Origin of the sequence: Pseudomonas sp. GV047 (assembly GCF_003058245.1) — a bacterium.
Classification (GTDB): Bacteria; Pseudomonadota; Gammaproteobacteria; order Pseudomonadales; family Pseudomonadaceae; genus Aquipseudomonas; species Aquipseudomonas marginalis.
Window position 1 is genome coordinate 1 of sequence record NZ_QCWA01000006.1, and the last position, 226,245, is coordinate 226,245.

Annotated in this window: 219 protein-coding genes and 2 pseudogenes (1 of these 221 only partly in view); 127 read left to right on the plus strand and 94 right to left on the minus strand. The window is 60.8% G+C overall.

The genetic code is table 11. From position 1 onward, the window contains the following. Positions 1-95: 95 nt before the first annotated feature. Positions 96-335: pseudogene (locus C8K58_RS16190) on the plus strand (DUF4113 domain-containing protein); the annotation flags it as partial. A 152-nt stretch (positions 336-487) separates the two neighbouring features. On the opposite strand, the gene C8K58_RS32280 reads toward C8K58_RS16190, so the two are convergent. The 6 genes from C8K58_RS32280 to C8K58_RS16215 form a co-directional block, all read right to left on the minus strand. After that, a complete protein-coding gene (locus C8K58_RS32280; protein ID WP_133822124.1) occupies positions 488-1,468 on the minus strand; it encodes a hypothetical protein in 981 nt (326 codons plus the stop codon). Positions 1,469-1,545: 77 nt separating this feature from the next. Next, positions 1,546-2,214: a hypothetical protein gene (locus tag C8K58_RS16195; protein ID WP_027604574.1), complete on the minus strand. Its 669-nt coding sequence runs from the start codon at positions 2,212-2,214 to the stop codon at positions 1,546-1,548. A 404-nt stretch (positions 2,215-2,618) separates the two neighbouring features. Beyond that, positions 2,619-2,753 carry a hypothetical protein gene (locus C8K58_RS32725; protein ID WP_256221149.1) on the minus strand — a complete coding sequence of 45 codons (135 nt, stop codon included), beginning with the start codon at positions 2,751-2,753 and terminating at the stop codon, positions 2,619-2,621. A gap of 137 nt (positions 2,754-2,890) precedes the next feature. Next, positions 2,891-3,403 carry a hypothetical protein gene (locus C8K58_RS16205; protein WP_027604573.1) on the minus strand — a complete coding sequence of 171 codons (513 nt, stop codon included), beginning with the start codon at positions 3,401-3,403 and terminating at the stop codon, positions 2,891-2,893. A 661-nt stretch (positions 3,404-4,064) separates the two neighbouring features. Further along, positions 4,065-4,391 (minus strand): DUF2388 domain-containing protein, encoded by a 327-nt coding sequence (locus C8K58_RS16210; RefSeq protein ID WP_027604572.1) that lies wholly within the window; start codon positions 4,389-4,391, stop codon positions 4,065-4,067. Between the two features lie 135 nt (positions 4,392-4,526). Next, a complete protein-coding gene (locus C8K58_RS16215) occupies positions 4,527-4,742 on the minus strand; it encodes a hypothetical protein (RefSeq protein WP_027604571.1) in 216 nt (71 codons plus the stop codon). Positions 4,743-5,003: 261 nt separating this feature from the next. Between C8K58_RS16215 and C8K58_RS32410 the strand changes: the two genes are divergently transcribed. From C8K58_RS32410 to recX, 23 genes are all read left to right on the plus strand, one after another. After that, positions 5,004-5,156, plus strand: coding sequence for a hypothetical protein (locus C8K58_RS32410; RefSeq protein WP_155954374.1), 153 nt, complete (start codon positions 5,004-5,006; stop codon positions 5,154-5,156). Between the two features lie 80 nt (positions 5,157-5,236). After that, the gene (locus tag C8K58_RS16220) at positions 5,237-5,980 is read left to right on the plus strand and encodes an XRE family transcriptional regulator (RefSeq protein WP_169899530.1); all 744 of its coding nucleotides are present in this window, start codon (positions 5,237-5,239) and stop codon (positions 5,978-5,980) included. A 594-nt stretch (positions 5,981-6,574) separates the two neighbouring features. Beyond that, entirely contained in the window at positions 6,575-6,919 is a 345-nt protein-coding gene (locus C8K58_RS16225; RefSeq protein WP_027604569.1) for a phage holin family protein, read from the plus strand. Between the two features lie 20 nt (positions 6,920-6,939). Beyond that, positions 6,940-7,455 (plus strand): hypothetical protein, encoded by a 516-nt coding sequence (locus C8K58_RS16230; RefSeq protein ID WP_027604568.1) that lies wholly within the window; start codon positions 6,940-6,942, stop codon positions 7,453-7,455. A 3-nt stretch (positions 7,456-7,458) separates the two neighbouring features. After that, the gene (locus C8K58_RS16235) at positions 7,459-8,070 is read left to right on the plus strand and encodes a phage baseplate assembly protein V (RefSeq protein ID WP_027604567.1); all 612 of its coding nucleotides are present in this window, start codon (positions 7,459-7,461) and stop codon (positions 8,068-8,070) included. A 9-nt stretch (positions 8,071-8,079) separates the two neighbouring features. Then, positions 8,080-8,412 (plus strand): phage baseplate protein, encoded by a 333-nt coding sequence (locus C8K58_RS16240; RefSeq protein WP_027604566.1) that lies wholly within the window; start codon positions 8,080-8,082, stop codon positions 8,410-8,412. Next, entirely contained in the window at positions 8,409-9,404 is a 996-nt protein-coding gene (locus C8K58_RS16245; protein WP_027604565.1) for a baseplate J/gp47 family protein, read from the plus strand. Before C8K58_RS16240 ends, C8K58_RS16245 begins: the two co-directional genes overlap by 4 nt. Next, a complete protein-coding gene (locus C8K58_RS16250) occupies positions 9,401-10,030 on the plus strand; it encodes a phage tail protein I (protein WP_027604564.1) in 630 nt (209 codons plus the stop codon). The genes C8K58_RS16245 and C8K58_RS16250 overlap by 4 nt, the downstream gene beginning before the upstream one ends. Further along, entirely contained in the window at positions 10,031-11,536 is a 1,506-nt protein-coding gene (locus C8K58_RS16255; RefSeq protein WP_027604563.1) for a phage tail protein, read from the plus strand. It begins immediately after the preceding gene. A gap of 9 nt (positions 11,537-11,545) precedes the next feature. Next, on the plus strand, positions 11,546-11,977 hold the full coding sequence (locus C8K58_RS16260; RefSeq protein ID WP_081744401.1) for a phage tail assembly chaperone: 432 nt from the start codon (positions 11,546-11,548) through the stop codon (positions 11,975-11,977). 84 nt (positions 11,978-12,061) lie between these two features. Then, a complete protein-coding gene (locus C8K58_RS16265; RefSeq protein ID WP_027604561.1) occupies positions 12,062-12,253 on the plus strand; it encodes a hypothetical protein in 192 nt (63 codons plus the stop codon). 2 nt (positions 12,254-12,255) lie between these two features. Beyond that, positions 12,256-13,422 carry a tail protein gene (locus tag C8K58_RS16270; RefSeq protein WP_027604560.1) on the plus strand — a complete coding sequence of 389 codons (1,167 nt, stop codon included), beginning with the start codon at positions 12,256-12,258 and terminating at the stop codon, positions 13,420-13,422. Beyond that, positions 13,422-13,928, plus strand: coding sequence for a phage major tail tube protein (locus C8K58_RS16275; protein ID WP_027604559.1), 507 nt, complete (start codon positions 13,422-13,424; stop codon positions 13,926-13,928). The genes C8K58_RS16270 and C8K58_RS16275 overlap by 1 nt, the downstream gene beginning before the upstream one ends. Positions 13,929-13,978: 50 nt before the next feature. Beyond that, positions 13,979-14,551 carry a phage tail assembly protein gene (locus C8K58_RS16280; RefSeq protein WP_027604558.1) on the plus strand — a complete coding sequence of 191 codons (573 nt, stop codon included), beginning with the start codon at positions 13,979-13,981 and terminating at the stop codon, positions 14,549-14,551. A gap of 128 nt (positions 14,552-14,679) precedes the next feature. After that, entirely contained in the window at positions 14,680-15,819 is a 1,140-nt protein-coding gene (locus tag C8K58_RS16285) for a hypothetical protein (RefSeq protein WP_027604557.1), read from the plus strand. Further along, a complete protein-coding gene (locus C8K58_RS16290) occupies positions 15,819-16,202 on the plus strand; it encodes a phage tail protein (protein WP_027604556.1) in 384 nt (127 codons plus the stop codon). The genes C8K58_RS16285 and C8K58_RS16290 overlap by 1 nt, the downstream gene beginning before the upstream one ends. Further along, positions 16,195-16,407, plus strand: a complete 213-nt coding sequence (locus tag C8K58_RS16295; protein WP_027604555.1) for a tail protein X — start codon at positions 16,195-16,197, stop codon at positions 16,405-16,407. The genes C8K58_RS16290 and C8K58_RS16295 overlap by 8 nt, the downstream gene beginning before the upstream one ends. A 9-nt stretch (positions 16,408-16,416) precedes the next feature. After that, complete coding sequence (locus C8K58_RS16300; protein ID WP_027604554.1) at positions 16,417-17,427, plus strand: contractile injection system protein, VgrG/Pvc8 family; 1,011 nt, start codon at positions 16,417-16,419, stop codon at positions 17,425-17,427. A 22-nt stretch (positions 17,428-17,449) separates the two neighbouring features. Further along, complete coding sequence (locus C8K58_RS16305) at positions 17,450-18,007, plus strand: glycoside hydrolase family 19 protein (protein ID WP_098480294.1); 558 nt, start codon at positions 17,450-17,452, stop codon at positions 18,005-18,007. Further along, positions 17,995-18,495, plus strand: coding sequence for a lysis system i-spanin subunit Rz (locus tag C8K58_RS16310; RefSeq protein ID WP_043293401.1), 501 nt, complete (start codon positions 17,995-17,997; stop codon positions 18,493-18,495). Before C8K58_RS16305 ends, C8K58_RS16310 begins: the two co-directional genes overlap by 13 nt. An 81-nt stretch (positions 18,496-18,576) precedes the next feature. Next, positions 18,577-19,077, plus strand: a complete 501-nt coding sequence (locus C8K58_RS16315; RefSeq protein WP_027604550.1) for a CinA family protein — start codon at positions 18,577-18,579, stop codon at positions 19,075-19,077. Positions 19,078-19,160: 83 nt separating this feature from the next. Then, a complete protein-coding gene (gene recA, locus C8K58_RS16320; RefSeq protein ID WP_003189042.1) occupies positions 19,161-20,219 on the plus strand; it encodes a recombinase RecA in 1,059 nt (352 codons plus the stop codon). A gap of 8 nt (positions 20,220-20,227) precedes the next feature. Further along, on the plus strand, positions 20,228-20,695 hold the full coding sequence (gene recX / locus C8K58_RS16325) for a recombination regulator RecX (RefSeq protein WP_016977936.1): 468 nt from the start codon (positions 20,228-20,230) through the stop codon (positions 20,693-20,695). Positions 20,696-20,960: 265 nt separating this feature from the next. Here recX and C8K58_RS16330 read toward each other — a convergent pair whose 3' ends face one another. Next, entirely contained in the window at positions 20,961-22,073 is a 1,113-nt protein-coding gene (locus tag C8K58_RS16330; RefSeq protein WP_027604549.1) for a TIGR00730 family Rossman fold protein, read from the minus strand. A 377-nt stretch (positions 22,074-22,450) separates the two neighbouring features. Next, positions 22,451-22,891: a PA3611 family quorum-sensing-regulated virulence factor gene (locus tag C8K58_RS16335; RefSeq protein ID WP_027604548.1), complete on the minus strand. Its 441-nt coding sequence runs from the start codon at positions 22,889-22,891 to the stop codon at positions 22,451-22,453. Positions 22,892-23,070: 179 nt separating this feature from the next. Here C8K58_RS16335 and C8K58_RS16340 point away from each other — a divergent pair, with 179 nt between their 5' ends. The 3 genes from C8K58_RS16340 (at position 23,071) to C8K58_RS16355 (ending at position 25,131) form a co-directional block, all read left to right on the plus strand. After that, complete coding sequence (locus C8K58_RS16340) at positions 23,071-23,790, plus strand: tRNA-uridine aminocarboxypropyltransferase (protein WP_108573932.1); 720 nt, start codon at positions 23,071-23,073, stop codon at positions 23,788-23,790. Between the two features lie 252 nt (positions 23,791-24,042). Further along, the gene (gene erdR, locus C8K58_RS16350; protein WP_027604545.1) at positions 24,043-24,693 is read left to right on the plus strand and encodes a response regulator transcription factor ErdR; all 651 of its coding nucleotides are present in this window, start codon (positions 24,043-24,045) and stop codon (positions 24,691-24,693) included. Between the two features lie 75 nt (positions 24,694-24,768). Then, on the plus strand, positions 24,769-25,131 hold the full coding sequence (locus C8K58_RS16355) for a diacylglycerol kinase (protein WP_065938722.1): 363 nt from the start codon (positions 24,769-24,771) through the stop codon (positions 25,129-25,131). Positions 25,132-25,134: 3 nt separating this feature from the next. Here C8K58_RS16355 and C8K58_RS16360 read toward each other — a convergent pair whose 3' ends face one another. Then, positions 25,135-26,061 (minus strand): LysR family transcriptional regulator, encoded by a 927-nt coding sequence (locus C8K58_RS16360; RefSeq protein WP_027604543.1) that lies wholly within the window; start codon positions 26,059-26,061, stop codon positions 25,135-25,137. Between the two features lie 124 nt (positions 26,062-26,185). Between C8K58_RS16360 and fpr the strand changes: the two genes are divergently transcribed. After that, the gene (gene fpr, locus C8K58_RS16365; RefSeq protein WP_003172178.1) at positions 26,186-26,965 is read left to right on the plus strand and encodes a ferredoxin-NADP reductase; all 780 of its coding nucleotides are present in this window, start codon (positions 26,186-26,188) and stop codon (positions 26,963-26,965) included. Positions 26,966-27,082: 117 nt separating this feature from the next. On the opposite strand, the gene tsaA is transcribed toward fpr, so the two are convergent. From tsaA to C8K58_RS16400, 7 genes are all read right to left on the minus strand, one after another. Then, positions 27,083-27,778: a tRNA (N6-threonylcarbamoyladenosine(37)-N6)-methyltransferase TrmO gene (tsaA, locus tag C8K58_RS16370; protein WP_027604541.1), complete on the minus strand. Its 696-nt coding sequence runs from the start codon at positions 27,776-27,778 to the stop codon at positions 27,083-27,085. A gap of 3 nt (positions 27,779-27,781) precedes the next feature. Then, complete coding sequence (locus C8K58_RS16375) at positions 27,782-28,243, minus strand: DUF1456 family protein (protein ID WP_027604540.1); 462 nt, start codon at positions 28,241-28,243, stop codon at positions 27,782-27,784. 69 nt (positions 28,244-28,312) lie between these two features. After that, the gene (locus tag C8K58_RS16380; protein WP_092356391.1) at positions 28,313-29,023 is read right to left on the minus strand and encodes an rRNA pseudouridine synthase; all 711 of its coding nucleotides are present in this window, start codon (positions 29,021-29,023) and stop codon (positions 28,313-28,315) included. A gap of 71 nt (positions 29,024-29,094) precedes the next feature. Beyond that, a complete protein-coding gene (locus C8K58_RS16385; protein WP_027604538.1) occupies positions 29,095-29,568 on the minus strand; it encodes a GNAT family N-acetyltransferase in 474 nt (157 codons plus the stop codon). A 99-nt stretch (positions 29,569-29,667) separates the two neighbouring features. After that, a complete protein-coding gene (gene rimO, locus C8K58_RS16390; protein WP_005785474.1) occupies positions 29,668-31,008 on the minus strand; it encodes a 30S ribosomal protein S12 methylthiotransferase RimO in 1,341 nt (446 codons plus the stop codon). A 180-nt stretch (positions 31,009-31,188) separates the two neighbouring features. Then, on the minus strand, positions 31,189-31,524 hold the full coding sequence (locus tag C8K58_RS16395) for an addiction module antidote protein (RefSeq protein WP_043293399.1): 336 nt from the start codon (positions 31,522-31,524) through the stop codon (positions 31,189-31,191). Then, positions 31,521-31,844, minus strand: coding sequence for a type II toxin-antitoxin system RelE/ParE family toxin (locus C8K58_RS16400; protein WP_027604536.1), 324 nt, complete (start codon positions 31,842-31,844; stop codon positions 31,521-31,523). The genes C8K58_RS16395 and C8K58_RS16400 overlap by 4 nt, the downstream gene beginning before the upstream one ends. Before the next feature lie 413 nt (positions 31,845-32,257). Between C8K58_RS16400 and C8K58_RS16405 the strand changes: the two genes are divergently transcribed. From C8K58_RS16405 to C8K58_RS16415, 3 genes are all read left to right on the plus strand, one after another. Next, on the plus strand, positions 32,258-34,159 hold the full coding sequence (locus C8K58_RS16405) for a potassium transporter Kup (protein WP_027604535.1): 1,902 nt from the start codon (positions 32,258-32,260) through the stop codon (positions 34,157-34,159). A gap of 126 nt (positions 34,160-34,285) precedes the next feature. Then, positions 34,286-35,392: an NADH:flavin oxidoreductase/NADH oxidase gene (locus tag C8K58_RS16410; protein WP_108573934.1), complete on the plus strand. Its 1,107-nt coding sequence runs from the start codon at positions 34,286-34,288 to the stop codon at positions 35,390-35,392. A 270-nt stretch (positions 35,393-35,662) separates the two neighbouring features. Further along, positions 35,663-35,848: a hypothetical protein gene (locus C8K58_RS16415; protein WP_027604533.1), complete on the plus strand. Its 186-nt coding sequence runs from the start codon at positions 35,663-35,665 to the stop codon at positions 35,846-35,848. A 45-nt stretch (positions 35,849-35,893) separates the two neighbouring features. Here the strand turns inward: C8K58_RS16415 and C8K58_RS16420 are convergent, their stop codons facing one another. From C8K58_RS16420 to C8K58_RS16455, 8 genes are all read right to left on the minus strand, one after another. Further along, complete coding sequence (locus tag C8K58_RS16420) at positions 35,894-37,519, minus strand: glucan biosynthesis protein D (protein WP_108573935.1); 1,626 nt, start codon at positions 37,517-37,519, stop codon at positions 35,894-35,896. Positions 37,520-37,808: 289 nt separating this feature from the next. Next, positions 37,809-39,233 (minus strand): gamma-aminobutyraldehyde dehydrogenase, encoded by a 1,425-nt coding sequence (locus C8K58_RS16425; RefSeq protein ID WP_108573936.1) that lies wholly within the window; start codon positions 39,231-39,233, stop codon positions 37,809-37,811. A gap of 170 nt (positions 39,234-39,403) precedes the next feature. Beyond that, positions 39,404-40,213: an ABC transporter permease gene (locus tag C8K58_RS16430; RefSeq protein WP_025856826.1), complete on the minus strand. Its 810-nt coding sequence runs from the start codon at positions 40,211-40,213 to the stop codon at positions 39,404-39,406. Continuing rightward, on the minus strand, positions 40,203-41,132 hold the full coding sequence (locus C8K58_RS16435; RefSeq protein WP_098480288.1) for an ABC transporter permease: 930 nt from the start codon (positions 41,130-41,132) through the stop codon (positions 40,203-40,205). The genes C8K58_RS16430 and C8K58_RS16435 overlap by 11 nt, the downstream gene beginning before the upstream one ends. Before the next feature lies 1 nt (position 41,133). Continuing rightward, a complete protein-coding gene (locus tag C8K58_RS16440) occupies positions 41,134-42,168 on the minus strand; it encodes an ABC transporter ATP-binding protein (protein WP_027604528.1) in 1,035 nt (344 codons plus the stop codon). Positions 42,169-42,305: 137 nt separating this feature from the next. Then, positions 42,306-43,457, minus strand: a complete 1,152-nt coding sequence (gene ydcS, locus C8K58_RS16445) for a putative ABC transporter substrate-binding protein YdcS (RefSeq protein WP_065926496.1) — start codon at positions 43,455-43,457, stop codon at positions 42,306-42,308. Between the two features lie 71 nt (positions 43,458-43,528). Next, positions 43,529-44,986, minus strand: a complete 1,458-nt coding sequence (locus tag C8K58_RS16450; protein WP_178087835.1) for a gamma-aminobutyraldehyde dehydrogenase — start codon at positions 44,984-44,986, stop codon at positions 43,529-43,531. A 132-nt stretch (positions 44,987-45,118) separates the two neighbouring features. Then, a complete protein-coding gene (locus C8K58_RS16455) occupies positions 45,119-46,030 on the minus strand; it encodes a LysR family transcriptional regulator (protein ID WP_027604525.1) in 912 nt (303 codons plus the stop codon). Between the two features lie 167 nt (positions 46,031-46,197). Between C8K58_RS16455 and C8K58_RS16460 the strand changes: the two genes are divergently transcribed. The 16 genes from C8K58_RS16460 to C8K58_RS16535 all read left to right on the plus strand — a co-directional run bounded on the left by C8K58_RS16460 (position 46,198) and on the right by C8K58_RS16535 (position 62,830). Continuing rightward, a complete protein-coding gene (locus C8K58_RS16460; RefSeq protein ID WP_065938734.1) occupies positions 46,198-46,905 on the plus strand; it encodes a tellurite resistance TerB family protein in 708 nt (235 codons plus the stop codon). 218 nt (positions 46,906-47,123) lie between these two features. Further along, complete coding sequence (locus C8K58_RS16465; RefSeq protein ID WP_027604523.1) at positions 47,124-48,746, plus strand: methyl-accepting chemotaxis protein; 1,623 nt, start codon at positions 47,124-47,126, stop codon at positions 48,744-48,746. Further along, positions 48,746-49,258, plus strand: a complete 513-nt coding sequence (locus C8K58_RS16470) for a chemotaxis protein CheW (protein ID WP_027604522.1) — start codon at positions 48,746-48,748, stop codon at positions 49,256-49,258. The genes C8K58_RS16465 and C8K58_RS16470 overlap by 1 nt, the downstream gene beginning before the upstream one ends. After that, positions 49,255-50,508, plus strand: coding sequence for a protein-glutamate O-methyltransferase CheR (locus tag C8K58_RS16475; protein ID WP_027604521.1), 1,254 nt, complete (start codon positions 49,255-49,257; stop codon positions 50,506-50,508). Before C8K58_RS16470 ends, C8K58_RS16475 begins: the two co-directional genes overlap by 4 nt. Beyond that, on the plus strand, positions 50,505-51,206 hold the full coding sequence (locus C8K58_RS16480) for a chemotaxis protein CheW (protein WP_092356412.1): 702 nt from the start codon (positions 50,505-50,507) through the stop codon (positions 51,204-51,206). Before C8K58_RS16475 ends, C8K58_RS16480 begins: the two co-directional genes overlap by 4 nt. After that, a complete protein-coding gene (locus C8K58_RS16485) occupies positions 51,203-53,485 on the plus strand; it encodes a hybrid sensor histidine kinase/response regulator (RefSeq protein WP_108573938.1) in 2,283 nt (760 codons plus the stop codon). The genes C8K58_RS16480 and C8K58_RS16485 overlap by 4 nt, the downstream gene beginning before the upstream one ends. Continuing rightward, the gene (locus tag C8K58_RS16490; protein ID WP_092356415.1) at positions 53,482-54,492 is read left to right on the plus strand and encodes a chemotaxis response regulator protein-glutamate methylesterase; all 1,011 of its coding nucleotides are present in this window, start codon (positions 53,482-53,484) and stop codon (positions 54,490-54,492) included. Before C8K58_RS16485 ends, C8K58_RS16490 begins: the two co-directional genes overlap by 4 nt. Before the next feature lie 49 nt (positions 54,493-54,541). Next, positions 54,542-55,543, plus strand: coding sequence for a PleD family two-component system response regulator (locus C8K58_RS16495; RefSeq protein ID WP_027604517.1), 1,002 nt, complete (start codon positions 54,542-54,544; stop codon positions 55,541-55,543). A 156-nt stretch (positions 55,544-55,699) separates the two neighbouring features. Next, positions 55,700-56,795, plus strand: a protein-coding gene (prfB, locus tag C8K58_RS16500) for a peptide chain release factor 2 (protein WP_098465888.1) whose coding sequence is annotated in 2 segments (ribosomal slippage) — positions 55,700-55,771 and positions 55,773-56,795 — 1,095 coding nt in all. Because the reading frame shifts where the segments join, the coding sequence is not laid out codon by codon here. A gap of 91 nt (positions 56,796-56,886) precedes the next feature. After that, a complete protein-coding gene (gene lysS / locus C8K58_RS16505) occupies positions 56,887-58,389 on the plus strand; it encodes a lysine--tRNA ligase (RefSeq protein ID WP_027604516.1) in 1,503 nt (500 codons plus the stop codon). A gap of 106 nt (positions 58,390-58,495) precedes the next feature. Then, positions 58,496-59,212: a TetR/AcrR family transcriptional regulator gene (locus tag C8K58_RS16510; RefSeq protein ID WP_027604515.1), complete on the plus strand. Its 717-nt coding sequence runs from the start codon at positions 58,496-58,498 to the stop codon at positions 59,210-59,212. A gap of 15 nt (positions 59,213-59,227) precedes the next feature. Then, positions 59,228-59,776 carry a hypothetical protein gene (locus C8K58_RS16515; protein ID WP_092356418.1) on the plus strand — a complete coding sequence of 183 codons (549 nt, stop codon included), beginning with the start codon at positions 59,228-59,230 and terminating at the stop codon, positions 59,774-59,776. 21 nt (positions 59,777-59,797) lie between these two features. After that, the gene (locus tag C8K58_RS16520; protein ID WP_027604513.1) at positions 59,798-61,075 is read left to right on the plus strand and encodes a flavohemoglobin expression-modulating QEGLA motif protein; all 1,278 of its coding nucleotides are present in this window, start codon (positions 59,798-59,800) and stop codon (positions 61,073-61,075) included. Positions 61,076-61,102: 27 nt separating this feature from the next. Continuing rightward, positions 61,103-62,008 carry an alpha/beta hydrolase gene (locus C8K58_RS16525; protein ID WP_027604512.1) on the plus strand — a complete coding sequence of 302 codons (906 nt, stop codon included), beginning with the start codon at positions 61,103-61,105 and terminating at the stop codon, positions 62,006-62,008. After that, entirely contained in the window at positions 62,005-62,331 is a 327-nt protein-coding gene (locus tag C8K58_RS16530; protein ID WP_003172217.1) for a hypothetical protein, read from the plus strand. The genes C8K58_RS16525 and C8K58_RS16530 overlap by 4 nt, the downstream gene beginning before the upstream one ends. Positions 62,332-62,500: 169 nt before the next feature. Beyond that, positions 62,501-62,830: a hypothetical protein gene (locus C8K58_RS16535; RefSeq protein WP_092356427.1), complete on the plus strand. Its 330-nt coding sequence runs from the start codon at positions 62,501-62,503 to the stop codon at positions 62,828-62,830. A gap of 438 nt (positions 62,831-63,268) precedes the next feature. Here the strand turns inward: C8K58_RS16535 and C8K58_RS16540 are convergent, their stop codons facing one another. The 3 genes from C8K58_RS16540 to C8K58_RS16550 form a co-directional block, all read right to left on the minus strand. Continuing rightward, entirely contained in the window at positions 63,269-64,054 is a 786-nt protein-coding gene (locus tag C8K58_RS16540; RefSeq protein ID WP_027604511.1) for an OmpA family protein, read from the minus strand. Positions 64,055-64,109: 55 nt separating this feature from the next. Continuing rightward, positions 64,110-64,520: a DUF4398 domain-containing protein gene (locus tag C8K58_RS16545; protein ID WP_169899499.1), complete on the minus strand. Its 411-nt coding sequence runs from the start codon at positions 64,518-64,520 to the stop codon at positions 64,110-64,112. A gap of 297 nt (positions 64,521-64,817) precedes the next feature. Beyond that, the gene (locus C8K58_RS16550; RefSeq protein ID WP_027604509.1) at positions 64,818-65,162 is read right to left on the minus strand and encodes a hypothetical protein; all 345 of its coding nucleotides are present in this window, start codon (positions 65,160-65,162) and stop codon (positions 64,818-64,820) included. A 184-nt stretch (positions 65,163-65,346) separates the two neighbouring features. Here C8K58_RS16550 and ppc point away from each other — a divergent pair, with 184 nt between their 5' ends. The 7 genes from ppc (at position 65,347) to C8K58_RS16585 (ending at position 72,583) form a co-directional block, all read left to right on the plus strand. Continuing rightward, positions 65,347-67,992, plus strand: a complete 2,646-nt coding sequence (gene ppc / locus C8K58_RS16555) for a phosphoenolpyruvate carboxylase (RefSeq protein WP_108573939.1) — start codon at positions 65,347-65,349, stop codon at positions 67,990-67,992. Between the two features lie 299 nt (positions 67,993-68,291). Beyond that, positions 68,292-68,939 carry an adenylate kinase gene (gene adk, locus C8K58_RS16560; protein ID WP_010212617.1) on the plus strand — a complete coding sequence of 216 codons (648 nt, stop codon included), beginning with the start codon at positions 68,292-68,294 and terminating at the stop codon, positions 68,937-68,939. 89 nt (positions 68,940-69,028) lie between these two features. Next, positions 69,029-69,715 carry a tRNA (adenosine(37)-N6)-threonylcarbamoyltransferase complex dimerization subunit type 1 TsaB gene (gene tsaB / locus C8K58_RS16565; RefSeq protein WP_027604507.1) on the plus strand — a complete coding sequence of 229 codons (687 nt, stop codon included), beginning with the start codon at positions 69,029-69,031 and terminating at the stop codon, positions 69,713-69,715. A 160-nt stretch (positions 69,716-69,875) separates the two neighbouring features. After that, positions 69,876-70,166 carry a hypothetical protein gene (locus C8K58_RS16570; protein WP_065938748.1) on the plus strand — a complete coding sequence of 97 codons (291 nt, stop codon included), beginning with the start codon at positions 69,876-69,878 and terminating at the stop codon, positions 70,164-70,166. Further along, positions 70,166-71,026 (plus strand): DUF72 domain-containing protein, encoded by an 861-nt coding sequence (locus C8K58_RS16575; RefSeq protein WP_027604505.1) that lies wholly within the window; start codon positions 70,166-70,168, stop codon positions 71,024-71,026. The genes C8K58_RS16570 and C8K58_RS16575 overlap by 1 nt, the downstream gene beginning before the upstream one ends. A 27-nt stretch (positions 71,027-71,053) precedes the next feature. Beyond that, entirely contained in the window at positions 71,054-71,881 is an 828-nt protein-coding gene (locus C8K58_RS16580; protein ID WP_108573940.1) for an isocitrate lyase/phosphoenolpyruvate mutase family protein, read from the plus strand. Between the two features lie 3 nt (positions 71,882-71,884). After that, positions 71,885-72,583, plus strand: a complete 699-nt coding sequence (locus C8K58_RS16585; RefSeq protein ID WP_027604503.1) for an extensin family protein — start codon at positions 71,885-71,887, stop codon at positions 72,581-72,583. Here C8K58_RS16585 and C8K58_RS16590 read toward each other — a convergent pair. Further along, positions 72,580-73,200, minus strand: a complete 621-nt coding sequence (locus C8K58_RS16590; RefSeq protein ID WP_092356433.1) for an energy transducer TonB — start codon at positions 73,198-73,200, stop codon at positions 72,580-72,582. The genes C8K58_RS16585 and C8K58_RS16590 overlap by 4 nt on opposite strands. Positions 73,201-73,296: 96 nt before the next feature. On the opposite strand from C8K58_RS16590, the gene C8K58_RS16595 reads away from it, so the two are divergent. Beyond that, on the plus strand, positions 73,297-74,079 hold the full coding sequence (locus tag C8K58_RS16595) for a class I SAM-dependent methyltransferase (RefSeq protein ID WP_092356436.1): 783 nt from the start codon (positions 73,297-73,299) through the stop codon (positions 74,077-74,079). An 18-nt stretch (positions 74,080-74,097) separates the two neighbouring features. On the opposite strand, the gene C8K58_RS16600 is transcribed toward C8K58_RS16595, so the two are convergent. After that, on the minus strand, positions 74,098-74,751 hold the full coding sequence (locus C8K58_RS16600) for a TetR/AcrR family transcriptional regulator (RefSeq protein ID WP_108573941.1): 654 nt from the start codon (positions 74,749-74,751) through the stop codon (positions 74,098-74,100). A 93-nt stretch (positions 74,752-74,844) separates the two neighbouring features. Here C8K58_RS16600 and C8K58_RS16605 point away from each other — a divergent pair, with 93 nt between their 5' ends. The 4 genes from C8K58_RS16605 to C8K58_RS16625 all read left to right on the plus strand — a co-directional run bounded on the left by C8K58_RS16605 (position 74,845) and on the right by C8K58_RS16625 (position 81,676). Further along, entirely contained in the window at positions 74,845-75,945 is a 1,101-nt protein-coding gene (locus C8K58_RS16605) for an efflux RND transporter periplasmic adaptor subunit (protein WP_108573942.1), read from the plus strand. Between the two features lie 6 nt (positions 75,946-75,951). Then, the gene (locus tag C8K58_RS16610; RefSeq protein ID WP_027604498.1) at positions 75,952-79,014 is read left to right on the plus strand and encodes an efflux RND transporter permease subunit; all 3,063 of its coding nucleotides are present in this window, start codon (positions 75,952-75,954) and stop codon (positions 79,012-79,014) included. Positions 79,015-79,625: 611 nt separating this feature from the next. Further along, on the plus strand, positions 79,626-80,219 hold the full coding sequence (locus C8K58_RS16620; RefSeq protein ID WP_092356443.1) for a LysE family translocator: 594 nt from the start codon (positions 79,626-79,628) through the stop codon (positions 80,217-80,219). A 92-nt stretch (positions 80,220-80,311) separates the two neighbouring features. Beyond that, the gene (locus C8K58_RS16625; protein ID WP_371921654.1) at positions 80,312-81,676 is read left to right on the plus strand and encodes a Fic family protein; all 1,365 of its coding nucleotides are present in this window, start codon (positions 80,312-80,314) and stop codon (positions 81,674-81,676) included. 48 nt (positions 81,677-81,724) lie between these two features. Here the strand turns inward: C8K58_RS16625 and C8K58_RS16630 are convergent, their stop codons facing one another. The 3 genes from C8K58_RS16630 to plsB are packed head-to-tail and all read right to left on the minus strand — an operon-like array spanning position 81,725 to position 85,394. Beyond that, a complete protein-coding gene (locus tag C8K58_RS16630; RefSeq protein WP_065926472.1) occupies positions 81,725-82,414 on the minus strand; it encodes a DUF4197 domain-containing protein in 690 nt (229 codons plus the stop codon). 22 nt (positions 82,415-82,436) lie between these two features. Further along, the gene (locus tag C8K58_RS16635; RefSeq protein WP_027604494.1) at positions 82,437-82,838 is read right to left on the minus strand and encodes a YbaY family lipoprotein; all 402 of its coding nucleotides are present in this window, start codon (positions 82,836-82,838) and stop codon (positions 82,437-82,439) included. A gap of 51 nt (positions 82,839-82,889) precedes the next feature. Continuing rightward, complete coding sequence (gene plsB, locus C8K58_RS16640; protein ID WP_027604493.1) at positions 82,890-85,394, minus strand: glycerol-3-phosphate 1-O-acyltransferase PlsB; 2,505 nt, start codon at positions 85,392-85,394, stop codon at positions 82,890-82,892. Between the two features lie 180 nt (positions 85,395-85,574). Between plsB and C8K58_RS16645 the strand changes: the two genes are divergently transcribed. Further along, positions 85,575-85,784, plus strand: a complete 210-nt coding sequence (locus tag C8K58_RS16645; protein WP_017529713.1) for a cold shock domain-containing protein — start codon at positions 85,575-85,577, stop codon at positions 85,782-85,784. A 130-nt stretch (positions 85,785-85,914) separates the two neighbouring features. Here C8K58_RS16645 and C8K58_RS16650 read toward each other — a convergent pair whose 3' ends face one another. The 4 genes from C8K58_RS16650 to C8K58_RS16665 all read right to left on the minus strand — a co-directional run bounded on the left by C8K58_RS16650 (position 85,915) and on the right by C8K58_RS16665 (position 91,010). Further along, positions 85,915-86,292, minus strand: a complete 378-nt coding sequence (locus tag C8K58_RS16650; protein WP_108573944.1) for a hypothetical protein — start codon at positions 86,290-86,292, stop codon at positions 85,915-85,917. 54 nt (positions 86,293-86,346) lie between these two features. Then, a complete protein-coding gene (locus C8K58_RS16655) occupies positions 86,347-87,156 on the minus strand; it encodes a putative RNA methyltransferase (protein WP_027604491.1) in 810 nt (269 codons plus the stop codon). After that, positions 87,156-88,307, minus strand: a complete 1,152-nt coding sequence (gene dapE, locus C8K58_RS16660) for a succinyl-diaminopimelate desuccinylase (protein ID WP_027604490.1) — start codon at positions 88,305-88,307, stop codon at positions 87,156-87,158. Before dapE ends, C8K58_RS16655 begins: the two co-directional genes overlap by 1 nt. Before the next feature lie 111 nt (positions 88,308-88,418). Continuing rightward, the gene (locus C8K58_RS16665) at positions 88,419-91,010 is read right to left on the minus strand and encodes a glycosyltransferase (RefSeq protein ID WP_027604489.1); all 2,592 of its coding nucleotides are present in this window, start codon (positions 91,008-91,010) and stop codon (positions 88,419-88,421) included. 218 nt (positions 91,011-91,228) lie between these two features. Here C8K58_RS16665 and tcdA point away from each other — a divergent pair, with 218 nt between their 5' ends. Beyond that, positions 91,229-92,038, plus strand: a complete 810-nt coding sequence (gene tcdA / locus C8K58_RS16670; RefSeq protein WP_027604488.1) for a tRNA cyclic N6-threonylcarbamoyladenosine(37) synthase TcdA — start codon at positions 91,229-91,231, stop codon at positions 92,036-92,038. Between the two features lie 20 nt (positions 92,039-92,058). Here the strand turns inward: tcdA and C8K58_RS16675 are convergent, their stop codons facing one another. The 4 genes from C8K58_RS16675 to C8K58_RS16690 form a co-directional block, all read right to left on the minus strand. Then, the gene (locus tag C8K58_RS16675; protein ID WP_108573945.1) at positions 92,059-92,472 is read right to left on the minus strand and encodes a SufE family protein; all 414 of its coding nucleotides are present in this window, start codon (positions 92,470-92,472) and stop codon (positions 92,059-92,061) included. After that, positions 92,469-93,674, minus strand: coding sequence for an aminotransferase class V-fold PLP-dependent enzyme (locus C8K58_RS16680; protein ID WP_108573946.1), 1,206 nt, complete (start codon positions 93,672-93,674; stop codon positions 92,469-92,471). The genes C8K58_RS16675 and C8K58_RS16680 overlap by 4 nt, the downstream gene beginning before the upstream one ends. Before the next feature lie 64 nt (positions 93,675-93,738). Then, positions 93,739-94,773, minus strand: a complete 1,035-nt coding sequence (gene dapD / locus C8K58_RS16685; RefSeq protein WP_027604485.1) for a 2,3,4,5-tetrahydropyridine-2,6-dicarboxylate N-succinyltransferase — start codon at positions 94,771-94,773, stop codon at positions 93,739-93,741. Between the two features lie 32 nt (positions 94,774-94,805). Further along, a complete protein-coding gene (locus C8K58_RS16690; protein ID WP_231982825.1) occupies positions 94,806-95,114 on the minus strand; it encodes an arsenate reductase in 309 nt (102 codons plus the stop codon). Positions 95,115-95,395: 281 nt separating this feature from the next. On the opposite strand from C8K58_RS16690, the gene C8K58_RS16695 reads away from it, so the two are divergent. Further along, positions 95,396-97,039: a Na+/H+ antiporter gene (locus tag C8K58_RS16695; protein ID WP_108573947.1), complete on the plus strand. Its 1,644-nt coding sequence runs from the start codon at positions 95,396-95,398 to the stop codon at positions 97,037-97,039. Positions 97,040-97,048: 9 nt separating this feature from the next. Here the strand turns inward: C8K58_RS16695 and dapC are convergent, their stop codons facing one another. The 3 genes from dapC to map form a co-directional block, all read right to left on the minus strand. Then, positions 97,049-98,248 (minus strand): succinyldiaminopimelate transaminase, encoded by a 1,200-nt coding sequence (dapC, locus tag C8K58_RS16700; RefSeq protein ID WP_108573948.1) that lies wholly within the window; start codon positions 98,246-98,248, stop codon positions 97,049-97,051. Positions 98,249-98,306: 58 nt separating this feature from the next. After that, positions 98,307-101,009, minus strand: coding sequence for a [protein-PII] uridylyltransferase (locus tag C8K58_RS16705; RefSeq protein WP_108573949.1), 2,703 nt, complete (start codon positions 101,007-101,009; stop codon positions 98,307-98,309). 65 nt (positions 101,010-101,074) lie between these two features. After that, the gene (map, locus tag C8K58_RS16710) at positions 101,075-101,857 is read right to left on the minus strand and encodes a type I methionyl aminopeptidase (protein ID WP_012722594.1); all 783 of its coding nucleotides are present in this window, start codon (positions 101,855-101,857) and stop codon (positions 101,075-101,077) included. A gap of 387 nt (positions 101,858-102,244) precedes the next feature. Between map and rpsB the strand changes: the two genes are divergently transcribed. From rpsB to ispD, 23 genes are all read left to right on the plus strand, one after another. Continuing rightward, positions 102,245-102,982: a 30S ribosomal protein S2 gene (rpsB, locus tag C8K58_RS16715; protein ID WP_108573950.1), complete on the plus strand. Its 738-nt coding sequence runs from the start codon at positions 102,245-102,247 to the stop codon at positions 102,980-102,982. 192 nt (positions 102,983-103,174) lie between these two features. Beyond that, positions 103,175-104,038 (plus strand): translation elongation factor Ts, encoded by an 864-nt coding sequence (gene tsf / locus C8K58_RS16720; RefSeq protein ID WP_027604480.1) that lies wholly within the window; start codon positions 103,175-103,177, stop codon positions 104,036-104,038. Between the two features lie 211 nt (positions 104,039-104,249). Then, entirely contained in the window at positions 104,250-104,993 is a 744-nt protein-coding gene (gene pyrH, locus C8K58_RS16725; protein WP_003172271.1) for a UMP kinase, read from the plus strand. After that, entirely contained in the window at positions 104,990-105,547 is a 558-nt protein-coding gene (gene frr, locus C8K58_RS16730; protein WP_027604479.1) for a ribosome recycling factor, read from the plus strand. Before pyrH ends, frr begins: the two co-directional genes overlap by 4 nt. A 17-nt stretch (positions 105,548-105,564) precedes the next feature. Continuing rightward, positions 105,565-106,320: a polyprenyl diphosphate synthase gene (gene uppS, locus C8K58_RS16735; protein WP_027604478.1), complete on the plus strand. Its 756-nt coding sequence runs from the start codon at positions 105,565-105,567 to the stop codon at positions 106,318-106,320. Beyond that, a complete protein-coding gene (locus C8K58_RS16740) occupies positions 106,321-107,130 on the plus strand; it encodes a phosphatidate cytidylyltransferase (protein WP_027604477.1) in 810 nt (269 codons plus the stop codon). Then, positions 107,127-108,317, plus strand: a complete 1,191-nt coding sequence (gene ispC, locus C8K58_RS16745; protein WP_027604476.1) for a 1-deoxy-D-xylulose-5-phosphate reductoisomerase — start codon at positions 107,127-107,129, stop codon at positions 108,315-108,317. Before C8K58_RS16740 ends, ispC begins: the two co-directional genes overlap by 4 nt. 54 nt (positions 108,318-108,371) lie before the next feature. Next, positions 108,372-109,724, plus strand: a complete 1,353-nt coding sequence (gene rseP, locus C8K58_RS16750; RefSeq protein ID WP_108573951.1) for a sigma E protease regulator RseP — start codon at positions 108,372-108,374, stop codon at positions 109,722-109,724. A gap of 74 nt (positions 109,725-109,798) precedes the next feature. Next, complete coding sequence (bamA, locus tag C8K58_RS16755; RefSeq protein ID WP_053137245.1) at positions 109,799-112,186, plus strand: outer membrane protein assembly factor BamA; 2,388 nt, start codon at positions 109,799-109,801, stop codon at positions 112,184-112,186. 45 nt (positions 112,187-112,231) lie between these two features. Continuing rightward, complete coding sequence (locus C8K58_RS16760; RefSeq protein ID WP_003219314.1) at positions 112,232-112,735, plus strand: OmpH family outer membrane protein; 504 nt, start codon at positions 112,232-112,234, stop codon at positions 112,733-112,735. 3 nt (positions 112,736-112,738) lie between these two features. Further along, a complete protein-coding gene (gene lpxD, locus C8K58_RS16765; protein ID WP_108573952.1) occupies positions 112,739-113,794 on the plus strand; it encodes a UDP-3-O-(3-hydroxymyristoyl)glucosamine N-acyltransferase in 1,056 nt (351 codons plus the stop codon). Positions 113,795-113,904: 110 nt separating this feature from the next. Further along, positions 113,905-114,345, plus strand: coding sequence for a 3-hydroxyacyl-ACP dehydratase FabZ (gene fabZ, locus C8K58_RS16770; RefSeq protein WP_003172281.1), 441 nt, complete (start codon positions 113,905-113,907; stop codon positions 114,343-114,345). After that, positions 114,342-115,118, plus strand: coding sequence for an acyl-ACP--UDP-N-acetylglucosamine O-acyltransferase (lpxA, locus tag C8K58_RS16775; RefSeq protein ID WP_027604472.1), 777 nt, complete (start codon positions 114,342-114,344; stop codon positions 115,116-115,118). Before fabZ ends, lpxA begins: the two co-directional genes overlap by 4 nt. A gap of 2 nt (positions 115,119-115,120) precedes the next feature. Continuing rightward, the gene (gene lpxB, locus C8K58_RS16780) at positions 115,121-116,260 is read left to right on the plus strand and encodes a lipid-A-disaccharide synthase (protein WP_027604471.1); all 1,140 of its coding nucleotides are present in this window, start codon (positions 115,121-115,123) and stop codon (positions 116,258-116,260) included. Beyond that, positions 116,257-116,889 carry a ribonuclease HII gene (gene rnhB, locus C8K58_RS16785; RefSeq protein WP_027604470.1) on the plus strand — a complete coding sequence of 211 codons (633 nt, stop codon included), beginning with the start codon at positions 116,257-116,259 and terminating at the stop codon, positions 116,887-116,889. Before lpxB ends, rnhB begins: the two co-directional genes overlap by 4 nt. A 77-nt stretch (positions 116,890-116,966) precedes the next feature. After that, a complete protein-coding gene (dnaE, locus tag C8K58_RS16790; protein ID WP_108573953.1) occupies positions 116,967-120,488 on the plus strand; it encodes a DNA polymerase III subunit alpha in 3,522 nt (1,173 codons plus the stop codon). A 128-nt stretch (positions 120,489-120,616) separates the two neighbouring features. Then, positions 120,617-121,564, plus strand: coding sequence for an acetyl-CoA carboxylase carboxyltransferase subunit alpha (locus C8K58_RS16795; RefSeq protein ID WP_003172288.1), 948 nt, complete (start codon positions 120,617-120,619; stop codon positions 121,562-121,564). 162 nt (positions 121,565-121,726) lie between these two features. After that, positions 121,727-123,037: a tRNA lysidine(34) synthetase TilS gene (gene tilS, locus C8K58_RS16800; RefSeq protein ID WP_108573954.1), complete on the plus strand. Its 1,311-nt coding sequence runs from the start codon at positions 121,727-121,729 to the stop codon at positions 123,035-123,037. A gap of 274 nt (positions 123,038-123,311) precedes the next feature. After that, complete coding sequence (locus C8K58_RS16805; protein ID WP_053137224.1) at positions 123,312-124,943, plus strand: CTP synthase; 1,632 nt, start codon at positions 123,312-123,314, stop codon at positions 124,941-124,943. Positions 124,944-124,948: 5 nt separating this feature from the next. Next, positions 124,949-125,794 (plus strand): 3-deoxy-8-phosphooctulonate synthase, encoded by an 846-nt coding sequence (gene kdsA / locus C8K58_RS16810; protein ID WP_027604465.1) that lies wholly within the window; start codon positions 124,949-124,951, stop codon positions 125,792-125,794. 157 nt (positions 125,795-125,951) lie between these two features. Continuing rightward, a complete protein-coding gene (eno, locus tag C8K58_RS16815; RefSeq protein WP_027604464.1) occupies positions 125,952-127,241 on the plus strand; it encodes a phosphopyruvate hydratase in 1,290 nt (429 codons plus the stop codon). Between the two features lie 170 nt (positions 127,242-127,411). Beyond that, complete coding sequence (ftsB, locus tag C8K58_RS16820) at positions 127,412-127,690, plus strand: cell division protein FtsB (protein ID WP_003172294.1); 279 nt, start codon at positions 127,412-127,414, stop codon at positions 127,688-127,690. Continuing rightward, positions 127,687-128,394, plus strand: a complete 708-nt coding sequence (ispD, locus tag C8K58_RS16825; RefSeq protein WP_027604463.1) for a 2-C-methyl-D-erythritol 4-phosphate cytidylyltransferase — start codon at positions 127,687-127,689, stop codon at positions 128,392-128,394. Before ftsB ends, ispD begins: the two co-directional genes overlap by 4 nt. Here ispD and C8K58_RS16830 read toward each other — a convergent pair whose 3' ends face one another. Next, a complete protein-coding gene (locus C8K58_RS16830; RefSeq protein ID WP_027604462.1) occupies positions 128,395-129,291 on the minus strand; it encodes a LysR substrate-binding domain-containing protein in 897 nt (298 codons plus the stop codon). Positions 129,292-129,399: 108 nt separating this feature from the next. Here C8K58_RS16830 and C8K58_RS16835 point away from each other — a divergent pair, with 108 nt between their 5' ends. The 8 genes from C8K58_RS16835 to rpoS all read left to right on the plus strand — a co-directional run bounded on the left by C8K58_RS16835 (position 129,400) and on the right by rpoS (position 136,517). Beyond that, complete coding sequence (locus C8K58_RS16835) at positions 129,400-130,512, plus strand: S-(hydroxymethyl)glutathione dehydrogenase/class III alcohol dehydrogenase (RefSeq protein ID WP_017137160.1); 1,113 nt, start codon at positions 129,400-129,402, stop codon at positions 130,510-130,512. 8 nt (positions 130,513-130,520) lie between these two features. Further along, complete coding sequence (gene fghA, locus C8K58_RS16840; RefSeq protein ID WP_027604461.1) at positions 130,521-131,366, plus strand: S-formylglutathione hydrolase; 846 nt, start codon at positions 130,521-130,523, stop codon at positions 131,364-131,366. Positions 131,367-131,420: 54 nt separating this feature from the next. Continuing rightward, positions 131,421-131,894 (plus strand): 2-C-methyl-D-erythritol 2,4-cyclodiphosphate synthase, encoded by a 474-nt coding sequence (gene ispF / locus C8K58_RS16845; protein WP_012722614.1) that lies wholly within the window; start codon positions 131,421-131,423, stop codon positions 131,892-131,894. After that, positions 131,891-132,949: a tRNA pseudouridine(13) synthase TruD gene (gene truD, locus C8K58_RS16850; RefSeq protein ID WP_098480264.1), complete on the plus strand. Its 1,059-nt coding sequence runs from the start codon at positions 131,891-131,893 to the stop codon at positions 132,947-132,949. Before ispF ends, truD begins: the two co-directional genes overlap by 4 nt. Beyond that, the gene (gene surE / locus C8K58_RS16855) at positions 132,937-133,686 is read left to right on the plus strand and encodes a 5'/3'-nucleotidase SurE (RefSeq protein WP_027604459.1); all 750 of its coding nucleotides are present in this window, start codon (positions 132,937-132,939) and stop codon (positions 133,684-133,686) included. The genes truD and surE overlap by 13 nt, the downstream gene beginning before the upstream one ends. 41 nt (positions 133,687-133,727) lie before the next feature. Continuing rightward, a complete protein-coding gene (locus tag C8K58_RS16860) occupies positions 133,728-134,363 on the plus strand; it encodes a protein-L-isoaspartate(D-aspartate) O-methyltransferase (protein ID WP_169899534.1) in 636 nt (211 codons plus the stop codon). A 207-nt stretch (positions 134,364-134,570) separates the two neighbouring features. Continuing rightward, positions 134,571-135,407 carry a peptidoglycan DD-metalloendopeptidase family protein gene (locus C8K58_RS16865; protein ID WP_027604458.1) on the plus strand — a complete coding sequence of 279 codons (837 nt, stop codon included), beginning with the start codon at positions 134,571-134,573 and terminating at the stop codon, positions 135,405-135,407. A 105-nt stretch (positions 135,408-135,512) separates the two neighbouring features. Further along, positions 135,513-136,517: an RNA polymerase sigma factor RpoS gene (gene rpoS, locus C8K58_RS16870; RefSeq protein ID WP_025855149.1), complete on the plus strand. Its 1,005-nt coding sequence runs from the start codon at positions 135,513-135,515 to the stop codon at positions 136,515-136,517. Positions 136,518-136,726: 209 nt separating this feature from the next. Here the strand turns inward: rpoS and C8K58_RS16875 are convergent, their stop codons facing one another. Then, positions 136,727-136,936 carry a cold-shock protein gene (locus tag C8K58_RS16875; protein WP_002554837.1) on the minus strand — a complete coding sequence of 70 codons (210 nt, stop codon included), beginning with the start codon at positions 136,934-136,936 and terminating at the stop codon, positions 136,727-136,729. A 389-nt stretch (positions 136,937-137,325) separates the two neighbouring features. Here C8K58_RS16875 and dcd point away from each other — a divergent pair, with 389 nt between their 5' ends. Then, positions 137,326-137,892, plus strand: a complete 567-nt coding sequence (gene dcd / locus C8K58_RS16880; protein ID WP_003172320.1) for a dCTP deaminase — start codon at positions 137,326-137,328, stop codon at positions 137,890-137,892. A gap of 107 nt (positions 137,893-137,999) precedes the next feature. Beyond that, on the plus strand, positions 138,000-138,200 hold the full coding sequence (locus tag C8K58_RS16885) for a hypothetical protein (RefSeq protein ID WP_027604457.1): 201 nt from the start codon (positions 138,000-138,002) through the stop codon (positions 138,198-138,200). A 15-nt stretch (positions 138,201-138,215) separates the two neighbouring features. On the opposite strand, the gene pdeM is transcribed toward C8K58_RS16885, so the two are convergent. The 14 genes from pdeM to C8K58_RS16955 all read right to left on the minus strand — a co-directional run bounded on the left by pdeM (position 138,216) and on the right by C8K58_RS16955 (position 153,235). Beyond that, positions 138,216-138,866: a ligase-associated DNA damage response endonuclease PdeM gene (pdeM, locus tag C8K58_RS16890; protein WP_098480263.1), complete on the minus strand. Its 651-nt coding sequence runs from the start codon at positions 138,864-138,866 to the stop codon at positions 138,216-138,218. Then, positions 138,866-141,346 carry a ligase-associated DNA damage response DEXH box helicase gene (locus C8K58_RS16895; protein ID WP_108573955.1) on the minus strand — a complete coding sequence of 827 codons (2,481 nt, stop codon included), beginning with the start codon at positions 141,344-141,346 and terminating at the stop codon, positions 138,866-138,868. The genes pdeM and C8K58_RS16895 overlap by 1 nt, the downstream gene beginning before the upstream one ends. A gap of 57 nt (positions 141,347-141,403) precedes the next feature. Next, complete coding sequence (locus C8K58_RS16900; protein WP_016973168.1) at positions 141,404-142,168, minus strand: ABC transporter ATP-binding protein; 765 nt, start codon at positions 142,166-142,168, stop codon at positions 141,404-141,406. Between the two features lie 13 nt (positions 142,169-142,181). After that, positions 142,182-143,300, minus strand: a complete 1,119-nt coding sequence (locus C8K58_RS16905) for a succinylglutamate desuccinylase/aspartoacylase family protein (protein WP_027604454.1) — start codon at positions 143,298-143,300, stop codon at positions 142,182-142,184. A 9-nt stretch (positions 143,301-143,309) separates the two neighbouring features. Beyond that, complete coding sequence (locus tag C8K58_RS16910) at positions 143,310-144,020, minus strand: ABC transporter permease (RefSeq protein ID WP_027604453.1); 711 nt, start codon at positions 144,018-144,020, stop codon at positions 143,310-143,312. Beyond that, positions 144,017-144,745: an ABC transporter permease gene (locus C8K58_RS16915; protein ID WP_027604452.1), complete on the minus strand. Its 729-nt coding sequence runs from the start codon at positions 144,743-144,745 to the stop codon at positions 144,017-144,019. Before C8K58_RS16915 ends, C8K58_RS16910 begins: the two co-directional genes overlap by 4 nt. A gap of 57 nt (positions 144,746-144,802) precedes the next feature. Beyond that, a complete protein-coding gene (locus C8K58_RS16920; protein ID WP_027604451.1) occupies positions 144,803-145,582 on the minus strand; it encodes a transporter substrate-binding domain-containing protein in 780 nt (259 codons plus the stop codon). Positions 145,583-145,815: 233 nt separating this feature from the next. Continuing rightward, on the minus strand, positions 145,816-147,450 hold the full coding sequence (locus C8K58_RS16925; RefSeq protein WP_108573956.1) for an ATP-dependent DNA ligase: 1,635 nt from the start codon (positions 147,448-147,450) through the stop codon (positions 145,816-145,818). Then, positions 147,447-148,451 carry a ligase-associated DNA damage response exonuclease gene (locus C8K58_RS16930; RefSeq protein ID WP_108573957.1) on the minus strand — a complete coding sequence of 335 codons (1,005 nt, stop codon included), beginning with the start codon at positions 148,449-148,451 and terminating at the stop codon, positions 147,447-147,449. The genes C8K58_RS16925 and C8K58_RS16930 overlap by 4 nt, the downstream gene beginning before the upstream one ends. 201 nt (positions 148,452-148,652) lie before the next feature. Further along, positions 148,653-151,094, minus strand: a complete 2,442-nt coding sequence (locus C8K58_RS16935; RefSeq protein ID WP_108573958.1) for a penicillin acylase family protein — start codon at positions 151,092-151,094, stop codon at positions 148,653-148,655. Between the two features lie 142 nt (positions 151,095-151,236). Next, positions 151,237-151,881, minus strand: coding sequence for a glutathione S-transferase N-terminal domain-containing protein (locus tag C8K58_RS16940; RefSeq protein WP_027604447.1), 645 nt, complete (start codon positions 151,879-151,881; stop codon positions 151,237-151,239). A 175-nt stretch (positions 151,882-152,056) separates the two neighbouring features. After that, complete coding sequence (locus tag C8K58_RS16945; RefSeq protein ID WP_065890089.1) at positions 152,057-152,266, minus strand: SEC-C metal-binding domain-containing protein; 210 nt, start codon at positions 152,264-152,266, stop codon at positions 152,057-152,059. Next, on the minus strand, positions 152,263-152,745 hold the full coding sequence (locus tag C8K58_RS16950; RefSeq protein WP_098480258.1) for an LEA type 2 family protein: 483 nt from the start codon (positions 152,743-152,745) through the stop codon (positions 152,263-152,265). Before C8K58_RS16950 ends, C8K58_RS16945 begins: the two co-directional genes overlap by 4 nt. A gap of 19 nt (positions 152,746-152,764) precedes the next feature. After that, positions 152,765-153,235 (minus strand): YchJ family protein, encoded by a 471-nt coding sequence (locus tag C8K58_RS16955; RefSeq protein ID WP_027604445.1) that lies wholly within the window; start codon positions 153,233-153,235, stop codon positions 152,765-152,767. A 277-nt stretch (positions 153,236-153,512) separates the two neighbouring features. Here C8K58_RS16955 and C8K58_RS16960 point away from each other — a divergent pair. Then, positions 153,513-153,808 (plus strand): annotated as a pseudogene (locus C8K58_RS16960) (type II toxin-antitoxin system MqsR family toxin). A 2-nt stretch (positions 153,809-153,810) separates the two neighbouring features. Continuing rightward, the gene (locus C8K58_RS16965; RefSeq protein WP_108574052.1) at positions 153,811-154,212 is read left to right on the plus strand and encodes a type II toxin-antitoxin system MqsA family antitoxin; all 402 of its coding nucleotides are present in this window, start codon (positions 153,811-153,813) and stop codon (positions 154,210-154,212) included. Positions 154,213-154,242: 30 nt separating this feature from the next. On the opposite strand, the gene C8K58_RS16970 is transcribed toward C8K58_RS16965, so the two are convergent. Next, on the minus strand, positions 154,243-154,740 hold the full coding sequence (locus C8K58_RS16970; protein WP_027604444.1) for a DUF6231 family protein: 498 nt from the start codon (positions 154,738-154,740) through the stop codon (positions 154,243-154,245). Between the two features lie 192 nt (positions 154,741-154,932). On the opposite strand from C8K58_RS16970, the gene C8K58_RS16975 reads away from it, so the two are divergent. Together C8K58_RS16975 and C8K58_RS16980 are read left to right on the plus strand one after the other, a co-directional pair. After that, complete coding sequence (locus C8K58_RS16975; RefSeq protein WP_027604443.1) at positions 154,933-155,628, plus strand: OmpA family protein; 696 nt, start codon at positions 154,933-154,935, stop codon at positions 155,626-155,628. Between the two features lie 155 nt (positions 155,629-155,783). Then, positions 155,784-156,542, plus strand: coding sequence for a hypothetical protein (locus tag C8K58_RS16980; RefSeq protein WP_108573959.1), 759 nt, complete (start codon positions 155,784-155,786; stop codon positions 156,540-156,542). Positions 156,543-156,587: 45 nt separating this feature from the next. Here C8K58_RS16980 and C8K58_RS16985 read toward each other — a convergent pair whose 3' ends face one another. Continuing rightward, the gene (locus C8K58_RS16985; protein ID WP_027604441.1) at positions 156,588-157,052 is read right to left on the minus strand and encodes a CopD family protein; all 465 of its coding nucleotides are present in this window, start codon (positions 157,050-157,052) and stop codon (positions 156,588-156,590) included. Positions 157,053-157,151: 99 nt separating this feature from the next. Between C8K58_RS16985 and dinG the strand changes: the two genes are divergently transcribed. The 5 genes from dinG to pdxH all read left to right on the plus strand — a co-directional run bounded on the left by dinG (position 157,152) and on the right by pdxH (position 164,902). After that, positions 157,152-159,296: an ATP-dependent DNA helicase DinG gene (gene dinG, locus C8K58_RS16990; RefSeq protein ID WP_027604440.1), complete on the plus strand. Its 2,145-nt coding sequence runs from the start codon at positions 157,152-157,154 to the stop codon at positions 159,294-159,296. A gap of 98 nt (positions 159,297-159,394) precedes the next feature. After that, positions 159,395-161,692, plus strand: coding sequence for a beta-galactosidase (locus C8K58_RS16995; protein WP_098480256.1), 2,298 nt, complete (start codon positions 159,395-159,397; stop codon positions 161,690-161,692). Positions 161,693-161,774: 82 nt separating this feature from the next. Next, positions 161,775-162,920, plus strand: coding sequence for a serine hydrolase domain-containing protein (locus C8K58_RS17000; RefSeq protein WP_092356472.1), 1,146 nt, complete (start codon positions 161,775-161,777; stop codon positions 162,918-162,920). 143 nt (positions 162,921-163,063) lie between these two features. Beyond that, positions 163,064-164,227, plus strand: coding sequence for an OmpA family protein (locus C8K58_RS17005; RefSeq protein WP_108573960.1), 1,164 nt, complete (start codon positions 163,064-163,066; stop codon positions 164,225-164,227). Positions 164,228-164,254: 27 nt separating this feature from the next. Then, positions 164,255-164,902 carry a pyridoxamine 5'-phosphate oxidase gene (pdxH, locus tag C8K58_RS17010; protein ID WP_027604436.1) on the plus strand — a complete coding sequence of 216 codons (648 nt, stop codon included), beginning with the start codon at positions 164,255-164,257 and terminating at the stop codon, positions 164,900-164,902. Positions 164,903-164,938: 36 nt separating this feature from the next. Here pdxH and C8K58_RS17015 read toward each other — a convergent pair whose 3' ends face one another. Then, complete coding sequence (locus C8K58_RS17015) at positions 164,939-165,199, minus strand: hypothetical protein (RefSeq protein WP_027604435.1); 261 nt, start codon at positions 165,197-165,199, stop codon at positions 164,939-164,941. A gap of 157 nt (positions 165,200-165,356) precedes the next feature. Here C8K58_RS17015 and C8K58_RS17020 point away from each other — a divergent pair, with 157 nt between their 5' ends. Further along, positions 165,357-165,821: a glycine zipper 2TM domain-containing protein gene (locus C8K58_RS17020; RefSeq protein ID WP_003189251.1), complete on the plus strand. Its 465-nt coding sequence runs from the start codon at positions 165,357-165,359 to the stop codon at positions 165,819-165,821. 75 nt (positions 165,822-165,896) lie between these two features. On the opposite strand, the gene nhaA is transcribed toward C8K58_RS17020, so the two are convergent. Next, positions 165,897-167,072: a Na+/H+ antiporter NhaA gene (gene nhaA / locus C8K58_RS17025; RefSeq protein ID WP_108573961.1), complete on the minus strand. Its 1,176-nt coding sequence runs from the start codon at positions 167,070-167,072 to the stop codon at positions 165,897-165,899. 216 nt (positions 167,073-167,288) lie between these two features. Between nhaA and C8K58_RS17030 the strand changes: the two genes are divergently transcribed. Beyond that, a complete protein-coding gene (locus C8K58_RS17030; protein ID WP_108573962.1) occupies positions 167,289-168,383 on the plus strand; it encodes a PLP-dependent cysteine synthase family protein in 1,095 nt (364 codons plus the stop codon). A 61-nt stretch (positions 168,384-168,444) separates the two neighbouring features. Here C8K58_RS17030 and C8K58_RS17035 read toward each other — a convergent pair whose 3' ends face one another. From C8K58_RS17035 to C8K58_RS17045, 3 genes are all read right to left on the minus strand, one after another. Next, entirely contained in the window at positions 168,445-170,058 is a 1,614-nt protein-coding gene (locus C8K58_RS17035) for an NAD(P)/FAD-dependent oxidoreductase (protein WP_027604432.1), read from the minus strand. A gap of 106 nt (positions 170,059-170,164) precedes the next feature. Beyond that, positions 170,165-170,836 carry a COG3650 family protein gene (locus C8K58_RS17040; RefSeq protein ID WP_027604431.1) on the minus strand — a complete coding sequence of 224 codons (672 nt, stop codon included), beginning with the start codon at positions 170,834-170,836 and terminating at the stop codon, positions 170,165-170,167. A 96-nt stretch (positions 170,837-170,932) separates the two neighbouring features. Beyond that, positions 170,933-171,532, minus strand: a complete 600-nt coding sequence (locus tag C8K58_RS17045) for a short chain dehydrogenase (RefSeq protein WP_027604430.1) — start codon at positions 171,530-171,532, stop codon at positions 170,933-170,935. A gap of 103 nt (positions 171,533-171,635) precedes the next feature. On the opposite strand from C8K58_RS17045, the gene C8K58_RS17050 reads away from it, so the two are divergent. Further along, positions 171,636-172,544, plus strand: a complete 909-nt coding sequence (locus C8K58_RS17050) for a LysR family transcriptional regulator (RefSeq protein WP_108573963.1) — start codon at positions 171,636-171,638, stop codon at positions 172,542-172,544. Here C8K58_RS17050 and C8K58_RS17055 read toward each other — a convergent pair. The 9 genes from C8K58_RS17055 to C8K58_RS17095 all read right to left on the minus strand — a co-directional run bounded on the left by C8K58_RS17055 (position 172,541) and on the right by C8K58_RS17095 (position 180,166). Next, positions 172,541-173,026 (minus strand): DoxX family protein, encoded by a 486-nt coding sequence (locus C8K58_RS17055; protein ID WP_108573964.1) that lies wholly within the window; start codon positions 173,024-173,026, stop codon positions 172,541-172,543. The genes C8K58_RS17050 and C8K58_RS17055 overlap by 4 nt on opposite strands. After that, a complete protein-coding gene (locus C8K58_RS17060; RefSeq protein ID WP_108573965.1) occupies positions 173,023-173,799 on the minus strand; it encodes a DNA-binding domain-containing protein in 777 nt (258 codons plus the stop codon). The genes C8K58_RS17055 and C8K58_RS17060 overlap by 4 nt, the downstream gene beginning before the upstream one ends. After that, entirely contained in the window at positions 173,796-174,674 is an 879-nt protein-coding gene (locus tag C8K58_RS17065; protein ID WP_108573966.1) for a DUF692 domain-containing protein, read from the minus strand. The genes C8K58_RS17060 and C8K58_RS17065 overlap by 4 nt, the downstream gene beginning before the upstream one ends. A 22-nt stretch (positions 174,675-174,696) precedes the next feature. Next, positions 174,697-174,993 (minus strand): DUF2282 domain-containing protein, encoded by a 297-nt coding sequence (locus C8K58_RS17070; protein ID WP_092356485.1) that lies wholly within the window; start codon positions 174,991-174,993, stop codon positions 174,697-174,699. A 175-nt stretch (positions 174,994-175,168) separates the two neighbouring features. Further along, a complete protein-coding gene (locus C8K58_RS33120; RefSeq protein WP_017844798.1) occupies positions 175,169-175,870 on the minus strand; it encodes an ABC transporter ATP-binding protein in 702 nt (233 codons plus the stop codon). Between the two features lies 1 nt (position 175,871). Then, entirely contained in the window at positions 175,872-176,639 is a 768-nt protein-coding gene (gene livG, locus C8K58_RS17080) for a high-affinity branched-chain amino acid ABC transporter ATP-binding protein LivG (protein WP_027604424.1), read from the minus strand. After that, the gene (locus tag C8K58_RS17085; RefSeq protein WP_027604423.1) at positions 176,636-177,889 is read right to left on the minus strand and encodes a high-affinity branched-chain amino acid ABC transporter permease LivM; all 1,254 of its coding nucleotides are present in this window, start codon (positions 177,887-177,889) and stop codon (positions 176,636-176,638) included. Before C8K58_RS17085 ends, livG begins: the two co-directional genes overlap by 4 nt. Further along, positions 177,886-178,809, minus strand: coding sequence for a high-affinity branched-chain amino acid ABC transporter permease LivH (livH, locus tag C8K58_RS17090; protein WP_003172375.1), 924 nt, complete (start codon positions 178,807-178,809; stop codon positions 177,886-177,888). Before livH ends, C8K58_RS17085 begins: the two co-directional genes overlap by 4 nt. 229 nt (positions 178,810-179,038) lie before the next feature. Next, positions 179,039-180,166, minus strand: coding sequence for a branched-chain amino acid ABC transporter substrate-binding protein (locus tag C8K58_RS17095; protein ID WP_027604422.1), 1,128 nt, complete (start codon positions 180,164-180,166; stop codon positions 179,039-179,041). A 342-nt stretch (positions 180,167-180,508) separates the two neighbouring features. Between C8K58_RS17095 and C8K58_RS17100 the strand changes: the two genes are divergently transcribed. Next, positions 180,509-180,811, plus strand: a complete 303-nt coding sequence (locus tag C8K58_RS17100; protein ID WP_098480252.1) for a DUF2288 domain-containing protein — start codon at positions 180,509-180,511, stop codon at positions 180,809-180,811. A 260-nt stretch (positions 180,812-181,071) separates the two neighbouring features. Continuing rightward, a complete protein-coding gene (locus C8K58_RS17105) occupies positions 181,072-182,163 on the plus strand; it encodes a hypothetical protein (RefSeq protein ID WP_098480251.1) in 1,092 nt (363 codons plus the stop codon). A 36-nt stretch (positions 182,164-182,199) separates the two neighbouring features. Here the strand turns inward: C8K58_RS17105 and C8K58_RS17110 are convergent, their stop codons facing one another. The 3 genes from C8K58_RS17110 to C8K58_RS17120 form a co-directional block, all read right to left on the minus strand. Then, on the minus strand, positions 182,200-184,377 hold the full coding sequence (locus tag C8K58_RS17110) for a hypothetical protein (protein ID WP_027604419.1): 2,178 nt from the start codon (positions 184,375-184,377) through the stop codon (positions 182,200-182,202). Positions 184,378-184,579: 202 nt separating this feature from the next. Then, the gene (locus C8K58_RS17115) at positions 184,580-186,844 is read right to left on the minus strand and encodes a bifunctional diguanylate cyclase/phosphodiesterase (protein WP_092356488.1); all 2,265 of its coding nucleotides are present in this window, start codon (positions 186,842-186,844) and stop codon (positions 184,580-184,582) included. Positions 186,845-186,982: 138 nt separating this feature from the next. Then, positions 186,983-187,348, minus strand: coding sequence for a YkgJ family cysteine cluster protein (locus tag C8K58_RS17120; RefSeq protein WP_027604417.1), 366 nt, complete (start codon positions 187,346-187,348; stop codon positions 186,983-186,985). A gap of 251 nt (positions 187,349-187,599) precedes the next feature. Here C8K58_RS17120 and C8K58_RS17130 point away from each other — a divergent pair, with 251 nt between their 5' ends. Beyond that, the gene (locus C8K58_RS17130; protein WP_098480250.1) at positions 187,600-188,946 is read left to right on the plus strand and encodes an MFS transporter; all 1,347 of its coding nucleotides are present in this window, start codon (positions 187,600-187,602) and stop codon (positions 188,944-188,946) included. A gap of 179 nt (positions 188,947-189,125) precedes the next feature. Here C8K58_RS17130 and rapA read toward each other — a convergent pair whose 3' ends face one another. Further along, positions 189,126-191,972 (minus strand): RNA polymerase-associated protein RapA, encoded by a 2,847-nt coding sequence (gene rapA, locus C8K58_RS17135; protein WP_027604415.1) that lies wholly within the window; start codon positions 191,970-191,972, stop codon positions 189,126-189,128. 218 nt (positions 191,973-192,190) lie between these two features. Between rapA and C8K58_RS17140 the strand changes: the two genes are divergently transcribed. Beyond that, positions 192,191-192,532, plus strand: coding sequence for a hypothetical protein (locus C8K58_RS17140; RefSeq protein WP_027604414.1), 342 nt, complete (start codon positions 192,191-192,193; stop codon positions 192,530-192,532). Here C8K58_RS17140 and C8K58_RS17145 read toward each other — a convergent pair. The 3 genes from C8K58_RS17145 to C8K58_RS17155 form a co-directional block, all read right to left on the minus strand. Continuing rightward, a complete protein-coding gene (locus tag C8K58_RS17145; protein ID WP_027604413.1) occupies positions 192,529-193,710 on the minus strand; it encodes an aminotransferase class V-fold PLP-dependent enzyme in 1,182 nt (393 codons plus the stop codon). The two genes, C8K58_RS17140 and C8K58_RS17145, sit on opposite strands and share 4 nt — an antisense overlap. Continuing rightward, positions 193,707-194,177 carry a RidA family protein gene (locus tag C8K58_RS17150; protein ID WP_098480249.1) on the minus strand — a complete coding sequence of 157 codons (471 nt, stop codon included), beginning with the start codon at positions 194,175-194,177 and terminating at the stop codon, positions 193,707-193,709. Before C8K58_RS17150 ends, C8K58_RS17145 begins: the two co-directional genes overlap by 4 nt. Positions 194,178-194,268: 91 nt before the next feature. Next, complete coding sequence (locus tag C8K58_RS17155) at positions 194,269-195,141, minus strand: LysR substrate-binding domain-containing protein (protein WP_098480248.1); 873 nt, start codon at positions 195,139-195,141, stop codon at positions 194,269-194,271. A gap of 100 nt (positions 195,142-195,241) precedes the next feature. Here C8K58_RS17155 and C8K58_RS32300 point away from each other — a divergent pair, with 100 nt between their 5' ends. Further along, positions 195,242-195,436, plus strand: a complete 195-nt coding sequence (locus C8K58_RS32300) for a hypothetical protein (RefSeq protein WP_131697188.1) — start codon at positions 195,242-195,244, stop codon at positions 195,434-195,436. Between the two features lie 143 nt (positions 195,437-195,579). Beyond that, positions 195,580-195,696 carry a cytochrome c oxidase subunit CcoM gene (gene ccoM / locus C8K58_RS32900; protein WP_017530457.1) on the plus strand — a complete coding sequence of 39 codons (117 nt, stop codon included), beginning with the start codon at positions 195,580-195,582 and terminating at the stop codon, positions 195,694-195,696. A gap of 137 nt (positions 195,697-195,833) precedes the next feature. Here the strand turns inward: ccoM and C8K58_RS17160 are convergent, their stop codons facing one another. Both C8K58_RS17160 and C8K58_RS17165 read right to left on the minus strand, forming a co-directional pair. Further along, positions 195,834-197,309, minus strand: coding sequence for an inorganic phosphate transporter (locus tag C8K58_RS17160; RefSeq protein ID WP_027604410.1), 1,476 nt, complete (start codon positions 197,307-197,309; stop codon positions 195,834-195,836). Positions 197,310-197,621: 312 nt separating this feature from the next. Next, entirely contained in the window at positions 197,622-197,822 is a 201-nt protein-coding gene (locus C8K58_RS17165) for a hypothetical protein (protein WP_003172389.1), read from the minus strand. A 552-nt stretch (positions 197,823-198,374) separates the two neighbouring features. Between C8K58_RS17165 and pcaR the strand changes: the two genes are divergently transcribed. The 11 genes from pcaR to pcaC all read left to right on the plus strand — a co-directional run bounded on the left by pcaR (position 198,375) and on the right by pcaC (position 209,266). Continuing rightward, positions 198,375-199,217 carry a pca regulon transcriptional regulator PcaR gene (gene pcaR, locus C8K58_RS17170; RefSeq protein WP_025855315.1) on the plus strand — a complete coding sequence of 281 codons (843 nt, stop codon included), beginning with the start codon at positions 198,375-198,377 and terminating at the stop codon, positions 199,215-199,217. A 145-nt stretch (positions 199,218-199,362) separates the two neighbouring features. Next, positions 199,363-200,703: an MFS transporter gene (locus C8K58_RS17175; RefSeq protein WP_027604409.1), complete on the plus strand. Its 1,341-nt coding sequence runs from the start codon at positions 199,363-199,365 to the stop codon at positions 200,701-200,703. A 146-nt stretch (positions 200,704-200,849) separates the two neighbouring features. Further along, positions 200,850-201,707 (plus strand): CoA transferase subunit A, encoded by an 858-nt coding sequence (locus tag C8K58_RS17180; RefSeq protein ID WP_027604408.1) that lies wholly within the window; start codon positions 200,850-200,852, stop codon positions 201,705-201,707. Next, positions 201,707-202,486 carry a CoA-transferase subunit beta gene (locus C8K58_RS17185; RefSeq protein WP_027604407.1) on the plus strand — a complete coding sequence of 260 codons (780 nt, stop codon included), beginning with the start codon at positions 201,707-201,709 and terminating at the stop codon, positions 202,484-202,486. The genes C8K58_RS17180 and C8K58_RS17185 overlap by 1 nt, the downstream gene beginning before the upstream one ends. Beyond that, positions 202,483-203,685, plus strand: a complete 1,203-nt coding sequence (pcaF, locus tag C8K58_RS17190; RefSeq protein ID WP_178087836.1) for a 3-oxoadipyl-CoA thiolase — start codon at positions 202,483-202,485, stop codon at positions 203,683-203,685. Before C8K58_RS17185 ends, pcaF begins: the two co-directional genes overlap by 4 nt. A 17-nt stretch (positions 203,686-203,702) precedes the next feature. Next, positions 203,703-204,407 carry a protocatechuate 3,4-dioxygenase subunit beta gene (gene pcaH / locus C8K58_RS17195; protein ID WP_027604405.1) on the plus strand — a complete coding sequence of 235 codons (705 nt, stop codon included), beginning with the start codon at positions 203,703-203,705 and terminating at the stop codon, positions 204,405-204,407. Position 204,408: 1 nt separating this feature from the next. Continuing rightward, positions 204,409-204,975 carry a protocatechuate 3,4-dioxygenase subunit alpha gene (pcaG, locus tag C8K58_RS17200; RefSeq protein WP_098480246.1) on the plus strand — a complete coding sequence of 189 codons (567 nt, stop codon included), beginning with the start codon at positions 204,409-204,411 and terminating at the stop codon, positions 204,973-204,975. 155 nt (positions 204,976-205,130) lie between these two features. Then, a complete protein-coding gene (locus C8K58_RS17205) occupies positions 205,131-206,426 on the plus strand; it encodes an MFS family transporter (RefSeq protein ID WP_098480245.1) in 1,296 nt (431 codons plus the stop codon). Between the two features lie 10 nt (positions 206,427-206,436). Beyond that, positions 206,437-207,801 (plus strand): 3-carboxy-cis,cis-muconate cycloisomerase, encoded by a 1,365-nt coding sequence (locus C8K58_RS17210; protein WP_108573968.1) that lies wholly within the window; start codon positions 206,437-206,439, stop codon positions 207,799-207,801. Between the two features lie 10 nt (positions 207,802-207,811). After that, a complete protein-coding gene (pcaD, locus tag C8K58_RS17215) occupies positions 207,812-208,603 on the plus strand; it encodes a 3-oxoadipate enol-lactonase (protein WP_108573969.1) in 792 nt (263 codons plus the stop codon). A 270-nt stretch (positions 208,604-208,873) separates the two neighbouring features. Next, positions 208,874-209,266, plus strand: coding sequence for a 4-carboxymuconolactone decarboxylase (gene pcaC, locus C8K58_RS17220; RefSeq protein ID WP_027604400.1), 393 nt, complete (start codon positions 208,874-208,876; stop codon positions 209,264-209,266). Here pcaC and C8K58_RS17225 read toward each other — a convergent pair whose 3' ends face one another. From C8K58_RS17225 to C8K58_RS17245, 4 genes are all read right to left on the minus strand, one after another. Beyond that, complete coding sequence (locus C8K58_RS17225; protein ID WP_108573970.1) at positions 209,267-210,166, minus strand: polysaccharide deacetylase family protein; 900 nt, start codon at positions 210,164-210,166, stop codon at positions 209,267-209,269. It lies immediately after the preceding gene. Between the two features lie 84 nt (positions 210,167-210,250). Next, the gene (locus tag C8K58_RS17230; RefSeq protein WP_108573971.1) at positions 210,251-211,501 is read right to left on the minus strand and encodes an OprD family porin; all 1,251 of its coding nucleotides are present in this window, start codon (positions 211,499-211,501) and stop codon (positions 210,251-210,253) included. A 142-nt stretch (positions 211,502-211,643) separates the two neighbouring features. Further along, a complete protein-coding gene (locus C8K58_RS17240) occupies positions 211,644-213,257 on the minus strand; it encodes a J domain-containing protein (RefSeq protein ID WP_098480241.1) in 1,614 nt (537 codons plus the stop codon). 10 nt (positions 213,258-213,267) lie between these two features. Further along, positions 213,268-214,965 carry a molecular chaperone HscC gene (locus tag C8K58_RS17245; protein ID WP_108573972.1) on the minus strand — a complete coding sequence of 566 codons (1,698 nt, stop codon included), beginning with the start codon at positions 214,963-214,965 and terminating at the stop codon, positions 213,268-213,270. Positions 214,966-215,160: 195 nt separating this feature from the next. On the opposite strand from C8K58_RS17245, the gene C8K58_RS17250 reads away from it, so the two are divergent. Beyond that, positions 215,161-216,153, plus strand: coding sequence for a hypothetical protein (locus C8K58_RS17250; RefSeq protein ID WP_133822128.1), 993 nt, complete (start codon positions 215,161-215,163; stop codon positions 216,151-216,153). An 85-nt stretch (positions 216,154-216,238) separates the two neighbouring features. Here the strand turns inward: C8K58_RS17250 and adeC are convergent, their stop codons facing one another. The 3 genes from adeC to C8K58_RS17265 are packed head-to-tail and all read right to left on the minus strand — an operon-like array spanning position 216,239 to position 222,006. Then, a complete protein-coding gene (adeC, locus tag C8K58_RS17255) occupies positions 216,239-217,696 on the minus strand; it encodes an AdeC/AdeK/OprM family multidrug efflux complex outer membrane factor (protein ID WP_108573974.1) in 1,458 nt (485 codons plus the stop codon). Beyond that, positions 217,693-220,854, minus strand: coding sequence for an efflux RND transporter permease subunit (locus C8K58_RS17260; RefSeq protein ID WP_027604393.1), 3,162 nt, complete (start codon positions 220,852-220,854; stop codon positions 217,693-217,695). Before C8K58_RS17260 ends, adeC begins: the two co-directional genes overlap by 4 nt. A gap of 3 nt (positions 220,855-220,857) precedes the next feature. Further along, a complete protein-coding gene (locus C8K58_RS17265; RefSeq protein ID WP_027604392.1) occupies positions 220,858-222,006 on the minus strand; it encodes an efflux RND transporter periplasmic adaptor subunit in 1,149 nt (382 codons plus the stop codon). A gap of 285 nt (positions 222,007-222,291) precedes the next feature. On the opposite strand from C8K58_RS17265, the gene C8K58_RS17270 reads away from it, so the two are divergent. Continuing rightward, positions 222,292-222,924, plus strand: coding sequence for a TetR family transcriptional regulator (locus C8K58_RS17270; RefSeq protein ID WP_027604391.1), 633 nt, complete (start codon positions 222,292-222,294; stop codon positions 222,922-222,924). 295 nt (positions 222,925-223,219) lie between these two features. On the opposite strand, the gene C8K58_RS17275 is transcribed toward C8K58_RS17270, so the two are convergent. Genes C8K58_RS17275 through C8K58_RS17285 form a run of 3 tightly spaced genes read right to left on the minus strand, consistent with a single transcriptional unit; the run spans position 223,220 to position 225,810 of the window. Next, positions 223,220-224,275, minus strand: a complete 1,056-nt coding sequence (locus C8K58_RS17275) for an alkene reductase (RefSeq protein WP_027604390.1) — start codon at positions 224,273-224,275, stop codon at positions 223,220-223,222. Between the two features lie 28 nt (positions 224,276-224,303). Beyond that, positions 224,304-225,470, minus strand: a complete 1,167-nt coding sequence (locus C8K58_RS17280; protein ID WP_027604389.1) for an MFS transporter — start codon at positions 225,468-225,470, stop codon at positions 224,304-224,306. Between the two features lie 13 nt (positions 225,471-225,483). Further along, positions 225,484-225,810 (minus strand): helix-turn-helix transcriptional regulator, encoded by a 327-nt coding sequence (locus C8K58_RS17285; RefSeq protein WP_027604388.1) that lies wholly within the window; start codon positions 225,808-225,810, stop codon positions 225,484-225,486. A 154-nt stretch (positions 225,811-225,964) separates the two neighbouring features. Here C8K58_RS17285 and C8K58_RS17290 point away from each other — a divergent pair, with 154 nt between their 5' ends. Continuing rightward, on the plus strand, positions 225,965-226,245 hold the start of the coding sequence (locus C8K58_RS17290; protein WP_108573975.1) for an ACP phosphodiesterase. 304 nt of this gene lie beyond the right edge of the window; 281 of the gene's 585 nt are visible here — the first part of the coding sequence; it begins with the start codon at positions 225,965-225,967; the stop codon falls past the right edge of the window.

A 226,245-nucleotide genomic window follows, 5' to 3' on the forward strand; every position in this document is an offset into this window, starting at 1 on the left:
TTACGAAGCCTTGCTGCCGTGGAACTGTTCGCCCGCATCGCCTAGCTAAGCGCGCCGCCTATTTTTGAACAGGTGGGGTTTATGGAGCGCTTACGGTGATGTTGCTCAACCTCTGCAAGCCTGGTGAGTACACGGATGATTTGTTTGCTATATCACAGCCGGCAGAGGTGACTCGGGTGATGACGGTGCTGGACCAGATCAACGAACGATGGGGCCGGGGGACGCTGCGTTCGGCCAGTGTGCCTGTGGATCCTGACTGGGGCATGCGGCGTGAAATGATGAGTCAGAGCTATACGACGAAGCTTGATCAGCTTTGGGAGGTTTCATGCACGTAACTAGGTTGGCAGATTTTAATCTTTATTAGGTTAAACCAGATGAGCTTGCCCCCAAGTAATTTGATAAATATCTACCGCACCTCCCCCCCTAAGGGAGGTGCAAGTGGATAATTTTCAGGCCGTTCTATGTATTGGCTTTACTTATATTGTTGTCAATGCCTAATTGCCTTAAGAGTTGCGACCAATTCAGGGGCGAGTTCATGAACGAAGGCGAGCTGTGCTTCTGATACGGGCTCCCCGTGTATGGCGTAAGAACATATTGAATAGACCTCCCGAATTGCTGATACAAGTCTTGGTTCAAGCAAGTTGGACTCGGATAGGTGTCTTGCTAACTGTTGAATTGGAATTACACGTCTATGTCGTGAAGAGTTATCAGTATCAATCTGAAGCTCTTCTGCGATTCTTCGCATTTCTAATTCAATGTTGTACCTTGCTGCAAACAAAAAGGCTGTGTCGTCTGGAGCTGTAATTGGAACGGGGGCAGGTGGAAGTGGTACACCATGTGCAGCTAAGGCATCAATGAGAGCAGATTTGATACGAGCCTCTAAATCAGGAAGCTGAGCATCTGCTGCTGGCAAGGGTAGATTGAAATGTGGGCTGAACGTGGTGCGCACGTCTACAGCGTTACGAACGTCACTACGGATTTCCGATACTTGTGCGGTCAGAAATCCTTTCAATTCATCCATTTCTTGTTTGAGCTTTAGACCAAACATGGATACTTCATTAAAAAGTGGTGCCAGCAACAACGCTATCCATATTACGAATACGACTATGTCCGCTACAGATGCGTTCCCTTTTGTGAGGTCTGGGTAGCGGTTGTATAAGAAATGGGTTAGCGCTGCCGTAAGCAGTGTCCACCATACGATTTTAAACCAATTAGGTAGCTTCAATGTGTAAACCTGCTTTCTCGAAAGTGAGTAGGGTCTTGCTGATATTGATCCAATTAAAAAGGGGGTGTAGCGATAAAAACGGATGTTAGCAACACAGTCGACGTCGTTGATGAAGGGGGGGCTGCGCTGAGTTCGCTGTAGGAAACCGGCCAGCGAAACCTCTCCATCCTCAGAGACTAACTTATTGAATTTCTTAAGCTCAGTACCGCTACATTCTTTGGGGGCTTTGTTTATTCTTTCCATGCTAAGAAGCCATAACGATTAAGCTAATGGGCCACGAAGCGCGGTCCCAGCGGACGAAGTGAACGCATTGTTATATTTCAATGATTTACTCTGGCTAGGAACTCCGTTATGCCATTAAGCATGAAATTAACTTGTTCCTTTGTGTACTCATTGTATTTTCCATGAGCCGCATTGTTTCTTAAGTCCAGCCATGCTGTTATAGACTTTTGGTCGAGCTTTGTATAAACTTCAGACTTTGCCAGATCAGAGTTTAATCGGTCAGCTTTTTTAGGGATAAGCACACCGTCTTTTTCAAGTTCTGTTTCGATGTTATTTGCTGAGCAGAGTTGACGTAGATTCTCTTCTAAAACGCTGCCAATCATTACGGCTGCGGGATCTTTATATCCTTGCTCTAAAAGATGTTCAGCCATCTCAAGGAAATCATAGAATATTTCCGCTGCAATTAGCTTTTTGACTGTAAATATCCATCCGCCATCAAGCTCATTTTGAATGGAATGCAAGATTGCATGGCTTCTTTTGGCGCTAGATTCAAGGTTTCTAGGCGTTGCAGAATCATATTCTGAGTAATATGAATGGCTATTTCCATAAGTCATCGAAATGAAAGATAGCGTTGAAGCTCTAAGTCCAGCCATTGCTCCAGCGTCTACGTGGTCTTCGCCATATTGGTTGAATTTTTTTGTTGCTAATACCTTCTCAGATTGCTCAATTAGCTGGGCGACCCTTCTCGACAGATCTTTCGGTTGCATGTAATTCCCTTTGTCACATAACTATTAGGCCACATCCCATTTCGCAATGGCGTGTCGTTTAAAGTTTCTTGTCGTCCTATAAGTCCTTGTCTAGCGTAGAGGTGGCGCGGCAAACGCGACATTGCTCAGGGAAAAACGCGACATGGATGACGGCAAGCCCTGCAGCCTACTAGAGTCGAATGCAGCTTCTGTGACACTACTCATTTGCTATCATCGTGTCCACCGTCAAATTTTGGCCGGTTGCTGCCATACACAACTGAATGCTTCCGACCAAAAAAGTGGCCCCTAAGCGCAGAATGAAGGCTAAGGAGCTTGATCACTATTATGGATGCTCCGAACACTACGTCAGATAACCGGGTAGCCTCATCCAGTGCTCGCAAAGGGGTATGCAAGTCGAGAGGTGTCTATGGATTATCCCCGACTTCCAGCGAAGCCATCTGTTCTACCTGCGACGTCAGCTCCATTGCCGCCGCCTCCAGCGCGAACTGGTAGTCATAGATCCTTTCCAAAACATCGGGCAGGGAGTAATCATCTGACAAAGGGTCGACCCCTTTCGAGAAAGTGTAATAGTCAGCTAATCCCACAGACACGGGCTTAAAATATATCTAAACCCTATCCTATTCATTCTTGGAGTTGAATTTTTGATCCTGCTGAAGTGTTGGATCACGCTACGTGTCTAATGCGTGCGGAATGTGTTCCACGCCGCAGTATCAAAGTGCATGGCTGCCATTACCTCAAACAAATACAGCTCCACGTCGTTGCTGATCTCAATAAATGAGACCGACATCTCCCGGAGCCGGCTCTGGGCAGACAAGAAAACTTCACGAAATTTGTCATCCATCATTGCTTGGTCGCGCTTCATTTCGTGCGGAAAATCTTCACTTGCCATTCGATAGACCAAGCTCGCGCTGAAATGCGACTGGAAGTTCAAGTGCTGGACCAGTCGTTTGATGACTCCTCGAGAGATACCTACGTAGACAGGTTTACCTGCATTGATGAAGACGTAGCAGCCGGGAAAGTCGCTTGATCGACCAAGCCGGGATAATATCTCCTTGGTTGGACTCTTAAACCCAACAAATTTTTGCGCCGGTATAGGGTGAGCAAGTGCCTCGATAAGCCGCATCATGTGGGCTGGGAGAACGACTGAAGCAAGCGTCTCAAAAGATTCTGAACAGTTGTCGATAGGCATACACACATCTCGTGTTGAAGTATCTCGTGAGTCATACCACGGCCGCACGTCCGGAGTCGAAGAGTCGTAAAGTACTATGTCGAATCCGGCCGAGAGAAACACAACATGGTACCGCTCCACTGTCAGGCATTATTTGACGATTGCTTAAAATTTGCTACAAAACCTAGCGATCCAATATTGCTGGTTAGACGGGCCGGGGCCTCGGTGGATTACTAAGTCCAATCCATCATCGGACGGATCGTTTCTCTAAAGCATCGAGCGCCGAGCGTGGGGCAAAAATGGGGCAAACCATACGCCAATCTATGCCATCCAATGCCAAATATGCGTTTATCCAACTGGATGAATGCACGCATTACAGCCAGCAACCACGGGCCTATCCCAAAAATCCCTTACATACCCCTACACAATCGGGGTGTGAGAGGACAGATCGGACGTGTTTTTACTCATTGGATAATAGGCAAATTCGTTGAAAGGAGTGGGGCAAAGGTGGGGCACTCGGCCCTGCTGATTTTGCAATGGCCGCAAGGTTAACACGCGAGGTCGGCCCTTCGCAGGTCGCAAACGGATAGGTAAAACGCAAAGTGGGATGGCGCATTTGTTTAAATGCGCAACGCTTCTGCAGGGACGTGTCGCTGTTGGCACGCAGCCGAAAATACCTCCCTCAGTACGATGAGGCGATCGCCTTGGCCAGTTGCATGTCGGACATAAGAGGCGAGGCGTAGGTCGAGCGATAGTACCGAGATGCCTGTTCGAACTCAGCACCGCGGATCTCGCCGTCCGAACCGATAAAGGCAAGGGCATCGGTTTTGGACGATGTGAAAAGCTTTGGCGCATCGGTCGTGAGAGCGCTGGCTCCCCCAATCAGGATGGTGGGCACGAACGTCGTGTACATCAGCGCTTTATCGAAAGGGTTGGCGTTTTCTGCGGCCACTGCTGGGGCGCCGATCAATACCATGACAGCGATTGCCAGAGTCTTCCATGAGTCCATTCTTCGAAGCTTCCATTTCTATAAGAGGGGGGCACGATAGCAGAGCTGGTCACTTTGCAGATATAAGGCGCCGTCGGCACTGGGGCGGGTTGCCATGCTTGACGGGGTGGTTTTTAACGCTGTGCTCTCGACTCATCAGTTCGCCCCATAGAAATGGTTCAGCACTATCAATTCAATCACCGCGACGAAACAGCACAGCACAATGAACCCGGGGCTGAAGACCCGCTTGCGATTAGAGCCCCAGCCGCCCAGCGAACTGAAGTCTGCGCCGTCGGAGATCAACATTAGGAGCGCCAGCACGGCGTATATCCACGCCTTGCCCCAGAAGCTCTGATTTCTCCATTCGGTCATTCGTGGTCTTCCGCATACCGCTTTAAATTGAGGTGAATGGGCGTTGGCGGCAAGGTTAGCACGCAAGGTTGGGGGCTTCGCAGGTCATGAACGGATAGGTAGAACGTAAATAAAAGTGCGGGCGACCCTTTTTGTCCCTTAGCCCATCCTGATCAACGCTTCATTGCGTTGCACTGAGTGCGCAAATCGCTATTGCTGATGTTTTCGCAGCTGGAGCCACTTTGCTGGGCGTTGCAGTAGGCTCGTTGGTCAGAGTCGCTGATGCTGGTGCAACTTGCCGCAAAGGTGTACCCACTGAACATCAACAAAATGGCAAGCACGAGTTTCATTGTTTTCTTCCTTGGCTCGCCAGGAATCAGCCTGGCGCTGTTTGAGCGCATCGCATCAAGTACCGCGGTGATCATGCCAAATTGACATTATTTTGCCCGGAAGTTCCGCTGATGTGCATGGAATATGCAAATTAGCATTTGCCAACCCCAAAAACTCCCGTCACTATCGCCGCTATGCAAAAACGCAACGTTTCTATCGTCTTAAGAGAACTGCTGGACCGCGACCGGATCTCCCCCACGGAGCTTCACCGGCGTACTGGCGTGCCTCAATCCACGTTGTCCCGGATTCTCAGCGGCAAGATCGTTGATCCGTCGGATAAACACATCTCGCGCATCGCCGAGTACTTCCGCGTCAGCACCGATCAACTGCGCGGGCGCGCGGCGGTGGGGGCTTTGCGCGATGACGGGCGCGACCCGATGCATTCGGAACTCAAGGATATAAGCCTGTGGGACGATGACACCCCCGTTAATGATGACGAGGTGTCGATCCCCTTTCTGCGCGAGGTTGAATTGGCTGCTGGATCAGGAAGATTCGTCATCGAGGAAAGCGAGAAGGCCAGCCTGCGTTTTGGAAAGCGCAGCCTGCGGCATAACGGTGTGCAGTTCGACCAGGCCAAGTGTGTAACGGTGCGCGGCAACAGTATGTTGCCGGTACTGCGCGACGGCGCGACGGTCGGCGTAAATGCTGGCAAAAGTGGCATCGGCGACATCGTCGATGGCGACTTGTATGCCATCAATCACAATGGCCAGCTGCGGGTTAAACAGCTCTATCGCCTGCCTTCCGGGATTCGCCTGCGCAGTTTCAATCGCGATGAACACCCGGATGAGGACTACAGCTTCCAGGATATCCAGGATGAGCAGATCAGCATCCTTGGGCATGTGTTCTGGTGGGGTATGTACGCCCGTTGACCTCCTTGCGTAAGAGAGAGCCCGCCATCGAGCGGGCTTTTTTTCGTCTGTAGAAAATCGCCAAACCCTTTGCCCGTAAGGTCGAAAATGCATTTGTGCATGAGTTGGCTGAAAATAAATGCACTAGTGCATTGACTGTATATGCATACATGCATATCCTTCATCTCAAGCCAGCCAATAAGGTGGTGGAGGCGGCAAGGATGCTGCCAAGGAAGACAAGGAAGGCACGCAACATCGGCAGGGACGCCATCAGAGCGATGGCAGGGACGCCAGCCAACACCGGCAAGGATGCCGACGCTCTTTAGTGACACCGCTTCAGCAACAGGCAGCGATGAACCGGCCTTAACGGTTCAGAGGGTTGGCAACTGACCCGGGTGTGCAGCGTAAAGCACCAGAAGCAGTTATCCGGCAGACAGGGATCGTGGTCGGAAAAACATCGAGGAAAGATCCGTACCGCGCCAGTAGCGCCGAAAGATCGAAGCTGGACCGCATTACTGAAAAGCCTGGGCAACCGGGCTTTTTGGAATGCCTACCTATACATGGATTTACCCAAAAGCCGGTGTTTGCCGGCGTTACTCAGCCAGGAGGCGTGACATGACAAACGAGCAGCAAGCGTTAGCGGAAATGCCTATCTGGCTGGTGATCGCACTGGCGCTGATTGGCGGTGTATCCGGCGAAATGTGGCGCGCCGACAAGGAGGGCGCCCGCGGTTGGTCGCTGGTCCGGCGCCTGGCCCTGCGGTCTGGGGCGTGCATGGTCTGCGGGGTCTCGGCATTGATGCTGTGCTACGCCGCCGGCATGTCGATCTGGACCGCCGGCGCCATTGGTTGCCTGACGGCCATGGCCGGCGCGGACGTCGCCATCGGCCTTTATGAACGCTGGGCGGCCAAGCGCATCGGGGTCAACGAAGCGCCCACATCCCGCTCGGATCAGCAGTAACTGCTGCAAGGACGCAACTGATGACACTTATCGAAAAACCCTCCCAACTGCCTGTGGCCATTGAGGGGGCGCTGAAGCGTGCCTTCCCGCAACTGCAGGTAGGCAACCACCAGGACGTTGGCGGCGCCGGGGATCACACCGGCGTGCTGATCAGCGTGGAACGCAACGGCCCCGGCGTGCGTTCCCGCGAAGGGCGCAAGGCGCATGCCTTGTCGGTATCACTCAGGGTTACGGTCGCCAGCGCGGCGGCGCCTTTTGACGCGTGTGACCTGGCCAGCCAATTGATGGACCTGGCCCTGGATAACCGCTGGGGCCTGCCGTCGGACCAGTGCGATTTACCCACGGCTGTCGTCGCGGCGCCCTCTGGGCTCGCCAGCGCCGAAACGGACTACGACACCTGGACCGTGTCTTTCACCCAAACCCTCTATCTCGGCCCGTCATTGATCGAGGATCCCACCGGCACACCGCTGTTTGCCCGCACCTGGGAAGTCTCGGACATCGACGATCCGGATCAATATCGGCCCCTGCAGGAGTAGGCCATGTTCGACGCATTGTTACGCATGCAACTGGGGCCGATTGTCGAGCGCCTGGCGGAAATGGAAGCCCAGCTCGAAGACCTGTATCGACGCGCGGACAGTTTCTGCCGCATTGGCGTGTGCCAGGAGGTCGACGCTGCCAGCAATACCTGCAAGGTCAGCCATGGTGAGTTGCTTACCCCGGCGATTCGATTCTTCAACCCCAGCGCCGGTGCGCAGACCGAAACCCGTATTCCGTCGGTGGGCGAGCAATGCCTGTTGCTTAACTACGGCGGCGGGGAAGGGGGCACGCAGTCGGTGGCGCTGTTCGGGCTGAACAGCAGTCTGTTTCCTCCCGTGTCCAGCGTCGCCTCGCTGACCCGGCGGCGCCATCAGGATGGCACCCAAAGCGACTACGACGATGCCAGTCACACCTTCAACTGGATTAACGGCCCAACCACGTTCAGCGGATCCCGCGAACAGGTCGACGTCAAGGTCGGCGCTGCCAGCCTGACCCTGAGTGCCCAGGGCATCACCCTGCAACTCGGCGCCACCGGCCTCACGCTGGATGCCGTCGGCGTGCATTTGAGCGGCCCGCTGGTGGATCACCAGGGCCGCGTGATCAGCCGCGCATAAGGATTTGCCATGATCGGAATCGATAGGAACACCGGGGCAGCCGTGGATGACTGGCTGCAATTCGTACAGCGTGCCACCCGAGCGCTGACCACCCCCTTGAGCACTCGCCAGAAGCGCCCGTTGTACGGCTCGATGATCCCGCAACTGCTCGGCCAGAACCTTGGTGATGACCTGTTGATCCTCGCCCAAAGCCACGCGGCGCAAGCGTTCTACAACCGCCAGAACGGCATTGCCGACTTCCAGCCCCAGGTCATCGTCGCCACCCGCCAGGGCGCCGGGTTATTGCTGCGTTTTGCCGGTACCTGGAAAAACCGCCAACAATCCTTCGAGGTCGTGACATGAGCATGCTGATCCCAGGCCAGAACCAATTGGCGGAGCCGGCGATTATCGCGGTCGATGAGTTCGAACCGCTGCTGGCGGAGTTCAAGGCGTTTGTCGTCGACTACGTCGCCACCCGCGCGCCGCAAAGCGCGGCCAGACTCAAGGTCAGCCTCGACAACGAGAGCGAGCTGCTGACCCTGGCCCTGGAAGCTTTTTGCGTACGCCTGCAAACCCACGAACGCAAATACAACGCCCGCATCAAGCAGATGCTGGCGTGGTGGGCCACCGGCAGCAACCTGGATGCACGCCTGGCCGATATGGGCCTGGAGCGCCAAGTGCTCGACCCCGGCGACCCGGCGGCTTTCCCACCGGTGCCACCCACCCTGGAAAGCGACGACGACGCGCGCTTGCGCTATTACCTGGCGCCTCACGCGCCGGCGGCGGGTTCGCGGATGCAGTATCGCCGCGAAGTCTTCACCCTCGGTGAGCGGCCGTCGGTCAAGGTGCAAAGCGCCACACCGGGCGTGGTGACCGTCAGCTACACCTTCGATCCGGACGGCTACGCGGCCCGGGTCAAGGATGGCAACGGACGGCGCACGGCGCCTGGCGAAGTGATGGTCACCGTGCTTTCAAGGGAAGGAGACGGCACGCCGTCCGCCGATTTGCTTGACGGCGTGCGTCGACATTTCGCACGGCCCGATGTACGGCCTGAGACCGACCTGGTCACCGTCCAAGGCGCACAAATCCTGCCGTACAAAATTCGCGTGGTGGCCAGGATCAACGCCGGTCCGGATTCCGGACTCACCCAAGTCGCCGCGCAGAAATTGCTGCAAGGCTATGCAGCGTCCTGCCATCGCCTGGAAGGCCGTGTGGACCCAAGTTGGATCGACTATGCGATCCACAGCGCCGGCGCCGCGCAATTGCAGATCCTCGAGCCGCTGGCGCCGATCATCAGCACGGCATTCCAGGCCCCGTATTGCAGGGGCGTCGAGGTGGAGGTGCGCACGCTATGAGTGAACCCAAAGCGAGCTTGTTGCCTGCCAACAGCTCACCGCTGGAGAAGGCTTTGGACCTGGGGTTTGGTACGTTGCTGGAGCGGGTCACCCCACCGTTTCCCGAACTGATGGACCCGGATCGTACACCCGCGGCGTTCTTGCCCTACCTGGCGGCGGACCGGGCGGTCAACGAGTGGAGCGCCACAGGCCCTGAGGCTGAGAAGCGCCTGACCGTCAAACTCGCCTGGCCCACCGCGCGCCGGGCCGGCACCCGGCAGGCCTTGGAAAATGCCGCCAAGGGACTGCAACTCAGCCCTGAAGTGCGCGCCTGGTACGAACAGAAACCACCGGGCGTGCCCTACAGCTTTGCCGTACGCGCCTGGACCGATTTGCCCTACAGCGAAACCATCGATGCCCGACTCGACCGCCGCTTGGCCGATGCCAAAAGCGAACGCGACATCCTGTCGATCTCCGTGGGACTGAGCGCTTTCGGCCGTCACAGCATTGGCGCCGCCACGCTGTGCGGCGAACTCACCATGATCTACCCAAACGTGCTGGCGGGCGTCGAGGCCTCGGGCCGCGCCTTTATGGCGGCCGGTCTGTACAGCGTCGAAACCACCACCCTTTATCCACAGGAGCACTAAATGGCTGACTATTACACCCTGCTCACGAATGCGGGGATCGCCTACGAAACCGCCTGCAAGGCCGCTGGCGTGCCGATCAAACTGGCGCAGATTTCCGTCGGTGACGGCAACGGTGCCGTCTACAACCCCGACGCCAACGCCAAGGCGCTCAAGCGCGAAGTCTGGCGCGGGCCGCTGAATGCGCTGTTCCAGGACGAGAAAAACGCCAACTGGCTGATGGCCGAAGTCACCATTCCATCGGATGTCGGCGGCTGGTATGTGCGGGAAGCCGGACTGTGGACGGACACCGGGATCTTGTATGCCGTCGTTAAATATCCGGAGTCGTATAAACCGGTGCTGGCGACATCGGGATCGGGGAAAGAGTTTTATATTCGCTCAATCTTTGAGACGAGTAATGCGTCGATCGTGACGCTGCTGATTGATGACACGGTGGTGAAGGCAACTCGGGCTTGGGTGATGGACTACCTGGCGAAGGGGACGTATTCCAAGGCTGAGATTGAGGCGATGATTGCTCAGTCCTCGGCGCTGCCGGTGGGGTCCATGGTTGCGTTTCCGGTTGACAATGTTCCGGTGGGATTCCTGGAAATTGATGGCAGCGTGAAGAGTGCCTCGGCCTATCCCGATTTGGCGAAGTTTCTGGGGGCGGCGTTCAATAAGGGGGATGAAGGGGTGGGGAATTTCCGGCTGCCGGAGTCGCGTGGGGAGTTTTTGCGGGGTTGGGATCATGGGCGGGGAGTTGATGCTGGGCGAATGATCTGCTCCTCTCAACTCGATGCATTCCAGGGGTTCACTCCTGCTGGTTCGATCGCCTATTCGAAAAATGACCCCGCTCGATTTAAAGATCTGCGTGGGGTGCCGTGTTTCAACGGCGCTGGTGGCACAACTCCGGCAATTCCATTGGACTGGGACGCCACAGTTGTTTCAGTCGATAGTTGGTCGCTGACCGGCGGATTCATTGTCAGTGATGATGTGCATGGTACGCCACGTGTGGCGTCTGAAACCCGCCCGCGCAACCTCGCGGTGATGTGGTGCATCAAAGCCTGGAGCGCCCCCATCAATCAGGGAAATATCGATATTGCAGCGCTAGCACTGTTGGCAACGCAAGCCACCGAAAACAATCAAGGCACGGCCAAGATCGCAACGCAGCCGATGACGGACGCTGGGCTCGATGACGCCACCATCGTAACGCCGAAGAAGCTGCGCTTCGGCTTTCAATTCATTAAGGGGGTCAATGGAGCGATTATTTTCCCAACCTGGCTAGGAGGATGGATTATTCAATGGGGATCCACCCCCGATATCCCTAACGCTACAGCGGCTACATTTAATTACACCGTACCTTTCCCTACGGCCGCGATCTGCCCAGGGGCTTTTCGTCGCGCCCAAGGTAACAACTCGGCCACCGTATCGACAACGCTAAGTCAGATCACTATCAACAATCGCCCGCACTACACGCCGGATACTTCGGGAACACCAAATCCTTACTATTTCTTTTGCTTTGGTTACTGAGGGGGCGTTATGCGTAAATACCTAGCTTTGAATGACGCTCGAGAAGTGATTGCGCACTTGATTGAGGGCGTGCATGAAATCCCATCAGGTGCCGTCTTGATTGATGCCGAGCGTTGGTATGAAGTCACACAGAACATTGGCTATACATGGCACTTTAGCGATGACGGGGTGCTATCCAAACATCCCAAAATTGTTCCTCTTGAGGACCCCGCAAGGTTCGAACGTGAGAGGCGCGATACTGAGTTGGCCGCCGTCATATGGTTGCGCGAGCGCCACCGTGACCAGAAGGAAATTGGCTTTGATACAGCGTTGTCCGATGCACAGTTCGAAGAGTTGTTGTTGTACATGCAAGCCCTGCGCGACTGGCCACAATCGCCGAATTTCCCGGATATTGAGCATAGGCCCCTAAGCCCGACCTGGATCGCCAACCAAACTGAATAACGCCCCGCACCGCCGGGGCGTTTTCATTCCCTCTCTGAATACCTGCCGCGCTGAGCGGTTTTTTTTCGCCTGGAGATCCTACCTATGACCTACCGCCAAACCTACACCGTCCTCATCCCATTCCCAACCGGAGGTGGCCATTGGTCCGCCGTCGGCGAGGAACTGGACCTGCTGGACGTGGAAGCATCCGCCCTGCGCACCGCTGGCCGCCTGGAACTGACCAGCGTCCTCAACGCCACCCCGGCCAAAAAGGCCACTACCAAGAAGGCTGACTAACCATGGCTGAGGTTCTGAACTTCGAGCACAACGGCATCACCGTCAATGCCACTGAATCCCCCGAGGCCATGGGTGGCCTCGGCGATAACGTGATCGGCCTGGTCGGCACCGCGCCGAATGCCCATGCGTCGATCCCGAAAAACGCGCCATTCCGTATCAACAGTTTCACCACCCAGGCGCTGCTGGACCCTACCGGTGCGGAGTCTGGCACGCTGTTCCACGCGGTCTACCAGATCCTCAAAGTGGTCAAGGTGCCGGTCTACGTGGTGATCGTGGAAGAGGGCGCCACCCCGGCGGACACCCTCAACAATGTAATCGGCGGCAACGAGCCGGTCACCGGTCGCAAGCTGGGCCTGGCGGCACTGGCCAGCGTGCCGGAAGACCTGACCATTATCGGCGCCCCAGGCTTCACCGGTACCAAGGCTGTGGCGGGTGAGTTCGCGGCCTTCGGCAAGCGCATCAAGGCCCGTGTGGTGCTGGATGGCAAGGACGCGGCGGTGGCCGACCAGGTGACCTACAGCGGCGAACTGGGCGGTGCCGAGCTTGGTTTCGACCGTTGCCTGCTGGTGCACAACATGCCGTCGGTGTACTCCAAGGCGGCGAAGAAAAACGTGTTCCTTGCGCCGTCGTCCCTGGCGATCGCTGCGCTGGCCAAGGTCAAGCAATGGGAAAGCCCGGGTAACCAGGTGACGTTCGCCGAGGACGTTTCCCGCGTGGTCGAGTACAACATCCTCGACACCTCCACCGAAGGCGACCTGCTCAACCGTTACGGCGTGAGCTACTACGCCCGCACCATCCTCGGCGGTTTTTCGCTGCTGGGTAACCGCTCCATCACCGGCAAGTTCATCAGCTATGTCGGGCTGGAAGATGCCATCAGCCGCAAGCTGGTCAAGGCGGGCCAGAAAGCCATGGCCAAGAACCTCACCAAGTCCTTCATGGACCAGGAGGTCAAGCGCATCAACGACTGGCTGCAAACCCTGGTCGCCGACGAAACCATTCCCGGCGGCAGCGTGTACCTGCACCCGGAGCTCAACAGTGTCGAGAAGTACAAGAACGGCACCTGGTTCATCGTTATCGATTACGGCCGCTATGCGCCGAACGAACACATGATTTATCAACTCAACGCCCGCGATGAAATCATCGAGCAGTTCCTGGAGGACGTTCTCTAATGTTTACCAATCGAGTCAGACAGGCCATTGCGGCCACCCTTCAAGGCCTGCCGTTGTCCGCGACGGTCGAGGAGTTCACTCCGCCGAAGATCGAGTTCGACATGGAGTCCATGTCCGGCGGGCGCTTTATCGCCGAAGAAATGGCCAAGAGCGGCAAGGTGCTCAATGCCACCCTGGTGCTGCAAGGTGCCGGCCCGGAAATCATGCTGGCCCTGGGCGTGCGCCTGGGGGATGACATCCTGCTGAACGTGCGGGAAGCCGGCCAGGATCAGGACGGCAAGACCTACTTCACCTATCACACGGTCGGCGGCAAGCTGAAATCCCTGGTCGAAGCCAAGTTGAAGATGGGCGACAAGGCTCTCACCACGCTTGAGCTTTCCTGCCGCACTTACAACCGCCTGGAAAACGGCATCCCGGTCATCGACATCGACGTGCGCACCCAGAAGTTCGTGCTCAATGGTGTCGACATCCTCGGCGATGCCCGCCGTGCGGTGCTGATGCCGTAACTCCCCGGGGGCGGGCGTGCTCGCCCCTTACTTCATCAAGGAATTGCCCCATGGCCTGGATGCCACCGCTGCACCTCCTGCTGTCTCCGATCACCGCCGACACCGGCGCGACGATCCAGCAGGTGCAACTCAAGCCGCTGTACTACGCCGCGCAAAAAGAAGCGCTGGCCCGGGCCGGTGACGACGAGGACGATCAGTTTTTCGAACTGGCGAAACTCGCCACCGGCCTGTCGGAAAAAGAGCTCGACCAGCTCAAGCGCCCGGACTACGTGACCATCGCCCAATACGTACATGAGATGTCGACGCGCCCTGCGTCGTTTTTCCGCGGTGAGGCTGAGGAATCGGCCCACGACCAGCCGGTCCGATTGTTGCTGCCCCTCGAGGCTGCGGGTCGCAGCCTCACCGTTCTGCCCCTGGAAATGCCCGCCCTGCGCGCCACCAAGGTGATGAAAAAACTCCCCACCAACAAAGAGCGCGCCGAGTTCATCACTGCTCACTGCACTGGCCTGATGATCCCCGATCTTGCCGGCCTGACTGTGCCCGATTGGACGGAACTGCAGGAGCGTATCGACGATTTTTTAAATCAACCGGCGGACTTCTTTCGCAACGCGACATCGATGTAATCCTCGATGTGGTGCCGCTGGTGTATTCGGTCAATGAAGCGGAGATCCTTGCTTGGGACGCCGCAAAAGCATTACGCCGCTACGACATCGCGATCACTCGGCTTGGCGTTAAACAGGAGTAGCGCGGGATGCAAGAGACTAAATACGGGATCAAGCTCGTCCAGGAAGACCTGCGCTGGATGTTCGGCGAGGCGGATCTGGGCAATGCACTCGCCCCGTTTTCCACACGTGCTGTGGCGCCTGTAAGCCTGGAGGCTGCATCGCACCCGCAGTTTACGCTCGGCTCTACGTTGGCCACGCTGAGTGTGGATATCAATGCCCTGACGCAGGAGCAAGTGCGGCTGCGTGAGACGTTGGAAACGCTCAATAGTACGTTGTTCATCAACAGCAACTCTTTGGCACCGAGAGAGGCTGGTGTCACTGCGGGCGCGTTGAAAAATGAGCCGAAGGCGCCGCCTGCCGATCCTTCTGCCGACGCGGGCAAGTCGGCCTTGGATACGTTATGGGACTCTGCCAAGAGCAAAGCCGCGGATAAACTTATTGATCTTGCTATCGACAAGATTGGCAAGATGATCAAAGGCCGTAAAAAAATCGGTGGGCGCGGCTCACCGCTTCGTCGTGTGTCCGAACGCACCGGTAACTGGGTAGGGGGCTCGCAAATGGGCTTTCATTCGGGAGCCCCCTTGCAAGGCTTGCAATCCTTTGTCGGTGCAGTGCCCAGCTCGCCGAATATCCCCGCCGGTGGACTAACCGGAGTACTTGCCAAACTTGAGTCAACCGGCGTTCGCCGACTTGGCCCTCTGAAATATGCCTCCGTCGCCACTGACGTGATCCAAGGTGTCCGCAATGGCGACGCAAAAGCCGTCGGCTCAGGCCTCAGCACCGCCGGTGGCGCCTGGGCCGGTGCCTCCGCAGGTGCGGCCATTGGCACGATGGTTTTTCCTGGTGTTGGTACTGCTGTCGGGGGGGCAATCGGTGGTTTGCTGGGCAGTGAGGCGGGAGCCTGGCTCGGTAACCAGTTGTTCGGCTCAAGTGATCGCCTGCCAACGCCCGGTGCGGTGAGCAAGGAACTCAGCGGTGCACGCACGGACAACGTGCAAGTGACCCTCGCCCCGAGCATCCAGATCACCGGTGTAAACCCCGCCGATGCCCAGCAGGTCGTCAACCAGGTGATCCAGGCGCTGCAGTTTCAGTGTCTGCCGATGCTCACCGACACCCTGGGCATCCGACGCAACGCGGCACTGGCCGATCCTCCAGGAGGTGATTGATGCGACAACAAATGGTACTCGGCGACTTTATTTTCGGCTTGTCTCGAGGATTCGCCTATTCCTCGTTGGTCCGTGCCAGCGATGGCGGCTGGAGTGACCTGGCGATTATTGCCAGCAAGTCGCAGTCGCGGCAGAGCGGTCAGAAGCTGGAAAAACTCACATTCGGCGGCACGGCCATGTACGGCGTAGGCATGCAGCGCCTGGACCAATTGCGCGCGCTGCAAAATGCGCGGGCGCCGTTGCCCCTGGTTGACGGCATCGGTCGTAACTGGGGCTTGTGGCGGATCAATTCGATTGTGGAAACCCAGAGCAATGTCATCGATGACGGCACCGCCATGGTCATGGCCTGGACGCTGGAGTTGGAGGAGTTCGCCAATGCGTAGAGTACGAAGTATTGCCGGTGATTCGGTCAACCTGTTGCTTTATCGGGAGGTGGGCCGTTGCGACGACACGGCGGAAGAAACCCTCTGGCGCCTGAACCCCGAGCTTGCCGAATATGGCCCGGTGCTGCCGGCCGGCGTGTGGGTGATCGTACCTGAACTGCACGCTCGGCCCGGAGCTGTGCGACCCGTTTTGGCCTGGGATTAAGGAGGCTGCATGGCACAGGGATTTACGCCTATCGTGGAGTTTTATGGCGCCAACGCGGCGCTGCTCAATCAACGCTTGATGCACTGGAGCCACACCGACGCCGCGGGCATTGAGACCGACCGGCTGGAGCTGACCCTGAATATCGAGGGCCTGGACGGCCTGCCCACGCTGAACGGCAAGATCGGCTTGCGTGCCGGTTACCTGGAATCGGGGTTGGTGGAAAAGGGCGAGTTTGTCGTCACCCAACGCACACCGGTGCTGTTTCCCATGCGCTTGATGATCGTGGCCACCGCGGCGCCCTTCAGCGTGGTCGATGCAACGGGTTACCGCCAGCGTCGATCCGCCAGCTACGGTCCGACCACCCTGGGCGCGCTGTTTCGCCAACTGGTCAGTCGTCACGGCTATTCACCGCGAGTGGCGCCGGCGCTGGAGGGGATTGCGATCGCGCACATTGACCAGTCCAACGAAAGTGACATGGCGTTCATTTCGCGCCTTGCCCGACTTTATAGTGCAGTCACCAAACCGTTCAACGAACTCTATGTATTGGCCGAAGCCGGCCAAGCCAAATCGCTCTCCGGCCAGCTGCTGCCGGAAGTGAGGCTGTCCGTGACGGATGACAATCGCCCCGGTGAACAAAGCTTTATCACCGCCAAGCTCGACGAAAAATCCCGCTCGAAATACCAAGGCTGCCGTGCCAGTTGGTGGGATGCCTCCGCCGGCAAGCAGCGCGTCGTCCAGGTGGGGAATGCGCCGTTCAAGACCTTGCGCCAACGCTGCCAGAACGAAACCGAAGCCCGCGCTGTTGCCGAAGGTGAGCTACGCCGTGTGGGGCGTGAAAATTTGAAGTTGCTGATCGATTGCCCGGGCAATCCATTGTTGGCGGCGGAAGGGTTGTTAGTGCTGGATGAGAGCTGGCCGTCCTATATGCAGGGGCGCTGGTCGATAAAGCAGGTGGTTCATGTCGGCGATCCGGCGACGGGTTACCGCAGTTCGATCACGGCCGGTGGGTTGTCGATATAGCTACTTTTCGAGAGTAAAACCAATGGTGATAACACTCCCCCAACTGCTTGGCGTCATGCCGGATGCCCGCCTTAGAGCGGGCGTTTTTTTAATGCCCTTGAATGCGGCGTTCGTTCGCTTCGAGATTAACCGTGCCAGGCGCATTGCCGCCTTCCTCGCCCAGATCGGCCACGAATCCGGTGAGCTGCGTTACGTGCGCGAACTGGGCAGCGATCACTACCTGGGCAAATACGACACCGGCAGCCTGGCCGCACGCCTGGGCAATAGCCCCGAAGCGGATGGCGACGGCCAGTTGTACCGGGGCCGAGGACTGATCCAGATCACCGGTCGGCGCAATTACCTGGCATGCAGCCAGGCGCTGTTTGGTGATGACCGTCTGTTACGGGAGCCGATGTTGCTGGAGCAACCGCAATGGGCGGTTGAGTCGGCCGCCTGGTTCTGGCAGGTCAATGGCCTGAATGAGCTGGCCGACAAGGACCAGTTCACCAGCATTACACGGCGTATCAATGGCGGGCTGAATGGGCTGGAGGATCGCTTGCGGCTGTGGGCGCGGGCGAAGGCGGTGTTATGCGTTTCCTAGGGGCCTACCAACTGATCGGTGCTTGCCTGTTGGTGGCGGTGACCTGGCAGGTCCAGGCCTGGCGCTTGGGGGGACAGCTTGAGCGTCAGGCTTCTGCCCATGCGCAGGCGCTCAGCCAGCAACGCCAGGCGGCCTTGCATCAACAACAGGCTGAACAAGACAAACGACTGGCCCTGGAGCAACAGCTCAGTGCCAGCGACCAACATCATGCCCGGGAATTGCGCGATGCCCAACATAACCAGGCTGCTCTGCGCGACCGTCTGGCCACTGCTGATGTGCGGTTGTCAGTCCTTCTCGACGCCACCGAACCTGCCCGTGGCTGTGCAATGCCAACCGCCACCGCCACCACCGGCCTGGTTCATGCAGCCGCACGAGCCCGACTTGACCCGGCGCATGCTCAGCGAATTATCGGCATCACCGATGCCGGCGACCAGGGACTGATCGCGCTGCGCGCTTGCCAGGCATATGTGCGCGCTGTCGCCCGCTGATCTCTTGTTCCAGCCTGTCGCTTGCATGAGTGATTTGCTCCTGTAGGGTAGGCAAACCCCCGCCCACTTCTGGAGACCGTCGTGAAGGAAATCACTCAACTTGCCGCTGACCTGGGCCGCCGCCTGCAGGTGCTCAATGCCCACGTCACCACCGCGGAATCCTGTACCGGTGGCGGTATCGCCGAGGCCATTACGCGGATCCCGGGGAGTTCGGCCTGGTTCGAGGCGGGGTATGTCACCTATTCCAATCGGCAGAAGACCCGGCAGCTGAATGTGCCGGAAACCTTGTTTCCAAAGGTTGGGGCGGTCAGCCAGGAAGTGGTGGAGGCCATGGTGCGCGGCGCCCAGGAGAAAAGCCTGGCGCGCTTTGCCGTGGCGGTCAGCGGTGTGGCGGGGCCCGATGGTGGTTCGGTGGACAAGCCGGTGGGCACCGTGTGGCTGGCCTTTGGCGTTGGCGAGGAGGTCACGGCCGAGCTTCAGCACTTCCCTGGCAACCGCGACGAGGTCCGCCGACAAACGGTGAAGGCCGCGCTGGAGGGCTTGTTGCGACGAGCTGCAGCAGAAATAGAAAATCAGGGGTAGGCGATCTCCGATCTTTGTGGAACAATACTGTCTACTTATACAGGTGTTGGCCGTCAGGCCTTATTGATTACGTGAGGACTTTAATGGACGACAACAAGAAGAAAGCCTTGGCTGCGGCCCTGGGTCAGATCGAACGTCAATTCGGCAAGGGTGCCGTAATGCGTATGGGCGATCACGACCGTCAGGCGATCCCGGCTATTTCCACTGGCTCTCTGGGTCTGGACATCGCGCTCGGCATTGGCGGCCTGCCAAAAGGCCGTATCGTTGAAATCTACGGTCCTGAATCTTCCGGTAAAACCACCCTGACCCTGTCGGTGATTGCCCAGGCGCAAAAAATGGGCGCTACGTGCGCGTTCGTCGACGCCGAGCACGCCCTGGATCCTGAATACGCCGGCAAGCTGGGCGTCAACGTTGACGACCTGCTGGTGTCCCAGCCGGACACCGGTGAGCAAGCCCTGGAAATCACCGACATGCTGGTGCGCTCCAACGCCATCGACGTGATCGTGGTCGACTCCGTTGCAGCCCTGGTACCCAAGGCTGAAATCGAAGGCGAAATGGGCGACATGCACGTGGGCCTGCAAGCCCGCCTGATGTCCCAAGCGCTGCGTAAAATCACCGGTAACATCAAGAACGCCAACTGCCTGGTGATCTTCATCAACCAGATCCGCATGAAGATCGGCGTGATGTTCGGTAGCCCGGAAACCACCACCGGTGGTAACGCGCTGAAGTTCTACGCGTCGGTCCGCCTGGACATCCGCCGTACCGGCGCGGTGAAAGAGGGTGACGAGGTGGTCGGTAGCGAAACCCGCGTCAAGGTCGTGAAAAACAAAGTGGCTCCGCCTTTCCGCCAGGCTGAATTCCAGATTCTCTACGGCAAGGGTATCTACCTGAACGGCGAGATGATCGACCTGGGCGTGCTGCACGGCTTCGTTGAAAAATCCGGTGCCTGGTATGCCTACAATGGCAGCAAGATCGGTCAGGGCAAGGCCAACTCGGCCAAGTTCCTGGCGGACAACCCGGATATCGCTGCCACGCTTGAGAAGCAGATCCGCGACAAACTGCTGACCGCAGCACCAGACGTGAAAGCTGCCGCCAACCGCGAGCCGGTTGAAGAAGTAGAAGAAGCCGATACTGACATCTGAAATAAACGATGACCGTTGTACTGGATACACTCGTCGCCGTTCGGCGTACCGCAATGGACCTGCTCGCTCGCCGCGAGCATGGTCGAGTCGAGCTGACGCGTAAGCTGCGTCAACGCGGCGCGGAACCTGAGATGATCGAAACCGCCCTTGACCGTTTGACGGAAGAGGGGCTGCTTTCGGAAGCCCGTTATCTCGAAAGTTTTGTCTCCTACCGAGCCCGGTCCGGCTATGGCCCGGCGCGTATTCGCGAAGAGCTGAGCCAGCGCGGTTTACAGCGCGCCGATATCGACCTTGCCTTGCGTGAGTGCGGTATCAGTTGGCAGGCGCAACTGGAAGACACCTGGCGCCGCAAATTCTCGGGTCATCTCCCCATTGATGCCAGGGAACGCGCCAAGCAGGGGCGTTTCTTGAGTTATCGCGGTTTTTCGATGGAAATGATCAGCCGCTTATTAAGTGGCCGAGACATGGATGACTGAACACCTTGTTGTGCGGTGAACGGCCTTGTTGTGTGGTGAATAGGCTTGTTGTTTGTTGAATGGGCTTGTTGTGTGGTGAATGGGCTTGTTGTGGTGAGCGGGCTTGTTTGTGGTGAGCGGGCTTGCCCCGCGCTGGGCTGCGAAGCAGCCCCAATGGCCTCCCCTTCGATCTAAACCTGAAACACCAAACCTGAAGCCCCCAAAAAAAGGCCCGCTATGAAAATAGCGGGCCTTTTTGCGTTTCTGGATCCTGCGTTTCTGGATTTCACGCCGGCTGCGGCGCTACCCGTTGTTGCGTCTTCCCCTGAGCCTGCGCCCAGTTCTCCGGCAAGTTGATGTAATCCACCAGCTCCCGCAACCGGCCCTGGTCGCGGCCATTGAAGTTGAACACCAACCGCGTCAAATGGCTGAACTTCGGCTCATCATGCTCCTCACCGGTATAGGCCAGTTGCTGGAATTCTCCGCTCAACCGCAGGCTGGCAAATTCACTCTGCAAATGAGCCAGCGCTTGATCGCTGAGCGGGTGATTCATGCGCACCACAAACTCACGTTTCAACCAGCGTGTGGAATGGAAGTTGGCATAGAACTGATTGATCTCTTCCACTGCCTCTTCAGCGCTGTACACCAGGCGTACCAGCTTGAGGTCGGTGGGCAGGATGTAGCGATTGGCTTCCAGCTGGCTACGGATAAAGTCCAGGGCGCCTTGCCAGAAACCGCCACCGGGCGCATCCAGCAACACTACCGGCACCAGCGGGCTTTTGCCGGTCTGGATCAGGGTCAATACTTCCAGGGCTTCATCCAGGGTGCCGAAACCACCCGGGCACAACACCAGCGCATCGGCTTCCTTGACGAAGAACAGCTTGCGGGTAAAGAAGAAGTGGAAGGACAGCAGGTTCTCGGTGCCATCGATGGTCGGGTTGGCATGCTGTTCAAACGGCAGGGTGATATTGAACCCCAGGCTGTGTTCCAGGCCTGCCCCTTCGTGGGCCGCCGCCATGATGCCGCCGCCACCACCGGTGATTACCATCAGGTCCGAACGGGCCAGTGCGGCACCCACCTCGCGGGCCAAGGCGTACAGTGGGCTTTCCACCGGGGTGCGGGCCGAGCCGAACACCGTGACCTTGCGGCGCCCCTTGAACTGTTCGAGTACGCGGAAGGCGTGGTCCAGTTCGCGAATGGCTTGCAAGGTGATCTTGGCGTTCCAGCGGTTGCGGTCGTCCTGGGCCATGCGCAGCACGGTCAGGATCATGTCGCGATACAAGGGGATATTCGGGCTGTTGGGGGCGATCTGCTGGAGCTGAGCTTCAACCTGTTGCGTAAGGTCGGCCCCGTTTTCTTCAAAATGCCGGAGCAGGTGGTCATTCGGTTCGTAAGGCATTCAACTTCTCCTTCTTCACAGAGGCTGGGCCAGCGGCGAGAGATTCGTCCGGGGGCCACGACACTGCATGTGTCGCTGCATACCCAAGGCATTGCACGTGTTCGCCAGGCAGCAAACGGGCTCTGTATATTCCTTGTGATTTAAAAAACCTTTGCACTGCACGTCGCAGGAGGGCAACCCTCTTTTGCCCTGGAAATGTTACAGAACGGCGTGGAAGCCGTGATGAACGGGCGATCAGGATGACTTGATCATGGGCCGAAAAACCCTTGGCTGGCAACCGCTTATTGGTCACTCAGCAGGGAGTTTAGCCGCCTGCAGGGAAATGAAGCAGGGGAGTGCGCGCTACTGGACAGCAGCGCGCGAAGGGCAAGCGAAGATTACTTTTTCTTCTTGGCGGCAGCTGGTGCCGGGCAATCCGCTTCCACGAATTTCACCGATGCCACAGGACGATTGGTCTTGTTCTCGGTGATTTCATAGCGCATCACTGCGCCCTTGGCCATCAGCTCGCGATAACCTTTGTTCAGGCACACGCTTTGCCCCAGCTGGAAATACACCGCCTTGGGGTTGGCGCGCATCTGTTCGGCGCGATCAGGCAATACGCTGAGGTGATCGATCAGTTGCATGCCCTCAACGGTGTAGGCCACTTCCAGGGTTTTTTCGTCGATTTCTCGCGGCAGGTCCTTGTTGCTTTCAGTCGCGACGCTTTGCAGCTTCCGGTTCATTTGGGCCTCCAGCAGCGAGGCCGCCTGGGCGCCCACGGGCAGTACCAGCGCAAGTGCGATGGATGGGGCGGCAAGACGCAGCATGGAACGCAGCATGAAACTCTCCTGATTCGGTTACTGGTGCATAGACCAGCCACTGCGCTGTGCGTTCAGTGGCGCGCAATTATAGGTGACCCCTTGCCACTACAGCCAGGCGTATCGCTGGTAAACTGCGGTCACTTCAGCCTTCCACGAGTTTTCTCCGTGTCGATCTACCCCTCTGTACGGCGCATCCGATGAGCCACGCCGTCTCTCGCCTGCGTACACAGCGCCTGGCACGCGCGATCAAGCCCTTCGTCAATCGAGGCTCCCGTGCCGAACGCTGCCCCGGCTGCCGGGTCATCCCCGAATACTGCCTGTGTGCCTGGCGCCCCCAGGTCGCGGCCAGGTCCGCCATGTGCCTGCTGATGCACGATGTCGAACCCATGAAACCCAGCAACACCGGCTGGCTGATCGCCGACGTGGTCGAGGACACCACGGCATTCGCCTGGTCGCGCACCGAAGTCGACCCGGAATTGCTCACCCTGCTCGCTGACCCGCAGTGGCAGCCCTACATCGTGTTCCCCGGCGAATTCGTGGCGCCCGAGCGTGTCGTCAGTACCGTGACGGTGGCAGAAGGCAGGCGCCCGCTGTTCATCCTGCTGGATGGCACCTGGAGCGAAGCGCGCAAGATGTTTCGCAAGAGTCCCTATCTGGAGCATCTGCCGGTATTGAGCCTGGCGCCTGAGCAGCTTTCGCGCTACAAACTGCGCCGCTCCAAGCGTGACGACCATTTCTGCACCGCCGAAGTCGCCGCCCTGTGCCTGGAACTGGCCGATGACGCTGCTGCCAGCGAAGTGCTGGACGCCTACCTCGACGTATTCAGCACCCATTACCTGGCCGCCAAGTTCCAGCTGCCACTGGACCCGACCGACAGCGTCCATACTCGTCTTGCACCCTATATAGCCACGCTATAGCCAGACGACGTTTGCACGATGGCACCGTAAACCTGCATGCCGCTAAAATGCCCATGGGCGTAGTGCTTGACCCCCCAGGCTGCGCTGGGCATGCTGAGCGCCGATTGGGGTGCAACCGTGAGTTTTCGACGTCGTTCCAAGTGCTTTTGACGTTGAACGTACCCTGTGGCGATGGCTGCCTGGCTGTCGCCTTGTGTATTGGTGAACCCCGAACCCATCGGGGCTGCCATAAAAAACAGGATCATTTAATCAATGGCCACATACGAAATCCTGATAGCCGATGACCACCCGCTGTTTCGCAGTGCGCTGCATCAGGCCGTGACCCTGGGCCTTGGCCCCGACGTGCGCCTGGTTGAAGTGGCCAGCATTGCCGAGCTGGAAACCCGCCTTACCGAAAAATCCGATTGGGACCTGGTGCTGCTCGACCTGAACATGCCCGGCGCCTACGGTTTCTCGGGGCTGGTGCTCCTGCGTGGGCAATACCCGCAGATCCCCGTGGTGATGGTCTCTGCCCAGGAAGACGCCGACGTGGTGGTGCGTTCCAAGGAGTTTGGCGCCAGCGGCTTCATTCCAAAGTCCAGCGCGATGGAAGATATTCAGAAGGCCGTGCGCGCAGTGTTGGACGGTGATGTGTCCTGGCCGCCGCAGGCATTCGAACACATCAACGTGTCCGACGAAGCCAAGGCCGCCCGTGATGGCTTGGCCAGCCTGACGCCCCAGCAGTTTCGAGTGCTGACCATGGTCTGCGAAGGTTTGCTGAACAAGCAGATCGCCTATGAGCTGAGTGTGTCGGAAGCGACCATCAAGGCGCATGTCACGGCAATTTTTCGCAAATTGGGGGTGCGTACGCGGACCCAGGCGGCGCTGCTCTTGCAACAACTTGAGTCAATTGCTCAGCATTAAGTTGTTATCGATTCACGCTTTTTTGACTTTGCGTGATCTAGTTTCCCCACTTCTTTGGTTCAGTTGCCTACGTCTATGTCGCCTTTCAAGGGTCAAACCGGTCTCAAACGTATCTTCAATGCAGGGGGCTATTCCCTGGATGGTCTGCGCGCGGCGTTCACCGGTGAGGCGGCGTTCCGTCAACTGGTCTTGTTGAACGTCATCCTGATCCCGCTGAGTTTTTTCCTGCACGTCAGCCGTGTTGAGCGCGCGCTGCTGATTGCAGTGTGCCTGTTGGCCTTGATCGTTGAATTGCTCAATTCGGCGGTAGAAGCGGCGATCGACCGTATTTCCCTCGACCGCCACCCCTTGTCGAAAAACGCCAAGGACATGGGCAGCGCCGCGCAATTCGTGGCGTTGACCATGATCACCCTGGTGTGGGCCGTGATCCTGATCTGACGATCAGGCAATGCTCGGCAGCACGATCTCGTCGCTGCGCTGAACCCCGGCGGTGAAGGCGCGGCACAGCTCCAGGAACTCCCGCATCGCGGAGGTCTGGTATTTCTGTTTATGCCAAATGAAGTAGAACTGTCGGGCCAGGTCCAGGTCCGGGGTTTCTACGGGCACCAGGCTGCCACGGCGAAATGCATCGCGCAGCGCCAGCCGGGAAATACACCCGATGCCCAAACCCGATTCCACCGCCCGTTTGATCGCCTCGGTGTGCTCCAGCTCCAGGCGGATATTCAGCGCGCTGCGGTGATGGCGCATGGCCTGGTCAAAGGTCAGGCGCGTGCCGGAGCCTTGCTCCCGCAGGATCCAGGCCTCATGGGTCAACTCTTCCAGGGTGGCCACGCCGCGCTTGGCCAAGTGGTGCTGGGGCGCGCAAAACACCACCAGCTCATCTTCCACCCAAGTTTGCACCTCGATATCGGGGTGGCTGCAGTCGCCTTCGATTAGACCCAGGTCAATTTCGTAGTGCGCAACCTGGTGCACGATATTGGCAGTGTTCTGCACATGCAGCTTCACCTGGCTTTCGGGGTGCTGCTGCATGAAGCTGCCGATCAGCAGGGTGGCCAGGTAATTGCCAATGGTCAGGGTCGCGCCGACCGCCAGGGAGCCGAAGCCGGACTTACCGTTGAGCAGGTCTTCGATCTCCTTGGCCTGGTCCAACAGCGCCACCGCTTGAGGCAACAGCTGATGGCCCAAGGCGTTGAGACTCAGGCGCTTGCCGGCACGGTCGAATAATTGGCAGCTGGATTGACGCTCCAGCTCGGTAATCGAGGTGCTGGCGGCGGATTGAGATAAGGCCAGAAGGCCAGCAGCGCGAGAGACGCTTTCCTGCTGGGCGACGGCGACGAAGACTTGCAGTTGACGGAGAGTAAATCGCATATCGATATAACCGATAACCCTTATCTTAATAATCCAGTTAACAGATATTGTCGCCGCCATTAGAATGCTGTGCAATTGCGCACTTCATCTTTGGCGCAGACCCATTTCCAGGAGTCCCCCGTACATGAGCAACATGAACCACGAGCGTGTCCTCAGTGTTCATCACTGGAACGACACTCTGTTCAGCTTCAAGTGCACCCGCGATCCGGGCCTGCGCTTCGAGAACGGTCAGTTCGTGATGATCGGCCTGCAACAGCCCAACGGCCGCCCGCTCATGCGCGCTTACTCCATTGCCAGCCCGAACTGGGAAGAGCATCTGGAGTTCTTCAGCATCAAGGTGCCGGATGGCCCGCTGACTTCCCAATTGCAGCACTTGAAGGAAGGCGACGAGATCATCATCAGCAAAAAACCGACAGGCACTCTGGTGCTTGACGATTTGAAGCCGGGCAAACACCTGTACCTGCTCAGCACCGGTACCGGTCTTGCTCCGTTCATGAGCGTGATCCAGGACCCGGAAACCTACGAGCGTTTCGAAAAAGTGATCCTGTGCCACGGCGTGCGCTACGTCAACGAAGTCGCCTACCGCGAATTCATCACCGAGCACCTGCCGCAGAACGAATTCTTCGGCGAGGCCCTGCGTGAGAAGTTGATCTACTACCCGACCGTGACCCGCGAGCCGTTCGAAAACGAAGGCCGCCTGACCGACCTGATGCGCAGCGGCAAGCTGTTCAGCGACATCGGCCTGCCACCGATCAACCCCGAGGACGACCGCGCCATGTTGTGCGGCAGCCCAAGCATGTTGGACGAGACCAGCGAAGTGCTGAACAGCTTCGGCCTGAAAGTTTCGCCACGCATGCGTGAGCCGGGTGATTACTTGATCGAGCGCGCGTTCGTCGAGAAATAACTGCGGTAAAAAATGTGGGAGGGGGGCTTGCTCCCGATGGCGGTGGATCAGTCGATATACACGTTGACTGATCCACTGCCATCGGGAGCAAGCCCCCTCCCACATTGGGTTTCCGGTTTATCCCGCCGGCACCACTTCCAGCACACAAATCATCCCGGCCTCTGGATAGTGCCAGCGCACATCCACATCCCAGAACTGCGCCCCGTATTCGCGTTCAGGCCCAGGCGTCTGGTACGCCGGGCGTGGATCCTGTGCCAGACACTGGTCGATCAACTCCACCAACGGTTCCCCAAGGCGCTGGGCGTGGCCTTGTGCCTGCTGCAGCGCCGTCTTCAGCCACTGCACGGGAATCAGCTGCGGCGCACCACTGGCGATGCTGTTGGTGGCTGTGTCGATGATGTCGGCGTAGGGCACATACGGCTTGATATCCAATACCGGGGTGCCATCGAGCAAATCGATCCCGGAGATCCACAGCCGGCCCGGCTCCACCTTGTCCAGCTTGACCACTGACTGGCCAATCCCGTTGGGCCGATGAGTCGCGCGGGTCGCAAACACCCCCATGGACGTGTTGCCACCCAGGCGGGGCGGGCGCACTTTCAGGCGGGGCTTGTCTTCCAGGGCCTGGTGGAACAGAAACAACAGCCACACGTGGCTGACCTGCTCCAGGCCCTGTACCGCCTCGCCCTGGTCGAACGGCGCCACCAACTCCAGCACGCCCCGCGCGGCAGGCGCCAGTTGCGGTTGGCGCGGGATGGCGAACTTCTCCTTGAAGCAGGAGCGTACGAAACCGACCGGCGAGACCTGGTAACCCATGGCTTACGTGCGAACCCGCAGCGTCAGGCCCTTGAGGAAGTTGCGCAGCAACTGGTCACCACAGGTGCGGTAGTTGGTGTGGCCGAACTTGCGGAACAGCGCGCTCAGCTCAGGCTTGGACACCGGGAATTCGGCAGCCTTGAGGATGGCGTGCATGTCGTCCTCCTTCAGTTCGAAGGCCACACGCAGTTTCTTGAGGATGATGTTGTTGGTCACCGGGGTTTCGATCGGCTGCGGCGGACGGCTTTCGTCCTTGCCGCGCTTGAAAATCACCAGGCCATCGAGGAAGTGGGCCATGACCTCATCCGGGCAGAACACAAAGCCTTCTTCCTCGTCTTTCTTGAGGTAGGTCAGCAGGTCTTCCTTGGTCACGTCCATGCCGCCGAGCTTGATAAGCTCGACCATCTTGTTGTCGCTGATGTCGAGCATGTAGCGCACGCTGCGCAGTACGTCGTTGTGAATCATGGTGGGCAATCCTGGTTTTCAACGGTGGGCACCGCCGAGTGGGGCGGTGCCTGGAAAGGGGGAGGCTGTTTAGAACTTTTCTTTGCCGGACAGATAACGCCATTGGCCAACCGGCACTTTGCCGATGGACACGCCGCCGATGCGAATGCGGCGGATAGCGACGACTTTCAGGCCAACGGCTTCGCAGAACAGGGCGATCACGCCTGGTTGCGGGTTTTTCATCGCAAAGCGCAGGCGATTTTCGTTCTGCCAGCTGGCTTTTACGGCTGGCAGCTCTTTGCCTTTGTAGGTCAGGCCGTGGTTCAGGCGGTTGAGGCCGTGGGCAACCATGTCGCCTTCAACCTCCACCACGTATTCCTGCTCGATCTTGGCGGCATCGGCGGTCAACTTGCGCAGGATCTTCCAGTCCTGGGTAAACACCAGCAGGCCGCTGGCCTTGGCTTGCAGGTCGGCGCTGGCGGTCAGGCGCAGGAAGTGGCCCTTGAGCGGACGCTTGCTGAAGCGGTGTTCTTCGGACAGGGTTTCGGCGCTGATCGAGGCCATTGCCGTCTCGGCATCGACACCGGCCGGGGCGTGGAACAGGATGGTCACCGGCTCTGGCGCGGTGGCCTTGGCCTCCGGGTCCAGTTCGACCTTCTGGGTGGTGATCTTGAATTGCGGCTCGTCGATCACTTCACCGTCCACCGAGACCCAGCCGCCTTCGATAAACAGCTCAGCCTCCCGACGGGAGCAACCGACCAGTTCGATAAGGCGTTTGGAGAGGCGTATGGGGTCAGTCATGACAAGGGCCGTAACAAAAGGGGGCGGCTATTGTACCTGTGTGGGCGCGGTTAATCCCGGCCCCATTTCATTTAGCCCTGACGGGCGCTTTGTTGTTGCTGGCGCAGGCGCAGGTGCAGCAACGGATAGGGCTGCCCCAGGCCGTCATGTTCGGTGCGTCCGACCACTTCGAAACCCTGCTTGAAATAGAACCCCAAGGCTTGGGGATTCTGCTCGTTGACGTCGAGTTCATCGGCGTTCATGCGCTCGATCGCATAACGCAGCAACTGCCGGCCTAGGCCTTGCCCGCGGTATTGCGGGTCGATAAACAGCATCTCCACCTTACCGCACGCCACCCCGGCAAACCCGGTAATACGCTGGCGTGTGTCTTTGGTGCAGATCAGCATCACCGAATCCAGGTAGCGGGTCAGCAGCAGGTTTTTCAGCAATACGATGTAACTGTCCGGCAAAAAATCATGGGTGGCCCGCACCGAGGCCTCCCAGATGCGCGCCAGCTCTGCGTAGTCGCTGGCTTTAGGTGTGTGGATAACCGAATGCTGACGCATGCCCGCTGCCCCTTGCGATGATGGGTGCTGATGTGCAAAAGATAGACCTAAAAAAGCCCCGCATCTTGTCCAGAGGCAGGGCTTTTCAAGTTTTTTTGATCAGTCGCGCTTTTCAGCCCACAGATCGTACTCATCGGCGTCGGTCACCGTGCACCAGACCTTGTCACCTGGCTTCAAGCCGCTGGCATCGTCGATAAACACGTTACCGTCGATTTCCGGTGCATCGAAGAAGCAACGGCCGACTGCGCCTTGCTCGTCGACTTCATCGATCAGCACTTCGATTTCCTTGCCGATACGCAGTTGCAGGCGCGCCGAGCTGATTGCCTGTTGGTGCGCCATGAAGCGCTCCCAACGGTCCTGCTTGACGTCATCCGGGACCACGGCCAGGTCCAGCAGGTTGGCCGGGGCACCTTCCACGGGCGAGTACTGGAAGCAGCCCACACGGTCCAGTTGCGCTTCGGTCAGCCAGTCCAGCAGGTACTGGAAGTCTTCTTCGGTTTCGCCGGGGAAGCCGACGATGAAGGTCGAACGGATGATCAGCTCGGGGCAGATCTCGCGCCAGTTCTTGATGCGCGCCAGGGTCTTGTCTTCGAAGGCCGGGCGTTTCATGGCCTTGAGCACTTTCGGGCTGGCGTGCTGGAACGGGATGTCCAGGTACGGCAGGATCTTGCCGGCGGCCATCAACGGGATCAGCTCGTCCACGTGCGGGTACGGGTAGACGTAGTGCAGGCGCACCCACACGCCCAGGCTGCTGAGGGCTTCGCAGAGTTCGGTCATGCGGGTTTTCACCGGCGCGCCGTTCCAGAAGCCGGTGCGGTATTTCACGTCGACGCCGTAGGCGCTGGTGTCCTGGGAGATCACCAGCAGCTCCTTGACGCCGGATTTGACCAGGCGCTGGGCCTCGTCGAGTACGTCACCCACCGGACGGCTGACCAGCTTGCCGCGCATCGACGGGATGATGCAGAAGCTGCAGCTGTGGTTGCAGCCTTCGGAAATCTTCAGGTACGCATAGTGACGCGGGGTCAGCTTGATGCCTTGAGGCGGTACCAGGTCGATCAGCGGGTTGTGATCCTGGCGCGGCGGCACCACGTCGTGCACGGCATTGACCACCTGCTCGTACTGCTGCGGGCCGGTCACGGCCAGTACGCTGGGGTGCACGTTGCGGATATTGCCTTCTTCCACACCCATGCAGCCGGTCACGATGACCTTGCCGTTTTCCTTGATGGCTTCGCCGATCACTTCCAGGGACTCTGCCTTGGCCGAGTCGATAAAGCCGCAGGTGTTGACCACCACCACATCGGCGTCCTGGTAAGTGGACACCACGTCATAGCCTTCCATGCGCAGTTGCGTGAGGATGCGTTCGGAATCGACCAGAGCCTTCGGGCAACCCAGGGAAACAAAGCCAACCTTGGGGTTGGCTTTTGCGATGGTGGTGGACATGTCTAACCTCGGTATTGAATGACGCCGCCAGTCGGGCACGACAGGGCTGCGGACGGGCGCTTGCTGCGCCTCTGATCAAAAAGTGCGCAATTCTAGCGACGGGCAACGCTCTTGACCAGCTTTATGCAGGGAAATGCGACGAGTGCTGTGTTGGGTGAATCGCCCAGCCCTTACACGTTCTTAAGCCCGGACGTCCTGCTCTGTGCGGTGCGTTACAACTTTAGACATGCCCACACCTAACGCCTGAAGCACTTTCAGGAGAGTGGAAAGCTTTGGGTCGCCGCCGACGCCGAGGGACCTATAGAGATTTGCTCTATTGAGGCCCGTGTTCTGCGACAGACTGAGCATCCCGCCGCGAGCGTCCGCCACTCGACGGATAGCGACAAGGAACGCGTCTTCCCCACCCGCTTCATCGATTTCCTCAAGCGCGACAGATAGATATTCCAAGGCAAATGCTTCGTCGTCTCGGAGCATTTCAAGAACACTATCTTCATGAGAACGAGTACGAATGGTCATTTTTGCTGCACCTTGTAAGATTTCCAGAGGGCCTTGGCCTGATCAATGTCGTTCTGCTGCCTGACCTTTGAGCCGCCGCCCAACAGGAAAACAATTTTTCGATCCTGGATTGCGTAATACACACGAAACCCAGGCCCGAAGTCGAGTTTCATCTCAAAGACCCCGTCACCCACCGACTCGGTAACACCAAAGTGGCCAAGGGAAGCTCGATCCACTCTGGTGGTGATTCTTGCCTTTGAACGCGTGTCTTGCACGGTGTCCAGCCAAGCCTGGTAGATATCCACCCCGTTGACTGAAAGTACGTGTTTCACTTCGTACATGCGGAATGTACCTTAAAAGAGACAGGGCAATGATTGAGTTTTTATATCGACTACGCAGGTGATGCAGGCGCGCGATTTATTGATCAGGCAAGGTGGCCAAGGAGCTTGCGCATACACCGCTGAGGCTGCGCTACTGAGCCGGGCGGAAAATATACGGTTGGCCGTAAATGTGATCAATGCAGGCAAAAAGGCTCCAAAATGCCGCTTCATCTACGACTGACGGTGTAAATCGATACCCGAATCACTTGAGCAGGGAAATACGACGACCGCTGCGCTATGCTTCGCGCCGTTGCGCACGGGGAAAACCCTTGGGTCAATAAAACGTCTGTTACGACAAGTAAAACAGCGCATGCTAGGGTCAGCTTAGACGCGCTGTTTATAAGAGACCTCAGGTCAAAGGGCAGGAGTGGTTGATGGGTCAGGCAAGTAGTCAGGCAGCAGGTGCCGAGCATTCCAACGCAAAGCCGATCGGCATGCTGGTGGCAGCGGTCGGGGTGGTTTACGGCGATATCGGTACCAGCCCGCTCTATACCCTCAAAGAGGTGTTCAACGGTGGTTATGGGGTGCAGGTCAACCATGACGGTGTGCTGGGGATCCTGGCGCTGATCTTCTGGTCGTTGATCTGGGTGGTGTCGATCAAGTACATGCTGTTCGTGCTGCGCGCCGATAACCAGGGCGAAGGTGGCATCATGGCTCTGACCGCGTTGGCGCGAAGGGCGGCGGGGGAGCGCAAGAAGTTACGCAGTTTCCTCGTGGTGTGCGGCCTGTGCGGTGCGGCGTTGTTCTATGGCGACAGCATGATCACCCCGGCGATTTCGGTGCTGTCGGCCATTGAAGGCCTGGAGCTGGCGTTCGACGGCTTGGAAAAATGGGTGGTGCCGATCGCCCTGGTGGTGCTGGTGGCGCTGTTCCTGATCCAGAAGCACGGTACCGACCGCATCGGCAAGCTGTTCGGGCCAGTGATGGTGACCTGGTTCCTGGTGCTGGGTGGCCTCGGCGTGTATGGCATTACCCTGCACCCTGAAGTGCTCAATGCCCTGAACCCGATGTGGGGCGTGCGTTTCTTCGAGGCCCACCCTGGCATTGGCGTGGCAATCCTCGGTGCGGTAGTGCTGGCGTTGACCGGTGCCGAGGCGCTGTATGCCGACATGGGGCACTTCGGCCGCAAGCCCATCGCCCGCGCCTGGTTCATCCTGGTGTTGCCGGCGCTGGTGCTCAACTATTTCGGCCAGGGCGCCATGCTGCTGGGCGACCCGGAAGCCGCACGCAACCCGTTCTACCTGCTGGCGCCAAGTTGGGCGCTGATCCCGCTGGTGGTGTTGTCCACCCTGGCCACGGTGATTGCGTCCCAGGCGGTGATTTCCGGTGCGTTTTCGTTGACGCGCCAGGCGATCCAGTTGGGTTATATCCCGCGTATGCATATCCAGCACACCTCAAGCGCCGAACAGGGCCAGATCTATATCGGTGCGGTGAACTGGTCGCTGATGGTCGGCGTGATCCTGCTGGTGCTGGGTTTCGAGTCCTCCAACGCACTGGCGTCGGCCTACGGCGTGGCGGTGACGGGGACCATGCTGATGACCACCATCCTGGTGTCGGCAGTCATGCTGTTGCTGTGGAAATGGCCACCGATTCTGGCCGTGCCGGTCCTGGTCTGCTGCCTGTTGGTGGACGGGCTGTACTTCGCGGCCAACGTGCCGAAGATCATCCAGGGCGGTGCCTTCCCGGTATTGGCGGGGATTGTGCTGTTCGTGCTGATGACCACCTGGAAGCGCGGCAAGCAATTGCTGGTGGACCGCCTCGACGAAGGTGGCCTGCCGTTGCCGATCTTCATCAGCAGCATCCGCGTGCAGCCGCCGCATCGCGTGCAGGGCACGGCGGTGTTCCTTACTGCGCGCCCGGACGCCGTGCCCCATGCCCTGTTGCACAACCTGCTGCATAACCAGGTGCTGCATGAACAGGTGGTGTTGCTGACGGTGGTCTACGAAGACATCCCGCGTGTCCCGGCCTCACGGCGCTTCGAGGTGGATTCCTACGGCGAGGGGTTCTTTCGCGTGATCCTGCACTTCGGCTTTACCGATGAGCCGGACGTCCCCGAAGCGTTGAAGCTGTGCCATTTGGACGGCCTGGATTTCAGTCCGATGCGCACCACGTACTTCCTCAGCCGTGAAACCGTCATCGCCTCCCGCATCAAGGGCATGGCCCGTTGGCGCGAAGCGTTGTTTGCATTCATGCTCAAGAACGCCAACGGCAACCTGCGGTTCTTCAAGCTCCCGGTCAACCGAGTGATCGAATTGGGCACCCAGGTCGAAATGTAAGCCTGCGCGGTACGGGAGCCGGCAATCGGCTCCCGCTTTACGTCTGAACCCTGTGCAATCCACGGTTGTCGACTAGGCTCTAAGCACTGTTTGAATAGTGCCCACAGACCCCAGAAGAGGTGCGCCATGAGTCAGCTGCTCGAACCCTATACCCTGCGCCAATTGACCCTGCTCAACCGTATCGCGGTGTCGCCGATGTGTCAGTACTCAAGTGTCGATGGCCTGGCCAACGACTGGCACCTGGTCCACCTCGGCAGCCGCGCGGTCGGTGGCGCCGGGCTGATATTCACCGAAGCCACCGCCGTAACCGCCGATGGCCGCATCACGGCCGAAGACCTGGGCCTGTGGAACGACGAACAGATCGAACCCCTGCGGCGCATCACACGGTTTATCGCCGCCCAGGGCGCGGTGGCGGGCATCCAGCTGGCCCATGCCGGGCGCAAGGCCAGCACCCACCGCCCATGGATCGGCAAGCACGGCAGCGTCAAGCCGCAAGACGGTGGCTGGGTGCCGGTGGGGCCGTCGCCGATTGCCTTTGACCCGCAGCACACCCAACCCAAGCCTTTGGGTGAGGCGCAGATCCAGCAAGTGATCGCCGACTTCGTCGCCGCCGCCAGGCGAGCCCTGACCGCCGGTTTTGAAGTGGTGGAGATCCACGCCGCCCATGGTTACCTGCTGCATCAATTCCTCTCGCCCATCAGCAACCAGCGGCAGGACCAATATGGCGGCTCCTTCGAGAACCGTATCCGCCTGGTGCTGCAAGTGACCGAGGCCGTGCGCGAGGTCTGGCCCCAGGAGCTGCCACTGTTCGTGCGGGTGTCGGCCACCGACTGGGTGGAAGATGGCTGGAACCCTGATGAAACCGTGGAACTCGCGCGTCGCCTCAAAGACCTGGGCGTGGACCTGATCGACGTGTCTTCCGGCGGCACTGCCGCTAACGCCGAAATCCCCACCGGCCCCGGTTACCAGACGCGCTTTGCCGAGCGTGTACGCAAGGAGTCGGGCATCGCCACCGGCACCGTCGGCATGATCACCGAACCGGCCCAGGCCGAGCACATCCTGCGTACCTGCCAGGCCGACATCATCTTCCTGGCCCGTGAACTGCTGCGTGACCCTTACTGGCCGTTGCATGCCGATGATGATCTGGGCGGGCGCAAGGCCATTTGGCCGGCTCAGTACCAACGAGCGACCCATCGGGACCAACCGATCCATGAGTCTGACTTGAGGGATTGATCCTGCGTCGGCGCCGTCGAAACCCACCTTGAACCGGTGGGTTTTTTTTGCCTGCTGCTGTGGGATGGGGTTGTAGGTATTTGTTACCGAGGTGATTTTTTAAGTGAATGCTCTAAAAAAATCCCACACGTAACGAGATTGTTTCTACGCTTAGGGTAGGACTGATTTCTGGCCCAGGAAGTCAGCCTGTTTGTTCACGGAGGCATTGCGCTCCCCGGGAAACGGTTTGTGGGCACAGGAGTTTTTGATCGATATCAGGAGAAACAGTCCATGGCCAAGTCCTATGGTGTAGCGGGTGCGGTGGTGTCTTTTTTTACCCGCAGGGTGTCCTTGCGTGGCCGCAGGTTGAGTTCGGACGAAGCCGAATTACTGGCGCAGTATCGCGCCCTGACCGAAAACGATCAGGTGGCGATGCGGTATCTGATTGGAGCGATGAAGAGTGTGTCGCGGTTCTGATGGCGTGCGCGAGGATCGTTCCCACGCGAGTGGGAACGATCTGGATCAGGTGTACTTGCGCTGCTCCGGTGCCGGCGGGAAGTACTGATACAACCAGGTTTCACTCAGGGTGCGGTCCTGGGTGCGAATAAACAGCCGCAGTTCCACCGGCTCTACGCTGTCGCTGGTTGGGTACCAATCGAACAGAATGCGATAGCCCTTGATGTTGTCGAGCACCAGCACGCTGAAATCCTTCACTTCGCCGTGGGAGCAGGTCACCACCGGCTCGATCCCGGTGCCGGCCGGCAAACGGTCCAGGCCGCCGCCCTTGAAGTCCACGGCAAAGCGGCGCGCCCACACTGGCGGGTAGTGCTCGCCCGGCGCCCAACCTTCGGTAAAGCCGCCCATGCCGGAACGGGTCGCATCGACTTGCGCCAGCGGCGTGCTGACCGGGGGCAGGGCGCTCCAGTACAGCTTGTAGCCATAGTTGAGTGAGTCGCCGGCCGCCACCGGCTTTTTCGGGGTCCAGAAGGCCACGATGTTGTCCAGGGTCTCGCCGGTGGTGGGGATTTCCAGCAGGTCGATCGAGCCTTCGCCCCAGGCGGTGGTCGGTTCGACCCACAGGCTTGGACGCTTGCTGTACCAGTCGACGGTATCCTGGTAGCTGGCGAACTCATGGTCGGTCTGCACCAGGCCGAAACCTTTCGGGTCGGTGTCGGCGAACGCATTGAACTGCAGCTTGGCCGGGTTATTCAACGGGCGGCAAATCCACTCGCCATTACCTCGCCACATCGCCAGGCGGTCCGAATCGTGGATCTGTGGGTGGATGGTGTCGCACATGCGGCGTTCGTGGGTGCCGCAACTGAACATGCTGGTCATGGCGGCGATGCCCAACTGTTCGATGGCGGTGCGGGCATTGATGTTGGCGTCGATGGCCATCACCACTTGGTTGGCCTGGCAGTCGATATCGAAGCGGTAGGCGCCGGTGGCGCTCGGCGAGTCGAGCAGGGCGTAGACCACAAAGCGGGTCGCGTTCTTGTCCGGGGTCTCGAACCAGAACTGCGTGAAGTCGGGGAACTCTTCGCGTTTTTTTGCGTAGGTATCAATCGCCAGGCCACGGGCGGAGAGGCCGTACTGGCCGGTAGAATCCACCGCGCGGAAGTAGCTGGCGCCGAGAAACGACAGCACGTCATGGCGATCCAGTTCCGGCGCCTTGAACAACTTGAAGCCGGAGAAACCCAGGTCGCCGGTCAGCTGTTTGGTGTCGACGGTGGTTTTTTCATAATTGAACAGTGAAGGGCGGAAATGCACTTCGCGGGCTTCACGGGTCTTGGGGTCGACGCTGTGCATGCGCACCGGTGTCTTGAAGCCCATGCCGACGTGGAAGAACTGCACGTCGAGCTGGCCGTTCAATTCCTTCCACAGCGAATGGTTGCCGTCGTAGCCGATGGCGTTGAAATTCTGCGGGGTCATGGTCGCCAGGGTGGGCGGCAGCACCTGTTTGGTGTCTTTATACGCGGTCCCGGCGAGCTGTTTGGCTTGGGCCTTGAGCGTTTCAAAATCGAACGGCACGGCCTTGCCATCGGCGGCACGGTTCCCGGCCCAGGCCTGCGCGGCAAGCAGGCCGCTGGCCGATAAACCGGTGTAGGCCGCAATGGCCATGGAGGCTTTGAGCAAATTCCTGCGGTGCATAGAGACAACCTGTCGTGAGCAAATCCCGCGCCGTTCCTGGCACGTGCTGGATCAGAAATTACGGTTCGGACATGCCTTCGGCCAAACACAACGGACATTAAACAGACGCCGGATAGCTTAAGCGGTTCGATGGAGAAGGAAAATTGATTGATGGCGGGGTGATGGCATTGCAAATGCGACAAGACATTTCCGACGCTGTGAGTGAACACATTACCCACGAATTATGAAGATCCAAATGTAGGAGCGAGCAAGCTCGCTCCTACAATAAAGCGTTACGGCACTTGGGGGATCAGTGCTTGAACATCACATGCCGAACCGTGGTGTAGTCCTCCAAGCCATACATGGACATATCCTTGCCATACCCCGACAGTTTCTGACCACCGTGGGGCATTTCGCTGACGAGCATGAAATGGGTGTTTACCCAGGTGCAGCTGTATTGCAAGCGCGCGGCCAGGCGGTGGGCGCGTCCTACGTCGGCGGTCCATACCGACGACGCCAACCCGTAGTCCGAATCATTGGCCCAGCCCAGCACCTGCGCCTCATCGGTGAATTTGGTCACCGACACCACCGGCCCGAACACCTCGCGGCGCACGATCTCATCGTCCTGTTGCGCATCGGCGAGTACGGTCGGCTCAAAGAAGAAGCCATTGCCTTCCACTGCCTTGCCACCGGTGACCAGGCGGATATGCGGCTGCGCCACGGCGCGTTCGACAAACCCGGCAACCCGGTCGCGGTGTTGCGCAGTGATCAACGGGCCCAGCTCAGTGGCCGGGTCATCCTGCAAGCCGTATTTGATGCTGGCGACCGCCGCGCCGAGTTTCTCCACAAAGGCATCGTAGATGTCCGCCTGCGCATAAATCCGGCACGCTGCGGTACAGTCCTGCCCGGCGTTGTAGAAGCCGAAGGTACGAATGCCTTCCACCGCTGCATCGATATCCGCGTCGTTGAAGATGATCACGGGCGCCTTGCCGCCCAGCTCCATGTGCAGGCGCTTCACGCTGTCGGCGGTGCTGGAGATGATATTCGCGCCTGTGGCGATGGAGCCGGTCAGCGACACCATGCGCACTTTCGGGTGGTTCACCAGCGGACTGCCCACGGTAGGCCCACGGCCGAACACCAGGTTGAGTACTCCGGCCGGGAAAATCTCCGACGCCAGCTCGACCATCCGCAACGCGGTCAGCGGGGTTTGCTCCGACGGCTTGAGCACCACGGTATTGCCCGCGGCCAGGGCCGGTGCGATTTTCCAGGCGACCATCATCAGCGGGTAGTTCCACGGCGCGATGGACGCGATCACGCCCACCGGGTCGCGACGGATCATCGAGGTGTGGCCGGGCAAGTATTCACCACCGGCCGAACCGCTCATGCATCGGCTGGCGCCGGCGAAGAAGCGGAACACGTCGGCAATTGCCGGGATCTCGTCGTTCAGCGCGGCGCTGTAGGGCTTGCCGCAGTTGTCCGATTCCAGCTTGGCCAGTTCTTCGCCGTGGGCTTCGATCACGTCGGCCAGTTTCAGCAGCAACAGCGAGCGATCCTTGGGCGCGGTCTGCGACCAGCCTTCGAAGGCCGCATCGGCGGCGCGCACGGCGGCGTCGACCTGGGCTTCGCTGGCTTCTTTGATTTCCACCAGCACGCGGCCCAATGCCGGGTTGAAGATGGCCTGGGCCGGGCCTTCGCCTTGTACCAGTTGGCCGTTGATCAGCAGTTTGGTTTGCATGATTGAGTCCTCCAAAAAACGCGTGTTATTTCCCTGAAGAAACCGGATTTAAATGTGGGAGGGGGCTTGCCCCCGATGCCAGTGGTTCAGTGACAGCTGTGTTGGCTGTCACACCGCTATCGGGGGCAAGCCCCCTCCCACATTTGAACCGCGTTCCTTCAGTGGCCAAGTTATTTACCACCGCTCCCCGCCACGCTTTCACCACCGCGGGTCAGGTAATAGGCGCCCAGGATCGGGAACATCGTCACCAGCATCACCAGCATCGCGACCACATTGGTCACCGGCACATCCCGTGGCCGGCTCAATTGGTTGAGCAACCACAGCGGCAACGTACGCTCGTGGCCGGCGGTGAAGGTGGTGACGATGATTTCGTCGAACGACAGCGCAAACGCCAGCATGCCGCCGGCCAGCAGCGCCGAGCCGAGGTTGGGCATGATGATGTAGCGGAAGGTCTGCCAGCCGTCGGCGCCCAGGTCCATCGAGGCTTCGATCAGGCTGTGGGACGTACGGCGCAGGCGGGCGATGACGTTGTTGTAGACGATCACCACGCAGAACGTCGCGTGGCCGACGATGATGGTGAACATCCCCGGCTCGATGCCTAATGTCTTGAACGTCGCCAGCAGCGCAATACCGGTGATGATCCCCGGCAGCGCAATCGGCAGGATCAACATCAGCGACACGCCTTGCTTGCCAAAGAACTCGCGGCGATACAGCGCCGCCGAGGCCAGGGTGCCCAGCACCATGGCAATCAGGGTGGCGATGGCGGCGATCTGCAGCGACAGCTTGATCGCTTCCAGCACATCCGGCCGGGCGAAGGCCACGCTGAACCACTTCAGGGTAAAGCCCTGGGGCGGAAAGCTGAACGCGGCTTCTTCGGTGTTGAAGGCGTAGAGGAAGATGATCAGGATCGGGAAGTGCAGGAATACCAACCCGCCCCAGGCTGCGATCTTCAAGCCTAAGGATGATTTCTCAGAGTGCATCGAAGGCCCCCAGGCGTTTGACGATGGACAGGTAAACCGCGATCAGCACGATCGGCACCAGGGTGAACGCCGCGGCCATGGGCATATTGCCGATGGCACCTTGCTGGGCGTAGACCATGCCGCCGACGAAGTAGCCCGGCGGGCCCACCAGTTGCGGCACGATGAAATCGCCCAGGGTCAGCGAAAACGTGAAGATCGAACCGGCGGCAATCCCCGGCACCGACAGTGGCAGGATTACCTGCATGAAGGTCTGGCGCGGCTTCGCGCCGAGGTCGGCGGAGGCTTGCAGCAGCGACGGCGGCAAGCGCTCCAGGGACGCCTGGATCGGCAGGATCATGAAGGGCAGCCAGATATAGACGAACACCATGAAGCGCCCCAGGTGCGAGGTGCTCAAGGTGCTGCCGCCCACGCCGGGAATGCCCAGCACGAACTGCAATACCGGTTCCAGGCCCAGGTGCTGCACGAACCACTGCGCCACGCCGCCCTTGGCCAGCAGCAAGGTCCAGGCATACGCCTTGACGATGTAGCTGGCCCACATCGGCATCATCACCGCGATATAGAAGAACGCCTTGGTCTTGCCCGTGGTGTAGCGCGCCATGTAGTAGGCGATCGGGAAGGCGACGATGGCGCTGGCGATCGACACCACGATCGCCATGCCCAGGGTGCGCAGGATGATGTCGAAGTTCGATGGCTGGAACAGCGCGGTGAAGTTGGCCAGGGTCAGGTCCGGCGTGACCGCCATGGTGAAGTCGTCAAAGGTATAGAAGCCTTGCCACAGCAGGGTCAGCAACGAACCCAGGTAGATCGCGCCGAACCAGATCAGCGGCGGAACCAGCAGCATCGCCAGGTACAGGTTGGGCTTGCGGTACAGCAGGTTGGAAAACCTGCGCATCGGCGGTTGGGAAAGGGCCAGGCTCATGTCACACCTCGCCTGCGCGGTCAGTCAGCGGCGTCATGGCTTCTCGCGCCCAACGGGCGGTGATGGACTGGCCGACCTGATGGCCGCTGCTGATGTCCAGCCACTGGTTGTTGGCCTGGCTGATGTTCAGCGCCTGGCCGTTTTCCAGTTTCAGTTCATAGCGGGTGGCGCTGCCCTGGTACTGGATGTCGTGCAGCAGGCCGCTGATTTCCACTTCGCCGGCGCCCAGCGGGCCCTCGGCAAACCTTACGTGCTCCGGGCGAATCGAAAATGGCTGCGCACTGCCGCTGAGGCGCTGGGCCAACTCGCCGCGAATCACGTTGGAGGTGCCGACGAACTCGGCGACGAACGCGGTGGCCGGTTTCATGTACAGGTTGCGCGGGGTGTCGACCTGTTCGATACGGCCCTTGTTGAACACCGCCACACGGTCGGACATCGACAGCGCTTCGGTCTGGTCGTGGGTGACGAAGATAAAGGTGATGCCGAGCTGGCGCTGCAGCTTCTTCAGCTCGCTTTGCATCTGTTCACGCAGCTTGAGGTCGAGGGCGCCCAAGGGTTCATCGAGCAGCAACACGCGGGGGCGATTGACCAGGGCACGGGCCAGGGCTACCCGTTGGCGTTGTCCGCCGGAGAGCTGTACCGGCTTGCGCTCGCCGTAGCCATCGAGGGCGACCATCCCCAAGGCTTCTTCGGCGCGATTGAGGCGTTCGGTCTTGCCCACGCCTTTGACCTTGAGGCCATAGGCGACGTTGTCGCGCACGTTCATATGGGGGAACAGTGCGTAATCCTGGAATACCGTGTTTACGTCACGCTGATACGGCGGCAAGCCAGCGGCTTCCTCGCCATGAATGCGGATCGAGCCTGCGCTCGGCTGCTCGAAACCGGCGATCAGGCGCAGGCAGGTGGTCTTGCCCGAGCCGGATGGGCCGAGCATGGAAAAGAACTCGCCGTCCTGGATATCGATGGAAACCCGGTCAACGGCCTTCACTTCGCCGAACTGACGGGAAACGTGGGTGAATTGGACTGCAAGCGTCATGGTGCGGTGCTCCAAAAAGGCGCGGGTGGTCGCAGCGCCCGGCCTGGACTGCTGAAAAAACAAAACATCGGTAAATGCGGTCGATGTGGGAGGGGGCAAGCCTCCTCCCACAGGGGATCTATGCCGTCTGCATGGTCTTAGCGGCCGCCCATGATCGCGATGTAGTCCTGGGTCCAGCGGCTGTACGGCACGAACTTGCCGCCCTCGGCCTGCGGGGTTTTCCAGAAGGCGATCTTGTCGAACTGGTCGAAGCCGTTGGTCTTGCAACCCTCGGCGCCGAGCAGTTCGCTTTCCTTGCAGGCTGCCGGCACCGCCGGCAGCGAGCCGAACCAGGCGGCGACATCGCCCTGGACTTTGGGCTGCAGCGACCAGTCCATCCACTTGTAGGCGCAATTCGGGTGCTTGGCCTCGCTGTGCAACATGGTGGTGTCGGCCCAGCCGGTGGCGCCTTCCTTGGGAATGGTCGAAGCAATCGGCTGCTTCTCGTTTTGCAGGCCGTTGACCTGATACGGCCAGGCGCTGGAGGCCACCACGCCTTCGTTCTTGAAGTCGCTCATTTGCACGGTGGTGTCATGCCAGTAGCGGTGGATCAACGGCTGCTGCGCGCGCAACAGGTCGAGCACGGCCTTGTACTGGGTTTCGGTCAGTTCATAGGGGCTCTGGATCCCCAGTTCCGGCTGGGTGCTCTTGAGGTACAGCGCCGCATCGGCGATGTAGATCGGACCGTCATAGGCCTGCACACGACCTTTGTTCGGCTTGCCGTCCGGCAGGTTTTGCGCATCGAACAGCACATTCCAGCTGGTGGGCGCGGTCTTGAACACGGTGGTGTTGTACATCAGCACGTTCGGCCCCCACTGGTACGGGGTGCCGTAGGTCTGCTGGCCCACCACGTACCACGGCGCATCCTTGAGGCGCGGGTCGATGTTCTTCCAGTTGGGGATCAACGCCGTGTTTATCGGCTGCACACGCTTGCCGACGATCAATCGCAGCGACGCATCCCCGGACGCGGTGACCAGGTCATAACCGCCCTTGGCCATCAAACTGACCATTTCGTCAGAGGTGGCGGCGGTTTTCACATTGACCTTGCAGCCGGTTTCCTTCTCGAAACCTGTGACCCAGTCGTAGGCCTTGTCGCTTTCACCACGTTCGATATAGCCGGGCCAGGCGACGATATCCAGCTGGCCTTCACCAGCGCCCACCGCCTTGAGCGGTTCGGCGGCCTGGATACTGACGCTGGCCAGCAGCGCGGTGGTCAAGGCACTGAGCAGTGCGGTCTTATGCGCAGACATGGGGATTCCCTCTTCTTTAATTATGGTCGGGGCAGTGTGTGAAGCCGTGACGCATGAGCTTAGTTGTTGTTTTAAAGATGCTGGCCGTGGCGGGCCATGATGTGGCGCACCACGCTGTAGTCCTGTAGCGAATCGCTGGACAGATCTTTCCCATACCCCGAGCGCTTCAAGCCGCCGTGGGGCATTTCGCTGACCAGCATGAAATGGCTGTTGATCCAGGTGCAGCCGTATTGCAGGCGCGCGGCGACCTGCATGGCCTTGTCCAGGTTCTGGGTCCAGACGGAGGAGGCCAGGCCGTATTCGGAATCGTTGGCCCAGTCCACCGCCTGTTCCAGTTCGTCGAAGCGGGTCACGGTGACCACCGGGCCGAACACTTCGCGCTGGACGATTTCATCGTTCTGCCTGCAACCGGCGAGCAGCGTCGGCTGGTAATAGAAGCCGGCCCCGGAATGCACGGCCGCGCCGGTGACCCGCTCGATATGCGGCTGGCCGAGGGCGCGCTCGACAAAGCTGGCCACGCGGTCGCGCTGGCGTGTGCTGATCAGCGGGCCGAGTTCGTTATCGGCATCGCGCTTGCCGGCGAAGCGCAGGCTGCTGACGGCTGCTCCCAGCTCGGCGACCAATTTGTCGTGGATGCCCGCCTGGGCGTAGATGCGGCATGCCGCCGTGCAGTCCTGGCCGGCATTGTAGTAACCGTAGGCACGCACGCCTTCGACCACGGCTTGCAGGTCGGCGTCGTTGCACACGATCACCGGCGCCTTGCCGCCCAATTCCAGGTGCGTGCGTTTGAGGGTCTTGGAGGCGGCCTGCAGGATTTTCTGGCCGGTGACGATGTCGCCGGTCAGCGAGACCATGCGCACCTTGGGGTGGCTGACCAGATGGCTGCCGACGCCTTCACCGCCACCGCACAGAATGTTGATGACCCCGCGTGGTAACACGTCCTTCAGGACCGGGGCCAATGCGAGGATCGACAGCGGCGTGTGTTCCGACGGCTTGAACACCAGGGTATTACCGGCCGCCAGCGCCGGGGCGATCTTCCACGCGGCCATCATCAGCGGGTAGTTCCACGGCGCAATCGAGGCCACCACGCCAATCGGATCGCGGCGCACCATGCTGGTGTAGCCCGGCAGGTATTCGCCGCTGAGCTGTCCGGTCTGGCAGCGCACGGCGCCGGCGAAGAAGCGGAACACATCTATGGTGGCGCTCAAGTCGTCCTGGCGCGCCAGGTGCAACGGCTTGCCGCAGTTCAGCGATTCCAGGCGGGCGAGGTAGTCGGCGTGTTTCTCGATGGCGTCGGCGATGCCCAGCAGGATGTTCGAGCGTTGTTGCGGCGTGGTCCGCGACCAGCCGGCAAAAGCGCGGTGCGCGGCGAGGATCGCACTTTCGACCTGCTCGGTGCTGGCTTCGGCGATCTGGGTGAGCACTTCGCCGGTGGCCGGGTTGAGGATCGGCTCGGCAACGCCCTGGCCCTGGACCAGTTCGCCGTCGATCAGCAACGCAGTAAGCAGCGGGGTGGGCGCGCCGGACATTTTTCGTGATCTCTTTTCTTGTGCGGTCATGGGCGTTCTCTTACAAGGCGCCGGACCTTCTCTTATGCATAGACAGAGACTAGAGGTCAGGCGCGAGGTCAACAAATACTAAATACTGAATGCAGCATTCGATTAAATAGATGGCTTGCGCGGGTGTGGTTGTTCCCGCGCAACGGTGAGGAACGGATCCACCAAGGCCGGTCGCGCGGTGCCCCGACGCCAGGCCAGGCCGACGTCCAGGGTCTGGCTGAGGTCGGCAATCGGCCGCGCTTCAATAATGTCGCCCTCCAGGGACCAGGGGCGGTAGGTCATGTCCGGTTGGATCGACACGCCCAGGCCCGCGGCCACCAGGCTGCGCACGGCCTCGGTGGAGGCGGTGCGCAGGGTCACGCGCGGTTGCAGGCCGGCAGCGGCCCACAGGCGCTGGGCGTTATGCCCCATTTCGTCGACGTTCAGCTGAATCAACGGCTCGTTTGCCACGTCGGCGAGGTTGATGCTGTCGTGCTCCAGGAGCGGGTGTTGCGCCGGCAGCCACAGGCGGTGGGGCGAGTGGGTGAGGACTTCGGTCTGCAGGGCGTGGCGATCTTCCAGGTTGGAGAGGATCAGCACGCCCACATCGATCTCGCCGCTGACCAGCAAATGCTCGATATACGGGCGTTCGTCTTCCATCACGCGGATCTCCACGTTGGGGTAGGCGCGCTGGAAGCGGGTGAGCAAATCCGCCAGGTAGTAGCCGGCGACCAGGCTGGTCACGCCGATGATCAATTGCCCGGCGACCTGGTCGGTGCTCTGTTGCAGGCTGCGCTTGGCATTGTCGACGGTGGCGAGGATCAAGTGCGCCTGGCGCAGGAACTGATGGCCCTGGTGCGTGAGGGTCATGCCCTTGGCGTGCCGGTTGAACAGGGTGACGCCGATTTCCTGCTCCAGTTGCTGGATCGCCAGGGTCAGGGTGGACTGGGAAATGAACGCGGTCTGCGCGGCGGCGGAGATCGATCCGGTCTCGGCCACGGCGATAAAATGCCGGATTTGACGCAAGGTCATCATGCTGGAATTACCAGTGGGGTGTTTTTATAGATTTGTCCGAGTGTATATCGGTTTTAGCGAACGGCAGTGGCGTTACATCTGGAAGCACTCTAGATCGCGGCTTTTTGGCACTTAGTTTTACGCTGAGGGCCTATTGGTCCATGAACCCTAGTGTCTGGAGGCTACGAATGAATACCCGTGGATTGCTCGATCAGTTGCTCAAGTCCGGCCAGGACATGTTGCAGAATAAAACCGGCGGCCAGCGCAAACAGGACGATAAAGGCGCCCTCGGCGGGCTGCTCGGCGGCGGCGGTCTGGGCAGCCTGCTCGGCGGTGCGGGCGGTGGCGCCCTGGCGGCGGGGGCGATGGGCCTGTTGCTGGGCAACAAGAAGGCGCGCAAGTTTGGCGGCAAAGCCCTGACCTACGGCGGGCTGGCCGCGTTGGGCGTGATTGCCTACAAAGCCTACGGCAACTGGCAGGCCAAGCAGGCCAACGCGCCTCAGGGCGAACCGCAAACCATCGACCGCCTGCCACCGGCCCAGGTCGAGCAGCACAGCCAGGGGATCCTCAAGGCATTGGTCGCCGCCGCCAAGGCCGACGGCCATGTGGATGAACGCGAACGCGCACTGATCGAAGGTGAATTCACCAAGCTGGACAACGACCGCGAACTGCAAAGCTGGCTGCACGCCGAGCTGAACAAGCCGCTGGACCCGGCCGACGTCGCCCGCGCCGCCGGCACCCCGGAAATGGCCGCCGAGATGTACATCGCCAGCGTGATGCTGGTGGATGAGGAGAACTTTATGGAAAAGGCGTATCTGGACGAATTGGCCCGCCAACTCAAGCTCGAGCCGGGCTTGAAGCTGGAACTGGAAAAGCAGGTACGGCTTAACCAGTAACCAACGGGGCCGGGCAAATCCAACCTGTGGGAGGGGGCTTGCTCCCGATAGCGGTGGTCCAGTTCGAATCTCTGCAACTGACCCACGGCAATCGGGAGCAAGCCCCCTCCCACAGGTGTTTTTGCAATGTGTGTGTGCCACATCGAAACCCATTGATAAATGAGGGCTTCTGCTCAGCTATACTCCCCTCCATTTGAATGGCCCTTCGAGGAAACACTGTGAAGAATTGGACCTTGCGCCAGCGGATTTTGGCGAGCTTTGCGGTCATTATCGCGATCATGCTGCTGATGGTTGTGGTGTCCTACTCACGGTTGCTGAAGATTGAAGCCAGCCAGGAATCGGTGCGTGACGACGCGGTGCCGGGGGTTTACCTCAGTTCGATGATCCGCAGCGCATGGGTCGACAGTTATTTGCAGACCATCGATATCATTGGCCTGCGCGAGGATAAAACCTTCACCAATAGCGATAAATCGGACTACAAGGCCTTCGAATCGCGTATCGAACAGCAGATGGCCAATTACGAAAAAACCGTGCATAGCCAGGCCGATCGCATGGAGTTCGACAACTTCAAGGCCGCCCACATCAATTACAACAAGGTCCTGGCCCAGGTACTCGATCGCGTCGAAGCCAATGACCTGCCGGCCGCGCGCGAGCTCTTGGAAGAGCAATTGACGCCGATCTGGACCGAAGGGCGCATGAAGCTCAATGACATCATCACGGAAAACAAGGCCGTGTCCGACAACGCGACGGCCGCCATTGACGACGCCGTTGCCTCGGCCAAGGTCAGCATGTTCCTGTCGCTGGCCGTGGCGATCCTCGCTGCCGGCCTGTGTGGCCTGCTGCTGATGCGCGCGATCATGGCGCCGATGCAGCGTATCGTCGAGATCCTCGAGACCATGCGTACCGGTGACCTGAGCAAACGCTTGAACCTGGAGCGCAAGGACGAGTTCGGCGCGGTGGAAACCGGCTTCAACGACATGATGACCGAGCTTACGGCCCTGGTGTCCCAGGCCCAGCGCTCTTCGGTGCAGGTCACCACCTCGGTCACCGAGATTGCCGCCACCTCCAAGCAGCAACAGGCCACTGCCACTGAAACCGCGGCCACTACTACTGAGATCGGTGCCACTTCGCGGGAGATCGCTGCCACTTCCAAGGATCTGGTCCGCACCATGACCGAAGTGTCCACCGCCGCCGACCAGGCCTCGGTGGCCGCCGGTTCCGGCCAGCAAGGCCTGGCGCGCATGGAAGAAACCATGCATTCGGTGATGGGCGCCGCCGACCTGGTGAATGCCAAGCTGGCGATCCTCAATGAGAAGGCCGGCAACATCAACCAGGTGGTGGTGACCATCGTCAAGGTCGCCGACCAGACCAACCTGCTGTCCCTGAATGCCGCCATCGAGGCCGAAAAGGCCGGCGAATACGGGCGCGGTTTTGCCGTGGTGGCCACCGAAGTGCGGCGCCTGGCCGACCAGACCGCCGTGGCCACCTATGACATCGAGCAGATGGTGCGTGAAATCCAGTCAGCGGTTTCGGCGGGCGTGATGGGCATGGACAAGTTCTCCGAAGAAGTCCGTCGAGGCATGTTCGAAGTGCAGCAAGTAGGCGAGCAGCTGTCGCAGATCATCCATCAGGTACAGGCCCTGGCGCCGCGGGTGTTGATGGTCAACGAAGGCATGCAGGCCCAGGCCACCGGCGCCGAGCAGATCAACCATGCCCTGGTGCAACTGGGCGATGCCAGCAGCCAGACGGTGGAGTCCCTGCGCCAGGCCAGCTTTGCCATCGATGAACTGAGCCAGGTTGCGGTGGGTCTGCGCAGCGGCGTGTCGCGTTTCAAAGTCTGATGAGCGACCTCGCGGCTAAACGCGGCGCCGTTCCGGCAGCGAAAAAAGCCTTGTTCCTGGTGTTTCACATCGGCAGCGAACGCTTTGCGCTCAAGGCCACGGAGGTGGCCGAGGTGTTGCCACGCCTGCCGCTCAAGCCAATCGCCCATGCGCCACTGTGGGTGGCGGGCATCTTTGCCCATCGCGGGGCGTTGGTGCCGGTCATCGACCTGAGTGCGCTGACCTTCGGCACAGCGGCCCAGGCGCGTACGAGTACGCGCCTGGTGCTGGTCAATTACCAGCCGCACACCTGGGTCGAATCGCGCTGGCTCGGGCTGATCCTCGAGCAGGCCACGGACACCCTGCGGTGCGACCCGGCGGAATTCCAGCCTTACGGCCTGGATAACCGCCAGGCGCGGTACCTGGGGCCGGTGCGGGAGGATGCCCTGGGCCTGATGCAGTGGATTGGCGTGAATGACGTGCTCACCGACGATGTGCGCGCCCTGTTGTTTTCTGCCGAGCTGAGCCTATGAGCAACGACCCGCGTTTCTTTGCCTTCTTGAAAGAACGTATCGGCCTGGATGTCGCGTCGGTCGGCGAGGCCATCATCGAGCGCGCCGTGCGCCAGCGCAGCCAGGCCGTGCAGGCGCAAACGCCAGGGCAGTACTGGCAGCACCTGCAAAGCTCCGAGGACGAGCAACAAGCGCTGATCGAAGCCGTGATCGTCCCCGAGACCTGGTTTTTCCGTTACCCCGAATCCTTTGCGACCCTGGCCCGACTGGCGCTTGCACGCCTGGCCGAGATCAAGCAGATGCGCGCCCTGCGCATTCTCAGCCTGCCGTGTTCCACCGGCGAAGAACCCTATTCCATTGCCATGGCCTTGCTGGATGCCGGGTTGGCGCCGCACCAGTTCAAGGTCCTGGGCCTGGATGTCAGCCCGCTGTCGGTGGAGCGCGCCCGGCGTGGGGTGTATGGCAAGAACTCGTTTCGCGGTGGCGATATTGCCTTTCGCGACCGCCACTTCACGGAATACGGCGACGGGTTCCACATCGCCGACCGCGTGCGCGAACAGGTGCGCCTGCAAGTCGGCAACCTGCTCGACCCGACGCTGCTGGCGAACGAGGCGAGCTACGATTTCGTGTTTTGCCGCAACCTGCTGATCTACTTTGACCAGCCGACCCAGAAGCAAGTCTTCGATGTGCTCAAGGGCCTGACCCATGTGGACGGCGTGCTGTTTATCGGTCCCGCCGAGGGCAGCTTGCTGGGGCGCCACGGCATGCGCTCGATTGGGGTGCCGCAGTCATTTGCCTTCAGCCGGCAGGCCGAACCGGTGAAGCCTGAGCCGGTATTCGTGCCCATGCCGACGCCACCGCGCAGCGCCGCGCCGGTCCCGGTCAAGCCGCGACCGTTCAGCACGGCCAGCAACCAGGCGGGGCCGATCAAGGCGCCGCCCTCCGATGCGGGCACCTTGCTCAGCCGCATCGCCAGCCTGGCCAACGAAGGTAAAAGTGCCGAGGCCCGCGCCGCCTGTGAGCAGTATCTGAACAGTCACCCGCCGGCCGCCCAGGTGTTCTACTGGCTGGGGTTGCTCAGCGACGTGGCCGGCAGCGCCCTGGAAGCCCAGGGGTTTTATCGAAAAGCCTTGTACCTGGAACCCCAGCATCCGCAGGCCTTGATGCACCTGGCCGCCTTGCTCGAGTCCCAGGGCGACAGTGCGGGGGCGCGCCGTTTACAGGCGCGGGCCGCCCGCAGCGAGCGAGCAGACAGTGAGTCCAAACGATGAGTAGCACCGAGGCGCTCAACACCGCAGGCCTGGACTTGACCCTGGCCGACACCCAAGCCATCGACGACTGCTGGAACCGTATCGGTATCCATGGCGACAAGTCATGCCCGCTGCTGGTGGAGCATATCCACTGCCGCAACTGTTCGGTGTACTCGGCTGCCGCCACGCGCTTGCTGGACCGCTATGCCTTGCAGCAGGACGACCGTCGTCCGGTGGCGGCTGCCGAGGTTGACGAAAAGATCATCACCCGCTCGCTGTTGGTGTTCCGCCTCGGCGAGGAATGGCTGGGCATCGCCACCCGCTGCCTGGTGGAGGTGGCGCCGTTGCAACCGATTCATTCGCTGCCGCACCAGCGCTCCCGTGCCTTGCTCGGTGTGGCCAATGTGCGTGGCGCGCTGGTGGCGTGCCTGTCGCTGGTGGAGTTGCTTGGCCTGGAAACAACCCATCAGGGCGCCAGCGGTGGGCGGATCATGCCGCGCATGCTGATCATCGCCGCGCAGGATGGCCCGGTGGTGGTGCCGGTGCACGAAGTGGATGGCATCCATGCCATCGATGAGCGCACCCTGAAGGCGGCGTCGGCCTCGGGTACCCAGGCCAGCGCGCGCTACACCCAGGGTGTGTTGCAGTGGAAAGGCCGTAGCCTGCGGTGGCTGGACGAGGCGCAATTGTTGTCCGCCGTGACCCGGAGCCTCACATGACCCCCGACCAGATGCGCGACGCCTCGCTGCTGGAGCTGTTCAGCCTGGAAGCCGATGCCCAGACCCAGGTGCTGAGCGCGGGCCTGCTGGCCCTTGAGCGCAACCCTACCCAGGCCGACCAGCTTGAAGCCTGCATGCGTGCCGCGCACTCGCTCAAGGGCGCGGCGCGCATCGTTGGGGTGGACGCCGGGGTCAGCGTGGCCCACGTCATGGAGGATTGCCTGGTCAGCGCCCAGGAACGCCGCCTGTACCTGCAACCCGAACATATCGACGCCTTGCTGCAAGGCACCGACCTGCTGATGCGTATCGCCACCCCTGGCAACGATGTCGGCACGGCGGACATCGACGCCTATGTGGCGTTGATGGAGCGCCTGCTGGATCCATCCCAGCCCAGTGCCTACGTCGTGCCGCTGCCCGCTGCGCCTGAGCCCGCCCCGGCGCCGCTTATCGAAGAGCTGCCGCCGGAGCCCGAGCCCGCACCGCCCGTCGCCAGCGATCCGCCGCGTCAGGGCCGACGCATGACCGAAGGTGGCGAACGCGTATTGCGCGTGACCGCCGAGCGCTTGAACAGCCTGTTGGACCTCTCGAGCAAGTCCCTGGTGGAAACCCAGCGGCTCAAGCCCTACCTGGCCAGCATGCAGCGTCTCAAACGGATTCAAAGCCAGAGCGTACGCGCCCTGGATACCCTGGATGGCCAGCTCAAGACCCTGGGCTTGAGCCTCGAAGCCGAGGAAGCCCTGGCCGATACCCGCCGCCTGTTGAGCGAAGCCCAGGCGCTGCTGGCGGAAAAGACCGCCGAGCTGGATGAGTTTGGCTGGCAGGCCGGCCAGCGTGCCCAGGTGCTCTACGACACTGCGCTGGCGTGTCGCATGCGCCCGTTTGCCGATGTACTGGCCGGGCAGGTGCGCATGGTGCGCGACCTCGGCCGCAGCCTGGGCAAGCAAGTGCGCCTGGAGATCGAGGGGGAAAAGACCCAGGTCGATCGCGACGTGCTGGAAAAGCTCGAAGCGCCACTCACCCATCTATTGCGCAATGCCGTCGACCACGGCATCGAAATGCCCGAGCAACGCCTGCTGGCAGGCAAACCCGCCGAAGGCCTGATCCGCCTGCGCGCGTCCCATCAGGCCGGCCTGCTGGTGCTGGAGCTGAGTGACGACGGCAATGGCGTCGACCTGGAGCGCCTGCGCGGCACCATCGTCGATCGGCATCTTTCAACCTGGGAGACGGCCCTGAACCTGAGTGAAGAGGAACTGCTGACGTTCCTGTTCCTGCCGGGGTTCAGCCTGCGCGACAAGGTCACCGAAGTGTCCGGGCGCGGTGTCGGGCTGGATGCGGTGCAGCATATGGTCCGCCAACTGCGCGGCGCGGTGGTGCTGGAGCAGACGGCAGGGCAGGGCAGTCGCTTCCACCTGGAGGTGCCGCTGACCCTGTCGGTGGTGCGCAGCCTGGTGGTGGAAGTCGGCGAGGAAGCCTATGCGTTCCCGCTGGCGCATATCGAGCGCATGTGCGACCTGGCCCCCGACGACATTGTGCAGTTGGAAGGCCGCCAGCATTTCTGGCACGAAGGTCGGCATGTCGGCCTGGTCGCCGCCAGCCAGTTGTTGCAGCGCCCATCGGGGCAGAGCAATGACGAAACCTTGAAGGTGGTGGTGATTCGCGAGCGCGATGCGGTTTACGGGATTGCCGTGGAACGCTTTATCGGCGAGCGCACCCTGGTGGTGCTGCCGCTGGATGATCGCCTGGGCAAGGTCCAGGATATTTCCGCCGGCGCCTTGCTGGACGACGGCTCGGTGGTATTGATCGTCGATGTGGAAGATATGCTGCGCTCGGTGGACAAGCTGCTCAACACCGGGCGCCTGGAACGCATCGCCCGGCGCAGCCAGCAGGCCACCGAGGCACCGCGCAAGCGGGTACTGGTGGTGGACGACTCGCTCACTGTGCGGGAGTTGCAACGCAAGTTACTGCTCAATCGCGGGTACGAAGTGGCCGTCGCGGTCGACGGCATGGATGGCTGGAACGCCTTGCGCTCCGAAGACTTCGACCTGCTTATCACTGATATCGATATGCCTCGTATGGACGGTATTGAATTGGTCACACTCCTGCGCCGTGACAGTCGCCTGCAATCGTTGCCGGTGATGGTGGTGTCGTACAAAGACCGTGAAGAAGACCGCCGTCGCGGGCTGGATGCTGGGGCCGATTATTATCTGGCCAAGGCCAGCTTCCATGATGACGCGCTGCTGGATGCCGTGGTGGAGTTGATCGGAGGCGCGCGGTCATGAGGATTGCGATCGTCAATGACATGCCCCTGGCCGTGGAGGCCCTGCGCCGTGCCTTGAGCTTCGAGCCCCTGCACCAGGTGGTTTGGGTGGCCAGCAACGGCCTGGAGGCGGTGCAGCGCTGCGCCGAACTGACCCCGGACCTGATCCTGATGGACCTGATCATGCCGGTGATGGACGGCGTGGAGGCCACGCGGCAGATCATGGCCGAGACCCCGTGCGCGATCCTGCTGGTGACCGTCGACCGCCAGGCCAATGTGAGTCGGGTGTTCGAAGCCATGGGCCACGGCGCCCTGGATGTGGTGGACACGCCGGCGCTCGGCGTGGGCAACCCCAAGGATGCGGCGGCGCCGTTGCTGCGCAAGATCCTCAACATCGGCTGGCTGATCGGCCAGCGCGGCAGCCGTGTGCGCGCCGAAACCACCCCGGAGCGCAGCACCGGCAAACGCCAGAGCCTGGTGGCGATCGGTTCTTCGGCGGGTGGCCCGGCTGCCCTGGAAATCCTGCTCAAGGGGTTGCCCCGGGACTTTGCCGCCGCCATTGTGCTGGTGCAGCATGTGGACCAGGTCTTCGCCGCCGGCATGGCCGAGTGGCTGAGCAGTGCTTCCGGCCTGCCGGTACGCCTGGCCCGCGAAGGCGAACCGCCGCAAAGCGGGGTGGTGCTGCTGGCCGGCACCAATCACCACATTCGTTTATTGAAGAATGGCACGCTAGCCTATACCGCAGAGCCGGTGAACGAGATTTACCGGCCTTCCATCGATGTGTTTTTCGAAAGCGTGGCCAGCCACTGGAATGGCGATGCCGTCGGCGTACTGCTGACCGGTATGGGCCGTGATGGGGCCCAGGGGCTCAAGCTAATGCGTGAACAAGGTTATTTGACCATCGCCCAGGATCAGCAAAGCTCGGCGGTGTATGGCATGCCCAAAGCGGCGGCGGCGATTGATGCTGCTGTTGAAATTCGCCCACTGGATAGAATTGCGCCCCGATTGCTGGAGGTATTTGCAAAATGATCCACACCTCCCGCGGCTGGCTTGCAGGTAGTAATTCAGGTGACTGCACATGAATGATTTACAGATCGACGACATCAAGACCGACGAAAACGCCGCCATGGTGTTGCTGGTCGACGACCAGGCCATGATCGGCGAAGCCGTACGGCGTGGCCTGGCCCATGAAGAAAACATCGACTTCCACTTCTGTGCCGACCCGCACCAGGCGATTGCCCAGGCCATCCGCATCAAGCCCACGGTGATCCTGCAGGACCTGGTGATGCCCGGCCTCGACGGCCTGACCCTGGTGCGCGAATACCGCAACCACCCGGCCACGCAGAACATCCCGATCATCGTGCTTTCCACCAAGGAAGACCCGCTGATCAAGAGCGCGGCGTTCTCGGCGGGGGCCAACGACTACCTGGTCAAGCTGCCGGACAACATCGAACTGGTGGCGCGCATCCGCTATCACTCGCGCTCCTACATGACCCTGTTGCAGCGCGATGCCGCCTACCGTGCGCTGCGGGTCAGCCAGCAACAGCTGCTGGACACCAACCTGGTGCTGCAACGGCTGATGAACTCCGATGGCCTGACCGGGCTGTCCAACCGCCGCCACTTCGACGAATACCTGGAGCTGGAATGGCGCCGCGCCATGCGTGACCAGACCCAGCTGTCATTGCTGATGATCGACGTGGATTTCTTCAAGACCTACAACGACAGCTTCGGCCACGTCGAGGGTGACGAAGCCCTGCGCAAAGTGGCCAACACCATCCGCGAAGCCAGCAGCCGCCCTTCGGACCTGCCGGCGCGCTACGGTGGCGAAGAGTTTGCCCTGGTATTGCCGAACACCTCGCCGGGTGGGGCACGCCTGGTGGCGGAAAAGCTGCGCATGGCCGTCGCCGCGCTGAAGATCCCGCACATCGCGCCGGCGGAAGGCTCGAGCCTGACCATCAGCATCGGCCTGTCGACCATGACGCCGGTGCAGGGTACCGATTGCCGCCGGTTGATCATGGCGGCGGACAAGGGCTTGTATACGGCCAAGCACAACGGGCGCAATCAGGTCGGTATCGAGTGACTCGAGGCCGCAGCAGATCAAAAGGTGGGAAGGGGCTTGCCCCCTCCCACATTTAACCCTGCGTAGTCTGCCTTTTCGCCAAGCGGGCTGCCGTTAGTCCCCGTTTGCCGTTATACTCGCCGGCTTTCAAAAGTTCGCCAACGAGTGCTGCCCGCCATGGAAATCAACCCGATCCTTAACACCATCAAGGACCTGTCCGAGCGCTCCGAAACTATTCGGGGGTATCTTTGACTACGATCAAAAGCATGAGCGTCTGACCGAAGTCAATCGCGAGCTTGAAGATCCGAGTGTCTGGAACAAACCTGAATACGCCCAGGAACTGGGGCGCGAGCGCGCTGCGCTGGCGCAGATCGTCGACACCCTCGACGAACTGAACACCGGCCTGGCCGATTGCCGCGACCTGCTGGACATGGCCGTCGAAGAAAACGACGAAGGCGCAGTGGGCGATGTCGTCGCCGAGCTGGCCCGTCTCGAGGAAAACCTCGCCAAGCTTGAATTCCGTCGCATGTTCAGTCACGAAATGGACCCGAACAACGCCTACCTGGACATCCAGGCCGGTTCCGGCGGCACCGAAGCCCAGGACTGGGCCAACATCCTGCTGCGCATGTACCTGCGCTGGGCCGACAAGCGCGGCTTCGACGCCACCATCATGGAACTGTCGGCCGGTGAAGTCGCCGGCATCAAGGGCGCGACCGTGCACATCAAGGGTGAATACGCCTTTGGCTGGCTGCGTACCGAGATCGGCGTACACCGCCTGGTGCGCAAGAGCCCGTTCGACTCCGGCAACCGTCGCCACACCTCGTTCTCTGCGGTGTTCGTCTCGCCCGAGATCGATGACAAGGTGGAAATCGAGATCAACCCGGCCGACCTGCGTATCGACACCTACCGCTCCTCCGGTGCCGGTGGCCAGCACGTAAACACCACCGACTCGGCCGTACGTATTACCCACGTACCGACCAACACCGTGGTGAGCTGCCAGAACGAACGTTCCCAGCACGCGAACAAGGACACCGCCATGAAAATGCTGCGGGCCAAGTTGTACGAGCAGGAAATGCAGAAGCGCAACGCCGCTTCCCAGGCCCTGGAAGACACCAAGTCGGATATCGGTTGGGGTCACCAGATCCGCTCTTATGTGCTCGATGCCTCGCGGATCAAGGATCTGCGCACTAACATCGAACGCAGCGACTGCGACAAGGTGCTCGACGGTGACATCGACGAATACCTGGAAGCCAGCCTGAAATCTGGCCTGTAACCCCTTGTAGGAACCGGAGGGACGCCCAGTCCTTGCCGGCGATCCCCGGCCGCAGGCCGGGGACCACGAACCTGATGGAAAATTTAAAGACATGAGCGACCAACAACTCGACCCGCAAGCCCTGCAACAGGAAGAAAACTCCCTGATCGCCCTGCGCAAGGAAAAGCTGGCTGCCGAGCGCGCCAAGGGCAATGCCTTCCCCAACGACTTCCGTCGCGACAACTACTGCGATGCCTTGCAGAAGCAGTACGCGGACAAGACCAAGGAAGAGCTGGCTGAAGCGGCGATCCCGGTCAAGGTGGCAGGTCGCATCATGCTCAACCGTGGCTCGTTCATGGTGATCCAGGACATGACCGGGCGTATCCAGGTCTACGTCAACCGCAAGACCCTGTCCGAAGAAACCCTGGCCTCGGTGAAAACCTGGGACATGGGCGACATCATCGCCGCCGAAGGCACCCTGGCCCGTTCCGGCAAGGGCGACCTGTACGTGGAAATGACCAGCGTGCGCCTGCTGACCAAGTCCCTGCGCCCGTTGCCGGACAAGCACCACGGCCTGACCGACACCGAGCAACGTTACCGCCAGCGCTACGTTGACCTGATCGTCAACGAAGACGTGCGCCAGACCTTCCGCGTGCGTTCGCAGGTCATCGCGCACATCCGCAGCTTCCTGATGCAGCGTGACTTCCTGGAAGTGGAAACCCCGATGCTGCAGACCATCCCGGGGGGCGCCGCAGCCAAGCCGTTCGAAACCCACCACAACGCACTGGACCTGGAAATGTTCCTGCGTATCGCGCCTGAGCTGTACCTCAAGCGTCTTGTGGTCGGTGGCTTCGAGAAAGTGTTCGAGATCAACCGCAACTTCCGTAACGAAGGCGTCTCGACCCGGCACAACCCGGAATTCACCATGTTGGAGTTCTACCAGGCGTACGCCGACTACGAAGACAACATGGACCTCACCGAAGAACTGTTCCGCGAGCTGGCGCAACTGGTCCTGGGCAGCACCGACGTGCCGTACGGCGACAAGGTGTTCCACTTCGGCGAGCCGTTCGTGCGTCTGTCGGTGTTCGACTCGATCCTCAAGTACAACCCTGAGCTGACCGCCGACGACCTCAACGACATCGACAAGGCCCGCGCCATCGCCAAGAAAGCCGGTGCCAAGGTGCTCGGCTTCGAAGGCCTGGGCAAACTGCAGGTGATGATTTTCGAAGAGCTGGTGGAGCACAAGCTGGAACAGCCGCACTTCATTACCCAGTACCCGTTCGAAGTGTCGCCGCTGGCCCGTCGCAACGACGACAACCCGAACGTCACCGACCGTTTCGAGCTGTTCATCGGCGGCCGCGAAATCGCCAACGCCTACTCCGAGCTTAACGATGCCGAAGACCAGGCCGAGCGCTTCATGGCCCAGGTGGCCGACAAGGACGCCGGCGATGACGAAGCCATGCATTACGACGCCGACTTCGTACGTGCCCTGGAATACGGCATGCCGCCAACGGCCGGTGAAGGTATCGGCATCGACCGCCTGGTGATGTTGTTGACCAACTCGCCGTCGATCCGCGATGTGATCTTGTTCCCGCACATGCGGCCACAAGCGTAAATGTAGCGAAATCCGAAGCCGCCTTTTATAAGGCGGCTTTTTTATGTGGCGTTTTTAAGCGTCAAGCAAACAGCGCCAGGTTTTGATCTATTCAAGGATGTGTGTCGTGAACCGCGTAACCGCTCAAGAAGGTGCCGCCGGCATTGCCGCTGCCGTGGCTGAAAGCGTCCAGTACCAGGGCCGTAAGGCCAGCCGTCGGGGCAGCGAGCAACGCAGGCAAGACATTCTCGATGCAGCCATGCGCATCGTGGTGCGCGATGGCGTGCGGGCCGTGCGCCATCGGGCCGTGGCGGCCGAGGCCGGTGTGCCGTTGTCAGCCACTACCTATTACTTCAAGGACATCGATGACCTGCTCACCGATACCTTCGCCCAGTATGTTGAACGCAGCGCCGCCTTCATGGGCAAGCTATGGGTGCGTAACGAAGGCCTGCTGCGTGAGATGGTTGCCTATGGCGATGGCAGCCCGGAATCGCGCTCGCAACTGGCCGATGACATTGCGCGGCTGACCGCCGACTATGTGCTGCGCCAACTGACCAACCGCCGCGAACATTTGATGGCCGAACAGGCCTTTCGCCAGGAAGCCTTGCTCAACCCGCGCCTGGCCGAGCTGGTGCGGTCCCACCAGCAGATCCTGTTGCAGGGCACGGGACAGTTTTTCCAGGTATTGGGCTCCCGCGAGCCGCAACAGGACGCCAAGGTGTTGACGGCGATTATCAGTCGGATGGAATATCAGGGCCTGCTGGGCGGCGCAGAGCCTCTGACCGGTGAAGAGATGCTTGAGATCCTCAAGCGTTACATGCATTTGGTGTTGGCCTCGGTCTGACACCGGGGGAGTCCAATGAAAACCTGGCGTGTGGCGGTAATCGCCTTGTCGTTCCTGTTGCTCAGCGGTTGCCTGGTCACGTTCAAGGACCCGTTGCCCGCCCATGAGGCGGCGCCGGATGAGTTGCTGGGCCATTGGACCAGCAGGAATGCCTGGGGCGAACCGCTCAATCTGCGCATCAGCCGTGCCGGTGAGCACCGCTACAAGGCAGTGAGCTACCCTAAAGCCACGCCGGCCCAGCGTGATGAGTACCTGTTTACCGTTTCGCGTCATGGCAACCGCTGGTACCTGTCGGCACCGTTGCCGGCCCGGTTCGGAGGGCATTACTTCCTGGCGGGGTTCGAGTTCGACGATAAGCACGAATTGGTGGTCTATAACCTCGACCTCGAACAGATTCACCAGGCCATCGGGCAACAGGTGCTGCAGGGCAGCAGCGTGGAGACCGTCGAAGGCGCCGGCGTACGGGTCGACAGTTCCATGAGCCAGGTGTTTGCCTACCTGGATGACCCGGCCAATGCCGATGTGTTCGTTGAAGCCGTGCGCTACCAGCGTGCGGGCAAATAACGTTTAGAGAGGAAGCACCGGGTGGACGATTACCAGCAGACGATACGCAGCTTGTCCGATCGCATTGTGCTGGCGCAAACACCGATTCGCGTCCTCGACGCTGTGAAGTGGGACGACAACATTCGCCAGGGATTTCTCAAGGCCAAGGGCAAGGCCATGCCCGCCGTGGATCGCGACTACTACCTGAACCGACCGCTATCGTTCGACTCCAGTGCGGTAAAGCTGGAATTCCAGAACATCGAACGCGACATCACTCGCCGCCTCGGCCAGTTCAGCCCGGTGGGGCAGATCATGCGCCGCATGTGCCGCGAATACCGCATGGTGGTGCGCATGCTCGAAGCCCGCGGCACCGAGGACTTCGGCCTGATTTCCCAGGAGCTGTACGGCGCCGCTTCCGACGCCTTCCACGCCGGCGACCCGACCCTGGCTGACCTGGGCCTGATGCTCTCCGACTACCTGAACAATATCGACGGCCGTGGCGACCTCAAGGACGAAGCCAAGACCCTGACCGCCAAGGACGCCGTGGCCCTGCTGCAAACCCGCCTGAACAAGGTATTTGGCGAAGCCGAAGAGACCATCCGCGTGTTCGAGTCCGACGGCATCGTTGCCGATGCCGCAGCGGGCGCCGACTACATCAAGATCCGCGCCGACGCGATGTTCAACGACCGCGACGTGCGTGCGCTGGAAGTCCACGAAGGCCTGGTGCATGTCGGTACCACGCTCAACGGCCAGAACCAGCCGATCTGCACCTTCCTGTCCAAGGGCCCGCCGTCGTCCACCGTGACCCAGGAAGGCCTGGCGATCCTCATGGAGATCATTACGTTCGCCTCCTACCCGAGCCGCTTGCGCAAGCTGACCAACCGCACCCGGGCGATCCACATGGTGGAAGAGGGTGCCGACTTCCTGCAGGTGTTCGAGTTCTTCCGCGAGCAAGGCTTTGAAATGGCCGAAAGCTATGGCAACGCCAGCCGGGTATTCCGTGGCTCGGTGCCGAACGGCTTGCCGTTTACCAAGGACCTGTCCTACCTCAAGGGCTTTATCATGGTCTACAACTACATCCAGCTGGCTGTGCGCAAAGGCAAGCTGGAGCAAGTGCCGCTGCTGTTCTGCGGCAAGACCACCCTGGAAGACATGCGCACCTTGCGCCAACTGGTGGACGAAGGCCTGGTGGTGCCGCCCAAGTACCTGCCGGAGCAGTTCCGCGACATGAATGCACTGGCGGCGTGGATGTGTTTCTCCAACTTCCTCAACCACTTGAGCCTGGACCGGATCGAGGCGGATTACTCCAATATCCTTTAAACGCTGTTATTCACGAGGCTTCAACGGATGAGAATCCTCGGCATTCTGTGCCTGCTACTCACATTGAACGGTTGCAGCTCCCTGCTGTTCTACCCCGAACCCGGCCTGCCGTTCACGCCCGAAAAAGCGCACTTGCAATACCGCGATGTCACCCTCACCACCGCCGACGGCGTAAAGCTGCACGCGTGGTGGCTGCCGGCCAAGGCCGGAGTACCCGTCAAAGGGACGGTGCTGCACCTGCACGGCAACGGCGGTAACCTGGCCTGGCACCTGGGCGGCAGCTGGTGGTTGCCGGAGCAGGGCTACCAGGTACTGCTGCTGGACTATCGCGGTTATGGGCTGTCGGCAGGCAAGCCCTCACTGCCGGCGATTTATCAGGATGTGGACGCGGCGTTCAACTGGCTCGACCAGGCGCCCGAAACCCAGGGCCAGCCGTTGATCGTCCTCGGTCAAAGCCTCGGCGGTGCGCTGGCGGTGCATTACCTGGCGGAACACCCGCAGCGTCAAGTCCAACTCAAGGCCTTGGTACTGGACGGCGTGCCGGCCAGTTATCGTGACGTAGGACAATTCGCCCTGAGCACCTCCTGGTTAACATGGCCCTTCCAGGTGCCCTTGTCTTGGCTGGTGCCTGACGCCGACAGCGCGATCAACGCCATGCCGCAACTGACCGGCGTGCCGAAATTGCTGTTCCACAGTCTGGATGACCCGATCGTGCCCGTGGCCAACGGTATCCGCCTGTATCAGGCCGCGCCACCGCCACGGGTATTGCAGTTGACCCGCGGCGGCCATGTGCAGACCTTTGCCGACAAGACTTGGCAAACCGTGATGCTGCGCTATCTGGACGACCCGCAGCACTTCAACGGCCTGCGCCGCCTGGGCGAGATTCCGAATTACCCCATTCCTAAAGTTGATCCATCAGAGAGCCCGCAATGAGCGAAGAACGCAACATGATCCCGCTGATCCTCACCGGCATCGGCACCATCATCGGCACCGTCGGCTGCCTGTGGTACTACGGCTATTTGCACTTCGCCAAGCCTGAGGATGCGTTGCTGCTCAGCGACTTCACCATGCTCAAGACCGTGCCGGGCGAGGACTACAAGATCTCCCTGACCCCGGCCGCTCAAGTGGCACAGTGCGTCGATGGCGTGCTGGTCATGTTCGATACCGAACAAAAAGGCTTGAGTGGTGTATTGGTCAATAATAAGAAGCAGGCGGTGCGTTGCATGGGCCAGGAAACCCCGCAACTGCAGCAGTAAGCCAGCGCGTCGAGTCCGTGGGAAAACGCCACTCAGCCTGGGGATTCTTCCCTTGGTGCAGGTCCGAGTCTTCCCAGGCCGGAACCATCTCTATTTGCCCGCCACAGACTATGGACTGATCGGTGTGACTGATCGGTCCTTTTCGTTAGTTATTGTGGAGTCGACATTTATGGCAAGCATCAGCGGAACACAGTCTCCAGTGAATACGGGCAGCTATGGCGCCGGCGGGAGCGGTAGTCCCGAGCAAGATCTCAAGGGGGATATTAATAGCCTACAAAACAGAATTGACCAAATGAAGTCACAAGGCTCTCAGGGCGGGAATGGAAGCGGGGGCGGAGCTAGTCTTGAGGAACTGGAGGAGGAACTGAAGAGGATGCAGGAAAAGTTGGCAAAATTGCAGCAGTCTTTAATGGGGAACAGTGGCGGCGAAGATGGTGGCAAGGGCAATGGCCAGATTCCGCAACCCGACTATCAGGGGGGAGGCTCGATCAACCCCTGATTGCCCACCCGTTGAAAAACCCGCCTGCCATAGGCGGGTTTTTGTGTATCCGGGGTCAGGTTAGCCACGGCCCGCTCAATGCCCACAGGGGGGGCGGGATTTATTTGGAACCATATCGCGCAAGACGCCACAGAAAGCGGTGTAACTTACACAGTTCAGGGCCGAGAAAGTGGCGATATCTATTTTTTCAACTCCTGCGAATCCTGCAGCTCCTGAAAGTCCTGCATTACGTAACATGCGGGATATGGTCAGGTGCCATGAGGATCTGGAACGGCAGCAGGCTCGGGAGCAGAAAAAGCAACTGATGGAGCATTTGCCGAAACATGCCCATGCCCCGAAGATTGAGCTGCCAGCGGAGGACACAAACCGTCCTGTCCAATTCGGCGAGCCCAAAAAAAACCCACCATAAGGTGGGTTTTCTTATCCAGCATCAATCAATCAGTTGGCGACGGACGAGCGTGGCTTGACCGGCTGGTTATCGTTGGAGATGGTCACTTCAACGCGGCGGTTCATGGCACGGCCCGAGACGCTGCCGTTGTCGGCAACCGGGTATTCCTTGCCATAGCCGGTGGTCACGATGCGGCGTGGGTCAACGCCCATCTTGATCAGCGCAACCTGCACCGAAGCGGCGCGTCGCTCCGACAGGCTCTGGTTGTAGGCATCGCTGCCTGTGCTGTCCGTGTAACCTTCAACGATCACCTGGCGATCCGGGTTTTCCTGAAGGAACTGCGCCAGCTTATTGATGTTGACCAGGCCGCTGGACTTCAGGTCGGCCTTGTTGGTGGCAAACAGCACGTCGCCAAAGGTCACCAGGGTACCGCGCTCGGTTTGCTTGGCGTTCAAGCTGTCCTGCAACTGCTTGATCTGCGCATCACGGGCCTCGAGCAGGGCGCGGGCGCGTTCGTCGCCGGCGTTTTTCAGCTTGGCTTCGGATTCGCGCAGCACGATGGTGTCTTTGGCCACTTCAACGCGCTGGTTGGTCAGGTACGCCAGTTGATCTACTTTCTTCTGGTCTTCCTTGTCGCGGTAGGCCTTGTCAGCCTTGTCCAGCCAATCGCTGGCGTCCTTGGTTTCCAGCGCGGCAAGCTTGGTGGCTTGCGGGTTGGTTTGCAGGGACGAGAAGTTGGTCCGTGCGTTTTCCAGGTTCGCGTTGGGCGGGGTAGAGCATGCCGCCAGGGCAACGCTCATCGCCAGCAGGGCAGGGATCATCAATTGTTTACGCATAGTCGTGTTGTCCTTTCAATTCGATATCGGGTGCAGTGCAATCAGGCGCGGCGCTTTATTTCTGCTGGATAGCAGCCGGGCGCATACCTTCCTGACGCAGCTCCTGAACAGCTTTCTGGGAATCCTTCACAGCCTGTTCCGCCTTGGCGGCCTGGGACTTGCGCTCTGCAACGCGAGCATCCCATTCAGCCTGTTCGGCCAGGCGACGCGCCTCGTCATAGTTCTTGTCGTGCATGGCGATTTCGGCTTGCTTGAGCTTGTCCTGGGCCGATTTCATTTCAACTGCTGCGTACTCGGTGCCGCCGGCGCTCACTGCGCTGTTGACCGCGGACTGAGTCACCGCGTACTGCTCGGTTGGCGGGTTGCCGGCGCAGCCAGCCAAAACGAAGCTGGTGCCGATTGCCAGCGCGGCCAATTTAAGCCCGCGCAGGTGGTTAAACGTGGATTTGGCAGTGCTGGTCTTCATCGTCTTCAACTCCATTGGATAGCTCCTAAAAACATCAAAATCCATCGCAGTCGGTGAACGGCTTGGGGCGCGGCGGTAAAGCGCGACAGGCCCTTTCAAACGGCCGTTCCAAGTGATGGCTTACTGGCTGTGACCGGAGGCTTTTTTCAAAAGTTCAGAAGAGATGGCGATTTGCCTAAAAAAATATCTGACTGATTGGTCAGGGTAAAAAATTGGAACTTTTGCCACGTGCAGGGGTACTCCGAGCCTCGACAGAGGCCCGGAATACGGGGTTCAGATGGGTGTCAATCGAGTCCGTCAGTGCTTTTGGTCGTCGGCACTGGCAGACAAATCATGCAGATAGCGACGGGACAAGGTCAGGAACCGCGGCGTAGGCCCGACGTCCTCATAGAGCGGGTCGCCCTCTTCATCGGTGGCGATGACCTGTTGCCCCTTGATGTAGGGAAAGCTGGCTTCCAGCTCCTCAAGGGCGGCGCCGATCAGCTCGCCGAGCAGTTCTTCGGTGTGGCGCTTGGGGTACATCTCGGCGATGGCTGCCAGCCGTGCAGCGGCCTCCACATCCAGATGGATGGCGTACTCGGTCTTGGTCAGGCGACCCTTGGCGTTCTCTTCCCAATGCTGGGCCAGTTCTCGAATTTTCATGGCAACCTCAATAAAGCCTGCGGTGGCGGGCGGTGATGAGTGACCAGCCGTGCGCGTGGATAAACGCGGCGGCTCACACTTGAGACTAGCTGCAAGTCACAAGGTTTAAAGTCTTGTCATAAAACGATGCCGGCGGCACTCTGACAGACCTGCGCGTCCCGGATTTGTGGCTGGAGATTGGCTGATGAGTGATATCGATGCACGCTTGCGTGAGGATGTTCACCTGCTGGGTGAGCTGTTGGGCAACACCATTCGAGAGCAGTACGGCGATGATTTTCTCGCCAAGATCGAACAGATCCGCAAAGGCGCCAAGGCCGACCGCCGCGGAGCCGCCCCGGACAAAGCCGCGGGTGATGAACTGAGCGCCAGCCTCAATCAGTTGCAGGAAGACGAACTGCTGCCGGTGGCGCGGGCCTTCAACCAGTTCCTCAACCTGGCCAATATCGCCGAGCAGTACCAGTTGATTCACCGGCGCGATGAGTCGCAACCGGCACCGTTCGAGTCCCGCGTATTGCCGGAGTTGCTGGCGCGCCTGCAGGGCGAGGGCCACAGCAATGAGTCCCTGGCCCGCCAGTTGGGACGCCTGGACATCGAACTGGTCCTCACCGCCCACCCCACCGAAGTGGCGCGTCGCACCCTGATCCAGAAATACGACGCCATCGCCGCGCAACTGGCGCTGCAGGATCACCGCGACCTTACCACTGCTGAGCGCGAGCAGATCCGCCAGCGCCTGCAGCGCTTGATCGCCGAAGCCTGGCACACCGAAGAGATCCGCCGCACCCGGCCCACCCCCGTGGATGAAGCCAAGTGGGGCTTCGCGGTGATCGAGCATTCGTTGTGGCACGCCATCCCCAATTACCTGCGCAAGGCCGACCAGGCGTTACACGCGGCGACGGGCCTGCGTTTGCCGCTGGAAGCCGCGCCGATCCGCTTTGCGTCGTGGATGGGCGGCGACCGTGACGGCAACCCGAATGTCACCGCGCCGGTCACCCGCGAGGTGTTGCTGCTGGCGCGCTGGATGGCGGCCGACCTGTACCTGCGCGATATCGACCACCTGGCCTCCGAACTGTCGATGCAACAGGCCAGCCCGGCGTTGCAGGCCAAGGTCGGTGACAGCGTCGAACCCTATCGTGCCCTGCTCAAGCAACTGCGCGAACGCCTGCGCGCCACGCGCCAATGGGCCCATACCGCGTTGAGCAGCAGCACGCCGGCGCCTGCCGAGGTTTTGCAGAACAACCGCGACCTGCTCGAGCCACTGGAGCTGTGCTACCAGTCGCTGCACGCGTGCGGCATGGGCGTGATCGCCGATGGCCCGCTGCTCGATTGCCTGCGCCGGGCCGTCACCTTTGGCCTGTTCCTGGTGCGCCTGGATGTGCGCCAGGATTCCAGTCGTCATTCGGCGGCCATGACCGAAATCACCGATTACCTGGGCCTGGGCCGTTACGAGGACTGGAACGAAGACATGCGCATCAGCTTCCTGATGAAGGAGCTGGCCAACCGTCGACCGCTGTTGCCGGGCTATTTCAAGCCATCGGCCGATACGGCCGAAGTGCTCAATACCTGCAAGGAAGTGGCCGCCGCGCCTGCCGCCTCGTTAGGCTCGTATGTCATCTCCATGGCCGGTGCAGCGTCGGACGTATTGGCGGTGCAACTGCTGCTTAAAGACTCGGGCGTTCAAAGGCCGATGCGCGTGGTGCCCCTGTTCGAAACCCTGGCCGACCTGGATAACGCCGGTCCCGTGATCGAACAACTGTTGCTGCTGCCAGGCTACCGGGCGCGCTTGCAGGGCCCGCAGGAAGTGATGATCGGCTACTCCGACTCGGCCAAGGACGCCGGCACCACCGCCGCCGCCTGGGCGCAGTACCGGGCCCAGGAGCGGCTGGTGGATATCTGCCGGGAGCAACAGGTGGAATTGCTGCTGTTCCACGGTCGCGGCGGCACCGTCGGACGTGGCGGCGGCCCGGCCCACGCGGCGATCCTGTCGCAACCGCCGGGTTCGGTGGCGGGGCGTTTCCGTACCACCGAACAAGGCGAGATGATTCGCTTCAAATTCGGCTTGCCGGACATTGCTGAACAGAACCTCAATCTCTATCTGGCCGCCGTGTTGGAAGCGACATTGCTGCCACCGCCGCCACCGGAGCCGGCGTGGCGCCATTTGATGGATGAATTGGCGGCCGACGGCGTCAGCGCTTATCGCGCGGTGGTGCGGGAAAATCCGCAATTCGTCGAGTATTTTCGTCAGTCCACCCCGGAGCAGGAGCTGGGCCGGCTACCTCTGGGCAGTCGCCCGGCCAAGCGTCGCGCCGGTGGTATAGAAAGCCTGCGCGCCATTCCGTGGATCTTCGGTTGGACCCAGACTCGCCTGATGCTGCCGGCCTGGCTGGGTTGGGAGGCCGCGTTGAGCAAGGCCCTGGAGCGCGGCGAAGGTGAACTGCTGGGACAGATGCGCGAACAGTGGCCGTTCTTCCGCACCCGCATCGATATGCTGGAAATGGTCCTGGCCAAGGCCGATGCCGATATTGCGCGCCTGTATGACGAGCGCCTGGTGCAGCCGGACCTGTTGCCATTGGGGGCGCACTTACGCGACCTATTGTCGCAGGCCTGCGACGTGGTGCTTGGCCTGACCGGCCAGTCGCAACTGCTGGCCCATAGCCCTGACACCCTGGAGTTTATCCGCCTGCGCAACACCTACCTCGATCCCTTGCACCTGTTGCAGGCCGAGTTGCTGGCGCGCTCGCGTCGCCAGGAAGCCGCGCAGGACAGCCCTCTGGAACAGGCGCTGCTGGTGTCCGTGGCCGGTATTGCCGCCGGCCTGCGCAACACCGGCTGAGGTTTTTTGCGTGTTCTCAAAGGCTTGCGCAGAAACCACGACGGCCGCCCCGAAAGGGGTGGTCGGCGTTTACAGCGCGGGTTGCACTCAGGCACACCCTACCTATGACGTACGCGTGGCGCGGGTTCCTGCGACTTTTGGCGGCTTGTGTGGTTAGGGCCCGCTGTGTATCTTGATCAGCCTTTGGCCGTTTGGGCGGCCTGGGCCCATAGTTTCATGAGCCCTATATTATTTTTACGAGATTGGCCCCACGCGGCGAATCCGAGCGTCATCTCTATAAAAAATTGAGGAGCACATCGATGCGCGTCATTCTGCTGGGAGCTCCCGGGGCCGGTAAAGGTACTCAGGCAAAGTTCATCACTGAAAAATTCGGCATTCCACAAATCTCCACCGGCGACATGCTGCGCGCTGCCGTCAAGGCCGGCACCGAGCTGGGCCTGATCGCCAAGAGCGTGATGGACAGCGGCGGCCTGGTCTCCGATGACCTGATCATCAACCTGGTCAAGGAACGCATCAGCCAGGAAGACTGCAAGAACGGCTTCCTGTTCGACGGTTTCCCACGCACCATTCCCCAGGCCGAAGCCCTGGTGAAAGCCGGCGTCGAGCTGGACGCGGTGGTGGAAATCGCGGTTGAAGATGAAGAAATCGTCCAGCGTATCGCCGGTCGTCGCGTCCACGAAGCCTCGGGCCGCGTGTACCACACCGTCTACAACCCGCCTAAAGTTGAAGGCAAGGACGATGTCACCGGTGAAGACCTGGTGCAGCGTAAGGACGACACCGAAGAAACCGTGCGTCATCGCCTGTCGGTCTACCATTCCCAGACCAAGCCGCTGGTGGATTTCTACCAGAAGCTGTCCGCAGCCCAGGGCAAGCCGAAGTACAGCCATATCCCTGGCGTCGGCTCGGTGGAAGCCATCACCGCCAAGGTCCTGCAAGCACTGAGCTGATCCTTTATCGGCTTGATAGACAACGGCCCGCTTGCGGGCCGTTGTTGTTTATACTGGCGCACTTTTTTTCGACTTGGACACCCACACCGATGAGCACCCTGCTGGCCCTGGACACCGCGACTGAAGCTTGCTCCGTTGCCTTGCTGCACGATGGCAAGGTCACAAGCCACTACGAGGTGATCCCGCGCCTGCACGCGCAGAAGCTGTTGCCGATGATCAAGCAGCTGCTTGAAGACGCGGGCACCACCCTGTCGGCCGTGGATGCCATCGCCTTCGGCCGTGGCCCGGGGGCGTTCACCGGGGTGCGTATCGCCATTGGCGTGGTCCAGGGCCTGGCCTTTGCGTTGGAATGCCCGGTGCTGCCGGTCTCCAACCTTGCCGTACTGGCCCAGCGTGCCTTGCGCGAACAGGGCGCGCGGCAGGTGGCGGCCGCGATCGATGCGCGTATGGACGAAGTGTATTGGGCTTGCTACCGCGAAACGGCTGGCGAAATGCGCCTTGTCGGCGTGGAAGCGGTACAGCCACCGGAATCGGCGGTATTGCCCGACGATGCCAGCGGTGACTGGTTCGGCGCCGGTACCGGCTGGGGGTATGGCGAGCGCATCGGTGTTCAACCCGCTGGCCAGGACGCCACCCTGTTGCCTCACGCCGAAGATCTGCTGACCCTGGCGCGCTTCGCGTTCGAACGTGGCGAGGCGATTCCTGCGGATCAGGCCGCACCGGTTTACCTGCGCGATAAGGTCGCGCAGACCAAGGCGGAAAGAGGGATTATTTGACGCCAAAAATGATGGCAATTTGAGGCAAAAGTCGCCAATCGTCAGAATTTGCCCGGGTTTTTAAACCTTTTTCAAATTATGTGTTCTAGTTATCACCAGAGCATTTGCGCGCGACGGACAGTGCTGCCAAAATGCCATTACTGATAGCGAGTTCGCGCCTATGCGTATAGATGGATTTTCCTCACAGTCGTACCCGATCAAGCGCAAGCCGCGTAAGGCAAACGCCAGGGTGGACGACTCCGTCGAGGATTCGCCGGACTTCATTGAGGTCCAATCCGATGCGCAGGCCAGTTCACAAGCCCGCATCAGCGGCGTTCCCGCCCGTCAGCAAGACATGGTCTTCCCGCGCTCCATGAGCAAAAGCGTTGCCACCGCCCTGGCCAGCTACCTGACCACCGCCGGATTTGTCGAATGGGATATGGAAGTGCTGGGTCTCGACATCCACATCTGATGCGCCTGCCTTACTACCTCGGCTGCCCGTCCTGGAGTGAAAACGCCTGGCGCGAGTACCTGTACCCAGCCGACGCCCGCTCCGGCGATTACCTTGCCCTTTATTCCCAGGTCTTCAACGCCGTTGAAGGCAATACCACGTTCTACGCTCGCCCCTCGGCCGCTACCGTGCAGCGCTGGGCCGACATCATGCCCGACGATTTTCGCTTCACTGCCAAATTCCCCGGTGACATCAGTCACGGTGGCGACTTGCGCGAGCAATTGCCGGCGGCGGAAAGTTTTGTCGGTTTGATGAGCCCGCTCGGTGAACGTGTTTCGCCGCTGTGGCTGCAACTGTCGGCGAGTTTTTCGCCGCAACGCCTGGCTGAACTGGCCGGTTTTATCGATGGCCTGGAACGCCCGATGGCGGTGGAAGTACGCCACCCTGAGTTCTTCGCCAAGGGCGATGCCGAGCGCATGCTCAACCGTTTGTTGCGTGATCGCGGTGTCGAGCGCATCTGCCTCGACCCGCGTGCGTTGTTCAGTTGCACGTCGACTTCGGCGGCGGTACTGCACGCACAATCGAAAAAGCCCAAGGTGCCGCCCCGTCCGGCCGCGCTGACCCGGTTTCCCCAAGTGCGTTTTATCGGCCATCCGGAGCTTGAGGCCAATGACCCGTTCCTGGTGCCGTGGGTGGAAAAAGTCGCGGGTTGGATCGAAGAAGGCCGCACACCCTACGTGTTCCTGCACACCTCGGATAATCGCCTTGCCGCGCAACTGGCCCTGCGTTTTCACGCGCAGCTGATGGCGCGCCTGCCCGGCCTGCCGGCGCTGCCGACCTTGCATCGGGAACCCGAAGCCGAGCAACTGGGGTTACTCTAGGGCTCCTTTTCCCGCCAGGAGTCAGTCATGGATGCCCAAACCCTTCGCGCCGAAACCTTCAAGGCCCTGCATGAGCGCGACCGTGCCTTCGTGATGCCTAACCCGTGGGACGCCGGCTCTGCGGTGATGCTCGCCAGCCTTGGCTTTGAAGCCCTGGCCACGACCAGTGCGGGTTATGCGTTCAGCCTGGGACGCCCGGACGCGGAAGGGGCGTTGTCCCTGGAAGACACCTTGGGCAATGCCAGCATGATTGCCAAGGCCACCGCGCTGCCGGTGGCGGCCGACCTGGAAAACGGCTTCAGCGATACCCCTGATGGCTGTACCGAGACCATCCTGCGGGCGGCGGCCAGCGGTATCGTGGGGGGCTCTATCGAAGATGCCACCGGCGTTGCCGTCGACCCGATCTATCCCTTCGACCTTTCCGTAGAACGCGTGGAAGCCGCCGTCGCCGCTGCCCGCAGCTTGCCATTCCCCTTCACACTGACGGCCCGCGCGGAAAACCTCCTGCATGGTCGCCTGGATCTGCCCGACACTATTCGCCGCTTGCAGGCCTACGCCGAAGCCGGCGCCGACGTGCTTTATGCGCCGGGCCTGCGCAGTGCCGAGGACGTGCTGGCGGTGGTCAAGGCCGTGGCGCCAAAGCCGGTGAACGTGTTGATGTCCGGCGGCCTGAAACTCAGCGTGGCGCAATTGAGTGCGATGGGGGTAAAGCGCATCAGCGTGGGCTCGGCCATGGCACTGGCGGCCTATGGTGAGTTCTACCGAGCGGCCCAGGAAGTCTATGAGCTGGGCACCTTCAGCTTTACCGAGCGCTCGATGCCCTTCAGCCAGGCCAATCAGTTCTTCAAGGACTGAGCCGTGCGTTTTTTCAAACTGCTGGGTGCTCTGCTGGTGCTCGGCGGCGCATTTGCCGTGGGTGTATGGCGTGGCTGGCTGCCGTTGCCGGCAGAATGGAACCCCTGGTCGCCGCTGGACGTGAGGTCCAGCCCTAACCTGTTGACTCGCTACAAGCTGGGGCGCCTGCAGGATGACCCTGTGCTGTGCGACCAAGTGCTGAAAACCTCTGGTTTGCGTGTCAGCCATCAGGCTGACACGCCCGCCGACGCTGCCTGTCCGCTGCGCAATACCTTGCGCGTGCAGGGGGCAGACGTGGCATTGAGCAGCAGCTTTCTCGCCAGTTGCCCGTTGGCCGTGGCGTTCGCCCTGTTCGAGCGTCACAGCCTGCAGCCGGCGGCCCAGGCGGTGTTCGGCCAGGCGGTGACGCGGGTCGATCACTTGGGCAGCTTTGCCTGTCGCAACATGTATAACCGTGCCGAAGGGCGGCTCAGCCAGCATGCGTCGGCCAATGCCTTGGATATCGCCGGGTTTCGCCTGGCGGATGGGCGCAGTATCAGCGTGCTCAAGGATTGGTCCGGGGAGGGCGACAGCGCGCGGTTCCTGCGCCAGGTGCGCGATGGCGCCTGTGATGACTTCAATGTGGTGTTGAGCCCGGACTACAACGCCGCGCACCGCAACCATTTCCATCTGGACATGGGGCGTTGGTGGGTCTGTCGCTAGGCCGCCAGGCGCAGGTTGTGGGTGATCAGCGGGCGTGCCCAGTGGTAGTCGAAGTCCAGCGCCTTCTGTTGCGCCAGCAATTCTTCGGTCGGGTAAGGCGTGGCCGGTGGTGGCAACAGGTCCAGTTCGAACTCGGCAATCGGCAAGTGCAGAGGGCGTGGTTCCGGCGCCGGGCCGGGCTCAGGCAGTGGCTGGCCGGCCGTCAGGACGATGGGGCGAACCCAAGCGCTTTCGAAATTCTGCTGGCGCTGCTGCGCGACGATTTCGTCCTGTGGGAACGGCTCGGCGGCCGGTGGCAGCAATTCGGTTTCGAATTCGGCGATGGGCAGGAACAGTGGCTCAGGTGGCGCAATCTCGGTGTCTTTGACGTCGCACTCACGCTGGGTGAGGATCTGCGACAACAGGTCGGCACCGGCGCTGGGCTCTACCGCCGGGTCCGCCGGTGCCGGCGCCTTGGCGGCGAGCGCGTCCGGCGTTTCACCGAGCTGCTCGGCCAGCGCCCGGGCGAAGAAGTCCTGCCACACATGGCTCACCCCGGCCAGCGCTTGAGTATTGCGCAGGCCGTAGTGGTTATGGGTCGGCAGTACACCGATGGTTAGGGGGAGAATGTCTGACATTTTTCTCGGTCGACGCTCAGCTCTGGCAAAATACCTGACTGTTGTTTTTATCGGCCGTTGTTTGCCGATCCTTAATATTTTTGAGCGTAGCGATTGATGAGCGAACAACCAGCGGCCAGCCGCATCCAGGTCGAGGCCTTGGGCGAAGGTTTCCAGGCCCGGGCCGAGCAGTGGGCTGAACAGCTCGGCTTGCCTTTACAGCTTGCGGAGGCGGATTTTTCCCTGCAGGTAGGTGAGCATGGCCTGCAACTGCAACAGCTTGGTCCCGACGCGCCGGGGCCGGTGCGGGTGGACTTCGTCGAAGGCGGCGCGGCTCACCGTCGGCTGTATGGCGGCGGCAGCGGACAGATGATCGCCAAGGCCGTGGGCATTGCCCAAGGCGTGCGTCCCCGTGTGCTGGACGCCACGGCGGGTCTGGGCAAGGACGCGTTCGTGCTGGCCAGCCTGGGCTGCGAGATGAGCCTGATCGAGCGCCAACCGCTGATTGGCGCCCTGCTCGAAGATGGCCTGGCACGCGGCGCGGAGGATTTCGACGTGGCGCCCATCGTGGCGCGCATGAAGCTGCTCAAGGGCAACTCCATTGACGTGATGCTCCATTGGCAAGGGGAGCCGCCCCAGGTGATCTACCTCGACCCGATGTTCCCTCACCGTGAGAAAACCGCCCTGGTGAAGAAAGAAATGCGCCTGTTCCGGCCGCTGGTGGGGGATGATCCGGACGCACCGGCCTTGCTGGCCGCCGCCCTGGCCCTGGCCAGCCACCGTGTGGTGGTCAAGCGCCCGCGCAAGGCGCCCTGCATCGAGGGGCCCAAGCCGAGCCATGCGCTGGATGGCAAGTCCAGTCGGTATGACATTTATCCCAAGAAAGCGCTCAAGTCTTAAGCCACAAGCAGTTTGTAGCTAATCACCTGCAACTGCATCTCTCCTATAGGCCCGCATAAACAACCCCACCACCTCCTGCACATGGGCTTCGGCGGCTTCATCACTCAGTTGCCCGCCGCAGCCATACAGCAGGCAGAAGTTCGCCGTGCCCTTGAGCAGGCAGAAGAAGTGCTCGGCCGCCGTAAACGGTCTGTCGATGCTCAGCGCGCCGCTCTGGTCGATCTTGCCGAGCAGGCGCTCCATGCCCTGGAGCATGCGCATGGGCCCGGCTTCGAAGAAGATCTGTGAGAGTTTCACGTCCTGATTGCCGGTGGTCATCATCAGGCGATGCAGGTTTACCGACTCTTCACTGTTGATCAGCCGATGGAACCCCCGCGCGATATTCAACAATACCGTTTCCACCGGCATGCCTTCGGGCAGTTCGAAGTACATCACCGGCAACTGTTCCTCGCACTTGGCCACCACGGCGGCGGTGAACAAGGTTTCTTTGTCGGTGAAGTGGCTGTAGACGGTCAGTTTCGACACGCCGGCCTCAAGGGCCACGGCATCCATGCTGGTGCTGGCGTAGCCATTGCTCAAGAACAGGGTTTTTGCTGCCGAGAGGATTGCCTGGCGTTTTGCCATGTCCTTGGGACGCCCGGGGCTATTGGTGCTTACACGATTGTCGGACATTTTCACCTTTAATACTGGACTGGCGAGTTTGGTATTAATAACATACCGGCCAGTATAATTATTCCTAGCTCCATTTGCGAAAGGTCCTTCAGCATGCGCAGTACTGTCCTGCCCTTTGCGTTGCCTGTCTGCCTGGTCTTCCTGTTGGCCGCCTGCGGCCAGGAAGAAGCGGTCCAGACCACCGTCCGCCCGGCCATGGTGGTGCAGCCGCAACCCTCGGCGCAGTCGACGGACAGCTACCCCGGTGAGGTACGCGCGCGCTATGAGCCGGACCTGGCCTTTCGCATCGGTGGCAAAGTCAGCAAGCGTCTGGTGGAGGAGGGCGAGCGGGTCAAGACCAACCAGGCGCTGGCGGAACTTGACCCTCAGGATGTGCGCCTGCAACTGGAGGCCGCCCGTGCCCAGGTCGCCGCTGCCGAGGCCAACCTGCGCCTGGTGCGCGCTGAGCGTGATCGCTACAAGACCCTGATGGACCGTCAGATGGTCAGCCGTTCCCAGTACGACAATTCCGAAAACCTTTACCGTTCCGGCGAAGCGCGCCTCAAGCAGATCAAGGCCGAGTTCGACGTGGCCAGTAACCAGGCCGGTTACGCCGTATTGCGCGCCCCCCAGGATGGCGTCGTGGCCAAGCGCGCGGTGGAAGTCGGCCAAGTGGTCTCCGCTGGCCAGACCGTGTTCACCCTGGCCACCGATGGCGAGCGCGAAGTGCTTATCAGCCTGCCCGAACAAGGGTTTGGTCGCTTCAAGATCGGTCAACCGGTCGCGGTGGAATTGTGGAGCCAGCCGGGCCAGCGTTTCACCGGGCGCATCCGTGAACTGTCGCCTGCGGCTGATCCAAAATCGCGCACCTTCGCCGCTCGCGTTGCCTTCACCGGCGGCAAAGTCCCGGCGGAACTGGGGCAAAGCGCTCGCGTATTCATACAGGCCGACGGCGTTGTTCCGCTGTCGGTACCGCTGTCTGCCCTGAGTGCGGAGAACGGTGCGTCCTACGTCTGGCGTGTACAGCCGGACAACACCCTCAAGCGCACGCCGGTACGCATCGGCGCCTTTGGCGAAAAAACCGTACCGGTGCTGGAAGGCTTGACCCCCAACGACTGGGTGGTCGCAGCCGGCGTGCATGTGCTCCACGAGGGCCAGCAAGTGCGCGCGGTGGATGGCTCCAACCGTATAGTGAACCTGGCGGCCAAGGAGTAGTCCCCGATGGCTTTCAATCTTTCCGAATGGGCGTTGCGTAACCGCCAGATCGTACTGTTCCTGATGATCCTGCTGGCTGTGGTCGGCACCTTGTCCTACACCAAGCTGGGGCAAAGCGAAGATCCACCGTTCACCTTCAAGGCCATGGTGATCAAGACCAACTGGCCCGGCGCTACGGCCCAGGAAGTCTCGCGCCAGGTCACCGAGCGTATCGAGAAAAAACTGATGGAGACCGGCGAATACGAGCGCATTGTCTCGTTCTCTCGCCCAGGTGAGTCCACCGTCACCTTCATTGCGCGCGACTCCATGCACTCTGTGCAGATTCCTGAGTTGTGGTACCAGGTGCGCAAGAAGATCAGCGACATCCGGCAGACCTTGCCGCCGGATATCCAGGGGCCGTTTTTCAACGACGAGTTCGGTACCACCTTCGGCAATATCTACGCCCTGACCGGCGACGGCTTCGACTATGCCGTGCTCAAGGACTACGCCGACCGCATCCAGATTCAGCTGCAACGGGTGGCGGATGTGGGCAAGGTCGAGTTACTTGGCCTACAGGATGAGAAGATCTGGATCGAGCTGTCCAACCTCAAGCTCGCCACCCTTGGCCTGCCGTTGGCCGCTGTGCAGCAGGCGTTGCAGGAGCAGAACGCGGTGTCCACTGCCGGCTTCTTTGAAACCCCGAGCGAGCGTGTGCAACTGCGTGTGTCGGGCAACTTCAAGACGGTGGAAGAAATCCGCGACTTTCCTATTCGTGTCGCTGATCGAACCTTCCGCATCGGTGATGTTGCCGATATTCACCGCGGCTTCAACGATCCACCGGCGCCGCGCATGCGTTACATGGGGGCGGATGCTATCGGACTGGCCGTGGCCATGCGCGACGGTGGCGATATCCTGGTGCTGGGCAAGGCCCTCGAAGGCGAGTTCGCACGTTTGCAAAAGAACCTTCCGGCGGGCATGGAGCTGCGCAAGGTGTCAGACCAACCGGCAGCGGTGAAAACCGGTGTCGGCGAATTCGTGCAGGTGTTGGCCGAGGCATTGGCGATTGTCTTGCTGGTGAGTTTCTTCTCCCTCGGCATACGCACTGGCATGGTCGTAGCCCTGGCGATTCCGCTGGTGCTGGCGATGACCTTTGCCACGATGTATTACCTCGGCATCGGCCTGCACAAGATTTCCCTCGGTGCGTTGGTGCTGGCCCTGGGGTTGCTGGTGGATGATGCGATCATTGCCGTGGAAATGATGGCAATCAAAATGGAGCAGGGCTACGACCGGCTCAAGGCGGCCAGTTTTGCCTGGACCAGCACCGCCTTCCCGATGCTCACCGGTACGCTGATCACGGCGGCCGGCTTCCTGCCGATTGCCACCGCGCAGTCGAGCACAGGGGAATACACGCGCTCGATCTTCCAGGTGGTGACGATCGCGTTGCTCGCCTCATGGATCGCCGCCGTGGTGTTTGTGCCGTACCTGGGGGAAAAACTCCTGCCGGACCTGGCGAAGATTCACGCGGCCAAACATGGCACCGATGGCCCGGATCCCTACGGCACGCCGTTCTACCAACGTGTAAGACGTTTGGTGGAGTGGTGCGTGAGTCGGCGCAAAACCGTGATTGTCCTGACGTTGCTGCTGTTTATCGGCTCGGTGGCGTTGTTTCGTTTTGTGCCGCAACAGTTCTTCCCGGCCTCAGGCCGCCTGGAGCTGATGGTCGACCTGAAATTGGCTGAAGGCGCTTCCCTGAGCAACACCGCCGACCAGGTCAAGCGCCTGGAAGCCTTGCTCAAGGAACACGCCGGCATTGATAACTATGTGGCCTACGTCGGCACCGGTTCGCCGCGTTTCTACCTGCCCCTGGACCAGCAACTGCCAGCGGCCAGTTTTGCGCAGTTCGTGGTGTTGGCTAAGACCATCGAGGGCCGCGAGAGCCTGCGCACCTGGCTGATCGAAACCCTCAACGAACAATTCCCCGACCTGCGCTCCCGTGTCACCCGCCTGGAAAACGGCCCGCCCGTGGGCTACCCGGTGCAGTTTCGCGTAACCGGCGAACACATCGAGGAAGTCCGCGCCCTTGCGCGGAAAGTCGCGGCCAAGGTTCGCGAAAATACCCATGTGGTCAATGTGCACCTGGACTGGGAAGAGCCGAGCAAGATCGTCTACCTCAATATCGACCAGGACCGCGCCCGCGCCCTCGGCGTCAGTACCGCCAACCTGTCGAAATTCCTGCAAAGCTCACTGACCGGGTCCAGCGTCAGTCAATACCGGGAGGACAACGAGTTGATCGAAATTCTCCTGCGCGGCACCGTCCACGAGCGCACTGAGTTGTCGCTGCTGCCCAGCCTGGCGGTACCGACCGACAACGGTAAAAGCGTGGCCCTGTCGCAGATCGCCACCCTCGAATACGGCTTTGAAGAGGGCATTATCTGGCACCGCAACCGCTTGCCGACGGTGACGGTGCGCGCCGATATCTACGGCAAGGAACAGCCGGCTACGTTGGTCCAGCAAATCCTGCCAACCCTTGAAGGTGTACGCGCCGAACTGCCGGATGGCTACCTGCTGGAAGTCGGTGGCACCGTCGAAGACTCCGCCCGCGGGCAGAACTCGGTGAAGGCCGGCGTGCCGCTGTTTATCGTGGTGGTGCTGACCTTGCTGATGCTGCAACTGCGCAGCTTCTCACGCACGGCGATGGTGTTTCTGACCGCGCCGTTGGGCCTGATTGGCGTGACGCTGTTCCTGCTGGTATTCCGCCAGCCCTTCGGCTTCGTGGCCATGCTCGGGACCATCGCGTTGTCTGGGATGATCATGCGCAACTCGGTGATCCTGGTGGACCAGATCGAACAGGACATCAGGGCCGGCCTGGCGCCGTGGCAGGCAATTATCGAAGCCACCGTACGGCGTTTCCGCCCGATTGTGCTGACCGCCCTGGCGGCGGTGCTGGCGATGATCCCGCTGTCACGCAGCGTGTTCTTCGGGCCGATGGCAGTGGCGATCATGGGCGGCTTGATCGTGGCGACGGCGTTGACCCTGTTGTTCTTGCCGGCGCTCTACGCGGCGTGGTTCAAGGTTCGGAAGGCGGCATAGAGGGGTAAGGGCCAATATTTGAGTGTCGAAACGGGTGGCAGGAGCCGGGAACGCTTCCTGCATTCCTGCCACTTAGAGACTACCTGATCACAGGTATGGATTTGTCGATGTCAGTTGTTGACGACAACGGTAAATGGACTCATCTCTTTGGACTTAAGGAATACTTTATGTCTCTTTGCCCCCTCAAGAACTTTTTTGCTGCGCTGTGCATGCCTCAAAGACCCCCGGTAAGCGGTCCTTGCCCGCAAGAGCCGCCACCCCGGCCTTGCCCGCCGCCGCCCCGGCCTTGCTACGCAAAACCGCCTAGCCCTTGCTGGCCTGAGCCCAGTCCCACGAGGCCACTCCCTTGTTCAATGCGTTCGGCCGAGCCGCCCATGAGTATTGGTTATGGCGTGGCAACAACGACGACTTTTGTCGTGGGCGCTTTCCTGTAGTTATCTGGTTTAACCGCTGGAACGAATCTGCATGCCCTCCCGGTGAGGGCATCTTGCGGGTACTTGCAGTAGACTTCGCGGGTTTGATGTTGGCCACTGTCGCCGGGCCATCCATGTTGACGCGTCAGTTTCGATGGGTGGAACGACTTTGGGTCGTCACTCTTGAGGAAAACCTGCATGTTCGCCTGCATTCCAGCCCTGATGTTGCTACTGCTCGCCCCCGGTCCCACCAATACCTTGCTGTTTCGTGCCGGCGTATTGTTTGGCTATCGTGCGTCCTGGTGGTTGGCATTTGTCGAGTGCCTGGCTTACGTGCTTCAGGTTTCGATATGGGGTGTTGCACTGCTCTACCTGGCGGCCTATTCGCCTTGGGCGTCGAAGTTCACGCAATTGGCGGCGGCCGGATACCTGCTGTATGTCTCGTACAAGCTCTGGCAACGCAAAAACAGCACCGTCGACCCTGGCCGTGACCGCCTCAGTGGGTTGAGTTTCTTCTGGTTGACGCTGATGAACCCCAAGGGGCTGTTGATCGTGTCGTTCATTGCGCCGGCCGGTACCTTTGCCGCATGGCAAGGCTATGCCGGGTTCATGGCCACACTGGCATTGGTGGTGATACCGGTAGGGTCTGCGTGGATCGTATTCGGCAGTCGCTTCGAAGGGCTGCAAAAAGCCTGGCTGACACCCTTGAAGATCAACCGTGCGACGGCGCTGGCCATGGGGGGCTTTGCAACGTTGACGGTGGGGCGATTGGCTGAGTCGGTATTGCATTGAAGAAAGGCATGTCTCAATTTTCGTGGTTATTGAGATAGGTGGGGTTTTCTGCTGTACTCAAGTCTCAGAAATCAAAAATTGAGATTTTGATGATTAAACTGCCACCCAAGGTGCCGGAACGGGTTTTTGTTCTCATTGGCCAGGAGCCCCATCTTCAGCATCTATCTGACTATATGAAGCTGTCTCAGCCAACAGACAGTCGGGGCCGCTATTTGCACTTTGATCAGCTACGCCACCGTTTTCCTCAGCACTTGGATCCAGCGATATGCTGGGGGATCGTAAAGTACGAGCGCTCCCGTCTGTATCAGCAAATAGTGCCCGTAGGTACGCCTGAGGTCTGGTGCAACTTTGTATTAACGCCAACCGCACAACGCGTGGTCTCCACGGTCGACAGGTATGCCTCGACTGCCGCACTTGAGTACATGAGCAGCAAGGTCGGGAAGGCTGCTCATATAAAGTATTTGCTCAACGACCTGATCGAAGATGAGGCCATCAGTAGCAGCCAGTTGGAGGGCGCGGCAACCACGACGCTCGTTGCAAAAGATATGTTGAAGCGAGAGCGACTGCCCAGAACGCCAGATGAAAAAATGATCATCGGCAATTACCGAATGATGCGTTTCGCTTGGGATAAGAGAAACGAGCCGCTAAGTGTGGAGTTGATCGCGGACATGCACGAAGTAGGTGTTCAGGGCATTGACGATGATAAATATTCTCCTGGCAGCTTTCGTTTAAACGATGAGGTGGTTGTCCAGGATGGTGATGGCAATGTTGTGCATTCGCCACCTCCCGCAGAGGGGATCATCACTCGGCTGGAGCGGTTGGCTGATTGGATCAATACTTGTCACGACGATGCTACGGCCACCCGCTACCTGCATCCACTGATCAAAGGCATTTCTCTGCACTTTGCCTTGGGTTACGAGCATCCCTTTCGGGATGGCAATGGTCGTGTTGCGCGTGCGTTGTTTTATTGGTTCATGTTTAAAAGCGATTACGCGGCATTCAGGTATATCTCCATCAGTGTCTTGCTGAAGAATGCGGCTGTTCAATACGGTATGTCTTATCTGTATACGGAGACGGATGAACTCGATCTGACTTACTTCATCGACTATCAGTGCTCCATCGTGCAACGCGCAGTTGATGGATTTAAGCAGTCTTACGAGATAAGTGTCCGAGAGGCCGAGGAGTTTGAGCGTTGGTTGTGGGAGTCAGGACTTTATAAGGAACTGAATGAGAAACAAAAGACGGTATTTCAGGTCGCCAAGAGCGGTACCGCCAAACAGTTCACAGCCGTCAATGTGAAGGAAAATCTAGGCTGTTCTTACAATACGGCATCGGCCGTGCTGAACGGTCTTGTCGACTTGAATATATTTGTCAAAAAGAAGGTTGGCCGCGAATGGTTCTTTTCAATGCGAGACCAAGCAGAAATACAAAAGAACTGGTTAAAGACTTCTCATTGAGCGGCTTCCCGATGCCCACGTCTCGCTGAAACGTGGGCATCATAGCTATTACAAGGCGCCAAACACCTTCTTCGCCAGACTGGTGGCCGCAGCCGCCGGGTTCTTGCGAATCGTCTCTTCCTGCTGCGCAATCATCTTGAACAAACCATCCAGCGCCTGTTCGGTCACGTAGCTTTCGACGTTGGCGCTCTTGGCATCCACGGCGCCAAATGCGGCGGCCTTGCCTGCGAGGGCGTTGTACTGCTGGGCCACGCCGACCTTGTCGGTCGCGGCCTTGACGATCGGCAGGAACTTGGCGCGGATGGCTTCGCGGCTGCTTTTGTTCAGGTACTGGGTGGCGGAGTCCTGGCCGCCGCTGAGGATGCCCTTGGCGTCGGTCACGCTCATGTTCTTCACCGCGTTGACCAGGATCGGCTGGGCCTGGGTCACGGCGGTTTCAGCGGCTTTGTTCATGCTGTCTTCCAACTGCGTGACCTGGTCACCCATGCCGAACATTTTCAGCTTGTCGGCGACTTTGCCCAGCTTGCCCGGCAGGCCGATCTTCACTTCAGGGTTGTTGCTGAAACCACCGGGTACACCCAGTTGTTTCACGGCGATCTGTGCGCCTTGGGTCAGGGCGTCCTTGAGGCCGCCGCTGGCGTCGCCCTGGGACAGGCTACTGAGGTCCAGGGCCATGGCATTGGCGCCGAACAGCAGGCCGGCACACAGGGCAGTGAGGCGAAGGGAGTTGCGGAGCATGGGAGCGTCCTTATGTTCGAGTTCAGGGTGCTACGGCGTTCACGCGCACGCGCAGCGGCTGTGGATCCTGGCCGTTGAGCTGCACCGTGTGCCGTTCGGTGGTGATAAACAGTAGCTTGCCGTCCAGCTCGATGCGAGCGCTCACCGAATAACTGTGGCCTGGCTTGACCTGTGCGGGGTCGTAGGTCAGGTGAAACGGCAGCGGCACCTGGCCTTTGACCGGGCCTTTCTGCTCGGCCAGCGTCACCGCGGGCGCATCCGCCAGGGACACGTCCTGCAGGCTCACGCTCAAGGTGGCGGCGGGCGGCAGGGCAATGCGTTGCAGGTAGAACACCTCGCCGTCGAGGCTGGCCTTGGGCGCTGGATGCATGGATTGGCAGGCTCCGAGCAGGGCGGTGAGGCCCAGGAGAATGATCTTTTTCATGGTGCAGCTCCTTTTCAACGGCGCCAGCATCCAACTGGCGCCTTGTTCAATCTAGCGTGTTTCTTCCGCTTCCACCGGCGCTTCGGCTGCGCCATCCACACGGTGCAAGGCCACCTGGCGGATCGACAGGCGAATCTCCGCGGGCAACACGCGCTTGGCCGCGCCTTCGGCCAGTTCGCCGAGCAGGTCGTGGTAGCTCAACTTGCCGGCCTCGTCGCGGCGCAGCACATCTTGTTCCAGCAAGGTCTGGATGAAATGTCGGAAAAGGCTCTTGTCGAAGAATTCCGGGGCGTTGAGGCCATGCAGGATCGACAGGCGCTGGGCCATGATCGTGCACAGGTCTTCCAGTTCTTCGGCGCTGATGCTGTTCTGGCCGCTGTTGAGCAGCAGCGAGATCGCCATGTAGAAGCGTTGCAGGGTCTGGGCGATGGTCTTGGACAGCAGGGTCAGCAGCACGAAGTGCCGCGAGCTCGGTGCGGGGCGCAGGTACACGTTGTTTTCGAAGCGCAGCAGGCCCTGTTCGACGAACGCGTCCAGCCATTGATCGACCACCGTATCCAGCTCTTCCAGCGACCAGCGGATAAACAGCTCCGATTGCAGGTACGGGTACAGCGCGTGGGTATAGCGCAGGATCTGCTCGCGGCTCATCCGCGAGCTGCTCTGGAAGAAGCTGGCCAGCAGCGCCGGCAGGGCGAAGATGTGCAGCACGTTGTTGCGGTAGTAGGTCATCAGGACGGCGTTCTGCTCGTCCAGGTACAGAATCTTGCCCAAGGCATCGCTCTGCTCCGACAGCAGGTCCATGTCCTTGACGTGCTTGATCAGCGCCAGGCCGTCGCCTTCGGGCAAGGTGGTGTGGGGCGAATAAGGCACGCGGCGCAGCAGCGCCAGGTACAGGTCCAACTGGCGGGCCATGGCCTGTTCATCCAGGGCCAGGCGCGTGGTCGACAGCAGCGCCAGGGCCACCAGGTTCACCGGGTTCACGGCGGCCGCTTCGTTCAAGTGGCGGGCCACCTGTTCGCCGAGGCGGTTGGTGGTTTCGTTGAGCCAGGCCGGTTTGTAGTTCGGGCCCAGTTCCTGGGTGCGCCAGTCCGGTTGCTCGGCGTCGAGGAACTCGGCCAGCTTGATCGGCTCGCCGAAGTTGACCGCGACCTGGCCAAAGCGCTGCTTGAGCGCGCCGACCACTTTGAAAATATCGAAGATCGACTCTTTCTTCTTGCTCGCACCCCGCAGCTCACCGAGGTAGGTGCGGCCTTCGAGCACGCGCTCATAGCCGATATACACCGGCACGAACACGATCGGCATGCGCGAGGAGCGCAGGAAACTGCGCAGCGTAATCGCCAGCATCCCGGTCTTCGGCTGCAGCATGCGGCCGGTGCGCGAGCGTCCGCCTTCGACGAAGTACTCCACCGGGAAGCCCTTGGTGAACAAGGTGTGCAGGTATTCGTTGAACACCGAGGTGTACAGCGGGTTGCCCTTGAAGGTGCGGCGCATGAAAAACGCACCGCCACGGCGCAACAGGCTGCCGATCACCGGCATGTTCAGGTTGATGCCGGCGGCGATATGCGGCGGGGTCAGGCCGTTCTTGAACAGCAGGTAGGACAGCAGCAGGTAGTCGATATGGCTGCGGTGGCAGGGCACATAAATCACCTCGTAGCCCTGGGCAACCTGTTGCACGCCCTCGATGTTATTGACCTTGATGCCGTCGTAGATCTTGTTCCAGAACCAGCTCAGTACCACTTCCAGGAAGCGGATCGCGGTGTAGGTGTAGTCCGAGGCGATCTCGTTGCCGTAGCGCAGGGCCAGGGCCTTGGCTTTTTCCGGGCTGATTTTTTCCCGCTCGGCTTCGTCAAGGATGGCCTGGCGCACCAGCGGCATGTTGACCAGGCCTTTCACCAGATTGCGCCGGTGGGACAAATCGGGGCCGATCACCGCCGTCTTCAGGTTACGAAAGTGCACGCGCAGGATGCGTTGGGCCATGCGCACGGTGCGTTCGTGGCCTTTATTGTGCTCGATCAATTCACGCAGGTTGATGGGCGCGGAGAATTGCACGCGGGTCTTGCGCCCCAGGATCAGGATGCTCAACAACCGGCGTAGACGCCCGGTGACCGCCCAGCTGTCGGCAAACAGCAGTTTCCACGGGCTGGACTCGCTCGCAGGGGTTTGTCCCCAGAACACGCTGACCGGAATGATTTGTGCATTCTCTTCGGCGTGTTCGCTGAGGGTGTTGACCAGGCGGGTCAGGGTCGGCGGCGCGCCGCGCTTGTCCTGGCGCCCCAGCCAGTCCGGCTCGGGCGTGAGGTAGAAGAACGCCGCGGGTTCCATCAGCGGGCCTACCGATACCGGCAGTACCGGGCGCGGCAGGCCGGCCTTGGTGCACTCGGCATCGACCACGGCCAATTCGGTGAGGGAGGGCGATTGCAGGACGTAAAACACCGGCCGGCTGCGGTCCAGGTTGAGGGTAAGGGACGACTGGTTGATCGTCTCCGAGCGAACCCAGAGGTACAACAGTCGGCGCAAGGTGCCAAACACCAGACGGCGGAACGGGGAGCGGGTCATAGGCGAGCTGCTTCAAGTGGGAAAAACCGAGCAGGCGCTCGGGCGGGTAGTGTGCCGTATTCGCCGAAAATCGGCAAAAAAGCAGCGATGTAAACTTGAGTTGATCGTTTTTGAGCCTGTCTTATACTCGGCAGTTCAACGCGATCGGCTCAACAATAACAATCAAGTGGGAGTGAACAGATGGCAACGCGCGAGACAGGCAATGTGAAGTGGTTCAACGACGCCAAGGGCTATGGCTTTATCCAGCGTGAAGATGGCAAGGATGTGTTTGTGCACTACCGCGCCATTCGCGGCGACGGCCACCGTTCGTTGGCCGAGGGCCAGCAGGTGGAATACGCCGTGGTAAGCGGCGAGAAGGGGTTGCAGGCGGAGGATGTGGTCGGTCTGTAAGTTCACCACTGAACCCATGTGGGAGGGGGCTTGCTCCCGATGGCAGAGTGTCAGTCACTGAATACATTGGCTGATACACCGCTATCGGGGCAAGCCCCCTCCCACATTTGACTGGGTTCGCAATTCAGGCTCAGGCAGTTTTCCAGGTGATCTGCTCTTCACCGTCCGCGCTGATGCGAATCCAGGTGTCGGCGCTTTCCTCACCTTCTTCCTCGACCCAGCTCCCCGGTGCGCAGCGCACTTCCACGTTCAGCGCAGCAAACGCAGCGCGGGCGCAGGCAATGTCGTCTTCCCACGGCGTCTGGTCACTTTCCAGGTACAGGCTGTTCCACTTGCCTACGGCTTTCGGCAGCCAGGTGACGGGCACATTGCCGGCCTTGCACTTGTAGGTCTGGCCACGCTGGACCCAGTCGCTGCAAGTGCCCAGGGCAGCGCCCAGCCAGGCGGCGATGGCCTTGTAGTCGACGTCGGCGTCCTTCAGGTAAATCTCGATATCGGGTTGGCGCATGGATATTCCTCGTTGCGGGATTCGAAAATCCATTCGCGGATGGTTAAAAGTCGGTTATTGAAGCACGAAATAATCGTAGCGCATCGACACCGTGACCAGCAGCGGCTCGGCCGCCTCGATCACCTCGGCACGGCGTTCGGCACTGGCGCGCCAGCCGTGGGGGGTCATGGCCAGCAGGTTGGCGCGGTCCTGGGGCTCGGCCAGGCTTAACTTGAATTCCAGGGTTTCACTGTGGGCCAGGCTCATGCCGTCCGGCACCAGGGCCAGGTGCTTGTCGTCGGTGTACTCGCGCACTTCGTCGTACAGGCGCTCGCGCAGTTCCATCAGGTGGCCGCTGGTCGGGCCGACCTTCATCAGGCCGCCGCCGGGACTGAGCAGGCGCTTGGCCTCTTGCCAATCCAACGGGCTGAACACACTGGCGAGGAACTGGCAGCTGGCGTCGGCCAACGGCACGCGGGCCATGCTGGCGATCAACCAGGTCAGCGCCGGGTCGCGTTTGCACGCGCGCTTGACCGCTTCCTTGGAAATGTCCAGGGCGTAGCCATCGGCATGGGGCAGGGCCGCGGCGATTTGCGCGGTGTAGTAACCCTCGCCGCAACCGATGTCCACCCAGCGCTGCGGTGCGCGTTCGGCGGCCAGCTCGGCCAGGCGCCTGGCCACCGGGGCGTAGTGCCCGGCGTTGAGAAAGTCACGGCGCGCCTCGACCATCGCCAGGTTGTCGCCCGGGTCGCGGCTGTTCTTGTGCTGCACCGGCAGCAGGTTCAGGTAGCCCTGGCGCGCGCGGTCGAAACGGTGCCCGGCCGGGCACGCCACGCCATTGTCCACCGCGTTGAGCGGGGCGCTGCAAATCGGGCAGGCCAGCATCAGGCGAGCAACTTGATCAGGGTCTGGTAATAGATTTCAGTCAGCACATCGAGGTCGCTGGCCAGGATCCGCTCGTTGACCTGGTGGATCGTCGCGTTCACCGGGCCCAACTCGACCACCTGGGTGCCGAGGGTCGCAATGAAGCGCCCATCGGAGGTACCGCCACTGGTGGAGGCCTGGGTCTCACGCCCGGTGATCGCCTTGATGCTGGCCGACACCGCATCGAGCAACGCGCCCGGCTCGGTGAGGAACGGCAGGCCAGACAGCGCCCACTCCACATGCCAGTCCAGGCCATGCTTGTCGAGAATCGCCGCAACGCGCTGTTGCAGGCCTTCGACCGTGGATTCGGTGGAAAAACGGAAGTTGAACACCGCCGTCAGGTCACCCGGAATCACGTTGGTGGCGCCGGTGCCAGAGTTGAGGTTGGAGATCTGGAAGCTGGTCGGCGGGAAGAAGGCGTTGCCGTTGTCCCAGTGCTCGGCGGCCAGTTCGGCCAGGGCCGGTGCGGCCAGGTGGATCGGGTTCTTCGCCAGGTGCGGGTAGGCCACATGGCCCTGTACGCCGCGCACGGTCAGGGTGGCACCGAGGGAGCCGCGACGGCCGTTCTTGACCACGTCACCCACCAGGGTGGTGCTCGACGGTTCGCCGACGATGCACCAGTCCAGGCGTTCCTTGCGCGCGGCCAGGCGTTCGATCACGGCCTTGGTGCCATGGTGTGCCGGGCCTTCCTCATCGCTGGTGATCAGGAACGCGACCGAGCCCTTGTGGTCCGGGTAGTCGCTGACGAAGCGCTCGGCCGCCACCAGCATGGCGGCCAGGCTGCCCTTCATGTCGGCCGCGCCACGCCCGCAGAGCATGCCGTTTTCGTCGATCAATGCGTCGAACGGGTCGTTCTGCCAGGCTTGCACCGGACCGGTGGGGACCACGTCGGTGTGGCCGGCGAAGCACAGCACCGGGCCGTCATGCTTGCCATGGGTGGCCCAGAAGTTGTCCACGTCCTCGATGCGCATCGGCTCCAGCGCAAAACCGGCGTCGCCCAGGCGCTGCATCATCAGCTTCTGGCAATCGGCGTCGATCGGCGTGACCGAGGGACGACGGATCAGGTCGATGGCAAGTTGAAGGGTCGGCGAAAGGTCGGCATGGGCCGTCATGGGAAAACTCCGGGAAGCATGTCTGGAAGAGCGGGGCGGGCGGACAAAACGGCCGTTATCTTATAGCAAAACGGCGGCCAGAGGCCGCCGTTTAGTGCATTGCGCAAGTTTTTAAGCCACAGGTGCAGGCTCAGGTGCCACGGCCGGTTTCGGCAGCGACGACAGGAACGCCATGATCAACGCCGCCACATACGGCAGCGATTGCACCAGCAGCATCACCACCCAGAAACGTATGTCGTTGCTCGGCAGGCCCTGCACCAGGTAGATCCCCAGTGCCGCGCCCCACAACAGCAGCATGATGAACATTTCTTCGCGGGCTTCGGAAATCGCTACCCAGAAGCCGTGGTTATCCGCGTTTTTCGGGGTACGAAAGAATGGAATGCTGGTGGTGAAGAAGCCATACAGCACCGCCTTGGCAATGGTGTGGGACAACGCCAGGCCAGCCAGGGCGGCGCAGAATGCATCCTTGAGGTTCACACCTACCGCGCGGCGGTAGAGGAAGATGATCTTGCCCACCTTGAACACGAACAACGCCAACGGCGGGATCGCGAAAATCAACAGCGGTGGGTCGACCCGCGTCGGCACGATGATCATCGCCGCCGACCACAACAGCGCGCCGACGGTGAAGAAGATGTTCATGCCATCCGCCACCCACGGCAACCAGCCCGCGAGGAAGTGGTAGCGCTGGCCACGGGTCAGCTCGGTGTCTTTGCCGCGCAGCAGGCTGGCGGTGTGACGCTTGATGATCTGGATCGCGCCATAGGCCCAGCGGAAACGCTGTTTCTTGAAGTCGATAAAGGTATCCGGCATCAGGCCCTTGCCGTAGCTGTCGTGGTAGTACGCCGCCGACAGGCCTTTCTCGAATACCCGCAGGCCGAGTTCGGCGTCTTCGCAGATGCACCAGTCGGCCCAGCCCAGTTCCTCGAGCACCGAGCGACGGGTCATGGTCATGGTGCCGTGCTGGATGATCGCGTCGCGGTCGTTACGGGTGACCATGCCGATATGGAAGAAGCCTTTGTATTCGGCGTAGCAGAGCTTCTTGAAGGTGCTTTCGTTCTGGTCGCGGTAGTCCTGCGGCGACTGCACCACGGCGATTTTCGGGTCGGCGAAGTGCGGCACCATGTGCTTGAGCCAGTTCGGCGACACGCAGTAGTCCGAGTCGATCACCGCGATCACTTCGGCATCCTTGGCGGTGTGCGGGATCAGGTAGTTCAGTGCACCGCCCTTGAAACCGGCCAGGGGGGCGACGTGGAAAAACTTGAAGCGCGGGCCCAGGGTTTCGCAGTAGTCGCGCACCGGTTCCCATACCGCCGGGTCCTTGGTGTTGTTGTCGATGATCAGGACTTCGTAGTCCGGGTAATCGAGGGCGGCCAGGGCGTCGAGGGTCTGTTTGACCATCTCTGGCGGCTCGTTGTAGCACGGCACATGGATCGACACTTTCGGGCGGTAGTCCGATTCCCCTTCCACCGGCAGGAATTCACGCCGGCGCTTGTGGGTCCATACCGCTTCCGCCAGTTCGTGGGCTTCGGTCAGCAACACAATGAACACGCCCAGGGCGCCCAGGGCCAACAAGATGCCGACGGTCACGCTGAACCAGGTGCTGTATTGCTGGCTGTAGTCGTAGCCGATCCACACCAGTACCGAACCGCAGAGGAACGCGATAAAGGTCAGGAAGGTGCGGCCACGCTGGCGCAGGGATGAGCCGTCGATCATCAGCAGGGTCAGGGACAGCAAGGCGAGCACCACCGAGCCGATCGCCAGGACGCGCCACTGCGGGATTGCCACCACCGGCCCTTCGAAGTTAAATTTCTGCTGGCGCGCGGCGTTGTAGACGCCCCAATACGCGCCGGCCGAGCCTTCGTCGCTGACCTTCCACGGCTGGTCGAAGGCCTCGATCACGAAGTAGTTGTAGCCCTGGCGGTTCAGCTTGTTCACCAGCGTACGCAGGTAAATGGCCTGGTCTGCCGGGGACGTTTCATTCCCGCCGCGCATACGGCCGTTACTTGGCCAGCCCACTTCCGACAACAGCAGCGGCTTTTTCGGGAACAGTTTCTTCAGGTCCCTGGCGCGGTCGAGTACGTACTGGCCGGCCTTGTCCATCGGGATGTATTCCCAGAACGGCAGGATGTGCGCGGCGATCAGGTCGACGTGCTTGGCCAGTTGCGGGTTCTTTTCCCAGATATGCCATTGCTCGGAGGTCGTCACCGGGACTTTCACGGCGGCGCGCACTCGGTCCAGCAGCACAATCAGCGCTTCAGGGGTGATCTCTTCACGGAACAGGGCTTCGTTACCGACCACGACCCGCACGACACTGCGCGAGCTGTTGGCGATCTCGATGGCGCGCTGGACTTCGCGCTCGTTACGCTCCAGGTCCGGGCTGATCCAGATCCCCAGGGTTACGCGCAGGCCGAACTCTTCGGCCAGCTTGGGAATGTCCCCCAGCGTGCCGTCGACCGAGTAGGTGCGGATGTTATCCGTCAGCTTGCTCATGATCTCCAGATCGCGACGCATCTGCTCGTCGGTGGGGTACTGGTTTTTCTGCGGGTACTGGCCTTGCTGGAACGGCGAGTAGGAAAAACCGGAGATCTGCTCGGGCCAGTTGGGAGCAGTGACCGGGCGGTTGATCAGCGCCCAGAAGCCGGTGAACAGCGCGGCAATTGCCAGCACTATCACCAGGTTGAGTCCAAATTTACGCGATGCCATGGTTATGTCGGGTTCCAAAGGGTGTGGAACGAAAAGAGGTGTCGGCCTGCACCGAACGGCGCGCATCCTACACCGGCCTTTCCCTGACCGTACAGCAAGCCGAGAAAAACCGGACATTGGGCAGCGAAAGTACATCTAAGTTCTTAACTTGTAGCTTGTAGCTTAAAACTTGTCGCTGCGTAGTCCTATAATGCGCGCCGGTTTTTGGGGTAATGGTCATGAGTACAGAAGATCCGCGGTTTGCAGGCGTCGCCCGCTTGTATGGCATTGAAGGCCTGGAGCGCTTGAAAGCGGCCCATGTGGCGATCGTCGGCGTCGGCGGCGTCGGCTCCTGGGCGGCGGAAGCCATGGCCCGTTGCGGAGTGGGCGAGATTTCGCTGTTCGACCTGGACGACGTCTGCGTCAGCAACAGCAACCGCCAGTTGCACGCCTTGGACAGCACCGTGGGCAAGCCCAAGGTCGAGGTGATGGCCGAGCGCCTGCGCGCGATCAACCCGGATTGCACGGTGCATGCGGTGGCGGATTTCGTCACCCGCGACACCATGGCCGAGTACATCACGCCCAACATCGATTGCGTGATCGACTGCATCGACGCCGTCAATGCCAAGGCCGCGCTGATTGCCTGGTGCAAGCGCCGCAAGATCCAGATCATCACCACCGGTGGCGCCGGTGGGCAGATCGACCCGACGCTGATCCAGGTCTGCGACCTGAACCGCACCTTTAATGACCCCTTGGCGTCGAAAGTGCGCTCCACCTTGCGCCGTGACTACGGCTTTTCCCGCACCGTGACCCGCCATTACAGCGTGCCGTGCGTGTTTTCCACCGAGCAACTGCGCTACCCCAAGCCGGATGGCAGCATCTGCCTGCAGAAGAGTTTTGTCGGTGATGGGGTGAAGCTGGACTGCGCCGGCGGGTTTGGCGCGGTGATGATGGTGACGGCGACTTTCGGCATGGTCGCGGCGACCAAGGCGGTGGACAAGATTGTGGCCGGGGTGCGTAGGCCCTCGGAGCGGGTCAAGCCCGCCTGAGTCTCAGAACGTTACACGGTTCAAATGTGGGTATGACTGAGTTCGCGCATGCGCTGCAGGACTGCATTCAGCCCATTGCTGCGCGACGGCGACAGTTGACGGGAAAGCCCCAGCTGATTGAACCAATCCGGCAAGTCGACCGCCTGCAACTCGTCCGTCGACAACCCATTGACCCGTGCCAGCAGCAATGCCACCAAGCCACGAATCATCCGCGCATCGCTGCTCGCGGCGAACTGCCAGTGGCCATCGTGCAAGCGCCCCACCAACCACACCAGGCTCTCACAGCCCTGCACCAGGTTGGCATCGACCTTCTCCTCATCCGCCAATACGGGCAGGCGTTCACCCCACTGCATCAGCATGCGTGCCCGCTGTTCCCAACTGCCGACTGATTGGAAGGCCTCCAGCGCAGCAATTGCATCCACCGGCAGGCTCATCGCAGCATATCCAGCGCCTGGTCCAGCGCTTCAAAGAAGCGTTCCAGGTCATCGGAGTCGTTATACAGCGCCAGGGAGACACGGATCGCCCCCGACAAGTGCATCGCCTTGAGCAGCGGCATCGCGCAATGATGGCCGGCACGTACGGCAATGCCTTGTTCGGTCAGCAGGTGCGCGAGGTCGGCATTGTGCACGCCCTCGACCACAAAACTGACCAGCGCCGCCTGCGGCGACCCCAGCACACGGACGCCATTGCGTGCGTTCAGCCCGCTCAACAGGTAGTCATGCAGGGCCGCTTCATGGGTGAGAATCGCCTGTGGGTCCAGCGAACTCAGATAGTCCAGGGTCGCGCCCAGGCCGATCACGCTGGCAATCGGCGGGGTGCCGGCTTCGAACCCCAGCGGTGCCGGGCGGAAACTGGCGCTGTGGTAGTCGGCCTGTTGCACCATCTCGCCACCAAATTGCCAATGGCGCAGGTGATGCAGGGCCTCGTTGCGGCCATAGAGCACGCCGACGCCGTCCGGGCCGTACAGCTTGTGGCTGGAAAATACATAGAAGTCGCAGCCCAGGGCCTGCACGTCGTGGCGGCCGTGGACGATGCCTTGGGCGCCATCGACCACGGTCAGGGCACCGTGGGCCTGGGCCAACGCCAGCAAGGCCGGCAACGGCTGCCAGGTGCCAAGGACGTTGGACAGTTGGCTCATCGCCAGCAGGCGCGTACGCGGGCCGATCGACTCGGCGGCGGCTTGCAGGTCGATCACGCCGTCATCGCCGAGAGGCAATACCACCAGGGTGAGCGCGCGACGCTTGGCCAGTTGCTGCCACGGCAACAGGTTGGCGTGGTGTTCCAGGGCGCTGATGACAATCTCATCGCCCGCATTGAATAAGTGCTCAAGGCCATAAGCCAGGAGGTTCAGCGCTGACGTCGCGCCGTGGGTGAACACGATTTGCCCGCTGTCACCTGCATTCAACCACTGCGCGACCTTGCTGCGACTGTCCTCGAAGGCCTGGGTCGCATGGGCACCCGGCAAATGCTGGGCGCGGTGCACATTGGCGGCGCCATTGGCGTAGTAATGGCTGATGGCATCCAGCAGGGCCTGGGGTTTTTGCGTCGTCGCGGCGTTGTCCAGATAAGTCTGGTCTTGCCGTTGCAGGGTGGCGATGGCCGGAAAGTCGGCGCGCCAGGGGGAGGGCACAAGCATGGTGTTCAAGACTCGTATAAGCGGGCCCCAGGGTCGGGGCCCGCCAGTGGCATCGAGTGGCTGCTTAGTTGTGAGCGTGCAGCGCTTCGTTCAGTTCGATGGCCGATTTGTGGGTTTTGCACTCCACGGCACCGGTCTCGGAGTTACGGCGGAACAGCAGGTCCGGTTGGCCGGCCAGCTCACGGGCCTTGACCACCTTGACCAGTTGGTTCGACTCGTCCAGCAGCGCAACCTTGGTGCCGGCGGTGACGTACAGGCCCGACTCCACGGTGTTGCGGTCGCCCAATGGGATACCGATACCGGCGTTGGCGCCGATCAGGCAGCCTTCGCCGACCTTGATCACGATGTTGCCGCCGCCCGACAGGGTGCCCATGGTCGAGCAACCGCCGCCCAGGTCCGAACCCTTGCCGACGAACACGCCAGCCGATACACGGCCTTCGATCATGCCCGGGCCTTCGGTGCCGGCGTTGAAGTTGACGAAACCTTCATGCATCACGGTGGTGCCTTCGCCCACGTAGGCACCCAGGCGGATACGCGCGGCATCCGCGATACGCACGCCGCTCGGTACCACGTAGTCGGTCATTTTCGGGAACTTGTCCACCGAGAACACTTCCAGCAACTCGCCACGCAGGCGGGCTTCCAGTTGGCGTTCGGCCAACTCGTTGATGTCGATTGCGCCCTGGCTGGTCCAGGCCACGTTCGGCAGTTGCGGGAATACACCGGCGAGGCTCAGGCCATGCGGCTTGACCAGGCGATGGGACAGCAGGTGCAGCTTGAGGTAGGCCTCCGGGGTGGACGTCAGTGCGGCGTCTTCGGCCAGCAAGGTGGCGACCAGCGGCGTGTGGCTTTCGGCCAGGCGGCTCAGCAGGGCGGCCTGGGTAGCGTCGACGCCTTTGAGCGCGTCGGCCAGTTGCAGGGCCTGGGCGACGGTGAAGGTGATTGCCTGGTTGCCTTCGCTGTAGCCGAGGATCGGCGCGATGGCGGCAACGATTTCAGCCGATGGGTTGAGCAGGGGTTGTGCGTAAAACACTTCCAGCCAAGCACCTTGGCGGTTCTGAGTGCCGACGCCGAAGCCCAGGCTGAACAGGGAATTGGACATGCTGTTACCTCTACAAAAATGGAAGGGCTGGCCTACTTGAGGGCCGCCGAATAACTATCTGGCTTGAAGCCAATCAGGGTTCTGTCGCCGAGATCAAGCACCGGGCGCTTGATCATCGAAGGTTGTGCGAGCATCAATTCAATGGCTTTCGACTGATCGAGATCGGCTTTGCGTTCGTCTTCGAGTTTGCGAAAGGTGGTGCCCGCACGGTTCAAAACCACCTGCCAACCGTGCTCGTTGCACCATTGGGTCAAGTGTTCGCGGTCGATACCGGCCGTTTTGTAGTCGTGGAACTCATAGCTCACCGCGTGCTCGTCGAGCCAGGTGCGCGCCTTTTTCATGGTGTCGCAGGCTTTGATGCCGAAAAGGTGCAACGTTTTGCTTGAAGCGGTCAAGGAATTGCCCCCCCTGCTTTACTGATGCAAGTGCCAATGAAAATGAAAGGTCACGGATTATGCCACGCCCAGAGATTTTGGGTGCCGCTCGTCAGCAGCGTGCGACTTTTGTGCAAAAGCCAGCGCGCAGCATAGGCCGGTAAGATAGCCGGGTAATATGGCACTTCAACGGCCAGTTGTTGCCTGATGTGTGTCGTTGCAAGCCGATCGTCCGGGAAACCCGCGTTATGCAAACCGCCTACACCGTTCTTATCTTGCTGATGCTGGTCAGCGTTTCGCGTCTGGTCGGACGTGTCATCCCCCTGCCGTTACCCCTGGTGCAGATTGCCGCCGGCGCCTTGCTGGCCTGGCCCACGCTGGGACTGCATGTGGCGCTGGACCCGGAGCTGTTCCTGTTTCTGTTCCTGCCACCGCTGCTGTTCTCCGATGGCTGGCGAATGCCCAAGCGCGAATTGTGGCGCCTGCGTGGGCCGATCCTGACACTCGCCGTCGGGTTGGTGCTGTTCACCGTGGTCGGTGCCGGCTACTTCATTCATTGGCTATTGCCGACAATCCCGCTGCCGGTGGCCTTCGCCCTCGCGGCCGTGTTGTCGCCTACCGATGCCGTGGCCGTGTCGGCAATTGCCCAGAACCGCTTGCCGACGCCGCTGATGCATATGCTTCAGGGCGAAGCGTTGATGAATGACGCCTCGGGCCTGGTGACCTTCAAGTTCGCCTTGGCGGCCGCGTTGACCGGTGTGTTCTCGTTGGCCGATGCCAGCCTGACCTTTGTCTTGGTGGCCTTGGGCGGCCTGGCGGTGGGGGTGGCGCTGAGTTGGCTGGTCGGCCGCCTGCGCGCCTGGATGATTGCCCGGGGCTGGGATGACCCGGCAACGCATGTGGTGTTCATGTTGCTGTTGCCGTTTGCGGCCTACGTGTTGGCCGAACAGCTCGGCGCCTCGGGCATCTTGTCGGCGGTCGCGGCGGGCATGATGCAAAGCTGGCTCGACCTGCTGCCTCGCCAGACCAGCACGCGCCTGCTCAATCGCAGTGTCTGGTCATTGCTGGAATTTGCCTTCAATGGCCTGATCTTCCTGCTGTTGGGCCTGCAATTGCCGGACATCATCAAGGCCGTGGCCAGTCATGAGCCGACGCTGTGGCCCACCTTGTTGTATCGCTGCCTGGATGTGATTGCGATTTTCCTGGTGCTGGTGGTGTTGCGTTTTATCTGGGTGCAGAGCATCTGGAGGCTGTCGGGGTTATTGCGGCGGCTGCGAGGCCAAAGTGATCTGACGTTGGTGCCAACCGCCCGATCCTGTTGGCTCTTGACGGTCGGCGGTGTGCGCGGTGCGGTGACCCTGGCGGGTGTGATGTCGGTGCCTTTGCTGCTGGCGCCAGGCAAAGATTTTCCTGAGCGTGATCTGCTGATCTTTATCGCGGCCGGGGTGATCCTGCTTTCGCTGGTCGCCGCCTGCATTGCCTTGCCACTGTTGCTGCGGGGTATCGAAAAGAGCCCCGATGAGAAGCGTCATAAGGAAGTGCGGGAGGCATGGAAAAAGACCGCCGTGGCAGCGATTCACGCACTGGAGGCGGAAGAGCCCGTAGAGTCGGAAACCTCCGACGCCGCCCAGGCGGCGCTGGCTACGGAGCTCAAGGCACGGCTGATGTCGGAATACCGCCATCAGTTGGAAGTGTTCAACGACTCTGCCGAAGCCCAGGCGCTTGCGATGCAGATGGATCTGCTCGAGCGAAAGCTGCGGCTCAAGGCCCTGCGTGCGCAACGCTTGGAGTTGTACAGCTTGAGCCGTCATCACCAAATTGGTGATGACGTTTTGAGGGAAGTGCTGGCGGAGCTGGATATGAGTGAGGCGAATCTGGGCCAGGTGAAATGACCCGGTTGCTTACCGACGACGCTGAATGAAATCGCGAATCCGTTCAGCCGCCTCCACACACTCGGCCAGCGGCGCAACCAACGCCAGGCGCACGCGTCCGGCGCCGGGGTTCACGCCATCCACTTCCCGGGACAGGTACGAACCCGGCACCACGGTCACGTGTTCCTCCACGAACAAATCGCGGCAGAACGCGGCATCATCGCCTTGCACATTCGGCCACAGGTAGAAGCCGCCGTCCGGGGCTTGTACGTCCAGCACCGGCTTGAGGATTGCCAGCACGGCATCAAACTTCTCGCGGTACAGGTCGCGGTTGGCCTGCACATGGGCCTCGTCCTGCCAGGCCGCGATGCTTGCCAGCTGGGTTTGCACCGGCATCGCACAGCCATGGTAAGTGCGGTACAGCAGGAAACCCTTGAGGATCTCGGCGTCGCCCGCGACAAAACCGGAGCGCAGGCCTGGCAGGTTGGAGCGCTTGGACAGGCTGTGGAACACCACGCAACGCTTGAAGTCCTGGCGGCCCAGCTCGACGCACGCGCTGAGCAGGCCCGGTGGCGGGGTTTGTTCGTCGAAGTACAGTTCGCTGTAGCACTCGTCGGCGGCGATAACGAAGTCATATTCGTCGGCCAGGGCGATGAGTTTTTTCAGGGTGTCGACCGGGATCAGTGCACCGGTCGGGTTGCCGGGGGAGCACAGGAACAGGATCTGGCAGCGTTTCCAGATGTCCGGCGATACCGCGTCGAAATCCGGGTTGAAGCCGTTTTCATCCAGGCATGGCAGGTAATGCGGCTTGGCCCCGGCCAGGAACGCGGCGCCTTCGTAGATCTGGTAGAAGGGGTTCGGGCTGACCACCAGCGCGTCGTCGCCTCGGTTGACCACGGTCTGGGTGAAGGCGAACAGCGCTTCACGGGTGCCGTTGACCGGCAGGATAGTGCGCGCCGGATCCAGCCAGCCCTTGGGTACGTCGAAGCGGCGTTCGCACCAGGCACCGATGGCCTCCCGCAGGGCCGGGATGCCCAGGGTGGTGGGGTAGACCGCCATCTGGTCGAGGTTGTTGGCCAGGGCATCGGCAACGAACTGCGGCGATTTGTGCTTGGGTTCGCCGATGGACAACGCGATCGGGCGCTTGTCCGGGTTCGGCGTGACGCTGCCCAGCAGGGTGCGCAGCTTTTCGAACGGGTAGGGCTGGAGCTGGTTCAGGGCGTTGTTCATCGGTGGATCTCGTGCAAGGCGTTAAAAACTGGGAGGGAGCGGTGGGCCGCTCCTGGTATCAAATCGTCAGGCGCGTCAGCTCGACACCGGGTTCCTGGGTCACGCTCAACTGCTGCACGATCGCCGCCTGCAAGCGCAGGCACAGCTCCGGGTCGGACAGCGGCTGGTTATCGGCATCGGTAATAAAGAACACGTCCTCCACGCGCTCGCCGAGGGTCGCAATCTTGGCGTTCTGCAGTGACAAATCGAATTCCAGGAAAATGCCGCCGATCCGTGCCAGCAGGCCTGGCCGGTCCGGCGCGCTGAGTTCCAGCACGGTCACCGGGCGCTGCGCATCGTTGGAAATGGTCACCTGGGGCGCAAAGGCAAAATGCTTGAGCTGACGCGGTACCCGGCGCTGGATGATCGTCGGGTAGTCGTCGGGGTTACGCAGGGCTTCGGTCAGGCCTTCGCGGATCTTTTTCACCCGCGCCGGGTTATCGCCGATGGACTCGCCTTCGGTGTCGAGCACGATATAGGTGTCGAGGGTGAACTGGCTGCTGGAGGTGATCACCCGTGCGTCGTGGATGTTCAGGTTGAGCTGGTCCATGGCCGCCACGGTCACGGCGAAGAAGTCGTGCTGGTCGGGCGCATAGATGAAGATCTGCGTGCCACCTTCGAATTCGCGCTGGGTGGTTTCCTTGATCAACACCAGCGGGCCGCCATCGGCCGGCTGCTGCAGGATCGCGTCACTGTGCCAGGCCACATCGCCGGCGGTGTGGCGCAGGAAGTAATCGTCCCCCAATTGCGACCACAGTTGCTCGACGTCGTCCGGGTCGTTGCCGCCGCGCACCAGGATGTCCAGGGCGGCGCTTTGGGTGCGGCGGATCTGCTCTTCGCGGTCCACCGGGTTTTCCAGGCCACGGCGCAGCGCGCGCTTGGTCTCGGTGTAGAGCTGGCGCAACAGGCTGGCGCGCCAGGAATTCCACAGGGTCGGGTTGGTGGCGTTGATGTCGGAAACGGTCAGCACGTACAGGTAGTCGAGGCGGGTTTCATCGCCGACGATCCCGGCGAAGTCGTGGATCACCTGCGGGTCGGACAAGTCCTTGCGCTGGGCGGTGGTCGACATCACCAGGTGGTTCTGCACCAGCCACACGGTCAGGCGGCTGTCCCACAACGGCAGTTGGTGGCGTTGGCAGAACGCCTCGGCATCGACTGCGCCGATTTCCGAGTGATCGCCATGCCGGCCCTTGCCGATGTCGTGGTACAGGCCGGCCAGGTAGATCAACTCCGGTTTGGGCAGCTTGGCCATGAGCTTGCTGGCCAGCGGGAATTTCTCTGACACCTGGGTGTACTGCAACTTGCGCAGGTGCTTGATCAGGTTGAGGGTGTGGGCGTCCACGGTGTAGATGTGGAACAGGTCGTGCTGCATCTGCCCGACGATAAACCCGAACTCCGGCAGGTAACGCCCGAGGATGCCATAGCGGTTCATGCGCCGCAGGTTGCGGTGGATGCCGATCTTGCACTTGAACAGCTCGATAAACAGGCTGGTGTTGCGAATGTCGTTGCGAAAGTCATCGTCGATCAGGTGACGGTTTTCCCGCAGCAGGCGGATGGTGTCGGCGCGTACGCCCTTGATTTCCGGCTGCTGGGCCATCAGCACGAAGATTTCCAGCATGGCGAACGGAGTGCGGCGGAACACGTTGTCGTTGCGTGCCTCGATATAGCCGTCGTGCAGTTGGAAGCGCGAATTGATCGGCTGCGGCGGTGCTTCGTCTTCCGGAGCGAGGATCACTTCTTCGAAATGCTGGATGATCAGGTCGCTGAGCTGGGCAATGCTCATGACCACCCGGTAGTACTGCTGCATGAAGCTTTCGATGCTGGTCTTCGCGTCTTCGCCTTCAAACCCCAGCAGGGTGGCGATGGAGCGCTGGTGGTCGAACAGCAGGCGATCTTCGGAGCGCCCGGCGAGCATGTGCAGGGCGTAGCGCACTTTCCACAGGAATTCCTGGGACGATGCCAGCAGGGCGTTTTCGCTCTCCACCAGGAAGCCTTCTCCGGCCAGGGCGCGCAGGTTCAGGGTGCCGTATTGGCGACGTGCGACCCACAGAATCGTCTGGATGTCGCGCAACCCGCCCGGCGAGCCTTTGACGTTGGGTTCGAGGTTGTATTCGGTGTCGTTGTACTTGTGGTGCCGGGCCTTCTGCTCGGCACGCTTGGCCAGGAAGAAATCCTTGCTCGGCCACATGTGCGCGGTGCTGGTGACTTCGAGCATGCGCTGGCGCAGGCGCTCGGGGCCGGCGATGGTGCGGCTTTCCATCAGGTTGGTGATGACGGTCAGGTCGGCGCGGGCCTCTTCGGCGCACTCATCCACCGAGCGCACGCTCTGGCCGACTTCCAGGCCGATGTCCCACAGCAGTGTCAGAAAGCGCTCGATGGAATCGCGAAAGATCTCATGGTCGGCGCTGTCCAGCAGGATCAGCAGGTCGATGTCGGAGTACGGGTGCAGCTCGCCACGACCGTAGCCGCCGACCGCTACCAGGGCAATATCGGCGTCTTCGCTCCAGCTGAACTGTTCCCAGGCCTTTTGCAGGATGTTATCGACGAACCAGGCGCGGTCTTCGATCAGCCGGCGGATGTCCCGGCCGCTGCGAAAGCGCTCGTCGAGCACCTCGCGGGCCTGGCGGATCGCCTTTTTGAATGCGGCGATGGGGCTCGCCTTCAGTGCCAGCTCGGCCTGGAACTGGCCACGATCGAAGAGTTCGGGATCCACCTGGGGCATTGATCGGCTTTCCTTTCTATCTATCAGTCAGTCACAACACAGTTTGGGAAAACCTTGGCAGCCCTTCACGCCGAAACGCGTGGGATCGTGTCGTCGGCGCGCAGGGTGAAGATCTCGTAGCCGGTCTCGGTGACCAGCAGGGTGTGTTCCCACTGGGCCGAGAGCTTGCGGTCCTTGGTGATGGCGGTCCAGCCGTCGCCCAGCACCTTGGTGTCGGCCTTGCCCTGGTTGATCATCGGCTCGATGGTAAAGGTCATGCCTGCCTTGAGCTCCATGCCGGTGCCGGCGCGGCCGTAGTGCAGGATCTGCGGTTCTTCGTGGAAGACCGTACCGATACCGTGGCCGCAGAATTCGCGCACCACCGAGAAACCGTTCTTTTCGGCGTGCTTCTGGATCACTTCACCGATGTCGCCCAGGCGGCAGCCAGGCTTGACGATCTCGATGGCCTTGTACATGCATTCCTGGGTGACCTGGGACAGGCGCTCGGCCCACACCGGCACGGTGCCGACGTGGAACATGCGGCTGGTGTCGCCGAAGTAGCGGTCCTTGATCACGGTGACGTCGATGTTCAGGGTGTCGCCGTCCTTCAACGGCTTGTCGCCCGGAATCCCGTGGCACACCACGTGGTTGACCGAAGTGCAGATCGACTTGGGGAAGCCCTTGTAGTTCAGTGGCGCAGGAATGGCGCCCTGCACATTGACTATATAGTCGTGGCAGATCTGGTTCAGGGTTTCCGTGGTAACGCCGGGCTTGACGTGCTCGGCAATCATTTCCAGCACGTCGGCAGCCAGTTTGCCGGCAATGCGCATGCCGGCGATGTCTTCGGCGGTTTTCAAACTAACGGTCATACAGGCTCTCTCTAGCGCGATGCGCTGAAATCAATACGGTTTACGGGCGTGCGACAAAAGGTTGCAGAACTCGCACAAGCGCCAAAAAACGCGATTCTAACAGACGCGGGCGGCAAATCATGAGCCCCCGACGATCGCTTCTCTCTATCAGATGGGGTTATATCGGCTCTATTCAAAGGCTTGCGTACACGTCGCCCAGGCCAAATGTGATTGCGTGTTTCGTTTTCGCCCTTCGTGTGGTATAAAATGCGCCGCTTTCCGGGGATACCCCGAAAAGCTTAAATCCACACACGTGTCGACACGATGACCTGGGTGCCGGAGGCCTTGATGCCGCTGGTTGGTCATTGGGATACGTGGAGGCCAAACCCGACTTATTAAGGAACTATCATGTCCCAAGTCAACATGCGCGATATGCTGAAGGCCGGTGTGCACTTCGGTCACCAGACCCGTTACTGGAACCCGAAAATGGGTAAATACATTTTCGGCGCGCGTAACAAGATCCACATCATCAACCTTGAAAAAACCCTGCCAATGTTCAACGAAGCTCTGACTTTCGTAGAGCGCCTGGCCCAGGGCAAAAACAAGATCCTGTTCGTCGGCACCAAGCGTTCCGCTGGCAAGATCGTTGCTGAAGAAGCAGCACGTTGCGGTTCGCCGTACGTCGATCACCGCTGGTTGGGCGGCATGCTGACCAACTTCAAAACCATCCGTGCTTCCATCAAGCGTCTGCGTGACCTTGAAGTGCAGGCCGAAGACGGTACTTTCGCCAAGCTGACCAAGAAAGAAGCGCTGATGCGCACTCGTGACCTGGAAAAGCTCGATCGTTCCCTGGGTGGCATCAAGGACATGGGCGGTCTGCCTGACGCACTGTTCGTTATCGACGTTGATCACGAGCGCATCGCGATCACCGAAGCCAACAAGCTGGGCATCCCTGTTATCGGCGTAGTCGATACCAACAGCAGCCCGGAAGGCGTTGACTACATCATCCCAGGCAACGATGACGCCATCCGCGCCATCCAGCTGTACATGGGTTCGATGGCTGACGCTGTCATCCGTGGTCGCAACCACGTTGCTGGTGGCACCGAGCAGTTCGTTGAAGAAGCTCCGGTAGTCGCAGCTGAGTAATTGACGCCCTGGCGTTGACTCAGTAAGCAAAAAGGGGGCTTGGCCCCCTTTTTGCCACCTCGAAAACCATTTGTCAGCAGCGCAGCTACATCACCTGTAACGTGCAGCGGCTAACAAGGGTGGTTCGGGAAGAATTGATCCCCCGTTCGATCGGGTGGAATGGTTGAAAACCTATCCAAGAGGAATTTGAAAATGGCAGCAATTACTGCAGCGTTGGTTAAAGAACTGCGTGAGCGTACCGGCGAAGGCATGATGGATTGCAAGAAAGCCCTGGAAAAGGCTGACGGCGACATCGAAAAAGCCATTGATGACATGCGTGCTTCCGGCGCCATCAAGGCTGCCAAGAAAGCAGGCAACGTGGCTGCTGAAGGCGCTATCGCTCTGAAAGAAGACGGCAAGTCTGCTGTTCTGCTGGAAGTGAACTCCCAGACCGACTTCCTGGCCCTGCAGGACGACTTCAAGGCATTTGTTGCTGCCAGCGTTGAAAAAGCGTTCGCCGACAAGCTGACTGACGTCGCTCCGCTGATCGCCGCTCAAGAAGCTGATCGCCTGGTACTGGTCGGCAAGGTTGGCGAAAACGTCAACATCCGTCGCCTGGTGCGCGTTGAAGGTGATGTTGTCGGTGGTTACCTGCACGGCAACAAGATCGGCGTTGCAGTGGTCCTGAAGGGCGGCAACGTTGAGCTGGCCAAAGACATCGCTATGCACGTAGCGGCCAGCAACCCTGAGTTCCTGCTGCCTTCGGAAGTTTCTGCCGAAGCGATCGAGCGTGAAAAAGCGGTGTTCCTGCAGCTGAACGAAGAAAAAATCAAAGGCAAGCCAGAAAACATTGTTGAAAACATGGTCAAGGGCCGTATCAGCAAGTTCCTGGCTGAGGCAAGCCTGGTTGAGCAGGCGTTCGTCAAGAACCCTGAAATCAAGGTTGGCGAACTGGCCAAGAAAGCCGGTGCTGAAATCGTTTCCTTCACTTACTTCAAGGTAGGCGAAGGCATCGAGAAGCCGGTCGACAACTTCGCTGAAGAAGTTGCTGCCCAGCTGGCTGCCGCCAAGCAATAAGACAGTTTTTAACTGTCGCCCGAAAGAGGCTGCCCGCTCACGCGCGCAGCCTCTTTTCAAATGGGCAGGCCGATTTAATTTGGCTTACCCTCGGAACTGGCTTACAAAGCCGTGTTCCGATGGCGCTGTGAGAGCGTCCAGCTAGAGTGAACGCAAGCCGTAAACGGCTCGCCAAGAATTTTTTAAAAATACGCCGCAGGAGAGATTCGCAATGGCTCAGCAGGGCAGTGGTTATCAGGCTCGCTATAAACGCATTCTACTCAAGCTTAGCGGCGAGGCCCTGATGGGCTCGGAAGAGTTCGGGATCGACCCCAAGGTGCTCGACCGCATGGCGCTGGAAGTCGGCCAGTTGGTCGGCATCGGCGTGCAGGTCGGCCTGGTGATCGGTGGCGGTAACCTATTCCGCGGCGCGGCATTGAGTGCGGCCGGCATGGATCGGGTCACCGGCGACCACATGGGCATGCTGGCCACTGTGATGAACGCCCTGGCCATGCGTGACGCCCTGGAGCGTGCCAATATCTCGGCTATCGTGATGTCGGCTATTTCCATGGTGGGTGTGACCGATCACTATGATCGTCGCAAAGCCATGCGCCACCTGAATGCCAAAGAGGTGGTGATCTTCGCTGCCGGTACCGGCAACCCGTTCTTCACCACGGACTCGGCTGCTTGCCTGCGCGCCATCGAGATCGATGCCGACGTGGTGCTCAAGGCGACCAAGGTAGATGGCGTGTACACCGCAGACCCATTCAAAGACCCGCATGCCGAGAAGTTCGATCATCTGACCTACGATGAAGTGCTGGATCGCAAGCTGGGCGTGATGGACCTGACGGCTATTTGCCTGTGCCGCGACCACAAGATGCCGCTGCGCGTATTTAACATGAACAAGCCCGGTGCCCTGCTGAATATCGTACACGGCGGCGCGGAAGGGACTCTGATCGAGGAAGGCCAACAATGATCAACGAAATCAAGAAAGACGCCCAAGCGCGTATGCAGAAATCCCTGGAGTCTCTGAGCCACGCATTCGGCCAGATTCGTACCGGCAAGGCGCACCCGAGCATCCTGGGCAGCGTGATGGTGCCTTATTACGGCACTGATACCCCGCTGAGCGGCGTGGCCAACGTTACCGTAAAGGATTCGCGCACCCTGCAGGTCGTGGCCTTCGAGCGCAACATGCTCGCGGCAGTCGACAAGGCCATCCAGAGCGCCGGCCTGAACCTCAACCCCACCAACCTGGGTGAGTTGCTGCTGATCTCCATGCCGGCCCTGACTGAAGAAACCCGCAAGGGCTTCACCAAGCAGGCCCGCAGCGCGGCTGAAGATGCACGGGTTGCAGTGCGTAACATTCGTCGTGATGCCTTGGGCGAGCTGAAGAAGCTGGTCAAGGACAAGGAAATCAGCGAAGACGAAGAGCGTCGTGCCGTCGCCGATATCGACAAGCTGACCAAGGAAGCCGAGGCGAAGATCACCCAGGCAACCGACGAAAAAGAAAAGGACCTGATGGCCGTATAAGGGGTCAGGACGCCTTCATGGAAAAGACCAAGCAGACTGTGCCCTCCGTGGTGCCGCGCCATGTCGCGATCATCATGGATGGGAATAATCGCTGGGCGAAGAAACGCTTTATGCCGGGTGTCGCCGGGCATAAGGCGGGTGTCGATGCGGTGCGGGCCGTGATCGAGGTGTGTGCCGAGGCCAAGGTCGAGGTATTGACCCTGTTCGCGTTCTCCAGTGAAAACTGGCAGCGGCCCGCCGAAGAAGTCAGTGCCTTGATGGATCTGTTCTTCAAGGCCCTGCGTCGTGAGGCCAAGCGCCTGAATGACAACAACATCAGCCTGCGCATCATCGGCGACCGCTCGCGCTTTCACCCGGAACTGCAGGCGGCCATGCGTGAGGCCGAGGCGATCACTGCCGGCACTGACCGCTTTGTGCTGCAAATCGCGGCCAACTACGGTGGCCAGTGGGATATTGCCCAGGCTGCGCAGCGACTGGCCCGCGAAGTGCAGGCCGGTCATCTGCGGCCGGACGACATCACGCCTGAACTGTTACAGACCTGCCTGGTGACCGGCGACCTGCCGTTGCCTGACTTGTGTATCCGTACCGGTGGTGAGCATCGCATCAGCAATTTCCTCTTATGGCAATTGGCCTATACCGAGTTGTACTTCTCCGACCTGTTCTGGCCGGACTTCAAACACGATGCCATGCGCACTGCGCTGGCCGATTTCGCTTCCCGTCAGCGTCGCTTCGGTAAAACGAGTGAGCAGATCGAAGCTGGAGCCCGGGTTTAAATGCTTAAACAACGAATCATCACCGCACTGATACTGTTGCCGATTGCCTTGTGCGGGTTTTTCCTGCTGGATGGCTCCGGCTTTGCGCTGTTTATCGGCCTGGTGGTAACCCTGGGTGCCTGGGAGTGGGCGCGATTGGCAGGTTTCAACGCGCAGTTGCCGCGTGTGGTGTATGCCCTTGTGGTGGCGGTGCTGCTGTTTCTGATGCACACCCTGTCGAGCATTATCGTGCCTTGGGTGTTGGGGGCGGCGGTGCTGTGGTGGGCGCTTGCGACCTACCTGGTGCTGACTTTTCCGCGCAGCAGTGGCCAGTGGTCCAGTGTCGCCAGCAAGCTGGTGATTGGCTTGTTGATTCTGTTGCCTGCCTGGCAAGGGCTGGTGGAGGTCAAGAATTCGCCCATGGGTAACTGGCTGATCATGGCGGTGATGGTGCTGGTCTGGGGCGCAGACATCGGCGCCTACTTCTCTGGCCGGGCCTTCGGCAAGCGCAAGCTGGCGCCGGCAGTCAGTCCGGGCAAGAGTTGGGAAGGCGTGTATGGCGGCCTGGCGTTGACGCTGGTGATCACGCTTGTAGTGGGTTTGGTGCGCGACTGGTCGGCGAAGGAGATCTTCCTGGCCCTGCTGGGCACGGCCATCGTCGTATTTATCTCGGTGGTCGGTGATCTCACCGAAAGCATGTTCAAGCGCCAGGCCGGGATCAAGGACAGCAGCAACCTGCTGCCGGGTCATGGCGGGGTGCTGGATCGTATCGATAGCCTTACCGCAGCCATCCCGATCTTTGCCGTGCTGTTGTGGATGACCGCTTCGTGAGCCGCCTGCAACAAGTGACCGTGCTGGGTGCAACCGGCTCGGTAGGGTTGAGCACCCTGGATGTGATCGCTCGTCATCCTGACCGCTATCAAGTGTTTGCCTTGACCGGGTTCACCCGCCTCAGCGAACTGCTGGCACTGTGCGTGCGCCACGTGCCGCGCTTTGCCGTGGTGCCCGGGCGTTCGGCGGCACGGAGCCTGCAGGATGACCTGCGGGCTGCCGGGCTGGCCACTCAGGTATTGGTAGGGGAGGAGGGGTTGTGCCAGGTCTCGGCCGATGCCGAGGTGGATACAGTGGTGGCCGCTATCGTCGGTGCGGCCGGCTTGCGTCCGACCTTGGCTGCCGTGGATGCGGGCAAGAAGATCCTGCTGGCCAACAAAGAAGCGCTGGTGATGTCCGGCGCGCTCTTCATGCAGGCGGTGCGCAAGAGCGGCGCCGTATTGCTGCCCCTCGACAGTGAACACAATGCGATCTTCCAATGCATGCCCGGCGACTTTGCTCGTGGCCTGGGCCAGGTGGGTGTGCGTCGGATTCTGCTGACCGCGTCGGGTGGTCCTTTCCGGCAAACTCCCTTGGGGGAGTTGGAGCAGGTGTCTCCGGACCAGGCGTGCGCTCATCCTAACTGGTCGATGGGGCGCAAGATCTCCGTCGACTCGGCAAGCATGATGAATAAAGGCCTGGAGTTGATCGAGGCGTGCTGGTTGTTCGATGCGCGACCGGATCAGGTCGAGGTGGTGATTCACCCGCAAAGTGTGATTCATTCACTGGTCGACTATGTGGATGGCTCGGTATTGGCCCAATTGGGCAATCCGGATATGCGCACCCCGATCGCCAATGCCCTGGCCTGGCCGGAGCGAATCGATTCCGGTGTGGCGCCACTGGACCTGTTTGCCATTGCCCGCTTGGACTTCGAGGCGCCGGATGAGCAACGTTTTCCGTGCCTGCGTCTGGCGCGTGAGGCGGCGGAGGCAGGTAACAGCGCGCCGGCGATGCTCAACGCGGCGAATGAAGTGGCCGTGGCGGCGTTTCTCGAACGGCGCATCCGCTTTCCGCAGATCGCGAGTATCATCGAGGACGTCCTGGGTCTTGAACCCGTGGTGGCAGTCAATGACCTCGGCGCGGTATTCGAGGCGGACACCAAGGCACGGGCCTTGGCCGAACAATGGTTGGACCGCAACGCGCGTTAGTCTTGTGGGCGCGATTGAGCCCTGGGGCACTGGATTGGAATGCGGAGAAATTAGATGAGTGCGCTTTACATGATTGTCGGCACCCTGGTTGCTCTGGGTGTGCTGGTTACCTTCCACGAATTCGGCCACTTCTGGGTGGCACGTCGTTGCGGCGTCAAGGTACTGCGCTTTTCCGTCGGTTTCGGCATGCCACTGGTTCGCTGGCACGACCGGCATGGCACCGAGTTCGTGATCGCGGCCATCCCGTTGGGTGGCTACGTCAAGATGCTCGATGAGCGTGAAGGTGAAGTGCCGGCCGATCAGTTGGACCAATCCTTCAATCGCAAGACCGTTCGTCAGCGTATCGCCATTGTTGCGGCCGGTCCTATCGCCAACTTCCTCCTGGCGATGCTGTTTTTCTGGGTCCTGGCCATGCTCGGCAGCGAGCAGGTGCGTCCTGTCATCGGCGCGGTCGAGGCGGATAGTATCGCCGCCAAGGCAGGTCTGGTCGCAGGGCAGGAAATTGTTTCCATTGATGGTGAGCCGACGACGGGTTGGGGCGCGGTCAATTTGCAGCTGGTCCGTCGTTTGGGTGAAAGCGGCACCGTCAACGTCGTGGTGCGTGAGCAGGACTCCAGTGCCGAGACCCCGCGCACGTTGGCCTTGGACCATTGGCTCAAGGGCGCTGACGAGCCTGATCCGATCAAGTCCCTGGGCATCCGTCCATGGCGTCCTGCGCTGCCGCCAGTGCTTGCCGAGCTGGATCCGAAGGGGCCGGCCCAGGCCGCTGGCCTGAAAACCGGCGATCGCTTGCTGGCCCTCGATGGCCAGGCGTTGAGTGAGTGGCAGCAGGTAGTCGACCTGGTGCGCGTACGCCCTGATACAAGGATTGTGCTGAAAATTGAGCGTGACGGTGCTCAAATCGACGTCCCCGTGACCCTGGCGGTACGTGGGGAAGCCAAGGCGGCCGGGGGTTACCTGGGTGCAGGCGTCAAGAGTCCGGAGTGGCCGCCCTCGATGGTGCGTGAGGTCAGTTTCGGGCCGCTGGCGGCCATTGGCGAGGGTGCAAAACGCACCTGGACCATGAGTGTGCTGACCCTCGAATCCCTCAAGAAAATGTTGTTCGGCGAGCTCTCGGTAAAAAACTTGAGTGGACCGATAACCATTGCTAAAGTGGCGGGCGCTTCTGCCCAGTCGGGTGTCGCGGATTTCCTGAATTTCCTGGCTTATCTGAGTATCAGCCTGGGTGTTCTGAATTTGCTGCCCATTCCAGTATTGGATGGGGGGCATCTGTTGTTTTATCTGGTCGAGTGGGTGCGTGGTCGCCCCTTGTCGGATCGGGTGCAGGGTTGGGGGATACAGATCGGTATCAGCTTGGTGGTCGGGGTGATGTTATTAGCCTTGGTCAACGATCTGGGTCGACTGTAACGCTTCGCTGAATTGCGAATCTGCCGCATTTTGCGGCAGTTTGTTTATTGCCAGTTGGAATAAGAAAGGACTTCATGAAACGTCTGCTGCTAACTGCGGTTCTCACCGTATTGATGATCGCCGAAGTTCACGCCGAGTCCTTCACCATCTCCGATATTCGCGTCAACGGCCTCCAGCGGGTTTCCGCGGGTAGCGTCTTTGGTGCCTTGCCGTTGAACGTCGGGGAACAGGCTGATGACCGTCGCCTGGTGGAATCCACTCGTGCGCTGTTCAAAACCGGGTTCTTTCAAGACATCCAACTGGGTCGCGAAGGTAACGTCCTGGTCATCACCGTCGTCGAGCGACCTTCCGTCGCCAGTATCGAGATCGAAGGCAACAAGGCGATCTCCACTGAAGACCTGATGAAAGGCCTGAAGCAATCCGGCCTGGCCGAGGGCGAGATCTTCCAGCGCGCCACCCTTGAAGGTGTGCGTAACGAACTGCAGCGCCAGTACGTTGCCCAGGGTCGCTACTCCGCGACCGTGGAAACGGAAGTCGTGCCGCAGCCTCGTAACCGTGTCGGCCTCAAGGTCAACATCAACGAAGGTACCGTGGCGGCCATTCAGCACATCAACGTGGTGGGCAACACCAAGTTCGCTGATGAAGACCTGATCGACCTGTTCGAGCTCAAGACCACCAACTGGTTGTCGTTCTTCAAGAACGATGACAAGTACGCCCGCGAAAAACTCTCCGGTGACCTGGAGCGCCTGCGTTCCTACTACCTGGACCGTGGCTATATCAACATGGATATCGCTTCGACCCAGGTGTCCATCACCCCGGACAAGAAGCACGTCTACATCACTGTCAACGTCAACGAAGGCGAGAAGTACAAGGTTCGTGACGTTAAGCTCAGCGGCGACTTGAAAGTGCCTGAAGACCAGGTCAAGGCCCTGTTGCTGGTGCAGAAAGACCAGGTGTTCTCGCGCAAGCTGATGACCACCACGTCCGAACTGATCACCCGTCGCCTGGGTAACGAAGGCTATACCTTCGCCAACGTCAACGGCGTGCCTACCCCCCACGATGAAGACCACACCGTGGACATCACCTTTGTCGTCGACCCAGGCAAGCGTGCCTACGTGAACCGCATCAACTTCCGTGGCAACACCAAGTCCGCGGACGAAGTGCTGCGCCGCGAAATGCGCCAGATGGAAGGTGGCTGGGCGTCGACTTACCTGATCGACCAGTCCAAGACCCGTCTTGAGCGCCTGGGCTTCTTCAAGGAAGTGAACGTCGAAACGCCAGCCGTACCGGGTGTGGATGACCAGGTTGACGTGAACTACGCCGTGGAAGAGCAAGCGTCGGGTTCGATCACCGCCAGTGTCGGTTTCGCACAGAGTGCCGGCCTGATCCTCGGTGGTTCCATCACCCAGAACAACTTCCTGGGTACCGGTAACAAGGTGTCCATCGGCCTGACCCGAAGCGAATACCAGAGCCGTTATAACTTCGGTTATGTCGACCCCTACTGGACCGCGGACGGTGTGAGCCTGGGCTACAACGCCTTCTATCGCACCACCGACTACAAAGACCTCGACGTCGACGTAGCCAGCTATGCAATCGACAGCCTGGGCGTAGGCGCCAACATCGGTTATCCGATCAGCGAGACCTCGCGCCTGACCTTCGGCCTGACTGCGCAACAGGATGAGATCAAGACCGGTGTGTACACCGTGGACGAGATCTTCGACTTCACTCGCAAGGAAGGCGACAAGTTCCTGAACTTCAAGGCGTCCGCCGGCTGGTCCGAGTCGACCCTGAACAAAGGCGTGCTTGCCACCCGTGGTCATTCCCAGAGCCTGACGCTGGAAGCAACGACGCCGGGCAGCGACCTGTCGTTCTTCAAGCTCGACTACCGTGGCCAGTTGTTCCAGCCGCTGAGCGATAACTACACCATGCGCCTGCACACCGAGCTGGGCTATGGCGACGGTTATGGTTCCACCAATGGGCTGCCGTTCTACGAGAACTACTACGCGGGTGGCTTCAACTCCGTGCGGGGCTTCAAGGACAGCACCCTGGGTCCACGTGGTACACCGAGCCGTGGCGTTGGTGTGACCGGTAACCAGGGCACCGTCGCGGACTCCGACAACGACCCGCTGCCATTCGGTGGTAACGTGTTGATCCAGGGTGGTGCGGAAATCCTGTTCCCGCTGCCGTTCGTCAAGGATCAGCGGTCCCTGCGTACTTCGGTCTTCTGGGATGTGGGTAACGTGTTCGACTCCAAGTGCGAACAGATCACCAACCCAAGCGGCGTGAAGTCACGGACTGAGTGCAACGACGTGAGCCTCAGCAACCTGGCGAGCTCGGTGGGTGTCGGTGTGACCTGGGTGACTGCGCTTGGCCCGTTGAGCTTTGCTCTGGCCATGCCGATCAAGAAACCGGATAACGCTGAAACCCAGATTTTCCAATTCTCCCTCGGCCAGACGTTCTAAGCGTCTGACCCAAGATAACGACAACGGATTCTGTAGGAGTACATCGTGCGTAAGTTGACTCAATTGGTTCTGCTGGCCACCGTGCTGGTAGCCACCCCGGCCTTCGCCGAAATGAAAATCGCCGTCCTGAACTATCAGATGGCCCTGCTGGAATCCGATGCGGCCAAGAAATACGCCGTGGATGCCGAGAAAAAATTCGGTCCGCAACTGACCAAGCTCAAGACGTTGGAAAGCAGCGCCAAGGGTATCCAGGACCGTCTGGTAGCGGGTGGCGACAAGATGCAGCAAGGCGAGCGCGAGCGTCTGGAGCTTGAGTTCAAGCAAAAGGCCCGTGACTACCAGTTCCAATCCAAGGAGCTGAACGAAGCCAAGGCTGTTGCCGACCGTGAAATGCTGAAACAGCTGAAGCCTAAACTCGACAGCGCCGTGGAAGAAGTCATCAAGAAAGGTGCCTTTGACCTGGTGTTCGAGCGTGGCGCCGTGATTGACGTCAAGCCTCAATACGACATCACCCGTCAGGTGATCGAGCGCATGAACCAGCTGAAGTAAGCCATGACCGCGACTATCAAGCTCGGCGAGTTGGCCGAGTTCCTGGGAGCCACCTTGCGTGGTTCCCCGGAGAAGGAAATTACTGGGCTAGCCACCTTGCAGGAGGCTGGCCCAGCTCAGTTGAGCTTCCTCGCAAACCCCCAATACCGTAAATACCTGGTCGACTGCCAGGCCGCAGCCGTGTTGCTGAAGGCCGCTGACGCCGAGAGTTACGCCGGGGATGCCCTGGTAGTGGCTGACCCCTACCTGTCGTACGCAAAGGCGTCGCATCTGTTCGACCCGAAGCCCAAGGCAGCAGGTGGTGTTCATCCGTCTGCGGTTATCGCCGATGATGCCCAGGTTGACCCTGCGGCCAGCATCGGTGCGTTTGCGGTGATCGAGAGCGGCGCACGCATCGCGGCCGGTGTAACGGTCGGTGCACATTGCTTTATCGGCGCTCGCTGTGTAATCGGCCCCGATGGTTGGCTGGCACCTCGCGTGACCCTGTACCACGACGTGCGTATCGGTGAACGTGTGGTCATTCAGTCGGGTGCGGTGATCGGCGGTGAAGGCTTTGGCTTTGCCAACTCGAAAGGCGCCTGGCACAAGATCGCCCAAGTCGGCGGCGTATTGATCGGCGACGACGTGGAAATCGGTGTCAACACCGCTGTTGATCGCGGAGCCCTGGCCGATACCGTGATCGGTAACGGCGTGAAGCTCGACAACCAGATCCAGATCGCCCACAACGTGCAGATTGGCGATCACACCGCCATGGCCGCGTGTGTAGGCATTTCCGGCAGCACCAAAATCGGCAAGCATTGCATGCTCGCCGGTGGCGTAGGGCTGGTGGGGCATATCGATATTTGCGACAACGTTTTCATCACCGGCATGACCATGGTCACCCACTCGATTACCGAACCGGGGGCCTACTCATCTGGTACCGCCATGCAGCCCGCAGCTGAATGGCGCAAGAGCGCAGCACGTTTGAGGCAGCTCGACGACATGGCTCGACGTCTCAAACAGCTGGAAAAGCGTGTTGGGGACGTGACCCCTGGCGGTAATGCTTCATCAGAAGGCTGATACCATTTCCATATCAAGTGTGCACAGCCGCTAGACTGCCTCCTTGATTTGCTAGCGGGGCGTGCGTTTAGTCGCCCGCCCCCAATCTTTATTACAGGCTTCCCCCCGAAATGATGGACATCAACGAGATTCGCGAATACCTGCCTCACCGTTACCCGTTCCTGCTGGTGGACCGTGTAGTGGACCTGAATGTTGAGGAAAAGCGCATTCGTGCCTACAAGAATGTCAGCATCAACGAACCGTTCTTCAACGGTCACTTTCCCGCGCATCCCATCATGCCGGGCGTATTGATCATCGAAGCAATGGCCCAGGCTGCCGGTATCCTTGGTTTCAAAATGCTCGACCTCAAGCCTGCCGACGGCACGCTTTACTATTTCGTGGGCTCCGACAAGTTGCGCTTTCGCAACCCGGTTACCCCGGGTGACCAGTTGATCCTGGAAGCCAAGTTCATCAGCTGCAAGCGCCAGATCTGGAAGTTCGAATGCCAGGCCTCGGTAGATGGCAAGCCGGTGTGCTCTGCCGAGATCATCTGTGCGGAACGCAAACTATGAGTTTGATTGACCCTCGCGCAATCATCGATCCGTCGGCCGTACTGGCCGCCGACGTTGAGGTCGGCCCCTGGTCGATCATCGGCGCAGGTGTGGAAATCGGCGAGGGGACTGTCATCGGGCCGCACGTGATCCTCAAGGGTCCGACCCGCATTGGCAAACATAACCGCATCTACCAGTTTTCCTCGGTAGGCGAAGACACCCCGGACATGAAGTACAAGGGTGAAGAAACCCGCCTGGTAATCGGTGATCACAACATCATCCGTGAAGGCGTGACCATTCACCGTGGCACCGTGCAGGATCGTGCCGAGACCACGCTGGGTGATCACAACCTGGTCATGGCCTATGCCCATATCGGTCATGACAGCGTGATCGGCAACCACTGCATCCTGGTCAACAACACCGCGTTGGCTGGCCATGTACACGTTGACGATTGGGCGATCCTGTCCGGTTTTACCCTGGTGCATCAGTATTGCCATATCGGCGCCCACAGCTTTTCCGGCATGGGCACTGCCATCGGCAAGGACGTTCCGGCGTTCGTCACGGTGTTCGGCAACCCGGCCGAAGCCCGCAGCATGAACTTCGAAGGCATGCGCCGTCGTGGCTTCAGCGAAGAGGCGATCCACGCCCTGCGCCGCGCCTACAAGGTGGTCTACCGTCAGGGGCTGACGGTGGACCAGGCGTTGATCCAACTGGCCGAGCCGGCAGCGTTGTTTCCGGAAGTCGCGGTGTTCCGTGACTCGATCCAGGCGTCGACCCGCGGCATCACCCGCTGATCATGGCTACTCTGCGTATCGCGCTGGTGGCCGGAGAAGCTTCCGGCGACATTTTGGGCGCAGGTCTGATGCGGGCACTCAAGGCCCGGCACCCTGCGGTGGAATTTATCGGTGTCGGCGGCCCGCTGATGCAGGCCGAAGGCCTGACGTCATACTTCCCCATGGAGCGTCTGTCGGTCATGGGCCTGGTCGAGGTGCTGGGTCGCCTGCGTGAGCTCCTGGCTCGTCGCAAGCTGCTGATCCAGACGCTGATCGAAGAAAAGCCCGACGTGTTTATCGGCATCGATGCGCCGGACTTCACCCTCAATATCGAACTCAAGTTGCGTCAGGCCGGGATCAAGACCGTGCACTACGTCAGCCCCTCTGTGTGGGCGTGGCGGCAGAAACGTGTGTTGAAGATCCGCGAAGGCTGCGACCTGATGTTGACCCTGTTGCCGTTCGAGGCCAGGTTCTACGAGGAGAAGGGCGTGCCGGTAAGGTTTGTCGGGCATACCCTGGCTGACAGCATTCCTTTGCAGGCTGATCGTGCAGCCGCGCGTGCCGAGCTGGGGTTGCCCGAAGGCCCGCTCGTTGCGCTGATGCCGGGCAGTCGAGGCGGCGAAGTGGGCCGTCTTGCCAGCGTGTTTTTCGATGCTGCCGAGCGCCTGCAAGCCTTGAAGCCCGGGATACGGTTCGTGTTGCCCTGCGCCAGCCCGCAACGGCGTGCACAAATCGAGACACTGCTGGTCGGTCGCAATCTGCCATTGACCCTGCTCGACGGCCAGTCGCACCTGGCCCTGGCGGCCTGTGATGCGGTGCTGATCGCTTCGGGCACCGCGACCTTGGAGGCCCTGCTCTACAAGCGCCCGATGGTCGTGGCCTATCGCCTGGCACCGCTGACCTTCTGGATTCTCAAGCGCATGGTCAAAAGTCCTTACATCTCCTTGCCCAACTTGCTGGCCCAGCGCTTGTTGGTGCCGGAATTATTGCAGGACGATGCAACCCCCGAAGCCCTCGCGCAAACCCTATTGCCCTTGATCGACGGCGGCGAAGAACAGACCCGCGGTTTTGACGACATCCACCGCACCCTGCGCCGTGATGCCTCGAACCAGGCGGCCGACGCCGTATTGACCTTGATCGGCCAAAAACAGGAAGCTTTATGAGCACGCAAATAGGCCTGGATTTCAGCCTCGTTGCCCAAACCCACGAACTGGTGGCCGGCGTTGACGAAGTGGGGCGCGGCCCGCTGTGTGGCGCGGTGGTGACGGCGGCCGTGATCCTGGATCCGAACCGTCCGATCCTGGGCCTCAACGACTCGAAAAAACTCACCGAAGCGCGTCGTGAAAAACTCTACGACGAAATCTGTGAAAAGGCCCTGAGCTGGCATATCGCCCGGGCCGAAGTCGAAGAAATCGACGAATTGAACATCCTGCACGCCACGATGCTGGCCATGCAGCGTGCCGTTGAAGGCCTGCATATCACGCCAAAACTGGCGATGATCGACGGCAACCGTTGCCCGAAGCTGGCGATGCCGGCTGAGGCGGTGGTCAAGGGTGATAGCAAGGTTCCAGCCATTGCCGCCGCGTCGATCCTGGCCAAGGTCAGCCGAGACCGTGAAATGGCTGCCTTCGAATTGATTTACCCCGGCTACGGCATCGGGGGCCATAAAGGCTATCCGACGCCCGTTCATCTGGAAGCCCTGGCCCGTCTCGGCCCAACGCCGATCCATCGGCGCTCGTTTGCCCCGGTGCGCCAGGCGTATGAGCTGCGCGAGAACCTCAGCGAGGTTTAGTCGCAAGGCTGATGTTTTTGCCAAGGCCCGGTACAATCCCGGGCCTTGTTGTTTCTAAGTTTCTGGACAGGATCACTATGCCGGCTTCATTCGTTCACCTGCGCCTGCACACTGAATACTCCCTGGTCGACGGCCTTGTACGGATCAAACCGCTGGTCAAGACCCTGGTGGGCATGAACATGCCTGCGGTCGCGGTTACCGATCAGAACAACATGTGCTCCCTGGTCAAGTTCTACAAGAACGCCATGGGCGCCGGCATCAAGCCGATCTGCGGCGCCGACCTGTGGCTGTCCAACAAAGACCCGGATAACCCCCTGAGCCGCATCAGCCTGCTGGCGATGAATGGCGTGGGTTATCGCAACCTCACCGAATTGATTTCCCGTGGCTTTATCGACGGCCAGCGCAACGGTTCGATCATCATCGAGCGCGAATGGGTCGCCGAGGCCAGCGAAGGCCTGATCATGCTGTCGGCCGCCAAGGAGGGCGAGATCGGTATCGCACTGCTGGGCGGCAATCCCCATGAAGCCGAAGTGCTGGCAAGGGAGTGGATGCAGGTCTTCCCCGACCGTTTCTACCTGGAAGTCCAGCGCACCAACCGTCCCAACGATGAAGAGCATCTGCACGCCGCCGTAGCCCTGGCCGACAAGCTGGGCGCGCCCTTGGTGGCGACCAACGATGTGCGCTTTATCAAGAAGGAAGATTTCGAGGCCCACGAAACCCGCGTGTGCATCGGTGAAGGCCGGGCCCTGGATGACCCGCGTCGTTCCAAGAACTACAGCGAAGAGCAGTACCTTAAGAGCGCGGAGGAGATGGCCGAGCTGTTCAGCGACCTGCCCGAGGCCCTGGAAAACTCCGTCGAGATTGCCAAGCGCTGCAATATCGAAGTGAAGCTGGGCAAGCACTTTTTGCCCAACTTCCCGATTCCCGATGGCATGACCATCGACGAGTATTTCCGCAAGGTGTCGTTTGATGGTCTGGAGGAGCGGCTCTCCGTCCTGCTGCCCAGGGACACCACCGAAGATTACGAGGCCAAGCGCCAGGTCTATGTCGATCGGCTGAATTTCGAGCTGGATATCATCATCCAGATGGGGTTCCCCGGTTACTTCCTGATCGTGATGGACTTTATCCAGTGGGCCAAGAGCAACGGCGTGCCGGTAGGTCCGGGCCGTGGGTCGGGTGCCGGCTCGCTGGTCGCCTATGTACAGAAGATCACCGACCTTGATCCGCTGGAATATGACCTGCTGTTCGAACGGTTCCTGAACCCGGAACGGGTGTCCATGCCCGACTTCGACGTCGACTTCTGCATGGACGGTCGCGACCGTGTGATCGAATACGTGGCCGAGAAATACGGTCGCAACGCCGTGAGCCAGATCATCACCTTCGGTTCCATGGCGGCCAAGGCGGTTATCCGGGACGTAGCGCGGGTGCAGGGTAAGTCCTACGGCCTGGCGGACCGCCTGTCGAAGATGATCCCGTTCGAAGTCGGCATGACCCTGGAAAAAGCCTACGAGCAGGAAGAGATCCTGCGCGACTTCATCAAGGTCGATGAAGAGGCCGCCGAAATCTGGGAGATGGCGCGCAAGCTCGAGGGCGTGGTGCGTAACGTCGGTAAGCACGCCGGTGGTGTGGTCATTGCGCCGACCAAGCTGACTGACTTTTCGCCGATCTATTGCGATGAAGAGGGCGGCGGCCTGGTCACCCAGTTTGACAAGGACGATGTGGAGGCGGCCGGCCTGGTGAAGTTCGACTTCCTCGGCCTGCGCACCCTGACGATCATCGACTGGGCACTCAAGACCATCAACCGCGACCGCGCCAAGGTCAACGAAGAACCGCTGGATATCGCCTTCATCCCGCTGGACGACAAGCCGACCTACACCTTGCTGCAAAAAGCCGAAACCACGGCGGTGTTCCAGCTTGAGTCCCGCGGCATGAAAGAGCTGATCAAAAAGCTCAAGCCCGACTGCCTGGAAGACTTGATCGCACTGGTGGCCCTGTTCCGTCCGGGCCCGCTGCAATCGGGCATGGTGGATGACTTCATCAACCGTAAGCACGGTCGTGCCGAGCTGGCGTACCCGCACTCCGACTACCAGTACGAAGGCCTCAAGCCGGTATTGGCGCCGACCTACGGCATCATCCTGTACCAGGAACAGGTGATGCAGATCGCCCAGGTGATGGCCGGCTACACCCTCGGTGGCGCGGACATGCTGCGGCGTGCGATGGGTAAGAAAAAGCCCGAGGAAATGGCCAAGCAACGCGGCGGTTTCATTGAAGGGTGCGCCACCAACAATATCGATGCCGACCTGGCCGGTAACATTTTCGACCTGGTGGAAAAATTCGCCGGTTACGGCTTCAACAAATCCCACTCCGCCGCCTACGGCCTGGTGTCGTACCAGACCGCCTGGCTGAAAGCCCACTACCCGGCGCCGTTCATGGCTGCGGTACTCTCGGCGGATATGCACAACACCGACAAGGTCGTGACCTTGATCGAAGAAGTGCGCACCATGAAGCTGCGCCTCGACGCGCCGGACGTGAACGCCTCGGAGTTCAAGTTCACGGTGAACGACGAAGGTCGCATCATCTATGGCCTGGGCGCGATCAAGGGCGTCGGTGAGGGCCCGGTGGAAGCCATCACCGAAGCGCGCCAGGACGGACCGTTCAAGGATTTGTTCGACTTCTGCGCACGGGTTGACCTCAAGCGCATCAACAAACGTACCCTCGATGGTCTTATCCGCAGCGGCGCACTCGACCGTCTCGGCCCGTATTTCCATGATGAGCCGAAGGCGTACCAGGCGAATATCGATCGCAACCGCGCGGTGCTGCTCACCGCCATGGAAGAAGCGATCAAGGCCGCCGAACAGACCGCCCGCACCCACGACAGCGGCCACGCCGACCTGTTTGGCGGGTTGTTCGTCGAAGAAGATGCGGACGTGTATGCCAACCACCGCAAGGCCAAGGAGCTGACCCTCAAGGAGCGCCTCAAGGGTGAGAAAGACACCTTGGGCCTGTACCTCACCGGTCACCCGATTGACGAATATGAAGGCGAGATCCGTCGTTTCGCCCGTCAACGCATCATCGACCTGAAACCGGCGCGGGATACCCAGACCGTCGCCGGCATGATCATCGCCCTGCGGGTGATGAAAAACAAAAAGGGCGACAAGATGGGCTTTATCACCCTTGACGACCGCTCGGGCCGGATCGAGGCGTCGCTGTTTGCCGACGCCTTTCATTCCGCGCAGTCGCTGCTGCAGACCGACGCCATGGTGGTGGTGGAAGGGGAGGTCAGCAACGATGACTTCTCCGGCGGCTTGCGCCTGCGGATCAAGCGGGTGATGAGCATGGAAGATGCGCGCACCAACCTGGCCGAAAGCCTGCGCCTGAAGGTGAAGACCGAAGCCCTCAAGGGCGATCAGCTACGCTGGTTGGGTGACCTGCTCAAGCGTCATCGTGGTGCCTGCCCGGTGACCATGGAGTACACCGGCAACGACGCCAAGGCCATGTTGCAGTTTGGCGAGACGTGGCGAATTGATCCCGCTGATGGCTTGATTCAAGCTTTGCGTGACCAGTTCGGTCGTGACAACGTCTTCCTCCAATACCGTTGACGGTCAGGACGCCTGACCTCGGCTGAACATTTAATCTCGACCTAAACGCGCCTCTCCCTTAAGGTAGGGCGCGAATAGACAACCGGCTGGCCAGGCAACCCTTGGCCGTCGACCCAAGACGGACGCTTATGAACCCGAATTTTCTTGATTTCGAACAGCCGATCGCTGACCTGCAAGCCAAGATCGAAGAACTGCGCCTGGTCGGCAATGACAATTCGCTGAATATCGGCGATGAGATCGCTCGCCTGCAAGACAAGAGCAGCACGCTCACCGAAGACATCTTCGGCAAGCTGACCAGCTGGCAGATCGCGCGTCTGGCCCGCCACCCGCGCCGTCCGTATACCCTGGACTACATTCAGCACATCTTCACCGAGTTCGACGAGCTGCACGGCGACCGCCATTTCTCCGACGACGCGGCCATCGTGGGCGGTATCGCTCGCCTGGACGACCAGCCGGTCATGGTCATCGGTCACCAGAAAGGCCGTGAAGTGCGCGAGAAAGTACGCCGCAACTTCGGCATGCCGCGTCCGGAAGGCTACCGCAAGGCGTGCCGCCTGATGGAAATGGCCGAGCGCTTCAAGATGCCGATCCTGACCTTCATCGATACGCCGGGTGCTTACCCGGGTATCGACGCCGAAGAGCGCAACCAGAGCGAAGCGATTGCCTGGAACCTGCGCGTCATGTCTCGTCTGAAAACCCCAATCATTGCCACCGTGATCGGTGAAGGTGGTTCTGGCGGTGCACTGGCCATCGGTGTCTGTGACCAGTTGAACATGCTGCAATATTCGACCTACGCGGTGATCTCGCCGGAAGGTTGCGCCTCGATCCTGTGGAAAACCGCAGAAAAGGCGCCGGACGCTGCCGAAGCCATGGGCATCACTGCCGATCGCCTCAAGGGCCTGGGTATCGTCGACAAAGTGATCGCCGAGCCATTGGGCGGCGCCCACCGCGATCCGGCCGCCGCCGCTGCCACTATCCGTGCCGAACTGGGTTCGCAACTGGCGATGCTCAAGAAGCTGGATAACGAAGCGCTGCTGGCCCGTCGCTACGAGCGCCTGATGAGCTACGGTCTCTAAGGTAGCAGCAGCACTAATGTGGGAGGGGGCCTGCCCCCCGATTGCTGAGTGTCAGTCACTGTATTCACTGGCTGATGCACCGCTATCGGGGGCAAGCCCCCTCCCACATTTGCTTTGTGTATGCTTGGCTTGGGTATTCCAGATTTGCGGCGGTAACCTGTGATGAAACCGACTTTATCCGCCAAACTCCTGCACGCCCTGGCCCCCTGGCGCAACGCCCCTGCTTGGCATATCGCCTTCTCTGGTGGTCTTGATTCCACTGTCCTGCTGCATCTCCTGGCCAACGCCGAAGCCCTTCCGCCTCTAAGCGCTGTCCATGTCCACCATGGCCTGCAGGCTGTCGCCGACGCCTGGCCAGGTCATTGCCAGTCGGTGTGCGACAGCCTGGGCGTCCCCTTGCGGGTCATGCGCGTGCACGTGCAGCCCGGCGCCAGTCTTGAGCGTGCAGCGCGTGATGCACGTTACCGGGCGTTTACCGAGGTGATCGGGGCAGGGGAAGTGTTACTCACCGGCCAGCATCGCGATGATCAAGCCGAAACCCTGCTATTCCGCCTGCTGCGCGGTGCCGGGGTGCGAGGGCTCGCCGCAATGCCTGCGCATCGTCCGTTGGCAGGTGGTTTCCTGGTGCGGCCGTTGCTGGAGGTCTCGCGCGCCGAGCTGGAAGCCTACGCCGATGAGTATCAACTCACGTGGATTGAAGATCCTTCCAACACCGATCCACGTTTCTCCCGTAATTACCTGCGTCACAGCGTGATCCCGACGCTGACGGCGCGTTGGCCCCAAGCTGTCTCCAGTCTGGCCCGGACTGCCGACCACCTCGGTGAAGCCCAGGCGCTGCTGGGTGAACTGGCCTGCATGGACCTGCAAGCCGCCGATCAACCTTCGCGGTTTCCTTGGCTGGTGTTGCCATCATTGGACCTTGGTCCACTGCGCGAACTTTCCGATGCCCGTCAGCGCAATGTCCTGCGCCATTGGCTGGCGCCGCTGACCCGTTTACCCGACAGCGACCATTGGGCCGGCTGGTATTCCCTGCGCGACGCCAAGGGCGACGCGCAGCCCTTATGGCGTCTGGCTGATGGGGAGTTGCACCGTTGCGGCGCACGCATCTGGTGGTTGCCTCGCGGCTGGTCGGAGTTTTCCCACGCATCGGTGAGCTGGCCTGATCCGCAAAAGCCACTAGAGTTACCCGGCAATGGCCTGCTGGAAATGGGCGGCAAGGTGCCTGAAGGCCCGCTCGAGGTCCGTTATCGCCAGGGCGGCGAAATGCTTGAATTACCTGGCCGAGGCCGGCGTGACTTGAAGCGCCTGCTTAATGAACAGGGGGTGCCGGGCTTCATCCGTGGCAGATTGCCGCTGCTGTATCGGGGCGAGCAATTGCTCGGCGTGCCCCTCCTCACTGGACTCTGGGCCGCACCGAGTGAAGCTTGGCAATTACATTGGATGCCACGGAGCTGCGATCAAGGTTTGAGCTGATAGCGCCTTTCCGGTAGACTACGCTCCCTTCTTGATACAACTTCTGTGGATTCGCCTGAATCGCAGCAGTTGCCGATTACCAAGCAGTCTTTGCTGGGCGATTCCAAAAAATGTGTAGCGATCAACGTACCGGCAGTTTCACTGCTGGTCTGTCACAACGCGGCGGTTTTTTTGAAAGGTGCACTGTGATTAATGCAGGTGATCGGGGGCTTCGGCCTCTCTTCGCTTTCCCCGGCGGCTCGGACCGCTTTAACGCAGACTTCTAGGGTTTTTCATGACGCGCTACATATTCGTCACGGGCGGTGTTGTTTCTTCATTGGGGAAAGGCATTGCCTCCGCTTCATTGGCGGCCATCCTGGAGGCGCGGGGGCTTAAAGTCACCATGCTCAAGCTGGACCCGTACATCAACGTCGACCCGGGCACCATGAGCCCGTTCCAGCACGGTGAAGTGTTCGTCACACACGACGGCGCCGAGACCGACCTGGACCTGGGCCACTACGAGCGGTTCATCCGCACGACCATGACCCAGAACAACAACTTCACCACCGGCCGTGTCTACGAGCACGTGCTGCGCAAAGAGCGCCGTGGTGACTACCTGGGTGCAACCATCCAGGTGATCCCGCACATCACCGACGAGATCAAGCGCCGCATCATCAAGGGTGCAGGCGATGCCGACGTGGCGATGGTCGAGATCGGTGGCACCGTGGGTGACATCGAATCCCAGCCGTTCCTCGAAGCCATCCGCCAGCTGCGTTTCGAAGTCGGCGCCAAGCGCGCGATGCTGATGCACCTCACGTTGGTGCCGTACATCGCCACCGCCGGCGAAACCAAAACCAAGCCTACCCAGCACTCGGTCAAGGAACTGCGTTCCATCGGCCTGCAGCCGGACGTGCTGGTGTGCCGCTCCGACCACCCGATCGACATTTCCTCGCGTCGCAAGATCGCGCAGTTCACCAACGTTGAAGAACGTGCGGTGATCGCCCTCGAAGACGCCGACACCATCTACAAGATCCCGGGCATCCTGCATTCGCAAGGCCTGGATGATTTTGTGGTCGAGCGTTTCGGCCTGCAGTGCAACGGCGCGGACCTGTCCGAGTGGGAAGCCGTGGTTGACGCCAAGCTCAACCCTGAGCACGAAGTCACCATCGCCATGGTCGGCAAGTACATGGAACTGCTGGATGCGTACAAGTCGCTGATCGAAGCGATGAGCCACGCGGGCATCAGCAACCGTACCAAGGTCAACCTGCGCTACATCGATTCCGAAGACATCGAGAACCAGGGCACCGCGCTGCTCGAAGGTGTCGATGCGATCCTCGTTCCAGGCGGTTTCGGCCTGCGTGGCGTGGAAGGCAAGATCACTGCCGTGCAGTACGCTCGCGAGAACAAGGTGCCGTACCTGGGCATCTGCCTGGGCATGCAAGTGGCCGTTATCGAGTTCGCCCGTAACGTGATGGGCTGGAAAGACGCCAACTCCACCGAGTTCGACAGCAAGAGCGGCCACCCGGTCGTGGGCCTGATCACCGAATGGGAAGATGCCACCGGTGCCGTCGAAACCCGTACCGAAAGCTCCGACCTGGGCGGCACCATGCGCCTTGGCGCGCAAGACTGCCTGCTGGAGCCGGGTTCCCTGGTTCACGATTGCTACGGCAAGGACGTGATCGTCGAGCGTCACCGTCACCGCTACGAAGTGAACAACAACCTGCTGCCGCAGATCAAAGAGGCTGGCCTGAAAATCTCCGGTCGCTCCGGTGATGGCGCGCTGGTTGAAGTGGTCGAGGCCCCGGATCATCCATGGTTCGTCGCTTGTCAGTTCCACCCTGAGTTCACCTCGACTCCACGCGACGGTCACCCGTTGTTCAGCGGTTTCGTCAAGGCTGCACTGACGCAACACCAGAAGAAGGCGTAAACCTGATGGCCCAGAAGATCATTCGCGTAGGCGACATCGAGATTGCCAACGACAAGCCCATGGTGCTGTTCGGCGGCATGAACGTGCTGGAAAGCCGTGACATGGCGATGCAGGTCTGTGAAGAGTACGTCAAGGTTACCGAGAAACTGGGTATCCCCTACGTGTTCAAGGCCAGCTTCGACAAGGCCAACCGTTCGTCCGTGACCTCCTATCGCGGCCCGGGCCTTGAAGAAGGCATGCGGATCTTCCAGGACATCAAGCAAGCCTTCGGCGTGCCGATCATCACCGACGTCCACGAGCCTGAACAGGCTGCCGTGGTCGCCGAGGTGTGCGACATCATCCAGCTGCCGGCCTTCCTGTCGCGCCAGACCGACCTCGTGGTCGCGATGGCCAGGACCGGTGCGGTGATCAATATCAAGAAAGCCCAGTTCCTCGCGCCCCAGGAGATGAAACACATCCTGAACAAATGCGTGGAAGCGGGTAACGACCAGTTGATCCTCTGCGAGCGCGGTTCGAGCTTCGGCTACAACAACCTCGTGGTGGACATGCTCGGTTTCGGCATCATGAAGCAGTTCGAATACCCGGTGTTCTTCGACGTGACCCACGCGCTGCAAATGCCCGGTGGTCGCGCCGATTCCGCCGGTGGGCGCCGTGCCCAGGTACTGGACCTGGCCAAGGCCGGCATCAGCCAGTCCCTGGCGGGCCTGTTCCTCGAAGCCCACCCGGACCCGGACAACGCCAAATGCGACGGCCCATGCGCCCTGCGCCTGGACAAGCTGGAGCCATTCCTGGCCCAGCTCAAGCAGTTGGACGAACTGGTCAAGAGTTTTCCGACGGTAGAGACCGCGTAAGCGTTGATTCTCCGGTAGACTTTCCCACGCTTTACGCTCAGGCCTACGGGCCTGAGCCTTGTCGCCTGCAAGCCTGCCCCGTTGTTCCACCCTTGCGGTCGGTCAAAAGATTTCCTTCAGCTGCGTCGTTTTCGTCAACTTTGGAGTGTTTACAACAATGGCAAAAATCGTCGACATCAAAGGTCGTGAAGTTCTCGACTCCCGTGGCAACCCCACCGTCGAAGCCGACGTGCTTCTCGATAACGGCATCATCGGCAGCGCCTGCGCGCCGTCCGGTGCTTCCACAGGTTCGCGCGAAGCGCTGGAACTGCGTGATGGCGACAAGAGCCGTTACCTGGGCAAGGGTGTCCTCAAGGCTGTAGCCAACATCAACGGCCCGATCCGTGACCTGCTGCTGGGCAAGGACCCGCTGGACCAGAAAGCTCTGGACCACGCGATGATCAAGCTCGACGGCACTGAAAACAAAGGCAGCCTCGGCGCCAACGCCATCCTCGCCGTGTCCCTGGCTGCTGCCAAGGCGGCCGCCCAGGACCAGGACCTGCCGCTGTACGCCCACATCGCCAACCTGAACGGTACCCCGGGTGTCTACTCGATGCCGGTTCCGATGATGAACATCATCAACGGTGGCGAGCATGCCGATAACAACGTCGACATCCAGGAATTCATGGTGCAGCCGGTCGGCGCCAAGACCTTCTCCGAAGGCCTGCGCATGGGCACCGAGATTTTCCATCACCTCAAAGCCGTGCTGAAAGCTCGTGGCCTGAGCACTGCCGTAGGTGACGAAGGTGGTTTCGCACCAAACCTGGCGTCCAACGAAGATGCACTGAAAGTGATCTCCGAAGCCGTGGCCAACGCCGGCTACACACTGGGCACCGACGTGACCCTGGCCCTGGACTGCGCCGCCAGCGAGTTCTACGAAGATGGCAAATACAACCTGTCCGGCGAAGGCCAGGTGTTCAACTCCGAAGGTTTTGCCGACTACCTCAAGGGTCTGACCCAGCGCTATCCGATCATCTCGATCGAAGACGGCCTGGACGAGTCCGACTGGGATGGCTGGAAGATCCTCACCGACAAGATCGGCGAGAAAGTCCAGCTGGTGGGTGACGACCTGTTCGTGACCAACACCAAGATCCTGAAAGAAGGCATCGACAAAAAGATCGCCAACTCGATCCTGATCAAGTTCAACCAGATCGGCACCCTGACCGAAACCCTGGAAGCCATCCAGATGGCCAAGGCTGCGGGCTACACCGCCGTGATCTCGCACCGCTCCGGCGAAACCGAAGACTCGACCATCGCCGACTTGGCCGTGGGCACTTCGGCGGGCCAGATCAAGACCGGCTCCCTGTGCCGTTCCGACCGTGTGTCCAAGTACAACCAATTGCTGCGTATCGAAGAGCAACTGGCCGGCAAAGCCAAGTACAACGGTCGCGGCGAGTTTCGCGGCTGATCGGTAAGTGGTAAAAAGTCGGTGGATTGCGTCGGAAAGATCACGAAGGTGCGAGTTTCGACGCTAATCTGATGGCGATCAAGCACAAGCCTGGTTCTTCCAGGCTTCGTGCTATCAGTTGCTGTAAAAGTTTTGCATGGCGTGTTTTTCCACTGGATACCCGATATTCGATGCGCAGTCCCAATTGGTTGTTCCTCGTCTTGCTCTTGTTGCTGGCTGGCCTGCAGTACCGCCTATGGGTAGGTAATGGCAGCTTTGCGCAGGTAAAAGACCTGACCCAGCAAATTGCCGACCAGCACGCCGAGAACGAACGCCTGCTGGAGCGCAACCGCGTCCTCGATGCCGAAGTGCTTGAGCTGAAAAAGGGTACCGAGACCGTTGAAGAACGGGCCCGTCATGAGTTGGGCATGGTCAAGGAGGGCGAAACCCTCTACCAGTTGGCCCAATGAGTTACCGTTTGCCGGCCTTCTGGGCCGTGATACCTGCCGCGGGCGTCGGTGCCCGTATGGCCGCGGACCGTCCCAAGCAATACTTGCAATTGGGCGGGCGCACTATTCTCGAACACAGCCTTGGCTGTTTTCTCGACCATCCCAGCCTCAAGGGGTTGGTGGTCAGTCTTGCTGCTGAAGATCCGTATTGGCCCGACCTGGCGTGTGCCGCTGACCCGCGTATCCAACGTGCGGACGGTGGTTCGGAGCGCTCGGGGTCGGTGCTCAATGCACTGCTGCAACTCAATGCCCTGGGCGCCGGCGATGACGATTGGGTGTTAGTGCATGACGCGGCGCGGCCTAATTTGAGCCGTGATGACCTCGACAAGCTGCTGGTCGAATTGGCGGACGATCCGGTGGGCGGCCTGCTGGCGGTGCCGGCTCGCGATACCCTCAAGCGTGTCGACAAGCAGGGGCGGGTGGTGGAAACCGTCGACCGCAGCTTGATCTGGCAAGCCTATACGCCGCAGATGTTCCGCCTCGGGGCCTTGCACCGCGCATTGGCTGACAGCCTGGTGGCCGATGCGGTGATCACCGATGAAGCCTCGGCGATGGAGTGGTCCGGGCAGGCGCCGCGCTTGATCGAAGGGCGCTCGGACAATATCAAGGTGACCCGGCCGGAAGACCTGGAGTGGCTGCGACTGCGTTGGGCGAATCGTCGTTAATCAACCGCTGTACTCCGGCCGCTCGGCCAAGCCCTCTTTCAAGAAATCCACCAACTTCCTGACCTTCGGCGACAAGTGCCGTTGTTGCGGATACAGCGCCCACACCGCCGTATTCGGCGGCTGATGCGCCTCCAGCAACGACACCAGCGCGCCGCTGTGCAGATGCTCCAGCACGTAATAGTCCGGCAGTTGGCATAACCCCACCCCTTGCAGCGCCGCATCCAGCACCGCTTGCCCACTGTTGCAGCGCCAGTTTCCCTGTACCCGTTGGGAAAATTCGCGCCCGTCCTGGGCCAGTTGCCAAATATCCGAGCTGCCGATCAGGCAGTTATGTCGACTCAATTCCGACAAGCTATGGGGCCGTCCGTACCGCGCCAGGTAGGACGGCGACGCGCACAGGTACATACGCCGAGGTGCGAGGCGACTGGCGACCATGCGCGAATCCTGCAAGCGCCCCAGGCGAATCGCCAGGTCGAGGCCTTCGTGCACCAGATCCAGTTGGCGGTTGCTCAATTCGATATCCACCCGCAATTGCGGGTACAGGCCCATGAACCGCGTCACCAGCGGCACGATGAAACGCTCGCCATAGGCCACCGCGCAGGTCATGCGCAACATGCCTTTCGGTTCGCTGGTGAGGTCGCCCACGGCGCGCAGGGCTTCTTCGCGGCCGTCCTGCAGGCGCTGGCAATGTTGCAGAAATGTCTGACCTGCTTCGGTCAGGGTCACCTTACGGGTACTGCGATACAGCAACCGCGTTTGCAGGCGCTCTTCCAGGCGTGCCACCTGGCGGCTGATGTGGGACGAAGACACACCCAGCCGCTCGGCAGCCGCCGTAAATTGGCTGCATTCGGCGACGGCAACGAATTCATCGATGCCTTCCCAGCGGTTCTCCAGCATAGCGATTATCCCTGTACAGCAATAAAGTTTTGCTTTTGCCTGGATTATTAATCATGGAGCCATGTTTTACACTCTCTCCATCATTTTTAACGCCCTGGAGAAACCTGGATGATCAAGTCCCGCGCTGCCGTTGCCTTTGAAGCCAAGAAACCCCTCGAGATCGTGGAAGTCGATGTGGCCATGCCCAAGGCGGGCGAAGTGCTGTTGCGTGTGGTCGCCTCCGGGGTTTGCCATACCGATGCCTACACCCTGTCCGGCGCTGACCCGGAAGGCATCTTCCCCTCCATCCTTGGCCATGAAGGCGGTGCGGTGGTCGAAGCCATCGGCGAAGGCGTGACTTCGGTGGCGGTGGGCGACCATGTGATCCCGCTGTACACCCCGGAATGCGGCAAGTGCAAGTTCTGCCTCTCGGGTAAGACCAACCTGTGCCAGGCCATTCGTTCCACCCAAGGCAAAGGCCTGATGCCGGATGGCACCACGCGTTTTTCCTACAAGGGTCAGCCGATTTTCCACTACATGGGCACCTCGACGTTCTCCGAGTACACCGTGCTGCCGGAAATTTCCGTTGCCAAAATTCCCAAAGAAGCGCCGCTGGAGAAGGTCTGCCTGCTCGGGTGTGGCGTCACCACCGGCATCGGTGCGGTAATCAACACCGCCAAGGTCAAGCCGGGTGACACCGTGGCGATCTTCGGTCTTGGCGGTATCGGCCTGTCGGCCGTGATCGGTGCGGTCAAGGCCAAGGCCGGCCGTATCATCGCGATTGACATCAACCCGGCCAAGTTCGAGATCGCCAAGCAACTGGGCGCTACCGACTGCATCAATCCGAAAGATTATGACCGCCCGATCCAGGACGTGATTGTCGATTTGACTGACGGCGGCGTGGACTTTTCCTTCGAGTGCATCGGCAACGTGCAACTGATGCGTGCCGCGCTCGAGTGCTGCCACAAGGGGTGGGGCGAGTCGGTGATCATCGGCGTTGCCGGTGCCGGCCAGGAAATCTCCACCCGCCCGTTCCAGCTGGTGACCGGTCGCGTCTGGCGTGGCTCGGCGTTCGGTGGCGTACGCGGCCGTACCGAGTTGCCAAGCTACGTGGAAATGGCCCAGACCGGCGAGATTCCGCTGGACACTTTCATCACCCACACCATGGGCCTGGAAGACATCAACAAAGCGTTTGACCTGATGCATGAAGGCAAGAGCATTCGTACCGTCATCCACTTCTGAGGTCGGCCATGAGTCTGGAAAACCTGTCGTGCCAGAAGAGCTTCGGCGGCTGGCATAAACGCTACAAACATCACTCCGATGTGCTCGGCTGCGACATGACTTTCGCCGTCTACCTGCCGCCGCAAGCGGAGCAGGGCGGCAAGCTGCCGGTGCTGTACTGGCTGTCCGGCCTGACCTGCACCGATGAGAACTTCATGCAGAAAGCCGGTGCCCAGCGCATGGCGGCGGAACTGGGGTTGATCATCGTGGCGCCGGACACCAGCCCACGTGGGCCCGGTGTACCGGGCGACCCGGATAACGCCTGGGATTTCGGTCTGGGCGCAGGGTTTTACCTGAATGCCACGCAGGAACCGTGGGCCAAGCACTATCGGATGCATGACTACGTGGTGCAGGAATTGCCGGCATTGGTTGAAGCGCATTTCCCGGCTTCGTACAAACGCGGTATCAGCGGCCACTCCATGGGCGGCCACGGTGCGTTGGTGTGTGCCCTGCGCAACCCTGGGCGTTACCTGTCGGTGTCGGCGTTTTCGCCGATTAACAATCCGATGGATTGCCCGTGGGGCCAGAAAGCTTTCTCCCGTTACCTGGGTGAAGAGCGCGCCAAATGGCGTGAATGGGATGCCTGTGTGCTGATCGGCGAAGCCTCGGAAAAGCTGCCGTTGCTGGTGGACCAGGGCGACCGCGACGATTTCCTTGCCGTGCAGCTCAAGCCCGAAGCCTTGCAGCAAGCGGCCAAGGCGGCCAGCCATCCGCTGGAACTGCGCCTGCAGCCTGGCTACGACCACAGCTACTTCTTTATCGCCAGCTTCATCGAAGATCATTTGCGACATCATGGTCGTGCTTTGCTCGGTTAATATGAGGCAAAAGTAGGTAGAATCACGCCCTGAATTAAATCGGGGCGTTTTTTTATGCGTATTGGCCACGGCTACGATGTGCACCGTTTCGCTGAAGGCGATTTCATCACCCTGGGCGGCGTGCGCATTGCACACCACCATGGGTTGCTGGCTCATTCCGACGGCGACGTTGTCCTGCATGCCTTGAGCGATGCCTTGCTCGGCGCGGCGGCGCTGGGCGATATCGGCAAGCACTTTCCGGATACCGATCCCACCTTCAAGGGCGCGGACAGCCGTGTCCTGCTGCGCCATGTGGTCGGCCTGATCCATGCCAAGGGCTGGAAGGTCGGCAATGTCGATAACACCATCGTGGCCCAGGCGCCGAAAATGGCCCCGCATATCGAATCCATGCGCGCACTGATTGCCGCAGACCTGCAAATTGAATTGGATCAAGTCAACGTGAAAGCCACCACCACCGAAAAGCTCGGGTTCACCGGTCGTGAAGAGGGCATCGCGGTGCACTCCGTCGCCTTGTTGCTGCGCGCATGAACGACCTGCAACTGCTGGGCCCGCGTGCCTATGGCGAGGCCCTGGGCAGCGCGGTCCTGAAGGCCACGGCTGAAGATTTTCAGGTCGACGAAGTGCTCGATATTCCGCTCAGCGGCGAAGGCGAGCACCTGTGGTTGTGGGTTGAGAAGCGCGGGCTCAATACCGAGGAAGCCGCGCGGCGTATCGCCAAGGCGGCTGGCGTGCCGTTGCGCACTGTCAGCTATGCCGGGCTCAAGGACCGTCAGGCGTTGACCCGCCAGTGGTTCAGCGTTCAATTGCCGGGCAAGGCCGATCCGGACATGAGCGGTGCGGAAAACGACACCCTCAGGATCCTGAAAACCGCCCGCCACAAGCGCAAGCTGCAGCGCGGCGCGCATTCGGCCAACGGCTTTACCTTGCGCCTGACCCAATTGGCCGGTGATACCGCCGCCATTGACGCGCGGCTGCAATTGATTGCCCAGCACGGCATCCCCAACTATTTCGGCGCCCAGCGTTTTGGCCACAATGGTGGCAATGTCGTCGACGCCCGCGAATGGGCCGCGCGCAAGGCCTTGCCGGAGCAACGCAATGTGCGTTCGCGGTTGTTGTCCACCGCGCGTAGCTTCCTCTTCAACAAAGTGTTGGCGGCACGTGTCGCCGACGGTTCCTGGCAGCGCGCGCAAGTGGGTGATCTGCTGGCGTTTACCGACAGCCGCAGCTTTTTTCCGGCGGGGGAGGCTGAGTGCAGCGACCCGCGCCTGGCGATCCTGGACCTGCACCCCACCGGCCCGCAGTGGGGCGAGGGTGATTCTCCGGCGACAGGCGCCACGTTTGAGTTGGAGCAGGCGGTCGCCGCCGGTGAAGCCGACCTGCGTGATTGGCTGGTGAGTGCCGGCATGAGCCAGGAACGTCGCATTCTGCGACTGCCCATTGGCGGGTTGACGTGGCATTATCCCGGGCCTGACATTCTGCAATTGGAATTCGTCCTGCCGGCCGGATGCTTCGCCACTGTCTTGGTGCGCGAGCTTGTTGATCTGGTGCCGGTGGGGCAGACGGACAGCCCATGCGTATTCTGATATCAAACGATGACGGTGCCACCGCACCCGGCCTTGCCGCGCTCTATGCTGCGCTGCAGGATTACGCCGAGTGCGTGGTGGTTGCCCCCGACCAGGACAAGAGCGGCGCCAGCAGTTCGCTGACGCTCGACCGTCCGCTGCACCCGCAGGTTCTGGCCAATGGCTTTATCAGTGTGAACGGCACCCCCACCGACTGCGTGCACCTGGCGATCAACAGTTTGTTGGACCAGGAGCCGGACCTGGTGGTGTCGGGCATCAACCTCGGCGCCAACCTGGGCGACGACGTGCTGTATTCCGGCACGGTGGCGGCGGCGCTTGAAGGACGCTTCCTCGGCCGTACCTCGTTTGCGTTTTCGTTGGCATCGCGGCAACTGGACAACTTGCCCACCGCGGCCTATTTCGCGCGCAAGCTGGTGGAGGCCCATGGCGCCCTGGACCTGCCGCCGCGCACGGTGCTCAACGTCAACATTCCCAATTTGCCCCTCGACCACATTCGCGGTATCCAGCTTACGCGCCTGGGCCATCGCGCCCGCGCGGCAGCGCCGTTGAAGGTCGTCGACCCGCGTGGCAAGGAAGGCTATTGGATCGCGGCAGCGGGCGATGCCGAAGACGGTGGCCCAGGCACGGACTTTCACGCGGTGATGCAAGGCTATGTGTCGATTACCCCGTTGCAACTTGATCGCACCTTCAGTGATGCCTTCAGTAGTCTCGATGGCTGGCTGGAGGGGCTGCGCTGATGGCTCGTGAACAAGACGACCTGCTGCGCCGGGGCATCGGGATGACCTCCCAGCGCACCCGTGAGCGTTTGATCCAGCGCCTGTACGAAGAGGGGCTTTCCAACGCCCAGGTGTTGGAAGTGATCCGGCGTACGCCTCGGCACCTCTTTGTCGATGAAGCCTTGGCCCATCGTGCCTACGAAGACACGGCATTGCCCATCGGCCATAACCAGACCATCTCCCAGCCATATATGGTTGCGCGCATGAGCGAGCTGCTGCTGGCGGCGGGGCCGCTGGACAAAGTGCTGGAGATCGGCACCGGTTCCGGCTACCAGACGGCGGTGCTGTCGCAACTGGTGGAGCGGGTGTTCTCGGTGGAGCGCATCAAGGTGCTGCAGGATCGCGCCAAGGAACGCCTGGTGGAGCTGAACCTGCGCAACGTGGTATTCCGCTGGGGCGATGGTTGGGAAGGCTGGCCGGCGCTGGCGCCCTACAACGGGATTATCGTCACTGCCGTGGCCACGGATGTGCCGCAGGCACTGCTCGATCAACTGGCCCCGGGAGGGCGGCTGGTCATTCCGGTGGGTTCCGGTGAAGTGCAACAATTGATGCTTATTGTCCGTGAAGACGATGGTTTTTCCCGGCATGTACTCGGCGCCGTGCGTTTTGTGCCGTTGCTCAATGGCCCGCTGGCCTGATCATTTTTCGCGGGCAGTGAATTCTGTTGGTGAGGATGTGTCTTACGGCGGGGTCTATCAAGTCAACATGATGGGCGGGGCGATTCAACGCGCTGAATGATTCGTTTCAGTCGCGTGACGGTAAAACTTCAATGCCCAGTTATACTTGCGTCATATTTCAAGCCTGATACAGGCATTCATGTTCAGCCACCACAAAGGGAGCGGCGGGTGAGTCTCACAGGTCTTGCGCAGCGTATGAGTAAAACAAGTTTTCAGCGACTGGTGCTTGGCCTTGTCTTTGGTTCCCTTCTGGTAGGGTGTTCCAGCTCGCCAAGCAGCGGTGCACGGGTGGTTGACCGCAATAACGCTGCACCACAAAAGCCGACGGTGACCACCGGGCAGTATGTCGTGCGCAAGGGCGACACCTTGTTCTCGATTGCCTTCCGTTATGGCTGGGACTACAAGGCCCTCGCAGCCCGTAACAATATTCCTGTGCCCTACACGATACATCCGGGTCAGACGATTCGCTTTGACGGTCGCACCGGTTCTACCCCTACGGCAGTTGTGACAAACACCGGATCTTCGCCGTCGTCTTCGAGCAAAACCACCATCATTACCCGGCCTGCGGGTACCGCTGCGCCGAGTGTCGCGAACAAGCCGGCACCCGCGCCGTTGCCCCCCGCAGGGCCTGCGCCGACCGGTTGGGGATGGCCCTCAAATGGAGTGTTAATTGGAAAATTCTCTTCAAACGGCAGTTTGAATAAAGGCATTGATATTGCCGGGGATTTGGGACAGCCTGTTTTAGCTGCGTCTGATGGGACGGTGGTGTACGCCGGGAGTGGTTTGCGGGGCTACGGCGAGCTGGTCATCATCAAACACAGCGATACCTACGTCAGTGCTTACGGCCACAACCGTAGGCTGTTGGTTCGGGAGGGGCAGCAGGTCAAAGTCGGACAGACAATTGCCGAAATGGGATCAACTGGTACAGACCGGGTGAAACTGCACTTTGAGATTCGCCGTCAAGGGAAGCCTGTAGATCCACTGCAATTCCTACCCCGTCGTTGATATGTTGCACAGCCTGTTCCTCACGTAGAAGGAACAGGCTCCAGCGTTGCCAAGGATAAAGGCGTCGCTTGAGCTTGAGGTCGAACTCACCAAAGGACTATAACAATGGCTCTCAGTAAAGAAGCGCCGGAGTTTGACATCGACGATGAGGTTCTCCTTATGGAGACCGGCATCGCTACGGAATCGATGTCGAATGAGGGACCTGCTGTACCTTCAGTTCGCACCAAATCCAAGAACTCCACCGCGTTAAAGCAACACAAATACATTGATTACACCCGGGCGCTCGATGCGACCCAGCTGTACCTCAATGAAATCGGCTTTTCCCCTCTGCTGACTCCCGAAGAAGAAGTCCATTTTGCGCGCTTGTCGCAAAAGGGTGATCCGGCTGGGCGCAAGCGCATGATTGAAAGCAACCTGCGCCTGGTGGTGAAAATCGCCCGACGCTACGTCAATCGTGGGCTGTCCTTGTTGGACCTGATCGAGGAGGGCAACCTGGGCTTGATCCGGGCGGTGGAGAAGTTCGATCCTGAGCGGGGCTTCCGCTTCTCGACCTATGCCACCTGGTGGATTCGCCAGACCATCGAACGGGCGATCATGAATCAGACCCGCACGATCCGGTTGCCGATCCATGTGGTCAAGGAGCTCAACGTGTACCTGCGGGCGGCACGTGAGCTCACTCAAAAACTCGATCATGAACCCTCGCCCGAAGAAATCGCCAACCTGCTGGAAAAACCGGTAGGGGAGGTCAAGCGCATGCTGGGTCTTAACGAGCGTGTGTCTTCGGTCGACGTCTCGCTGGGTCCGGACTCGGATAAAACCCTGCTGGACACCCTGACGGATGATCGTCCTACGGATCCCTGCGAGCTGTTGCAGGATGATGATCTTTCCCAAAGCATTGACCAGTGGCTGTCGGAGCTCACGGACAAGCAGCGTGAGGTGGTGATTCGCCGCTTCGGCCTGCGTGGCCATGAGAGCAGTACGCTGGAGGACGTAGGCCTGGAGATTGGCCTGACCCGTGAGCGGGTGCGGCAGATCCAGGTGGAAGGGCTCAAGCGCTTGCGCGAGATCCTGGAGAAGAATGGCTTGTCGAGCGAGTCGTTGTTTCAATAACGACGCCGCTTGAGTGCTTGAATGTGGGAGGGGGCTTGCCCCGATAGTGGTCTGTCAGTCAATGCAAGTATCGACTGCTACACCGCCATCGGGGGCAAGCCCCCTCCCACATTTTTTGCGCACGACATTTTATTCATGTATGCCCAAATCCCAGGCATAAAAAAACCCCGCTTTTAAGGGCGGGGTCTTTTTGACTGAGTCAGTACAAGTTAGATAACTTGAACTTCTTCAGCTTGCATGCCTTTCTGACCGCGGGTAGCGATGAAAGAAACCTGTTGGCCTTCTTTCAGGCTTTTGAAGCCGTCGGATTGGATAGCTTTGAAGTGAACGAACAGGTCGTCACCGGATTGTGGAGTGATGAAGCCGAAGCCTTTTTCATCGTTGAACCACTTAACGGTACCAGTTTGGCGATTAGACATGGTGTATCTCCTTGGACAAAGTTAACTGCGACTCAGGAAAAGCCCTGGCCGAGACTGAGTGCAAAGAGCAGGAAAAATTCTTGGAGATGGTTGGATCGAAATTCAACATATCGTGTAGAGATTCTCAGTGACACAAGCAGCACAGTGGCGCCACCTTAACCCTTTTTCCGGAACGTGCCAATGGTATTTCCGAAGGTTTCTCTATTTTCGTGACTGGCGGTGGTATTTACACACACCGGTTGCGGCAATGCGGGTCCCGGCCCCGCTGGCTGCGCCTTATGACAGCCGGTGCGTTCATCAAGAAAAGCCCGACGCCCTTTGAACCCCAACGCCGGCCCCGGTAAGATGCCCCACAGAATTTTTCCACCTCGCTATTCAGGACACCCGCCATGAGCATCAAATCGGACAAGTGGATTCGCCGCATGGCGCAAGAGCACGGCATGATCGAACCGTTCGTCGAGCGCCAGATTCGTGGTGAAGGCGATGACCGCGTGATCTCGTACGGCGTTTCCAGCTACGGCTACGATGTGCGCTGCGCCGACGAGTTCAAGGTGTTCACCAACATCAACTCGGCGATCGTGGATCCGAAGAACTTCGACGAAAAGAGCTTCGTCGATGTGAAAAGCGACGTGTGCATTATCCCGCCGAATTCCTTTGCCCTGGCACGCACCGTGGAATTCTTCCGGATTCCCCGCGACGTGCTGACCATCTGCCTGGGTAAAAGCACCTACGCGCGCTGCGGCATTATCGTCAACGTGACGCCACTTGAGCCTGAGTGGGAAGGCCACGTGACCCTGGAGTTCTCCAACACCACCACCCTGCCGGCGAAAATCTACGCTAACGAAGGCGTGGCGCAGATGCTGTTCCTGCAGTCTGACGAGGCCTGTGAAGTGTCCTACAAAGACCGCGCCGGCAAGTACCAAGGCCAGCGCGGCGTCACCTTGCCACGCGCTTGATCGAAAGGTCCTACGCGTAAAGGGAATTAGTCCGGAGAAAGTGACTCTATTGGGTGTACTGCCTCGGTGCGTGCAAAACGCACCGAGCCACGCTTGAGGAGTGCCTTATGAAGATTGACCCGCGAATCAGCGCAGAACTTGCCCGGCTTGAACCCAACCAGATTGGCGTTCTGGCCTGGTCCCTGATGGCTGATCCCGCCTATGCAGGCGGCATCCCCGGCCAACCCGATGAGGATTGGCCACAGCAGCCCACCGAGCCCGGTGAGCCGACCCTTCCGGACGAGCCGCCTCCCGCACCGGTCGCCTGATACCCGCAAGGCCGGTCAGCGCACCTGCCACACCTGGTGATCGCCGATGACAAAGATTCGGCGGTCATTGTCCTGCTCCACCGTATGCCCCCCGGTAAACGCCCCAAACGCCGGCAGCAGGCTGACGCGTGTGCCGAACTGGAAACACGGCAGGCGCAGGCTCTGCCGGCCCTTGCCGCGTAAGCGATACACCGGGTGCACATGCCCCGCCAGCACATGGTGGCTGGCATGGGCGTGCGGTTCGTGTTGCAGGGCGAAAGGGCCCATCAACAGGGGCTCCGGGACCACTTCGATGTTCAAGTCAGCCGGTGGGTCGCCCGCGCGTTTATCGTGATTACCGCGAATCAAGGTCATCGACAGGTCGCAATGACGTGCTCGCCAGGCTCTCAAGGCGCTGAGGGTGCCGCTGGCGTGGGAGCCGGGCCCGTGGAGGAAATCGCCGAGAAAGATTACCTGGGCGCACGGTACGGCCGCCAACAGCCGATCCAGGCGCTGCAGATTCTCGGTGGTGGTGCCTTGCGGTACCGGCTGGCCCAGGCTGCGATAGGCCGATGCCTTGCCAAAGTGTGCATCGGCGATCAGCAGGCACTGGCGCGCGGGCCAGTAGAGCGCCTTATCCGCCAACAGCCACAGCTCTTCGCCCTCCAGCGTCACTGAGCACACCATCAGCGTTTGCCGTTATCGGCGACTTTTTCCAAGTCCTTGACCATCCGCGCAATGCGCTCCGAGAGTTTTTCCGAACTCATGCTTTCGCGCATCCGTTCTACCAGCAGTGGGAAGGCCAGGGGCGTAGGACGTTCGATCCTATGCACGTCCAGTGTCAGCGCCGAGAGGCGAAGCAAGGTCTCTTCCAGCCGACGAATATCCAATTCGTCGCGCAGGACTTCTTCCCCCGCCTGGGCCAGCAACAGGTTTTGCGGGTCATATTGCTTGAACACTTCAAAGAACAACCCGCTGGATGCCTGCACCTGGCGCGTGCTTTTCGGCGCGCCGGGGTAACCGGCAAACACCAGCCCGGCGATACGCGCAATCTCGCGAAAGCGGCGCAGGGCGAGTTCCCCGGCGTTCAGGCTGGCTGCTACGTCTGCCAGCAACTGCTTCGGGCTCAGCAGCGCCCCATTCAGCAAGCGTGGCCAATCCAACTCGGTGGCGCTGAGCAACTCCAAGCCATAATCGTTGACGGCAATCGAGAAGGTCACAGGCTGCTGCTGGCTGACCCGCCACGCCAGCAGACTCGCGAGTCCCAGGTGCACCTGGCGGCCGGCAAACGGGTAGAGGAACAGGTGCCAGCCCTCCCGCGATTTCAAGGCTTCGGCCAACAAGTGCTCGCGCGTCGGCAAGCCGGACCAGCGCAATTGTGTCTGAAGCAGGGTTTGCACAGCCCGCATTTCCGGCCCCTCGTAGACCCCGTGCGCGGCCGCATCGAAGCGCTCCACCACGGCTTGGGCCAGCTCATTGGAAAGGGGCATGCGCCCGCCATTCCAGCGGGGTACGGCAGCTTTTTTGGCGCTGCTGCGGCGCACATAGGCGGTCATGTTTTCCACCCGCACCAATTCCAGCAGGCGTCCGGCAAACAAGAAGCCATCACCCGGCTTGAGGCGTGCGATAAAACCTTCCTCGACACTGCCCAGGTTCTTGCCACCGCCGCCCTTGCTCCAGAATTTCAGCTGGATACTGGCGTCGCTGACAATGGTGCCCACGCTCATGCGATGGCGGCGCGCAAGCCGGGCATCGGGGACGCGCCAGATGCCGTGCTCGTCCGGCGCCACGCGGCGGTAATCCGGGTAAGCGGTCAGCGATAAGCCGCCATGCCGTACAAAACCCAGGGCCCAGGCCCAATCGGCCTCGCTGAGGTCACGATAGGCCCAGGCGCCACGCACCTCCGCCAGCAGCGCCTGCGGCGTAAAGCCACCGCCCAGGGCCATGCTCACCAAATGTTGTACGAGCACATCCAACGGCTTGTTGGGCGATTCGCGGGCTTCGATGCGCCGCGCTGCAATGGCGTCCTGGGCCGCAGCGGCTTCCACCAGTTCCAGGCTGTGGGTCGGCACCAGGGTCACCCGCGACGGCCGTCCGGGTGCATGGCCGGAGCGCCCGGCGCGTTGCATCAGGCGCGCCACGCCTTTGGCCGAGCCGATTTGCAGCACGCGCTCCACCGGCAAAAAATCCACCCCCAGGTCCAGGCTGGAGGTGCACACCACCGCCTTGAGCTGACCGTCTTTCAACGCCCGCTCCACCCAGTCGCGGGTCTCGCGGGCCAGCGAACCATGGTGCAGGGCAATCACCCCGGCCCAATCCGGGCGTGCATCGAGCAGCGCCTGATACCAGATTTCCGACTGCGCCCGCGTGTTGGTAAACACCAGGCAACTGCTGCTGGCGTCGACCTCGGCGACCACCTGCGGCAGCATCTTCAAGCCGATATGCCCGGCCCAGGGAAACCGCTCGGCGATGGGCGGCAGCAAGGTGTCGACGTGCAACTGCTTGGCCGTTTGCCCCTGCACATTAATTCCGTCCCCTTGTGGGACCAGCACTTCCAGAGCGTGGGACTGGTTACCGAGGGTGGCCGAAATGCCCCACACCATCAGTTCAGGATGCCAACGCCGCAGCCGCGCCAACGCCAGCTGCAACTGCACGCCGCGCTTGTTGCCGATCAGCTCATGCCATTCATCCACCACCACCATGCGCAGGTGCGCCAGGCTCGTTTCGCTGTCGGCGCGGGCGAGCATCAGGGTCAGGCTTTCCGGGGTGGTGACCAGTGCGGTGGGCTGGCGTCGGGTTTGCCGGGCACGCTCGCTGCTGCTGGTATCGCCGGTGCGCAGGCCGACGCTCCAGGGAATCTGCAAGGCCTCGAGCGGCGCTTCGAGGGCGCGTGCGGTGTCGGCGGCCAACGCACGCATGGGCGTGATCCACAGCACGGTCAGTGGCTCAGCCGGCGGTTTGCGTTTACCGGTGGCGGGCGGTCGGGTGATCGCGAAACGGTTGAGGGCGGCAAACCACAGGGCGTAGGTTTTGCCGGCGCCGGTGCTGGCGTGCAGCAAGCCCGAGCGGCCATCCCTGACCGCCGTCCATACGTCTTTCTGGAAAGCGAACGGCTTCCAGCCTTTGGCGGCAAACCACGTTTTGGCGAAGTCGAGGGGTTTTGCCATGGGGCGGCGAACGCTCTGGAGGGCCTATTCCACAGACCCTCCAGGCGTCGCAAAGGTTTACTTCAAATTGCCGCTCAGGAACTGTTGCAGGCGTTCGCTCTTCGGATTGCCCAGCACATCCTCCGGCGCGCCTTGCTCTTCCACCAGGCCCTTGTGCAGGAACAGCACCTGGCTGGATACCTTGCGTGCAAAGCTCATTTCGTGGGTCACCATGATCATGGTGCGGCCTTCCTCGGCCAGGCCCTGGATGACCTTCAACACTTCACCCACCAACTCCGGGTCGAGGGCCGAGGTGGGTTCGTCGAACAGCATCACTTCCGGCTCCATGGCCAGGGCACGGGCGATGGCCACCCGTTGCTGCTGGCCACCGGACAGGAACGCCGGGTATTGGTCCGCCACGCGTGCCGGTAAACCCACTTTGTCCAGGTAGCGACGGGCGCGGTCTTCGGCGTCCTTTTTGCTGCAACCCAGCACCCGGCGCGGGGCCATGGTGATGTTTTCCAGCACGCTCATATGGCTCCACAGGTTGAAATGCTGGAACACCATCGCCAGTCGCGTGCGCAGGCGCTGCAGTTCGGCATCGTCGGCCACGCGCATGCCGTGGCGGTCGCTGACCATGCGGATCGGCTGGCCGTCGAGGGTCATGGCGCCGTCGTTGGGGGTTTCCAGGAAGTTGATGCAACGCAAAAAGGTGCTTTTGCCCGAGCCGCTGGCGCCGATCAGGCTGATCACATCACCGGTCCTGGCCTTGAGCGAGACGCCTTTGAGCACCTCATTGTCGCCATAGCTTTTATGCAGGCCTTCAACGGTCAATTTGTACATGGGGCGTGCATCCTCAAGGCGAAAGTAGATAGCCGCTGCGGTAGGCCTCGGTGCCTGCGACATGGCCGATGACCATCCCGGCAGTGGCCATGCGGCGCAGCGAACGGGCGTAAAGCAGGCCGGCCTTCTGGCAGTGCACGGGCGTTACGCGGTCGGTAATGGGGTCGATGATTTCGGCGATCAGTTGCCCGGCTTCCAGGTATTCACCGGGCAGGGCGCTGAACACCAGCAGGCCGCCCACCGGCGTTGCCACGGGTTCGACGCCCGCCAGCGGCGTGGCGGGGTAGGGCAGTTCGGGCAGCGGTGCGGCGTCGCCGGCAATCGCGCCGAAGTGAATCAGGTAGTCGATGATTGCCTGGCAGTCGAGGGCGGCCAACCCATGGTTGACGTCGCCCTGGCCACGCAGTTCGACGGTCACCGAAAAACTGCCCATGGGAATCGGGAAGCGCGCGCCAAAGCGTTGTTGCAGCTGCCACCACACCAGGGTGAAACACTCATCGAAGGATTGCCCGCCGGAATCGGTGGCAAGCAGATTGGCCTCCGAGCCGATATAGCGTGCCAGCGGTTCCACCTGCGGCCAGGCTTCGGGCGTGGTGTAGAGGTGCGCCACGGCTTCGAAGTCGCAATGCAGGTCCAGCACCATGTCGGCATCGCAGGCCAGGCGTTGCAGCACCAGCCGTTGAGCGAGCAATTGGGTCGTGGCGGTTTGCCCGGCGAGGGCGGTGCTCAACGCGGCACGGATCAGCTCGACGTTGTGCCGGGGATCATCCCCGAGCAACGCTTCGACCTGGTCGCCCACTTCTTCGCTGAGGTCGACAAACAGGCGATTGAAGTTCTGCCCGCTTTCCAACTCGTAGCGGCCCAGCGGGGTGTCCATCAACACCTGTTCCAGGCCTGCCGGATTGGCGATGGGCACCAGCACGATCTCGCTCAGTAACCGCCCGGCTGCCGCCAGCTCGGCCAGGCGCACCTTCAGGTGCCAGGCCACCAGCATGCCCGGCAGTTCATCGGCATGCAGCGATGACTGGATATAGACCTTGCCCTCGGCGTGTTCGGGGCCGAAGTGGAAACTGTGAATCTGCCGCGCCGTGCCTGGCACCGGCGCGATCAGATCGTGTACCTGATGATGCATGAAGGCTCCTTAATGGCTGGGCCCGAGAAACGCCAGCCAACGGCGCTCCGCCAGACGGAACAGACCGACCAGGGCAAAGGTCACGGTCAGGTAGATCAGCGCGGCGATACCGAATGATTGGAACGTCATGAACGTGGCCGAGTTGGCGTCCCGTGCCACCTTGAGGATGTCCGGAATCGTCGCGGTAAACGCTACCGTGGTCGAGTGCAGCATCAAGATCACTTCGTTGCTGTAGTAGGGCAACGAGCGGCGCAACGCCGAAGGCATGATGACGTAGGCGTACAGCTTCCAGCCGCTTAAACCGTAGGCCTTGGCCGCCTCGACTTCGCCGTGGGCCATGCTGCGGATGGCCCCGGCGAAAATCTCCGTGGTGTAGGCGCAGGTGTTGAGGGCGAAGGCCAGGATCGTGCAGTTCATCGCATCGCGAAAGAACGCATCCAGCAGCGGTTGTTCGCGTACGGCGGCGATGCTGTAGATGCCGGTGTAGCAGATCAGCAACTGGATATAGAGCGGCGTGCCACGGAACAGGTAGGTGTAGAACTGCACCGGCCAGCGTACCAGCGGGTTGCGCGATACACGGGCGATGGACAGCGGGATCGACACCACAAAGCCGATGACCAGGGCGGCGCTGAGCAGCCACAGGGTCATGGCCAGGCCGGTGATGTGCTGGCCGTCGCTATAGAGGAAGGGGCGCCAGTATTCCTGCAAGAGTTCGATCATCGCACCGCCTCCCGTGAGCCTGCGGAGTAGCGACGTTCAAGACGACGCAGGACGAAGTTGGACGCGCTGGTGATCAACAGGTAGATCAGCGCGGCGAGCACCAGGAAGTAGAACAGTTGGTAGGTGCTTTTGCCGGCATCCTGGGCGGCCTTGACCAGGTCCGCCAGACCGATGATCGACACCAGGGCCGTGGCCTTGAGCATCACCATCCAGTTGTTGCCGATACCCGGCAGGGCAAAGCGCATCATCTGCGGGAAGGTCACGTAGCGAAAGCGTTGCCCGCGCTTGAGGCCGTAGGCCGTGGCGGCTTCCAGCTGGCCACGGGGCACGGCGAGGATTGCTCCGCGAAACGTCTCGGTGAAATAAGCACCGTAGATAAAGCCCAGGGTGATCACCCCGGCGCTGAATGGGTCGATCTCGATGTATTCCCATTCCATGAAGTCGGTCAGGCCGGTGAGCCAGGTTTGCAGGCTGTAGAAAATCAACAGCATCAGCACCAGGTCGGGTACACCGCGAATCAGGGTGGTGTAGAGCTGGGCGGGGATACGCAGGAAGGGCAAGCTGGAAAGTTTGGCGCTGGCGCCGAGCAGGCCCAGCAATACGCTGACGATCAGGGACAGCACCGACAACTTGATGGTCATCCAGGTGCCTTGCAGCAACAACGGGCCGAAACCCTTCAGGCTGAGTGCGCTCAGCCCGAGGGTTTGCAACAGTTCTTCGAACATAAATCAGGACCTATGGCGATAAAAAAGCGCCCCTTGAGAGAAGGGGCGCCCCAGGCATTATTTGCCGCTGTACAGGTTCAGATCGCCAAAGTGTTTCTTCTGGATGGTGGCGTAGGTGCCATCATCGTGTAACGCTTTGATACCTTTATCCAAAAGGGCCTTCAGTTCAGTGTTACCTTTTTTGATACCGATGGCGGTTTTCGATGGCAGCAATGGGTCATCGATGGCGGCGCTGACTTCATAGCCGGCACCGGCCGGAGACTTCAGGAAGCCCAGTTCGGCCTGCAGCATGTCCTGCACGGAAGCGTCGAGACGACCGGAAGTCAGGTCGGCGTAAACCTGGTCCTGGTTGGCGTAGGCCTTGGTGGTCACACCGGCTTTATCCAGTACCGCCTTGGCGTAGGCTTCCTGGATGGTGCCTTGCTCGTAGCCCACGGATTTGCCCTTGAGGGACTCTGGGGTCGAGTACCCCGCGCCTTTCTTGAACACCAGCGAGGTCGGGCCGGAGAACAGCTCGCTGGAGAAATCGATGGCCTTCTCGCGCACCGGGGTCACGGTCATGGACGAAATCACTCCGTCGAACTTGTTGGCTTTGAGGCCTGGAATCATGCCGTCAAAGTCACTCTCGACCCACTTGCACTTCACTTTCAGTTCGGCGCAGATCGCATTGCCCAGGTCGATATCGAAGCCTACCAGGCTGCCATCGGCCGCCTTGGATTCGAACGGTGCGTAGGACGGATCGACACCAAAACGCAGTTCCTTGTATTCCTTGGCCAGCGCGGTACCGGCGGCCATGCACAGAGCCAGTGCAGAAAGGGTCAGCAATGCTTTTTTCATTATTTAATCCCTGGAAACCAAGATAAGCGCTTGTGGCGCGTTTAGGACTGTTACTGAACGGTGTCAGACGGATCACGAGTAGCAATTTCTGCACCATAGTTCCGAATGAGCGTTTTAAAAGGTGGGACAAGGGAGTCATGAGTGTAGGAGATGCCGGAAAATGGGCATTGAAAATCGAGCGCACTATTTCGGAACATTTGGAGATCCGATTGTGGGAGGGGCGGTGTTCTGGGTCAGGCCAGTAAGTCCTGCAGGGTGGCAAGGTTATCCGCCTCATCCACTGCCTTGTCCTGGCGCCAACGCAACATCCGCGGAAAGCGCACCGCAATCCCGCTCTTGTGCCGCTTGGACAGGGCAATGCCTTCAAACCCCAGCTCGAACACCATGCTGGGCGTCACGCTGCTGACCGGGCCGAACTTCTCCACGGTGGTCTTGCGCACGATGGCGTCGACCTTGCGCATTTCTTCGTCGGTCAGTCCTGAGTAGGCCTTGGCGAAGGGCACCAGCGTGCGTTCACTGCCGGGCGGGCCATCCCATACGGCAAAGGTGTAGTCGCTGTAGAGGCTGGCGCGCCGGCCATGGCCGCGTTGGGCGTAGATCAACACCGCATCGACACTGAAGGGGTCGACTTTCCACTTCCACCACAGGCCCATGTCTTTGGTGCGGCCCACGCCATACAGGCCGTCGCGAGCCTTGAGCATCATGCCCTCCACGCCGAGGCTGCGGGAGGCTTCGCGTTGCAGTGCCAGGTCCTGCCATGTGGCGCCCGTCAGCAGGGGCGAGGGCTGCAACACGGGTTGGTTGCACTGGGCAATCACCTGTTCCAGTTGGGCGCGACGTTCGGCCTGGGGGTGGTTGCGCCAGTCGTCGCCCTGATGTTCCAGCAGGTCATAGGCGAGGAGCGCAACCGGGGCATCGTCGAGCACTTTTTTGCTCAGGGTCTTGCGGCCAATGCGCTGCTGCAAAAGGGCGAAGGGTTGTACCGAGTCCTTCCACACCACGATCTCGCCATCGATCACCGTGCCATCGGGCAGGCCACTGACCAGGCTGTGCAGTTCGGGGAAGCGCTCGGTCACCAGCTCTTCACCCCGCGACCAGATCCACAGCCGGCCTTCGCGCTTGACCAGCTGTGCGCGAATGCCGTCCCACTTCCATTCCACCTGCCAGTCGGCGGGGGAACCGAGCAAGGCGTCGAATTGCTCCACCGGTTGCGCCAGCCCGTGGGCGAGAAAAAACGGATAAGGCTGTCCGCCCCGTTGCGCATGCTCGTCGGCTGATTCGGCGGCGATCAGCTTGAGGTAGCCTTCGGCTGTCGGTCGGTTGGACAAATCGGTGTAGCCCACCAATCGCTGCGCGACGCGCTTGCTGTCGAGGTCGGCCATGGCCGCGAGCGCACGGGTGACCAGCAATTTGGACACGCCGACGCGAAAGCTGCCGGTGATCAACTTGATGCACACCATCAGGCTCGGCTGGTCCAGTTGCGCCCATAACGCCGGTAACCGTTCGGCCAGGTCCAGGGGCGACAGGCCACGCAGCGGCAGGAGTTTTTCTTCCAGCCATACGGCGAGGCCGTCCTCGGAGGTGTAGGTGGATTCCGGCAGGAGCAGGGAAATCGTCTCGGCCAGGTCGCCTACCGATTGGTAGCTTTCTTCGAACAGCCACGGCTCGATGCCGGATGCTTCGGTGGCCATGTCCCGCAGCAGACGCGTCGGTACCAATTGCCGCGGTCGTCCGCCGGACAGGAAATACACCGCCCACGCAGCGTCTTCAGGCGGCGCTTGCAGGAAGTAGGCTTGCAGGGCCGCGAGCTTGGCATTGCTGGAGGTGGTGGCATCGAGGTTGGCGTACAGCTCGGCGAAGGCTTTCATGCCGTGGCCTCCTCTTCGGCATCGCCGTATTCGGTGGTGAAGCCCTGGGCATCCAGGCCTTTTTCCCGCAGGTGGCGTACCAATACCCCGACGGAGCCGTGGGTGACCATCACCCGTTCGGCCCCGGTTTGTTCGATCGCCCACAGCAGCCCGGGCCAGTCGGCGTGGTCCGACAGCACGAACCCTCGGTCCACCCCGCGCCGCCGCCGGGTACCGCGCAGGCGCATCCAGCCGCTGGCGAAGGCATCGCTGTAGTCGCCGAAGCGCTTGATCCAACTGCTGCCACCGGCGGACGGCGGCGCGATGATCAGGGCCTGGCGCAGCAATGGGTCGGTCTTTTTGAATTCGCCGGCGTAGAGGGTTTCGGGAATATAAATGCCGGCCTCGCGGTACACCCGGTTCAGCGGCTCGACCGCGCCATGGCTGAGGATCGGGCCGATGCTGGCGTCGATGCCATGCAGGATGCGTTGGGCTTTGCCGAAGGAATAACAGAACAACACGCTGGCTTTGCCGGCGGCGATATTGGCCTGCCACCAGTCGTTGATCCCGGCGAAAATCTGCGCCTGGGGCTGCCAACGGTAGATCGGCAGGCCAAAGGTGGATTCGGTGATAAAGGTATGGCAACGCACCGGTTCGAAAGGCGCGCAGGTGCCGTCGGGTTCCACTTTGTAATCGCCGGACGCCACCCAGACTTCGCCCTGGTATTCCAGGCGCACCTGGGCCGAGCCGAGTACATGCCCGGCCGGGTGAAAACTCAGGGTCACGCCGTGGTGGACGAGTTTTTCGCCATAGGCCAGGGTCTGCAGGTTGATGTCCTGGCCCAGGCGCGAGCGCAGGATGCCTTCGCCAGGGGCGGCGGCCAGGTAGTGTTGATTGCCCGTGCGGGCGTGGTCGCCATGGGCGTGGGTGATGACGGAGCGTTCCACGGGACGCCAGGGATCGATGTAGAAATCTCCGGCGGGGCAGTAGAGGCCTTCGGGCCGGGCGATGACAAGGTCCATGGGGTGACCGGGGCGATGGGCTTATCAGGTATGAGGCGGGGGCGAGCGCAGAAGTTCTATCTGAATGCATGCAGTCCAAATGTGGGAGGGGGCTTTCCCCCGATAGCAGTGGTTCAGCCAAAACATCGGTGACTGATACACCGCTATCGGGGGCAAGCCCCCTCCCACATTTGGATCCGGTTTCACCAGGTGGAAGTCAGGTCACTTGCCTGGGGTCAGGGTCAACCTGGCCTTCCCATATACCTTCTCGAAGTTCTGCGGCTGTATCGGGAAGCTCAGGTATTGCGCCTTGAGCGACGGGTCGATGCCATTGGCGTAGTTCGGGCTGGCCGGGTTGCCGGATTGGCCGATGCCACCCTGGCCCATCATCGGCTCCAGCTGGCCGAAGTCGACGATCATGCGCAGCGCCGGCACCTGGGTGGTGTTGAAGTCCTGGCCCCAGCTGTACGGCGCCGGGTTCAAGGTGTTGTGGTCGCCACCGGACGCCAGCGGGCCGCGAATCACTTGGCCACTGGTGTTTTTCCAGGTGGTGCTGTGCAGCTTGCCCCACTGCCAGGCCTTGTGGTCAGCACCCAGTTGGCTCTCGCCGGCGGTGATCGCGGCGGCCAGGCTGCGGGCGAGGATGGCGGGTTTGTCTTCTTTTTGCGCGGTGCGCACGTCGTCCCAGAACGGGCTGTCTTCGCGGCCCAGCAGGTGGTCGGCCTGGGCGGCATAGGACAGGTTGGCGTTGCTGACAAAGGCTTTCCAGCTGGCACTGTTTTCCGGCCCCAGTTCGTCGAGGAAGATCTGCCGGGTGCTTTCCTGCAGGAACAATTCGTAGAGCGCCGCGTCGGCGGACGTCGACACCAGGCGGCCGTCGAACGCCATCAGGCGCTTCAGTGCTTCCCGTGCCTTGGCCTGGTCGGCCGCCGGCAGCGCATCAATCGCCTGCTTCAAGGGCTGGGCCATGCCCGGCGCCTGGAACATGGTCTTGAGCTTGGCGGCGAAGGTGGTGGTCTGGTCGTATTGCATGGCGATCATGCTGCGGCTGTCGTGCTTGCCCGCATTGGCCAGTTGCGCCAGGCGCTCGCTGCGCTCCGGCGCATCCCAGGAGTTGGACAGCTGCATGCCGTAGCCGCGCGGCGCGGTGCGTTGGTTGGCGGTGCCGATCCAGCCTTGGGCCGGGTCCTGGTCATAGGGGTGCAGCATCGCGTCGGCGTAACCGTCCCAGTCAAAGCGCGTATCCCAGCCGGGCGAGGGCAGCAGGCCTTCGCCTTCGCGGCGGTTGGGGAAGCGGCCGGTGACCTGCCAGCCAATGCTGCCGGCGTCAGCGAAGACCATGTTCAAGGCAATGGCGCGAATGTTGCGGGTTGCGTCCGAGGACTTGCCGGCGTTTTGCGCGCGGGACAGGTCGAAGAATGCGTCGAGGCTCTTGTCATCCTTGAAGTCGGCGGTTTGCAGGGCCAGGCCAAAACCGCTGGTCAGGGCCTGGCTGCTGTTGAGCAGGGCACCGTGGCGGGTTTCGTACACCACTTCGCGAATCGAGCGTTGACCCTTGACGAAGAAAGTTTCATTACGCACCGCTGCCGGCAGCCATTTTCCGTTGTTCTCGTAGTACAACGCGCTGCCCTGGCGTTTGACCTTCTCCAGGAACAGGTCCTGGGTATCGCCCTTGACCGTGCTCATGCTCCACGCCACGTTGCCGTTGAAACCGGACAACAGGGTCGGCAGGCCGGCAATCGAGGCGCCGACGGCCTGGTATTTCGGTGCGCGAATCTGCACGTAGTTCCACGGTGACGGCGCCTGCGGCTGGGCGGCGAGGTTGCCTGCCAGCAGGCTCTTGCCGCTGCGACTGCGTTGCGGGCCGATGGCCCAGTTGCTCGACGTGGTAACCGCCAGCGAGTTGAGGCTGCTCAATTGCTGGCTGACCGTGTCCAGCCCGGCCAGGCCGGTGATCTGGCTGAGGTTCACGCCCTTGAGTTTTTCGGCTTCGGCCAGGGGGATCGGCTCATCCGGCGCGCTCGGTGTCAGCCAGGCGAGTTTGTCCACGCCGACCTTTTGCGCCAGCAGCAACGACGCCAGCTCTTCCTGCAGGTTGGCCGACTCGCTGAAATTCAGCAGGCAGAACAGCAGCGCCGAATCTTCCGGCTTCCAGTACTCAGGCTTGTAGCCGGTCTGGGCCAGGTCCGGCGGCAGCTTGTCGCGGTAGCGGAACAGGTAGGCATTGACGCCACGGGCATACACTTCGAAGAAGCGCTTGAGACGCGGCGACGAGGCGTTGTACAGCTCGCCGGCGCTTTTTTTCAGGTTGACCGCGCGCATGAAGCGGTCCACATCCAGCACCTCAGGCCCGGACATTTCCGCCAGGCGGCCCTGGGCCAGCAGGCGCAGGCTGACCATCTGGGTGATACGGTCACTGGCGTGTACATAACCGAGGCTGAACAGCGCGTCGTGGAAAGTGTTGCTTTCGATCAGCGGCATGCCCTGGGCGTTGCGGCGTATCGAAACATTCTGTGCGAGGCCCTTGATCGGCTGTACGCCGGCCACTGGCGGCAGGGTCTCCTGGGTGCTCTGGAGCTGGCAACCGGCCAGGCTTAATGCACTGGCCACTGCCGCGGCAACGCCGAACCGGGGAAGAAAATGTGAGAGGGCTGGCGAGGCCATGGCAAAGCTCCTGCGGGGGGTAGCGTCAGTAAAGGCGCTACGTTAGTGAGCGCGGTGAAACGACGCAAGCAGGAGTTTGGGTAAAGCGTTAGATCTTGAGTCGCACCGCCCCTCCCACCTGTTGACCGCGCACGACTTCAGGTCAGGATTCAGGCGGATTGACCTTTTGGACTAATTCATACGCCCGAACCGTCGCTGGCCGTTCCTTGATGCTATTGAACCAGCGATGAACGTGTGGGAAATCTTCCAGGCGCTGGCTCTGCCATTTGTGGGAAACGATCCACGGATAGATCGCCATATCGGCAATGCTGTAGTCCTCACCCGCCACGAACGCACGGTCCGCCAGACGTCGGTCCAGCACACCGTACAGACGGGCGGTTTCATCTACGTAGCGCTTGATCGCGTAGGGGATTTTCTCCGGTGCGAACTGGCTGAAATGATGGTTCTGACCCGCCATCGGCCCGAGTCCGCCCATTTGCCAGAACAACCATTGCAGGGCTTCCTGGCGACCGCGCAGGTCTTTTGGAATGAATTGGCCGGTTTTTTCCGCGAGGTACAGCAGGATCGCGCCGGATTCAAACAGCGAGATCGGCGCGCCGCCGTCGCTCGGGTTCTGATCGACGATCGCCGGGATGCGGTTGTTGGGGGCAATCTTCAGGAAGTCCGGCTTGAACTGGTCGCCCTGGCCGATGTTGATCGGGTGCACGTTGTAGGGCAGACCGGCTTCTTCCAGGAACAGCGATACTTTGTGACCGTTGGGGGTGGTCCAGTAATACAGGTCGATCATGAAGCTCTCCAAAAGTGGTGATGCTTGAGCGAATGCCTGTAGGTATAGGTAAAGGTGGGAGGGTGGAAATTCAATCAAACATTTGCGTCTACCCTTAGACGCTTTCGATTTGGAATGCGATGCAGCTGTGGAAGGGAGCGAACTCCCTCACACACACGTGGGCCCTCAGCGCGATTTACGCGCCGTGGCACTTCTTGAATTTCTTCTCACTGCCGCACGGGCAAGGATCGTTGCGGCCAACGTCCTTCAACGCATTGCGCACCGGCTCCTGGTGAGCGTGGCCGCAGTTCGGGCCGTGGACATGGCCGTGGTCGTGATCATGGTGATCATGGTGATCATGATCATGGTTGCAGTCAGGACCATGGACATGGGGTTGCTGAGTCATCGATGTCGCTCCGGAATAAAATCGCCGGGGATTATCTCGCCATTGTGGTTCACCTGCACGTCATAACCGATGAATAATCCGGTTTTCAGTTCACCCTCCAGACGATACGGCACAGGCTGGTCGGGTTTTTTCAGCAGTTGCACCACGTCGCGGATCTGCGGCCAGAGGTTGGTGCGCACCGATACCTTGAAAAATGCATGACCCTTGGGCGGCACCGTCAGCCATTCATTGGACTCGCCTTCGGTGAGCACAAAATCATCCAGGGTGACCTTGTAGATCAGCCCACGCACGGTCAAGTCAGAGTCGTCGCGGTTATCCACGCGAAAGTACAGCTTGAATTTCTGCTCCAGCAGCTTGGCCCGCACCACTTCGACTTTCACCAGGGAAACGTGGGGCGGGGGCGAATCGTCTTCGAACCAGGAGGCGCAACCGGTCAGGCCGAAGGTTAACGCCAGCATCAAGCTGTAGATCCGAAGCATGGCGTGAGTCCTGTGGTGGTTAGAGATAGCTGGAACAACACTTCTTGAATTTTTGCCCACTGCCGCACAGGCACGCATCGTTGCGTCCGGTTTTCACTTCCACCGTGGGGTCGATGAAGTACCAGCGCCCTTCATTCTGTACGAAAGAAGACTGCTCGCGGTGGCTATGTTCGCCGGTGCTGTCATGCCAGCGTGCGGTGAAGGTCACGAAGGCGTGTTCCGGCTGGCCGCCGAACACTTCGGAGCTTTCAACCTCCAGGCCGAGCCAGGTGCTCTGGGCGCTCCAGGCGCCGATGGCCTCACGGTCCAGGCCAGCCTGTTGCGCGGGCAAAGTGGTGGCGACCAGATAGTCCACCAGGCCCAGCACATAGGCGCTGTAGCGAGAACGCATCAGGGCGCTGGCGCAGGGTGCCGGGTGCCCGGCGTGATAATGGCCGCAGCAGGCATCCAGCAGGTTGCCACTGCCGCAGGGGCAAATGGATGTACTCATCGGGTTACCACCAATACACGTTCTGTTAGACGTAACAATAGCTAAGCCTTGGTATTACCGCAGACACAGCCGTTGACAGCTTATGACCCGATACTACAGAGGATCGCAGGGGAACTCGACGGCCAGCGGGTGCGAGGGACGGGCGAGCGAGCATTCATTCGTTGAGACACTTCCTGGCTGGCTCGCGCAGAGCCGCTTCAGGTTCCATTGGGCTCTACTGCAAGAATAGGTGGATTAACCTACTTGCCAAATAAAAACCTATTAGGTTAATTTCTGCATGGAGAAGAACGCGCCTCACTGCAAGCTGACCAGCGTCAAGGCCCTGATCAAATCCGGGAGGGTGCGTACCACGAATACTGCACGACTCGGCGCGGATGCTCTTAACCTCGACCTCTCCGAGATGCTGGCCGTGATACTGGCCCTTAAACCAACGGGCTTTTACAAAAGCATGACTACCTACGCCGACCACACGCTATGGCAAGACGTGTACCGGCCACACACGAAGGCGGGAAGGTCTATCTGAAACTCACGGTTATCGAAGACGTACTGATCGTGTCCTTCAAGGAGCTATGAACATCAAATGCCCTGTTTGCGGCGCTGCGGACTTGGTCCATGACATCCGCGACATACCCTATTCCTACAAAGGTGAAACCACTGTGGTTGCGAATGTGACGGGTGAGTTCTGCCCGTCCTGCTCCGAGTCGATCCTGGATTTGGTTGAATCGGATCGTGTCATGAAAGCGATGCGCACCTTCTCAAAACGGGTCAATGCGGATTTGGTAGACCCTGGCTTCATCGCTACGGTGCGTAAGAAACTTTCGTTGGGCCAGCGGGAAGCCGCCGAGATATTCGGTGGCGGGGTCAACGCCTTTTCTCGCTATGAGAATGGAAAAACCAAGCCTCCGCTGGCACTCATAAAGCTTCTCAAGTTGCTCGATCGTCACCCTGAGTTACTTAACGAAGTCCGAACGGCGTAGGGGGCGCCTGGAATCGATGTACTCATCCGGTTACCACCAATACTTTCCGAAGTTTTCCGGGTTGGCCCAGAAACGGGCGTTGAGCCAGTCCGGCACCTGTTTATAGTCAAGCAGATCGTAGGTAAACAGCGTCAGCACCTGCTCATCGCGCTGGAAACGCTCGCCGGCCTGCAGCGCCAGGGAGAAGAAGTCGGTTTCCTTCCAGCCGCAGGCGCCCAGGTCCACCAGCACCGCAATGCGGCTGGCGTTGAGGTTGCGGATGCCGCCGAGCAAGGTCAGGCCTTGGGGTTTTGGCAGGTGCTCGAGGCAATCGACCACCAGCGCCAGGTCAAACCGTTGGGCCGCCAGTGCTTGCGGCAATGGCCCTGGCGCGGCGCAGAACACCTGGGTGTCAGGGTGTGCGTCCTTAAAGGCGTCCAGCGCCGGGAACTGGCTGGCACCCAACAGCAACAGGCGTTTGGGCTGGTGCAGATCGAGCAAGGCGGCCAGCGCTTGCTGGGGAGTACGGGCAGAAATACCAGCGGTCATCAGAGATCCTCACATCAGGACCCTAGAGACTAGCGCGGCTGAGCGTGCGGGCCTAGAGCGGGTGGCTGCGAAAAGTCCTACGTGGGCGACGATCCCCAATGAATACGGGGGGCTTGGCGTAGTGGCGCAGTTGAAAAGAGCGGTCTTTACTCCACCCATCGGCCCCCGCCGATCCCCTCAGGAGAAAGTCAGATGAGCATCATGCGGACAGCTCTACCCTTGGTTCTGCTAACCGGAGTATTGACAGGTTGCGCAGGCTTGCAAAAAACCGATTGGCCTACCTGTGCCGCTGTCGGCGGTGTGACCGGTGCAGCGATCGGTGCGACTGAAAGCTCGGCCTACGCAGGCTATGGCGCGTTGCTGGTCGGCGGCATGGCCGGCGCCTATTGCTGGGTGCACGGCGATGGCGACGAAGATGGCGATGGCGTGCCGGACAGCCGCGACAAGTGCCCGGGCACCCCGAAAGGCGTGCAGGTTGACGCCAATGGTTGCCCACCGGCACCGCCGGCGGCGGTGGTCGAGGAGGTGGTCGTGGTCAAGGAAGAAACCATCGTGATCCGCGATGTGCACTTCCAGTTCGACTCGGCCAAGTTGACGGCGGCGGATAAAACCAAACTTGACACCATTGCCACGCGCCTGAAACAGGAAGCCCCGAGCGCCCAGCTACGGGTCAGTGGTCACACCGACAGCGTCGGTAAAGACGCCTACAACCAGAAACTCTCGGAAAAACGTGCCCATTCGGTCACCGATTACCTGATCGGCGCCGGGGTGCCCCGCAGTGCCTTTGTATCTGTCACCGGGGCGGGCGAAAGCCATCCGGTCGCCGACAACAAGACCGCTGAAGGCCGCGCCCTGAACCGCCGCACGGAAATCCAGATCAACCGCTGACAGCCCTTGCCCCTGTGGGATCCACAGGGGCATTGCCGGCCACCCTCGCTTGAACCGCTCCCTCTCAAGTTTTTTGAACCTTCACTGGCAAATCGCCTGTAGAAGTCGTTACTGTGCGTCCAAAGAAAAATTTGAAAACATTCAGGAGCCCCATGATGCGTAAGGTTTTTCTGTTGGCCCTGTTGGTCAGCCCCGTTGCCCTGGCCCAAAGCGTCAGTGTTGAAACCAACTCATTGATGCGCCTTCCCTCCAGCACCAGCGTGTTGCAACTGGAGCGCCTGGACGTGGCGGACTACGGCACGTTGCTGATTCCGGCCACCATCAGCCAGGTCACGGTGGATGAACTGCACCTGGGCCGCGACGCACGCATCGCAATTGTTCCTGGCAATACGGCGCTGCAATTGCAGGTGCGGCATGCACAACTTGAGCAGGGCAGCCAGATCACCTCGCGCGGTGCTCCCGGCACCCATGAAAAACCGGCCAAGGCCGGGCGTGACCTGACCTTGCGCATCAACTCGCTGACGGCTGAAGAACTCTCGGTGGATGCCCGTGGCGGCGCCGGTGCCCAAGGGTATGCCGGGCTGGATGGCGCCAATGGCGTGGATCCTGGGTGCACCTGGGGCTCGGCGGGGCGCGGTTTCAATGGCGATAACGGCGGCGATGGCCTGCCGGGTGGGGCGGGTGCACAGGTGCGCGTGGAGTTGCCGAAGGACTTCCCGGCTGAACACATCAAGGTCTGGGTGGATGGCGGTGCTGGAGGTTTGGCCGGCACGGCCGGCAAGCCGGGCAAAGGCGGGGAGTCCAAAGGCTGCCTGGTGTACCGCGCCGATGGTGGCGAGAAGGGCCGGCCAGGGTTGGAAGGGCAGCCGGGGCCATCTGGGCCTGCGGGTACCGTGACTCTTCAGCGGCTCTAAGTTCTAAAGAGCTGCAAGCTTCGAGCTTGCAGCTTGTGACTGTACTCAGAACATCGGCCGAGCCGATGCAATCGCCACCACCACCAACCCCACGATCAGGTTGATCCCCACCAGCTTGCGAATCTGCCCCAGTGCAGCCGCACCCGCCGGCCAATCCTCAGCCGCCACCGCCGCCTTCAGTTGCGGAAACTTCAGCGCCTGGATACGGATAAACAACGCCGTCATCACCAGATACAAACCCATCATCACCTGCACATAGCGCGGTGCGCTTTCAAACCCGCTGAAGCGCAGGTGCAGCAGGCCGACGCCGCTGATCGGCAAAACCAGCACTGCCACCCATACCCACACGAAAAAACGTTGAAACACATTGGCCCACAGCTTGAGTCGGGCAGGGCCCTCAAGGGCCGCCACAGCGGCTGGGCGCAGGATCATCCAGGCGAAAAACATGCCGCCGACCCAGATCAGGGCGGCCAATACATGCAGGGTGTAAACGAGGCTAAACGCGGTCATTGTGGTACTCCGTTCTGCGCGGGATTAATTAGCGGGGTATGATAGCGGCCGATCCGAACCACTGAAAATTTATCCAGCGTTTTTTGCGCCCGACTATCCATGATCAGCACTGAACTCAAAACCACGATCCAGGGCGCCTACACGCGTTTTCTCGAAGCCAAGAGCTTGAAACCGCGCTACGGCCAACGCCTGATGATCGCCGAAGTGGCCAAGGTCCTCGGGGATATCGACACCGATGACGAAGGCCGCCGCGAAGGTGAGCCCGCCGTCGTGGCCGTCGAAGCCGGTACCGGTACCGGCAAGACCGTGGCCTACAGCCTGGCTGCGATCCCGACCGCCAAGGCCGCCGGCAAGCGCCTGGTGATCGCCACTGCCACCGTCGCCCTGCAAGAGCAGATCGTCTACAAAGACCTGCCCGACCTGATGCGCAACAGCGGCCTGAACTTCACCTTCGCCCTGGCCAAGGGCCGTGGCCGCTACATGTGCCTGTCCAAGCTCGACGTACTGCTGCAGGAAGGCCACGCGCAAACCGCCACGGCGTCGCTGTTCGAGGAAGAAGGCTTCAAGATCGAAGTGGATGAGGTCAGCCAGAAGCTGTTTACCAGCATGATCGAGAAACTGGCCGGCAATAAATGGGACGGCGACCGCGACAGCTGGCCCACCGCCCTCGAAGATGCCGACTGGGCACGCCTGACCACCGACCACAGCCAGTGCACCAACCGCCATTGCCCCAACTTCGGCCAGTGCGCCTTCTACAAGGCTCGCGAAGGCATGGGCAAGGTCGACGTGATCGTTACCAACCACGATATGGTCCTGGCCGACCTGGCCCTGGGCGGCGGTGCCGTGTTGCCGGACCCGCGTGACACCCTTTACGTGTTCGACGAAGGCCATCACCTGCCCGACAAGGCTATCGGCCACTTCGCCCACTACACGCGCCTGCGTTCCACCGCCGACTGGCTGGAAACCACCGCGAAGAACCTGACCAAATTGCTCGCCCAGCACCCGCTGCCCGGCGATCTGGGCAAGTTGATCGAGCAGGTGCCGGAGCTGGCGCGGGAGATCAAGACCCAGCAACAGTTCATGTTCAGCGCCTGCGAGCAGGTGGCCGACTTCAAGCCCGGTGAAGATGTGGAAGGCCGTGAGCGCCCGCGCCACCGCTTTGTCGGTGGGATGATCCCCGAGCATATGCGCGAAATGGGCATCGAACTGAAGAAAGGCTTTTCCCGTCTTACCGACCTGTTCACCCGCCTGACTGACTTGCTCAAGGAAGGCATGGACGGTGAGGTCAACATCGGCATCGCCAGCAACCAGGCCGAGGAATGGTATCCGCTGTTCGGCAGCCTGTTGTCCCGTTCCCAGGGCAACTGGGAGCTGTGGACGGCCTTTACCGTCGAAGACCCCGAAGACAACCCGCCCATGGCCCGCTGGCTGACCCTGTCGGAAAGCGGTGCGTTGTTTGATATCGAGGTCAACGCCAGCCCGATCCTCGCCGCCGAGATGCTGCGCCGCAACCTGTGGAACGTGGCGTACGGCTGCCTGGTGACCTCGGCCACGCTGACTGCCCTGGGCACCTTCGACCGCTTCCGCATGCGCGCGGGGCTGCCGAAAAAGGCCGTCACGGCGGTGGTGCCAAGCCCGTTCCATCATGCCGACGCCGGTGTACTGCGGGTGCCCGATCTCAAGGCCGACCCACGGGATGCACCGGCGCACACCGCGGCGATCATTCGCGACCTGCCCTCCCTGGTGGAAGGTTCGCGCGGCACCCTGGTGTTGTTCTCGTCGCGCAAGCAGATGCAGGACGTGTTCGACGGCCTCGACCGCGACTGGCGCAAGCAGGTGTTTATCCAGGGCAACCTGTCCAAGCAGGAAACCCTGAACAAGCACAAGGCGCGGGTCGATGGCGGGGATTCCAGCGTGCTGTTCGGCCTGGCGAGTTTTGCCGAAGGCGTGGACTTGCCCGGTGCCTACTGCGAACACGTGGTGATCGCCAAGATCCCGTTCTCGGTGCCGGATGATCCGGTCGAGGCCGCATTGGCCGAATGGATCGAAGCGCGGGGCGGTAACCCGTTCATGGAGATCTCGGTGCCGGATGCTTCCTTGAAGCTGGTGCAGGCCTGCGGTCGCTTGCTGCGTACCGAGGAAGACCGGGGCACCATCACCTTGCTCGACCGCCGCCTGGTGACCCAGCGCTACGGCAAGGCGATCCTGAATGCGTTGCCGCCGTTCCGGCGCGAAATTTCTTAAGCCATCGTGGGCGAATTCGCCCACTTCGTGGTCTATCTCACTGCTATCGATTTATGTCATCAGGCTATTTACCGGCCGTTTGGGAGAACCTTGTTCGTATGATTCGCACGCTGCCCGCCCTTTTTGCCCTGCTGTTCACTGCGCCCTTGATGGCCGCGCCCGCGGGGCAACAGACATTGTTCAACTTCGTCCGGCCTGCCGATGTGGTCAAGGTGGCGACCCAGGACGCCAGCCTGCCGCAATACAACGCCGAACAAACCCCCGAAGGCGAGGTGTTGCGTCGCATCACCTTCAACCCGGCCGCCGAGCCGAGCCTGGTGCTCAGCCCACAGGCCGGTGCCTGGGACTGGTCGCAGTCCGGCGCCATGAGCCTGCGTATCCAGAGTGCCATGGACTGGGCGCTGACCCTCTACGTCAAGGTGCAGAGCAGCGATGGCAAGACCCTGGTCAGCCGCATCGACCTACCGGCCGGCCCCGCCCAGACCTTGCTGGTCCCGCTGCAAGCCAGCTCGCCGTTGAGCCAGGGCATGAAGGCCGGCCCGCCGATGCCGATCACCGTGGATGGCCAGCGCGTGTTGCTGGCCAGCAGTGCTGGCGAGATCGACCGTAGCCAGGTGGTCTCGGTGACCCTGTCGATGATCAAGCCCAACGCCGCGCAAAGCATCCTGCTGGAGCGCTTTGGTGTGCAGGACAGTGAGCCGGTGCTGAAGGCGGCCTACAGCGAACTGGTGGATACCTATGGTCAGTCCACCCGTGCGCGCTGGCCGGAAAAGGTCAGCAGCGACGAACAGCTCAAGGCGGCTGCGGCAAAGGAACAAACCCAACTGCAGGGCTGGCTGGCCGCGCGTGATAAATCCGCATTGGACACGTTCGGCGGCTGGAACAAAGGGCCGGCGTTCAAGGCCAGTGGCTTTTTCCGCACCGAAAAGCGCGACGGTCGCTGGTACCTGGTGACTCCGGAAGGCCATCCGTTCTATTCCCTGGGTGTCAATACCGTGGCCCCGGACAACAGCCAGACCTACGTGGCCGGTCGTGAGTGGATGTTCGCGGCGCTGCCAAAGGCCGGCGAACCCTTCGACAAGTACTACGGCAGCGGCGATAACCGCACCGGCAATGGTGCGGGCGAAGGTCGTGGCTTCGCTGCCGGGCGTTGGTTCGATTTCTACGGCGCCAACCTGCAGCGCACTTATGGCGGCGAAGGGTTCGACCAGAAACGCTGGGTGACCCATACCCTCGATCGCCTGCAAGCCTGGGGTTTCAACACCGTCGGCAACTGGAGCGACGGCGCGTTGGCCACTGCCGATCGAGTGCCGTACACCTTGCCGCTGTCGATCGTCGGCGACTACGCCAGTATCAGCACCGGCACCGACTGGTGGGGCGGCATGCCCGATCCGTTCGATCCGCGTTTCGCCATGGCGACCGAGCGCGCGGTGGCCATTGCCGCCCGCGACCACCGCGACGACCCCTGGCTGATCGGCTTCTTTGCCGACAACGAACTGGCCTGGGCCGGCCCCGGCGATGATCCGAAATCCCGCTACGCCCTGGCCTACGGCACCTTGCGCATGACCACAGACGTACCGGCCAAGCGCGCGTTTCTCAAGCAATTGCGTGACAAGTACCGCAACGAGCAAGGCCTGTCGAAAGCCTGGGGCATCGAGTTGGCGGGGTGGGAGCTGATGGAAGATCCGGGCTTCGAACCGCCGATGCCCAACCCTGAACACCCGGAAATCGAAGCTGACTTCAAATACTTCCAGAAGACCTTCGCCGATGCCTACTTCAAGACCATCTCCGACTCGCTGAAATGGCACGCCCCCAACCAACTGCTGCTGGGCGGGCGTTATGCGGTGAGTACGCCGGAGGCCGTGGCGTCGTGCGCGCAGTATTGCGATGTGCTGAGTTTCAACATGTACACGCTCAAACCCCAGGACGGCTATGACTTTGCCGCGCTTCGTGCACTGGACAAGCCGGTGTTGATCACTGAATTCAACTTCGGCTCTGCGGACCGTGGCCCGTTCTGGGGCGGCGTGACCCAGTTGGCCAGGGAAGAAGAGCGTGGCGTGGCATATGCCAACTTCCTCAAGCAAGCCATGGCCGAGCCGTCCATTGTCGGTGTGCATTGGTTCCAGTACCTGGACCAGCCGGTGACCGGCCGGTTGCTGGACGGTGAAAACGGCCACTTCGGCCTGGTGGGTATCACTGACGTACCGTTCCAGGGGTTTGTCGACAGTGTGCGTAAAAGCAACCTGGCGGCGGTGGATCAACTGGGCAAGGAAGCGGAAAAGGCCAAGGCCGCCAGCACGGTTCATGAAAGCGAAGGCAGCAAACCTGGACGTGAGGGCAAAGGCCCGGGGCAGGGCGCCGGACACGCCGGTGGGCATTCGGGAAATGGTCATTGATTCATTGTTGACGGGTTCACAAATCCCACAATGGCTGGAACAATGTCGGCCACTTTTTACGGTGTTTTCCTAGGGGGCTTAGGTGCAGGTTCAGGGTCATTACGAGCTCCAGTTCGAAGCGGTGCGTGAAGGGTTCGCCGCGTTGTTCGATGACCCGCAGGAGCGTGGCGCCGGGCTCTGCATCCAGGTCGGCGGCGAAACCGTCGTTGACCTGTGGGCCGGTACCGCCGACAAGGACGGTACCGAGGCCTGGCACAGCGACACCATCGTTAACCTGTTTTCCTGCACCAAGACCTTCACCGCTGTCACGGCCCTGCAACTGGTGGCCGAGGGCAAGTTGCAATTGGACGCGCCAGTGGCCAGGTACTGGCCTGAGTTCGCTGCTGCCGGCAAGGAAAACATTACGCTGCGCCAGTTGCTCTGCCATCAGGCCGGGTTGCCGGCCATCCGCGAGATGCTGCCCACCGAAGCCTTGTACGACTGGCAATTGATGGTCGACACCCTGGCAGCCGAAGCCCCCTGGTGGACGCCGGGCCAGGGCCATGGCTACGAGGCGATCACCTACGGTTGGCTGGTCGGCGAATTGCTGCGCCGCGCCGATGGGCGTGGGCCGGGTGAGTCCATTGTGGCGCGGGTGGCACGGCCGCTGGGGCTGGACTTCCACGTGGGCCTGGCCGACGAAGAGTTTTATCGTGTTGCACATATAGCGCGCAGCAAAGGCAATATGGGCGATGAAGCCGCGCAGCGTTTACTGCAAGTAATGATGCGCGAGCCCACCGCGATGACGACGCGGGCATTTGCCAACCCACCGTCTATTCTCACCAGTACTAATAAACCTGAATGGCGACGCATGCAGCAGCCGGCGGCAAATGGTCACGGTAATGCGCGTAGTCTGGCGGGTTTTTATAGTGGTTTGTTGGACGGTAGTTTGCTGGAAGCCGACATGCTCGAAGAATTGACCCGTGAACACAGTATCGGGCCGGATAAAACATTATTGACACAAACCCGCTTCGGGCTGGGCTGCATGTTGGATCAACCACAGTTGCCCAATGCTACATTTGGCCTTGGCGCCCGTGCGTTCGGGCATCCAGGCGCCGGCGGCTCGGTGGGTTTTGCCGATCCTGAGCATGATGTAGCGTTTGGTTTCGTGACTAATACATTGGGGCCTTATGTACTTATGGACCCGCGGGCACAGAAGTTGGTCGGAATATTGGCCGGTTGTCTGTAAACCCCTTGCTGTTTCACATTTTTTTGTTACAAAGGCAACTATAAGAAGGCGCTGAACGAAATGATGTAACTTTAATGTTCTGTAAGCGTCTGTTTAACGGGTCATCGAGACCCCCGTTTCTTTTCTCATTTTGTGGATATCTCATGTTATCGAACAAGTCCTTGGCACTGGCGCTTTGCCTCACTATTACCGGTTGCGCACAAACTCCACAAAATGATGCCGAGGGTGGGCATTGGTGGTCATTTGGATCGGATAAGGCCACGACCAAGGACGCAGTGACCCAAACCGACGCCAAGCCGGATGCCAAGCCCGCTGCCGGCGCCAAGCCTGCCGCACCTGTAGCCGCTGCTGCTGCGCCTGTCGCCTCCGCGCCAGCGCCGGCCGCCAAGGCTGAGACCGGTTCCAGCTGGTGGCCGTTCTCCTCCAAGAGCGCCGACGAGAAGGCCGCTGATGCCAAGGCTGACCTGAAAGCCGACCTCAAGGCCGCGACCCCGGCTCCAGATGCCGCGCCTGCCGTCGCCAAGACCGACAGCGAAACCCACTGGTGGTGGCCGTTCGAAAGCAAACCCAAGCCATTGGCCAAGGTCGACGTGACCAATGTGCCGATGCCTGACCCGAAAATCACCCAGGCCTGGTTGGACGACTATGAGCCGCGCCTGCGCGCCGCCATCAAGGACAGCAACCTGCAGCTGGAACGTCGCGATAACGTACTCGTGGTGATTGCTCCGGTAGACGGCTCCTACAACCCGAAACGCCCGGCGATGCTGCTGCCGGTTACCCTGGGGCCGTTCACTCGCGTCGCCAAGGCGGTTGAAGCCGATCCAAAAACCGCTGTGCTGGTGCTGGGCCACGTGGATGCCACCGGTACCGCGCCTGCCAGCCAGGCGTTGACCAAGGAGCGTGCGCAGTCCATCGCCTCGATCTTCAGCCTCAGCGGCCTGAAACAGGACCGCCTGATGCTGCGTGGCATGGGTGACCTGATGCCACGTGCCGCCAACGACAGCACCCAGGGCCGCGCGCTGAACCGCCGCATGGAAATCATGTTCACCCAGCGCACGACCATGCTGGCGCTGTTGAGCAAGTATCAATCGGGCAAGACCCCGCCTGTAGCCGAAATGGTTGCGGTGCAGAACGTTCCAGCCCCGGCCCCGGCCGCCAAGACCCCGGCTAAAAAGGCACCCGCAGCTAAAAAGGCGGCTGCCAAGCCCGCGGCTAAAAAAGCCCCGGCCAAGCCCGCTGCGAAGAAACCGGCCCCGGCCAAAGCCAAGGCTGCTGCACCGGCTGCGAATGACCAGGCGAAAAACTGATCCGCTGAACCACAAGGATAAAGCCGCATGACCCAGGCACTGGCCGATATGCGCCGTGACTACACACGGGACGGTTTGAGCGAGGCCCAGGCCCCGAACGAGCCGTTTGCCTTGTTCCACCAGTGGTTTGCCGATGCGGTGAAAACCGAGCAGCCACCGGTGGAAGCCAATGCCATGACCCTGGCTACGGTCGACCAGGACGGTCGCCCGCACTGCCGCATCCTGCTGCTCAAGGGCCTGGATGCGCAGGGCTTTACCTTCTTCACCAACTATCAGAGCGCCAAGGGCGAACAGCTCGCGGCGCGGCCGTTTGCGGCCATGACGTTCTTCTGGCCGACCCTGGAGCGCCAGGTGCGTATTGAAGGGCGGGTGGTCAAGGTCACGCCTGAGGAGTCCGACGCTTATTATCAGGTCCGCCCCCTGGGCAGTCGTTTAGGCGCCTGGGCCTCCCCGCAGAGCCAGGTCATTCGTGACCGTGAAGAACTGCAGGACCTGCTCAAGGCCACCGAACAGCGTTTCAGCGATACCCAGCCCGACTGCCCCGAGCATTGGGGTGGCTATCGCCTGCTGCCGGAGCGCATCGAGTTCTGGCAAGGCCGCGCCAGCCGCCTGCATGACCGCCTGAACTACCGCCTGCAAGGGACCGAATGGACCCGCGAGCGCCTGGCGCCCTGAGCGGCACCTTTCGTCACCCCACTGGAATGATATCGATCACACCGAAGTCTCTGTTGAAGAGGCTTCGGCTGTGTAGTGCTGTGCGGCGTTCTTTAGCCACTGCGGCAACTCGCTTCGCTTGATCTTCGAGATCCGTGCCTGCTCCAGTTGTTGCAGCATAAAGGCACGCTTGTGCAGGTCGTCGCCTGCGAGGGACAGTGCCAGGTCGCGGTCTATCCAGCGTCTGATCCGCAGGTACAGCCAGCCGTGGAAGTACAGGCCGGCGACGGTAGTGACTACAATGATGAAATAGTCCATGAAGTTCCTGGTTACGATGAGAGTGCTACCGTTGGTCGGTATTTTGGCTACGGGCAGTCTGTACTGAGGCTGAATGAAAGCAATTTCCTGCCGGGCTTGTCGTGACAGGCGTCAAGCTGCAGCGTCTAATGAATACCTGTCCTTTGGAGTTGATGCTATGCGTAAGTCCGTTTTACTGGTTGCCTGCTTTACCACGCTGTCGTTGCTGCTGGGTGGCTGCGCCTCGAGTCTGACCGGCGACTCGTACTCCCGTGACGAAGCGCGTCGTGTACAGACCGTTCGCATGGGCACCATTGAATCCCTGCGTCCGGTAAAAATCGAAGGCACCAAGACCCCAATCGGCGGCGCTGCCGGCGCGGTCATCGGTGGTGTTGGCGGCAGCGCCATCGGCGGTGGCCGTGGCAGTATCGTGACTGCCGTGATCGGCGCCGTTGCCGGCGGCCTGCTGGGCTCGGCTACCGAAGAGGGCCTGACCCGCACCCAGGGCGTGGAAATCACCGTTCGCGAAGACGACGGCAGCATGCGCGCCTACGTGCAAGCCGTGCAGGAAAATGAAATCTTCCGCATCGGTGATCGCGTCCGCATCATGACCGTTGATGGCACTAGCCGCGTTACTCGCTGACCGGTAAGCAGCAGGCAAAAGAAAACCCAACCGGGTGACCGGTTGGGGTTTTTTATGGGCTGCGTTTCAGTCGGCTCAGGCTTTTTTGCGACTCGCCATCGCCGTCACCCCATACCCAATACACGCTGCGAGTATCGACCCGGTCAGGATCCCCATTCGATCCTCCCCGGCAAACTCACTGGCACCCGGCACAAACGCCAGGGAGCCGACGAACAGGCTCATGGTGAAGCCGATGCCACACAGGATCGCCACGCCGATGACCTGGCCCCAGTTGGCGCCGCTGGGCAGCGCGGCAAGGCCGGTCTTGATGGCCAGCCAGGTGAGGCCGAACACGCCGACGGTCTTGCCGATCAGCAGGCCGGCGGCAATGCCCATGGGCACGTGGTGGGTGAAGCTTTCCAGGCTGACCCCGGTGAGTGACACCCCGGCGTTGGCGAAGGCGAACAGCGGCAGGATGCCGTAGGCCACCCACGGATGCAGGGCGTGTTCCAGCGTCAGCAGCGGCGAGGGCTCGGCATTCCTGGTGCGCATCGGGATGCAGAACGCCAGGGTCACGCCGGCCAGGGTGGCGTGCACGCCGCTCTTGAGTACGCACACCCACAGGATCAGGCCGATGATCAGGTAGGGACCGAGCTTGATCACGCCCAGGCGGTTCATTGCAATCAAGGCGACCAGGCAGGCGCCCGCGCCGGCCAGGGCTGCACCGGACAGGTCGGCGGAATAGAACACGGCAATAACAATGATCGCGCCCAGGTCGTCGATGATGGCCAGGGTCATCAGGAACAGCTTCAACGATACCGGCACCCGTTTGCCCAGCAATGCCAGGACGCCCAACGCGAAGGCGATGTCGGTGGCCATCGGGATTGCCCAGCCGGAGAGGGCGGCGGGGTAGTCCTTGTTGATTGCCCAGTAGATCAGCGCCGGCACCACCATGCCGCCGATGGCGGCTGCGCCGGGCAGCACCACTTGCGAAGGCTTGGACAGGTGGCCGTCAAGCAGCTCGCGCTTGACCTCCAGGCCGATCAGCAGGAAGAACAGGGCCATCAGGCCATCGTTGATCCACAGCAGCGCGGGCTTGGCGATTTGCAGTGCGCCAATCTGGGCCACCACCGGCACGTCGAGAAACGCGCCATACAGGTGCGACAACGGAGAGTTGTTGATGATCAGCGCCAAGGCGGCAGCGGCGATCAACAACAGGCCGCTGGCGGCTTCCAGCTGGAAGAAACGGGTAAAAGTGCTACGCAGAGGCAAGGGATGCTCTCCAATCCAGGTTCAATAGGTGGGTACCCTAACCCGTACCGTTAGTTGTTAAAACAAAAGTTATATTCTTATTTGTTATAAGGGATGGGGTAGGGTGGCGTAGCGCCAAAGCCTAGCAATTGTGTGTCCAATTGAGTCGTCACTGTATCTGTGTGCAGTGTAGGAAACATCCTAAGATCGGTGCTGAAATCCTTAGAGTTCTTCCTTATGAGCGACCACCGTCCCTGGGCCCGCGAAGCCATTCGCATCATCGAAGCGGACTTCCAACGCAGTGCTGACACGCATCTGATTCCGTTACCGCTGCCGGGCCTGCCGGGCATCGAATTGTACTTCAAGGATGAATCCAGCCACCCCACCGGCAGCCTGAAGCATCGGCTGGCCCGTTCGCTGTTCTTGTACGCGCTGTGCAATGGCTGGCTCAAGCCGGGCGCACCGGTCATTGAAGCATCCAGCGGCTCGACGGCGATTTCCGAAGCGTATTTTGCCCGGCTGCTCGGGGTGCCGTTCATTGCGGTGATGCCCGCCACGACATCCCAGGAAAAGATCGCGCAGATTGCCTTCTACGGCGGCAAAAGCCATCTGGTACAGGATCCCACGCAGATCTACGCCGAGTCCGAACGCCTGGCCCAGGAAAGCGGCGGTCATTTCATGGATCAGTTCACTTATGCCGAGCGTGCCACCGACTGGCGGGCGAACAACAACATCGCCGAGTCGATCTTCCAGCAGATGCGCTTTGAGCGGCACCCGGAACCGAGCTGGTTGATTTCCAGCCCCGGTACCGGCGGCACCACTGCCACGCTGGGTCGCTATGTGCGTTATCGCCAGCACTGTACCCGCGTGTTGTGTGCCGACGCCGAGCGCTCGGTGTTTTTCGATTTCTACCAGAGCGGTGACGCCAGCCTGCGTCTGGACTGTGGTTCGCGGATCGAAGGCATTGGCCGGCCACGGGTCGAGGCGTCGTTTCTGCCTAAGGTGATTGATGCGATGGTCAAGGTGCCGGATGCGCTGTCGCTGGCGGCCATGCATTACCTGGCTGAGCGCCTGGGGCGGCGAGTCGGCGGTTCCAGCGGGACCAACCTGATTGGCGCATTAATGGCGGCGCAGCAGATGAAAGCGGCAGGGGAGTCAGGTTCGATCGTGGCGATCTTGTGTGATGGGGGCGAGCGGTATGCAACGACCTATTACGACCAGGCGTGGTTGGCGGGGCAGGGCTATGCGCTCGAGGGGTTGATCACGGCCGTGGCCGCCAGTGTGGAGCAGGGTGAACCATTGCCCGCCAGCATCCTGCGCGCGAATATCTGACCCGATGCAAACCAAATGAGGGAGGGGGCAAGCCGCCTCCCACATTTAATTTGCGCTGTTCTCAGGCCTCGATACCCAACATATCCCGTGCCAACGCCTCGGCAATCCGAATCCCGTCGACACCGGCCGACAGAATCCCGCCCGCATACCCAGCGCCTTCACCGGCCGGGAACAGGCCTTTCACGTTCAGGCTCTGCATCGATTCGTCACGGGTAATCCGCAGCGGTGACGAGGTGCGCGTCTCGATCCCCGTCAGCACGGCATCGTGCAGCGAGTAGCCCTTGATCTGCTTCTCGAACGCCGGCAGTGCTTCGCGGATCGCTTCGATGGCGAAGTCCGGCAAGGCCAGGGCCAGGTCGCCCAGGGCCACCCCTGGCTTGTAGGACGGTTCCACACTGCCGATGGCCGTGGATGGCTTACCGGCGATAAAGTCGCCGACCAACTGTGCCGGAGCCTCGTAGTTGCTGCCGCCGAGGATGTAGGCGTGGGACTCCAGGCGCTCCTGCAACTCGATACCCGCCAGCGGGCCGCCAGGGTAATCCACTTCCGGCGTGATGCCGACGACGATGCCGGAGTTGGCATTGCGCTCGTTACGCGAGTACTGGCTCATGCCGTTGGTCACCACGCGGTTCGGCTCGGAGGTCGCTGCCACCACGGTGCCACCCGGGCACATGCAGAAGCTGTAGACCGAACGGCCGTTCTTGGCGTGGTGCACCAGCTTGTAGTCGGCGGCGCCCAGCTTCGGGTGCCCGGCATATTTGCCCAGGCGCGCGGCGTCGATCAGCGATTGCGGGTGTTCGATCCGGAACCCCACCGAGAACGGTTTGGCTTCCATGTAGACGCCACGGCCATGGAGCATGCGGAAGGTGTCGCGGGCGCTGTGGCCGAGGGCCAGGATCACATGTTTGGAGAGGATCTGCTCACCACCGTCGATGACCACGCCATTCAACTGGCCGTCTTCGATCAGCACGTCGGTCACCCGTTGCTCGAAACGCACTTCACCGCCCAGGGCGATGATCTGCTCGCGCATGTTTTCTACCACGCCGGTCAGGCGGAAGGTACCGATGTGGGGCTTGCTGACGTAGAGGATTTCTTCCGGCGCGCCGGCCTTGACGAACTCGTGCAGGACTTTGCGGCCGTGGAATTTCGGGTCCTTGATCTGACTGTAGAGCTTGCCGTCGGAGAAGGTCCCGGCGCCGCCTTCACCGAACTGCACGTTGGACTCGGGGTTGAGCACGCTTTTGCGCCACAGGCCCCAGGTGTCCTTGGTGCGCTGGCGTACTTCCTTGCCGCGTTCGAGGATGATCGGCCTGAAACCCATCTGCGCCAGCAACAGCCCGGCGAAGATACCGCACGGGCCAAAACCGACGACCACAGGCCGTTCGACCAAGCCTGCCGGGGCCTGGCCCACGACCGTGTAGCTGACGTCCGGCGCCGGGTTGACGTTGCGGTCATCGGCAAACTTGAGCAGCAGGGCGGCCTCACCCTTCACATTGAGGTCGATGGTGTAGATGAAGCACAGCTCCGACGACTTTTTGCGCGCGTCGTAGCTGCGTTTGAACAGGGTGAAATCGAGCAGGTCATCACTGGCGATGCCCAGGCGCTGCACGATGGCAGGCCGCAGGTCTTGTTCGGGATGGTCGATGGGCAGCTTGAGTTCGGTGATTCGTAACATGACGGGATCCGGTAGGCGGCGGACAAAGAGGCCGGCTGTTTTGCAAACCGGCGATTATAAGCCCCAATGGCGGTTTTCCGTCAGGTTAAAACAGCGCAGCGCTGAATCAGTCGTCCCGGGAACCACCAAACGCCGCGCAACCGCGCTGTACCTGGCCGTTGACGCGCAATTCCGCCGTCATGTGTTGCAGGCTGCCGCTGACGCTGTCGATGCAGCGCTGGGGCGCGACCCACAGTTCGATGTGCTGGTTGTTGGCTTCGGTCATCAGGTTGAAGCGGCCGTCGCCGATCTGCTCTTCGACATAAGGCACCGCCAGTGGCGGCTGGCCTTCACGCTCGAGCACCATGCCCTTGGCGGTGACGTTCATGGCCCAGGCTGGCTTGTGGCCGTTGGCCCGCAGGGTCATGCGCTTGAAGTCCGGGTCGGTGCAGGCAGAGGTCGAGCGCTCTACGCGGTAGAGTTGTTGCAGGTCGACGCTGCCCTGGGGGCCGCTGGCGACGCCCGAGAACTTGCCACGCAAATCGGCAAACAATGCCCCTTGCTGGCCGGCCAGGGACGCCGCTTCCTGCAGGATGCTGGTGCCACTGGTGTCGTTGACGACATAGTTGCGTTTATCGTCGCACGGCTGGAACAGCAGCTTGCTACCTACCGCCGTGAGTTCGCCCTGCATGCGGGTCAACCCGGCGGTAGACGGCTTGGTCGGCTCGTTTTCGAACATCTGGCAAGCGGCTAACACAGGAAGCAAGGCAAACAGGGCGAGGTTACGGGCGGCACGCATGATCGGGTCTCCAGACAAGTGCCGCCACGTTACGCAGGCTGGCGTTGCATCACAACCCCGCAGCCCTGCTTCAGGCAATTCTTACAATGGTTACATTCAGCCAACAATAAATGTCTGGCCGGTCTGTAAGCCCTCCACGCTTTTTGCATAGGCCAATGCCACATCGGCCCCCGGAACCGGTTTATAGCCACGGAAGTACGGTGCGTAGCTGCCCATGGCCTCCACCAGCACGGTCGGGCTCACGGAGTTGATGCGCAGCCCCCGTGGCAATTCGATTGCCGCGGCTTTGATAAACGCGTCGAGTGCGCCATTGACCAGCGCAGCCGAAGCGCCAGTACGGATCGGGTCACGGTTGAGAATGCCACTGGTGAAGGTGAACGACGCGCCGTCGTTGGCATACTCGCGGCCGATCAACAGCAGGTTGACCTGGCCCATCAGCTTGTCACGCAGGCCCAGTTCAAAGTCGCTTTCGCCCATATCCCCCAGCGCCACGAAATTCACGTTGCCTGCAGTGCAGACAAGTGCATCGAATTTGCCGGTCTGCTCGAACAGGTTGCGGATCGAGGTGCTGTCGCTGATATCCACCTGGAAGTCGCCGCTGCTGCGGCCAATGCTGGTCACCTCGTGACGCTGGGCCAGTTCGGCCTTGACTGCCGAGCCGACGGTGCCACTGGCGCCAATCAATAGGATTTTCATGGGGCTGTCCCTCCAGGAGTAAGTGAAGGTTCAGTCTAGAGTGGCTTTTTAAGCGGATAAACGTGCTAATAGGCAACCTTTGGTTTTCAAATGGAAACAGTCCGTGAGCGAGATGGATGACCTGGCGGCCTTTGCCGTACTGATCGAAGCCGGCAGTTTTACCGTGGCGGCCGAGCAACTGGGCTGCAGCAAGGGCCAGTTGTCCAAGCGCATCAGCCATTTGGAAGCGCAGTTCAGCGTGGTCTTGCTGCACCGCACCACACGCAGGCTCAGCCTGACCGCCGCCGGTGCGGCGCTGTTGCCCCAGGCGCAAGCGCTGGTGTTGCAGGTGGATCGCGCCCGACAGGCATTGGCGCGTCTCAAGGACGATTTGGCCGGGCCTGTGCGTATGACGGTTCCGGTTTCATTAGGGGAAACCTTCTTCGATGGTTTGTTGCTGGAGTTTTCCAAGCAGTATCCCCAGGTGCAGATCGAGCTGGAGCTCAACAACAGCTACCGAGACCTGGCGCGAGACGGCTTTGACCTGGGGGTGCGTTCGGGGGTGATTGAAAACGAGCGTCTGGTGGCCAGGCCGCTGCTGGCCTGGCACGAGATGACCTGCGCCAGTCCCGCTTACCTGGAGCAACATGGCGAACCCCTGACCCCTGGGGATCTTGCGGCGCACAGCTGTTTACTCAACAGCCACTACAGCGGTCGCGAGGAATGGCTTTATCACCAGCAGCACGAGTTGTTGCGGGTGAGGGTGAGCGGCACCTTTGCCTCCAACCATTACAACTTGCTGAAGAAGGCCGCCCTGGTAGGGGCCGGAATCGCCCGCTTGCCGTCCTACGTGCTGCCCACGGAATTGGCTGACGGCCGATTGCGTTGGCTCCTGCGTGATTACCAGACGCGGAGTATGCCGATGTACCTGGTCCATCCTTATCAAGGCGGCCTGCCGAGACGTACCCAAGTATTGGCCGACTACCTGGTGGACTGGTTCAAGCGCAGCGGCGAGGCGCTGGATCGGCTTTAACGGTAGCGGCGCGCAATCAGGTGATCGATAGACAGGCTGCCCGGGCCTTTGGCGACTAAAAGCAACAGCAGCGCCATCCAGGTGCCGTGGGTGGGGTAGGCGTCCGGGTAGACGAACAACTGAATGACCAGGGTCATCCCGATCAAGGCCAGGGCTGAGAAGCGCGTGGCCAGGCCCACCAGGATCAGCACCGGGAAAAAGTGCTCGGCAAACGCCGCCATGTGCGCGGCGACTTCCGGCGACAGCAATGGCACGTGGTATTCACTGCGAAACAGCGGCAATGTCGAGGCGGCGAGTTTGGGGGTACCGAGTTCGAACGTGCCGTTGATCAGGTCAATGGCAAGGCCTTCGACCTTGGTTTGCCCGGACTTCCAGAACACCGCCGCTATGGAGAAGCGCGCAATAAACGCGATCAGGCTGTAAGGGATTTTCTCGAAAAGCGCGATGGCCTGCTTGATCAGGCACGAAGCGGAAGTGTTCATGGCGATACCTGTTGTTCTGGGAGCAGATGAGTGAGTGCGTCGTGGTTGATCAGCAGCGTGAGGCATTGGTGCAGGTCGAATTCGGCGCTGGCCTCGAGGGCATTTGCGACGGCCATTTCCAGCGCCGAGCCGCGTTTCAGGCTATTGATAAAGGCGACCGAGCCGCCGTCGATGGCGAAGACCTTGACGCTCAACCCTTGGCGCAACACCAGCGCGCTCTGGGCATGCCAGGGATCCAGGGTGGCCAGGGCGCCCTCGGTCTGGTGTGCCGCCCATACTGCAACCACTGCGTAGGCGGAATTCAATGTGCCAACGGACGGGTGCAGTTGCAGATGCAGCGCCCCCGGCTTCGTGTGGGCTTGCAGTTGCTGCAGAACGGCTTGCGGATCCACCACGGCTGTATCCGCTGCGTGATAAGCGCGAACCCGCAAGCGTTCCAACCGGGCGACATCGGCCAGGTAGGGCACGCTGGCGGCCGGTTCAAAACCTTGGATAAAGTCGGCGAATGTGCCGCCGTACTCGCTGATCAGCGGGCTGGCGGGCGGGTAGGCCTGGACGAAAATGCCGGCCATGGCGCGGAAAAATTCATCGCCGACCAATTGCGCGGTTACGGGGTATGCGGTTGCCAGCGCATTGATCAACGAGTTGTGAACATTGTTGCGATACACCGCAAAACGACTGGCCGGGTCGGCCCCGTTGCTGCTGAACAGGCCGTCGGGGCAAGGTTGGCCGGGCGCCAGCAAGGCGCTGGAAAAGGCGTCGTGAAGGCTCATGGGTGGACCTGCGATAAGTACCGTTCAGCCTGCTGGGCTTCTGCCCATAGCACGCTGAAGGCCGGTACTTGGTTGTCGCGCTCGATCAGGGTTGCGACCGGGCCCGTCAGCGCGAGTACGTGTTCGTACAGCAGCCACACCGCGTTATCGATGGGCGCGCCGTGGTCATCGATCAGCAGGCGATCGCCCAGGCTGTCGGTGTCTTCGGCGAAGCCGGCCAGATGAATCTCACCCACGGCGTGCAATGGTAGGGCGTGGATGTAGGCCAGTGGGTCGCGCTGGTGGTTGATGCACGACACGTAGACGTTGTTCACGTCCAGCAGCAGGCCGCAGCCGGTGCGGCGGATGATCTCGCTGATGAAATCGGTCTCGTCCAGGGTCGAGCGCTGGAACTGCAGGTAGGTCGATGGATTCTCCAGCAGCATCGGCCGCTTGAGGGTGCACTGTACTTGGTCGACGTGCTCGCAAACTCGACTCAAGGTGGTGGCGTCATAAGCCAGGGGCAGCAGGTCGTTGAGAAACACCGGGCCGTGGCTGGACCAGGCCAGGTGTTCGGAAAATGAGTGGGGTTGGTAGCGTTCGATCAATGCGGCCAAGCGCCCCAGGTGCTCACGGTTGAGCGGGCCTTCGCCACCGATGGACAGGCCCACGCCGTGCAACGACAGGGGGTAACGTTCGCGAATCAACCCCAGGTAGTGATGAAACGGGCCGCCGGCCACCATGTAGTTTTCGGCGTGCACTTCAAAAAAACCGATGTCGGGCGAAGTATCGAGCACTTCCTTGAAGTGCTCGTGCTTCAGCCCCAGCCCGGTCCGATAGGGGAGCCCGGGCATCTGAATAGGTGAGACTGTGGGCAGGAGTGAAAGCGTCATCATCCGTACTCAGGCCAGGCAGGGGTCAGGACTTGGCGGTGAAGGCGGCTTCCTGGCCGAAGCCGGTCGGCGAGGTGGAGCTTGGGGTTTGGGTGCAGGTGCCGGCCGGTACCAGTTTCCAGGCGTTGGCCTGATCCTTGGTCTTCGAGGTGCCGGCGCAGGACGTGCCGGCACCGGCGGCGCAATCGTTCTTGCCGGCTTCAGCGACGCCGAAGCACTTCTGCATGTCGTCGGCAGCGTGGGCGCTGGTGGTCAGGGCGGATAGGCTCAAGGCCGAACTCAGGGCGAGGACGAGGCTAGCGGCGGACAGTTTGGTGGTCATGGTGGATCTCCAGCAGTAGGTTGAGGAGCGGGCTTGAATGCCTGCTTGCACCACTAGAGGCGGGAGGGGGGTGTTCGTTACAAGGCCAGACGAAATAATTTCAAACAATGCAAAAAAATGTGGGAGGGAGCTTGCTCCCTCCCACATGAGACCCGGCTTATCCAGCCACCGTCTCTTAGCCGCCCAGGTACGCCTCACGCACCTTCGGATCGGTCAGCAGCTGCTCGCCAGTGCCCTGCATCACCACCCGGCCGTTTTCCAGCACGTAGGCGCGGTCAGCGATTTTCAGCGCCTGGTTGGCGTTCTGCTCCACCAGGAACACCGTTACACCGTCCTTGCGCAGTTGTTCGATGATGTCGAAGATCTGCTGGATGATGATCGGTGCCAGGCCCAGTGAGGGTTCGTCCAACAGCAACAGCTTGGGCTTGCTCATCAGCGCCCGGCCGATGGCGAGCATTTGCTGCTCGCCGCCGGACATGGTGCCGCCGCGCTGGCTGAAGCGCTCCTTGAGGCGAGGGAACAGGTGCAGCACCTTGTCCATCTGCTCCTGGTAGTCGCCCTTGTCGGTGAAGAACCCGCCCATGGCCAGGTTTTCTTCCACGGTCAGGCGCGAGAACACCCGCCGGCCTTCCGGCACCACGGCAATGCTCTTGCGCATGATGTGCGACGACTGCTGGCCCACCAGCTCTTCACCCATATAGCGGATGCTGCCGCTGTGGGCCTGCGGCGAGCCGCACAAGGTCATCAGCAAGGTCGACTTGCCGGCGCCGTTGGCACCGATCAGCGTGACGATCTCACCCTGGCGCACTTCGACGTTGACGCTGTGCAGGGCCTGGATCTTGCCGTAGAAAGTGGAAACGTTTTCGAATTGCAGCATTTTACGCTTCCCCCAGATAGGCTTTGATCACTTCAGGATTGTCGCGGATCTGCTCCGGCGTCCCGTCCGCCAGCGGCGTGCCCTGGTTGATCACTACGATATGGTCGGAAATGCTCATGACCAGTTTCATGTCGTGTTCGATCAACAGCACCGTGGCGTTGTTTTCCTCACGCAACACGCCGATCAGCGCCTTGAGGTCTTCGGTTTCCTTGGGGTTCAGGCCGGCGGCCGGTTCGTCGAGCATCAGGATCCGCGGACGGGTCATCATGCAGCGAGCGATTTCCAGGCGACGTTGCTGACCATAGGCCAGGGTGCCGGCGGGGCGGTTGGCGAACTCGGTGAGGTTGACCTTGTCCAGCCAGTACGCAGCGTATTCCATGGCCTCGCGCTCGCTCTTGCGGAACGCCGGGGTCTTGAACAGGCCCGCAAAGAAGTTGGTGTTCAGGTGACGGTGCTGGGCGATCAGCAGGTTCTCGACCGCCGTCATGTCCTTGAACAGCCGTACGTTCTGGAAGGTGCGCACCACGCCCTTGCGGGCAATCTCGTGGCCGGCCAGGCCCTGGATCGGCTGGCCGTCCAGCAGGATGCTGCCGCCACTCGGCTTGTAGAAACCGGTGAGGCAGTTGAACACCGTGGTCTTGCCGGCGCCGTTGGGGCCGATCAGCGCAACCACCTGTTTCTCTTTCACGGTCAGGGCGACGCCGTTGACCGCCAGCAAGCCGCCGAAGCGCATGCTCAAGTTTTCGACTTTCAGGATCTCGCGGCTCATTTGCGCAGCTCCATGTGTGGACGTTGCATGGGCAGCAGGCCTTGAGGTCGCCAGATCATCATCAGCACCATCATGGCGCCGAACATCAACATGCGGTATTCGCTGAACTCACGCATCATTTCCGGCAGCAGGATCATCACGATCGCCGCCAGGATCACGCCCAGCTGCGAGCCCATGCCACCCAACACCACGATGGCGAGGATGATCGCCGACTCGATGAAGGTGAACGACTCCGGGGTCACCAGGCCTTGGCGAGCGGCGAAGAAGCTGCCGGCAAAACCGGCGAACGCGGCACCCAGGGTGAAGGCGGAGAGCTTGATGATGGTCGGGTTCAGGCCCAGGGCACGGCAGGCGATTTCATCTTCGCGCAACGCTTCCCAGGCACGGCCGATCGGCATGCGCAGCAAGCGGTTGATCACGAACAGTGCCGCCAGCGCCAGCAACAGCGCCACCAGGTACAGGAACACCACTTTGCTCACCGGGTTGTAGTCGATCCCGAAGTACTCGTGGAACGTCTGCATGCCTTCGGCAGCGGTGCGGTCGAACGACAGCCCGAAGAACGTCGGCTTGGGGATGCTGCTGATGCCGTTGGGGCCACCGGTGATGTCGGTCAGGTTACGCAGGAACAGACGGATGATTTCCCCGAAGCCCAGGGTCACGATGGCCAGGTAGTCACCACGCAGGCGCAATACCGGGAAGCCCAGCAGGAAGCCGAACGTGGCCGCCGCCATGCCGGCCAGCGGCAGGCAGATCCAGAAGCTCCAGCCCAGGTAGTGCGACAGCAGCGCGTAGGTGTAGGCACCCACGGCGTAGAAGCCCACATAACCCAGGTCGAGCAGGCCGGCCAGGCCCACTACGATGTTCAGGCCCAGGCCCAGCAACACGTAGATCAGGATCAGGGTGGCAATGTCGACCGCACCGCGCGAGCCGAAGAACGGCCAGATCAACGCGGCCACGATCAGGCCGATGATGATGTAGCGCTGGGTGCGTGGCAGGGTCAGGAATTGGCTGACCTTGGGCGAGACCAGCGGGCCACGGTTGCGCTTGAACAGTGCGCCGACCTGCTGGGTGAACAGCACGCGCAGGAACATCAGCACCGAACACAGGGCGATGATGGTCAGCGTCACGGGGCCGGTACCATGCACTTCCAGGTTGATGCCGACAATGCTCAGCTTGAGACCGAGTACCGGGAAGGCCACCGCCCACACCAGCAAGGCGCTGAAAAACGCCGATTTAAGATATCTGCTCATACTTTCTCAACCTCCGGACGGCCCAGGATGCCGGTCGGACGGAACAACAGCACCAGGACCAACAGGCCGAACGCGACGACGTCCTTGTATTGGTCGCCGAAAATATCGGCACCAAACGCCTCGGCCACCCCCAGCACCAGGCCGCCGAGCATTGCGCCCGGAATACTGCCGATGCCGCCCAATACCGCTGCGGTAAAGGCCTTGAGGCCTACCAGGAACCCGGCGTTGGGGTTGATCACGCCGTACTGCATGCTCAGCAGTACGGCCGCGACGGCTGCCAGTGCGGCACCGATCACGAAGGTCAGGGCGATGATGTTGTTGGTATTGATGCCCAACAGGTTGGCCATCTTGATGTCTTCGGCGCAGGCCCGGCAGGCGCGCCCCAGACGGGAGCGGGAGATGAACAGGGTCAGGCCCAGCATGGCCACCAGGGTGACGACGAAGACCAGGATCTGCATGTAGGAAATCAACACTTCTTCCGCACCGCCCGGACCGAAGGAGAAGCTCCCCGGGATCAGGTTGGGGATGGATTTATCCTTGGAGTCCTGGGACAGCAATACGGTGTTCTGCAGGAAAATCGACATGCCGATGGCGGAAATCAGCGGGATCAAACGGTTGCTGCCACGCAAGGGACGGTAGGCAACGCGCTCGATACTGTAGCCATAGGCACTGGTTACGACGATCGACGCCAGGAACGCGGCGGTCATCAACAGCGGCAGGGAGTGGATACCCATCATGGCCAGCCCGGCAAGGGCAATGAAGGCCACGTAGGAACCAATCATGTATACCTCGCCATGGGCGAAGTTGATCATTCCAATGATGCCGTAAACCATTGTGTAGCCAATGGCTATCAAGGCATAGGTGCTGCCAATGGTCAGCCCATTAACCAGCTGTTGGAAAAAATGATAGATCTCAGGCATTACAGCGCTCCTAAAAACCCGATACGCATTTCACTGGTGGAGTCATGTTCCGGCCCCGTGCTGTGTTCTGTGAGCACATTTGCACAAAGCGTTTGCCAGCGAACCGCTGGTGACGGTTTTAAGATTTTCAGGTGAGCCAGCGCCCGGATCGCGGGTGACAGGCCCATAAACCTCGTAAAACAAAGCCCACTGCTCTCACAGTGGGCTTGTTGGACCAGTAACGCCTGGCTTACTGAGGGGAAACTTCGGTTTTTGGTTTGCCGAAGTGCCATTCGTAGACCACGAACTTGAAGTCCTTCAGGTCGCCCTTGGCGTCGAAGCTCAGCTCGCCGGTAGGGGTCTTGAAGGTGCCCGCGTGAATGGCTTCGGCCACTTTGGCGGTGTCTTCGCTCTTGGCGGCCTTGATGCCGCCGGCGATGACTTCAATGGCCGAGTAGGCCGGGAACACGAACGGACCGGTTGGGTCCTGCTTGTTCTTGGCGAACTCTTCAACGATGGCTTTGTTGGCCGGGTCGGTATCGAAGGATTTCGGCAGGGTTACCAGCAGGCCTTCGGAAGCGCCCTGGGCGATTTGCGAGATGGAGTCGTTGCCGACGCCTTCCGGGCCCATGAACTTGGCGTTCAGGCCTTTTTCCTTGGCTTGGCGCAGGATCAGGCCCAGCTCCGGGTGGTAGCCGCCGTAGTAGACGAAATCGACGTTGGCTTGCTTGAGCTTCTGGATGATCGAGGAGAAGTCTTTGTCGCCGGCGTTCAGGCCTTCGAAGACGGCAACCTTGGTGCCTTTCTTCTCGAGAGTCTGCTTGACGGCGGTGGCGATGCCTTCACCGTATTGCTGCTTGTCGTGCAGGACGGCAACGATTTTCGGCTTCACGTGGTCGGCGATGTAGTTGCCGGCCGCCGGGCCCTGGGCGCTGTCCAGGCCGATGGTGCGGAAGATCAGCTTGTAGCCACGGGCGGTGATTTCCGGGCTGGTGGCTGCCGGGGTAATCATGATCACGCCTTCGTCTTCATAAATGTCGGACGCTGGCTGAGTGGAGCTGGAGCAGAGGTGACCGACCACGAACTTGACGCCGTCGTTGACCACTTTGTTGGCCACGGCCACGGCTTGTTTAGGATCGCAGGCGTCGTCGTATTCCTTGGCTTCGAGCATTTTGCCGTCGACGCCGCCCTTGGCGTTGATGTCGGCGATGGCCTGCTTGGCACCCATGAATTGCATGTCGCCGTATTGCGTTACAGGACCAGTCTTCGGACCGGCGATGCCGATCTTGATGGTGTCGGCTGCGAACGAATGGCCGGCAACCCCAGCCAGGACCATAGCGGCAAACAGTTTGGAAATCTGCTTAGTAGCCTTATTCATAGTGCTCCACTCTTACTGTTGTATTTTTTATAGTTCTAGCGGCCTTGTGAGCTGCAGAACCGGATCGGATATCTCGGATATCCCCCCGGCAGTGCCCTGGCAACTGTACCGGTACAGTGTAGAGCGCCGGTTGATCGCTTGAAAAGCTGGCTGCCGGGGGCAAACCCCGGGGGTGTCGCTTAAATGAAAGAAAAAGACAGAATTGCGGCGGGGGTAATGCCTGACTCTCGCGCATTCCTTGGCTTTCCTGACACTTTCAATCGATAACGCATTTGCAACTGGGTTTTTCTGCCTGAAGCGTGACGTTATGATTGCGCCGATTTTTTCTTCAGGTGAACTCCCATGACGCAAGAACCTAGCACCCTCTATGCCAAGCTGCTCGGTGAAACCGCCGAAATCTCCTGGAAAGAGCTTGAACCGTTCTTTGCCAAAGGTGCCCTATTGTGGGTCGACCCATGCCTGGATTTGATCGAAGCCGCCGAGGGAATGGCCGAGGACAATCGCGACAAAGTCGCTGCCTGGCTGGCCGCGGGCAGCCTTGGCGAAGTGTCTGCACCGCGGGCATTGGACCTGGTTGAACGCGACCCGAGCTTGTGGGCGGTGGTGGTTTCGCCGTGGATACTGATCCAGGAAAGGGCGGCGTGATAAAGGGTTGCACTGAAAAGGTGCGTTATTTTCCGTTTTAAAAGTGTGTAGCTGAGTAACCGCTGTTGCCGTGATGGCATCTTGCCGTGAAGAAAGGTCACAGCGCTGGGTGACGCGCACGTCATGGGAACAGTTTTCTCGCCGTTGAATAGGCCGGAGAATTGTTTCTCAGTGTGAATAAAAGGGTGGTGCCTGTCAGATCGCGGCGTAGGAAACGGCGAATTCCGGTAAAGTTCGCCGCTTGTCACCCGGAGCTAGTCATGCCGTCAGCGCTGTCCCCCTTAGCGAAGCCTTCGCACCAACTGCTTTACCTTATCTACGGTCGCCAGGACGTTTATCGGCGCGAAGCCAAGTTCAGCATCCTCACCGCCCTGTCCCAACTCAAACCGGGCGAGTCGCTGTGCATCCGGGTCATGACCGATCGGCCTCAGGACTACATGGGCTGGCCGGTTGAAACCATCGCCCTGGACGAGCAGACCCTGGCCCAATGGCAGGGTGAAAACGGTTACCCTCATCGCCGCAAGGCCTGCGCGATCGCCCAAGGGCTTATGCGGGCGGACAAGACCCTCTTCGTTGACACCGACACGCTGTTCCTCAAGTCCCCCCATCGTGTGTTCGAACTGATAGAGCCGGGCCAGTATGTGATGGACGGCTTCGAATACGACTGGAGCTATGTCTGCAAGCGCCCTGACTATCTCAAGTTGGGCGAGCACCTGCAGGCCCATGGCATCTCTGCGGATAACAGCTTCAAGCTCTATAACAGTGGTCTGTGCGGCGTGCGTGCCAGCGATGCGCCGCTGCTCGAAGCCTCTATCCGCCTGATCGACGAGTGGACGCGGAACTCGTTCGATATTCACACCATCGAGCAAATCGCGATTTCCTTCGCGATGCGCGACCAAAAGGTGCGCGAGGCGCATAAATTCGTTCATCACTACTTCGCCGATAAGCGCTTCTTCCATGCCATGCAAGCGCACTTCTTCACCCTTCACGGTGAGGCATTCGGCCCCGAGCTGGTCGCGCGATGCAGGGATGTGCCGCGAGTCAAGCCGGTGCCCTCGCCCTGGCAGCGGCTGCGCATCAAGTGGAAGCTGCGCAATCAGCGCAAGCACCTGAAAAAGGTCGGTCGTGACTTGCTCTACGGCAGTTCGGCGCCTGCGCATCCGTACTACGACGTGTGCCGACACGGGTGGTGGGAATCGGCTTCGCGGGAGATTCGTGGCTGGGATGAGGCGGAGCAGAAGCGGTTCTTCGGCGCAAAAAATTCCGGCTGGCCGAAGCATTTGCCCCGGCCTGCAAGACGCGCCGACGAAAAGACCATCATCGCGTTCCTGCGCCAACGCATGACGCACTGAGGTTGCAACGGCGCCAGGCGGCGCCGTCACACTGGGCTAGGCGGTCTTGCCGGTGTGGTTATTCAACGAAATAACCTTGGTCTTGCCGATGCGGTGACGGTAGATCTCGCGCAAGTACTTGATCGCCTTCTTCACGCAATCCCGTGACAGGCGAATGTCATTGATCGACACGAACTTCTCTTTGTCGTTGATCAACTCGCGGTACTTCTTCTCATACATCGGCTTGATCGCGTACCAGTTGGTATCGAGGATCTTCGCCGGGTTTTCAAACTCGTTGAGCAACTCGTCGATGCGGTCTTCGTCGAAGTCCTCGTGGATGATGAAATCCAGGATCGAGTTGTCCAGGGTGTCGTCGAAGCGGTACGGGTTGCGTGCAAAGCAACGCTTGATAAAGGCCACGATCAGCGTTAGGAAGTCATCCGACAGGCACGGGCTCTTGGCGATCAGGGTGGTCAGCGACAGGTTGGCGGACGCGCCGATTACCAGGGCATAGCGCTTGAGGGTGGTGTTGGGGAACAGGCTGTTGAGGTGAGTCTTGAGCCGGTTCAGGTCCATGTAGGACAGCTTGTAGTCCTTGGGCAGCGAGACGATCGACACCACCGACGAGCAGTTCTTGAAAAAGTGCAGGTCATGCAGCGCCGCCGCATCGTAGCCGGAGTTCTTGTATTGCTCCAGGGACGCCTTGTAGCGCTTGGACTCGATCGGCAACAGGCTGATGCCTTCGATGGCCTGGGTGACCTTGTTGAAATGCGGCAGGTCGATGGAGCGGAAGAACAGGTCGTCGATGTTCAGGCGCTGGGGCTCTTTCTCGAAGACTTTGAACTTGTCATTGGACGGCGCCGGGGTTTCCGGTACTACGGATTCGGCGTAGGCAATCGCCACCGGCCCGGCCAGGCTCATGAACAGGTCATTGGCGTCCAGGCGGATGGTTTCGCCGATGTCGATGCCGGCGCGACGGAAGTAGTTCTGGTCGTAGTCGGTGGTCACGGCCTGGGCGGTGAGGATGTTGAAGATCTGCTGGGAGATGTACTGGTTGGCGTGTTTTTCCATGGCATTGACGTCAATGTTCTGGATATTGCCGTCATCGCTCTCTTCGGCGTAGCGCATGATGTCGTTGGAGATCAGCATCATCGCGTTCCACGGCCGGATACGCCCCTTTACGCTGGCTTCGCTGCTGTCTTCATTGTCGAAGTTGTATGAGAAGTCCCATTCTTCCGACAGGTACTTGCACAGCAAGCGTCCGGCGTTGATGTGCAGCGCCTCGGACATTTCGCTGCGGTGGTCGGAGATGTTCGGCAGCACGCAAATACCGCTGGTGAAGATCGGTTCGAACACGAAGGCGTGGCCGCTTTTGCTGTCGTGCTCGTCGGCGGGCTTGGTGTCGAACGTCTTGTTCATGTACGAATGCTGCTGCGCCAGGCCGAATTCCGAGGCCATGCCCGAACCGGTACCGCCGCCGGCGCTGAAGATCGAGAAGTACAGGCGCGACTGGTTGGCCTTGATGCCGCAGGAGTCGATCAGGTACGAGTGGATCATCTTCCAGTCGGGGCTGGAAAAGCGCTGGGTGTCTTTGTTCAGGATGATCTTGGCCAGGTACTGGCCGAGGATCGGCGCGTTACCGGCGCCACCGGCATGGACTTCGGAGAGGTCCATGATTTTCATCTTGCTGTAGTCGCGCAGGAAGCCGCTTTTTTCGCCCTTGCGCGAGAAACGGATACGCCCGGCGATGTCCTTGTCCAGGTCGCCGAGCATCACCAGCGGTTCCACCAGGAACACCGGCTTGCTGGCCTTGCCGCCGCCCAGGCGCAGGTTGTTGCGAATCCACTGGGCCGGGCTGTAGCCCTTATCCAAGGATTTGTCTTCGGTGCTGAATTCGTTGAGGTAGAACTTGCGCGCGTTGTACACCAGCTCCGCCACGTCCAGCGCGATGTTCGAACCGCAGCGGCCCAGGCCGATCAGGCAGACCGAGGGGAATTCCTGCTCGCTGTGCTGCTCGCTGTCGCCTTCCAGGTGAGGCGGGCGCGGGAACACCATGTCGCGCAGGCCGTCGAGGTTATCGAGGATGCGGTCGGTATTGGTTTCGGTGAAGTACAGGTATTGCTGGGTGGCCAGCGGGCGGGCGGTGCTCAATGACTTTGAACCTGAGGGCTTGTCCGCAGGAGCTGGGAGCAACACATCGGATACCACGGTGGCTGGGTTATTTTTAGAAGTCATTGTGCGCCATGTGCCTGGGAGGATGGCTGAAAAGTATCAAATGGCCATCACGGAATGGGAGTTCGCGACTTTACAGTGCGTCCTTGTCCGGAACGCTCAGGCTGACCCTGTGTGCTCAGGAAAAACCTGGCCGGACTCTGATGGATCGGCCGTTTGTCGGCGATCTTTAGGTAAATGATGGCGAAATGCCAAAGATTGGACCTCAGCGAATGGGTCTGACGATGGAGTGGGGTACGGAGCGGCTCAAGGAGAGCTCTTTTTTCAGGGGCGTGTCCTTGGTTCCCGCCACGTTGGATGAGTTGAGCGGGTTGCGTCTGTCGATGCCCTGCATTGCACCCATTATTTCACTGGCGGGCACCGCCGGGCTCAACAGGTAGCCCTGGACGAAATCACAGCCATGGTTGAGCAGCAGATCGAATTGGGCCTGGGTTTCCACGCCTTCGGTCACCACTTGCAGGTGCAGGGTGTGAGCCATGCCGATAATCGCCTGGACGATCTCGATGTCGGCGGTCGACTTGGGAATGTCCTGGATAAACGAGCGGTCGATCTTCAGGGTGTTGAGCGGCAGGCGTTTGAGGTAGGCGAGTGAGGAGTAGCCGGTGCCAAAGTCGTCGATGGCCAGCGACACGCCCAGCGCGCGGATTTGCCGCAGCAGGGCCAGGGTGCTGCTGATATTGCCCATCAAGGCATTTTCGGTCACTTCCAGCTCCAGGCGGTTGGCGCCGATCCCGCTGAAGCGCAGCGCATCTTCGATCTCATCCGCCAGCTCATCGCGGGCCAGGTTCAGGGCCGAGCAATTCACTGTCATGGTCAGTTCGGTATAGCCTCGGTCGGAGAGCAGGCTCAAGTCATGACAGGCCTGGCGCAAGACCCAGTGGTCGAGTTCGGCGATCAGCCCGTTGCTTTCGGCAATTCCGATAAACCGGTCTGGGGTCAGCAGCCCCTGTTGCGGATGCTGCCAGCGCACCAGGGCCTCCAGGCGTGTCACTTTGCCCAGCTTCATGTCAAAGATCGGTTGGTAGAACAGTACCAACTGGTTCTGGGCGCGCAGGGCGCTGCGTAGCTCTTCTTCCAATTGCAGTTCGAGGAAGGCACGGGTCTTCAGGTTGGAGCTGAAGAAGTTCAGGCCATTGCGTCCCATGTCCTTGGACTGGTACAGCGCCAGGTCGGCATTTTTGAGCAGCTCTTCGCAGGTCAGGCCATCCTCCGGAAACAGGCTGATGCCGATGCTGGTGGTCATCACCATACGGCGGCCGGCGAGTTCGACCGGGTCCTTCATCTTCTGCATGATGCGCTGGGCCAGGTGTCGCGCTTCGTCGCGGTGGTGAACGCTGATCAGGATGCAGAACTCATCGCCGCCAAACCGTGCGACCACGTCCGCATGGCTGCGCACGGAGCCTTTGATATGGCTGGCGAGCACGCTGAGCAATTGATCCCCAGCGTCATGGCCGAGGCTGTCGTTGATGCGTTTGAAGTGATCGATATCGAGGAAAATAACCGCCATCATGCCGTTTGAAGCCGTTTTTTCGGCGATTTTTTCCGCAAAAATCTGATTGAAGCCGCGCCGATTAAGCAGGCCGGTCAGCGCATCGTAATGCGCCACCTGTTGCAGGGAGGCGCGGGCCTGGTCCAGTTCGCTGAGCAGCGCGTTGACCCGACGCAGGTCGCGCTCCTTGTGCTGCAGCTTCTTGTCCGCCAGCGCGGCGCTGATGCTGCTGCCGATCACCAGCAGGGTGATCACGGCGACCGACAGGCCCAGTTGGATAGGGTTATTGTTCAGTGGTAACGAGAGATCGGCGCCGGTGGGGACGATCAGTTGCATGGCGGCCATGCCGGTAAAGTGCATGCTGATAATGCCTGCGCCCAACATCAGGCTGGCGGCGTATTTGAGCAGTTGATGGAAGACGCCGGCGCCGGTACGCAGGTAGCTCGACAACAACAGAGCGGCCAGGCTGGCGCCAATGGCGATGCCCACCGAGGCGAGCAGCAGGCCCGACTCGAAATACGCCTGGGCCTGGGAACGCATGGCCGACATGCCGACGTAATGCATCAGGGCGATGCCGATGCCCATCCACAGCGATGCCAGCAGGTATTGGTTAAACCGCAGTCTGGTGTGACCGAGGGTTTGCATGGCGAACAACGAGGCGATCAGGGCGATGACCAGCGAGGCGAACGTCATGAGCAGGTCGTAGTGAATCGCGATGGGGGCCTGGAAGGCCAGCATGCTGATGAAATGAGTGGACCAGATACCCCCTGCCAGGCAACCGGCACCCAGCCAACGCCAATGGCGGCGAGCGGTAGGGTCTTCGACATGGCCAACCCGTTCGGCCATGTCCAGGGTGCCGAACCCCGCCGCACAGGCGACCAGATAGGCCAGCAGCACCAGAAAAGGGTTATGACTGCAATTGAGTAATAAGTGCCCGTTCGCTGGGAGGTCGGTAAAAAAGTGCAGACCTAGCCATTCCATAGCATGTCCCGTCATAGCGTCACGTCACAGCCTACGGCGATGACCTATGAGGTCGAGTATAGAAGCCTCGCGGGATTTTCCAGCGATAATGGCACTTTGCTCTGAATGATTTTGGCATGCCGTGCATAGCAATTAGTGCTAAGCGCTGATGGGCAACTCCAACTCGAACGGTGCTTGTAACGGCGGCAGGCCGAACGCAGCGCGGGCCGCGTCGCAATCGACATTCTGCTCGCCCTGGCTCCATGAAGCTTCGAATTCCCGGCAGGGGCTTGAGCGTTGCTCATAAATCGAGCAGCTCGTACCTTTGCCGACTTCGCCTTCAAGGCTGCAGCAGCGCGCGGGCTTCTGGTCGGTGCCGATCATTGCCACGCGGGTCGGGTTGATCTGCACCACCAGGTCATCAGGCACCGTACCCCCCGAGGAGGCGCACTCACCCCAGAAGAAAGACACACGAAAGTGTGAACAGCAGGCACCGCAACTCAGACACGGACTGGCTTCGGACATGGGCGTCATCGATAAGAAAAGTAGAGTGGGGTACTACTGGAAGGCTCGCCATTCTAATCGGGTCATGGCCGTTGGGAAGGGGGGCAGGCACTTATATTTTTGTCGGCAAAGTCCCGTGTTGTCGGGTGAAATCATGCCCTATCAGCTTTACGAATCATTACAGACAACCACGGCTCGCCTGACTATGTTGCAGGTACCGGGCGGGATGCATCGGGCATCGCAGCTCTCATAACAATAAAAGAGACGGACCCATGCAGAACTCGACCCAAGCGGCGAATGCCTGGCGCATTCTGTTCCTGCTGTTCCTCGCCAACCTGTTCAACTTCTTCGACCGCACCATTCCGGCGATCATCATCGAACCGATCCGCATGGAATGGCACCTGAGCGACTTCCAGCTCGGCATCATCGGAACCGCCTTCACCATCGTTTATGCCATTGCCGGCCTGCCGCTGGGGCGTCTGGCCGATACCGGCTCGCGCAGCAAACTGATGGGCTGGGGCCTGTTCGCGTGGAGCGGGCTGACAGCGGTCAACGGCCTGGTTGGCAGTTTCTGGACGTTTTTGCTGGTGCGCATGGGCATCGGTATCGGTGAAGCCAGCTATGCGCCGGCGGCCAACTCGCTGATTGGCGACCTGTTCCCGGCGCACCGTCGCGCCCGGGCCATGGGGATTTTCATGCTGGGCCTGCCTTTGGGCCTGTTGCTGGCGTTCTTCACCATCGGCTGGATGGTCAAGACCTTCGACAGCTGGCGCGCGCCGTTCTTCATCGCCGCCGTGCCGGGGCTGATCCTTGCGGTGTTCATGTTCTATATCAAGGAACCCAAGCGCGGCGCCGCCGAAGCCGTACAAGTCTCCCAGGAGCGCGTCGATCGCCCGATTCGCCGCGTGCTGGCCGTGCCGACCTTCCTGTGGCTGGTGCTGGCCGGGTTGTGCTTCAACTTCGCCACCTATGCGTGCAACTCGTTCCTGGTGCCGATGCTGCAGCGCTATTTCCTCATGCCACTGCAGGACGCGGCGGTCGCCACCGGCGTCATCGTCGGGTTGACCGGCCTGGTGGGCCTGACCTTGGGGGGCTGGATTGCCGACAAGATCCATCAACGCGTTGCCAATGGCCGACTGCTGTTTGCGGCGTGCAGCCTGATCATCTCCACCGTCACCACCGCCTGGGCCCTGCATGCCGGGCGCATCGAGATCGGCGTGTTTGTGGTGCTGTTCAGTGTGGGCTGGTTGTTTGCGTATAACTTCTACACCTGTGTGTACACCGCGATCCAGGACGTGGTCGAGCCGCGCCTGCGGGCCACGGCGATGGCGCTGTTCTTTGCCGGCTTGTACTTGCTGGGCGGAGGCATGGGGCCGATTGTGGTGGGCGGGTTGTCCGATCACTTTGCCCATGCGGCGATGTATGCGGCGGGGGCCGAGCAGATGACCGAGGCTTACAAGGCGGTGGGCTTGCATGACGCCATGTACCTGATTCCGGTGGCGTTGTTCTTGACCATGCTGTTCCTGTTCCAGGCGTCACGCAGTTTTGTGCGTGATGCCAAGCGGATGAAGGAGGGGTTGAAGGGGGTTGAGGTGCCGGCTGCGGCTGCGATGGCTTGATTCTGCGGTGACGCCATCGGGGTGAGCCCCCTCCCACAGTAGACCGCGTTGTCATGTCGGTCACCGATCAATGTGGGAGGGGGCTTGCCCCGATAAGGCCCGCAATGCCAACGCTGTTCTCAAGCGAATAAAAAAGGCCCGCAGTGCGCGGGCCTCTATTCAACAGGGCAGGGCGGTAATCAACCCGCTACCAACACCCGAATCGCCTCCAGTCGCAGCGCCGCCTTGTCGAGCATGGCCAGGCCTTGCTCACGTTGGTTGCGCAGGGCGACCAGCTCGCTGTCGCGAACGGTCGGGTTGACCGCTTGCAACGCGGTCAGGCGCGCCAGTTCTTCGTCGGTGTCTGCCGCCAGGCGACGCTTGGCTTCGGCCACACGTTCGGCGTGACGCGGCGTGATCTTCTCTTCACCGGCATTGATCCGCGGTGTGAGTTGATCGCGCTGGGCCTGCACGAACTTGTTGGCGCTGGCCCGAGGCACGCTTTCCAGCTGGTCGTTCAAGGTTTCGAACGAGACGCGGCCGGACAGGTCGTTGCCATTGGTGTCCAGCAGGCAGCGCAGTGCCGCCGGAGGCAGGTAACGGCCCAGTTGCAGCGCGCGGGGCGCGACCACTTCGCTGACATAGAGCAGCTCCAGCAACACGGTGCCCGGCTTGAGCGCTTTGTTCTTGATCAGCGCCACGGCGGTGTTGCCCATGGAGCCGGACAGCACCAGGTCCATGCCGCCCTGCACCATTGGGTGTTCCCAGGTGATGAACTGCATGTCTTCACGGGACAGCGCCTGGTTACGGTCGTAGGTGATGGTCACGCCTTCGTCGTCGCCCAGGGGGAAGCTGGCGTCGAGCATCTTCTCGCTGGGCTTGAGGATCAGCGCGTTTTCCGAATGGTCTTCGCTGTCGATGCCAAAGGCGTCGAACAGGGTTTCCATGTAGATCGGCAGGGCGAACTGGTCGTCTTGCTCGAGGATGTCCTCCACCAGCGCATCACCTTCACCGGCGCCACCGGAGTTGAGCTCCAGCAGGCGGTCGCGGCCGGTGTGCAGTTCCTGCTCCAGGCGCTCGCGCTCGGCACGGGCCTCGTCGATCAGGGCTTGCCACTCGCTGTCGTCGGCGTTTTCCAGCAGCGGCAGCAGGCGCGGGCCGAACTGATGCTGCAAGGCGTTGCCGGTCGGGCAGGTGTTGAGGAACGCGTTCAAGGCTTCGTGGTACCACTGGAACAGGCGCTGTTGCGGGCTGGTTTCCAGGTAGGGCACGTGCAGTTCGATCACATGTTTCTGGCCGATCCGGTCCAGACGGCCGATCCGCTGTTCCAGCAGGTCGGGGTGGGATGGCAGGTCGAACAGCACCAGGTGGTGGGAGAACTGGAAGTTGCGGCCTTCACTGCCGATTTCCGAGCAGATCAGTACCTGGGCGCCGAATTCCTCATCGGCGAAGTAAGCGGCGGCGCGGTCACGCTCGAGGATGTTCATGCCCTCGTGGAATACCGTGGCCGGGATACCGGAGCGCACGCGCAGGGCGTCTTCCAGGTCCATCGCGGTTTCGGCGTGGGCGCAGATCACCAGGACCTTGGTGCGCTTGAGCATTTTCAACTGGTCGATCAGCCATTCGACGCGCGGGTCGAAGCGCCACCAGCGGTTTTCTTCGTCGATGTCCGGTTGCGACTGGAAGCTGACTTCCGGGTACAGCTCGGCGTGTTCGCCCAGGGGCAACTCGAGGTATTCGTCCGGGTTCGGCAGCGGGTAGGCGTGCAGCTTACGCTCCGGGAAGCCCTGCACGGCGGCACGGGTGTTACGGAACAGCACGCGGCCGGTGCCGTGGCGGTCGAGCAGTTCACGCACCAGGCGCGCACTGGCTTCGGCGTCGCCATCGTTGACGGCGGTCAGCAGCGCTTCGCCTTCGTTGCCGAGGAAACCCTGGATGGTCTTGTGCGCGGCAGGCGACAGGCGGCCCTTGTCGAGCAGCTCCTGCACGGCTTCGGCCACCGGGCGATAGTTCTCGCTTTCGGCACGGAAGGCGTGCAGGTCGTGGAAACGGTTCGGGTCCAACAGGCGCAGGCGCGCGAAGTGGCTGTCCTGGCCCAGCTGTTCCGGAGTGGCGGTGAGCAGCAGCACGCCGGGAATCACTTCGGCAAGCTGCTCGACCAGCGCGTATTCCGGGCTGGCTTTGTCTTCATGCCAGACCAGGTGGTGGGCTTCGTCGACCACCATCAGGTCCCAGCCGGCGGCGAACAGTGCGTCCTGGGCCTTCTCATCGTCCACCAGCCACTCCAGCGCGACCAGGGCCAGTTGGGTGTCTTCGAACGGGTTGGCGGCATCGCTTTCGATAAAGCGTTCTTCATCGAACAGCGCCACTTGCAGGTTGAAGCGGCGGCGCATTTCCACCAGCCACTGGTGCTGCAGGTTTTCCGGTACCAGGATCAGGACTCGGCTGGCGCGGCCCGACAGCAGTTGGCGATGGATCACCAGGCCGGCTTCGATGGTCTTGCCCAGGCCCACTTCGTCCGCCAGCAAGACCCGTGGTGCGATACGGTCAGCGACTTCACGGGCGATATGCAATTGGTGGGCAATAGGTTGCGCACGCACGCCACCCAGGCCCCACAGCGAGGATTGCAATTGGCGGCTGGTGTGTTCAAGGGTGTGATAGCGCAGCGAGAACCAGGCCAGCGGGTCGATCTGCCCGGCGAACAGACGGTCGCTGGCCAGGCGGAACTGGATAAAGTTGGAGAGCTGGGTTTCCGGCAGGGTGACCTGCTCGTTCTGCCCATTGAGGCCGTGGTAGACCAGCAGGCCGTCGACGTCGTCGACTTCCTGCACGGTCATTTTCCAGCCTTCGAAATGGGTGATGGAGTCACCCGGCGAGAACCTCACACGGGTGAGGGGCGCATTCCGTAGCGCATACTGGCGGGTGTCGCCAGTGGCCGGATAGAGCACGGTCAACAAGCGGCCGTCCTGTGCCAGAACGGTGCCTAACCCCAGCTCTGCTTCGCTGTCACTAATCCAGCGTTGCCCCGGTTGATACTGCTGCGCCATGCTGCCTGACTCCCGCCGTGAAAAAGCCGACTATGTTAACGGAACAAGGCCCCACGCCCAAGGACTCTGACAAAAACTACGCCGTTTGGTTGGCCGGGTGAGCACGCAATCGACGGGTGGCGGGCACTTGTGAGTGTCGACTGGGTCACAGGTTGGCAAACCTGCGCTCAAGTCGCCGCGCGGCCCGCCGACAGCCTGCTGACAGGAGAACAACTATCATGCTTCCACCTATGCTGCCCGTCAGCGTCGTACCGGTTACGTCGCAACTCGACCCGGTCCGCCAGAAACCCGATATTCCGCCCGTGGTTCCTGTGCAAGCGGGCTCCAACGAAAGCACCATCGACCTGAAAAAGGGCGATGCCGAGCAGTCGACCCTGTTGTTGCGTGAAGAGCAACGCCGTCAGCAGGAACAGCAGAAACGCCGGCGCGAAGCCGATGAAGACCCGGATCAGCACTTGGCGATCCCGGGCGACCTGCTCAATGCCGACAACACCGTACCGGTCGTGCCGCTGATCGAAGACGCGCCGCGCCAGGGTTTGTGGGTGGACGTCGAGGTTTAACCGCGCAGTTCCTCCAGAGCCGCGATCAGCAATTCGATGTCACGCTCGTTGTTGAAGGGGCTGACGGAGATCCGCGCAATGCTGGTCAGGCCACGGGCCTGCATATCCAACGGGGTGTAGGCCACACCGTTGGCGCCGATATTGATCCGTTTCAATCCCAATTGTCGCTTGAGTTCGAAGGCGTCCCAGCCGGCGAGGTTGAAGGCGATCAGGCCTGATTGAAGCGTGCCCAGGTCATGCAGCGACACGCCGGGAATCCCACGCAATGCTTCGCGGATTCGCCTGCTGGTGTGCGTGATGCGTTCCCATACACGCTCGATCCCCAATTGATTCATCTCCTGCAGCGCATTGCCCAGGCCCGCCAACAGGGCAAAGGACGCCTCACTGGTTTCAAAGCGTCGGGCGTCGTTGCGCAGGTCGAAACCGTCGGCGCTCCAGGGGGCGGAAAACACGTCGCGCTGGGCGGGGTTCAAGTGTGGGAGGAAATCCGGTCGCACATACAGCAGCGCCGTCCCCCGTGGCCCGCGCAGGTGCTTGCGCCCGGCCGCCTTGAGCACATCGCACTGCAACGCCTGCACGTCCACCGGCACCTGGCCGACGGCTTGGCCGGCATCGATAAAGTAGGCAATGGCATGACGCCTGGCCACTTCGCCGATGGCCTGGGCGGGGTTGATCAGGCCGCCGTTGGCGGGGAGCCAGGTGAGGTCGATGAGTTTTACGCTTGAATCGATCATTGCTTCCAACGCCACGGGGCACACCGCGCCGGTGGCATCGCAGGGGATGACGTCCACCCGCGCGCCGGCTTGCACCGCCAACTGCATGCTCGCCAGGTTGCCGCCCCATTCGTGGCGCCCTACCAGAATGCGGTCGCCCGGCTGCCACGGGCCCAAGGCCTGGAACGCCATGCTCCAGGCGGTCGAGCCGCTGCTGGCAAAGGCAATCGATGGGGTGGGCGCGTTGAGCAACTGCGCGGCCGCGCGGCGGGCTTTTTCTACCAGCAACGCGCCATGCTCGCCGGCTTCCATCGGGCCGTCGCGGGCTTCGCGTTGTAGTTGGTCAATGATGGCGTCAAGGGTCGCCTGGCTCGGCAAGGAGGCACCGGCAGAGTTGAAGTGCACGATGCCCGATTGGCAGCCGGGAGTGCCCTCGCGCAGATGTTGCACGTGCAGCGGGCTCACGGCTGCAACTCGAAAATCCCGTCAACCTCCACCGCCACGCCGGCCGGCAGACTTGAAACGCCCACTGCCGTGCGCACATGCCGGCCTTTTTCGCCGAGGGCATTCACCAGCAGGTTGGACGCACCATTGGCCACGGCGCCCTGGTGCTGGAAGTCGCTGCTGCTGGCGATAAACACTCCCAGGCGCAGGATGCGCACCAGGCGCGACAGGTCATCGCCCAGGGCATCGCTCAATTGCGCGAGTAAGCCCAGTGCAGCCAGTTCCGCTGCCTGGATACCTTCTTCCTCGCTGAGGGATTCGCCCAGGCGGCCCACGTAGGCAGGCTTGCCGTCTATCAGCGGGATTTGCCCAGAGATAAACAGCTGGTTCTGGCTGACCACATGGTTGATGTAGTTGGCAATCGGTTGGCTGGGTGATGGCAGCGTCAGGCCGAGGGCTTGCACGCGGTGGTGGAGGGAGTCGCTCATGGTGAATCCTCTTGGGTCAGGAGGTTTCAGCATGTGGGGCAGGGGGGAGTGTCGACAAACGGATAGATCTCATTCGACGTATCGAAATAACTCACGTGTCGCGGCAGATGTCCTTCAACCACTCGCTGAAACACAGCGCGGCGTCGCTGGCAGGGCCTTGCGCTGCAATCAACCAGTAGCCTATTTCACTGTGATAGGGCGGCCAATCGAAGGCTTCTACCAGGCTGCCATCATCCAGCCTGCGTTGGATCAAGCGATGACGGCCCATGGCAATGCCCTGGCCGGCCACCGCAGCTTCGACCACGATGTTGTAGTCGTGGAGCATGACGCGCGGATGGTGCTTGAGGTCGACTTGATAATGCCCAGACCAGTCCGTCCACTCAAAAGGCCGGTGCGAAGTGGCGATCAACAGCGCACCGTTGTGCACTTGGCTGGCCTTGAATGCCGGGCTGCACACCGGAGAGATCACCTCCGGCATCAGTCGTGTGGCCTGTACGTCGGGCCAGTCGCCCTTGCCGTAGCGAATGGCCAGGTCGACTTCGGCCGCCGCGACGTTCGCCAGTTGAATCGCCGGCAGCAATTCCACCTGGATATGCGGATAGCGATTGAGAAAACCGGCCAGGCGCGGCGCCAACCACAAGGTGGCGAACGACGCCAGCAGGCCGACACGTAGCACCGTGGCGCCGGGCACCACCCGTTGGGCGCGGGTCGCGACGGCAATGGCGTTCAGGGCGGGACGGATTTCGGCGTAGTACTGCTGGCCGTCTGCAGTCAGATCGATCGCGCGGGTGCGTCGGATAAACAGCGATTTACCCAGGTGCTGTTCGAGTTTTTGTACCTGATGGCTCAGGGCACTCTGGGTTACCGACAACTCCTGCGCGGCCTTGATAAAGCTCAAGTGCCGGGCCACGGCTTCAAAGGCGCGCAGGGCCAGCAGCGGCGGAAGATCCTTATGCAGTGCCACCTGGATGGGCCTCCTTGAGTGGTTGGAAAGTGCCGATTTTGGGCGTCGGTCGGCCTTTTGTCTCCGGTTGATTTGCCGCCGGGCGCAGGAGTCCGCATTATTGAGCCTTACTCGCCACGACGTAAGCCAAGCCATGAGTGATGACGACAAGCTGATCGACCTGAACGCCGAGCGCGCCAAGCGCGTGCATGACCTGAATGACAAGCGCCTGAATGAAGTGCGCCAGGCGTTCGAACAGGCGATGCCTTTAGGCAAAGCCAAGAAAAAATCAAAGAACAAACCCAAAAAGCGTTAAAACGGCCTGCATCTATTGATGCAGGTCAGTTACTGCCCTTCTTTACGCCCCGTCGCGGGCGACATTGATCCCCGTCAATTTTTCAATCCGCCTTCTCCATTAACTTAGCCCTATCGCAACAAGGCAAGTGCAGGAGGCCGGTCATGTTTATCGATAATGTGGTATTCGCCGGAGTGCTGACTGTAAGCCTCATGGTGCTGTTTTTTGTAGGGTTTGGATTTTTTATCTGGAAAGACGCGAACAAGCGTAAAAAACCTTAGGTCTTTCCGGGTTACATGAGCACGCAAGGCATTTTGGGCGACTTCGGTCGCCCTTTTTTTTTGGGTGTTCAATTCTGGTCCATAAAAAAAGGTGCGGTCCTCACAGAGGCCGCACCTTTTTTGTCAGCGCCTGGCGATCAGTTGCCCAGTGCCTTGGAGGCCAGCCAGAACAAGCCGGCCGAGAGGCCCACGGTCGCAGGCAGGGTCAACACCCAAGCCATCAGGATGGTCTTGACCGTGCCACCTTGCAGGCCGCTCTTGTTGGCGACCATGGTGCCCGCTACGCCGGAAGACAGGACGTGGGTGGTGGAGACCGGCAGGGCGAAGATATTGGCGAAGCCAATCATGGTGGCGGTGGTGATCTGTGCCGACATGCCCTGGGCATAGGTCATGCCCTGCTTGCCGATCTTCTCGCCGATCGTCAGTACCACACGCTTCCAGCCCACCATGGTGCCCAGGCCCAGGGCCAGTGCGACCGCGAGGATCACCCAGAACGGCGCGTACTCGGTGGTGGCGGTGAGGTCCTTGCGCAGTTTGTCGAGGTCGGACTTCTCACGCGCTTCCAGGCCCGGCAACTTGCCGACTTTTTTCGCGGTGTCGTCCAGGCACAGCAGGTAGCGGCGCACTTCGATGCGGTGATCGGCACTCAGGGAATGGTAATCGGAGACGCCTTTCAAGGTATCCAGCAAGGCATTGATGGTGGGTTCGGTCTGCTGCGGGTTGCAGCGGAACTTGCCCGGCAGGTCGTCTTTCACGCTTTTGCCCAGGGCCAGGAACTCACCCAGGGTCTCGTGGTTGCGCTGGTAGAACTGGTTAAGGTGCAGCGTGGCGTCGCGAGTACGCTCGATCTGGTAGGTGGTGCTGCCCAGGTCGAGTACGAACTGCGCCGGCACGATACCGATCAGCACCAGCATGATCAGGCCGATGCCTTTCTGGCCATCGTTGGAGCCGTGCACGAAACTCACGGCCATGGCCGAAATCACCAGGACCAGGCGGTTCCAGAACGGCGGGTGCTTCTTGTCGTCGAGCTTGCGGCGCTGGTCCGGGGTCTTGTGCATCTTCGACAGCGGGCGCCACCATTTCAGGCCGATCAGCACCAGGGCTGCGACCAGGAAGCCGGCCATCGGCGAGAACACCAGGGACGCGCCGATATCGACGGCCTTCTGCCAGTTCACACCGTCAGCCAGGGGGATGTCGTTGATCAGGGCATTGGCCAGGCCGACACCGAGGATCGAACCGATCAGGGTGTGGGAGCTGGAGGCGGGGATACCGAAGTACCAGGTGCCCAGGTTCCAGGTGATCGCCGCGGCTAACAACGAGAAGACCATCGCCAAGCCATGGCCGGTGTTCACATTGATCAGCAACTCCACGGGCAGCAGGTGCACGATGGCGTAGGCGACACCGACACCACCGAGCAACACGCCGAGGAAGTTGAACACCCCGGAGAAGAACACGGCCAGATGCGGCGGCATGGCTTTGGTATAGATGACTGTGGCCACCGCGTTAGCGGTGTCATGAAAGCCATTGATGAACTCGAAGGCGAGGACAAAGGCCAGGGCGAGCAACAGGCTCACGAGAACCCAAGCATCCAGTCCGCTGAATAAATCGATCATGAAGGTTTTCTGACCCGGTCGTAAGGGGGCGCGATTATGCCAGAAAACCTCGGTAATCGATGCACTAGCTGCTCATCGGTATCAATCTTCATCGAATCGCCAGGGGCAAAAGCTGGCGATCCCAGGGTTTTCGGGGCTTTGGCAAGTCTTTGATTTATAAAGCGCAGGGCTGAAAGGACAGGGTTTTGTCACCAAATCGTCATGCCTGAAACATTTGTATGAAATTTTACAGGCGATGGTGGGATTCAGGTCGGCTGGAGGATGGCTAAATGGCATCGCTGCAGGCAGGGCCCTGGACTCGATCCGAAGCGCTTATGGCTCTTCGGCCTTGAGTTCCTGTTCAATCTTTTGGATTTCCTGGGCAAATGCCTGGTCGAGCAGGCTGGCTCGCTTGCGCCATGGTTTGCGTTCAGGTTCAGGCTGGGCGGCGTAGGTGGTGACTTCCCCGCCGTAAACGTCCTTGTAACGTTGCTCCTGGCGCTCAAGTTCCGCGCGCAGTTCATCTTTCGTCACGTTGTTACCTAATTGAGTTGGGTGTAAGTACATTGCAGTGTTTGGCCTGAATGTCGCCCTCGGGTTGTTCCAACTTGAACCCACGAAGTGTTCAAGTTTGAATGAAAACGGGAGGCCACTGTTGGGCGGTCATTCCAGGCAGGTAGTTGCGATCGTCCATGCACGGCCTGTGCATGGTTTGGCGAGTTCCAGCCTCAATATGAAACCGGGCTCTCCTCCGCACAGGATGCATTATAGCGGCGCATTTGAATAACACTATCGGCATAAAGTTAAAAACCGTCAACTTTGTGTGAGTGTTTTGTTACGTCGACGCGTCAGTATTTGCTGAAATTCTGGCGTCATAAACTCAACAAGGAAACAAGCTATTAAATTAACGGCTTAACATCGCCGGGGACGTGGTTGATAGATCGCCCTCAGCGCTAAATTGCGATAATCGCATGGTTGTCCGATAATCGCCCAATGTTGCCGGGCCTGCCTTGTGCATCACGGCCGGCCCGGCTTGTAATAGCAGCCCAATCCCCTGCGGTTGACAATAAGAGAAAGGAACCTGGCATGAACGATCAATTGCGCAACTCTTTCGCGTCAGTGGCGCCGCCGATCGTTGCCTCGCCGGCCAAGCGTATCCAGGCGTTTACCGGTGACCCCGACTTCATGACCTCCCTGGCCCGCGGCCTGGCGGTGGTGCAGGCGTTCCAGGAGCGCAAGCGCCACCTGACCATCGCCCAGATCAGCCACCGCACCGAGATCCCCCGCGCCGCCGTACGCCGTTGCCTGCATACCTTGATCAAGCTCGGCTACGCCACCACCGATGGGCGCACCTATTCATTGCTGCCCAAAGTCCTGACCCTGGGGCATGCCTACCTGTCCTCCACGCCTTTGGCGGTATCGGCCCAGCCTTACCTGGACCGCATGAGCGAGCAACTGCACGAAGCCTGCAACATGGCCACCCTTGAAGGCGATGACATCCTCTACATTGCCCGTTCGGCCACCACCCAGCGCCTGATTTCGGTGGACCTGTCGGTGGGCGGACGGTTGCCGGCCTATTGCACCTCCATGGGCCGTATCCTGCTCGCGGCATTGGATGACGCTTCGCTGCAGGACTACCTCGACCATGCCGACCTGCAAACCAAGACCAGCCGCACCCTGACCACCCCTGAAGCCTTGTTCGAATGCCTGCAACAAGTGCGTCAGCAGGGCTGGTGCATTGTCGACCAGGAACTGGAACAGGGTCTGCGCTCCATCGCCGTGCCGGTGTATGACGCGTCCGGCCAGGTGCTGGCGGCGCTCAATGTCAGTACTCACGCTGGACGGGTCAGCCGCAGCGAACTGGAGCAGCGTTTCCTGCCGAGCATGCTCAGTGCCAGCCGTGAGTTGAGTGCGCAGTTGTTTGCCTAAGGTGTTCGGTGACCGCACAGATCCCCGCTTGATCAATTGACGATGTTTCCCCCGGCTTATTACTGTGCGGCAGCGCTCTTGAGGGCGCACCAATAATAATGACGGCCCCAGGCCGTTGGCCCGCCATCGGTGTGGAATAAGAATAATGAATCAACCTTCTGTCGGCACGACCCTGGACGTCCAGTCCTTCATCAACACCCAGCCACTGTCCCGTTACCAGTGGCGCGTGGTGATCCTGTGTTTCCTCATCGTTTTCCTCGATGGCCTCGACACCGCCGCCATGGGCTTTATCGCGCCCGCGCTGTCCCAGGACTGGGGCATTGACCGCGCCAGCCTTGGCCCGGTGATGAGCGCTGCGTTGATCGGCATGGTGTTCGGCGCCCTGGGTTCCGGACCGCTGGCTGACCGTTTCGGGCGCAAGGTTGTACTGGTGGGCGCGGTGCTGGTGTTTGGCGCCTTCAGCCTGGCCTCGGCCTACAGCAGCAACGTGGACCAATTGCTGGTGCTGCGTTTTCTCACCGGGCTGGGCCTGGGTGCCGGCATGCCGAACGCGACGACCCTGCTCTCCGAATACACCCCTGAACGCCACAAGTCGCTATTGGTGACCAGCATGTTCTGTGGTTTCAACCTGGGCATGGCTGGTGGCGGGTTTATCTCGGCCAAGCTGATCCCGGCGTTCGGCTGGCACGCCTTGTTGATGATCGGCGGCATCCTGCCGTTGATCCTGGTGGTGGTGCTGATGCTGTGGCTGCCGGAATCGGCGCGTTTCCTGGTGGTGCGTAATCGAGGTGTCGATAAGGTGCGCAAGACCCTGTCGCCCATCGAACCCTCTATTGTTGCCCAGGCCACCGCCTTCAGCGTGCCCGAACAAAAAACAGTCAAGGCGCGCAACGTGTTCGCGGTGATTTTCTCGGGCACCTACAGCGCCGGCACCTTGCTGCTGTGGCTCACGTACTTCATGGGCCTGGTGATCGTGTACCTGCTGACCAGTTGGCTGCCGACCCTGATGCGCGACAGCGGCGCCAGCATGGAGCAGGCCGCCTTCATCGGCGCGCTGTTCCAGTTTGGTGGCGTATTGAGCGCCGTCGGCGTGGGATGGGCGATGGACCGGTTCAACCCCCACAAGGTCATCGGCACCTTCTACCTGCTGGCCGGGGTGTTTGCCTACGCGGTGGGGCAAAGCCTGGGCAATATCACCCTATTGGCCACCTTGGTGCTGGTCGCCGGGATGTGCGTCAACGGTGCGCAATCGGCGATGCCATCCCTGGCCGCGCGCTTCTACCCGACCCAAGGCCGCGCCACCGGCGTGTCGTGGATGCTTGGCATCGGCCGTTTCGGCGCGATCCTCGGCGCGTGGATGGGTGCCACCTTGCTGGGCCTGGGCTGGAACTTCGAGCAGGTGCTCACCGCCCTGGTGATTCCGGCCGCTTTGGCCACGGCAGCCGTGGTGATCAAAGGCATGGTCAGCCATGCGGATGCGACCTGAGATTAATCGATAGCCTGCCAACAATCCGTTCGATAATCGAACGCTGAGTCGATTATCGGATTGTTTGGCCGATTTCCCCGGCTTAATCTTCAAGCACTTCGGCGCCACCTCAGCGCCTTTTCGATCCACACCGGGAGCCCAACCCCATGGCTGAAATTCTTGCGCTGCGTGACGCGGTGAAGCAATTCGTGAACGACGGCGACACTGTCGCACTGGAAGGCTTCACCCATCTGATCCCTACGGCAGCGGGTCATGAAATCATTCGTCAGGGCAAGAAAGACCTGACGCTGGTGCGTATGACGCCTGACCTGATCTACGACCAGTTGATTGGTGCCGGGTGCGCGCGCAAGTTGATTTTTTCCTGGGGCGGTAACCCGGGTGTAGGTTCCCTGCATCGCCTGCGTGACGCGGTCGAAAAGCAATGGCCGCAACCGTTGGAAATCGAAGAACACAGCCACGCCGACCTGGCCAATGCCTACGTCGCCGGCGCATCGGGCCTGCCGTTCGCGGTGCTGCGCGCCTACGCGGGTTCCGACTTGCCCAAGGTCAACCCGCTGATCAAGAGCGTGACGTGCCCGTTCACCGGTGAAGTGCTGGCAGCGGTGCCGTCGGTGCGTCCGGACGTCACCGTGATCCACGCGCAAAAGGCTGATCGCAAGGGCAACGTGCTGCTCTGGGGCATTCTTGGGGTGCAGAAGGAAGCGGCCCTGGCGGCCAAGCGCTGCATCGTCACCGTGGAAGAAATCGTCGATGACCTGAACGCGCCGATGAACAGTTGCGTACTGCCGACCTGGGCCCTGACTGCGGTGTGCCACGTACCCGGTGGTGCCCATCCGTCCTACGCCCACGGCTACAACGAGCGTGACAATCGCTTCTACCAGGCGTGGGACCCCATCGCCCGCGACCGTGGGACCTTTACTGCCTGGATGGATGAATACATCCACGGCACTGCCGATTTCAGTGAATTCCAGGCCAAGCTGACCACGCAGCAGGAGGCCAAGTAATGGCTTACTCGACCAATGAAATGATGACCGTCGCCGCCGCGCGCCGCCTCAAGAACGGCTCCGTGTGCTTTGTGGGCATCGGCCTGCCGTCCAAGGCCGCCAACCTGGCGCGCCTGACTTCGTCGCCGGATGTGGTGCTGATCTACGAGTCCGGGCCGATTGGCGCCAAGCCCAGCGTATTGCCACTGTCGATCGGTGATGGCGAGCTGGCGGAAACCGCCGACACCGTGGTGCCGACCGGCGAGATTTTTCGCTACTGGCTGCAGGGCGGGCGTATCGACGTGGGCTTCCTCGGTGCCGCGCAAGTCGACCGCTTCGGCAACATCAACACCACCGTGGTCGGTGATTATCACCAACCCAAGGTGCGCCTGCCGGGCGCCGGTGGCGCGCCGGAAATCGCCGGCTCGGCCAAGAGCGTGTTGATCATCCTCAAGCAGTCGTCCCGTTCGTTTGTCGACAAGCTGGACTTCATCACCTCGGTCGGCCACGGCGAAGGTGGGGATTCGCGCAAACGCCTGGGGCTGCCGGGTGCCGGTCCTGTCGGAATCATTACCGACCTGTGCATCATGGAACCGGAAGAGGGCACCCATGAATTCGTGGTCACCGCCCTCCATCCGGGCGTGACCCGCGAGCAAGTCGTAGCGGCCACCGGTTGGGCGATTCGATTTGCCGAGCAGGTCAGCACCACCGCCGAGCCGACCGAGGTCGAGTTGACCGCCCTGCGTGACCTCGAAGCACGCACGGCCGCCGCCCACGGCCAAGCACCGGGAGAAGCCTGATGCGCGAGGTGTTTATCTGCGATGCGATTCGCACCCCCATCGGCCGCTTTGGCGGTGGCCTGTCCAGCGTGCGCGCCGATGACCTGGCGGCCGTGCCGATCAAGGCGCTGATCGAGCGCAACCCTTCCGTGGACTGGTCGGCCGTTGACGAGGTGTTCCTCGGCTGCGCCAACCAGGCCGGTGAAGACAACCGCAACGTCGCCCGCATGGCGTTGCTGCTGGCCGGCCTGCCGGAGAGCATTCCGGGGGTGACCCTCAACCGTTTGTGCGCCTCGGGCATGGATGCGATCGGCACCGCGTTTCGCGCCATCGCCAGTGGCGAAATGGAGCTGGCGATTGCCGGTGGCGTCGAGTCGATGTCCCGTGCGCCGTTCGTGATGGGCAAGGCGGATGCGGCGTTTTCGCGCAACATGAAGCTGGAAGACACCACCATCGGCTGGCGTTTTATCAACCCGTTGATGAAGGCCCAGTACGGCGTGGACGCCATGCCGCAGACCGCCGATAACGTCGCCGACGACTACCAGGTTTCCCGCGCCGACCAGGACGCCTTTGCCCTGCGCAGCCAGCAACGCACCGCCGCCGCCCAGGCGGCCGGGTTCTTCGCCGAAGAAATCGTGCCGGTGCGGGTCGCCCATAAAAAAGGCGAAACCGTGGTGGAGCACGATGAGCACCCCAGGGACACTACCCTTGAAGCCCTGGCCAAACTCAAACCGGTCAACGGCCCGGACAAGACCGTCACCGCGGGCAATGCCTCGGGGGTGAATGACGGTGCGGCCGCGCTGATCCTGGCGTCTGCCGAAGCGGTGAAAAAACACGGCCTGATTGCCCGCGCCCGCGTGCTGGGCATGGCCAGCGCCGGTGTCGCGCCACGGGTGATGGGCATCGGCCCGGTGCCGGCGGTACGCAAGCTGGTGGAACGCCTGGGCCTAGCCGTGACTGACTTCGATGTGATCGAACTCAATGAAGCCTTCGCCAGCCAAGGCCTGGCGGTGCTGCGTGAACTGGGCATCGCCGACGATGCACCCCAGGTCAACCCGAACGGTGGCGCCATCGCACTGGGCCACCCCTTGGGCATGAGCGGTGCACGGCTGGTATTGACGGCCCTGCATCAGTTGGAAAAAACCGGCGGCCGTAAAGGCCTGGCGACCATGTGCGTGGGCGTCGGCCAAGGCCTGGCCCTGGCGATCGAACGCATCTAATAAGAGAGGACAGCTCCATGAGTGACAAGCCCGGTTACCGGCGCCCGCAAGCGGGCACTCAGCCTGATTACCTGCACCCGGCCTACCAGTCGACGAACCTGCGTTCGCCGTCCCAGCCGTTGGTGTTCCTGCCCCATTCCTTGTCGGAAATCACCGGCCCGACCATCGGTGCCGAGCGAGTCAGCGAAAAGGACAACGACCTCACCGCCCAACACGACGGCGAACCGTTGGGCGAACGCATCATCATTCATGGCCGCGTGCTGGATGAAAACGGCCTGCCGGTGCCGGGCATCCTCGTGGAGATCTGGCAGGCCAACGCCGCCGGTCGCTACAACCACAAGCGTGACCTGCACGATGCGCCGCTGGACCCGAACTTCACCGGCACCGGGCGCACCGTCACCGACGCCGATGGCTGGTACCAGTTCCAGACCATCAAGCCTGGGGCCTACCCATGGGGCAACCACCACAACGCGTGGCGCCCGGCGCATATCCACTTTTCGCTGTTCGGCCCGAGCGTACTGACACGCCTGGTGACGCAGATGTATTTCCCTGGCGACCCGCTGCTGGAATACGACCCGATCTACAACTGTGTGCCGGATACCAGCGCCAAGGAACGCCTGATCGCCCGTTTCGACCTGGAAAAGACCATTCCTTCCTATGCCCTCGGCTACCGCTGGGACATCGTCCTGCGCGGCCGCGACGCCACGCCGATGGAGAAATGAGATGACACTCTACGCGACCACGTCCCACACCGTCGGGCCGTACTACCACATCGGCCTGACCTGGCTGAACCGCGAGGATTTGACCGTCGCCGCCACCCTCGGCGAGCGCGTGGCGATCAGCGGGCAAGTGGTGGACGGCAACGGTGATGTTGTCAACGACGCCATGCTCGAAGTCTGGCAGGCCAATGCCGCTGGCAAGTACGACCACCCTGAAGACGAGCAGGACAAGGCGCTCGACCCGAACTTCGAAGGCTTCGGCCGGGTGCCGGTGGATGCCGAAGGGCGCTTCCGCTTTACCACGATCAAGCCGGGCAGCGTGCCGGGCCTGCAAGGCACGACCCAGGCGCCGCACCTGGTGGTGCTGGTGTTTGCCCGTGGGCTGGTGAAGCACCTGCTGACGCGGATTTATTTCGAGGGCGAGGCGTTGAATGGGGATGACCCGTTGCTGGCCTGTGTGCCTGCCGAGCGGCGCGGCACGTTGATTGCCAAGCCGGACGCGGCGGGTGTGCACCAGTGGAATGTGATTTTGCAGGGCACAGATAAGGAGACGGTGTTCTTCGATTATTGAGTCGCTTGTCAGGGCCCCATCGGGGGCAAGCCCCCTCCCACATTTTGATGTGGGAGGGGGCCGGTTCAGGCACCGCCTACTCAAAAGTCTGCTTGCGGAACATGGTTGTTGCAAAGTATGTCTAGGCTATAACCGTTCCCACTGAGTGAAAAACCATGACAACAACCACCAGTCACTACACCGGAGAAGAGCGCAGCAAACGGATCTTTGCGATTGTCGGTGCCTCCTCCGGCAACCTGGTCGAATGGTTCGACTTCTACGTCTATGCCTTCTGCGCCATCTACTTCGCCCCGGCGTTTTTCCCGTCGGATGACCCCACGGTCCAACTGCTCAACACCGCTGGCGTGTTCGCCGCCGGCTTCCTGATGCGCCCCATCGGCGGCTGGCTGTTCGGCCGGGTCGCCGACAAGCACGGGCGCAAGAATTCGATGATGATCTCGGTGCTGATGATGTGCGCCGGTTCCCTGGTCATCGCCTTTTTGCCCACCTACAAAGACATCGGCGCCTGGGCCCCGGCCCTGCTGCTGGTGGCGCGGCTGTTCCAGGGCCTGTCGGTGGGGGGCGAATATGGCACCACCGCCACCTACATGAGTGAAGTCGCGCTCAAGGGCCAGCGTGGGTTTTTCGCCTCGTTCCAGTACGTGACCCTGATCGGTGGCCAACTGTTGGCGGTGCTGGTGGTGGTGATCCTGCAACAGATCCTCACTGAGGAAGAACTGCGGGCCTGGGGCTGGCGGATTCCGTTCGTGATCGGTGCGATTGCCGCGGTGATCTCCCTGCTGCTGCGCCGCACCCTCAAGGAAACCACCAGCAAGGAAACCCGCGCGGACAAGGACGCCGGCAGTATCGCCGCGCTGTTCCGTGACCATAAGGCGGCATTCATCACCGTGCTCGGCTACACCGCAGGCGGTTCGCTGATTTTCTACACCTTTACCACCTACATGCAGAAGTACCTGGTGAACACCGCCGGGATGCACGCCAAGACCGCCAGTTACATCATGACCGGCGCGCTGTTCCTGTACATGTGCATGCAGCCGCTGTTCGGCATGCTGGCCGACAAGATCGGCCGGCGTAACTCGATGCTGTGGTTCGGCGCGTTGGGCACACTGTGCACGGTGCCGATCCTGCTCAGCTTGAAAACCGTCAGCAGTCCGTTCCTGGCGTTTGTGCTGATCACCCTGGCCCTGGCGATTGTCAGCTTCTACACCTCGATCAGCGGCCTGGTGAAGGCGGAAATGTTCCCGCCACAAGTGCGCGCCCTGGGCGTGGGCCTGGCCTATGCGGTGGCCAACGCGATCTTCGGCGGTTCGGCGGAATACGTGGCCCTGGGCCTCAAATCCATGGGCATGGAAAACACTTTCTATTGGTACGTCACCGCGATGATGGCGGTGGCCTTCCTGTTCAGCTTGCGCCTGCCGAAACAGGCGGCGTACCTGCATCACGATTTGTAAGGGATGAGTTATGACACTGCGCACGAGCAATCAACTGTTCGACGCTTACTTCACTGCTGACAGCATGGCCGAGGTGTTCTGCGACCAGGGACGCCTGCAGGGCATGCTCGATTTCGAAGCCGCGCTCGCCCGGGCGCAGGCCCGGGTCGGGTTGATCCCCCAGGCCGCCGTGGCGCCGATTGCCCAGGCCTGCCTGGCGTCGCTGTACGACGTGGATGCCCTCGGCGTGGCGATTGCCACGGCGGGGAATTCCGCGATTCCGCTGGTGAAGGCCCTGGGCAAGTTGATTGCCAGCGGGGATGCCGGGGCCGAACGTTATGTGCACCTGGGCGCGACCAGCCAGGACGTGATGGACACCGGGCTGGTGCTGCAACTGCGCCGGGCCCTGGGGTTGATCGAAACGGACCTGGCGCGTCTGGGCGACGTGCTGGCCGCCCAGGCCCAGCGTTATGCGACGACGCCGTTGGCCGGGCGTACCTGGTTACAGCACGCGACGCCGGTCACCCTGGGGATGAAGATTGCCGGTTGGCTGGGCGCGGTGACGCGCAGTCGCCAGCGTTTGAAAGAACTGCAACCGCGTTTGCTGGTGCTGCAATTCGGCGGCGCGTCCGGGACGTTGGCGGCACTCGGCGAACACGCCATGCCGGTGGCCGAGGCGCTGGCGGCGGAGTTGAAGCTGAGCTTGCCTGAACAACCCTGGCACACCCAACGGGATCGTCTGGTGGAGTTCGCCTCCGTCCTGGGCCTGATCGCCGGCAGCCTCGGCAAACTGGGCCGCGATATCAGCCTGCTGATGCAAACCGAAGCGGCCGAAGTGTTCGAGCCGTCGGCGCCCGGCAAGGGCGGTTCGTCGACCATGCCGCACAAACGCAACCCGGTGGGCGCCGCCGTGCTGATCAGCACCGCCACGCGCGTGCCCGGCCTGGTGGCGACGATGTTCAGCGCCATGCCCCAGGAACATGAACGCAGCCTGGGCCTGTGGCACGCCGAATGGGAAACCTTGCCGGAGATTTGCCGCCTGGTGTCCGGGGCCTTGAAACAAGCGCTGCTGGTGAGCGAAGGGTTGGAAGTCGACCCCGGACGCATGGCCCACAACCTCGACCTGACCCAAGGCCTGGTGCTGGCCGAAGCCGTCAGCATCGTGCTGGCTCAACGCCTGGGCCGGGAAACCGCGCACCACCTGCTGGAGCAATGCTGCAAACGCGCCGTCGCAGAAGGGCGCCACTTGCGCGCGGTGCTGGCGGACGAACCGCAGGTCACCGCCGAGCTGTCCGCCACCGAGTTGGACCGCCTGCTCGACCCGGCCCACTACCTGGGCCAGGCGCCCACCTGGGTCACTCGCGCTGTCACCGAACACTTTGCATTGAACGCCTAAGGAGAACGCTGTGGCTTTCGTACAACTCGCCGAGGGCGAACTGCATTACCAACTCGATGGCCCCGTGGACGCACCGGTGCTGGTGCTGTCCAACTCGCTGGGCACCGACCTGCATATGTGGGACATCCAGATCCCGGCGTTTACCGAGCATTTCCGGGTGGTGCGTTTCGACACCCGTGGCCACGGCAAATCCCTGGTGACCGAGGGACCGTACAGCATCGAGCAGTTGGGCCACGACGTGATCGCACTGCTGGATGCGCTGGATATTCAGCGTGCGCACTTTTGCGGGCTGTCCATGGGGGGCTTGATCGGCCAATGGCTGGGGATTAATGCCGGTGAGCGCCTGCAGCGCCTGGTGGTGTGCAACACCGCCGCCAAAATCGGCACGCCGGAGATCTGGAACCCACGGATCGAGATGGTCCAGCGTGATGGCGCGGCGGCCATGGTGGCCTTGCGCGATGCGTCGATTGCGCGTTGGTTCACCGCCGATTTTGCGGCAGCCAACCCGCACCAGGCCAAGCAGATCACCGACATGCTTGCCGCGACTTCGCCCCCAGGTTACGCGGCCAACTGCGCCGCCGTGCGTGATGCGGATTTCCGTGAGCAGTTGCCGAAGATCAAGGCACGCACCCTGGTGATTGCCGGCACTGAAGATGCCGTCACGCCACCGGCCGGTGGTCACTTTATCCAGCACCATGTGCAGGGCGCCGAGTACGCCGAGTTCTACGCGGCGCACCTGTCCAACGTACAGGCTGGCGCTGCATTCAGTGACCGGGTTATCAAATTCCTGCTGGCCCGCTGAGGCCGCTGTTGTGGCAACTGGCTCGTTGTGGCAAGTGGGCTTCCTGTGGCGAGCGGGCTTCCTGTGGTGAGCGGGCTTCCTGTGGTGAGCGGGCTTGCCCCGCGCTGGGGCGCGAAGCGGCCCCAAATCAGGCGCCACGGTCTGTCTGAAATAATTCGGCGTCCGTATTGGGGCTGCTTCGCAGCCCAGCGCGGGGCAAGCCCGCTCACCACAAGAAGCCCGCTCGCCACAGGTCATCGAGTTGAAATCTTATTGAACCAGGAGTTTTTTGTGGACGAGAAACAACGTTACGCCGATGGCCTGCAGGTGCGCCGCGAAGTGCTGGGCGATGCCCATGTCGACCGCAGCCTCAATGCCCTGACCGAGTTCAACAGCGAGTTCCAGGACATGATCACCCGCCACGCCTGGGGTGACATCTGGACCCGCCCCGGGCTGCCTCGCCACACCCGCAGCCTGATCACCATCGCCATGCTGATTGGCATGAACCGCAGCGAAGAACTCAAGCTGCACCTGCGCGCCGCCGCCAGCAACGGCGTGACCCGTGCCGAGATCAAGGAAGTGCTGATGCAGAGCGCGATCTATTGCGGGATTCCGGCGGCGAATGCCACGTTTCACCTGGCGGAGTCTGTATGGGATGAGCTGGGTGTCGAATCGCGCGAGTGATCAGTGGGAGTCGGCGTCCCACACCCAATTCCACACGCCCGGAAGATGCACGGCTTCATTCACGTCTTTGACCGTACGCGCCAGCGCCGCGCGTTGCAGGGCGGCCGTATCGGTGTAGAACGGTTCGGCAGCCGTCTTCATGCCATTGACTCGTGCGCTGTCCAGCAGGATCTGCAGGTATTCCTGCATATGCCGCGCGGTATAGCGGTTGATATCGTGGAAGGTCACCACCACCGGTATCACGCCGTCCACCGTCGGTAGCTCCCCCAGCGCGATGCGCTCGCGCACCACCGACAGTTGTCGATACAGGTTGGCGCGGCGCCTTGGGCTGCCATTGAAGCCCCAGATCTTGCCGTCATTGGCGCTCAGGTCGGTCAGCAGGACCTGCATGCCATGGCGCTGGTAGGCGGCGAAGGTGCGCCGGTCGTAGTTCCAGAACGGCGGGCGGACCAGCACGGGCGGCGCGCCGGTGATCGAGGCGATATCGCTCGCGCCCTGGCTGAGGGTGCGCTCCAGCTCGGCATCATTCAGCCAGCGGTGGTTGGTATGAAAGGTCGTGGCAGTGTGAAAAGCCAGCACATGCCCGCCGGCGTATTCACGCGCCATCGTCTTGCGACCCCGCGAGCTGCCGCCGGAACGCGATGATTCGGTCTGTAGGAAGAACACCGCCTTGATCCCCGGCAGCACCGGGTTGTGCGCCAGGTCTGCGAGCACTGAACGGCTGGGGTTGTTGTAACCCGAGGCGCTGGGGCCGTCATCGAAGGTCAGTAAAAAACGGATCGGCGCCTGGGCTTGCAGGCGTTGCTCGGTCTGCGCGGTCAGGGCGATGGGCGCGCCGATACAGCCGCTGAGGCTCAAGGCCAGGGCAAGCACGGCGGATGCGATGGCAAAGGATTTCATGGTGTGCGCAGGCTCGGATAAGAGGCCGCTGCTGGGCGGATCAGCAGCGGCAGGCGCGCACGATACAGTAAGTGCCGCGCCGGATTACAGCAGACTTATCGGGTAACTGACGATCAACCGGTTTTCATCGAACTCGTTGTTGCTGTAGTCGCGGCGCATGCTCGAATTGCGCCAGCGCACCGTGAGGTTCTTCACCACGCCGCTTTGCACGGTATAACCCAATTCGCTTTCGCGACCCCATTCCTTGCCATCGGTGACGGTGCCGGTGTGCACGTTGCTGCCGCTGATATAGCGGTTCATCAGGGTCAGGCCCGGTACGCCGAGGGCGGCGAAGTTGTAGTCGTGGCGCACCTGCCAGGATTTTTCCTCGGCGTTGTCGTAACTCGAGTTGTAGCTGTCGTTGGCCAGGGTGCCGCCGCTGGTGCCGTTGACGCGCATCCACGCGCTGTTGCCGGTGAGTTTTTGCAGGCCGACGTAGAAGGTGTTGCCGCCATACTTGGCCGAGAACAGGCCGGACCAGGTCTTGTTGTCCAGGTCGCCGGCGCGGGCGCTGCCGTTGTCCTTGCCGTAGAAGAACCCGAGGTTGGCGCCCAGGGTCCAGTCGCCCAGGGGCTGGCTGTGGATCAGGTTGACGAACTGCTGGCTGTAGATGTCCTTGAGCTGGGCGTTCCACACGCCGACCTGGGTGCGTTTGTCGTTGAAGGCGTACTCGCCGCCCTGGAAGTTGAAGCGGTCCGAGGTGAACGCGGTTTTGCCGACCATCGACATGTCCGACATGCTGCTGTCGTCGCGCGGGCTGTTGGCGCGGAACTGGCCGCCGTACAGGGTCAGGCCGTCGATTTCCTTCGAGGTGATCTGCCCGCCGCGCAGGGTTTGCGGCAGGGAGCGGCCATCGTCGGCACGCAGGATCGGCAGCACCGGCATCCATTCGCCGACCTTCACTTCGGTCTTGGAAATACGCGCCTTGAACGCCACGCCGAGACGCCCGAATTCATCCGCAGGGCGGCCATCGTGGTCCAGCGGCAGCAATTGGGTGCCACCGGTACCGCGCCCGCCATCGAGCTTCAACGAGTACAGCCCCAGCACATCCACACCGAAACCGACGGTGCCTTGGGTAAAGCCGGACTTGGCGTCGAGGATGAAACTCTGTGTCCACTCCTGCGCGCCACCCTGGGTTTTGGTGGGGTTGGTGAAATTGCGGTTGAAGAAGAAATTACGCAGGTTGAGGTTGGCGCTGGCGTCCTCCAGAAAACCGTGTTCTTCGGCGACGACGGGCAGGGCAAGACTGGCGATAGCGGTGGCCAGCAGGAGCCGGCGCGGGTGAAAAGTGCTCATGGTGGTGGACCTGTTGTTATTGGGTTTATGCAGGTGGCGGCCATGGTGCGGGGCGGTGCGGGGGCGGTTCAATCGGGGCAGGGCGGGTTGTGGGCGATGATCGAACGCAAGTTGCCGGGCGCTGAGGCCCGGCATTGGCGGGTTATCGTTTGGGCAGGTCGAAGTGGGTCCAGGGCACCGCCGGCAAATAATGCTGGGCGGCAATGATCAGCGCCACCATCACCACCAGGAACACCCCTTGCAGAGGGCTCCAGAAGGCCCAGTGCAGGCCGTTCAACCAGGGGTAGCCTTCGGCGAACTTCTGGCTCATATGACCGATGCGTTTTTTGTGCAGCAGGTTGATCAGCAGCGCGCCGGCATAGGTCACCGCACCCAGTACACCAAGCATCAAACCGCAGGCCACCAGCATGATCGCCTGCGGTACGCCGTGGCGAATCACCAGCCAGTAGTCGTTGGGGTTGATTCGCTTGGGGATCAGGTACTGGCTCAGCCACACATCCAGCACCCGATAGGTTGAACTCATCCCGGCCCACATTTGGGTGACGCGAAAGCCAACGGCCGCCGGCACGAACGCCATCAGCATGAAAATGACCAGCGACATCCCGTCCATTCTGTCTGGCTTATCGTGGGCGATGCTCAGGCCAAGCCCCAGGGCGAAGACGGCCCATAGCCGGATAAACACCTGGGTGTAGATCGGCCGGGGCACGAATTTGCGCCAAAAGAACAGGTCTGTTTGAGGCAGGCGCTCGACCAGTTGCGGATAGCGCCAGGTCAGTGTTTGCGCCAGGTGCTGGCAGGCGTTCCACTCGTTCTCGCCAAATCCATCGATCAGGCGTTTGTGTTGCGTGGCGGACATCGGCATCAGCAGCAGGCGTGCGGCCAGGGCATCGGCTGATGTGCGCCGCGTGTCCTGGGCCTTGTCCTGCAGGTTGGCGTAGAAGCTTTCCTGTTCGCAACGGGACACCAGTTCGCGCCACATCCACGCCGGTTCCGGGTAGACGCCTTTCTGGTCGTCCCAGCCGAATGCCTGGCACACCCGCTCGAACAGCGGCACGCTCCACTGGGTGTCATGCAGCAGGTGCAGGACGATGCGCTGCCACTGCTGTTGCAGGTCGAACACCCGCAGCCAGGGTTGGTCGTTGTACTGCGTGAGCTGGGTGATGAACTCGCGCTCGGCCTTTTGCTCCAGCAGTTCCTGCAGGGTGCGGCGGTAGTCTTGCAGCAGCTCGCCGGTCAGTGCTTCGTATTGCCAGGACGTCATCGCCACCTGCTGCCAGGGGGTCAGCCATTCCAGGTGTTGCGCGGCCCAAGCGGCGATGGCGCTGCGTTCGCCCGGTGCTTCGAAACAATGGCGCAACAGGCCGGCCTGGAACGCCTCGGTGCAGCCCTGTTGCCGAGCCTGGGCCCAGCGTTCATCGAGGTTACCCGCGGTCAGGCCGTCGAGCAGGGTCTGGGCCGGGTCCGGAGTGGGTGCGTCGAAGGGCGCCGGGCTGACGGGGCTGATGTCCAGCAGTTCGGCCAGGTCATTCAGGTTGGTGTAGACCGCTTCGGCCACGGGCGCCTGGACGGGTTCTGCCTCTTCGTTATCCGCTCGCCAGCGTGCTTCATTCAGCGCGTGTTCATAGGCCTCGCGCAGGCGCTGGAAGCCTTGGGCGTCGTCGTCCGGGCGGCAGCCTTTGAGCAAGCGCGCATAGCTGCGCTTGATGCTGCGCTCGTCGGCGTCCTCCGGCAGTTGCAGTACGGTCCAGCAATCCATCGGTGTGCCCTCAGCGCCAGAACCCGTTGTCGAGTTGCTCAAGTTGACGGCTCAGTTCGCTGCGCGCTTCGCGGATGCGGCGTTCGTCCTGGGTGTCGAGTACCTGCTGGAACTGCGCCGCCCAATGCCCGAGCTGTTCGCGCAGCTCGCCGAGGTTTTCCTGGTACAGCCGTTCGAGGCGGGCGACGAGCACCGTATTGACCTGCTGGTCGCGGGGGTGGACCTTCAATTGCGCCAGGGCTTGCAGGCGTTGCTGGATCTCCTGCGGGTTGAGCACGCCGGGGTTGTTCTCGATCACCAGCGAATGCTGCTCGCCGGTCAGCGGGATATTCACCTGGGCTTCCAGCAGGCCGTTGTTGTCGTAGGTGAAACGCACGTCCAGGGAGACTTCACCGGCCTTGCGCTTGGGCACCGGAATATCCAGTTGGCCCAGCTCGATGTTGTCTTTGACCAGGCGGCTTTCGCCCTGGTAGATCTTCAGCAGTACGTGGCTCTGGTCATCGTGCAGGGTGACCACGCTTTTGACCCGGCTGACCGGCACGCTGCTGTTGCGTTCGATCAACGGCAGGTAATGGCCGCTTTCGATATGGCCGCCGTACTGGTTGGAGGTTTCGATGCCCAGGGTGTAGGGGCAGACATCGGTCAGCACCACTTCTTCGAGGGCGGCGGAACGGGCCTTGAGGGCGGCCTGGATCGCCGCACCATGGGCGACCACCTGGTCGGGGTCGAGGCTGATGGAAGGGAAGCGCCCGAACAGGCCGGCGGCGAGTTTGCGCACCAGCGGCATGCGCGTGGTGCCGCCCACCAGCAGGATTTCATCCAGGTCGCCGACCCGAATCCGCGCATCGCGCAGGGCACGTTCGATCGGCGCGCGCAGGCGTTCCAGCAGCGGCGTGTAGAGCTTGGCCAGTTCCTGTTGGGTGATGGTTTTTGTCCATTGCTGGCCGTCGACGCGCAGGGCGAACTCGGCGCTGTCGTCCTGGCCCAAGGCTTTGCGTACGCGCTCGGCTTCGCGGCGCAGGGCTTGCAGCACCGTGCTGGTGGGCGGGAAACCCGTGGCGTTGCGTTGGCTGTCGACAAAGTGTTCGAGCAACAGGGTGTCGAAGTCTTCGCCGCCGAGAAAGTTGTCGCCGGCGCTGGCGCGTACTTCCATCACCCCGTCGAACAGCTCGATGATCGACACGTCGAAGGTGCCGCCGCCAAGGTCGAAGACCAGGAACGAGGTTTCTTTATCACGCTGGTGCAGGCCGTAGGCCAAGGCCGCGGCGGTCGGTTCGTTGATCAGTTTCTCAACGCTGAGCCCGGCCAGTTCACCGGCGATGCGCGTGGCCTTGCGTTGGCCGTCGCTGAAATAGGCGGGCACGCTGATCACCGCGTCGGTAACGGTTTGGCCGTAGGTGCGCTCGATGTCTTCCTTGAGGCTCTTGAGCACCAGCGCCGAGAGTTCTTCGGGGCGGAACGAGCGGTCGCCCAGGCGCACTTCAGTGGCGCTGCCCATGTAGCGCTTGAACAGCGAAGTCGTCAGGTGCGGGTGGGTGTGCAGGCGCTCCTTGGCGGCCTGGCCCACCAGGACACGGCCTTGGTCATCCAGCCCGACCACGCTGGGGGTCAGCAACTGGCCCAGGGCATTGGGCACCATTTCGGCGGCATCGCCGCGCCAGACGGCTGCGAGACTGTTAGTGGTCCCCAGGTCGATTCCTACGATCATTACGACAAGCTCCCTCTGTGGTCTGTAAGAATCTGTGACAGATTTTAACCTGAAAGGTTGAGCGCAAAGCAAGGCGGGAGCGCTTTGTGACGAGCGGGGCAAGCCCGCTCGCCACAAAGCGCTTGGCCAACCTGTCAGCCTTATGTTTAACCGCTTCTGCGTCTACTGTCAGGGTTGACAGTAGATGGCCCGTTTTTGAACGCCTATGTTCAAGGCGGTGGCAGTATTTTTCTGGTGCTCAAGGGAGAAGTGCTCATGAGCTTTGGAACAGACATAGGTGAGTTGTTAACGTCGTCGAATACGTTCAACGCGGACCTGATCTTTGGGAGTAACAAGAAGATCCCGATTACATTCGACACATTCGAGTTGATCTATATCGAGGGTGCTCAGTTTTCCATTTGTTTAGGGTTTGAAGACAATCCCGGTTCGAAAAATGAACTGACCCTTAAGGCTGAAGGGCTGAAAGCAGGCCAGACCTATCCGATCCGGCCGGAGGACCCTGGAGTCAGGGCGGCTTTTGCCTTGGGAAACCGCATCGAGTATTTCCCGGACGAATATTCGGGGTCCCTGACGGTTGACCTTCTTGAATACAAGGACGGCCGTATAGCGCTGAGCATGCAGTTTTCCATCTACTTCAAGCCAGATGGCAAGGGCGATATGGAAGTTCTCTGCCATGCCCTTCAAATCACCTGCGCGTTAGCAAACCACGGCGCAACGGGTAAGTTTGTACCCAAGCACCGAGTGCAAGCGAAGGTTCCAGTTCTTTGTGAGATCAACGCCAGTGTCAATGGCAGTTATGACCCCATCGACCTGGGTAATGTATTTTTCGTGATCTACTCAGACTCGAGTTATTTTATTCAGTGCTTGCCCCGTGATGGAGGTGATCGTGCGGTCCTCGAGTTCGCAGGGAGAGAGCTGAAAACCTTTACTGATTACCCGATCACAGGGCCTGGGGGGCCGCCAAATAGTGTTGATACGCTTTTTATTATGCGGCCTGAATTCTCATACGGGTTTTCTGATCCGACGGGTACATTCCGCGTAAGGCGCACTGATCATCCAGACGAAGGGTTCTGGTTTATCGGTGAGTTTAATTTCTCAATCACTGCTCGTGGCTCGGACGGTCAAAACATCCAGTATGATATTTCGAGTTCTGTGTTCCAGGTTCAAGTCAGTGAATTGAGAACTTAACCTTGGCACCCAGCCTGTAAAATATCGCGGGCCATAAAAAACCGCCTCCTGATAAGGGAGGCGGTTTTTGTTTATTGCGGCGCTATCAGAACAACTTCAACGCCGGTGCTTCTTCTTTCAACGGCTCGTTCTTCGCGGTCTGCTCGTTCCAGCCACCACCGAGGGCCTTGTACAGGTTGACCTCGCTGGTCAGCTGCGCCAGGCGGTCGGTGATCAGCGATTGCTGGGCACTGAACAGTTGGCGCTGGGCATCGAGGAAGGTCAGGTTGCTGTCGACACCGATGCGGTAGCGACGCTCGGCCAGGCGGTAGTAATCCTGGTTGGCCGCGACGAAGCCACGCTGGGCCTCCAGCTGCTGCTTGTAGGTCTCACGCGCGGCGAGGCCGTCGGAGACTTCCTGGAAGCCGGTCTGGATCGCCTTCTCGTAGTTCGCCACGTTGATCTCTTTCTGGATCTTCGAATAGTCCAGGCTGGCGCGCAGGCTGCCGGCGTTGAAGATCGGGATGTTGATCTGCGGGGCGAACGACCAGGTACCCGAACCGCCTTTGAACAGACCGCCCAGGGTAGGGCTGGCGGTACCGGCGCTGGCGGTCAGGCTGATGCTCGGGAAGAACGCTGCACGGGCCGCACCGATGTTGGCGTTGGCGGCCTTGAGGTTGTACTCGGCCTGCACGATGTCGGGACGACGTTGCAGCAGGTCGGAGGGCAAGCCGGCCGGTACGTCGCTGAGCAGGTCATCCGACAGCGGCTTGCTGGCGATATTCGTCGGCAGGCCGGTGCCCAGCAGCAGGGTCAGGTTGTTTTCGTCCTGGGCCACCTGGCGGGTGTAGCGTGCCAGCGCTACGCGGGCATTTTCCACCGAGGTGCGCGCCTGGCTGAGGTCGAGGGCCGACGCCACACCGACTTCATTGCTGCGTGATGTCAGTTTGAAGCTCTGCTCGTACGCGCCGAGGGTGTCCTGGGTCAGCTTGAGCAGTTCCTTGTCGGCCTGCCAGGTCAGGTAGGCATTCGCCACGCTGGCCACCAGGCTGATCTGGGTGCTGCGCCGTGCTTCTTCAGTGGCGAAGTACTTTTGCAGCGCTTCTTCACTCAGGCTGCGCACACGACCGAACAGGTCCAGCTCATAAGAACTGATCCCGAGGCCGGCCGAGTACTGGCTGGTGATGGTCGATTCGCCGGTCTGCGACAGCTTGGCCGGGGTGCGCGAACGGCTGCCGCTGCCCGTGGCCGATATGGCCGGGAACAGGTCGGCACGCTGGATCTGGTACTGCGCCGCATACGCGTCGATGTTCAGGGCCGCGACACGCAGGTCACGGTTGTTCACCAGCGCGGTCTGGATCAGCTGTTGCAGGGCAGGGTCATGGAAAAACTGCTTCCAGCCCTGCTCGGCAGCGGCCTGGCCCGGCGCCTGGGCCGACGAATACGCCGGCCCCTGTGGGAACTGAGCTGCCACCGGCGCTTCAGGGCGCTGGTAGTCAGGGATCAGCGAGCAGCCACTGAGCACGAATGCGGTGACGGCTAAGGAAAGTAGCGACTTGCTCATTGGCCAGCCTCTTGAGGAGTTTGCTTAGGTTCAGTCTTGTTACGTTCGCCCATGGCGGACACGCTCGCGAAGAACAGGGGGACCCAGAAGATCGCCAGCACCGTGGCCGTGATCATACCGCCAATGACACCGGTACCGATTGCGTGCTGGCTGCCTGAGCCGGCACCCGAGGAGATCGCCAGCGGCAACACGCCGAGGACGAACGCCATGGAGGTCATGATGATCGGCCGCAGGCGCATCCGCGAGGCCTCGATGGCCGCCTCGACGATGCCTTTGCCTTGCTCGTGGAGTTCCTTGGCGAACTCCACGATCAGGATGGCGTTCTTCGCCGCCAGGCCCACCGTCACCAGCAAGCCCACCTGGAAGAACACGTCGTTGGACAAGCCGCGCATGCTGGTGGCGATCAACGCACCCACCACGCCCAGTGGAACCACCAGGATCACTGCGATCGGGATCGACCAGCTTTCGTACAGCGCCGCGAGGCACAGGAACACCACCAGCAGCGACAGCGCATACAGTGCCGGCGCCTGGGAGCCGGATAGGCGTTCTTCATACGACAGGCCCGTCCAGGCGTAGCCCACGCCCGCCGGCAGTTGCTTGGCGATGCGTTCGACTTCGGCCATGGCGTCACCGGTACTGTAGCCCGGTGCCGGGGTACCGAGGATTTCCATCGCCGCTACACCGTTATAACGCGAGAGCTTCGGCGAGCCGTAGATCCACTTGCCCGAGGCGATGGCCGACAACGGCACCATCTTCCCGGAGTCGCTGCGCACGTACCATTTGTTCAGGTCTTCCGGGGACATCCGGCTGGCGGCTTCACCTTGCACGTAAACCTTCTTCACCCGACCACGGTCGATGAAGTCGTTGACGTAGCTGCCACCCAAGGCAATCGCCAGGGTCTGGTTGATGTTGGACAGCGTGATGCCCTGGGCACTGGCCTTCTCGTCGTCGACGGTGAGCTCGTATTGCGGCTCATCGTTCACGCCGTTGGGGCGCACACCGGCCAGGATCTTGCTCTGGGCAGCCATGCCCAGGAACTGGTTACGCGCCGCCATCAGCTTTTCATGGCCGACACCGCCCTGGTCTTGCAGGAACACGTCGAAACCGGTGGCGTTACCGAGTTCCAGTACAGACGGCGGCACAATGGCAAACACCATGGCGTCCTGGAAGGTCTGCATGAAGTAACCCTGGGCACGCTTGGCAATCTCGAACACCGAGGTGGACGAGTCGCGCTCATCCCACGGCTTGAGCATCACGAAGGCCAGGCCCGAACTCTGGCCACGACCGGCGAAGTTGAAACCGTTCACGGTAAACACCGATTTCACGCCTTTGCCTTCGCCCGGCTCGCCTTCCTTGTCATTGAGCAGGTAGGCGCGCATGTCGTCGATGACTTTTTGCGTGCGTTCAGCCGACGAACCTACCGGGGTCTGCACCTGGGCAAAGATCACGCCCTGGTCTTCATCGGGCAGGAACGCAGCCGGGATGCGCATGAACAGCCAGATCATGCCGGCGATGATCAGGGCGTACACCAGGAAGGCCGGGATCTTGTGCTTGATCATGTTACCCACGCCGCGCTCGTAGCTCAGTACGCCACGGTCGAAGGTGCGGTTGAACCAGCCGAAGAAACCACGCTTGGGTTGGCCGTGTTTTTCCGGGTCGATCGGCTTGAGCATGGTGGCGCACAGGGCCGGGGTGAAGATCAGGGCAACCAGTACCGACAACGCCATGGCCGAAACGATGGTGATGGAGAACTGTTTGTAGATCACACCGGTGGAGCCGCCGAAGAACGCCATCGGCAACAGTACCGCCGACAGTACCAGGGCGATACCCACCAGGGCGCCCTGGATCTGGCCCATGGACTTGACCGTCGCCTCTTTCGGCGACAGGTGCTCCTCGGCCATTACCCGCTCGACGTTTTCCACCACGACGATGGCGTCGTCCACCAGCAGGCCGATGGCGAGGATCATGCCGAACATGGTCAATGTGTTGATGGTGAAACCGAACGCCGCGAGGATCCCGAAGGTACCCAGCAATACCACCGGTACGGTCATGGTGGTGATGATGGTGGCGCGGAAGTTCTGCAGGAACAGGAACATCACCAGGAACACCAGCACGATCGCTTCGATCAGGGTGTGCACTACACCGGAGATCGATTCGGTCACGACCGGGGTGGTGTCATACGGCACCACCGCCTTCATGCCAGGCGGGAAGAACGGTTCCAGGGACGCCACGGTGGCACGGATGGCCTTGGCGGTGTCCAGGGCGTTGGCGCCCGACGCGAGCTTGATCGCCATACCGGAAGCCGGGTTGCCGTTGAACTGCGCGCTGATGCTGTAGTTCTGGCCGCCGAGTTCGATACGCGCCACGTCACGCAGGCGAACCTGGGAACCGTCGGCATTGACCTTCATGAGGATATTGCCGAACTGCTCAGCCGTCTGCAGGCGGGTCTTGCCGATGATGGTGGCGTTCAGCTGGTTGCCGGGCAGGGCAGGCAGGCCGCCCAATTGACCGGTGGCCACCTGGACGTTCTGTGCCGAGATGGCCGTGCTGACATCCACCGGCGTGAGCTGGAAGTTGTTCAGCTTGGCCGGGTCCAGCCAGATACGCATGGCGTACTGCGAACCGAACACCTGGAAGTCACCCACACCTGCGGTCCGGGAAATCGGGTCCTGGATGTTGGAAACGATGTAGTTGGACAAGTCATCCTTGGTCATGCTGCCGTCTTCCGACACCAGGCCGATCACCATCAGGAAGTTCTTCACCGACTTGGTTACGCGGATACCCTGTTGCTGCACTTCCTGCGGCAGCAATGGGGTCGCCAGGTTCAGCTTGTTCTGCACCTGCACCTGGGCGATGTCCGGGTTGGTACCCTGGTTGAACGTCGCGGTGATGGTCATGCTGCCGTCGGAGTTACTGTCCGAGGCCACATAACGCAGGTTGTCGATACCGTTGAGCTGTTGCTCGATGACCTGCACCACGGTGTCCTGCACGGTTTGTGCGGACGCGCCTGGGTAGGTTACCTGGATGTCGATGGCGGTTGGCGCGATGGCCGGGTATTGGTTGATGGGCAACTTCAGGATCGACAGTGCCCCGACCAGCATGATCACCAGGGCAATTACCCAGGCGAAAATGGGACGGTCGATAAAAAATTTCGACATGGATTACTCCCCCTGGCCAGGCGCGGCAGCAGGAGCAGCGGCGGAACCGGCGGGCTTGGCGTTGTCAGCCTCCTTGACCTTGACCTCCACACCCGGCTTGACGTACTGCAGGCCTTCGGTGATCACGCGGTCACCGGCGTTCAGGCCTTTCTCCACCAGCCAATAGGCGCCGGCGGTGCGGTTGGCCACCAGTACACGCTGCTCGACCTTGTTGTCGGCGTTGACCACCAGCGCTGTCGGGATGCCCTTGAGGTCGCGGGTCACGCCTTGCTGCGGCGCGAGGATCGCCTTGCTGTTCACGCCGGCTTGCAGCTGGGCGTGGACGAACATGCCCGGCAGCAGGGTGTGGTCAGGGTTGGGGAACACGGCGCGCAGGGTCACGGAGCCGGTGGTCTGATCGACCGAGACTTCGGAGAATTCCAGTTTGCCGTCATGACCGTAGTCGCTGCCGTCTTCCAGGGTCAGCTTGACCTTGGCGGCGTTGGCGCCGGCTTTTTCCAGTTGGCCGCTTTCCAGGTCGCGGCGCAGTTTCAGCATTTCAGCCGAAGACTGCGTGACGTCGACGTAGATCGGGTCCAGTTGCTGGATTACCGCCATGGCATCGGTCTGGCCATTGCTGACCAGCGCGCCTTCGGTCACCGAAGAACGACCGATACGCCCGGAGATCGGCGCGAACACCTTGGTGTAGCGCACGTTGATCTGGGCGGTTTGCACGTTTGCTTCCGCAGTCATGCGGTTGGCCACGGCGGTGTCGTATTCCTGGCGGCTGACGGCTTGCTCATCGACCAACTGCTTGTAGCGGTCGGAGATGGACTTGGTCTGGGTCAGGCTGGCTTGTGCGCTTTTCAGCGTGGCTTCATAGACCGACGGATCGATCTGATAGAGCTGCTGGCCTTCCTTCACATCCGCGCCTTCCTTGAACAGGCGCTTGAGGATGATGCCGTTGACCTGTGGGCGAACTTCCGCGATGCGGTAGGCGGTGGTGCGGCCTGGCAGCTCGGACGTCAGGGTATAGGCTTGCGGTTGAATGGTGACCACGCCGACCTGAGGGACTTGAGCGGGCGGAGCCGCTTCTTCCTTTTTACATCCGCTGAGCAGCGATGCCAGGGCGACGGCAGTGACCAGAGCGGTAACAGCTGGCTTAAGTTGCATGAAGATCCTCGGGTCAGGCGCGCAGGGTGCGCACAAGAAGTGTGGAAGGGTAAAAAACACGCTGTGAGTAGATAAGTAGCTTGCTACGCAATATACTTACGTTCATGGTTGTTTGTAAACTCTTGACAGGCTGCGCGGATTGTTGACAAAGCAAGCCAAAAGCCTCGATTCCACTACGTTCGGCGCCCATGACGGTGTCGTCCCACAAATATTCGGATGATCGTTAACGTCTATTAACACTGCGTTGGCGATAGTCTTATGTGTCCTGATTGAGGTTGTACTGCCATGGTTCGTCGCACTAAAGAGGAAGCTCAGGAAACGCGCAGCCAAATTCTCGAAGCCGCCGAGCAAGCCTTTTATGAACGCGGCGTTGCACGGACTACGCTGGCGGATATCGCTGCGCTGGCCGGTGTCACGCGGGGCGCCATTTATTGGCACTTCAGTAATAAATCCGATCTGTTGCAGGCCCTGCTGGACACGCTGCATGAGCCACTGGACGAATTGGCCAGGGCCAGTGAAAGCGAGGACGAAGTCGATCCGTTGGGGTGCATGCGCAAGCTGCTGATTCATTTGTTTCATCAGGTGGCCCTGGACCCGAAAACCCGGCGCATCAATGAGATTTTGTTTCATAAGTGCGAATTCACCGATGAAATGTGCGACATGCGCCGTCAGCGCCAGACCCACAGCCTGGAATGCAACCTGCGCATCGGCCTGACACTGCGTAACGCGGTCCATCGCGGGCAACTTCCGGAAAACCTCGACACCACCCGTGGCGCAGTGTGCATCCATGCCTACATCAACGGGCTGATTGGCCAGTGGCTGCTGGTACCCGACAGCTTCCAGCTACATCAGGAGGCCGAACGCTGGGTGGATGCAGGGCTCGATATGCTGCGCCTGAGCCCCAGCCTGCGCAATTGAGACAAAATGCGTAATTGCATCAGGTTGTGTCAACAGTAAAGCCTAAGGACCGTCAATCGTCCTTCTGCCTGATAGGTGGGGTGACTTTATATACGGGCTGGCGGGCGGTTGATACATAGCCGCCTAAGTATTTTGTAGGGATTTTGTTGCAAGGCTGTTAAGGAGTGTTTCCCAGGGCAACAATGTGGGAGGGGGCTTGCCCCCGATGGCAGTGGTTCAGTCAACACATACAGTGACTGAGGCACCGCCATCGGGGGCAAGCCCCCTCCCACATTTGGTTTCGCGTGTCGGGTGATTACAGTGGCAGCGTCGGGTAATCGATGTAGCCCACCGGGCCCTGGCCGTAGAAGGTTTCCGGATGCGCTTCGTTCAACGGCGCATCGGCTTTCAGGCGTGCTGGCAGGTCCGGGTTGGCAATGAACGGCACACCCCAGGCCACGGCGTCCGCTTTGCCTTCGGCCAGCCAGGCATTGGCACTGTCCTTGGTGAAACGTTCGTTGGCGATGTACACGCCGCCAAAGGCTTTTTTCAACTGAGGACCGAGGCTGTCCGCACCTGCCTTTTCACGGGAGCAGATGAAGGCGATACCACGCTTGCCCAGCTCGCTGGCGACGTAGGTGAAGGTCTCCTTCAGGTTGTCGTCGCCCATGTCGTGGGCATCGGCGCGCGGTGCCAAATGCACACCCACACGGCCAGGGCCCCAGACCTCGATGGCCGCATCGGTCACTTCCAACAGCAGGCGTGCACGGTTTTCCAGGGACCCACCATAGTTATCGGTGCGCTTATTGGTGCTGCTTTGCAGGAACTGGTCGAGCAGGTAGCCGTTGGCGCCGTGGATCTCCACGCCATCAAAGCCTGCGGCCTTGGCGTTCTCGGCGCCGGTGCGGTAAGCGTCGACGATGTCGGCGATTTCAGCGGTTTCCAGAGCACGCGGCGTTGGGTAGTCGGCCAATGGGCGCACCAGGCTGACGTGACCTTTAGCCTGGATCGCGCTCGGCGCCACCGGGGTTTCGCCGTTCAGGTAGGACGCGTGGGAAATGCGGCCGACGTGCCACAGTTGCAGGAAGATCTTGCCCCCTGCGCCATGCACGGCCTTGGTGATATTGGCCCAGCCGCGCACCTGGTCGTTGGACCAGATGCCCGGCGTGTCCGGGTAGCCCACGCCCAGCGGTGTCACCGAAGTGGCTTCGCTGAGGATCAGCCCGGCGGAAGCACGTTGCACGTAGTACTCGGCCATCAGCGCGTTGGGTACGCGGCCGGCATCGGCGCGGCAGCGGGTCAGCGGCGCCATGATGATGCGGTTCGACAGCTCCAGGTCGCCCAGTTTGATCGGATCGAAAATAGTCGTCATGGGAAAACACCCTTCTCTTTGAAGTTGATCAGTGGGTCGCAGGGGCCAGGTCGGCATCGCCGCCCTGACGGAAAGTAATCAGGGTCACCAGCAGCGCCAGGATCGCCAGGGCCGCTGCCGCCAGAGGCACGCTGCTCAGGCCGAAACCGTGGGCAATCACGCTGCCGCCCACCCAGGCGCCGAGGGCATTGCCGATGTTGAAGGCGCCGATGTTCAGGGTGGACACCAGGTTCGGTGCGGCCTTGCCGAAGGTCACCACGTTGATCTGCAGCGCAGGTACGGCGGCAAATGAAGCGGTGGCCCAGAGGAACAGGGTGATCTCGGTCGGGATCACGGCGACGCTGGTCCAGGTCAGCGCGGTGGACACCACCGCCATACTGATAAACACGCCGATCAGGGTGGCTGCCAGGCGTTTGTCCGCCAGCTTGCCGCCGATGATATTGCCCACGGTGAGGCCCAGGCCGATCAGCAGCAGGGTCCAGGTCACGCCTTTGGGCGACACGCCGGTGACATCGCCGAGCAGCGGCGCAACATAGGTGAAGAGGGTGAACATGGATGCGGCGAACAGCGCGGTCATGCTCAGCGACAACCAGATGCCGGCACCCTTGAGGGCGGCCAGTTCGGCGCGCATGTCGAGTTTTTCTTCGTCACGCTTGGCCGGCAGGAAGCGGATCAGGCCGATCAACGCCACTACGCCAATCACCGTCACTGCCCAGAAGGTCGAGCGCCAGCCGGCTTCCTGGCCCAGCGCGGTGCCCAGTGGCACACCAAGCACGTTGGCCAGGGTCAAGCCGGTGAACATCAGGGCCACGGCCGAAGCGCGCTTGTTGGCCGGCACCAGGTTGGCGGCGACCACCGAACCGATGCCGAAGAACGCACCGTGGCATAGCGCGGTGATCACACGGGCAACCATCAGCACGTTGTAGTCACTGGCCAGGGCGCAGAGCAGGTTGCCGATAATGAAGATGCCCATCAACGCTACCAGGGCCGCCTTGCGGGGCAACCTGGCGGTGGCCAGTGCCATAAATGGCGCACCGATGGCCACGCCCAGGGCATAGCCGGTGACCAGCCAGCCGGCGCCGGGAATCGACACGCCGAGGTCCGCCGCCACATCGGGCAGCAGGCCCATGATCACGAACTCGGTAGTGCCGATGGCGAAGGCGCTCAGGGCCAGGATGAGTAGCGAGAGGGGCATTATCGTTTCCTTGTTACAACGTCGCGCTGATTTCAGCGCTGAGTTCAGTGGTAAGCGCCGCGAGGAAGGCTTGGATCACTTCCTCATTGCGCTTGAAAAAGTGCCACTGCCCGGCCTTCTGGCTGCTGATCAATCCCGCCCGTTGCAAGGTGGCCAGGTGGGCCGACACGGTCGACTGGGACAAGCCGCAGCGCTGGTCGATCTGCCCGGCACAGATGCCGTATTCGTGGTTGTGCACTTGCTCGGGGAACTGCACTTTCGGGTCTTTCAGCCAGGTGAGGATGTCTCGTCGTACTGGGTGCGCCAGGGCTTTTATTATTTCGTCGAGGTCGATGGACATGGCAGGTGCTCGGTGTCGTAAAGCGTTATATCGCGATGAGGCGAACTTTAAATCGTTATATCCCGATATACCAATATGAATTTGCTCTGAGCTCAGGCTGAATCGGTATATCGGGTTATAACGATACGTTGGCGCCAGTGCTAGACTGCGCGGCATGAATTATCTCGCACATCTGCACCTGGGCGGCCAACTTCCTGCGCAACTGCTGGGCAGCCTGTACGGCGACTTTGTCAAAGGCCGCCTGCAGGGCCAGTTCAGCCCGCCAATCGAAGCGGCGATCCAGTTGCATCGCTCGATCGACCGCTTCACCGACAGCCACCCGTTGGTGGGCAAGGCGTTGTCGCGCTTCAGCCTGACCCGGCGGCGCTATGCCGGGATTGTCCTTGATGTGTTCTTCGATCACTGCCTGGCGCGGGATTGGGCGCTGTACGCCGA

Excerpts from the sequence above, each read along its gene's own strand:
- C8K58_RS16230 (WP_027604568.1), top strand. The coding sequence starts at position 6,940 with ATGACACTTATCGAAAAACCCTCCCAACTGCCTGTGGCCATTGAGGGG.
- C8K58_RS16250 (WP_027604564.1), top strand. The coding sequence starts at position 9,401 with ATGAGTGAACCCAAAGCGAGCTTGTTGCCTGCCAACAGCTCACCGCTG.
- C8K58_RS16910 (WP_027604453.1), bottom strand. The coding sequence starts at position 144,020 with ATGATCGAACTCTTGCAGGAATACTGGCGCCCCTTCCTCTATAGCGAC.
- C8K58_RS16590 (WP_092356433.1), bottom strand. The coding sequence starts at position 73,200 with ATGTCAGACATTCTCCCCCTAACCATCGGTGTACTGCCGACCCATAAC.
- C8K58_RS17065 (WP_108573966.1), bottom strand. The coding sequence starts at position 174,674 with ATGATGACGCTTTCACTCCTGCCCACAGTCTCACCTATTCAGATGCCC.
- C8K58_RS17180 (WP_027604408.1), top strand. The coding sequence starts at position 200,850 with ATGGCTGAAATTCTTGCGCTGCGTGACGCGGTGAAGCAATTCGTGAAC.
- C8K58_RS16240 (WP_027604566.1), top strand. The coding sequence starts at position 8,080 with ATGATCGGAATCGATAGGAACACCGGGGCAGCCGTGGATGACTGGCTG.
- lpxD (WP_108573952.1), top strand. The coding sequence starts at position 112,739 with ATGACCGCGACTATCAAGCTCGGCGAGTTGGCCGAGTTCCTGGGAGCC.
- C8K58_RS16385 (WP_027604538.1), bottom strand. The coding sequence starts at position 29,568 with ATGCGTCAGCATTCGGTTATCCACACACCTAAAGCCAGCGACTACGCA.
- C8K58_RS16695 (WP_108573947.1), top strand. The coding sequence starts at position 95,396 with ATGCAAACCGCCTACACCGTTCTTATCTTGCTGATGCTGGTCAGCGTT.
- tilS (WP_108573954.1), top strand. The coding sequence starts at position 121,727 with ATGAAACCGACTTTATCCGCCAAACTCCTGCACGCCCTGGCCCCCTGG.
- lpxA (WP_027604472.1), top strand. The coding sequence starts at position 114,342 with ATGAGTTTGATTGACCCTCGCGCAATCATCGATCCGTCGGCCGTACTG.
- plsB (WP_027604493.1), bottom strand. The coding sequence starts at position 85,394 with ATGACCCGCTCCCCGTTCCGCCGTCTGGTGTTTGGCACCTTGCGCCGA.
- C8K58_RS16335 (WP_027604548.1), bottom strand. The coding sequence starts at position 22,891 with ATGCTGCGTTCCATGCTGCGTCTTGCCGCCCCATCCATCGCACTTGCG.
- C8K58_RS16980 (WP_108573959.1), top strand. The coding sequence starts at position 155,784 with ATGCGTAAGGTTTTTCTGTTGGCCCTGTTGGTCAGCCCCGTTGCCCTG.
- eno (WP_027604464.1), top strand. The coding sequence starts at position 125,952 with ATGGCAAAAATCGTCGACATCAAAGGTCGTGAAGTTCTCGACTCCCGT.
- C8K58_RS16645 (WP_017529713.1), top strand. The coding sequence starts at position 85,575 with ATGGCAACGCGCGAGACAGGCAATGTGAAGTGGTTCAACGACGCCAAG.
- C8K58_RS16295 (WP_027604555.1), top strand. The coding sequence starts at position 16,195 with ATGCGTAGAGTACGAAGTATTGCCGGTGATTCGGTCAACCTGTTGCTT.
- C8K58_RS16430 (WP_025856826.1), bottom strand. The coding sequence starts at position 40,213 with ATGCACTCTGAGAAATCATCCTTAGGCTTGAAGATCGCAGCCTGGGGC.
- C8K58_RS16415 (WP_027604533.1), top strand. The coding sequence starts at position 35,663 with ATGGCCAAGTCCTATGGTGTAGCGGGTGCGGTGGTGTCTTTTTTTACC.
- fpr (WP_003172178.1), top strand. The coding sequence starts at position 26,186 with ATGAGCAACATGAACCACGAGCGTGTCCTCAGTGTTCATCACTGGAAC.
- pcaG (WP_098480246.1), top strand. The coding sequence starts at position 204,409 with ATGACACTCTACGCGACCACGTCCCACACCGTCGGGCCGTACTACCAC.
- C8K58_RS16215 (WP_027604571.1), bottom strand. The coding sequence starts at position 4,742 with ATGACCGAATGGAGAAATCAGAGCTTCTGGGGCAAGGCGTGGATATAC.
- C8K58_RS16485 (WP_108573938.1), top strand. The coding sequence starts at position 51,203 with ATGACCCCCGACCAGATGCGCGACGCCTCGCTGCTGGAGCTGTTCAGC.
- rimO (WP_005785474.1), bottom strand. The coding sequence starts at position 31,008 with ATGTCCACCACCATCGCAAAAGCCAACCCCAAGGTTGGCTTTGTTTCC.
- C8K58_RS16805 (WP_053137224.1), top strand. The coding sequence starts at position 123,312 with ATGACGCGCTACATATTCGTCACGGGCGGTGTTGTTTCTTCATTGGGG.
- C8K58_RS16490 (WP_092356415.1), top strand. The coding sequence starts at position 53,482 with ATGAGGATTGCGATCGTCAATGACATGCCCCTGGCCGTGGAGGCCCTG.
- bamA (WP_053137245.1), top strand. The coding sequence starts at position 109,799 with ATGAAACGTCTGCTGCTAACTGCGGTTCTCACCGTATTGATGATCGCC.
- dinG (WP_027604440.1), top strand. The coding sequence starts at position 157,152 with ATGATCAGCACTGAACTCAAAACCACGATCCAGGGCGCCTACACGCGT.
- C8K58_RS16420 (WP_108573935.1), bottom strand. The coding sequence starts at position 37,519 with ATGCACCGCAGGAATTTGCTCAAAGCCTCCATGGCCATTGCGGCCTAC.
- C8K58_RS16540 (WP_027604511.1), bottom strand. The coding sequence starts at position 64,054 with ATGCGTAAACAATTGATGATCCCTGCCCTGCTGGCGATGAGCGTTGCC.
- C8K58_RS17245 (WP_108573972.1), bottom strand. The coding sequence starts at position 214,965 with ATGATCGTAGGAATCGACCTGGGGACCACTAACAGTCTCGCAGCCGTC.
- C8K58_RS16945 (WP_065890089.1), bottom strand. The coding sequence starts at position 152,266 with ATGACTCAGCAACCCCATGTCCATGGTCCTGACTGCAACCATGATCAT.
- C8K58_RS16835 (WP_017137160.1), top strand. The coding sequence starts at position 129,400 with ATGATCAAGTCCCGCGCTGCCGTTGCCTTTGAAGCCAAGAAACCCCTC.
- C8K58_RS16400 (WP_027604536.1), bottom strand. The coding sequence starts at position 31,844 with ATGTACGAAGTGAAACACGTACTTTCAGTCAACGGGGTGGATATCTAC.
- C8K58_RS16550 (WP_027604509.1), bottom strand. The coding sequence starts at position 65,162 with ATGAAAATTCGAGAACTGGCCCAGCATTGGGAAGAGAACGCCAAGGGT.
- C8K58_RS17285 (WP_027604388.1), bottom strand. The coding sequence starts at position 225,810 with ATGTCCATCGACCTCGACGAAATAATAAAAGCCCTGGCGCACCCAGTA.
- C8K58_RS16280 (WP_027604558.1), top strand. The coding sequence starts at position 13,979 with ATGGCCTGGATGCCACCGCTGCACCTCCTGCTGTCTCCGATCACCGCC.
- C8K58_RS17150 (WP_098480249.1), bottom strand. The coding sequence starts at position 194,177 with ATGAGCGACTCCCTCCACCACCGCGTGCAAGCCCTCGGCCTGACGCTG.
- C8K58_RS16630 (WP_065926472.1), bottom strand. The coding sequence starts at position 82,414 with ATGCTCCGCAACTCCCTTCGCCTCACTGCCCTGTGTGCCGGCCTGCTG.
- C8K58_RS16405 (WP_027604535.1), top strand. The coding sequence starts at position 32,258 with ATGGGTCAGGCAAGTAGTCAGGCAGCAGGTGCCGAGCATTCCAACGCA.
- C8K58_RS16955 (WP_027604445.1), bottom strand. The coding sequence starts at position 153,235 with ATGAGTACATCCATTTGCCCCTGCGGCAGTGGCAACCTGCTGGATGCC.
- C8K58_RS16210 (WP_027604572.1), bottom strand. The coding sequence starts at position 4,391 with ATGGACTCATGGAAGACTCTGGCAATCGCTGTCATGGTATTGATCGGC.
- C8K58_RS17265 (WP_027604392.1), bottom strand. The coding sequence starts at position 222,006 with ATGCAACTTAAGCCAGCTGTTACCGCTCTGGTCACTGCCGTCGCCCTG.
- C8K58_RS17095 (WP_027604422.1), bottom strand. The coding sequence starts at position 180,166 with ATGAATAAGGCTACTAAGCAGATTTCCAAACTGTTTGCCGCTATGGTC.
- C8K58_RS16925 (WP_108573956.1), bottom strand. The coding sequence starts at position 147,450 with ATGAAAGCCTTCGCCGAGCTGTACGCCAACCTCGATGCCACCACCTCC.
- ftsB (WP_003172294.1), top strand. The coding sequence starts at position 127,412 with ATGCGCAGTCCCAATTGGTTGTTCCTCGTCTTGCTCTTGTTGCTGGCT.
- C8K58_RS17070 (WP_092356485.1), bottom strand. The coding sequence starts at position 174,993 with ATGACCACCAAACTGTCCGCCGCTAGCCTCGTCCTCGCCCTGAGTTCG.
- C8K58_RS16495 (WP_027604517.1), top strand. The coding sequence starts at position 54,542 with ATGAATGATTTACAGATCGACGACATCAAGACCGACGAAAACGCCGCC.
- C8K58_RS16915 (WP_027604452.1), bottom strand. The coding sequence starts at position 144,745 with ATGTTCGAAGAACTGTTGCAAACCCTCGGGCTGAGCGCACTCAGCCTG.
- C8K58_RS16920 (WP_027604451.1), bottom strand. The coding sequence starts at position 145,582 with ATGAAAAAAGCATTGCTGACCCTTTCTGCACTGGCTCTGTGCATGGCC.
- C8K58_RS16380 (WP_092356391.1), bottom strand. The coding sequence starts at position 29,023 with ATGACTGACCCCATACGCCTCTCCAAACGCCTTATCGAACTGGTCGGT.
- rpsB (WP_108573950.1), top strand. The coding sequence starts at position 102,245 with ATGTCCCAAGTCAACATGCGCGATATGCTGAAGGCCGGTGTGCACTTC.
- pcaR (WP_025855315.1), top strand. The coding sequence starts at position 198,375 with ATGAACGATCAATTGCGCAACTCTTTCGCGTCAGTGGCGCCGCCGATC.
- C8K58_RS17230 (WP_108573971.1), bottom strand. The coding sequence starts at position 211,501 with ATGAGCACTTTTCACCCGCGCCGGCTCCTGCTGGCCACCGCTATCGCC.
- C8K58_RS16995 (WP_098480256.1), top strand. The coding sequence starts at position 159,395 with ATGATTCGCACGCTGCCCGCCCTTTTTGCCCTGCTGTTCACTGCGCCC.
- C8K58_RS32280 (WP_133822124.1), bottom strand. The coding sequence starts at position 1,468 with ATGGAAAGAATAAACAAAGCCCCCAAAGAATGTAGCGGTACTGAGCTT.
- C8K58_RS33120 (WP_017844798.1), bottom strand. The coding sequence starts at position 175,870 with ATGCTGCAATTCGAAAACGTTTCCACTTTCTACGGCAAGATCCAGGCC.
- C8K58_RS16860 (WP_169899534.1), top strand. The coding sequence starts at position 133,728 with ATGACCTCCCAGCGCACCCGTGAGCGTTTGATCCAGCGCCTGTACGAA.
- C8K58_RS16450 (WP_178087835.1), bottom strand. The coding sequence starts at position 44,986 with ATGTCCGGCGCGCCCACCCCGCTGCTTACTGCGTTGCTGATCGACGGC.
- C8K58_RS16425 (WP_108573936.1), bottom strand. The coding sequence starts at position 39,233 with ATGCAAACCAAACTGCTGATCAACGGCCAACTGGTACAAGGCGAAGGC.
- C8K58_RS16265 (WP_027604561.1), top strand. The coding sequence starts at position 12,062 with ATGACCTACCGCCAAACCTACACCGTCCTCATCCCATTCCCAACCGGA.
- C8K58_RS16460 (WP_065938734.1), top strand. The coding sequence starts at position 46,198 with ATGAATACCCGTGGATTGCTCGATCAGTTGCTCAAGTCCGGCCAGGAC.
- lysS (WP_027604516.1), top strand. The coding sequence starts at position 56,887 with ATGAGCGACCAACAACTCGACCCGCAAGCCCTGCAACAGGAAGAAAAC.
- C8K58_RS16300 (WP_027604554.1), top strand. The coding sequence starts at position 16,417 with ATGGCACAGGGATTTACGCCTATCGTGGAGTTTTATGGCGCCAACGCG.
- C8K58_RS16930 (WP_108573957.1), bottom strand. The coding sequence starts at position 148,451 with ATGGACCTTGTCATCGCCCGGCCCGAAGGCCTCTACTGCCCCGCCGGA.
- C8K58_RS16455 (WP_027604525.1), bottom strand. The coding sequence starts at position 46,030 with ATGATGACCTTGCGTCAAATCCGGCATTTTATCGCCGTGGCCGAGACC.
- pcaH (WP_027604405.1), top strand. The coding sequence starts at position 203,703 with ATGAGTGACAAGCCCGGTTACCGGCGCCCGCAAGCGGGCACTCAGCCT.
- kdsA (WP_027604465.1), top strand. The coding sequence starts at position 124,949 with ATGGCCCAGAAGATCATTCGCGTAGGCGACATCGAGATTGCCAACGAC.
- C8K58_RS16950 (WP_098480258.1), bottom strand. The coding sequence starts at position 152,745 with ATGCTTCGGATCTACAGCTTGATGCTGGCGTTAACCTTCGGCCTGACC.
- C8K58_RS16655 (WP_027604491.1), bottom strand. The coding sequence starts at position 87,156 with ATGCTGGCCTGCCCGATTTGCAGCGCCCCGCTCAACGCGGTGGACAAT.
- C8K58_RS16675 (WP_108573945.1), bottom strand. The coding sequence starts at position 92,472 with ATGAGCCTGCCGGTGGATGCAATTGCTGCGCTGGAGGCCTTCCAATCA.
- dapC (WP_108573948.1), bottom strand. The coding sequence starts at position 98,248 with ATGAACAACGCCCTGAACCAGCTCCAGCCCTACCCGTTCGAAAAGCTG.
- ispD (WP_027604463.1), top strand. The coding sequence starts at position 127,687 with ATGAGTTACCGTTTGCCGGCCTTCTGGGCCGTGATACCTGCCGCGGGC.
- C8K58_RS16705 (WP_108573949.1), bottom strand. The coding sequence starts at position 101,009 with ATGCCCCAGGTGGATCCCGAACTCTTCGATCGTGGCCAGTTCCAGGCC.
- C8K58_RS17120 (WP_027604417.1), bottom strand. The coding sequence starts at position 187,348 with ATGTCCGAAGCCAGTCCGTGTCTGAGTTGCGGTGCCTGCTGTTCACAC.
- C8K58_RS16440 (WP_027604528.1), bottom strand. The coding sequence starts at position 42,168 with ATGACGCTTGCAGTCCAATTCACCCACGTTTCCCGTCAGTTCGGCGAA.
- C8K58_RS16330 (WP_027604549.1), bottom strand. The coding sequence starts at position 22,073 with ATGCCTTACGAACCGAATGACCACCTGCTCCGGCATTTTGAAGAAAAC.
- C8K58_RS16600 (WP_108573941.1), bottom strand. The coding sequence starts at position 74,751 with ATGTCCGACAATCGTGTAAGCACCAATAGCCCCGGGCGTCCCAAGGAC.
- C8K58_RS16665 (WP_027604489.1), bottom strand. The coding sequence starts at position 91,010 with ATGGCATCGCGTAAATTTGGACTCAACCTGGTGATAGTGCTGGCAATT.
- C8K58_RS16795 (WP_003172288.1), top strand. The coding sequence starts at position 120,617 with ATGAACCCGAATTTTCTTGATTTCGAACAGCCGATCGCTGACCTGCAA.
- C8K58_RS16260 (WP_081744401.1), top strand. The coding sequence starts at position 11,546 with ATGCGTAAATACCTAGCTTTGAATGACGCTCGAGAAGTGATTGCGCAC.
- C8K58_RS16205 (WP_027604573.1), bottom strand. The coding sequence starts at position 3,403 with ATGCCTATCGACAACTGTTCAGAATCTTTTGAGACGCTTGCTTCAGTC.
- livH (WP_003172375.1), bottom strand. The coding sequence starts at position 178,809 with ATGCCTGAGATCTATCATTTTTTCCAACAGCTGGTTAATGGGCTGACC.
- lpxB (WP_027604471.1), top strand. The coding sequence starts at position 115,121 with ATGGCTACTCTGCGTATCGCGCTGGTGGCCGGAGAAGCTTCCGGCGAC.
- livG (WP_027604424.1), bottom strand. The coding sequence starts at position 176,639 with ATGAGCCGCGAGATCCTGAAAGTCGAAAACTTGAGCATGCGCTTCGGC.
- C8K58_RS16830 (WP_027604462.1), bottom strand. The coding sequence starts at position 129,291 with ATGCTGGAGAACCGCTGGGAAGGCATCGATGAATTCGTTGCCGTCGCC.
- C8K58_RS17045 (WP_027604430.1), bottom strand. The coding sequence starts at position 171,532 with ATGAAAATCCTATTGATTGGCGCCAGTGGCACCGTCGGCTCGGCAGTC.
- C8K58_RS16680 (WP_108573946.1), bottom strand. The coding sequence starts at position 93,674 with ATGCTTGTGCCCTCCCCCTGGCGCGCCGACTTTCCGGCCATCGCCACC.
- C8K58_RS16285 (WP_027604557.1), top strand. The coding sequence starts at position 14,680 with ATGCAAGAGACTAAATACGGGATCAAGCTCGTCCAGGAAGACCTGCGC.
- C8K58_RS16570 (WP_065938748.1), top strand. The coding sequence starts at position 69,876 with ATGCGTATAGATGGATTTTCCTCACAGTCGTACCCGATCAAGCGCAAG.
- C8K58_RS17020 (WP_003189251.1), top strand. The coding sequence starts at position 165,357 with ATGCGTAAGTCCGTTTTACTGGTTGCCTGCTTTACCACGCTGTCGTTG.
- C8K58_RS16275 (WP_027604559.1), top strand. The coding sequence starts at position 13,422 with ATGTTTACCAATCGAGTCAGACAGGCCATTGCGGCCACCCTTCAAGGC.
- dapD (WP_027604485.1), bottom strand. The coding sequence starts at position 94,773 with ATGTCCAATTCCCTGTTCAGCCTGGGCTTCGGCGTCGGCACTCAGAAC.
- C8K58_RS16255 (WP_027604563.1), top strand. The coding sequence starts at position 10,031 with ATGGCTGACTATTACACCCTGCTCACGAATGCGGGGATCGCCTACGAA.
- C8K58_RS16515 (WP_092356418.1), top strand. The coding sequence starts at position 59,228 with ATGAAAACCTGGCGTGTGGCGGTAATCGCCTTGTCGTTCCTGTTGCTC.
- C8K58_RS17015 (WP_027604435.1), bottom strand. The coding sequence starts at position 165,199 with ATGGACTATTTCATCATTGTAGTCACTACCGTCGCCGGCCTGTACTTC.
- C8K58_RS16905 (WP_027604454.1), bottom strand. The coding sequence starts at position 143,300 with ATGCATCATCAGGTACACGATCTGATCGCGCCGGTGCCAGGCACGGCG.
- C8K58_RS17115 (WP_092356488.1), bottom strand. The coding sequence starts at position 186,844 with ATGGAATGGCTAGGTCTGCACTTTTTTACCGACCTCCCAGCGAACGGG.
- C8K58_RS17160 (WP_027604410.1), bottom strand. The coding sequence starts at position 197,309 with ATGATCGATTTATTCAGCGGACTGGATGCTTGGGTTCTCGTGAGCCTG.
- C8K58_RS17100 (WP_098480252.1), top strand. The coding sequence starts at position 180,509 with ATGACGCAAGAACCTAGCACCCTCTATGCCAAGCTGCTCGGTGAAACC.
- C8K58_RS16580 (WP_108573940.1), top strand. The coding sequence starts at position 71,054 with ATGGATGCCCAAACCCTTCGCGCCGAAACCTTCAAGGCCCTGCATGAG.
- C8K58_RS16610 (WP_027604498.1), top strand. The coding sequence starts at position 75,952 with ATGGCTTTCAATCTTTCCGAATGGGCGTTGCGTAACCGCCAGATCGTA.
- pdxH (WP_027604436.1), top strand. The coding sequence starts at position 164,255 with ATGACCCAGGCACTGGCCGATATGCGCCGTGACTACACACGGGACGGT.
- C8K58_RS16270 (WP_027604560.1), top strand. The coding sequence starts at position 12,256 with ATGGCTGAGGTTCTGAACTTCGAGCACAACGGCATCACCGTCAATGCC.
- C8K58_RS17185 (WP_027604407.1), top strand. The coding sequence starts at position 201,707 with ATGGCTTACTCGACCAATGAAATGATGACCGTCGCCGCCGCGCGCCGC.
- C8K58_RS16475 (WP_027604521.1), top strand. The coding sequence starts at position 49,255 with ATGAGCAACGACCCGCGTTTCTTTGCCTTCTTGAAAGAACGTATCGGC.
- C8K58_RS17225 (WP_108573970.1), bottom strand. The coding sequence starts at position 210,166 with ATGAAATCCTTTGCCATCGCATCCGCCGTGCTTGCCCTGGCCTTGAGC.
- tsaA (WP_027604541.1), bottom strand. The coding sequence starts at position 27,778 with ATGGGTTACCAGGTCTCGCCGGTCGGTTTCGTACGCTCCTGCTTCAAG.
- C8K58_RS16535 (WP_092356427.1), top strand. The coding sequence starts at position 62,501 with ATGGCAAGCATCAGCGGAACACAGTCTCCAGTGAATACGGGCAGCTAT.
- C8K58_RS16975 (WP_027604443.1), top strand. The coding sequence starts at position 154,933 with ATGAGCATCATGCGGACAGCTCTACCCTTGGTTCTGCTAACCGGAGTA.
- pyrH (WP_003172271.1), top strand. The coding sequence starts at position 104,250 with ATGGCTCAGCAGGGCAGTGGTTATCAGGCTCGCTATAAACGCATTCTA.
- C8K58_RS16885 (WP_027604457.1), top strand. The coding sequence starts at position 138,000 with ATGAAGATTGACCCGCGAATCAGCGCAGAACTTGCCCGGCTTGAACCC.
- C8K58_RS17035 (WP_027604432.1), bottom strand. The coding sequence starts at position 170,058 with ATGTTACGAATCACCGAACTCAAGCTGCCCATCGACCATCCCGAACAA.
- ispF (WP_012722614.1), top strand. The coding sequence starts at position 131,421 with ATGCGTATTGGCCACGGCTACGATGTGCACCGTTTCGCTGAAGGCGAT.
- C8K58_RS16435 (WP_098480288.1), bottom strand. The coding sequence starts at position 41,132 with ATGAGCCTGGCCCTTTCCCAACCGCCGATGCGCAGGTTTTCCAACCTG.
- C8K58_RS16545 (WP_169899499.1), bottom strand. The coding sequence starts at position 64,520 with ATGAAGACCAGCACTGCCAAATCCACGTTTAACCACCTGCGCGGGCTT.
- rnhB (WP_027604470.1), top strand. The coding sequence starts at position 116,257 with ATGAGCACGCAAATAGGCCTGGATTTCAGCCTCGTTGCCCAAACCCAC.
- C8K58_RS16355 (WP_065938722.1), top strand. The coding sequence starts at position 24,769 with ATGTCGCCTTTCAAGGGTCAAACCGGTCTCAAACGTATCTTCAATGCA.
- C8K58_RS16340 (WP_108573932.1), top strand. The coding sequence starts at position 23,071 with ATGAGCCACGCCGTCTCTCGCCTGCGTACACAGCGCCTGGCACGCGCG.
- C8K58_RS16305 (WP_098480294.1), top strand. The coding sequence starts at position 17,450 with ATGGTGATAACACTCCCCCAACTGCTTGGCGTCATGCCGGATGCCCGC.
- C8K58_RS17005 (WP_108573960.1), top strand. The coding sequence starts at position 163,064 with ATGTTATCGAACAAGTCCTTGGCACTGGCGCTTTGCCTCACTATTACC.
- C8K58_RS16940 (WP_027604447.1), bottom strand. The coding sequence starts at position 151,881 with ATGATCGACCTGTATTACTGGACCACCCCCAACGGTCACAAAGTATCG.
- ydcS (WP_065926496.1), bottom strand. The coding sequence starts at position 43,457 with ATGTCTGCGCATAAGACCGCACTGCTCAGTGCCTTGACCACCGCGCTG.
- C8K58_RS16605 (WP_108573942.1), top strand. The coding sequence starts at position 74,845 with ATGCGCAGTACTGTCCTGCCCTTTGCGTTGCCTGTCTGCCTGGTCTTC.
- C8K58_RS16900 (WP_016973168.1), bottom strand. The coding sequence starts at position 142,168 with ATGTACAAATTGACCGTTGAAGGCCTGCATAAAAGCTATGGCGACAAT.
- C8K58_RS16235 (WP_027604567.1), top strand. The coding sequence starts at position 7,459 with ATGTTCGACGCATTGTTACGCATGCAACTGGGGCCGATTGTCGAGCGC.
- C8K58_RS16575 (WP_027604505.1), top strand. The coding sequence starts at position 70,166 with ATGCGCCTGCCTTACTACCTCGGCTGCCCGTCCTGGAGTGAAAACGCC.
- adeC (WP_108573974.1), bottom strand. The coding sequence starts at position 217,696 with ATGAGCAAGTCGCTACTTTCCTTAGCCGTCACCGCATTCGTGCTCAGT.
- C8K58_RS17175 (WP_027604409.1), top strand. The coding sequence starts at position 199,363 with ATGAATCAACCTTCTGTCGGCACGACCCTGGACGTCCAGTCCTTCATC.
- map (WP_012722594.1), bottom strand. The coding sequence starts at position 101,857 with ATGACCGTTAGTTTGAAAACCGCCGAAGACATCGCCGGCATGCGCATT.
- pdeM (WP_098480263.1), bottom strand. The coding sequence starts at position 138,866 with ATGGTGTGCTCAGTGACGCTGGAGGGCGAAGAGCTGTGGCTGTTGGCG.
- tsaB (WP_027604507.1), top strand. The coding sequence starts at position 69,029 with ATGAGCACCCTGCTGGCCCTGGACACCGCGACTGAAGCTTGCTCCGTT.
- C8K58_RS16650 (WP_108573944.1), bottom strand. The coding sequence starts at position 86,292 with ATGCGCCAACCCGATATCGAGATTTACCTGAAGGACGCCGACGTCGAC.
- C8K58_RS16225 (WP_027604569.1), top strand. The coding sequence starts at position 6,575 with ATGACAAACGAGCAGCAAGCGTTAGCGGAAATGCCTATCTGGCTGGTG.
- C8K58_RS16985 (WP_027604441.1), bottom strand. The coding sequence starts at position 157,052 with ATGACCGCGTTTAGCCTCGTTTACACCCTGCATGTATTGGCCGCCCTG.
- dnaE (WP_108573953.1), top strand. The coding sequence starts at position 116,967 with ATGCCGGCTTCATTCGTTCACCTGCGCCTGCACACTGAATACTCCCTG.
- C8K58_RS17030 (WP_108573962.1), top strand. The coding sequence starts at position 167,289 with ATGAGCGACCACCGTCCCTGGGCCCGCGAAGCCATTCGCATCATCGAA.
- C8K58_RS32410 (WP_155954374.1), top strand. The coding sequence starts at position 5,004 with ATGCTGGTGCAACTTGCCGCAAAGGTGTACCCACTGAACATCAACAAA.
- tcdA (WP_027604488.1), top strand. The coding sequence starts at position 91,229 with ATGAGTACAGAAGATCCGCGGTTTGCAGGCGTCGCCCGCTTGTATGGC.
- C8K58_RS16360 (WP_027604543.1), bottom strand. The coding sequence starts at position 26,061 with ATGCGATTTACTCTCCGTCAACTGCAAGTCTTCGTCGCCGTCGCCCAG.
- C8K58_RS17085 (WP_027604423.1), bottom strand. The coding sequence starts at position 177,889 with ATGAGCAGATATCTTAAATCGGCGTTTTTCAGCGCCTTGCTGGTGTGG.
- C8K58_RS17060 (WP_108573965.1), bottom strand. The coding sequence starts at position 173,799 with ATGAGCCTTCACGACGCCTTTTCCAGCGCCTTGCTGGCGCCCGGCCAA.
- erdR (WP_027604545.1), top strand. The coding sequence starts at position 24,043 with ATGGCCACATACGAAATCCTGATAGCCGATGACCACCCGCTGTTTCGC.
- C8K58_RS16530 (WP_003172217.1), top strand. The coding sequence starts at position 62,005 with ATGAGCGAAGAACGCAACATGATCCCGCTGATCCTCACCGGCATCGGC.
- C8K58_RS16620 (WP_092356443.1), top strand. The coding sequence starts at position 79,626 with ATGTTCGCCTGCATTCCAGCCCTGATGTTGCTACTGCTCGCCCCCGGT.
- surE (WP_027604459.1), top strand. The coding sequence starts at position 132,937 with ATGCGTATTCTGATATCAAACGATGACGGTGCCACCGCACCCGGCCTT.
- C8K58_RS16875 (WP_002554837.1), bottom strand. The coding sequence starts at position 136,936 with ATGTCTAATCGCCAAACTGGTACCGTTAAGTGGTTCAACGATGAAAAA.
- C8K58_RS16740 (WP_027604477.1), top strand. The coding sequence starts at position 106,321 with ATGCTTAAACAACGAATCATCACCGCACTGATACTGTTGCCGATTGCC.
- C8K58_RS16375 (WP_027604540.1), bottom strand. The coding sequence starts at position 28,243 with ATGATTCACAACGACGTACTGCGCAGCGTGCGCTACATGCTCGACATC.
- recA (WP_003189042.1), top strand. The coding sequence starts at position 19,161 with ATGGACGACAACAAGAAGAAAGCCTTGGCTGCGGCCCTGGGTCAGATC.
- C8K58_RS17280 (WP_027604389.1), bottom strand. The coding sequence starts at position 225,470 with ATGCCCCTCTCGCTACTCATCCTGGCCCTGAGCGCCTTCGCCATCGGC.
- C8K58_RS16410 (WP_108573934.1), top strand. The coding sequence starts at position 34,286 with ATGAGTCAGCTGCTCGAACCCTATACCCTGCGCCAATTGACCCTGCTC.
- C8K58_RS16595 (WP_092356436.1), top strand. The coding sequence starts at position 73,297 with ATGAGCGAACAACCAGCGGCCAGCCGCATCCAGGTCGAGGCCTTGGGC.
- C8K58_RS17205 (WP_098480245.1), top strand. The coding sequence starts at position 205,131 with ATGACAACAACCACCAGTCACTACACCGGAGAAGAGCGCAGCAAACGG.
- C8K58_RS16290 (WP_027604556.1), top strand. The coding sequence starts at position 15,819 with ATGCGACAACAAATGGTACTCGGCGACTTTATTTTCGGCTTGTCTCGA.
- C8K58_RS17040 (WP_027604431.1), bottom strand. The coding sequence starts at position 170,836 with ATGCGTGCCGCCCGTAACCTCGCCCTGTTTGCCTTGCTTCCTGTGTTA.
- uppS (WP_027604478.1), top strand. The coding sequence starts at position 105,565 with ATGGAAAAGACCAAGCAGACTGTGCCCTCCGTGGTGCCGCGCCATGTC.
- rseP (WP_108573951.1), top strand. The coding sequence starts at position 108,372 with ATGAGTGCGCTTTACATGATTGTCGGCACCCTGGTTGCTCTGGGTGTG.
- C8K58_RS16395 (WP_043293399.1), bottom strand. The coding sequence starts at position 31,524 with ATGACCATTCGTACTCGTTCTCATGAAGATAGTGTTCTTGAAATGCTC.
- C8K58_RS17260 (WP_027604393.1), bottom strand. The coding sequence starts at position 220,854 with ATGTCGAAATTTTTTATCGACCGTCCCATTTTCGCCTGGGTAATTGCC.
- recX (WP_016977936.1), top strand. The coding sequence starts at position 20,228 with ATGACCGTTGTACTGGATACACTCGTCGCCGTTCGGCGTACCGCAATG.
- dcd (WP_003172320.1), top strand. The coding sequence starts at position 137,326 with ATGAGCATCAAATCGGACAAGTGGATTCGCCGCATGGCGCAAGAGCAC.
- fabZ (WP_003172281.1), top strand. The coding sequence starts at position 113,905 with ATGATGGACATCAACGAGATTCGCGAATACCTGCCTCACCGTTACCCG.
- C8K58_RS17130 (WP_098480250.1), top strand. The coding sequence starts at position 187,600 with ATGCAGAACTCGACCCAAGCGGCGAATGCCTGGCGCATTCTGTTCCTG.
- ppc (WP_108573939.1), top strand. The coding sequence starts at position 65,347 with ATGAGTGATATCGATGCACGCTTGCGTGAGGATGTTCACCTGCTGGGT.
- C8K58_RS16970 (WP_027604444.1), bottom strand. The coding sequence starts at position 154,740 with ATGACCGCTGGTATTTCTGCCCGTACTCCCCAGCAAGCGCTGGCCGCC.
- rapA (WP_027604415.1), bottom strand. The coding sequence starts at position 191,972 with ATGGCGCAGCAGTATCAACCGGGGCAACGCTGGATTAGTGACAGCGAA.
- C8K58_RS16310 (WP_043293401.1), top strand. The coding sequence starts at position 17,995 with ATGCGTTTCCTAGGGGCCTACCAACTGATCGGTGCTTGCCTGTTGGTG.
- fghA (WP_027604461.1), top strand. The coding sequence starts at position 130,521 with ATGAGTCTGGAAAACCTGTCGTGCCAGAAGAGCTTCGGCGGCTGGCAT.
- adk (WP_010212617.1), top strand. The coding sequence starts at position 68,292 with ATGCGCGTCATTCTGCTGGGAGCTCCCGGGGCCGGTAAAGGTACTCAG.
- C8K58_RS17110 (WP_027604419.1), bottom strand. The coding sequence starts at position 184,377 with ATGACTTCTAAAAATAACCCAGCCACCGTGGTATCCGATGTGTTGCTC.
- dapE (WP_027604490.1), bottom strand. The coding sequence starts at position 88,307 with ATGACGGCCCATGCCGACCTTTCGCCGACCCTTCAACTTGCCATCGAC.
- rpoS (WP_025855149.1), top strand. The coding sequence starts at position 135,513 with ATGGCTCTCAGTAAAGAAGCGCCGGAGTTTGACATCGACGATGAGGTT.
- C8K58_RS17270 (WP_027604391.1), top strand. The coding sequence starts at position 222,292 with ATGGTTCGTCGCACTAAAGAGGAAGCTCAGGAAACGCGCAGCCAAATT.
- C8K58_RS16690 (WP_231982825.1), bottom strand. The coding sequence starts at position 95,114 with ATGAAAAAGGCGCGCACCTGGCTCGACGAGCACGCGGTGAGCTATGAG.
- ccoM (WP_017530457.1), top strand. The coding sequence starts at position 195,580 with ATGTTTATCGATAATGTGGTATTCGCCGGAGTGCTGACTGTAAGCCTC.
- C8K58_RS17275 (WP_027604390.1), bottom strand. The coding sequence starts at position 224,275 with ATGACGACTATTTTCGATCCGATCAAACTGGGCGACCTGGAGCTGTCG.
- frr (WP_027604479.1), top strand. The coding sequence starts at position 104,990 with ATGATCAACGAAATCAAGAAAGACGCCCAAGCGCGTATGCAGAAATCC.
- C8K58_RS17240 (WP_098480241.1), bottom strand. The coding sequence starts at position 213,257 with ATGGATTGCTGGACCGTACTGCAACTGCCGGAGGACGCCGACGAGCGC.
- C8K58_RS16935 (WP_108573958.1), bottom strand. The coding sequence starts at position 151,094 with ATGGCCTCGCCAGCCCTCTCACATTTTCTTCCCCGGTTCGGCGTTGCC.
- tsf (WP_027604480.1), top strand. The coding sequence starts at position 103,175 with ATGGCAGCAATTACTGCAGCGTTGGTTAAAGAACTGCGTGAGCGTACC.
- C8K58_RS17140 (WP_027604414.1), top strand. The coding sequence starts at position 192,191 with ATGCTTCCACCTATGCTGCCCGTCAGCGTCGTACCGGTTACGTCGCAA.
- C8K58_RS16635 (WP_027604494.1), bottom strand. The coding sequence starts at position 82,838 with ATGAAAAAGATCATTCTCCTGGGCCTCACCGCCCTGCTCGGAGCCTGC.
- C8K58_RS17105 (WP_098480251.1), top strand. The coding sequence starts at position 181,072 with ATGCCGTCAGCGCTGTCCCCCTTAGCGAAGCCTTCGCACCAACTGCTT.
- C8K58_RS16470 (WP_027604522.1), top strand. The coding sequence starts at position 48,746 with ATGAGCGACCTCGCGGCTAAACGCGGCGCCGTTCCGGCAGCGAAAAAA.
- C8K58_RS17055 (WP_108573964.1), bottom strand. The coding sequence starts at position 173,026 with ATGAACACTTCCGCTTCGTGCCTGATCAAGCAGGCCATCGCGCTTTTC.
- C8K58_RS16480 (WP_092356412.1), top strand. The coding sequence starts at position 50,505 with ATGAGTAGCACCGAGGCGCTCAACACCGCAGGCCTGGACTTGACCCTG.
- C8K58_RS16525 (WP_027604512.1), top strand. The coding sequence starts at position 61,103 with ATGAGAATCCTCGGCATTCTGTGCCTGCTACTCACATTGAACGGTTGC.
- C8K58_RS17210 (WP_108573968.1), top strand. The coding sequence starts at position 206,437 with ATGACACTGCGCACGAGCAATCAACTGTTCGACGCTTACTTCACTGCT.
- C8K58_RS16895 (WP_108573955.1), bottom strand. The coding sequence starts at position 141,346 with ATGGCAAAACCCCTCGACTTCGCCAAAACGTGGTTTGCCGCCAAAGGC.
- C8K58_RS16195 (WP_027604574.1), bottom strand. The coding sequence starts at position 2,214 with ATGCAACCGAAAGATCTGTCGAGAAGGGTCGCCCAGCTAATTGAGCAA.
- truD (WP_098480264.1), top strand. The coding sequence starts at position 131,891 with ATGAACGACCTGCAACTGCTGGGCCCGCGTGCCTATGGCGAGGCCCTG.
- C8K58_RS16245 (WP_027604565.1), top strand. The coding sequence starts at position 8,409 with ATGAGCATGCTGATCCCAGGCCAGAACCAATTGGCGGAGCCGGCGATT.